Below are 221,663 nucleotides of genomic sequence, written 5' to 3' on the forward strand. Positions count from 1 at the left end.
GCCCGCCGCCCCGCGCGATACAGGGCGCTCATGAGCAGCCCGTGCAGCCGCTCCCGCACCGGATACCGGCGCACCAGCTCGGTCAGTTCGCCGATGATCGCCGCGTTCAGCCCGCAGGCAAGCTCGGCCTGGTAGAGCGTCTCCAGCGCGACCGACCGGAGTTCGACGAGCCGCTGTGCCCAGTCGGCGAGGAGAGGGACGTCCACGTCGCGGAACGGATCGGCGTGCCACAGGCTCAGCGCTTCGCGCAGCAACTCGACCGCCCGCTGCGGCTCCTCGTCCGCGATCGTTCGTGCCTCCTCGAACAGCGACGCGAACCGGTCCGAGTCCAGCTCCCCAGGCAGTACCCTCAGCCGGTAGCCTGCCGCGCCGAACGACAGCCGGTCCGGCTCCGCGAGCACACCCCGCAACCGGTGAACGTGCAGCTGCAACCGCTGTTCGGAGCGCGGGTCCGGCTTGTCTCCCCACAACGCACCGGTCAGGGTGTCCACCGGCACCGGCCGGTTGGCCCGCACGAGCAGCACGCCGAGCAGGATGCTCTGCAACCGTCCCGACAACGCGTGCGCTCGCCCGGCCCCTCGAACCCGCACCGGCCCCAGCACCTGGAACTCCACCGCGTCCGCCCCTCTGTCAGCCAACGGGAACCAGTCTGTCGCACCCGCCCGAGGGCGGTTTGTCCACCTTGGCCCGCCCGGGCGCCCTGGCCGACGGGGTTCCGATCCGGCGAGGCACCATCTAGGCCATGACGCGGGACACGGGCGAGCGCTTGCTGTACGAGACGATCTTCCAACGGCGGGACACCAGGGCCGAGTTCACCGGAGCCCCGATTCCGGACGACATGCTGCATCGCGTGTTGAGCGCGGCTCACGCGGCACCGAGTGTCGGCCTGTCACAACCTTGGGACTTCATCGTCGTGTCCGATATGGACGTTCGAGAGAAGTTCCGGGAACACGTGCGAACCGAACGGGAGGTGTTCGCGGGCCGGCTGGACGCCGAGCGTGCCCATACCTTCGCGCGGATCAAGATCGAGGGCATCGTGGAATCTTCCATCGGCATCGCGGTCGGCTATGACCCGTCGCGCGGGGCGCCCGCGGTGCTGGGCAGGCACGCCATCGCCGACGCCGGCCTGTACTCGGTGTGCCTGGCCATCCAAAACCTCTGGCTGGCCGCGACCGCCGAAGGACTCGGACTCGGCTGGGTCAGCTTCTACCGGGAAGAGTTCCTGCGCGAACTCGTCGGCCTGCCGGAGAACATCCGCCCGGTGGCGTGGTTGTGCGTCGGCCCGGTGCGCGATCTGCCGTCGATTCCCGATCTGGAGCGGCACGGCTGGCGGGAACGTCTCCCGCTCAGCGCCGTGCTCCACTACGAGCGGTACTCGAACGCCGAGCTTGCCTGATCAGGTGGTCCCCTTGCCATGGTCACGAGACCGGGCTCAGGGGTTGATCCGGCCGTACGCCGGCTTCGGCCGCAGGTTCGAGTCGAACAGGCAGGCCGCGCCCTGTCCGGGGAACGTGTCCGGCACCCACGAGTGGCGATCGGTGAAGCCCCAGGTCGTGAACTCCACGCAGCGCGCGACGGCGTGGCAACCGTCCCAGAGCTGCTTGAAGTAGCTCGCCTGGGTGTTCAGCTTGGTGGTGTCAGCGGGCATCGGGATGCGGACGTCGGCCTCGGTGATGGCGACGTCGACGCCCAGCGCGGCGAAGCGGGCGAGGTTCGCCTGATAACCGCCGGGAAAGCCGTACTGCGTCGCGAGATGCGCCTGGAAACCGACGCCGTCGATCGGCACGCCTTGCTGCTTCAGCGTCCGGACCAGGTTGTACAGGGCATCGCTCTTCGCGTTGAGGCCTTCGGTGTTGTAGTCGTTGATGTACAGCTTGGCCGACGGATCCGCCGCCCGTGCCCACCGGAACGCGTCCGCGACGTAGCCGTCGCCCAGTTTCTGCTGGAACACCGAGGAACGGCGGGTGCCGTCGTCGTTGAACATCTCGTTCACGACGTCCCAAGCCCGGATCTTTCCCCGGTAGCGGCCCATTTCGATGGCTATGTGCCGTTGCGTCACCGACCGCAGTTCGCCGGCGCCGAGGTTGTTCACCCAGCCGGGCAGCTGGCTGTGCCAGACGAGCGTGTGCCCGCGCACGGATTTGCCGTTCCGCTGGGCGTAGTCGACGATCGCGTCCGCGCCCGACCAGTTGTACTGACCGCGGTTCGCTTCGACCACACCCCATTTCATCTCGTTCTCCGGGGTGACGTTGTCGAATTCGCGGGTGAGCACGGAACGGTAATCCGCTTCGTTCGCCAGGTGGTTCGCCGCGACGGCGCTGCCAACGTAGCGATTCGTGATGTCCTTCAACGGGCCGGCCGCCGACGCCGGAGGCGCCTGCAGAAGTGCCACTCCCGCCAGTACGGCCACCGTTGCCGAGAACGCTTTCATTGTCATCACTCCTGTTCCGGTCGATCGCGAAACTTTCCGAGCGAACTTGAAATCAGCCCTTCACCGATCCGGTCAGCCCGCCGACGATGCGCCGTTCGGCGAGCACGAAGAACGCGAGTGCGGGGATCATCGACAGCGCGGTGAACGCGAGCACACGCGCGGTGTCCTGGGAGTACTGGGATTGGAACGTCGCGACGCCGAGCGGCAGCGTGAAGTTCGCGGAGTCGTTGAACACCAGCAAAGGCAGCAGGTAGAAGTTCCAGCTGGTCACGAACGCGAGCACGGCGACGGTGGTCAGCGCGGGTGCCGACAGCGGCAGCAGGATCCGCCAGAAGAAGCCGAGCCTGCTCGCGCCGTCGAGTACGGCGGCGTCCTCGATCTCACCGGGGATCGCCCGCATGAACGGCCGCAGGATCACGATGGTGACGGGGAGCGAGAACGCCGCTTCCGGGATCGCCACGCCCCAGAAGCTCTCCAGCATCCCCAGCCGACGCAACCACAGGTACAGCGGCAAGGTCGCCACGCCGAGCGGGAACAGCAGGCCGAGCGTGAACAGGGTGTAGAAACCCTCGCGGCCCTTGAAGGTGTAGCGGGACAAGGCATACGCGGCCATCGATCCCAGTGCCACGGTCAGCGCCGTGGCGATCACCGCGATCAGCGCGCTGTTTCCCAGGAACGTCCAGAACGACGATGAGCCGAGGATCGCCGCGTAGTTGTCCCACACCCACGGGCCGGGCAGGCCGGCGGGCGAGGCGTTGATCTGCGCGGTGGTGCGGAATCCGCCCAGCACCACGAACAGCAGCGGCACCACGGTGATCCCGAGGACGGCGATCGCGGCGACGTAGCCGATCGGCGTCCCGGCGCGGCGCATCAGTCCACCATCCTGGTCAGCGCGCCGTCCGTGTCACGGCGCAACGCGAACCGCTGGTACAGCAACGCGAACACGAAGCAGATCACGAAGAGGATCACCGCGACCGCGCTGCCGAAGCCGAATTCGTAGCGTTTGAACCCATGGTCGACCAGGTACGTCGCCATCGTCGCCGACGCGTCGGCGGGACCGCCGAGGGTCATGATCCACACGAGGTCGAACAGCTGCAGTGAGCCGATCACCGACAGGAACACCCAGATCCGGATGGTCGGACCCAGCAGCGGCAGCACCACGTGCCGGGTGGTCTGCCAGGCCGACGCGCCGTCGAGCGCGGCCGCTTCCCGCAGTTCGGCCGGCACGCCCTGGAGCCCGGCGAGCAGCAGGATGATGCCGAAGCCGATGTACTTCCAGGTGATCACCGCGAACAGGGTGTAGAGCACGATCCCCGGGTCGGCGAGCCAGTGCTGGACCAGCCCGCCGAGGCCGATCCCGCGAATCATCTGGTCCACGAAACCGTTCGGCTGCAACATCAGCAGCCAGATCACCGCGGTGATCGCCTCCGACAGCACGTAGGGCGCGAACACCAGCGCCCGCAGCACCGCGCGGCCGCGTAGCTTCCGGTTGAGCAGCAACGCGAGCCCGATCGACAGCGGCAGCTGGATCACGAGGGACAGTCCCGCGATGATCAGGTTGTGCCCGATGGCGCCCTGGAACACCGAGCCGGACAGGGCGTCGGCGTAGTTGCCGAGACCGACGAAATCGTCCAGCGGGCCGAAACCGTTCCACTCGTAGAGGCTGTAGAACGCCGCGATCCCGATCGGGACCAGCACGAACCCGGTGAACAGCACCAGCGCCGGCCCGAGCAGGAACGTCAGTTCCAGCTTCTTGCGCGCTCCCGGCGCCCGCATCCGGGCAGCGGGTGCGGACGGCCGCGCCGCCGCCCGCACCCGCGTGGCCGTCGCCGTCACTTGTCGCCCGCCGCGGCCTTGTTCACCGCGTCGACGATGCCTTCCGGGGTGCCTTGCCCGGCGAAGAAGTTCGCCACGGCGTCGTTGAGCGCTGCCCCCACCGCGGTCGGGAACGCCTTGTCGAAGTACATCTGCAGGTACGGCGCCTTCTGCCCGTAGTCGAAGACGGTCTTCAGCGACTCGGTCTTGAGGGACTTCGCCGCCGACGCGGTCATCGGCAGCCCGGCGCCCTTCGCCGCGAGCTGGTTCTGCACCGGCTCGCTGCCGAGGTACCGCAGGAAGTCCGCGCACGCCTTGGCCGCACGGGTGGTACAGGAGAAGCCGTCGCCGCCGCCGAGCACCGCGGCGGGATCACCTTGCCCACCGGGGACCGCCGGGAACGGGAACCAGCCGACCTTCGAGTCGAGGTCCTTGTCCTCGGTGAGCGACGACATCGTGCCGGGCTCCCAGTCGCCCTGGAGTTCCATCGCCGCCTTGCCATTGGCCAGCAGCCCGGCCGAACTGCCCGCGCCCTGCTGCGCCGGTGTGCCGGTGAATCCGGGCTGGAACGGCTGGGTCGCCAGGAATGCCTGCAGGTCGCGGCCGGCCTTGGTCCAGCAGGGATCCTCGAGTTTCGCCGCTTTGACCGACTGCTTCAGCGTTTCCGCCGAGCAGGCCCGCAGCGCGAAGTAGTTCCAGTAGAACGCGTCCGGCCAGCGATCCTTGCCCCCGACCGCGATCGGCGTGAGACCCGCCTGCTTCAGCTTGGCGACGGCGGTGTCGAGTTCGTCCAAAGTGGACGGCGGCGCGGTGACACCCGCCTGCGCGAAAAGGTCCTTGCGGTACCAGAAACCGACGAAGTGCTGCTCCCACGGGATCCCGTACTGCTTGCCGTCGACCTGCCAGCTCTCGGCGAGTTTGCCCACCGAGGAGAGCCATTCCCCGGCCGGGCCGGTCAGGTCCGCGACCTTGCCCGAGGTGGCCTGCGAGGCCAGTTCGCCGCCGCCCCACGACTGGTAGACGTCCGGCGGTTCGTTCGACTGCAGGGCGAGCGGGACCTTGGTGGTGAACTCCTCGTTCTGCAGCGGCTGCCCCTTGATCGTCACCTCGGGATGCGCCTTCTGGTAGTCGGCGACGACCTGGGCCCAGATCGATTTGATCGGGTCGGTGGTGCCGTTGTGCCACCAGGTGAGGGTGACCGGACCGCTGGGCTCGGCCGCGGTCTCGGTGCCCCCTGAGCAGCCGGCGAGCGCGAGCGGGACGGCCGCCGCCAGCGCGGCGGCGGCGGGGATTCGGCGGTTCGAAAGCATGGTGAGTCCACTCCTGACGACTTCGGCCGAGTAGGACGGGGCGTGACTGCGCCCGGACTGGCGATGAGTTTGCGCGCCTGAAATTCCGATGTCAATCGTTGTCGATAACGTTTTACATGGCTAGTCTGACCGTATGCAGCCCAGTTCGAGGGTCACGATCCGTGACGTCGCGGCCCGTGCCGGCGTCTCCGTGGCCACGGTGTCCAAAGTGATCAACGACCGCTACGGCGTCGCCGCCGCGACCCTCGCGAAGGTCCGTGCGGTGATCGACGAACTCGGCTACGAGGCGAGCCTCGTCGCCCAGAGCCTGCGCAACCACAAGACGAACGTGATCGGGATCCTGGTCGCCGACCTCGAACCGTTCTCCACCGAACTGCTCAAGGGTGCGGCGGACGCCATCCGAGGCACCGGCTACGAACTCGTCGTCTACTCGGCAGGCGGCCGGACCGGAGATCCATCGGGCTGGGAAAAGCGTTATCTCTCACGGCTTTCCGGCACGCTGGTCGACGGCGCGGTACTGGTCACCCCGGTGGCTTCGCTGGAGGCCGTCCCCGGAACGCCGGTGGTCGCGGTCGACCCGCACACCGGCCCCTCGACGGTGCCCACCATCGATTCCGACAACCTGCGCGGTGGCCGGCTGGCGACCGAGCATCTGCTGGAGCTCGGCCACCGCCGGATCGGCTTCCTCTCCGGACGGCCGGATCTCGAATCGGCCGAGCTGCGCAAAACCGGGTACCTGCGGGCGCTCACCGCCGCCGGTGTCCCGATCGACGAGGACCTGATCCGGCTCGGCGCCTACGATCCGGAGATCTCCGCCCGGTCCGCCCGCGAACTGCTGACCAGCGCGGACCGGCCGACGGCGGTGTTCGCCGCCAACGACATCTCGGCGATCGCGACCGTCGGGGCCGCCGCGGAACTCGGCTTGTCCGTACCGGACGACCTGTCGGTGGTCGGTTTCGACAACGTCCCCGAGTCCGCGCTCTGCACCCCGCCACTGACCACAGTGGACCAGCCCATCCGCGAGATGGGCCACCGCGCCATCACCCTCCTGATCTCGCTGATCAGCGGGGAACCCGAGAAGGAAACCCACATCACCCTGTCCACGGGTCTCGTGGTGCGCCGCTCGACGCGTGCCCTCGGAACCACGACGAAGGGCGGACGGCCTTGACCACGCAGCCCAGCGCTTCACCCCGGCCCTGGCAGGACACCACCGCGGATCCCGCCGACCGCGTCCGCGCCCTGATGGACCGGATGACCTTGCGGGAGAAGCTCGCCCAGCTGTACGGCGTCTGGGTCGGCATCGACTCCGGCGGCGAGATGGCTCCGCATCAGCACGACTTCGCCGACGCGGAGCTGGACTGGGACGAACTGGTGCGGCACGGCATCGGGCAGCTGACCAGGGTGTACGGCACGCGGCCCGTCGATCCGGTGATCGGCGCGCGCAGCCTGGCGCGCTCCCAGCGGGAGATCGTCGGGAGCAGCCGGTTCGGCATCCCGGCGCTGGTCCACGAGGAGACGCTCACCGGTCTCGCCGCCTGGCAGGCCACGGTCTACCCGTCCCCGCTGTGCTGGGGAGCGAGTTTCGACCCGGATCTCGTGTACCGCATGGGGGCACGGATCGGCGGCACGATGCGGCGGTTGGGTGTCCACCAAGGACTCGCGCCGGTCCTCGACGTCGCACGTGACCTGCGCTGGGGCCGGGTCGAGGAGACCATCGGCGAGGATCCGCAGCTGGTCGGGACGATCGGCGCCGCCTACGTGGCCGGGCTCGAATCCGCCGGGGTGATCGCGACACTGAAACATTTCGCCGGCTACTCGGCTTCACGCGCCGGCCGCAACCTCGCGCCGGTGTCGATCGGCCCCCGGGAACTGGCCGACGTCCTGCTGCCGCCGTTCGAGATGGCGTTGCGCGCGGGCGCCCGATCGGTGATGAACGCCTACATCGACAACGACGGCGTCCCCGCCGCCGCGGATCCGGCATTGCTCACCGGCCTGCTGCGTGACACCTATGGCTTCGACGGAACCGTGGTCGCGGACTACTTCTCCGTGTCGTTCCTGTACAAACTGCACGGCGTCGCGGCCGATCGCGGTGAGGCCGCCGCGCAGGCGCTGACCGCCGGGATCGACGTGGAACTGCCCACTGTGGACTGTTACGGTGATCCGCTGCTCGACGCGGTGGAACAGGGCGCGGTCGATGCCGCCGTCGTCGACCGCGCCCTCGAACGGGTGCTACGGCAGAAATGCGAACTCGGCCTCCTCGACGAGGGCTGGGTGCCGGAGGTCCCGGACGAGATCGACCTCGATGATCCGGAATCCCGTGCGCTGGCAAGGGAAATCGTCGAACGCTCGATCGTGCTGCTGCGCAACGACGGTGTCCTTCCACTCTCCCCCGGCCACCGGATCGCCGTGGTCGGACCGCGGGCGCACGATCCCGGCGCGATGCTCGGCTGCTACTCGTTCCCGATGCACATCGGCGTGCATCATCCGGAAGTACCGTTCGGGGTGGCGGTTCCGACCGTGCTCGACGCGCTCCGCGAGGACCACGACGTCACCTACGCTCTCGGTTGCCCCGTGGTCGGCGGCGAGGACTCGGACATCGCCGAAGCCGTCGCCGCGGCCAAGGAAGCGGAGATCTGCGTCGCCGTCCTCGGCGACCGCGCCGGTCTGTTCGGCGGCGGGACCTCGGGTGAGGGGTGCGACACCTCGGACCTCGAACTGCCGGGACGACAGGAAGAACTCCTCGAAGCCTTGCTCTCGACCGGGACGCCGATGGTCCTGGTGCTCCTTTGTGGACGGCCGTACGAACTGTCGCGGCAGGCGGGCCGTCTCGCCGCGATCGTGTGCGGTTTCTACCCCGGGGAAGAGGGCGCGGCCGCGCTCGCCGGTGTCCTCAGTGGACGGGTCAACCCTTCCGGCAGGCTCCCCGTCGGCTTCCCCGGCGAGGAAGCGTCCCAGCCGTCGACGTATCTCACGGCCCCGCTCGGGCTGCGCAGCGAGGTCAGCACGGTCGACCCGACACCGCTGTTCCCGTTCGGGCACGGGCTTTCCTACGGCGCCGTCCGCTGGGACGACGTCACCGCGCCGGATCCCACGTGGCCGACGGACGGCCGCTGCCGGGTGCGGGTGACACTGAGCAACGACGGCGACCGCACCACGACGGAGGTCGTCCAGATCTACCTGCACGACCCGGTCGCGGAGGTCGCCCGTCCGGTCCAGCAGCTGATCGCGGCGAAGCGGGTCGACCTGGCCCCCGGCGCGACCGAGGTGGTCGAGATCGGCCTGCACGCCGACCTGACGTCCTATACCGGACGGGCGGGCAAGCGGATCGTCGAACCCGGCGACGTCGAACTGCGGATCGGGACGTCGAGTGCCCGGATCGTCGCGGCCGTCCCCCGCACGCTGACCGGTCCTCGCCGCGAGGTCGGCTTCGACCGGGTCATGGCAGCGGATTTCTCCTGAGCCGGGCGGTGGGGTTGGTGGTGTGAAGGCTCCCTTCGCTGCGTCTGATGAGGCGAAGGACGCTTTCGGCCCACTGAGGTCGTGATCGGGACGTTTGAGGCGCGACTGTGTGGACTTCACGGTCACCAGACACCTGGCCGGAGGGGTTGCGAAAGCCACTGGTGAGCGGGTCTGCCGCGGCTCGGGCTGTAGTGAAGGCCTCCTTCCCTGCTCTCAAGGTAGGGAAGGAGGCCTTCACGGACCTGCGATCCCGCCCCACCCGCCGCCGGTGGCCTGGGAGTACATGAAGGACCCCTTCCTGTACCTAGGCGCAAGGAAGGGGTCCTTCATGTACTGGGGCGGCCCGAAGCACTCACGACCATCCAGCGACCACGTCGCGACACCCACCGGCCTCACGAGCCGAGCCGCACCGGAGAGCTCAGCCGAACAGCTGTACGTGCAGCGAGAACGCGGTCGCGATCTCCGCCTGCGCCCAGAACCGATGGTAGGTGAACGTCGGTGCGGCCCCACCATCCAAATAGGACTGCACCTTCGGCCACTGCGGATCGTCCCGGTAGAACGACCGGATGGACAGGAAGTCCGCGCCCGCGGCGAGCGGGTCGCCGTTGGGCATCGTCCCGGTCCAGCCTGGCGGCAGGTACACACCTTCACCAGTGGCCGGGTCGTACTCGTCGTCGAACCGGTTGTAGTCCGTCCGCGTTTCCGGGACCGCGATGCCGATCGAGTCGGTGTGCGCGAGCATCGCGTCGAGGAGTCCCTCGCCGACCGTCCGCGCTTCCGCGTTTCCGGACCTGGCGGCGTAGTTCAGCAGGATCTTCGAGTACGACGCCGCGACGCCGACGTCCTGGCTGTGGTTCAGCACCCGGACCCGCAGGTTCGCGTTGGTCCCCGGCGTCGCCGGGTTCCACGTATCGGGTTTGCCGGTCCATTCCAGGTCGGACGGGATCCGGAACTCCCCGCCGGAGCCGACCGTCGTGTTCGCGATCGCCCACGGTACCCACTTGTCGAGAATGCGTTTCGCCCGTGCGTCGCCGGTCAGCTGGTACAGCGCGGCGACCCGCTCCAGGCCCCACGCCTGGAACCCGAACCACCTGTTGGACGGCGGGTCGTGCCAGACGGGCTGCTGGTCGTAGTACATCCCGTAGAACGTCGATGAGCCCGCGGGCGGCGCGGCGTACTGGCCGTCCCAGCTGTTCGTCGCGCCACCCGCGATGCCACCGTCGGCGGACTGCAACCATTGCAGGAACTCCAGTTGCCGGTCCAGGCTTTCCGCCCAGTCCGCCGCGCCGGTCGCCGAGACCGGCTTCAGCGCCGGGTCGTTGGCGAGCGCGTGTGCGGCGAGCGGGTTCTGGTAGCCCTGGTGGGCCGCGCCGTCACCGATGCGCCACGCCCAGCCGGCGGACGTGTCGGTCGCGCCACCCCACGCGTAGTACCACGACATGAGGTAGTGCGAGCTGTTCTTGCCGCTGCCCGCCGGGCAAGTGCTCGGGCCGACACAGTCGCCGATCTTCTTGAAGTACTTGTCGAACATGGCGTACCGCAGATAGTCGCCCATCTTCGACGCCTTCTTCACCACACCGGCCACCGCGGCCCCCTTGCCCTGCGCGGTCGCCCACTGGTTGGCGAGGTGCGCCACCTGCACGGCCCGCGCGTCGGCGTCGGGCGCGTTGGTGTACTTCCACTGCTTGGCATAGGTGGCGTCCTTGGTGAACAGATCGAGGAACCCGTTCGGCCCGCCGTGCGCGAACGTGTCGCAGGAAGGCTGCGGGATGGTCTCCCACACCGACTCGCTGGACCCGCGCTGGTAGGTGTTGATGTACGCGGGCGCGGTGGTGCCGTCACCACAGCGGCCGAAGCCGTAGGTGTTGTCGACGTCCAGCAGCCAATGCATGCCGTAGACGTCCGGCGTGCCGTAGGCGGCGCGCAGTTCACCCGCGATCGGGTCGGACCCGACCGGGACGTTGCCGTCCAGCACCGCCGGGTACCGGTCCATCCTCGGATGCTCCGGCGCGTACGTCGCCGGGTCGGCGGCGTTGTACTTGTCGTTGGTGGGCTGGTCGGCGTGCGCCGGGATGATGAACTTCTCCATCGACGCCCACGCCTGGTTGAACGGCGTCCAGTCACCTTCGAGCTGTCCGTACGCGGCTTCGAGCCACAGGTAGTAACTGAACGCCTCGGACGTGGTCTGGTGCCCGTGGTCCGGAGCCTCGACCAGCAGCGTCTCCACCGAGTGGTACGGCACGAGCAGCCCGTCGAAATTCCGGAAGTAGCCGCTGTCCGCGTCCTTGATCTTGTGATACTGCTCGAGGAAGGCGGCCCGGTAGTCCGACGCGGACGCGTCGATCTCCGCCACGTCGAGCGTGGCCGCGGTGAGGCCGGATCCGGTGATCGAGAACGCTGCGGTGGCGAGTGCGCCGCCGTTCGCGGCCGAGGCGATCGTCACCGGTTTGGCCGTGTTCCAGCTGTTCTGGTCGAAAGTGAGGGTCGCGGGCGTGGCCGTGAGATCGGCGCTGCCCGTCGTGCGTGCCACGTTCAGCGTGACCGGTCCGGTCGGCGGAGTCGCGAGTTTCACGTCCACGGTGGCCGAGGTCCCCTGCCGGACGCGAACGGTCGACGGGGTGGCGATGACCGACGGCGCCGCCAGCACCCGCACCGCGACCGGCGCGGAAACCGTTGCCGCACCGAGGTTGTCGATCGCCCGCGCGGTGACCGAATACTCCCCCGCCGTCGCGCCGGTCCAGGTGTACTCGAACGGGGCGCTGGTGTCGGCGCCGAGCCGGGTGGTCCCGGCGTAGAACTCCACCGACGACACCGAACCGTCGCTGTCACTGGCGGACGCGGCCAGTTCGATCGGCGTCGGCACGGCGAACGTCGCGTTGTTGACCGGCTTCGTGAGCCGCACCGCCGGGCCGCTGTTCGGACCGGCGCAAGTGATGCCGTTGACCTTGAAGTCGACCGGCGACCGGTTCGCGGCCCCGCTCTTTCCCGCGTTGAAGCCGAATTGCACGGTAGCGCCGGGGTTGATCGCACGCTGCCAGTCCGCGCCGCGGACGCTCACCGCGCCACCGGACTGCGTGTGCGTGCCGTTCCACAGCTGGGTGATCCGCTGTCCGTCGGCGAAGGTCCAGGTCAGATTCCAGTCGGGGATGACGTCGGCGCCTTCGTTGCGGATCGCCACAGTCGCACCGAAACCGTTGTCCCATTCACTGCTGATTTTGTACGTTGTCGTACAGGACACCTCGGCCGCCGCGGCCGTGGGTACGGCACCGGCGGTGACCGCTGCCGCGAGCGCCACGGTGGTGGCCAGCGCCGTACTGGGACGCGCTCTCATCGAGCGCCCCGGTGGTCGTGATCTCACAGGTCCTCCTCGGTTGTGATCCGGCGATTTTCGGAGTAGAGCTGAAAAGCATGAGGCGACTCGCCACCACTTTGCTGATCTCCGCCGGAATACTCGCGGGTTGTTCCGCGCCGGCGCCGAAGGCCACCGCGGGTGCCGAGGCACTCGGCACGCGATTGACCACAATGGACGATCTTGTCGATTGGATCCGTGAGAACGCAGGCGATTGCGCCGACGTTTCCCGCCGGGATCCCGCGGAGCTGCGCACGTTCGTCGGGCCGGACATCGCCGCCCGCTTTCAGCCGCATGTGGCCGAATGGGCCACCTGCCGGGTTTCCCCGGAATTCCCGGTCGTCGGACTCTTCCTGTTCGCCGGCGACGAGCAGCGGCGTTTCCAGGAATCCTGGCAGTCGGCGATGACGGCGGGCCGGATCGCCGACGGACCGGCCTTCGCCTTCGGTAACGGGTTCGCGATCTCCGCGGGATTTCTCGGTGTCGGCGAGCTGGGACTGTATTACTTCAGATGCGGCTCCCTTGATCCTCGAGTGCATCAGGTTCCCGCGGACGTCGCGGGCTGCGTGTTCGCCAACCCGGAGCACGGGCACCACTGAGCCGGACGCTACGGGCTGGAGCAGGTGAGTTCCGGCGCGGCCGCACTCCCCGTCGCGGTGGCGGTCAGGCCGAACGAACGGGTGGTACCCGCCGCTATCGACCCGTTCCACTCCGCGTTTCGCACGGTGGCGCGAGTGCCGGCACCGTCCATGGCGAGTGTGCCGTTCCAGACGCTCGTGATCGTCTCCCCCGCCGGGACGGTCCAGCCGACCCGCCAGCCGGACAGTGTCGCCGCGCCCGGGTTGGTGACGGTCACTTCCGCTTGGTAGCCGCCGTTCCAGGTGCCGGTCTTCGCCAACGTGGCCGTGCACGCGCCGTTCGGCGGCTCGCCGGGATCGGGCGGATCGTCGACCACGCCGACCCCGGTGACCTCGCCGTTGCCGCCGTCGAACACGACGTCAGAGCAACCGTAGAACGTCTCGGCGCTGTCGGATCGCTTCCACACCGAGTAAATGACGTGCTTGCCCGACTTGGCCGACGGGAAGTTCCCGGTCCACTTGTACTGGCCGTCGACGCTGCCGACGTTGCCGCTCACCTGCGGATGGTCGGCCGTGAGGAAGGGCTGGTCCTCGAGGTCGTCCCAACGCAGTTCGCGGCCGGGGTCGTATCCGTCCTTGGTCACGTACAGGTAGAACCAGCCGGGGTGGGCGGCCCACGCGTTGTAGGAGAAGCCGAACGACGCGCCCGCCGTCAGATGCGTCATCGGCCAGTTCCCGGTGCGGTCGTAGCCCGCGAAACTCGGATTCCCGCCCGAGCAGAGCTTCCCGTCCGGGATGAATCCCCTGGTCCGGCCCGCGCCGTCCGAACGAAGCACGGAGAACCAGTTGTAGAGCGAGTTCTCCCCGCTTTGCCCCACGGCCGCCTTACAGGCCGAGTTCTTCGGCACGATGTTGCCCTGCGGGGTCAATCCGTCCTGCCAGCAGAAGAAAGTCCTGCTGCCCGGTTTCATCATCGCGCCGTGTGCCGACGCCGGTGGTGCGTTCAGGGTCGCGGTCACGAAGCACGCCGCCATCGTCGTGACGGCGGCCAGGATCGCGGTCATGGCCTTTCCGTATCGCATAGCGCCTTCTTTCCGACCTTGCTGGGAGCGCTCCCAGCGTTGGCACCTTAGCGCGACTCGAATAGCGAAGACACAGGCCGAACGAGTGAGAATGGTTTGGTACCAGTGATTTCAGAGCGCACTCTTCCCCGCGACACGAGATCGGGCTAGATTATGGGAGCGCTCCCAACAGTCGGCCTTCGAAAGGATCACGACGTGGTGATCGACATTTGGCGTGTACTGCTGTCCGCCGGACTCGTCGCGGGTTTCGCGGTCGTTCCGCAAGCGTCGTCCTCGGCCGCGGAGGGGGCCGCCGAGTACGAACGGATCGTGAACGGCGACTTCTCGGCGGGCGGTGTCGAACCTTGGTGGGCGGGCGCGAACACCCGCGCCTCGGTGACCGGCGGGGAGTACTGCGTCGATGTCACCGGCGGCACGGCCAACGGGTACGACGCCTTGTCCGGTCAGAACGGCGTGCCGTACGAGGCGGGTCAGTCCTACACGATGAAGTTCGACGCGCGGGCGGTCGTCGAACAGCGGATCTCCGCGGTCGCGGGTGAGGCCGTCGACCCGTACCGGCAGCTCGCGCGCACCGACGTGACCGTCACCCCCGCCAAGCAGACCTTCACCCTGACCTTCCAGTCCACAGTGGACTTCCCGGCGGCCGGCAACGGTCAGTTCGCGTTCTGGTTCGGCGGACAGTCTTTCGACAACACCATCTGCGTCGACAACGTGTCCCTCGTCGGCGGCGTGCTGCCGCCACCGGGAGTGGAACCGGCGGGGCCGCTGCGGGTGAACCAGGTCGGTTACGTACCCGGCCTGCCCAAACAGGCGAGCCTCGCGACCGGGTCCGCCACCCCGCTGACGTGGACGCTGCGGGATGGCGCGGGCACCTCCGTCGCCACCGGCCAGACCACTCCGAAGGGCCACGACGCCGCATCGAACGAGAACGTCCACGTCATCGACTTCTCGTCCTACGACCGGCCGGGCGGCGGCTACACGCTGAGCGTCGGCGCCGACGTGAGCCACCCGTTCGACATCTCCGCGAACGCCATGACCGGGCTGCGGTCCGACTCGCTCGCGTTCTTCTACCACCAGCGCAGCGGCACCCCGATCGAAGCCCGGTACGTGGGCGCCGAGTACGCGCGGCCCGCCGGACACGTGAACGTGGCACCGAACCGAGGGGACGACGACGTACCCTGCCGGGCCGGTCTGGAGTGCGGGTACACCCTCGACGTGCGCGGCGGCTGGTACGACGCCGGCGACCACGGCAAGTACGTGGTGAACGGCGGCATCGCCGCGTGGCAGCTGCAGAACGCCTACGAGCGTGCCGCGCTGCTCGGTGACAAGACGGCGCTCGGCGACGGCACGCTGGCCATTCCCGAGCGGTCGAACGGCGTGCCGGACGTGCTCGACGAGGCGCGGTGGGAACTCGAATTCCTGATGAGCATGCAGGTTCCCGACGGGCGGCCGCTGGCGGGGATGGCCCACCACAAGATCCACGACGAGCAATGGACCGGCCTGCCCACCCTGCCGCACGAGGACGCCCAGCCGCGCAGGCTGTCCGCGCCGAGCACGGCGGCGACCCTGAACCTCGCTGCGGCGGCGGCACAGGCCTCGCGGCTGTGGGCGCCCTACGACGCCGCCTTCGCGGCCCGCGCGCTTTCAGCCGCGGAGAAGGCGTACGCGGCGGCGAAGGCGCATCCCGGCATGATCGCCGACCCGGCCGACGGCACCGGCGGCGGCTCGTACAGCGATCCCACGGTGACCGACGAGTTCTACTGGGCCGCGGCCGAGTTGTACGTGACCACCGGCCGCTACCGCACGGACGTGACGAATTCACCGCTGTTCGGCGGAAAGAGCTTCAACGCGCGCGGATTCGACTGGGGAGCCACCGGCGCGCTCGGTGACGTGTCCTTGGTACTGACACCGCGCGAGGTGCCCACGGCGGCGATCCGGTCCGCGATCGTCACGACCGCGGACGCCCACCTCGCGACCATGGCGTCCGCCGGGCATCCGGCGCCGTACCGGACCGGCGACGGCGGCTACGAGTGGGGATCGAACGGCCTGGTCGCCAACAACGGCATGGTGCTGGGCCTCGCCCACGACCTCACCCACGCGGCGAAGTACCGGGACGGCGCCTTCGCCACGATGGATTACCTGCTGGGCCGCAATCCGGTCGGCTTCTCGTATGTCTCCGGCTGGGGCGATCGGCCGGTGCGCAACGTGCACCACCGGCACTGGGCGAACCAGCTCGCCCCGTCGCTGCCGACAGCGCCGCCCGGTGTCCTGTCCGGCGGGCCCAACAGCGCGTTGCAGGATCCGGTCGCGCAGCGGCTGCTGCCCGGTTGCGCGCCGCAACGGTGCTGGGTCGACCACATCGAGGCGTACTCGCTCAACGAGGTCACGGTCAACTGGAACTCGGCGTTCGCTTGGCTGTCGAACTGGGTTGCCGAGCATTCCGCCCCGCCGCCGGCCGCGGCGAGCTGCCAGGTGACGTACACGGCCTCGACCTGGCAGACGGGCCTGACCGGGGCGCTCACCGTGAAGAACACCGGCACGACCGCGTGGGACGGCTGGGCCCTGACGTTCGCGTTCGGCGACGAGGAGCGGATCTCGCAGGGATGGAACGCCGCGTGGAGCCAGACCGGCGCGGCCGTCCGGGCGGGCAACGCTTCGTGGAACGCCCGGATCGCCCCGGACGCGTCGGTGTCGATCGGCTTCAACGCGGACAGCACGGGCACGCACCGGTCGCCGGCGGAGTTCGCGGTCGACGGCGACCGGTGCGCGCCCTAGTGGCCCGGGTGAACGTCAGGGCCGGGGTGTCTGGCCGGGACGGAGCGTGTCCCCGCAGGACCGCAGATGCGCGACCGAGTTGGCCGCGACGACCTTCTGGGTCTCGGTGGTGACGTAGCGCTGTGCCGCGGCGAGAACCGCGGGATCGCGCACGAGATCCTTGCGCACCCACACCCCGACGTCACCGAACGCGGACGGGTCACGAGGGCTGCGGTAGAGCACTTCGTACTCCTGCCCGAACCGTTCGTCCTGGGCGAAGCCGAGCGTGGTGTCCCAGGTGCCGACGAACGAGATCAGCTCCGGCCTGAGCTCGTCGAAGACGTAGCGGCGCTCTCCGGCGAAGTCGGCGGTGCTGAGGTAGTCGGCGATGACGCGGTCGGCGAGACCGGCGAGGTCGACCACCTGGAGCCTGCTGACCAGCGCCATCCCGCCGAGGTCGATCACGCCGATCTTCGCCGAGCCGGGCAGCTTGAGGAGATCCGCCACGCCGTTGGTCACCCTGGCGTCGCGCTCGACCACGCTGCAGAACGGCGTCTTCGGGACGGCCTGGTAGCTCTTGCCCTGGGTGTGGAACCCGCTGATCGACGACGCCGTCGCGACGACGAGCGTGACCGTCAGCAGGATCCGGCCTCGGATACGCGCGTTCCGCAGGGTCTCGACGATCACGACCGCGCCGCCGAGCGCCCCCAGCGCCCAGATCGGGGTCGCGAACCGAAGCTGCCCCATCCAGTCGGCCTGGAGGACGCAGAAGGCGATCACCGACAACGCGAACGGGACCAGGAGCGCGACGACGCCCGCGCGGAGTTTGGACGGCTTCTGCATCACCAGCGCGAGGCAGACGATCGCGACCGCGACCAGCAGCCAGCCCGCGTACTGGAGGACCGTCCCCGCCTTGGCGACGTCCGTGATGGCCGGGAGCGGCTGCGCCTTGGCGATCGCCGTGTTGGGCAGCAGGCGCCCGTACTCGATCCAGCGGAACAGCAGGTAACCGCCGAAGGGGACGACGAACCCGGCGGCGGACAGCAGCACCGCCCGGATGGCGGGAGGCACGCCGCCACGGCGGGTGAACAGCGCGACCACGATCGGGAACGCGGCCGCGTAGATGACCCCGTCCGGACGGCTCAGCCCGGCGAGGGCGGCGAGCGCGCCTGCCGACATGGCGATCTTCGCGGTCAGGAGCGTGCCGGAGTCGACGCCGCACAGGATGACCACGGCGAGAGCGGTGACCATGAGGGCGTAGACCGAGTTCTCCAGACCGGAGAAGCACCAGATGACGAACGAGGGATTGACCGCGAGAGCCGTCCCGGCGATCAGGGTGACCAAGGCAGGCCGGGGCGTCAGGCGCTTCGCTCCGACGTACACCAGTGCCAGGATGGCCATGCAGCAGAGCAGCGCCAGTCCCTTGGGGAACAGGACGTAATCGGGGATGCCGAAGATCGTGCCGTGGTCGAACAGGCCGAGCAGCTTGCCGAGGGCCAGCAGCGCCATCCACACCGGGTTCGAGAAACCCTCGACGGGCTCCACTCCAGGCTGGAGCACCGGCCCGAAGCCGTCGGCGAGGTTCCGGGAGTAGGCGAACGTGATGGCCGCGTCGTCGATCATCCAGTTGCCGTAGAAGCTCGCGTGGACGGCGATCAGCACCGTGCCGACGATGACCGAGAAGGAGGCTCCCAGGATCCCCCGGCGCGTGGGCGCCCGGCCATCGCCTCTCGGTCTGTCCTCGTCGCGGCCCGGATCCGCCACCGACGGCGGATCGGTCAGATGAACGCTACACACGTGTTACTCCCCATGCTTTGTCCGACAATCCGGCAACGGAGCCACGGACCGCAGCGTCCAGCTCATCCAGCACGGATTGCCCGAGAAACCCCAGTGTTCTCAACAGATGATCCGCCGACACAGCGTCGAGCCGATGATCATCACCCAGAATCAGGATTCTACAGCACGGGAAAACGATCTCTCGCCCCAGCACCGTGAACATCAATTCACACGTGTGTATTCGGTGTTACTCAAGGGCCTGGTGGAAAATCACCGTCCAGCGACCGTGTCACCTCGGTCGATCCCTGGTAGAAACGGTGCCGAACCAAGATCGTCAAGCCTTGGACTCCGAGAAGGGAACGCCATGCCCGAGCCCCGCCGAGCTCACGTCTCCGACCACGGCACGATCGTCGAATGCGTACAGGAATGGTGGGGCGATTCGCGCACTCCCGCTCAGGCTCGCGAACTTTCGCTTTTACTTCCCAAACTGTTCCTGCAATTCTTCTCCAGCACGAGCCTGATCCTGGAGGACGAGGCGGGAATCAGGGCATTCCTCGTCGGCTTCCACGCACCGGACAACGCCACCGAGGCGTACATCCATTTCGTGGGAGTGGATCCGAACCTTCGTGGCCAGGGAACGGCCCGCCGCCTGTATACCACTTTCTTCGAGCGCGCCGCCGAGGCGGGCCGCACGGAAGTCCGCGCGGTCACCTCGCCGGGCAACACCGGATCCATCGCCTTTCACCGGGCCATGGGGTTCACGCTCGAAACCGGCGACCGAGTGGCCGACGGCCTCCCCCTGCACAGCGACTACGACGGCCCCGGCCAGGACCGGGTGTGCTTCCACCGGAAGCTCACCCGCTGACCACCGATCAGGTCCCCTCGACGACGTGGACCGAGTTGACGCCGATGTTGCAGCTGACGTGGTGGTCGATCCGGTACCACTCATTCTGCGGCGGGTAGTGCCAAATCGTGTCGTACGTTCCGCCGAACGTACAGTCCACCCGCAGCTTCCACTTCGCCGGAATGGGCGCCCAGCAGACTCCCCACGCCCGGTAGCTCGAGTTGTAGCCGGTGTCGCAGGTCATCCCGTACACCGGCGTGACGAAGCCGGCCTGGGCGGGCGCGGCGGCCGCGACCATGACGCCGCCCGCCACCGCCGTCGCGGCGACCACGCCCCCGATCCTCCGAATGCTCTTTCGCATGTTTCTTCCCTCCGTGCGGCAAATATGGCCGAATGAGACAAGAAAGGACGATATTGTCCTCGGCGCACATTTGACGAGTTCGAAGGGATCGTCTAAGGGACCACGGAAACTGCCTTTTGGGGCGAGAGGAACTATCCGTAGATGGAGGCGGCCCATTCCGGGTGGTCGATGAACGGGTTGCGATTGTGCTGGAACCGGTCGTAGATGACCTGGTTGCGACGCTGCTCGGCGGCGTCGGGCGGGTCCTGGGTGTTCCAGCTCAGCAGGACCGAGAGGCGGCCGATGTTGGGTTTGGAGCCGTTGCCGACGGCGTCGTTGGGTTCGAGATCGGCGAACCCGTCGGTGCCGTCGTAGCGGACGGCCATGTACAGGATCATGCGGGCCACGTCGCCCTTGACCGCGTCCCGCGGCTCGAACGAGTCGTCGTCGGTCGAACTCCCGGGCGCCTCGCCGACCGGCGAGCCACCGGCGTCGAAGTCCTTGTTCCCGCGGGTGCTGTTGACCGACACGTCCTCCGCGCGCAGATGGTGCAAATCGGTACCGGGTCCGACGGCCGTGCCGAAGTCGCCGTGCGACTTGGCCCAGACATGCTCGCGGTTCCAGTCGTCGACCTCGCCGCCGTTGGCGGCCTTCGCCTGCGAGCGGCCGCTGTAGAGCAGCACGACGTTCGCCGGGTCGGCCGGGTCCTCGTCGGTGGCCCTGATCCCGTCCCACACCTGTTCGTAGGTCAGTTTGGTGTTGGTGCTGATGATCCCGTGCAGTGCCGCCTTGAGCTCCGGCCCGGTCTTGCCCAGCGCGTCCTGGTAGTAGTCGTCCGCGGCGGTGGACGGCCCCGCCATGGTCGGCGCCGCGAACGCGATCCCCGCCGCGGCGCCGAGTGCGAGAACGAGAGAGATACGACGGGTTGGCTGCATGGACAAGGTCCTCTCCCCAGAGGCGCCGACCCGGATCGTCGTCTGCTCGGCCACAACCCCGGCAACGCACTAGTCGTCTAGTTGGAAAAATACTGTCATGGGTGTCAATAGCCACCACTCCGCCGGTCGACATCCGCGGTCGTCCGCGCGACAATCGTCGTCCTGATCCGGACTCACTGGAGGGCCGCGTGACTGGGCTGGACGAGCAGATCCGCGGCTGGATCGCGGCACCGAAGTTCTGGCACCTGGCCACGGTGAACGGGGACGGCTCACCCCAGGTGTCCGCCATGTGGATCGACCTCGAAGGCGACCACATCGTGTTCAACACCGCCGTCGGCAGGGTCAAGGAAGAGAACCTGCGCCGCGATCCCCGCGTGTCGCTGTCCTGCCTGGACACGGACAACCCCTACGACCGCGTCGTGATCCACGGCCGGGCCGTCGAGTTCGTCGAAGGCGACGAGGCGGATCACTGCATGGACCGGCTGGCGAAGAAGTACGTCGGAACCGACCGCTTCGAATGGCGGATCCCGGGCGAACGGCGGGTCAAGGTGCTCGTCGAGCCGACCCGCGCTCGCCACGTCGTCGGCGTCGAGCCCTTTCGGCCGGGAAGGCTCGAACCAGGCACACAGGCGTGACGTCTCGCTTCGATACCCGAGCGGTGCAACCGGCGGAGCGGCCCGCTACGTCCTCGGCGCATGAGATGGATCGCAGCGTGTCTGCTGCTGCTGGCGGGATGTGGCATCGGCAAGGGTACGGCGGAGCTGGAGGCATTCGCGGGACTCAAGGGCTCGAGCACCCGGTTGACGGGCCTGCGGCCAGTGGAACTCGGAACGGCCCCTGCCGAGGAGTTCCAGCGAACCCTGGAACGCGCCAAGCTGACGAACCTGGACGAAGTTCGTGGGGCTTTGTCGTTCGTCCCGCCTGCCGACCGGCGCGGTTTCGCCTTCGTCTTGCCGGGCTGCGCCGAGGACGGCGCAGAACTGACCGTCGAGCGCGACACGCTCACCGCGGAACTCACCGGCGGGGAGAACGTCAACTGTGCCCAGGCGAACTATTTCCTCGCCGTCTTTTCCGTCGAACGCGACTCGGTGTCGCCGACACCGACGTTGTCGACGACACCGCGCTAGGCCGTGTCCTGCAAGTCATGTTCGCGGCCCCCCGGTGACTGTGTGGATTTCGGGTCATCCAACGCACCAAAATCCACACGGTCAGCGACGGCCCTCACTCGACACCAAAGGTCCCCCGCTCCCTTTCCACAGATCAGCACGTCAAGCGATACTTACCGGACACCGCGCTAGGCCGCGAGCGTTCAGCCGCGCTGCGGCTCGGCGATGGGCTCCGGCAGCGTGAGGGCGGTATGGGCCGGTCGCCCGGTTCCCGGCACCGAGGCGGTCAGGCCACGCAGCCGGCTGTCGCGTCGCGCGAGGGCTTCGGCGGTGACCGGGAAGAGCGCCGCGTCGCCCACGCCGACCTGTGCTTGGTTCACCTCGACGAATCCCCGCGTGTCGTCTTCGTAGGCGGCGAACGCGGCGGTGTGGTCACGGTGGACGGCCAGTGCCCTGGCGAGCATGTAGGCACCTACGAGGGCGAGGCTGGAACCCTGCCCGGTCAGGAACGACGGCGCGTAGGCGGCATCGCCGACCAAGGCGATCCGGCCGCTGGACCAGCGCGGCAGGTGGATTTGGCTGACGGTGTCGAAGAACAGGTCGTCCGCGTCGCGCATCGCGGTGACCATGGCCGGGATTTCCCAGCCGTCGCCGTCGAAGGTCGCGGCGACGAGGTCCAGTTGCGCTTGGGGATCGCGGAGCACCTCATACGGTGGCTCGGGGCGAGCGGCGACCAGGAAACCGTGGATCCGCTCGCTGCCCTTGACCGCATAGAGCGCCGCCCCGCGGCCGGGCACGTTCCAGAGCACACCTTCTCGCGACAGGCCGAACTCATTGGGCATCGTGAATCCGGCGAAGCAATATCCCAGGTAACGGTGATAGGGGTGTTCGGGCCCGAAGACGAGTTCCCTGGTTCGCGAGTGCAGTCCGTCGGCACCCACGACCAGATCGAACGCGCGCCGTGTTCCACCGCGGAAGGTGACTTCGACACCGTTCTCGTGTTGTTCGAGCGCGTCGATGGAATCGTCGAACACGTACTCCACGTCGTCGCGGGTGGCTCCGTACAGAATCTCCGCCAGATCACCACGCCGCACCTCGACATCGCTCCCCTCGACTCCGCCGACCACCGTCTGCGGATGCACCGACGCCACCTCTCCGCCGGTGGAATCAAGGAAGGTCAGCAAACGCGTCTCGATATGCGCTTCATGGAGCCGCGGTAGGATCCCCATCCGGCCGGCCACCTCCAGCGCGGTGCCACGGACGTCGATCGGATATCCGCCTCCTCGCAGTCCGCCTGCCTTCTCCACCACCGTCACCGAGAACCCGTACCGCCGCAACCAGAATGCGACGGCCGGTCCGGCGATGCTCGCGCCGGAGACGAGGACCGTTCCTTTTGCCGTGTTCATTTCCGTTCTCCGATTCCGTCAAAGAGGCGCCGGTGAGGGCGTTTTATGGTTATGTGGCGACTTTCGCACCAGCAAGACGACGAGTACCGCGGCGATCGCGAAGGCGACGGAAGCGATCGTGATGTAGGTGAAGACACCCGTTCCCGAATTCACGGTTTCGCCGCCGACGGACACGGTGGTCGACTTGAGCACCGCCGCGCCCACGAAATCCAGCACCACCGATCCGATCGCGATGACGACCATGACCAGGCTGGAGACGATGCCCTGCCGTTCGGCGGGCGCCAGGCCGCCCGCCAGGTTGAAGCCGGAGGTTCCGAGCACGCCGACCGTGAAACCCAGCAGGAAAGCGAAGAACACCGCGACCGGGAACTGGGAGACGCCGAGGAACATCCCGATGGTTCCCACGGTCCCGAGTGCGATCCCACCCGCCAGGGTCATCGCCGGCCCGACGCGAGTGGCGAGTGCCCCGGCCGCCGGACCGCCGATCATGACGCCGATACCGGGCGCCGCGAGCAGCAGTGCCAGCGTTCCCTGGCCCGCCAGTCCGTATCCGAGCCCCTGTCCCGCCGAGACATCGCTGACCAGCGGGATGAGCTGGAGCATGCTCTGGTACGAACCGGTGCTGAGGACGAGCACGAGCAGGGTGAGTGCCAAAGGCGCGCCGAGGTTCCGGATGTCGATCAGCGAATCGGGCTTCCGGCTCGAGACCAGGAACCACCTGGCCAAGGCCGCGACGCCGCCGATCAGGAGGACCATCGGGCCGACGGCGAACCAGCCGAACTCCGAGCCGAGGCTGACATAGCCGAGCACCCCGGCCAGGCCGCCGCCGAGGAGCAGTGCACCTCCGACGTCGATCCGGCCCGGTGTCCTGAGCACGGATTCGGGAATGACGCGGCGCACGCAGATCGCCATCGCGATGGCGACGACGGCCGATACGACGAACAAGATCTGGAAGCCGAACTCCGCGGCCAGTTTCTCGGTGAGGAAGCGGGAACCGATGTTGAGCACAGCGGATCCGGAGGTCACGATGCCCACCACGACCATCGCGATCCGGGGCGCGCAGATCTCCCTGACGATCGCGACGGAGAGGAACAGGGCGGCCACGGCCGACCCTTGCAGCAGGCGTCCGGGCACGAAGACCCAGATATTCGGGGCCACCGCGCAGATGAGCGCGCCGGCGCAACTGAGCAGCAAGGTCAGTACGAGCACCTTGCGTTTGCCGTGCACGTCGGCGCTCTTGCCGAGCAGCGGCGCCCACATCACGCCTGCCAGCATCGCGCTGGCGTTGAGCCACGCCGCCTGATCGGTGCCGAAGTGGTCGAGCATTTCCGGAAGGACGAGCAGCGGCGCCGTGATGGCCGTGTCGACCATGAAGTTGACCAGGACCAGGACGGCCACGAGGCCGATGAGCCGCCTGTTCCATCTCGTATGCGGTCCTGCGCCGGGATTGCCGATCCTGCTCTCCTGCATAGAGGACTCCTTGTGCGGGATGGAGGAAAGGCGGCGTATCCGCCTCAAAAACTACACTACACGGTGCAGTTTTCTACGGCTGAGAATACGATGAGAACATGGCGACCCCGAGAGCGACCGCGCGGACACCGGGCAGGCGACTGCAGGCCGAGGCCAAGCAGGCGGCCATCCTCGACGCGGCCGAGGTGTTGTTCGTGTCGGACGGATACGAACTCACCAGCGTCGACGCGATCTCGGCGCGGGCCGGGGTGTCCAAACGCACCGTCTACGACCACTTCGGCGACAAGCAGACCCTCTTCCGCAGCGTCCTCGGCCGCGCCAACGACGCCGTGGTCGCGACCGTGCGCAAGGCGATCGACGAAGAACTCACCGACGACAGGGACATCCGCGCCGCCCTGCTCGGCTTCGCGCGGCGGGTGACGACGGGAATGTTCCCCACCTCGGACTACGCGACGTTCCGGCGGCTGAGTTCGCAGGCCCCCGTGGCGCCGCGGTTGCCGGAAGCGGCGCGCGACCAGCCCGAACGGATGATGGAGGAACGGTTCGCGAAGTTCGCGGCCGACGGCAGGCTCCGGCTGACCGACCCGCGGCGCGCCATGCAGCACTTCGTCGCACTGACGATGCGCCTGGCCCTCGACGTGATCAACGACGACCTGGCAGGCAAGGTCGGCAAGTCGGAGATCCTCGCGGTCCTCGACGACGGGGTGGACGTGTTCCTGCGCGCCTACAGCTGATCCACAATGGACGGACACCGGGGCGGCGGGGCACGCTCCCGCCGCGACGGCGTCGCGAAAGCCACTTTCGCGACGCCTGGCGTCCCGAAAGTGGCTTTCGCGACATGCCTGGGTGATCCGGACCGGGGTCCGCGACGGGCTCCGGACAGGACGGGACGAGCGATCGACCACCCCCACGGGGCTCAGCGGTACCGCCAGTCGCTGAAGAGTGATTCAAGCCGCCTTGTCCCCCATGAGAGCTACGCGCAGATGCCCTCCGCATGGTGACGATTCACGGCCGCGAGATCCGTAGCGTTGCCGTGAATCGTCCCCCTGTACCAGGAGTTCATCATGTCCCGTAAGGCATCCGCTCTGATCGCGCTGTGCTGCGCCGTGGCCGGTGTTGCGCTTTCGGCTTGCGACGAAGCCACGGAATCGGAGTCGTTCGCGGAAGACCGGACCGCGTTCACCGGAACCCAGAAGATCAAGGTCGGCGAGCGTTCGGTGAACGTGTCGTGTGCGGGTGAGCCGGTCGAGGGGCGGCCGGTCGTCGTCCTGCTGCACGGCGGGGGCGACGACGTCGGGAAGCTGGCGGGGCTCCAGAACACGTTGGCCGCGCAAGGTCAGGTCTGCTCCTACGACCGGCTCGGCGCGGGCGCCAGCGACCAGCCTGACGGGCCGCAGAGTTTCGAGAGCACCGGGAAGATCCTGGCCGGGGTGATCGACCGGGTCGCCGGCGGTAAGCCGGTCGTGCTGGCCGGGCATTCACTCGGCGGGTTGATCGCCGGCAGGTACGCCCCCGATCATCAGGACCGGGTCAAGGGCCTGGTGCTGATGGACGCCACGTCCCCGACCCAGACCGCCGATCTGCGACAGCACATCCCGCAGTCGGCCACCGGTATGGCGGCCGAACTGCGGGACCAGACGTTGGCGGTGATCGCGGGGCAGGGTCCGGAGAAGCTGGTGGTCCCCGACGGCGAGGTCCGCCCGGCCGGGACCATCCCGGTCGAGGTGATCCAGCACGGCAAGCCGTATCTCACGGCCGTCCCCGAATACGGCGCCGCCCTGGAGCAGGCGTGGTCCGAGGGCCAGCGCAAATGGCTCGCGCTGTCCAGCCGCGGCAATCTGAGCACCGCGGCGAACAGTGAGCACTACATTTACGTCGACCAGCCGGATCTCGCCGTCCGCGCGATTCAGCGCGTCACCGACGAAGCCGCGAAGTCCTCTTAGGACAGTTCAGGTGACAAGGCCGTGGCGGAAGGCGTAGATGACCGCCTGGACCCGGTCGCGGAGACCGAGTTTGGCGAGCATGCGCGACACGAACGTCTTGACGGTCTCCTGGCTGATCATGAGGGTCGCGGCGATCTCACTGTTGGAGAGGCCGTCCGCGATGAGGCGGAGCACCTCCAGTTCCCGGGGAGTCAGCGGGCTGTCGCCCGGATTTTCGTCCTCCGCGGGCCGGATCCGGGCGGCGTAGCGGCCCACCAGCTGACGTGTCACCTCGGGATCCAGCAGGGCCGCGCCGGCGGCCACGGTGCGGATCCCGTGCAGCAGCCGGTCGGGCGGGGTGTCCTTGAGCAGGAACCCGCTCGCACCGGCGCGCAGTGCGCGGTAGACGTACTCGTCGAGATTGAACGTGGTCACCACCAGCACCTTCCCGGGTTCGGCCACGCCGGCGCCCGCCAGCAGACGAGTGGCTTCGATACCGTCGAGCACCGGCATGCGCACGTCCATCACCACGACGTCCGGACGCAGGCGGGCGGCGAGTTCGACGGCGGCCCGTCCGTCCCCGCATTCGCCCGCCACCTCGAGATCGGGTTGCGCGTCGATGATCGTCACCAGTCCGGTGCGGACCAGCATCTGGTCGTCGCAGACCAGGACCCGGGTCGGCACGGTCACGACGGAGTCCTCGCCGGGATGCGGGCACGGACGGAGAACCCGCCGTCTCTTCTGCGGCCCGCGCTGAAATCGCCGTCCAGGCCGTCGATCCGTTCGCGCAGCCCGGCGAGTCCTCGTCCGCCGCCGTCCGGCGACCCCGCGTGCGCACCGGACTCGTCCGTGTCGACGGCCACGGTGATCTCCCCGTCACCGTGGTGCACCCGCACCGAGGTACGGCTGCCGCGGGCGTGTTTCAGCGCGTTGGTCAACGCCTCCTGGACGACGCGGTAGGCGACGGGACCGGCGTCTCCGGCCGGCGCCGCGGGCTCGCCCTTCTCCGTGTACTCCACCGGTTGTCCCGCCAAGCGTGTGCGTTCCACCAGCGTCGGGATCGCTTCGGCCCCGTGGCCGGGGTCGATCACGTCGAGCAGGTGACGCAGATCGGCGATGGCCAGCCGTCCGGTGTCGGCGACGGCGGTCAGGCTCTGCTCTAGCCGCGCGTCGGTGAGGTACCGGGCCGCTTCCGCCTGCACGACCATCGCCGTGACGTGATGGGTCACGACGTCGTGGAGTTCGGCGGCGATACGCGCTCGTTCGGCCGCCCGCGTCTCCTCGGCGACGCGGCGGCGTCGTTCCGCCTCCGCGCCCCGGTCGGCCCGCAGCCAGGTCCCGAACCCCCACGCCAGCACCAGCGCGAGATAGAAGGTCACATAGCCGGTCAGTGACTCCGTGCCACCGAGCAGCGTGAACGCGACCGCCGCCCCGACGTATGCCGCGGAGAACACGATCGCCGCCACGCGACGGTGATGTTCCAGCCGAAGCCCCACGGTCAGCAGGGCGATCGGCAGCGCGGTGCCCGCGAACGAGTGAGAGCCCCCGAACTGATCGATGGCGAACCCGAGCGACACCAGGGCGAAACAGGTGACGGGCCACCGGCGGCACACGATGAGCGGAACGCACTGGAGGGCCACCCCCACGACGGCCAGGACGTCGTAAGGACGGTTCGGCATCCCGCCGAACTGCGTGCCGTGGCTGTGCAGCGCGGGGAGCAGCGAGCCGACGAAGAGCGCCAAAGCGACCGGGAGATACCAGATCGGGCCACACCGCCGCCGCCACAGCTCCGAGACCCGCCGAAGGTTGCCCACGAGGCAGAGCTTATTCAGAACGGGTGAATCGTCCACATGCCGCACCCGCGGCTGACCGGCTGGTCACGCACAGGGGCGTAGAGAGGTCTCTCCCGGCAGGTAGCGATTCCGCTCGTCGTCGGTCAGGACGCGACCGGCCAGCCGGCAGGCACGGTCCAGCCACGCTCCCCTGCTCAACGGCCATTCGACGACCGTCGATCCATTGGCGGCCACGAGGCTCGCGCCGTCGGCCGAGGGCGCGAGCGACCAGACGTAGCCGGCCCCGGACTCGAGTGGACGCCCGATCTGGAGACCGGTGGCGACGTCCCACAGGCGGAGCGTTCCGTCCTGGCTTCCGGAGGCCAACGTCGCGCCGTCCGGCGAATAGGCCAGTGCCAGGACCATGTCGGTATGCCCTCGAAGGGTGCTTTTCATCGTGCCGTCGGCCAAGGTCCAGATGGTGATGGTCCGGTCGTCGCTGCCGCTGGCGAGGGATCGCCCATCGGGACCGAACGCGAGGCTCGTGACCGGCAGGGCATGCCCGGTGAACGTCCGGATGTCCCGGAACTCACCGCTCTTCGTGGCGAAGGAGACCTGCGGCGGGGCGGACACGCCGTCGCCGGAAGCGACGGCGACCGAGTCGCCGTCCGCGCTCAGCGCGATCGCCGTCACGGCACCCTTGGCCGCGGTGAAGGAAATACCGGGCGAATCGGGAAAGAGCACTTGACCGTCGCTGAAGCCGGCGGCCGGACTCCCCCTGCCGTCGGCGGCGAGACCGGTGACCGCGGTACCCGGCCGCGCCGCCAGTACCCTGGCCGCCCGGGTGGCCGGGTCGAGTTCGAACAGGGTTCCGCGGTCGGTTCCCACCGTGATCGCTCCTGTCGCCTTCCAAGCGAGACCGGCGACCGAGCCTTCGAAAGCGTGAGCGTCCACTGTGGACCCATTCCGGGTCACCCGGACCATACCGTCCGCGCCTCCCGACGCGATGGCGCCGTCGGAATTCCTGGCGACGGCCTGGATCGGACCCGTCGCCTGGGCGATCGGGATCCCCGCGGGCGATCGCCTGCCAGTGATGTCCCACGAGATCACCCGGCCGTCGCGGTCCGTTCCGACCAGGAAGTCACCTCCGCTGCCGAGCGCGACGACAGCCGCGTTGAGGCCCGCGTGAACCGGCTCGACGGCCAGCGGTTCCGGGGTGAGGCGCCACGAGGTGATCCTGCCGGTATCCGCGCCGACGAACACCGTTTCGCCGTCGCTGGAAGAGGCGACCGCGGTCCCGCCCGGTGCGTCCGTCCACAAGGGAGGGTGCTCGGCGTGGAGGTCCCAAACACCGATCCGGTTCTCGTCCGCCGTCACCACCCGCGTGCCACCGACGACGTCCAGGCGCATCGTCGTGCCGGTCGACACGGTTCCCGGTTCGGCGAGGCCGGGCAGTTCGGCACCGTCGGCGAGCCGCCAGCGCTTGAGCTCCCCCGCGGTCGTGAGGGCGACGACCTGGTCGGCCTTGTCGGCGACGGCCAGCGCCACCACGTCGGAACTCTGTGCCAGCGGCGGCAGCGGGGTCGTCCGGCCGGTCAGGCTCCAGCGTTCGACGGCACCGAATCGGGTGGCCGCGAACAGGTGGTCGCGGGCAAGGGCGACGCCGACCACGGCGGAGGTCGCCATGACCGGGTCGCGGACCGGCGCCGCGACCCCTGCCCGGTGAACGGTCACCAGACCGGTGGCGTCCGCGGCCGCGACGACGTCGTCGTTCGCCGTGACGGCGCTGATGTTGGCGCGATGGCCGGTGAAACAAGGGCCGATCCGGTGGCCGTCCGCCGGTGAAAGGGCGCAGACGGAGCCGTCGCCGGCGCCGACGATCGCGGCTCCGTCGCGGGTGAACCTGGCCGCCACGGTCGTGGCGCGCCGTCCGGCCGGGAGGAGATAAGCGAGCGGGCCGCCGCGCGCGGAGACCACGTCCATGACGGCCGCGCGGGTGACGGGGTTGTCGTCGGTCTCCGCCCCCGCGACGGCCAGCAGTGCCCCGAGGTCTCGTTCCTGCCCGCTCACCGAACGCGACCTGGCGGCGAGCGACACGGCGTCCGCGACGGTCTTTTCGCGGCTGATGCGGCGTTGCTGGTGCACGACGACGAGTGTGATGGTCACCGCGACGGCCAGCGCCGCGGCCAGGAGGCCGAGCAGCCGCGACCGCCATCGTTGCCGATGCTCGACGCGGCCGCTCAGCGCCAGGAAGCGCCGCTCGACATCGTTCACCGTCAAGCCGCCGGATCGGCGTGCGACCTCGATGGCGGTGAGCCGCGCACCCCGCAGCAGATAGCCGGGATCGGCGCCGTGCCGCTCCCAGGCCGCCGCGCCACTGCCGAGGTCGTCCTGCGCGCGCTTCGTCTCGCGGTCCTCCGTCAGCCAGTTCCGTAGCCGGGTCCACGCGCGGAGCACCGCTTCGTGGGTGATGTCGACGACCGGGACGCCGGTCGCCGCGTCCGAATCGATCGTGAGGATCCGGGCGGCGGCGAGCCGATCGGTGACCGCGCGGACGGCGGACTCGTCGTCGGCGTCGGTCACCAGTTCCTCGAGCCGGGCTCGGCGACGCACCGCGACGGCGTTCTCGCCGAGATGGGACAGCCGCAGCATCATCCGCCGGGCCGTCGCCCGTTGCCGGTCGTCCAACGACTCCCACACACGTTCGGCGGCGTGGTCGATCGCGCCGTCGAGAGCTCCCGCCTTCGCGTATTCGGCGAGTGTCAGCCAGCCGTTGCGCCGCCGTCGCCACGTTTGCGCCAACGCGTACGACAGCAACGGCAACGCGTTTTCGGCGGCGTCGGTATCGGCCAGCATCCGGTCGATCAACGCGGGCTCCACGCGCAGCCCGACCTGGTCCGCCGGTTTCTCGATCACGTCGCGGATAGCCCGCGGTCCCATCGGCAGCACCCGGTGCTGAGCCGCCGAGACCGCCGCCGCCAGCACGGGTTCCTGGTCGAGATGCGGATAGAAGTCCGACCGCACCGCGACGAGGACCCTGGTCTCGGCGGACGAGCGCGGGCCGGCGATCGCGGCGAGGAACGCGGCACGTGAGCCGGGATCCACCGCCGGATCGAACACCTCCTCCAGTTGGTCGATCACCCAGATCGTCGGCCCGCCGGCGTCGAATTCGGCGAAGCGGGCCGGATTCTCCCGAAGAGCCGCCGAGATCTCCTGGGCGCGAGTACCCGCGAGCTTCGCCAGAACGGCCCCGAGCTGCTCGATCGGCTGCGTACCGGGCCGGATCGGCACCGCGGTCCACCTGGCCGATCCGGCGACCGCGCCGCCGGCGAGGGCGGGAAGCACCCCTGCCGACAGCAGCGAGGACTTACCGCTGCCGGACGAGCCGACCACGGCCACCAGCGGCGCCCGGCGGAGCAACGCGAGTACGGCGTCGACATCGTTTTCCCTGCCGTGGAAATACCCGGCCAGCCGGGCACCGAAAGCGTCCAGCCCGGGATAAGGACAGAGATCCGCGGCCCGTCCCGGCCGGGTGACCTGGTCGCCGAACGGGGCGCCGTCGTCGGCGAGGACGTTGACCGGACCGTGCACGGTGAGGTCCCGGCCCGCGACGAGGCCGCCGGTCAGCTCCAGATCGCCGTGCTGGACGACCGGACCGGCGTTTTCGACCGACAGCGTCCTCGCCGCGTCGGTCTCATCCTCCTGGTTCATCTCCTGACGACGTAGTGGCGGTCGTCGTAACTGCCGTCGGCGATCTGGTTCGAGTCCACCTTCACTCGGAGATCACAAGAACCACCTTGCGCGCCTGGGTCCGTCAGAGCGACCCGCACGTCGAAGGTGATCGCCGCACCGCCGGTCCCGCCGATGTTTCTCGGCACCTGGACGAGGGCGCACGCGCCGTTCGCGTCCGCGTAGATCACCAACTTCGGGAGGGGATGCATGGCCGTCACCCGCGCCTGAAGTGTCACGACGGGATTGGACGGCGAGTAGACGAGCGTGTCCGCCGAACCCAGCCAGCCGATCTTGACCGCCAGCTTGTTCACCTTCCAGGTGACGACGACGGGCTGAGCCGGCGCGAAGGCGGCGTTCCCGGCCTGTGTGGCGGTGACCTCACAGGTCAACGGCACCACGTAGGCGCGGACGGTGCCGTTGGTGAGGGCGGACGTCCAGCAACCGCCACCGCGGCCGCCGTTCTGGAGCTGGTAGGTGACGGGAAGGCCCGAAGTGGCGCAGGCGCGCATGGTCACTTCGGCGTCCGGCCACTGGTGGGTGCCGAGGGCGGGGAAGACGATCCGCTGGTGGGCCCGCCCGTCCTGCGCACGACCGGTGGGAGGCGTCCCGCACGGGTTCGCCGGGGCGCCGGGTGCCGCCGACGTCTTGGCAGGGCCCGCCCCGGCTCCTGGCTGGGGCCGGTTCTGTGACGGCGCCGCCGTCCCACCGGACTTTCCCGTCGCGGACGACGCTGAGGCGCCGGGTGCCGTGCTCGCCCCTGACGACGGCTCGGCCGACGGGAGACCGGTGGAAGTTTCCGGGACCGGTGGCGAATCGGGGCCCTTGTCGGCTTGGTCGCGGCCGCACGACGTCAGCGCCGCGACCAGGAGGAGTCCGGCCGCGAAACTCCCGGCCTTGCTCGTGATCGTCATGTCATTTCCCCGAAGCGGGCCCGCCGGTGGACGGACCGGAGATGGTGATGTCGCGCCCCGCGACCTGACGGGTGCCTTTGATGGACACATTTCCGCCGATGGCCAGCGCTCCGGCGTCGCGCACCTGAATGGTGGGATAACCGGTCGCTTTCAGCCGCTCGACCAGTTCCGAAAGCGCGGCCGCGAAGTCGCCGTCGGCAGCCATGATCTCATCGAGATGATCTTCGACGGCGGCCTGGCGACGCTGATTTTCCGGCTGCTCCGCAAGGCGTTCCAACGCTCCTGACGCCTGCGGGTCGGACGAGAACCTGCCGCGCACCTTTTCCCACAAAGACCGAAGTCCTTGCGTGACCCCTTCGTCGACCACCGCTCCGGCGACACCGGCCAAATGCCGCCCATAGCTGATCAAAAACGACGTGATCGCCGCTGCGGACACCGCGTCCATGACACCCTCCCGAAACCATCGACGCGTATCACATACGCCATTCAGCCTACTCATATCAAGAAGAACGGAACCGACAGGCGAATACGTCTTCGAAAGGACATCCGGATGACAAACACGCCGGCGAACGTGGTGATTCTTTTTCCAACTCCGCCGCATTAGCCCCCGGGTGGCGCCCGTTCGCCTGGCGCGTCTTTAGCGACTTGTGCGCATTTCTGTCATCGACGTAACAACTTTGGGTCTCGGCACGCCATACCGGACAGCTGCCGCGTTCTGTTCGGTCCCTGCGCAGGAGGAGTTCCGTGTGTTGAGTTCTCGCCGTTCCTTGTTCCACCGAAGATCACGACGTGCGCTGGCGGTGGGCGTGGTCGGCCCGCTGATCGGCGCGCTCGCCGTCGGGCTCGTCACCGTGGCGCCCGCCGAAGCCGCCGTGCCCGCCGGTTTCACCGACACGGTGGCGATCGGCGGGCTCAGTTCGCCCACCGCCACCGCGTTCGCGCCGGACGGCCGGGTGTTCGTCGCGGAGAAGAGCGGCCTGGTCAAGGTCTTCGATTCGCTCACCGATACGACGGCGACGATTTTCGCCGATCTCCGTCCGCAGACACAGGATTTCTGGGACCGCGGTCTGCTCGGACTGGCCGTCGACCCCGCTTTTCCCGCGAGGCCGTACGTCTACGTCTCCTACACCTTCGACGCGGAGCCCGGCGGTACCGCGCCGCGGTGGGGTGACACCTGCCCGACCCCGCCGGGCGCGACCGACAAGGGTTGCGTCGTCACCGGCCGCGTCTCCCAGCTGACCATGGGCTCGGCAGGCACGGCCGTCAGCGAGAAGCCGCTGGTCACGGGCTGGTGCCAGCAGTTCCCCAGCCACTCCGTCGGCGCTCTCGCCTTCGGGCCGGACGGCGCCCTGTACGCGGGCGGCGGTGACGGCGCCAGCTTCACCTTCGCCGACTACGGCCAGGTCGGAAACCCTTGCGCCGACCCGCCCTCGCCCGCCGGGACGAACCTGACGCCGCCGGCTGCCGAGGGTGGCGCACTCCGTTCGCAGTCGCCGCGACGCCCCGCCGGGCAGCCGGTCCTGCTCAACGGCACGTTGCTGCGCATCGATCCCGACACCGGCGAAGGCGTGCCCGGCAACCCGTTCGCGAACAGCGCCGACGCCAACGCCCGGCGGGTGATCGCCTACGGTGCGCGGAACCAGTTCCGGTTCGGGTTCCGGCCGGGCACCCGTGAGCTCTGGGCGGGTGACGTCGGCTGGGACGCCTGGGAGGAGATCAACCGCGTCGCCGACGTCGGCGACGGTGTGGCGGAGAACTTCGGCTGGCCCTGTTTCGAGGGCGGCGCCAGGCAGGCCGGCTACGACGGCGCGAACCTCGACCGGTGCGAGTCCCTCTACACCTCCGGTGGGCACGCCACGCCGTACTACGCCTACAACCACCGTGCCAAGGTGGTGGCGAGCGATCCGTGTCCCACCGGCGGCTCCTCGATCAGCGGGATCGCCTTCGAGTCCGGGAGCAACTACCCCGCCGAGTACTCCGGCGCGTTGTTCTTCTCCGACTCCTCCCGCGGCTGCATCTGGGCCATGCAGGCCGTGAACGGCCAGCCGGACGCGAGCCGTCTCGTGCCGTTCGTGACCGGTGTCAACACGCCGGTGCAGGTACTCACCGGACCGGGCGGCGACCTGTTCTACGTCGCGCTGGGCAGCGGCGAACTCCGTCGCGTGAGCCATCCCGGCGGCACCAACCGGCCGCCTTCCGCGGTGGCCACGGCGACCCCGGCGAGCGGACCCGCGCCACTGACCGTCCAGTTCGACGGCACGGCTTCCACCGACCCGGACGCCGGGGACACGCTGTCCTACGCCTGGGACCTGGACGCCGACGGCGCGTACGACGACTCGTCGGCCGCCAACCCCACCTGGACCTACACCGCGTCCGCCGCCGTCGACGCAGGACTACGGGTGACGGACTCCCACGGCGCCGGCGCGACCACGACCGTGCGCGTCACCGTCGGGAACCCGCAGGGCCTCGATCCGGTGCCGGTCATCGACAGCCCGGCAGGCACGCTGAACTGGTCCGTCGGCCAGACCGTGGCGTTCTCCGGCCGCGCCGTCGACGCCCAGGACGGCCAGCTCCCGGCGTCGGCGCTGTCCTGGCGGCTCGCGATCCGGCACTGCGCGACCAACGGCACCTGCCATACGCACAACGTCCAGGACTTCCCCGGCGCCGCGTCCGGCTCGTTCGTCGCACCGGACCACGACTACCCGTCGTATCTGCAACTGACCCTCACGGCGACCGACTCGGGCGGCCGCACCGGCACCAAGACCATCGACCTGCAGCCGAAGACGGTGTCGCTCAGCTTCACCTCCAATCCCAGCCAAGCGACGCTCACCGTCGGCGGCACGCAGCAGCGGACGCCGTTCTCCCGGACGGTGATCGCCGGATCCACCAACTCGATCAGCGCGGACAGCCCGCAGAAGCTGCCACCGCTCAACCTGAAGTACGCCTACACCGGCTGGGCACACGGCGGTGCGCGGACGCAGAACATCATCGCGCCGGGCACGTCCACGACGTACCAGGCGAACTACCGGCTCTGCTGGCTGTTGCAGCCCTGCTGACCCGTCGCCTTCCGTGTCCCGGTCGCTTTTCGCGGCCGGGGCACGGTCGCCCGGCGGATCACTCGTCGAGGACGAGCAGCACGTGCTCACCGTCCTTTTCGGACAACAGCCGGAAACCGCATTTCTCCAGCACCCGGACCGACCCGACGTTGGTCTCCACCGGATCGGCGTACAACGGCCGGACCGGCATCTCGCCGAGGAACAACGCAAGCCCTCGCGATCCGACACCTCCTCCCCAGAAATCCCTTCCGTACCAATAACCCACCCAATGCCTGCCGTCCTGTGGCCAGGCCACCACGTTTCCCGCGACCCTGCCGCCGACCAGAACGGTGCGCACCGTCACCGCCGGATCGCCGAGCACCCTGGTCTCCCAATGCTTCATGAACCGCTCACGGTCACGCGGCGGGAACGCGGCACGAGCGGCGGCCACCGGGTCTTGCTCCTGTTCGAAGAACACTTCGAGATCGGCCTGCTCGACGGCCCTGAGGCGCACCTCGTTCGTCATGGCGCGGAGTATGGCAGCGACCACCGACAGGTTTGCCCGGCGAGGATCACCGACACCTGCCGAAAGCATGATTTTCCCTGTCACGGAACAGAAGACGGAAAGCCGTAAGGTCTCCGAAAGGATCGGAACCCGCTCCGCGAAGGCTCCGTCGGATCGCCACTTCAGATCCGCACGGAAGGTGAATCCGATGAGCTATCCAGGTCCGCCCGACCAGCAGAACACCCAGCCTTCGACCGTCAAGCCCGGTGTGGCCATCGGGATCCTGGTCGCGGTGATCGCGCTGGCCGCCTTCTGCGTCACCGGCTTCGCCGCCCCCGGCTTCCTGCTCCGCAAGAGCGCCGGGATCTCGTTGCCCGTCCCGTCCTCCAGCCCGGCGACGACCTCCAGCCCGACGAGCAGCCCGAGCAGGACCACGGCCAGCCGCACGACGCGACCGAGGGTCACCGTGACCGTACGCCCGGCTCCGACGCCGCCGGAAAAGGGTGTTCAGGTGGTCACGGACTTTCTCGCGAAGATCGCCGGGAGCGACAGGGCGGGAGCGATCGCCTTGGCCTGCGAAGCGCAGAAGCGGTTCATGGACGACAAGATCGACTCACTTCTCCCGCTGGGTTCCCGCGTCGGGATCACCAGGTCAGGCGGAACCGCCAAGTTCGTCCTCGCCGACGTCGCCGGTGACGTCAAAGGACGGTCCTCCCGGGGCACCGTGATCGCCGATCGCACGGAGGACGGCGGCTTCTGCATCACGACGTTCAGCATTCGGGAGGCGCGATGAACCCGGCCTCAGTCGAGGCAGAACTCGTTGCCCTCGATGTCCTGCATCACAATGCAGGACTCGTTCTCCTCGTCGGCCAGCATGACCCGCTCGCAGACCGCGCCGAGCGCCTCCAGGCGGGCGCGCTCGGCCTGGAGGACGGCGAGGCGCTCTTCACCGACGAGTCCGATGCCGGCCCGCACGCAGAGATGCACCCGGTTCTTGACGACCTTGCCCTCGGGAACGCGCTGGAAGTACAGCCGCGGGCCCACTCCGTTGGGGTCACTGCAGGCGAAGCCGGCATCCTGCTCCTCGGGCGCCAGCGTGCGGTTGTAGTCGTCCCAGGTGGCGAACCCGTCCGGCGCCGACGGCACGGCGTATCCCAGTACCTCGCACCAGAAGCGGGCGAGGCGCTCGGGTTTCGCGCAGTCGAAAGTGACCTGGACCTGTTTCACCGACACCATCAGACCACCCTAATCGCTGTCGAACGGATCAAGCCCGCGGCCTTCAGATCGGCCCAGACCTGTGCGGGTACCTCCGCGGCGAAGGACTCCACGTTGCGTTGTACCTCGTCGGCGGACCGCATCCCCACCGCGATACCGGCGACGGCCGGATGCTGGAGCGGGAAGGCCATGGCCGCCTGCGGAAGCGTCACGCCGTGCGCCTCGCACACGTCGGCGATCTTGTTCGCCCGCTCCAGGATTTCCGGCGTGGCGACCTCGTAGTCGAAGTGAGCTCCCGCGACGGGCCTCGGCATGGCGAGCAACCCGGAGTTGAAGACCGAAGCCGCGATCACCGAGACACCGCGTTCCTCGCACGCGGGCAGGAACGTGTCGAGCGCGCTGTGCTCGAGCAGTGTGTGGCGGCCGGACTGCATGACCACGTCGACATCGGTCTCCTTGACCAAAGTGGTCAGCATGGCCGTGTCGTACATGCCGGCGCCGATCGCGCCGACGATCCCTTCCGACCGCAGTTCCGCCAGGGCCGGATAGCCGTCGCGCAGCGCGTCGTCGAAGAACTCCTCGGCGTCGTGCAGGTACAGCACGTCGATCCGGTCCAGGCCCATCCGCTCCAGGGAATCCTCGACACTGCGCCGGATCCCGTCGCGGGTGAAGTCGCGTACCCGGTCGTGCGTCGCGGGCACGTGGAAGCCTGCCGGATCACTTTCCCCGTCCGGATCACGCGGGACCAGCAGGCGGCCGACCTTCGTCGACAGAACGAAGGAAGCACGCGGCCGCGAGCGCAGGAACTCGCCGATCCGGCGCTCGGAATGCCCGATCCCGTAATGCGGTGACGTGTCGTAGTAACGGATCCCGGCGTCCCAGGCCGCGGCCAGCGCGCCCGCCGCGGTGTCGTCGTCCAACGGCGCGAACAGTCCGCCGAGCGGGCCGCCGCCGAACCCCAGCCGCGTCACCTCGACATCGGTGCGCCCGAGTCGTCCCGTGTCCATTCCGGCTCCCCCTTGATCGGCTCGGCGACCACGGTGCCACACCCGAGCGAGCCGGTCTCGCGATTTATTGAGGAGTAAGTCAAACGTGCCAGTGTCGCCCCTGCGTACGCGTTCTCCTGGTAATGAGGGCCTCCTTGCCTACTCTGACGGTAGCGAAGGAGGCTTTCGCTACCGTCCGATGTGGTCCCTGGTGACAGTGGGACGGCTGTGACCTCGGTGGCCGGTCGGTAAGGCGTAACTCGCGTGCTTGGGGACGTAACTCGCGTGCCTGGATGCCGCACTCGCGAGTGCGGAGTCCGAACACGCGAGTTACGTCTTTGAACACGCGAGTTACGTCTGTAAACACGCGAGATCCGGGTCTGAGCACGCGAGTGCGGTGTCGCGTCACCCAGCCACACCGTCTCGCCCGAGACACGGCACGTTTGCCTTACCCCTCAATATTCGCCGTCGACCGGCCAGTCCGCACACGTCACGACCTCGAACCCGCGGCTCGGGAAGACCGCGTCCACGAAGAAGTCGTGTATCGCCGGGTCGCCGTCGGCACAACCGTCGCGCAGCACGGTCACGTGGTAGCCGCGGTCCGCCGCGTCGTAGGCCGTCGCGGCCACCATCGCGCTGGTCGCGACTCCGGCGATCACGACGGTGTCGACGCCGCGGGCGCGGAGCACCAGATCGAGATCCGTGCCGGCGAACGCGCTGGCACGGCGTTTCAGCACGACCACGTCCTCGTCGGCCACCGGCAGGGCGATCTCGGTCCCGGCCGAGCCTTCGTGGAAGGTGTCCCCCGCCTCGTGGAACGTCTTGAACAACGGGTTCCCCGCCGGCAGATCGGCGCCGTTGCCCCGGAGCGCGAAGTGCACGAACACGACGAGCGCGCCGGCCGCGCGCGCCCGCGGCAGCAGGGCCTCGACCGATGGCAGGACTTGCTTGGCGAACGGATAATTGCCCGTGATGCCTCGCTGGAGGTCACCGATGATCAGCGCGGTGGTCATACCGCGAAGCTATCAACAGCAACCCGAACGTCCGTATGCAACCGGGCGCGCGGCTGGTTATTGAGGGTAGGGCAAAGGTGGCGGCTTCGGGCGAGACGACCTGGGTGCCGCGGCACCGCACTCGCGTGCTCAGACGCCGAACACCCGAGTGCGGTATCCAGACACGCGAGTCACGTGTATGAGCACGCGAGTTACGCCTTCGCTATGCCCGCCATCGTGGCCCCAGGAGCGAAGGTTCCCGTACCAGAGTGCAATGCCCGCCCGATCACGCCGCGGCCGTCCGGGACGCCCGGCGGCGACTTCGCTTCGGGCTGCTACAAGGGCCAGTGCGCGCCGGGCGAATACGTCGCCGGTGTCGCGTACACCGGCCGGGTCGGCTCGAGTCGCACTCCCGACGCGCTGCTTTGCCGCGTCTGAGGGCTTCAGGCGACGAAGACGCAGAACGGATGCCCCGCCGGATCCACGTATACGCGCAGCGGTTCTTCCGGGTCTTCGCTGCGGTCGTACCGGAGCCGTCCGCCGAGTTCGAGGACGCGGGCGTGCTGCTCCTCGAGTTCCTCGACCGAGTCCACGGTCAGATCCAGGTGCAGTTGCTGGGGCACCGGTTCGGCGTCCGGCCAGCTCGCTTCCGGCAGCCGATCGACCTGCTGGAAGGCGAGTTGCGCCCCGCCGTCCGGATTTCTCAGCACCAGCCAGTCCTTGTCGCCGTTGCCGGGCGCGGGCGGTTCGTCCCCGGGGCGGTAGTCCCATGCCAGCAGCCGCCGGTAGAACTCCGCCAGCGCGCGGGCGTCGGTGCAATCCAGCACCACCTGACGAAATTTCGGGCCCTTCTTCCGCTCAACCAAGCCGTTCTCCTCCGTCGTTCGCGGTCGCGCGCCGGTCGAGAACCGCGAGAACCTGTGCACACCAGCGGATGTTCTCCTGTTCGAACGCCATCCCGCGGGCCAGGGTCAGATAGGGGCCGACACGGGGCGCGGTGGCGAGGAACTCCGCCTCCGTGGCTCCGCCGAGAAGGCGTTCCCGGAGGCGTTCGAACCGTTTGAGTTTCGTTTCGGCGACGGCCATCCTGTCCGCGACGGCGCGCCGGACCGCCTTGCCGTCACCCGCCTCGACCCCCTGGATCTGCACCAGCAGTTCGTCGCGGATCGCGGTCGGTTTCGGCGCCCGCGTGGTGAAGCCGGCGAGTTCGGCCGCGCCGGCGTCGGTCAGGGAGAAGAGCCGCTTGTTCGGACGCCGTTGCTGCTCGACCACCCGCGCCGTCACCAGGCCCTGCGCTTCCATCTTGTCCAGCTCCCGGTAGAGCTGCTGCGGCGTCGCGGTCCAGAAGTTGGCGACCGACGCGTTGAAACTCTTCGCCAGGTCGTAGCCCGAGAACTCGCCGTCCAGGAGCGTCGCGAGGATCGCGTTCCGCAGCGCCATGGCGTAATGATAGCCCCGGGCGGATTAGTCGCAAAGTTGATTAGACACTTTGATGGACACCGGTGTGGTGATCACCTACGCTCGGCGACGTCTACTCAACAAGTTGACTATGAGGAGATCGTCATGTCCACGTTCCGCCAGGCAGTCGAAGCGAAGGACGCCGCCGCGATCGAGGCGTTGCTCGCCGACGACGTGGTCTTCACCAGCCCGGTGGCGTTCAAGCCCTACCAGGGGAAGGCGATCACCGCGGCGATCCTGCGCGGTGTCCTGCGGGTGTTCGAGGACTTCCGCTATGTCCGCGAAATCCACGACGGCGCGCACCACGTGTACGAGTTCGAAGCGACGGTCGACGGGCTGGAGATCAACGGCTGCGACCTCCTGACCTTCGACGCCGACGGCAAGATCGCCGACTTCAAGGTGATGGTCCGGCCGTTGCGGGCGGCGGAGGCACTCGCGGCGCGGATGGGCGCCCAGTTCGAGACCATCAAGGCGGACGCGCTCGGCTGAGCTTTCCGCCGCCCGCGACGGATCACCGGACCGCGCAGCGCCAGTGCACCGGACCAGCGCCGGCGTCGGCATCCCCGAAGACGGTCCCGTCGTCGCTGACGAGGTCCGCCCTCGCCGAGGCCGACCCGGCCGGAAGCGGCAGCTCAGCCGCCAGGCGAGTGCCCTGCCAGACCACGGGCGGCCCGTCCCAGGCACGGGCGCGCCCGGCGATCAGGCCGTGCCGGTTGATGCTCTCCGCCGAGCCGCCGCCTTCGAGCAGCTCCGGGATGTTCCCGGTCCAGACCACGCCTTTCGGCCCCTTCGCGTCGAGGATCGTCCCGACCGCGCGGCCCGCGCTGATGCCCCGCGACAACACCGGGACCTCGGGCGACGGAGGCAACGCGATCAGCTTGCCGGAACGCCACAGATAGGCCGAATAGCCGTCGCCGAGCATGATGGTGCCGTCCTGGTCGATGTCGACGGCGGAGGCGTAGGGCAGTTCGGGCGGCGAGATGATCACGGGTCGGGCGGCGTAGCTGAGCCACGCGATCACCACGGCGCCGGTGCCACCGGACGGGGTCGCCGTGGCCACGATCTCCCCGAGATCGTTGATCGCCACAGCCCGGGGATCGACGAAGCCGGCCGGTATCGCGAGTGGTTCGTAGTTACCGTCGCGGTACAAGAAGATCTGCCGGTCGCGGTCGTCGAACGAGACGGCGTTCACCAGTACGGCGCCCGACCGGTTCTGGGAGACGGGCGCGACCGAGTCGAATCCCTTGGGCGGCGCGACGGTCCGGGGATCGTCGCCGTGCCACAGGACTAGCCGGTACGCGCCGACCGAGCCGACGATCTGGGTGCCGGAGTAGTTGCCCGCGCCATCGGTCGCCACGACTTCGACCCGTTCGCGTTCGGCGTCCGCCGGCACCACCACCGGCGTCACTTGATACGAGCACGCCGCGGCGCCTGGCGCCGGGCTCGCCGCGGCCGAAACGGAAACGGAAACGGAAAGCGCGACGGCGGCGACGCCTGCCGTCGCGCATCGTTTGACCAAGCCGATGTCCATGCGGATCCCCTCAGTGCCGGAACAGGTTTCGGCCGGATCACGCGCGCCGGGCCGCGGCCGTTGCCCGCGTCACCCGATCGGCAGAGTCGTCAGCGGCTCACGTCGCCCGACTGCCGCCGCACGATCTCGGCGATCCAGACCGGCGCGAACGGCGACGTGCAGTTCGGCGGGGTCGGATAGTCCTTGAGCACCTCCAGGCGCTCCCCGATGCCGATCGCCCGGGCACGGTGCTCCGCGTGGTCGATCCCGATCTGCGCCAGGCAGTGGTTCATCGCCCACTGCAGGCGATCCGGCGCGGTCTTCAGCTCCGCCTCGATGACGTCGAGCAGCCGCGTGAAGTCGAGGCCCTCGGGTTTCTTCGCCACACGTTCGGTGGTCAGCGCCCACCCTGCGCTCGCGACCACGGGATCCGGATCGGCGGACCAGGCCAGGCGCAGCTCCTCGGCGTGCGGATTCTTCTTGACCACGTAGTTCACGAGCCAGTCGTGCACCTTCGGGGTGCGTGCTTCGCGCACCATGCGATCCAGATCGTCACGCGCGAACGTCTTCGGACGGCAGATCAGCAACGCGAGCAGTTTCGCCGCGGTGTCGTCCGTTTCCCACAGCTCCAGGGCGAGCTCCTGCTGGGTCTTCAGCCGCTTCGCGAGCGCGCGCAGCTTGCCGAGGTTGACCCCGTGGTCGTCGCCGTGCTTCTCGTTCACCTGACGTGCGCGCGGGTCATCGAGCGCGGCCAGTTCGGCCAGCACCTCGGCCTTCGTCGTCCCGGTCACCTCGGCCTCCCGCCCACGTTTGCGACATTCAGCCTACGAGGCGTTCCGTGTGGAGGAGCCGTTCGGCCCCTCCACACGGGTGATTTCGACCGCTACCCGCGCCGAACGAGCTCGTCGGCCTGCTCACGCAGGAGTGCGGCGACCCGCGGCCAGCCGACGTTGATCCGCCGGGCCGAGCCGCGATGACGCTGCGCGAGATCCCGCGGGTCTCCGCCCTGGAAGGTCAGGCCGCCGGCGAAGCCTTCCCGGAGATACCCGCCGTCGACGACGTCCAAGACGTCACGGACCGCTTCCGGCGGCCACATGCCGTCCGGAAGGGGGGAACCGCTCGCCAGCACGGTGCCGATCGCCCGGTCGCCGAACTCGGCCCGGCCACGCTCGGCGAACTCCGCCCGGGCGCGCGAAACCCAGGCTTTGAGCGCGGCACCGTCGGTACCACCCGGCATGGTGCGTGTCTCGAAGACCGTCAGCCACATGTTGACCAGTTCGACGCTCGGCACGTCGTCGTCCGCGGGATGGATCAGGGTGCAGAGTTCGGCGAACGCGCCCGGGTTCTCGGAGAGAATCCGCTGGAGGCTCCACGGTTGCCGATGGTGCTTGAGCGCCGGGTGGAACCGCAGCTCCAACCGCGCGACCGCGACGTCCGAACCTCCGGCCTCGACCAGCTGGTCCAGCAGCGGCGCCACGTTCGCGACGGCCCTGCGATCGGGTGGTTCGATGCCATCGGCGGACGCCTGGAGCAGCACCTCTTCCATCAGGGAGGCGGGCAAAGGAAGCGGCTCTGTCGCGCGCACGCCCAAGGCGAGCGCCTTGACCGCGGCCCACGGCCGGCGCCGCGCGAGTCGCGTGACGAACGACGACTCCTCCCCTTCCGGAAGCGGCCACGGATCCACGTGAGCCCAGTAGCTCTCGAGAACCGCGTCGTCGGCGGAATCGAAAAGCGCCGCCGCGTGGTCCACGGGGATGGCCAGGAGGTAGTCGACCAGTCTGTCCTGTTCCTTGAGCTGCGTCGCGATCTCCTGCCGCCATTCCTCGCCCTGCGACCGCGCCCTCTCGCCCGCCCAGCCTGCCGCCCAGTCCTCGCGACCCAGTTCGGCGAGCGCGTCTTCCTGGAGGTCGTCCACCGCCACCTGGGCCGCGACCTCTCCGACCAGTCTGGGCTGCGTGCTCTCGGCGGCGAGAGCACTCAGTCCCGCGACACCGTGCTCGCGCAGGACGCCACTCACAGCGTCGCGGCGAAGACGATCGATCTCGGCGTCACGCGCCTCCGGATCGAGAGAGTCGCCGCCCTCCAGGTACGGATCCCGCCCGAACAACAGGCCGTGACGCCCCGGATTGACCGCGGGTTCGATCATTTCGGCGCAGGATTCCAGCCATTGCAGCAATTCTTCCGGAAGCGTCCAGTCCGCGCCGTCGTAGTGACGATGCTCGGCGGTCAACGCGGTGAGCAGGCCCCACAGGCGAAGCCGTTCGTCCGCCGAGAGCCGTTCGGCGTCCAGCCTCGTGAGGGCTTCGACGACGCGGTCCCACTGCGCGGCGGTCAGCTCGGGCAGCCTCTCGAAGAACTCGCACCACCGATGAGGCCGTTCCCCCAGTGCGGCCAACGCCGAAGAGACCAACTCGTCTTCGAACTCCGGCCCGTCGGAGACGGCCACCGGCGGCGCCGGGACTGTCCATTCGAGACGGATCCGGGGACGCCGCGGACTCGCGAGAAGGTGTCCTCGCGGCCCGCGCAGGAGTGCGAGAGCCAACCGCCAGCCTGCTTCCGGGGAGCGCCGTCCGATCGCCTTGACCAGGTCCGTCCGCTGCCCGGCGGGCAGGTCCAGATACGGGTACCACGGCTGCACGAGGGTGATCAGCGATTCGAGCGGCTGGTCACCCGCCTCCCTCCCCGGCCGCGTCAGTTCGGCCAGCAGCGAGACCACCATCGGCAACGCGTCGTCGGACCAGCTGACCGTTTCCAATGCCGCCGTGAGACCGTCGATAGCACCGCTCAGTGGCGAAGGATCACTGGTGAGCGCGTGATCGACAGCACTGAGGAACTCGTGAGGTGCGGCTTCGGCGAGCAGAGGCAGTACATCGGCGAGTGACCGCCAAAGTACTCCGGCCGCGTCGTCGTTGGCTCGTCCGAGCAGTTCACGAACGAACCGCGTCGCGTGGTCGGCGCACGTACCGCCACCGGGCAACGTCGTCTCTCCCTCGGCCGCCAGCAGCGCCGCGCTCCTTGCCAGCCCGTGCCTCAGTTCCGCCGACCACTTCCGCCCGGGCTCTCTTTCGCCGAGCACCTTGACGGCTTCCTCGTGCCAGCGTCGCAGATCCTGCGCGCTCAGCCGGCCATGCAGGAGCGCCCAGGCATCGTGGGGATCGGCCAACCGCATCCCGTCGCCCGACCGGGCCAGCAGTGGGTCGTCGCCGACCTCGGCTCTGGCGAAAAAGCGTCCGAGCTCGTCGGTCTCCCGCCCGGTGATCACCGCGATCTCGTCCAGATCGTGCCGCGATCCCGCCGACCACCGGCCGACCAGCAGGAGCGGCGCGGCGAGATCGCGTTCCAGCGGGTTCACCCACTTCGGGAGAGCACCGGCGACACTCAGCCTGCGGCGCAGACTGCCGAGACCGCGCCGGGCGAGATCCGCGTACGTGTGCGCGTCGGCGGGCGGGACACCTGCCGCCGCGAACGCCTCGGCCGCCTCGTCGCGGGGAATCCCGGGGAGCGTCAGGACTTCGGCACCACTCCGGTCCGGCGTGCGCCGCACCACGACGACATGGCCACCACCGGTGTCGCCCTCCCCCACGTCGAAGCCGTCCATCACGGCGACGAAAGGACCGTCCAGGTCACGGCAATGACGCCGGCCTTCCTCGGTGGACACTCGCACCGCCCGAAGTCCTGGCCGGTGGGCCGCCAGCGCGGTCGCGACGAACGCCGCGGCCTCGGTACGACTGCCGGCGTACACGGGCAGGACGGACGGCGCGGCGTCCAGCCACGCGCACAGCCGGTCGACTTCCCTGGCCCGGCCGAGCACCGGGAGCTCCACGGGCAGCACGGGACTCGTCTCGTGCCGCCAGGAATCGAGCCACTCCGGCAGGTCTTCGAGGCCTTTGACGACGCCGATGCCCAATTCCGGGGCGACGCGGATCAGTTCGGTGATCAGGCAGGCGATGTCCTGTTCCGCCGTACGCCCGCCGAGCCGCCGGTATCGCAGGCTGGAGAGCCCGGCGATCTCGTCCGGCATGACGGCGTCCTCGGAGTCTTCGTCGTCTTCGATGAGGACGGGGACGACTTTCTTACCGAGTCGCAGCGCTTCGGCGAGTTCCTCCCGGCCCCCTTGGTCGAGCGCCTCGGTGCCGATCGGCACCACCAGGACCGACGCCGAACCGCCGGACCGGAGAACCCGGTCCTTTCCGAACACGTGAGCCAGACTCCGTTCGAGATCCCGGATCCGGTCCTGACCGTCACCGGACCGGACGGTGATGAAGATTCCTGCCATGGTGCGAAATCCCTTCCAGCGAGCACAGTTGATGGGGCGAACGAGCTACGGCTTCACTCGGCTTCGGCGCGGGCGCGGGCGAGCACCTCCTCGACGCTGAGCGGGCTGGCCGGATGGTGGGTGAGGCACAGCGGAGTGGTCACCCGCTGGAAGCCGAACGCCTCCCCCGCCACGTAGAACTGGGCGCGTTCCAGTCGCGAGATGTCGTCGACGGGGCTGCCCTTGGCCCTGGCGAGTTCGTTGGCCGCGGCGATCTGGGCCGGGCTGTTGAGCCTGCCGAAGAACTGCGTCATCGCGTTGCCGACGACCTGGTTGTGCAGGCCCTTCGGTGCCTGTGTGGCGAACAGCAGTCCCAGACCGTACTTCCGGGCCTGCGAGGCGAGCACGATGGTGCTGCGGGTGCTCGCCGTGAGGGTCCCCGACGCGGCGAGCAGCTGTGCCTCGTCCATGACGAAGAGCGCGCCGAGTGGCCGGTCACCCGCCGGATTCCGCTTGGCCCAGGCGAAGAGCTCCATCTGGAGCTGGTTGACGAAGTTCTGCCGCTGTTTCTCCGAAGGCAGCCCGACGAAACTGATGACCGAGACCCTTGCCCGCTTGCCTTCCCCGGGAGTGAGCAAGAGCCCCGGGTCGACAGGCTGGCCGCCGCCCGCCAAAAGCGGATCGTTGACCATGGAGGCTTTCAGCAGTTCGGCCAGTTCGGCCGCCAGTTTCCGCCCGTCGTTCAGGGTGCTCACCCCGTCGGGCAGGTCTTCGAGCACCTCGATGAGTTCAGGCAGGCTCCGGGACCCGGTACGGGCGTGGTACACGACGGCCTGCCGCAGCACCGCGAGGCCGACAGTGGTCTTCGCCGTGCTTCCGGTCAGTTTCACCTGCGGAGCGAGCGTGGCCACCGCGACCTCGACGGCCGCGTTGAACTCGTCCTCGTCGTCGAGAACCCCGGCGAAATCGGGCAACGGCTGGAACGCGAGCGGCCGGCCGCCGGCCCTCCCCGGGGTCCACACGATGACATCGGTCTCGGCCAGGTACCGCTTGGCGAGCTCGGCGTCGTCCGCTCCCCATGCCTCGGGCGGCTCCGGCCAGGCGTCACCGAGCCGGGCGAGGTCGTTGTTCGGATCCAGCACGATCGCCGAAACGCCCTGCAGCGCGCACTCCTCCACGATCCGTCGCAGCAGTACCGTCTTCCCGGAACCCGAACCGGCGAAGATCGCCGCGTGCTTACGCAAGGCAGCCAGTTCGATCCTGACCGGCTTCCCAGTGCCGGTCACGGTGCCGAGGGTGATCTCCCCTTCGGCGGCCGGTGCCTGCGCCTCAACAGATCCGGGCGAAGATCGCTGAAGGGGCTCTGGCAGGACTTCCGCCAGGAGTTCCGACCGGCCGGCGGGGCGCCGGTCGACGAGCCACTCGTGGAGTTCCCGGCTTCCCTCGGCGAACATCTTGTCGAGTGCCCAGAACGTGCGGATGTCCGCATCGGACAGTTCGCGTGCCCTGCCACCGTCCTTTTCGAACGCTTTGAGTTCCGCTTGGGTCTTGATCCCTCCCGACCACGCCAGATTGCGGATCACGACCAGATGCCGGTTCTCGGCCCCCTTCCGCACTCCGGCGGCCGAGCGTGCCTTGCGGAACCGGTGCAGCACGGCGATGGGATGCGAGGCCGCGATGGCCCGGAACGCCCAATGCTCTTCCAGGTCTGACGTCTCGTCCACCGTGCGGGTGAGCCAGGCGTGCAGCTCGTTCCGGTCGCTCTTGGCCCCGTAGACCCATTCGAGGTTGTCGTCGCCGACCTCGGTGATCCATCCCCGGAGCGCCGCGGACAGCAGCCTCGGCATCACCTTGTCCTCGACCTTGGGGTCGAGGAGGGCTGACGGGTCGGCCTCCGAGCGATGTTCCTCGAACCGTTTGTCCAGCTCCACGAACCGGTCGGCGGCCATCGCGGGCCGCGGCGGGCCTGCCGGCCGCGCGCCACGTTCGTCGAACGTGGTCAGCTCGGTGATCCGTCCCGCCCGCACACAGGAATCGACGTGCGCGACGATCCGTTTCAGCACATCCCGCGGGGACAACTCCTCCCAGACACCGTCGAACGCGACGGGCGACACCGGCCAAGTGGCGTGGGGCGGCACGAACTTCATCGCCTCGTACGCGACTCCGAGACGCTTCTCGACCAGAGCCCTGCCGACCTCCGCGCTGGTGACCCGGCCGAGGAACTCGGCCTCCCGGAAGCGGTCCGGAACCGTGTCCGTGGCCTTCCTCTTGAGCAGCTCCCAAGTGCCGGGCAGGCAGGCGAGCACCGTCATGGTCCGTCTGGTCACTTCCCGCAGCCCCATGAGCCCGTCCGCGATCTGCGCGACGAGCTGGTCCTCTTCGGCGCTGTCGCGCACCTGCTCGGCGGTCACCGCGGAGCGGGCCACCAGGGTGTCGAGCTGGTCGACGGCGATCACGATCGGGCCGGTGAGCGCGAGCAGCCTCGTGATGTTCTTGACCTGGGCCGCCGCGGACTTGGGAGCCGACCGGATCCCCCATTTGCGGCGGTCCCCGGATTTCGACTCCGGGAACACCCCGAGGTAGTCGTCCCCGACGTAGTTCTTGCTCGGATCCTCACTCGCGTAGAGCACCAGCGCTCGCGCCGTGTCGGCACATTCCCTCGCGACGTCTCGATCGAAGGCGCGCAGGCCGTCGACGAACGAGTCGACATCGCCTCTCGACAGGCCACCTCCGTCCAAGATCTTCTTGGTGACGTTCGCGTCGATGCTCGCGCGAAGGCAAACGCGCCGAAGGAAGCTGGTCAGCTGGGGAACACCGGAACCGTCCAGTCGCGAAAGACCCCGGCGTAACGCTTCCGCCGTGTTCTCCCAGAACGCGTCGCCGGCGGTGAGATCGTTGAGGAAGAAGTAGCCACGAGCCTCGTGCACCTGCTTTCGGACGAGCCCGAGCAGATGTGTCTTGCCGACACCCTTCTTTCCCTGGAGGACGAGCCCGATCGGACTCGGGCCGTCACTGGAGACCGCCTCCCTGATCCCGGCCCCCACCTGCGCCAGGACACCCGTGTGGAGACCGTCGACGTGGTAGGGCGAATCGCGCCACACGTGATCGGGTGTGTCGGCCCAGTCGAAGCGCAGGGCCGAGAGCGCCGCTTGAGGATCCATCACGGCTCCTCGATCGAGAGCAGATGGTTGTCCTCACCGCCGATACGGACGGCCGCGGCGTGAGCGGCGGCGGTGAGCGCCTTGCGATTCGACTCCGGGACCAGGCGGACCTGCCCTGACCGGCTGAGTTCCTTCAAGACCGCATCGACGTCCACAGTGGACGCTTCGCCGAGCATCGGCCGCAGGTCCACCAGCCCGACCCAGTCGCGCGGAGCTTGGGACAGTTTGCGGTAGGCGATCCGGATCCGGGTCTCGATCTCCTCCGCCGTCAGCTGGACCTCGGGCATGAAGAGGTCCGCCAGGCGGAGCCTTTCCCGCCGGAGGTGTCTGCCGAGGCCGCCGAGCAGAACATACAGGGCGCTGCCAAGACTGGTCCGGGGCGACGGCACCCCCTCCGTGCTCAGCTCCTCCTCGCACCAGGCCCAGCCGTACTCGGTCAGCTCGTGCACGAACGGACGGCCGCGGAGCACCTTGCTACGGTCACTGCTGACCAGATCGAGATCGTTGAGCTGGCGGCGTTCCTTCCCGTCGAGGGTGAAACCCACCATCTCGTCCAGCTCCGGATTCGACATCTCGCGCGCGATCACCATCAGCACGAGCATCGCCGCGATCTGCTTCTGTCCCAATCGATCCGTCATCCGTGATCCTTCCCATACCCGATTCCTACTGATCGAGAAATCCGCTGAATCCGTGTCGTGTGACCCTCGCCTCGGCGGCCCGCATGGCCCACTCGATCGCCATGCGGGTGTCCGGTGGCGCAAGCAGGCGACCGCCGGGCTCCGCGTCGGTCGCTCGTGGCCGCGTCACCGACATGAGCTCCTCGGCGAGATCCTGAACGCGATCCCGTTCGCCCGCTCCGATCGCGATCTGCAGCTCGGTGACGATCTCTTCCACCGGTCCCCACATCAGCGGGCGCAGTCGCGCGCGAGCGGCTTGCCGGAGCACGCCGGCGACGTCGAGCTCACCCGGCTCGACGAGCGCTGTCGTTCCCGTGAGCTGATCGACCAGATTCCGGGCGATCTCCACCGGCCCACGGGACGGGCCGAACTGGAGATGCCTCAGATTGCCCACATAGCCCGGCAGCGTGTTCGGCTCGGTGTCCTCGGTGAGCACCGGGACGACCCGGCGATCCTGACCGAGGGTCCGGTGCAGGAACAGCTCGACCTCGGCCGACTGCCACCGGCTCACTTCCCCGTCGACGATCAGGCACAGATGCTTGGCGTCGTCCCCGGTCTTGTCGAGCAGTGACCGTTCCCCCGAGAACGACAACACCGGGCGCACACCGAGCTCCGCCAGGTACTTCATGAGGTCGTCGGCGAGCCGCATCGTCGATCTGGTCGTGCTGACCCGGACGTCGTGGCCGAACGTTCGTTTCTCCGCACGGATCGCGGCGACATAGGCGTCCCGGTTCTCCGCGAGCAGGTCCGTCCGGTCGAAGTCGTGTGCCACGACCGCCGCGACCGTTTCCAGCGCGAAACTGATCTGCTCGGCGGTCGGGCTGAGTTCCGTCATCACGGGGAGCTGCTCGCCGAAGGTCCAGAAGGAGACGTACGGCAAGGTCAGATGACGCGACATCAGGTCCGGCGAGACATCGCGGTCGAGCCAGCTGCGGAACAGGTCCTTGGTCTCTTCGAGACAGATACGCCGCCACTCCTCCGAGCGGGCGTATTCGTCGCGGGCGTCGAATCTCGAGAGCACCGGGAGGACGGTCAGCTGCGGCCGGTCGTAGGGCATGCGGTCGCGAGCGGCGTTGGCACGTTCGGCGATCTCGACCGCGCCCTTCATGCTCTGCACGTTCGCCGTGAACAGGACGACGAGCCGGTCCGGAAGATGGGCGGTGCAGATGCCCCCGATATCGGAGATCCCCGTCCGGCTGTCGATGAGCACGTAGTCGTAGTCGGCCGTCCATCGTTCCCGGCATTCTTCGAGGTAGTCGCCGAAACCCTGCTCGTAGAGGGCTTCCCAGTCGAGGTCCTGCACCCGTCCGACGTAGGCGGCGTCCGCCCGGCCCGCCGTGATGACGTCGAGCTTCACCTTGCCTTTCAGCCGGGTCGTATGCGCGCCAGGGCGAAGCCTGCCATCGCGGAAGTCGTCGATCAGGTCCACGACGCCGCCCGACGGAGGCGCGCTCATCATCGGCCGGAAATAGGTGTCCAAACCGGGCGCTTCGAGGTCCCAGTCCAAACACAACACCCGGTATCCCCAGCGCGCCAGCAGAACGGCGATATTGGCCAAGGTGAAGCTCCGCCCGACGCCGCCCTTGTAGGAGTAGAAGGTGACCACGGTTCCCGGCATGGGTCAGAACCTCGGCAGCTTCGACGGTCTTGGCGGTTCGGGCGGGGGCGTCTCGATCGGCCACTCGGGACACCACGGCGGCGCCTGCGCGATGATCTCCACCAGTTCCTCCACCATCCGCTCGACCTCACGGTCGAAGTCGAGGTACTCAAGGGTGTTCTGATACTGCGGATGCGGCTTGTTCCAGTTCCGGAAACTGCGCATACGGCGTTCGTGGGCGTAGCCGGGATAGTATTCCGAGTCACTGAAGATCACCGGGTAGATCAACCGGCCCGCCTTCGCGACGATTTCCTCTCGTTTCGCCATGGTGTGCCATTCGGCTAGGCACCATTCGTCGAGAAAGTACTTCGGCGAGCAGACCGGGATCAGGATCCGGGTGCGTTGCAGCGCGTCCCGGATCTCCTGTGGCCACTTTCCTCCGACGGGAACGCTGTCCTCCAGGAATATTTTGACGTCATAGTCGACATTGTCGTCGAAAAGTCTCCGCAGACGAGGAAGGAAATGATTCCGCACCCAGTCCGGGGCGTCGCCTCCACTGCGGCGATAACTGATGAACACGTCGTACTCGTACACGAGCGCCATCGCCCCTTCGCACCCCGATCCGCCGGACAGCCCTGATCGTAGGGGCCCATGCAGGTTTTTAAAAAGGTCCAAAAACAAGACAAAAAGTGGACACCGCAGCGCAGCCGGGTACGGAAAGACAGAAAGATGACAAGCGGGTGACAACGAGTGCCTTCGACCGTGCGATCGTCAAGAATGCGACGCACCCGCAGAATGGTCCACCTTCACCTGACAGGAGTTTCGATGGCCGACAACGAGCCGCCGCACGTGTTCGTCACTTACGCACATGATTCACCGGAGCACAAAGATCGGGTTCGCCTCTTCGCGGATTTCCTGCACAGCCGGATCGGCCTCGAAGTGCACCTTGATCAATGGGACGACAACGAACGTCGCGACTGGTCATTGTGGGCGTTGAAGCACCTCGACACGGCGAATTTCGTAGTGGTCATCGCCTCCCCGGAGTACAAACGCCGCGCTGAGGGAACGGCCGCCCCCGACGAAGGACGGGGATCCCAGTTCGAGGCGGCACGGATCCGCGATCGGCTGACCAGGGATCTCGGCCGCGAGATCAAACGGGTACTCCCGGTCGTGTTCCCCCAGCAGTCCGTCGAGGACATCCCGAACTTCCTCAACCCGTTCTCCACCACGAGGTACCCGGTCGACGCGTTCACCGAGGAGGGCGTGGAGGATCTGCTGGCCGCGATCACCGGCAGAGCCCGGCACCAGCGGCCCGAGCGCGGCCGGTGGTCCGGCGGCGCGGTGAGCGCGACCGGACCGCACCGGACGTCGCTGGCGACCGGCCTGGAATGGCGGGCGTGCAGCGACGGCGTCCGGACGGAAGGCGCGCGGATCAACGACGTCCACTACGCGGACAGCATCGTCCTACGAGCGGCGGAGCGGCTCGCCTTCGTCGAAGTGGACCTCGGAATGGCTTACCGAAGGCTGACCGCGGTCGCCGGCGTCCTCGACGACGCCGTGGAACCCTTCCAGGTCGGGCACTTTCGCGTGCTCCTCGACGGAAGACCGTCACCCGAGGTCAAGGTCGCGCTGGGGAAACCGGCCACGATCGACATCGGCGTCGCCGGGGTGCTGACGCTTCGGCTGGAATTCCACCGCCCTGGCACGACTGGGACCAGGTGGTTCCCGGAACTGGCCTGGGGCGATCCCGTCCTGGATTAGCACGCGTACGGCTCAGAAGTCGTCCTCCTCCCGCACCAGTTCACGAAGCTTCACCAAGCCGCGGTGCTGCTTGACCCGCACGTTCCCCGGTGTCAACCCGAGCGCGGCCGCGGTCTCGGTGGCGGTCAAGCCGACGACGATCCGCAGGGTGAGCACCTCCCGCTGCACTCTGGGGAGCTTGGCGACGAGCCTGCCCAACCGCACGCCGAGGTCGACGCCGAGTGCGTGGCTTTCCGGCTCGTTGCGGACCGGTCCGGCCTCCGGCAGCTCGGGCACGGGGTCGGATCGGTCACGGGAAACCATGCGGAAGGCGTCGGCGACCTTGTTGGCCGCGATCGCCCGCACGAGGTAGAGGAACGAGCCACCTCGATCCTCATAGGCGGGCAACATCTTGAAGACCGCGAGGCATACCTCCTGCGCGACGTCGTCGGCCGACAGGTAGGAAAGGTCGCGGCCGCCCATCCTCGCGCGGCAGTAACGCACCAGCATCGGCTTCACGACGGCCAGCAAGGCGTGCACCGCGTCCGGATCGCCGCTCTTCGCCGCCACGACGAGCGGGGCGAGCGCCTCTTTGGTCAGCCTGCCCGCCGGGCGTGGCAAATCCGCCAAGGTGCGGTATCCCTGGACTTCGCCGCCGATAAGGCGAGTGTCGATGGTCGCCATCGGATCAATCCATCACTTTCGCGGTGGAATCGAGCCGGCGGACCTGTGCGACGAAGGAATTCATCCGCCATCGGAGGCTGTACGCCTTCGTCGTATCACCGAGCGTGCTCGCGACCGTTCTCCTGAAGACCTGCCGCAGCTGCTGCCCGCTCAGCGTCGTTTCCACGCGCCGCGGCCGGAATCCATGTCTCTTGAAGGCGGTATAGCCCAGGTACAGAACGACGATCAGGGCGCCAGCCGTGCCGTTTCCCGCAGCCGTGGTGCCAGTGGCGGTTCCCATGCTCTCTCCCGGGCGTTCGCGGTCCGAATACCTGATGATCGGAGAAAGCGGCGGCGACGTTGCGGCTCGCGGTTTCTTGTCCTTGTTCTGACCGTTGCGAACAGCCGCAAATCAAGGACATTTTCCGCAAGGGCGCGATCACCGGTGGCGAAACCCCGTGGATATGTCGTGAAGGGTCCCTTTGAGACGATGAAGGTCTCAAAGGGACCCTTCACGACATATTGGGTCGAAAGTCAAATGTGTCGTGTCCGTGGGTTGGGGCCGGCGGTGAGGTGAAGGCGCCCTTCGCCGCGTCCGATGCGGTGAAGGACGCCTTCGCTCCTGGGCCTGCGGTGCGAGCCCGGCGTCCGATCACGCGAGTTACGTCTCCAAGCACGCGAGATACGTGTCTGATCACGCGAGTACGGTGCCGCGTCACCCAGGGGCTATCTCACCTGACCACGCCACCTTTGACTTACCCCTCAATAAGAGCTTCACCGAAGCCGATCCTGGGTGGCGGCGGACGGCTAGGGGCCGCCCACCAGATCGTAGGTCAGGTAACAGTCATCGGACGCCTCGACGACCACCCTCGTCACTGTCTCCCCCGGCGAGACGGCACCAGCCGTGAAAAGGGAGTGTGAAGAGCCGAACAGGGTGAAGACGTCATCGACCTTTATCAACCCTGAGCCACCTGTGCCTTCACTCAGACCCAGTCCAGTCCGAGGCGTGCAGTACGGCCTTGCTCGCTGTTCGGGGGTTTTCTCGTCTTCGCACCATTGCGCGCCGGCGCACGTCGTGGGGTCGCGGTAGTCCCTGCCGTTGTACTGGACCTGGTGCGGGAGGCCCTTCTCTTCCGGCAGGGCGTAGCCGAAGTGGTTCGCCACCTTGGAGGTGAACGCGGCTCCACAGAGCGCGCCGAGAACGGCCAGCGCCGCCATGGACAGCATCACTACACGCCAAGGGCCCCGGCGTCGGCGTGTCGTGGACTGGTCCTCGACGTCTTCATCGTCGTAGCGCGGCGTGGGCGCAGGTTCCCGGCCCGGCATGCTAGCCGTCCTTACCGCTCACGAGAGGTTCCCCAAGCGGTACTGGCGCCCTCCATCGCACTCCATAGGCGAAACCCGGTGTCAGGCGCCGGAACTGGACATGGACCTCACCCGAAGCGTCCGGCGTCAAGGAGAATCCTCGCGCCGCCTCATCACTCGCGTCGTCCTGGAAGACCCGCTCCAGCTGCACCACTTCCGCCGGGATCGGCAGGGGAAACCGGACGTGCAGGTCGAACAGGTCGACCGGATGACGGGGGACGCAGACGAAATGCGGGTGCCTGAATTCCGCTCTGAACCGCAACGCGATCTCGTGCCTGCTCTGCCGCTGAAGCGGTTCGGGAAGGTGTAACGCCAAGCCGACGCGATCAGTGGACTCCATCGCCCTGCCGATCAGCCGTCCACCGTGGAACACGTCCACCCGGAGATCGTCGGCGCCGATGGCTTCACCCCGATAGACCGAGTCGGTGAGGGTCAGGGCGAGGTCCAGCTCGGTGATGTCGTCGGCGTCCGCGACGATCCGGCGGAATTCGAAAACCTCCGGAACCGGCTGGTCGAGCGCCAGCGTCACTCGCAGCTCCTCCGTGTGCCACCTCCTGCTGGGCTGGGCCGCTTCCGCTTCGAAGGATTCGTTCGTGGACGCCACGGCGACCTCGGCGAGCCGATCGATTCCTTCGTCGATACGCCGGCGGGCGGTCCGGTCGTCACGCTGCAGATGCCCGGCCAGCCAGCGCACCCGTTCCTGATAGACGGGGTGCACCGCCTCCGGGTGCAGTCCGAGCGCGGCCAGCACAGCAGTGCACAGATCCTCGGGCAACGAACGCGACCACTCGGACAGGCATTCGCCCAGCATTCTCCGGATCGCCGCGTTTCCGGCACCCCCGGCCGTACCGCAGACCGCGCGCAGCGCGGGACCCGCCCGCTCGGCGAGGTGAGGTGCCGCGATTCCCCTACCCCGTCGAAGCAGCTTCAATTCGCCGGCGAGATCAACAGCGCTGACGGTCACCAGTCCTCCCCTAGTGGTTCGAGCACGGTGGTCAATAGTCGTCAGCCCGGCGGCCCGTGTCCAGCCGGTCGCGGCCGTGTATCGACGATCGTTATTCGGGTTTCCCTTTCCCGCCCAGATGGGAAACAGGAAACTCCTTGTCGCTGTCAGACCCGCGACGCATTCTTGGTGAGTCGCCGAAATTCGCGGCGAATAACACCCCAACCAGCGGTTTCCGTGCTGTCGAGTGCTGCCCTGACGCGCACATCCAAGGAGTCGGAATGAAGGTCATGTGCTCGCTTTCACTGCTCTTACGGCTGGCTTTCTGGCTGTGGGTGATCGCGCTCGTCGTCGGGGTGCTGCTCGGCGGCGCACAGGGAACCGCGCCCGCGAACCCGGTCCAGCCGGCGGTCGCCACATACGGAAAGGAGGTGGACTGACCATGCAGACCCACACCATCGGCCTGATCCTGGCCCTGCTCGGCTTCGTGTTCGGCTGAGGACGATCGGCGACCATGGAACGCACACGCGGCCGCCGGCCGGGTCCACGGATCCGGCCGGCGGCCGGAGACAGCTGCCGAAACATCTTCCACACGGCCATACTGATCCTCCGACGAGGGTGGGGGCCGATGAACGAGAGAGCCACGTTCGGAGCCGAGCTGAGACGTCGCCGCAAGGCGGCCGGCCTTTCACTCACCGAACTCGCCGTTCGCACCCACTACAGCAAGGGCTACCTCAGCAAGGTCGAGACCGGGCTTTCCGCGCCGAACCCCGCACTCGCCGCATTGTGCGAAACCGAACTCGGTGCGGAGGGAGCGCTGAAACCGCTGTTGCCCGGTGAACCCGTGCGGCGCAGGACACGGCCGGACGTCCGGCCGTCCGGCTTACCGCCGGCGACGACCTCCTTCACCGGGCGGACCGCCGAACTGCGGGCGATCCGCACGGCGCTCGAAGCCGACGGAGGCGTCTGCGTCGTGTCCGGCATGGGCGGCGTGGGCAAGACGGAACTCGCGGTGCGGTGCGCGCACCGGCTGGAGTCCGGATTCGCCGACGGCTGCCTGTTCGTCGATCTGCGCGACGAATCCGGCGAATCCGCCGCGGTGCACGACAGGCTGCTGCGCGTCCTCGGCGTGCCGGCGGACCGCATCCCGGCCGACCCCGCCGATCGGACGGCGTTGTATCGGTCCCGGCTTCGGGGCCGCAGTGTGCTCCTTGTACTCGACAACGCGGTCAACGCGGCTCAAGTGCGCCCGCTGCTCCCGGCCGAGCCGAAGTGCCGGGTGCTGATCACGAGCAGGTCCCGGCTGAGCGCGCTCGACGATGCCGCGCACATCTCCTTGGACATGCTCCCGCTCGATGCGGCGGTCGGCCTCTTCACCACGGTCACCGGTGTTCCCGCCAGCGCAGCCGTCATCCGGGTGGTCCAACGATGTGCCCGGCTCCCCCTCGCGGTCCGGATCGCCGCGGCGAGGCTTCGCGCTCACCCGTCTTGGGACGTCGCGGAACTGGATCGGCGGCTGGCCGACGAAACAGCTCGTCTCGGCGAGCTCGACGACGGCGAACGCTCGCTCGCCGTCGCGTTCCGGCTGTCCGTCAAGCAGCTGAGCGCCGCCGAAGCGAGGCTCTTCGGGCTGCTCACCGTCCACCCCGGGACCGACGTCGACATCCATACCGCGAGTGCGCTGAGCGCACTTTCGTTCCGGGAGACCGATCGGCTGCTGGACCGTTTGCACGAAGCCCATCTGCTCACCCAACCGGACTCCGACCGCTACGGATTCCATGACCTGCTGCGCGCGTTCGCGACCGAATTCGTACTGACCGACGCGGAGGACGAAATGACAGCATTCGGCAGGCTGGCCGCCTTCGCGGTGCGAACCGCGGCTCAGGCCGACAAGGAACTCACCCCGCACCGCTTCGTCCCGGAGATCGTCTTCGACCCTGGACTCCCGGAACCGGTACGGCTGGACGACGGCGAGATGGCGATGTCCTGGTTCCGCGCCGAATGGCCCGGGCTGGTCGCCCTGTGCAGGACGGCGCATGAACGCGGTGAGTACGACCGGTGCTGGCAGCTCGCCTTCTTCCTGCGTGACTACTTCTTCGTGGCCAAACTCTGGGATCCTTGGCTGGAAACCCATCGGTGGGCGCGCGCGGCCGCCGAGGCCGCCGGCGACAGATGGGCGCTCGCCACCACCACGGCCAATCTCGGGGTCGCGCACGTCGATCGCGGCGATCTGGACGAAGCATCGGCATGCTACGGCGAAGCGCTCGCGCTGTTCCGCCGGATCGGTGACGGTCACGGGGAAACCACGACACTCGCGCACAGCGGCTGGGCCGAGCACTATCGGGGCAACCATGACGACGCGTTGCGAGATCTCCGGCAGGCGCACGCGGCCTACGTCCGTGACGGCAATCGCCGCAACGCCGCGATCACCGACCGCGGGATCGCCTTGGTACTGACGGCGCTCGGGCAGCCGGTCGAAGCCGCCACGCTCGCCGCCGAAACGTTGGCCGTCTTTGACGAGCTGGGGCTGGACCTCGACGCCGCGATGGCCCTCAACTGCCTGGGCTGGGCTTGGTTCCACACGGAGCGTCACGACCTGGCCGCCTCGGCGTATCGCGCGGCCGCGGACCGCGCCGAAGCCTGCGGAAGCCGTTACGAAACCGCGCGCGCCTACGTCGGCCTCGGGAACGTCGCGGCCGCTGAAGGCTCCACCGAGCTGGCGGCCGACCTGTGGAATCGAGCCGACGAGGTCCATCCCGATCTCGACGAGGTCATGGTCGGTGAAAGCCGTGCGCGCGGAGGCGCGACGGCCTGAGCCGGGATACCGGCGACGAGTCCGGGCGCCGCTCATCCGGCGGGTCGACCCGCAGGGCTGCTACGGTTGACCTGTCGCGGTTCAGACACCAGCCGCCGGGTCCTTTCTTCCGGGTCCGGCATGCCCTCCGGGCAGGAGCCGGGTCCCCATACCGGCAAGGAGTCCACTTGACCGACTACCGCGCTCCCGCTTCCGATCCGCCCCGGTCAACACGGAGATTCGTGTCCTCTCTCGACATCTCGGTCACCGCGTCCGGCACCGATACCGTCATCACCGTGTCGGGTGAAATCGATCTTGCCGTCTCCGCCGATCTGCGACGGGCGATGGAAGAGGAGCTCCTGTTCACGCCGGCGGCGCTGATCGCGGACCTGTCCACGGTGAGCTTCTGTGATTCGTCCGGTTTCACCGCTCTCGTCCAGGTCCGCGCGAAGGCCGAAGAAGCGGGCGTCCCGTTCGTCATCGTCACCCGGGAGCGGGCTTTGCTGCGCCCGATGTCGTTGCTCGGTCTCGACGCCGTCTTCACCGTGCACCCGACCCTCGATTCGGCGCGGGACGCGCTCACTCGCTGACCAGCTGTCATGATGAGCGGTTGTGACGGGTGACAAGGATCCAGGGTTCCGCATCGGCGGACGTCCACTGGCGGAACGGCTGACCGAGGTCCTGCCGTCGCTCGCGAAGACGGTCCTCGCCGAGATCGTCGCCCGCATCCCGGAGTACGGGCTGTTGCCCGCCGAGGAACTCAGTGGCGACATCACCCACGTGATCGAGCAGAACCTGCGTTCGTTCATCGACACTCTGCGCACCGGGTCCACGCCGACGCGGGAGGAGCTCGACTTCCTCCGCGAATCGGCGGCCCGGCGCGCGGAGGAGGGCATCCCGATCGACATCGTGCTCACCGCGTACCACATCGGCATCCAGGTGTTCTGGGAGTCGTTGACCCCGGACGCGCGGCCGGAGGAGGTCGCCGACGTCCTCGCGGTCAACGCGCTCACCCTGCGGTACCTGGAAGTGGTCACTCCCGCGGTCGGCGCGGGGTATCTCGACGAGCGCCAGACGATGTTCGACGACGAGCGTTCGGCGCGGCACGCGGTGCTCTCCGCGCTGCTCGACGGCGAACCGGCGGAAGTCGCGGCGGGACAAGCAGGTCTGCGCCTGCCGCCGTGCTACATCGTGCTCGCGGCGTCGGTCGGGGCGCATCCGGACGAGGCCACCACCGGGGTCGACCCGCAGATCGCCGGCCGCCGGAAACTCCGGCGGCTCCGGGTCGAGCTGGAGCGCCAGGTCCGGGGCACGGTGCTGACCTCGCTCACTCCCGATGGCGGCATCGCCTTGATACCGCACGAAACTCTGGCCGAAGAACTGTCCACACGCGACTGGACACGGCTGGAGCGGGTCCTCGCCGACGTCGCCCGCACGGCGGGCGCGGAAGTCATCGCCGGCACCGCCGCGGCCGAGCCGTCCGGGGTGCCCGCGGCGGCGAGGCTCGCGCAGGACGTACTCGCGGTCGCCACCGGATCCGGGCGTCCGCCCGGCCTGTACCGGCTCGACGACGTCCTGCTCGAGTACCAGCTTTCGCGCCCCGGTCCGGCGCTCGACCGGCTCGCCACCCGGCTGGCACCGCTGGACGGCAACGAGGAACTCGTCCATACGTTGGAGACCTTCCTTCGCCGCGGAGGACGCCGTCAGACCGCCGCCGCCCTGCACGTCCATCCGAACACCGTCGACTACCGGCTGCGCCGGATCGCCGATCTCACCGGGCTGGACCCCACCAGGCTGGAACACGTCGCCCTGCTGCAGGCGGCCCTTGCGGCCCGCGCCGCCACGGGCCACTTGTGACGCGTCACGAAAGGTGCCTACAAGACTCGGAGACCGTCACAAAGGTCGAGCAGCCGCCGGGCGGACCGGCATTCACCGGGGAAGACGAAGAGCTGCGTGCCCGTGTCCTCGGCGAGCAACTGCGCACGTTCGAGCACCCGGACGCCCGGCACGCCGAAGAACTCGAGTTCGGACAGGTTGAGGATCAATCTGGTGCCGCTGCCGTGGAGCCGCTGGTCCAGCATCTCCCACAGCCTCGGCGCGGTAGCTAGGTCGACCTCGCCGTTCGCTTTGACGACCGCGGTTTCCCTGGTCGGCCTGCTCACATGCAGGCGGAGGCGTCCCCGCGGTTCGTCGAGTGCCCGCAGCTCGGAGGACGCCGAGAAGGCGCGCTTCTCGTCAAGCGCGCGGGGCGTCGACAGAGAAGTCATGTGTGGAAGTACCCCGGCACCCGGTGCGATGAAACGATCCGGGGCTTGAAGACCGCCGAAAGCGGGTATCCCCGCCCACGTCGGAGGTGATGTCCCATGTCCGCTGCACAGACGGGTACAGGACCGGTGGTGACCGGTTTCGACGGATCGCCGGAGGCACGCCGCGCCGTCCGCTGGGCGGTCGCCGAGGCGAAGACGCGCGGCCTCGGCCTCGTTCTCGCCTACTGCACGCACGACCGTCTTCCCCCGCCCGGCTCGGATCCGGTCGCGACGCCGCTGAACGAAGCCGTTCCGCACGCCGCCGACGAAGCCGACGTCGAGCCCGCTCGACGGCAGCTCGCTTCGATGGCGGAAGCCCTGAAGCGCTCCGAGCCCGATCTCGACGTCCGCACGGTCGTCGGCGGCGGCACTCCGGAGCAGGTCCTGACCTCGGTCGCCGACGAAACGGACGCGGCGATGATCGTGCTCGGCGAATCCCACACCGGACTGTTCGCCAGGGCCGTCCTCGGCTCGACGGAATCCGAGGTGACCAAGACCGCCGGACGTCCTGTCGTGGTCGTGCGCGGGGACGAGCCGCCTCCTGGCGGGCCGGTGATCCTCGGGACCGACGGCTCGGAGCACAGCGCGCCGGCGGCGGGCTTCGCGTTCGACTTCGCCTCGCGTCACGGGCTCACCGTGCACGCGGTCCACGTCGCGCGCATGCCGCTTTGGGGCCCCGCGAGCGAGCCTCTGCTCGGCGGGCCGGTACTGGATCCGGCGCCCGGTATCCCGCAGGAGGTGGCCGACCAGCTCGTCGCCCGGCAGCTCGAGCCGTGGCGCGAGCGTTATCCGGAGGTTTCCGTGGAGCTGGTGCACGGGGTGGGACCCGCCGCGCAGGCGTTGACCGTGCAGTCCAGTGAGTCCGCGCTGCTGGTGCTCGGCCGGAGCGATCACGGCGATCTCCGGCGGCTGCTGCTGGGTTCGATCAGCGACGACGCGCTGCACCACGCCCATTGCCCGGTGGCGGTGGTCCGCGCTCAGCCGGTGGACTGAGCGCGGCGCGTCACGAGGAAGCGAGTTCTCCGAGCGTCCGCCGCGAAGCGCGTAGTTCCGCGGCCATCAGCAGACCACCGGTGCGAGCCTGGGCGAGCGCGTAACCGACGTCGGCGACCTTGTCCCAGGACTCCCCCGCCGAGTCGGCCGTGCCGAGCTGACCGGACAGGAGGCTCTGTTCGAGTTGTGCCTGCAAGCCGGGCAGGACGTTGGCGAGGTCGTCGGCGAGCTGCTGCAACGCGCCGATGGTGCGGCAGAGGTCAGAAGGCGTGGCCTGTTCCTCGGTCCGCAGCCGGCTGTACAGATGACGCACGACTGTGCCGGCCTGTGCGGCCAGCAGATACGGCGGCTCCACCGACTTCGGGTTCATTGCCCTGAAATACCCCGCCGACGACCTGCGAAAACAAGTTTGTGCCGAGAGGGCCGGGGGTATCAGCGGTTGTGAACGACAACGTGCTCACCTTCGGGGTCGAGGAAGAGTTCTTCGTGGTGGGCCGGGACGGCCACCTTTCCCCGTCCGGGGACGCCGTCGTGGACGACGCGGCGGAGGATCAGGGCGAACTCCAGCAGGAGCTCACCCGCTCCCAGGCCGAATCGGCCACCGACATCTGCAAGACACACGCTGAAGCCGAGCGGCAGCTGACGGCGATGCGCACGGAACTGGCCGAAGGCGCCGCCCGGCGGGGCTGCCGTCTGCTGCCAAGCGGCAGCGCACCACTGGCGGAAACGGAGTTGCCCGCCATCACCCCGAATCCGCGCTACGAACGGATGTCCGAACATTTCGGGGCGACCGCGCGGACGTCGCACACCTGCGGCTGTCACGTCCACATCGCCATCCCCGACCGGGAAACCGGGATCCGGGTGATCAACCGCGTCCGGCCCTTCCTGCCCGTATTGCTGACCGTGACCGCCAATTCCGCGATCTGCGACGGCTACGACACCGGATACGCCAGCTGGCGTTACCAGCAGTGGAACCGCTGGCCTTCGGCCGGTTCACCGCCGCTGTTCACCTCACTGGACCACTACGAAAGCATCGTCGACGCCTGGCTCCGCGCGGGCGCCATCCTCGATCGCGCGATGGTCTATTGGGACGTAAGGCTTTCCGAGAAGCAGCCGACGGTGGAGTTCCGGTTCGCCGACGTCGCGGTCACTCCCGGCGAAGCGGTGCTGCTCGGGGTGCTGATCCGCGGGCTGGTCGGCACGGTCCTCGGCACGGAGGAGCGCCCCGCGGATTTGTCCAACGAAGTCTTGCGGGCCCAGATCTGGCGTGCGTCGCGGGAAGGGCTTTCGGGTCGCTGCCCGCATTTCCGGACCGGCGACCTCGCCCCGGCGAGCGAGGTGCTCGACGACGTCGTCACCTTCGCCGCCGGTGCGCTCGAGGAGACGGGGGACCTCGACTTCGTCCGCGACGGCCTCGCCAGGCTGGTCGCCGAAGGCAGCGGGGCCGACCGGCAACGGGCGCGGTTCGAGAAGCGTCAACGCGCGGAAGACGTCGTGGACCTGTTGGCCGTCCGGCCGGGTTGAGGGGTCGGGCAAGGCGGGCAGGTCGCGAAAGTGGCTTTCGCAACGTCTGAGGTCGCGAAAGTGGCTTTCGCGACCTGCCGCCCAACGGCCACGAGGGACCGCGCACCGTGACCCGACACCTTTGCCCACCCCTCGACAACGGGTGGGCCCGGCGTCATTCGCGTGATTGAAGGCGGAACTCGCGTGATTGAAGGCGGAACTCGCGTGATTGGACGGCGAACTCGCGCGATCAGGCGGGCGGTCAGGTTCGGCCGAGTTCTGACGGCCGGCGCAGCGGGCCCCAGTCGGCGTCGTCCTGCGCGCGCTCGCGCAACAGGCCGCGAGCCTCGTCGAGGACGGCGGTGGAGATCCGCCCGACGGGTTCGGGGTCGGTCAGCAGTGGCTCGTTGTCCGGTCCCGAAGCGACCACGCGGCCCGCCAGCACCCAGGGTTTGGTCTCGCGGCGCCGCTCGTGCCTGAGGTGGCAATAGTCGTAAAGGCGCCTGGCCGGCCAGAGTTCGAGCGGCTGATCCCGCCAGCATGGTTCGGGATCGAGGGGGTTCACCGAGAGTCCCGGCAGTTCCGTGCCGGTGAGTTCGTCCCGGCTCGTGCCGGGACGGTGTTCGGGAGACGGCGTCCAGCGCACGTACCGGCCTTTCCGGCGCCGGACCAACGCGGCGAGCTCCCCCAGTGACTCCAGCTGCTGCATCGAACGCTCTTGCGCGAGGGGATGGACGCGGTGACCGGCGCGCCGGCGTCCCTGCTCCGCCGGGGCTGCCCACGCCGGTCCACCTCACGGCCGGTGGACGTACAACCTCGCTGCACCGGCCGTTGCGTTTCGGTTACCCGCTCACGAGGGAGCTACACCGATTTCACCAGCGATCGATCCACGAGATGCGCGATCTCCTCCAGCGCGAGCCTCGCTTCCGGGATCGAGGCCAGCATCCACGCGTGGATCATGCCCTCGTACTCGTGGTAGCCCAGCGGCACCCCTTGTTCGGTGCACAGGGTGTGCAGCCGCCGGGCGTCGGAGAGGAGGACGTCCTTGGTCCCGATGTAGACGGTCAAGGCCCCGAGCCCGGAAAGGTCGCCGGACAACGGGCTGAGCCGGGGATCGGTGCGCGGCAGCTGTCCACTGTAGAGCCTGGCGGCCTCGTTCAGCCCGGTGAGCGCGAGGTACGGGTCACGCTCGTCCAGCGCCGGTTGCGCCGGATGGCTCAGCGTCAGGTCCAGCCACGGCGACAGGAGGACGGTCTCCTTGGGCACCGGCCTGCCTTCGTCCCGCAACGCCTTGGTGAGCGCCAGCGCGATCCCGCCACCGGCGGAATCGCCCATCACGATCTGGTCCTCCGGGGCGACATCCGCGGCGAACTCCTCGTAGGCGCGGCGGACGAACTCGGTGGTCTCCGGGCACTGGTGCGCCGGGGCCAGCGGGTAGATCGGCACGGTGACCGAGCAGCCGGTGCGGTCGATCAGCCGTCCGAAGAAGCGCCAGTGGTCGTGCTGGATCTGGTGCACGTAGGCGCCGCCGTGGAAGTACAGCACGTGGTTGCGGTCGCCCCCACCGCCGGCCGGGCGGATGGTGTAACAGGGTCGTCCGTCCACTTCGGACCGGGTGACGTCGAACCGGCGCCTGATCGCGCGGATCGGCCCCCGGTCGCCCTTCGCCTGGCTGCTTTCGATGCTCCGGCGGAAGCGGTCGAGCTCGGCGTAGGTGCGCTTCCGGTTGGTGAGGCGCAGCCACGCGAGCAGCGACTTCGCGGGGAGACTCTTCTTAGACCTGATCACGGGGAACCGTCCGATGCCAGTTGCGGGAGAACGTCCTTCGCTCCCCTTCGTATGCGTCGAGCTGTGCGTCGATCACGAATTCGGTGGGAGTGCAGGACACCCGGGTTCGGGTCTCGGACCGGGCTTCCCAGTCGCCGCGGGCGAACGTCATCGACCACGACGTCTCCGCCACCGGGGAGCAGAAGTCGTCGGCCACCCACGAGTATCGCTCGAACACGTTCCTGGTGACGTCGAGACAGATGTCCTCGAACCGGACCTTGCCCTCGTTCTTCACGATGTCGAGCGCGGACCGGTAGTCGATCAGGTCACGGGAGACGGTCCAGCGCTGTTCGCCGGGTTCGACCTGGGTCGCGGGCAGCGGTTCCGCGCCTTCGGGTTCGCCGAACGGCCGTGCCGGGACCTCGTCCGCCTCCGCTATGGGCCGCACCGGAAGCGTGAGCGTGCTCTGTCCGGTGTGGACGGTCACCATCGCCGGTTCCGGCGGTGGCCACGCCAGCGGCCAGTACGACGACGAGATCGACAACCGGATCCGGTGCCCGGCGGGGAAGGCCTGCGCGACGGCGTTGAGCTCGACGCGCACCCGGTACCGCTTGCCCGGTTCCAGTGGCTCCGGGTCTTCGTGCCCGTCGCGGTGGGTCAGGTTCAGCAGCCCGTAGGTCACCCGCGTGGCCCTGCCGTCCGGCGAGACGTCGGACAGCCGGACGGCGACCTGCGCGACCGGCTTGTCCGCAGAGACCTCCAGATCCACCGTCGGCGAACCGAGGATCTCGCAGGGTTCGGCGAGCTCGTCGGTTTCGAAGACGAGCGAGCCACCGTCCTCCTCCCGCTGGTCGTACGGCAGATCGGGCGGAGCGCTGTAGGAGGCCCACTTACCGGCGAACTGACCGACCGAAAGCGGCGACTCCACCGACAGGTTCTCCGCCGGGACGTCCTCACCCGGACGGGCGATCCGGTGCCGGGTGAGCCGATGCTTGGACGGGTGCACATGCGGCGAAGGCCAGGACGGCTCCCCCACCCAGCGGCCGGGGCGGTCCTCGTACGAGGTCGACGGTGGCACGCTGTCCTGCATCCAGGTCTGGAGCATCGGCCCGTCCATGACGCCGTTCTCGGCGTCCTTCAGCCAGTGGTCCCACCAGCGGACCAGCTCCTGCAGGTAGCCGATGGCGGGCCCGGGGCGGCCGAGGTGCGGGTACTTGTGCGACCACGGCCCGATCAGGCCGCGCCTCGGCACGTCGAGATTGGCCAGCAGCCGGGAGACCGCGTTCGAGTACCCGTCCGCCCAGCCGCTGGAGGCGAGGACGGGCACCTGGACGTCGCTGTAGTTCTCGCAGACCGACGCGTGCCGCCAATAGTCGTCCCGGCGCTGGTGGCTCAGCCATTCGCCTGCCCAGAGGCCGCAGTTTTCCAGCCGTTCGTGCCACAGCTCCCGCCACCGCTCACCCGCCAGCGCGGGATCGGGCGGCAACGTCGCGTAGGCGAACATCGTGGAGGCCTCGGCGACGTTGTCCGAAAGCAGGCAGCCGCCCATGTAGTGCATGTCGTCGGAGTACCGGTCGTCGGTGAACGACGAGATCGCGATCGCGGTCAGGCTCGGCGGTTTGCGTGCCGCCACCTGGAGGGCGGCGAACCCGCCCCAGGAGATGCCCATCATCCCCGTGCGCCCCGAGCACCAGGGCTGCGCGGCGATCCATTCCAGGACGTCCTCGGCGTCGAGTTGCTCCCGTTCGAGGTACTCGTCGGCGAGCACGCCCTCCGACTCCCCCGAACCGCGGATGTCGACGCGGACACAGGCGTAGCCGTGTCCCGCGAGGTACGGGTGGTGCACGGAGTCCCGCACCGAGGTCAGGTCGCGGTGCCGGTACGGGATGTACTCCAGGATCGCCGGGACCGGTTCGCCGTCCGAAGCGACCGGCCACCAGATCCTCGCCGACAGCCGGACGCCGTCGGAAACCGGGATCCAGACGTGGTCCTCCTCGGTGATCTCGTACGGCAGCGAGGCCACCGTCCGCATGGGCTATCCCTCCTCGAAGTCGAACCGCAGCGCTTCGGTGCACCGGCGGTACTTGCTCTCCATCTCCCGTTCGGTCTGCGCCGCGACGAAGATATGCGCGAGTTCGTAGCTGTAACTGTCCTGTTCCGGCAGTTCCGAGAGCCGGATTCCCTTCTCGGCCACCGGTTCGATCTTCACCCCGGGGATCTCCGCCTCCAGGTCCGCGATCTCGCCGCGGGTGGGCACCCTGGTGACCAGCGCGTCACGGAAGCGGCGGTAGTACCACTTACCCGCGATCCGGTAGTCACCTCGGTTCCGGCGCTGTCCCGGATCCTGGCCGAGGCCGAGCTGGACCATGATCTGGTGGTTCGCCACCCCGTCCACGTACTCGAACAGTTCCGCGTGGGACTGCGAATGCCGCGGGTTGATCTCCAGCAGACAGGCCTGTCCGGATTCGGGGTGACAGAAGAACTCGATGCTGAAAGTGGCGTTGTCGAAGCCGATCTGCTCCATCACGCGGACGGAGATCTCCTTCATCCGCTCGACGGCGTCCTCGGGCAGCTGCGACGGGTACTGGTGCCGCAGGAAAGAAGGGGTGTCGGGGTAGTTGATCGAGTCGAGGACACCGTAGACGGTGACCTGTCCTTTGTAGACATACCCTTCCGTCGCCGCCTGCACGCCGCTGAGTTCTCCCTCGGCGAGGCATGCCGCCCCGCCGACGTCGGCCACCGCGACGGGGAGGTCGATCGTGCCGAGGATGCGGTCGAAGGGCTTGCCGACCCTGTCGACACCCGCCCGGATCTCCGCGACGGCCTTGTCGAACTCGTCGTCGTCGGCGACGTGGAAGGCCAGCTCCGAGGAGAACGACTTCACCGGTTTGAGCCACATGGGGTAGTCGACACCCTCGGGCGGCCGGGGATCGTCCTCGTCCAAGTCGACGACGCCGAAGGCAGGCACCTCGTCGATCACCTTCGCCTGTTCGAGACGGCTCCAGTACTTGTGCTCGCACTTCAGCACGGCCTCGAGCGAAACACCGGGAAGGCCGTACTTCTCGCACAGCATGGCCACCATCGTCGAAGACGGGAAGTCCCAGTAGCTGACGATCGCGTCGATCGACCCGTCGAAGGCGTCCAGCTGCGACTGCGCCTTTTCCAGGAGCTCCACGATCGGGATCTCACCGTGCTGAAGCTCTTCCGGCGTCAGCAGGGCATGAAAGCGGTACCGGCCGGCGCCGGGGATTCGTCTCAGCACCTCGTCGTTGCTGTCGTCGAGACCGATGACAAAAATGTTCTTTTCCTCGGGGGGACTGGAGGGTGTGGTCATAGGCCAGTGCTACCCGCTCCGACGATCCGGAAAACCCTGGTTTGCCCCCGTGGCCGCGCGGGAATCCGGGCGCCATGACGGAGTTGCCCGGAACGCGTTCACTGTGGCTCGACACCGCTCCCGCTCCCGACCGCACCGGGACGCCGCTGCCCGCCGAGGTCGACGTCGCCGTGCTCGGCGGCGGGATCGCCGGCCTCACCACGGCCTACCGGCTGGCGAGGGCCGGGCGCTCGGTGCTGGTGCTGGAGGCCGGCCGCCTCGCGGCGGGGGTCTCCGGCCACACCACGGCGAAGGTCAGCGCCCAGCACGGGCTGAAGTACGCGACGCTGGCGAAGACCAAAGGCACCGAAGCCGCCGCGACGTATGCCTACACGCAGGCGGCCGCGCTGGACTGGATCGCCGCGGCCACCGCCGAACTCGGCATCGACTGCGGGTTCACCCGCGCCGACAGTTTCGTCTACACGACCCATCCCGGAACGGTCGAAAGCCTCGAACGCGAGGCGGAAGCCGCGGCCGAGGCCGGGCTTCCCGCTTCCTACGTCACCGAGGTCGACCTCGACGTGCCCGCCCTCGGCGCGGTGAAGTTCGCGTCGCAGGCGCACTTCCACCCGCGCCACTGGCTGCTCGCCCTGGCAGGCGAGATCGAACGCGCGGGCGGGACGATCATCGAAGGCGTTCGCGCGGAAGGTGTCGACGAGCTCGGCGGTGTGAAGGTGCGCACCAGTTCCGGCGAGGTGCGGGCGGGCGAGGTCGTGGTGGCGACCCACTACCCCGTGTTCGACCGCGGCCTGTTCTTCGCCAGGCTCGACCCGGTCCGCGACCTGGTGGTCGCCGGGCCGGTCGAAGGCAACCGCCCGCCGGAGGGGATGTACCTGGACGCCGACACCCACCACTCGGTGCGGAGCTACCTCAAAGACGGTGTCCCGTACGCGATCGTGGGCGGCGAGCATTACCGCGTCGGCGACTCCGTCGACGTCGAGAGCCGCTACGAACGGCTGGCGAGCTGGGCGAGCGAACACGCGGGCGTACGCCGGGTCACCCATCGGTGGTCGGCCCATGATCTGTCCACTGTGGACTCCGTTCCGTACGTCGGGCGCTACCATCCGGCGAGCCGTCACCTGTGGGTCGCCACCGGCTTCGGCCAGTGGGGGATGACGGGCGGCACCGCGGCCGGGCTGCTGCTCGCGGACCTGCTGACCGGACGCGACAACCCGTCGGCGAGTCTGTACGACCCCAACCGGTTCGACCTCCGCTCCGCGATCTCGACGGTGGAGAACAACGCCACGGTGGCGAAGTTCCTGGTGGGCGACCACCTCAGCGCGTTGCGCAAACCCGCATCCTTGGACGAACTCGTGCCCGGAGAGGCCAAGGTGACCCGTGACGGCGGAGAACTCGTCGCGGCCTACCGCGACCCTGGCGGTGAACTGCACGCCGTCGGCGCCCACTGCACCCATCTGGGCTGCCTCGTCGCGTTCAACAACGCGGAGAAGACCTGGGACTGCCCTTGCCACGGTTCGCGCTTCGACCTGGACGGGTCGGTGATCCAGGGGCCGGCCGTGCGCGCGCTACCGAAGAAGCGGGAGCGGTGATGACCGGAATCGGTGTCGAAGAGGAGTTCCTGCTGGTCGACCCCAGGACCGGGGTGAGCTGTCCCCGGGCCGAGGCCGTACTCGAACGGCACCGCGTCTGCTGCCCGCTGCCGGACGGCGCGGCGGTCCACCGGGAACTGCGGCCGACGCAGATCGAGGCCGCCACCGGCGTCTGCGAAACCGCCGACGAGCTGTACGAACACCTGACCGCGGGACGCCGCACCCTCGCCGAAGCGGCGGCGGGCGAGGACTGCGCCATCATCGCCTCCGGCACTCCCCTGTGTCCCTCACCCGACCGCGACTACGGCACCGGCGACCGTTTCGGCAAGGTCGACGCGCTGTACGCCGGTGTGGTCAAGGCGTACGAGGCTTGCGGTTGCCACGTGCACATCGGCGTACCGGACCGCGAGACCGCGGTCGCCGTCGTGAACCACCTGGGTGAATGGCTGCCCACGCTGCTGGCGTTGTCGGGCAACTCGCCGTTCGAAGGCGGCCGCGACACCGGATACGAGAGCTGGCGGATGGTGGAGCAGAGCCGTTTCCCCGGCTCCGGCATCGCCCCGTACTTCGCGGATGCCGCCGGCTACGAGGAGCAGGTCGGGAAGCTGGTGGACTGCGGGGTGCTGGTGGACGAGAACCAGACCTTCTGGCTCGCGCGGCCGTCCACGCGCTGGCCGACCGTCGAGGTCCGCGTCGCCGACACCGCGTCGACCGTGGACGAAGCCGTCCTGCAGGGGCTGCTGACCCGCGCGCTGGTGCGCACCGCGCTCACCGAACTGGAGCACGGGACGGAGGCCACCCCGCTGGACCCGCAGATCGCCGCCGCCGCCGTGTGGTCGGCCGCGCGTCACGGCCTCTCCGGGCCTGCCGTCGACCCGGTGGCCGGAAAGCCGGTGCCGGTGGGCGACCGGGTCGCCGCGCTGCTCACGCATACCGAGCAGGCACTGGAGGACACCGGCGACCGGGACCTCGTGCACACCCTCCTCGGCCGTCTGGAACGGGAAGGCACCGGGGCCGAACGGCAGCGCCGGGCCGCCGCCGACGGCGAGGTCGCGGTGTTGCGGATGCTGACCGAAGAGACGGTTCCGCACGGCTAGATCGGGTACTCCCCGGGCATGACGACGATCGACCGTGAGGTGGCCGCGAGGCTGCCCGAGATCCGCGGCCCGCTCTCGGCCGCCGTGGTGGACACCCTGGCAGGTGGACGCCGTGACGACTTCGACCTCGAAGCGGCGACCGACGCCGATCCGTTCGGCGAGGATCTGCAACTGGCGCTGAATGTCTGCTACGAGCTGCACTACCAGGGCTTCGACGGCGTCGACCCCGAATGGGAATGGGACTCCCGCCTGCTCGGCTTCCGGTCGGTTCTGGAGCACGCGTTCCTCGGCGGGCTCCGCGCCGCCGTACCCGGCGGGGACGACGTCGGCGCGCTGCTCGACGACTTGCTGATCGAACCAGTCGACGGTGAAGGTGTTTCACACTTCCTGCGTGACGAGGGCGAATGGTGGCATGTGGAGGAGTACTTCGCCCATCGGTCGATCTACCACCTCAAAGAGGCCGACCCCCACGCCTGGGTGATCCCGCGGCTGCGGGGCAGGGCCAAGGCGGCACTGGTCGCCGTGGAGTTCGACGAGTTCGGGGGCGGGCGGGCCGACCAGGCGCATTCCCGCCTGTTCGCCGATCTGCTGACCGCGGCGGGCCTGTCCGAGGGCTATCTCGCCTACCTCGACCACGTCCCGGCCTGCACCCTCGCGACGGTGAACATGATGTCGCTGTTCGGCTTACACCGGAGCCTGCGTGGCGCGCTCGTCGGGCATTTCGCCGCCGCCGAGATCACCACCGCGCCCGCCGCCCGGCGCATGGACCATGCGCTGGAACGCCTCGGCGCGCCCGGGGAGTGCCGGTACTTCTACACCGAGCACATCGAAGCCGACGCGGTGCACGAACAAGTGCTGCGGCACGACGTCGTCGGGGATCTGCTCGACCGGGAGCCGGAGCTGGCGGCGGACATCGCGTTGGGCATCCAGGCGACCGACCTGCTGGAGAACCGGCTGACCGAGCACCTGCTGGGCGCTTGGTCAGCCGGCGAAACGTCACTCCTCAGGCCGCTGCACCCCTTGCCGTGAGCGGCGGCGGTGGCTGGTGTCGCAGAACGGGTAACGCTTGCTGCGGCGGCAGGCGCAGAGCGCGACCAGGAAGCGGTCCGAGGTCACCGTCTCGCCGTCGTCCATGACGATCTCGACCGGCCCCTCCACCAGGAGGGGCCCGCCGGGGTCGAGCCGGACCTTGGTCCTACGGCCGGTCGGCACGGATCACCACCAGTTCTTCGTGCCGCTGCTCGGCCACGATCAGGCCCGCCGCTTCGAGGAAGGCCGCCCGCGCCCGCATCACGGGTCCGAACGGGATCGATCGGGTGGCGACCACCGCGGGTGTCAATCCCGCCGCCCGTAACTGATCCAGCGACTTGTCCGGTCCCGCGACCGCGGAGTGGACCATCATCAGATACCCACCGGGCGCCACCAGGGACGACGCTTGGGCACAGACCTGGTCGAGCACGATCCGGCCGTCCGGTCCGGCGTCCCACGCGCGCGCGGCCCCGACCGCCGGGACCGGAGAGGGCACATACGGCGGGTTCGCCAGCACGACGTCGAAGGGGCCACCGCGGGCCGCTTCGGCAAGGCCACCGCGAAGGGGCCGGACCGGAAGGCGGCGCAGCCGCGAGTTGACCCAGACCGCGGCCAGCGCCCGCCGGGAGATGTCCACGGCGGTCACGGCCCCCGCGCCGTGCGCCGCGGCCGTCAGCGCGAGCGCCCCGGTGCCGGTGCAGAGGTCGAGAACTCTTGCCCCGGCGGGCATTCCGGACGCGCTCAACGCGTGCGCCAGTAGCCAGGTGTCGTCTTGCGGGCGGTAGACGCCCGGTGGCCGCAGCAGCCACGGCCGCGTCCGGACAAGTGGAATCGCTGCACTGGAGATCGCGGTCATGTCCCCTCCGGTTCACCGTCGTTGCCCAGGGCTACCCCGGTCGTGTGGCGCCAAACGTCCACAAAGGTCTGGCGCGCCAGGGTTGAAACGGCGCGAAAGGGGTAGCCGCAAGGAAAGCGACCGAAGGAGAAGCGCCATGGACGCCGAGCACAAGTCCGGAAGTGAAGACAAAGAGGACGAGAAAGACCGCGAAGAGGTCCGAGGAGAACAGGGCACGTCGTCGGGTGACCCCCACGACGACACCGACCCGCAATCGGGTTGAGCACGCGGCGGAATCGCCTCCGGCTCCCACTGGCCGGAGGCGTTTTCACGACGTCTTCCCGGGGTATCCGACGGACTTGGCGGCGAAACGGAGGCGTTCCCGATGACCGGAAGCAAAGTAAGGCCGCAGGGAGCGTTTAGTCCGCTACGGGCAACTTTGCGGATATGACGAAAGCGGCCTCGCTCCGGATCCTTCTGTGGCACGTCCACGGTTCCTGGACCGAATCGTTCGTACGCGGTGGCCATCGCTGCTACCTCCCGCTGCTCGCCGAAGGCGGGCCGTGGGGACGGGGGCTCAGCGGACGTGAGTGGCTCTCCGCCGAAGAGGTACCGGCCGACGAACTGGAGGATCTCGACATCGACGTCGTCATCCTTCAGCGGCCGGAAGAAGTCCACCTGGCCGCGCGATGGCTGCGCCGCCGCCCCGGCAAGGAAGTACCAGCCGTCCATGTCGAACACAACACGCCCCGGGAGCACGCGGCCACCACCCGGCACCCGCTGGCCGACCGTGCCGACATCCAGCTGGTCCACGTGACCCATTTCAACGACCTGATGTGGGACTCCGGCCTCGCCCCCACGGTGGTCATCCCCCACGGGATCCCCGATCCGGGTGAGCGCTACACCGGGGAGCTGCCGCACGGCGTGGCCCTGATCAACGAACCGGCGCGGCGAGGGCGGATCACCGGGAGCGATCTCCTGGCCACCTTCGCGGACATCGCGCCGGTCGACCTGTACGGGATCGGCAGCGAAGACCTCGACGGCCGTCATCCCGCGCTGCGTCCCGGCGGCGACCTGCGCAGCCGGGAACTGCACGCCGAAGCCGCCCGGCGCCGCGTCTACCTGCACACCGCACGGTGGACGTCGCTGGGCCTGTCGCTACTCGAGGCGATGCACCTCGGCATGCCGGTCGTCGCACTGGCGACGACCGAAGCGGTACTCGCGGTCCCCTCCGATGCCGGCGCCGTCTCGACGGACGTCGACGCGCTCGCGAAGGCCTATCGCGAGCTGATCCATGAACCCGATTTCGCCGTGCTGGCGGGAAAATCCACACGCAAGTACGCCTTGAGCCACTACGGGCTCGATGCGTTCCTCGAGCGCTGGGACACCCTGCTGGCAGAGGTGATCGCTTGACTTCGCCGACCGCGGCGGGAAGGACTCCGATGAGGATCGCGATGGTTTCCGAGCACGCCAGCCCTGTCGCCGCCCTCGGCGGAGCCGACGCGGGCGGGCAGAACGTTCACGTGGCCGAGCTTTCCGCCGCGTTGAGCAGGCAGGGACACGACGTCACCGTCTACACGCGCCGTGAGAACAGGCGCGTCCCGGCGACGGTCGAAACGCCTGACGGCTACCGCGTCGTCCACGTCACGGCCGGGCCGGCGAGGAAACTGCCGAAGGACGAACTGCTGCCGCATATGGGAGAGTTCGGCCGCGTGCTGCGGTCCCGCTGGACCAAGGCCCGGCCGGACGTCGTCCACGCGCATTTCTGGATGTCCGGCCTGGCCTCGGTTCTCGCGGCGAAGGATCTCGGCATCCCGGTCACCCAGACCTTTCACGCGCTGGGCGTGGTGAAACGGCGCTATCAGGGCAAAAAAGACACGAGCCCGGCCGAGCGGACGCGGCTCGAACGGATGATCGCCAAACAGGCCGACCGGGTGATCGCGACCTGCTCGGACGAGGTCTTCGAACTCGTGCGCATGGGCCTGCCGCGTTCACGCGCCTCCGTCGTCCCTTGTGGAGTGGACCTGACCAAGTTCACCCCAGATGGTGAACGGGCTCCCCGCACGGCGGCACGCCGGATCGTCAGTGTCGGCAGGCTGGTGCCGCGCAAGGGTTTCGACCTCGCCATCGCCGCGCTCGCCTCGCTACCGGACACGGAACTGGTCATCGCGGGCGGTCCGGATTCGGGTCCGCTCACCGAGGTTCCGGAGGTGCGGCGGCTGCTCGCGATCGCCGACCGGCTGGGCGTCACCGACCGCGTGCGCCTGCCGGGACTGGTGTCACGCGAACAGATGCCCGCGCTGCTGCGCTCCGCCGACGCGGTGGTCTGCACGCCTTGGTACGAACCGTTCGGCATCGTGCCGCTGGAGGCGATGGCCTGCGGAGTCCCGGTCGTGGCGACCGCGGTCGGCGGGCTGACCGAAACCGTCGTCGACGGCGTCACGGGAATGCTGGTCCCGCCGCGCAATCCGAAGGAACTGGCGGGAGCGCTGCGGCGGCTCCTCAGCGATATTTCGGCGTGCGAGTCGTTCGGGATCGCCGGGGCCGACAGGGTGCGGGCGCGATACTCGTGGGACAGGGTGGCGGCGGACACCTTGCGCGCCTATGGCCGCGTTCTGGGCGACGAGGACACCGAAGTGGCGGCGGCCGCCTCCCCTTCCTGACCTCCCGCGGGTGCGTCCACGCGTGATCGGAGACCGAACTCGCGTGATTGGAGACGTAACTCGCGTGATTAGAGGCGTAACTCGTGAGTTACGCCTTCAGACACGTGAGTTACGCCTTCAGACACGCGTGTGACGTCTAGGGCCGGGGATCACCCGACGTAGCGCCGCGCGACCGAGTTCCGCTGTGACTCCTCCAGCAGCACCAGCCCGCGTTCGACACCCGCCGGGACCACCGCCCGTTCCCGTAGCACCCACGGGATCCCCCGCACCGCTTCGGCCACCGCCGCGAACGTCGCCCGGTCGAAGGGTGCCGAGCGCAGTACCGCGATCATCCGGCGCAGGACGCTGCCGAGCGGGCGTCGCAGCCACAACGTCCGCCGTGCCGTCGGAAGAGCCGTTGTCCACCACCACGATCGGCGGTGGCGGCCGCAGCGCGGTCAGCTCCCGCAAGGTGCGTTCCAGTTCCGGTGCCCGATCGCGAGTCGCGATCACCACCGTCGTCTTGGCCGTGTTCATCGCACCGGCCGGGATTTGAGCGTCTTCACCATGTCGCGCAAGAGCCCGTCGTCCACCGGCAGCGCGCGGAGCGCGGCCACCGCCCGGCCCTGCACCGAAGAACACCAGCGCCACCAGGAGTCGAGAACCGCCCGATCACCCGCCTCTTCGGCACGGACGAGGGCGGGCCAGCCGAGCGCGTCGGCCTGGGCGGTGACCTTGCCCCCGCCCTCCACCGGGTCGATCGCCAGTGCGGGCACCCCCGCCTGAAGACTCAGCACCAGCCCGTGCAGCCGCGTCGTGACCACGACGTCCAGATGCGACAGGATCGACATGAACTGATCCGGTGTCTCACAACGCTCCCAGTCCGAATACGCCAGCCGGGTGTCGAGGGGCACCCTGGCGCAGTCGACCCCGGCGATCCACTTCTGCACCGAGCCGTGCACCGCCGAATGGTGACCCGAGTCGCCGTACTCCGGTTGCGGTGGCGCCAGGATCACCCCGGTCACCAGCACTTCGCCGGTCCGCACGCCGAGGGAGAGATCCGGCGTGCCGATCCCGTCGTGATCCCGCGCGAACACCTGGTCGAAGCCCGTGACCGTGTCGTCCTCCGGATCGATCACCGAGACCCCGACCGCGATCCGGTGGCAATGCGCGAACCTGCGATGCACCTCCTGTACCTGCCATCCGTGCACGGGCCCGCAGACGAACACCACGTGGCTGTACCGCGCCGGATCCACCTCTTCGTAGTTCACGTCGTCCGGCCGGTAGACCGGACTCCAGGCCAAATCATGTGGCAACCCCATGGTGGACAGCGCCTCATCGACCCTTCGCATACTGAGGACGTCCCCTGCGGTCGCCTCGCCGTGGCGGAAGCTCGCCCAGCCGATCACCAATGCACGCATATCAGAGGCGTACCCGGCATCTCCCGGTTCACACGGTTTTTCCGGCACCCGCACCGGGTAGCCCGTCGCCATGGACAGAGCGCTGGTGACCGGGGGTGCGGGTTTCGTCGCTCGCATCTGTGCGAACGATTGCTGGAGGAAGGCACGGAGGTCGTCGCGGCCGACAACTTCGCCACCGCCGTCACGGCCAACGTGGCGCATCTCCTCGACCGGCCGGGCTTCCGGCTCCTTTCCCGTGACGTCACCGCGCCGATGACCGCGCCTGACCCGTTCGACGTCGTCTACGGGGCTCGGTACCGATCCGAACAGGAGGACACGATGACCCAGCCGTTGAAGGCCCTCGCACTGGTGTGCTCGCTCAAACCGTCGCCCGCGCCGTCGAGCAGCGCGCTGATCGCCCAGCAGCTCCTCGACGAGCTGGCCGAACGCGGCGCCACCGGTGAACTCGTGCGCGTGGTCGACCACGACGTCAAACCGGGGGTGGACGCCGACATGGGCGACGGCGACGCCTGGCCGGAGATCCGCCGCAAGATCGCCGCGGCCGACATCCTGCTGATCTCGACACCGACCTGGGTCGGCCACATGTCCAGTGTGGCCCAGCGCGTACTGGAACGGCTCGACGCCGAACTGTCCGAAACGGACGACGAGGGCAGGCCCGCGATGTTCGGCAAGGTCGGGGTCACCGCCGTCGTCGGCAACGAGGACGGCGCGCACAAGATCACCGCGGACCTGTTCCAGGCCCTCAACGACATCGGCTTCACCGTGCCAGCCCAAGGCGGGACCTACTGGAACGGCGAGGCGATGCAGGGCGGCGACTACAACGACCTCGACGAAACGCCGGAAGCGGTCGAATCGACCAACGCGACCCTGGCGCGCAACGCCGTCCACCTGGCGAACCTGCTGCGGGAGAACCGCTACCCCGCCTCCTGACTCCAGGTGTGGACCAGGTCACACCGGGGTACCCCGGTTCCGTGATCGTCAAAACGCTGGCGTTCGGTCTCTGCCTGTTGCTCGGCGGTTGTACCGGAGCGAGCGGGCAAGAGCCGGTGAAAGAGACGGCCGGGCGGTTCCTCGGCGCACTCGCGTCGGGTGATCATCGCTCGGCATGCGCCTTGCTGGCACCACGGGCGCGGGAATCCTGGGCGCCGGACAGCTGCGAACGCGGCCTGTCGGGCGCGAACGTCCCGGACGGAACCCCTGAGACGGTCTCGATCTGGAGCGAAGAAGCCCAGGTGAAGACCGCCCGCGACACCCTCTTCCTGCACGAGTCCTCCACGGGCTGGCTGATCACGGGAGCGGGCTGCCGCCACCGCAACGAACAGGTCTACGACTGCGCGGTGGGCGGGCCATGAGAGCGCGTCCGGTGTTCACCGTCTATCTCGTCTTCGTCGTGGCCGTCCTCGGCTATTGCGTCCTACTGGGTCTGCTGCACCGGTGAAAGGGGCGGATGATGCGGCGGTTTCTGCGTGACAACGCCCTTTCGCTGAGTTTCGGGCTGCTGTTCCTGCTGAGCCTCGCCGGACAGGCGCTGGCAGGCCTCGCCGACTACAACGACAGGCGACTCAGCCACGCCGCCGAACCGATCGGCCTGCTCGACTACGTGACGTCCGCGGACTTCGCCGTCGACGTCGCCGAAAACTGGCAATCGGAATACCTCCAGTTCTTCCTGTACGTGTTCGCGACCGTGTGGCTGCTGCAACGAGGTTCACCCGAATCGAAACCGCGGGGCCGGGCCGGGCTGGAAACGGACGAGGAACAACAGGTCGGACGGCACGCGACGGCCGACTCGCCGAAATGGGCACGGGCGGGCGGCTGGCGGACGGGGATCTTTTCGATGTCACTCGGCCTGGTGATGCTGGGGCTGTTCCTGCTGTCGTGGCTGGCGCAGTCCGTGGCCGGGATGAGCGCCTACAACGCCGAGCAGCTCACCGAATTCGGCGATCCGGAGTCGTGGTCCGGCTACCTGGTGTCGTCCGACTTCTGGAACCGCACCCTGCAGAACTGGCAGTCGGAATTCCTCGCCATCGGCTCGATGGCGGTGTTCAGCGTGTACCTGCGGCAGCGCGGATCCCCGGAATCGAAACCCGTCGGCGCGCCCCATCACGTCACCGACGAATCCGGGTGATTGAACCGCGGACGGCGGGTATCCGTGAGGCGTCGGACTGACGACCACGGACAGGAGTGTCCATGACCACCACCCCGAAACACGACCTCGTCTCGGTGATCACGGAGGATCACCGGGCCTTCGAGCGGATCTTCAAGGAACTCGAGTCCGGTAAGGGCGGTGATCAGCACCGCAAGGACCTCGCGGACCACGTGATCGCCGAACTCGTCCGGCATTCGATCGCGGAAGAACAGCACATGTACCCCGCCGCGCGGAAACGCCTCCCCGACGGCGACGAGGTCGTCGACCACGAACTCGAGGAGCACGCCGAAGCCGAGCGCGTGATGAACGACCTCATCGGCCTGGAACCGACGGACAAGCGCTTCGACGAACTGGTCGGCAAGCTGATCGAAGACGTCCGGCACCACATCGAAGAGGAAGAAAGCGACCTGCTGCCGAAACTGCAGGCCGCCTGCTCGCCGGAAGACCTACGGGAACTGGGCGAGAAAGTGTTGCGGGCCAAGGCGATCGCCCCTACTCGGCCACACCCCGCCGCACCCGACCGCCCGCCGGCGAACCGGATACTGGCGCCGGGAACGGCTTTCATCGACAAGATCCGGGACGCGCTGGAGGACCGCGCCACCTGAGTTCCCGGAATCCGTGAGGGCCTCCTTCCCTACTCTCAAGGTAGGGAAGGAGGCCCTCACGGAACGTTTCCGTTGTCCAAGCAGTTGCGAAAGTGGCTTTCGCAACCTCCGGCGGCACCCGCCGCTCCAGCCAGAGACCCAGCGACCTCAGAGCCCCGCAGGAACATCCCGCACGGAAGACTCGGGCAGTTCCCCGGTGAGCGCGAAGTCCACCCGTCGCGCCACGGACACGACCTGGTCGGCGAACCGCTCGTAGAACCGCGCCAGCAGCGCCACCGAGATCGCGGGCGCGACACCGTCGGCCCAGTCCGGCGCGGTCACCAGCGTCATCAGCTCCTCGTACAGCGCGTCGACGCGCTGATCGGACCGGGCCAGCGAAGGGAACACCTCCGCCGTCGGTCCTTCGATCGCCACACCGAGATCTTCCGCCATCGAAACGACCAGCCCGGCCATCTCGCCGAAGCGCCCGGCGAGTGCGTCGGGGACGCCGAATTCGGGTGCTCGCGCGGCCTGTTCGGCGATGTGCTGGGCGAGGTCGCCCATCCGCTCCAGCCGGTCGGCGCAGTACACCGCCGCGAGCACGGTCCGCAGGTCCCGCGCGACGGGCGCTTGCAGGGCGAGCAGTTTCTGCGCGGCCTCTTCGCATTCGGTCCGTGCCGCGTTCAGCTTCGCCTCGACCGTCGTCAGCTCGGCGGCGGCCTCGGTGTCCCGGTGGAGGAAGACCCGGTTGGCCAACCGCAGTTCCTCGCACGCCATGCCGCACATACCCGACAGGCGGTCGCCGAGGCCGCTCAGCTGCCCGTGGAATCGCTCCCTCATGCGGGCACCTTCGCGGGTTCGAGGACGTACGTCGCATACGCCGCGCGGATCACCGGCTGGGCGACGTTGCGCACCGGGACCCCGCCCGGGCTGACACCCTGCTCGCTGCCGTAGTGCGCGTGCCCGTGCACCGCGAGCGCCACCTGGGCGTCGTCGATCGGCTCGCACAGCAGATACGACCCCAGGAACGGGTGGATCTCCGGCGGTTCGCCGTGCAGTGTGCCCGGGATCGGTGAGTAGTGCGTCAGCGCGACGATCATGTCGGGTTGCTCGTGTTCGAGCCCTTCCAGCGCGGTGCGCAGCCGCTTGGCGGCCGCCATGGTGTGCTCGATGAAGTCCTTCATCTCGCGTTCGCCGAACCGGCTCCCGCATTTGCCCGCGAACCCGCCGCCGAAACCCTTCACCCCGGCGACCCCGAGCTTCCCGCCTTCCAGTTCCACCGTGGTGGCCGAGCCTTCGAGGACGGTGATCCCGCTTTCCTCCAGCAGTCCGCTGATCGCCTCTGCCTCGTCCGAGTGGTAGTCGTGGTTGCCGAGCACCGACACCACGGGGACGTCGAGTCCGGCGAACTCGTCGGCCACCACCCTGGCCTCCTCGATGCTGCCGTGGCGGGTGAGGTCACCCGCGAGCAGCAGCACGTCGGCGTGTTCGGCGATGTTGTCCAGTGCCGGCCGCAGCAGGCCTCGGTTGTCCTCCCCGAGGTGGACGTCCCCGACCGCGGCGACCCGGATCACCGGATCTCCTCGGCGTGCGCCGGTTCGCGGACGTCGGCCAGCCGGACGTCGTTGTGCACCAGTTCGGCCGCGATGTGTTCGCAGACGACCGCCTCGATGTCGGCCTTGCGGTTGGCGCACGGGACCTCGCCGCTGAGCCGGACCTGGTCGCCGCGCACGGTGACGTGCACGCCGAGTTCGGCGGTTCTCGGATCTTCGGCCAGTGCCTTGGTCAGCCTGGCGACCAGGTACTGGGGTGCTTCCGCGGGCATCGGGAGCTCCTTTCCGTCGATGATGGACAGTGCCGCGAGCAGGGTCAGGAACGACCACGCGTACGGGGATTCGGCGGTCTCTTCCGCCACCCGGTGCCAGTCGACCTGTTCACGGAGGTCGCGGGCGATCCGCAGCAGCGGCCCGAAATCGCATCGGTGCGGGCCGAGGACGAGGACCTTGTCGACGAGCAGATCGGTCCCGTTGAGCACGGGGGCGGCGGTCGGCCCGACCCGCATCAGCGAAGCGCGGTCGAGCATCTCGTCGGTGACCGGGCGATGGTTGGGCCGGAAGATCAGGTCGACGAGGCAGTCGCCGTCGTAGACCTTGGTGAGCCAGTCCTCGGGCGGACACACCCGTCGCAGCCCCGCGGCTTCCAGGGCTTTCGCCGCTTCGGGGATGTCTTCGTGCTTGAGGAAGAGGTCGACGTCGTGATCCGACGGCGGTCCGCCCCGCGCGTACACGGCGAGTCCGCCCGCGACGGCGAACCGCACCGATGTACTGTCCAAAGTGGACACCACCTTGGTCAGTGTGTGCAGCAGTTCCTTCTCGTTCACGGCCGCTCCCCCACTCCGGTGGCCAGTTCGTGGCCCCTGCCGACGTCGGCTTTCAGCGGTTCGGTCGGGAACCCTTCGCCTTCCCGCAGCCCCTTGAGGAACGCTTCGATCGCGTCCTCCGAGGAGTATCGCGGCGTCCAGCCCAGTTCTTCCCTGGCACGCGTGCAGTCCATCACCGGAAGGTGCAGGACGGCGTCGAAAAGTCCTGGCGTGGCCGGGATCAGATGCAGCGACCAGGCCGCGGCGAGCGCGCGCCGGACGAAGACCGCCGGGACCTTCACCGGCTTGGCGCCGAAGATCCGCGCGAGCGCGCGGGTGTCCAGCACCGGGTCGGCGGCGATGTTGAAGGCGCCCTTGACGTCCTGGAGCGCGCAGCGACGGTACGCGTCGGCCACGTCGTCGGTGTGCGCGGTCTGGATCCGCAGCTGCGGGATGTCCGGCAGCACCGGGATCAGCGACGGCCGCACGAGCTTGCCCGGTACGAGCGGTCCGCCGAAAAGACGGCGCTGTTCGGGTGCGGCGGCCTTCTGGAAGAGGAACCCCGGGCGCACCCGCACCACCCGAAGCCGCGGATGACTTCGGTCGAACGCCTCGAGAACCCTTTCCACGTAAGCCTTTTCACGGGTGTATGCCGCACCCGGCGATCCGTGGGTCGGCCAGTCCTCGGTCACCGGGTGGTCGTCGTCCCTCGGCGAGTACGCCCCGATCGACGACGCGTACACCAGCGCCGGCACCCGCATCGCCTGGACGGTTTCGAAGACCCGGATCGACCCCAGCACGTTGGAGCGCCAGGTGATCTCGGGCCGGTGCGTGGGCTGGAAGAGCCAGGCCAGGTGGATCACCACGTCGGCTCCATCGAACACGGCGCGGAGGTCGTCACGCGCGACGTCTGCGGTGACGAACTCGGTCTTCGGACTCTCCCAGCGACTCGGGCGCCTCGCCACGCCGACGATCGAGCCGACCTCGGGGTCCGCGCCAAGGGCGCGTACCACCGCCGTCCCCACGTTGCCGGTGGCGCCGGTGACCACGATCCGCTTACCGCTGCTGGTCATGGGTACGGTTACCCACGGTCGCCCGGGCTTAATCGGCGCGAAGACACCGGACGAGACGGCGGGCGGGCAACGCCATCGCCCCCAGCCCGATCGAGGTGGTGACCTCGTCCGTCGAGGTGAGGAGCAGCTCGTCGATCTCGTCGAGCAGTTCGCGGCAGCGATCGAGCTTGACCGTGTCCCCCGAACGGACCGCTTCGGCGAGTGCTTCGAGCAGGTCGCCGACGACCCCGCGCGCGTGCTCGCCGGGATGCCGGAACGGCTGCTCGCTCCCGGCGGCCTCGCTCACCGCGTCGATCAGCTGGGTGAGCGGCTGCCACAGGGAGATGAGGTTCGACAGGGACTCCTCCCCCGTGTCCCGCCGCCTGCGGAGGTTCAGGTACCGGCCTTCCCTGGTCCAGCCGATCGCGTCCTCCGCCTCCGCGACCAGGCTGCGGACGTCGGCCACTCGGTCGTGCAGCACTTCGGTCGCCTCGGCCGACTGGCCGTCGCGGACCAGTGCCGCGGTTTCGTCGAGGACGTCGGCGATCGCCGAAGCCAGCCGGGAGGTCGCCGCACGGAGGCTCTCGCCGTGCAGCGGGGGCAGGATCACCGCGTTCAGCACCGCGCCGATCGCCGCGCCCAGCGCGGTTTCCAGCAGCCTGTCGGCGAGCAGGATGGGTTCGGTCGCGTTGCCGTAGGAGATCAGCAGCATGCCGGTGATCCCGACCCAGACCCCCGAATCGCCGAAGCCACGCCACGTGCCGATCAGCAACCCGATGAAGATGACCAGTCCGAGCGCCACCGTCACCGAGGGAATGAGTTGACCGGCGCCCGCCGCGAGCAGCACCCCCACACTGACCGCGCCGACCTGCTGCGCCCAGCCACGCAACGAGCGGTAGACGGTGGCCTGCACCAGGAACACCGCCGCATACGGCGCGAGAAAGGGCTGAGGCAGCTGAAGCACCGCCGTCGCGATGATCCACGCGATCATCGCGGCCGCGGCGGCTTTCGTGGTCTGGATGAGACTCCGGCGTTCCTCCCCCGGAACCCGGAACGCCCTGGCGGCCCAGGCGAACGGTGCCGCCCATCGGCTTCTGAGGTCCATCACGGCCCCGGTGGCGCCAGGTGGACGACCTTGGTCTGGGTCATCTCGTCGAGCAGCTCCGGCCCGTAGCCGTAGCCACTGCCGCTGGCTCCTCGTGGCTGGGCGGCCCCGCCGGGTGCGCCGCCGAACACGTTGTTGATCTTCACGGTGCCGACCGGGAGTTCGCGCCAGGCCCGCTGCGCGTGCGCCATCGAGGGGGTGAGCACGGTGGCCGCGAGACCGTAGTCGCCGGCGGCGGCCTGTTCGAGTGCCTGCTCGAAGTCCGCGGCCACGGTCACCGGTGCGACCGGGCCGAAGGTCTCCTCGGTGAGGACCCGCATCCCCGGGGTGCATCCCGCGAGGACGGTCGCCGGGTAGAAGGCGCCGGGACCGTCCGGCAGCACACCGCCCATCAGCGGATCGGCGCCCTGCGCGATCGCCTCCGTGACCTGCGCGTGCACGCCCTCGCGGTGACGCCGGTCGACGAGCGGGGCCAGGTCGCGACTGCCCGCTTCGGCGACCAGGGCGGTGAGGAAGGCGTCGGCGACGTCCTGGTGTACATGGATCCGTTCGACCGAGACGCAGATCTGCCCGGAGTTGGCGAAGGCCCCGGTCGCGGCCTGCTCGGCCGCCCAGACCGGATCCACACCGGCGTCGACGACGAGCGGGTCGTTGCCGCCGTTCTCCAGCAGCACCTTGGCTCCCGTCCGCGCCGCGCTCGCGGCGATCGAGCGGCCCGCGGCGGTGCCGCCGACGTGCGCGATGAGGTCGACGTCCGCGTGGGCCGCCAGTTCCGCGCCGACGCTCCCGTCACCCTGTACGGTCTGCAGCACGCCTTCGGGGAACGCCTCCGACAGCACGCTCCCCAGCCAGGCGCCGGTGTGCGGACAGCGTTCGCTCGGCTTGTGCACCACCGTGTTCCCGGTGACCAACGCGGCGCCCAGCAGCCCGCAGGCCACGGCGACGGGGTCGTTCCACGGCGTCAGCGCGACGACCACGCCCCGGGGTTCCGGCACCATCAGATCGGTGGCCGACGGATCGCCCAGCAGTGACCGTCCACGGTGCACCGGACCCAGTTCCGCGTACTGCTCCAGGGTCCCGGCTCCGGCCAGGACACCTTCTTCGGCCTCGTCGCGGGGCTTCCCGGTCTCGCTTTCGATGAGGACGGCGAGTTCACCCGCCCGTCCCCGCAGCGACCTCGCCGCGTCCTTCAGCGCGACGCCGCGTTCGGCGGCAGGCATCGCGGCCCAGTCGGGGGCTTGCCGGTTCGCCGCGGCGATCGCCGTCGTCACACCATCGGGTGTCGTCGCTTTGACGCTGCCGACGAGACTGTCGTCGGCCGGATCGCGGATCTCCAGTACGGCAGGCCGGTCCACCGTCGTCATTCGCACCTCCTCGAAGTTCCCGCCCGCCGGTTACCCGCTGTTGCCCCCTCGCACACGTGGCCGTTTCGCCGAAACCGCGCCGGGGTAGCCGCGAGGGAATCCACCACCACGAAGGGGCGAGATCTGTGGCACAGCATCGAGAGGACGCGAAGGACGAACAACTGGGCGGCAGCCGCGTCGATCCGGAAGGGTCCGCGCTGACGACGCAGCAGGGGGTCCGGGTCGATCACACGAACGATTCACTGACGGCGGGCGCCCGCGGCCCGACGCTGCTCGAGGACTTCCACGCCCGCGAGAAGATCACGCATTTCGACCACGAGCGCATCCCCGAACGGGTCGTGCACGCCCGCGGCGCGGGCGCCTACGGCTTCTTCGAGGCCTACGACGACGCGCTGTCCGACCACACGGTCGCCGAGTTCCTCACCAGCGGCGAGAAGATCCCCGTGTTCGTGCGGTTCTCCACCGTCGCGGGTTCACGCGGTTCGGCCGACACTGTGCGCGACGTCCGCGGCTTCGCGACCAAGTTCTACACCCGGCAGGGCAATTACGACCTCGTCGGCAACAACATGCCGGTGTTCTTCATCCAGGACGGCATCAAGTTCCCCGACTTCGTGCACGCGGTGAAACCCGAACCGCACAACGAGATCCCGCAGGCGCAGTCGGCACACGACACGTTCTGGGACTTCGTTTCGCTGCAACCGGAGAGCCTGCACATGGTGCTCTGGCTGATGTCCGATCGCGCGCTGCCACGCAGCTACCGGATGATGCAGGGCTTCGGCGTGCACACCTTCCGGCTCGTCAACGCCGACGGCAAGGGCACCTTCGTGAAGTTCCACTGGAAGCCCGTCCTCGGCACGCATTCCCTGGTGTGGGACGAATGCCAGAAGATCGCGGGCAAAGACCCCGACTTCAACCGGCGTGACCTGTGGGACGCGATCGAGGCCGGGCAGTACCCGGAATGGGAACTGGGCGTCCAGCTGGTGGACGAGGACTCCGAGCACGACTTCGACTTCGACCTACTGGACGCCACGAAGCTCATCCCCGAGGAACAGGTGCCCGTGCGGCCGGTCGGGCGGATGGTCCTGGACCGCAACCCCGACGACTTCTTCGCCGAGACCGAGCAGATCGCCTTCCACACCGCGAACATCGTCCCCGGCATCGACTTCACCAACGACCCGTTGTTGCAGGCACGGAACTTCTCGTACCTCGACACGCAGCTGATCCGGCTCGGCGGCCCGAACTTCTCCCAGCTCCCGGTGAACCGGCCGATCGCGAACGTGCACACGAACCAGCGCGACGGGCACGGCCAGCAGAACGTCCACAAGGGACGGACGGGCTACTTCCCCAACTCGCTCGGCGGCGGCTGCCCGGCGATCGCCGATTCCGGCGTCTTCCGCCACTACACCGAAGCCGTTTCGGGCCACAAGATCCGGGAGCGCAGCGAGAGCTTCAAGGACTTCTACAGTCAGGCGACGTTGTTCTGGAACAGCATGTCCCCGGTCGAACGCGAGCACATCGTCGCCGCGTTCCGGTTCGAACTCGGCAAGGTCGAGGACCGGGAGGTCCGGGCGCGCACGGTCGCCGAACTCAACAACGTCGACCACGACCTGGCTGCCCAGGTGGCCGAGGGGATCGGGGTGAGCGTGCCGGCCGCCCCGCAGCACGACCGTTCCTCTCCCGCGCTTTCCCAGCTCAACCAGCCCCCGGTCGCCCCGACCGGCCGGAAGGTCGCCGTGCTCGCCGCCGACGGTGTGGACACGATCGGCGTCCGCCGCGTGGTCGAGGCGCTGACCGAGCAGGGCGCGATCGTCGAGGTCCTCGCGCCGACCGAGGCCGAACTGCGGCCGGGTGGCGAAGGGGATCCCCTGCGGCCCGACAAGCAGCTCAACACCATGGCTTCGGTGCTTTACGACGCCGTCGTCGTCCCGTGTGGCCCGGGCGCGATCAACCTCCTCGAACGCGACGGGTACGCGGTGCATTTCGTCGCCGAGGCCTACAAGCACGCCAAGCCCGTGGCCGCCTTCGGCTCCGGTTTGGACCTGCTGCGCCGGGCCGGGGTGACCTCGAAGCTGGCCGACGACACCGAAACCCTCGTCGACCAAGGCGTGGTGACCACCACCGCGGCCGAGGCCACCCTGCCCGACGGCTTCCTCGCCTCGTTCCTCGCGCAACTCGGCGAACATCGCTCGTGGCAGCGGAAGACCGACGCGATCCCGGCGTGACCGGCGTTTGCGGCCGTGGCACTCGGGTACCGGAAGAGGGTGAGCGACCTCGACCACACGATCGTGGTTCCGACGACCGGCCCGGTGGTGACGAACTGCGGCTTCCCCCGTGCGGTACAGAGGTCGAAGTCGTCCGCTCCGGCGGACGCGGTCCCGCCGCGGCCCGCAACGCCGGCTGGCGGCGCGCCGAGACCGAGTGGATCGCCTTCCTCGACGACGACGTCGTGATCGGCTCGGACTGGCCGCGGAAGCTCGCCGACGACCTCCTCTCCCTCGGTCCGGAGACGGCGGCGTCGCAGGCGCGGCTCGTCGTCCCGCTGCCGCCGGGCCGTGCTCGCCGAGGTCGGCGGATTCGACGAACGCTTTCCCCGTGCCTACCGGGAAGACTCGGATCTGGGCCTGCAGGTCGCCAAGGCGGGCCATGCTCGCCGGGGCGGACGTCGTGGTGGCAGCCAACACCGGCCCTGCCCACCTCGCGGCCGCCGTCGGGACTCCGGTTGGTCTCCCTGTTCGCCCTTGTCGTGCCGTCGTCGCGCTGGGCGCCGTACGGAGTGCTCGGCGACCAGCACGCGGCCAGGCAGGGACAGCCGGGCACGGGTATGCCCCGTGCCCGGCTGTCCCTGCCTGGCCCGTATCGCGCCCGAAGCCGTCGTCGACGCGGTCGCGAGCCTCAGCCGGGTGTCGTCTCGCCGCCCAGCGCGGCGATGACCTCGCCGCTGTAGTACGACGACAACCGGTTGGACGCCAGGAAGACGTACGACGGCGCGAGATCGTCGGGGTGAGCGGCGCGCTCGAACGGGACCTGGAGGCCGAACTTCTCCACCTTCTCCGGCGGGAACGTCGACGGGATCAGCGGTGTCCACACCGGACCGGGCGCGACACAGTTGATCCGGACCCCGCGATCGGCCAGTGCCTGCGCCATCGCGTACGTCCAGGCGTGCACGGCACCCTTGGCCGCGGAATAGTCGATCAGGGACTTGTTGCCCCGCAAGCCGTTCACCGAGCCGGTGTTGATGATCACCGAGCCCTCACCCAGATGGGGCAAGGCGGCGTTGGTGACCCGGAAGAAACTGTGGATGTTCACGTCGAAAGTGTGGGTCCACTGCTCGTCGGTGAGCTCTTCGGGGGAATCAACCGGCCACTGTGTGGCGACATTGTTGACCAGGATGTCCAAGCCACCGAGCTCGTTCACCGTCCGGTCGACGATCTCGCGGCACTGCGCCGCCTCGGCCAGGTCACCCGGAAGAAGGAGGCACTCGCGCCCTTCGGCTCGTACGCGCTCTTCGGTGTACTTCGCGTCCTCGTGCTCGTTCAGGTAGGCGATCGCCACGTCGGCGCCCTCTTTCGCGAAGGCGATGGCGACCGCGCGGCCGATCCCGGAGTCGCCGCCGGTGATGAGCGCACGCTTACCGCTCAGCAGACCGCGGCCCTCGTAGTCCTCCATGGAGTCGCGAGGCGGCGGGTCCATCTTCGACGTCACGCCCGGCGGTTCCTGCTGCTGCGGTGGCCGTAACTTGTCTGGCATCGGACTCCTCCCGTCGGGTGCTTTCGCCGACGGTTACCCGGATGGCCGCTTCCTCGAACATGCCCGGTCCCGCGCCGCGGCGACTCGCGGCGGACCTGGCCGCGCGCGTGTCGTCCGTCCAGTCACGCGTGTCGTCCGTCGGATCACACGTGTCGTCCGTTCGGTACAGGTGGTCCGGAAGCCTCAGTGCACCCGCCGCCCCGGAGATGATCGGCACGAGCTCGGAGAGCACGTCAGCCCCCTTCGCGACGTCGCGCACGTAGCTGCCGGGTGCGTTGAGCCGGAACAGCGGGCGGCGCAGGAGCATGCCCGCCGCACGTGCCATCAGCTCACCGGTGATCCGGTCGTAGCGCGGGTAGTTGTCCTTTTCCGACTCCAGCGCGAACAGCAGCTTGCCGTCCTCGATCGCTACGATCCCGCCATCGTGACCCCCTCCTTCATCGACAGAATCAGCCTTGTGTCACCGGATTTCGCTCGCCATCATTCGTCGACTCATTCACACCGCGCGGCCCGTTGACCGGAAGCGCCGCACGGGGAGAACAATCAACCTTCGGACGAGCCACCCGGCAGCGTGCGCACAGCCTCGTGGCGCAGCGATTCGAACGCGTTCTTCCTTGCCCTGCGGCCCACCATCGGGACGGCGGCGGCGAACGGGCTCGGTTCGCGTTGCCGCTCGGCGGCGAACGCGCTGACCAACCGGGAGACCGCGTACCGGCCGGCGACGTTGGAACGCTGGAGAAGTCCGGCGTCCACTACGGATTCGAGGAGTTCGTCGGCGGTCTCGATCATGATGCCCATCGCCGCCGCGATGCCGATCGACGTCGTCCAGCCCGCCCCGCTCTGCCCGAAGTGATGGATGGCCTCCCGCTCGGCGGCCGAAAGCCGTTCATACGCCGAGGTGAACCGGTCCCGGACATTGACGTCGCCCACGGCGAGACTGTCCATGAGCCGCTCGCGATCGGCGAGCCGGCCCGCCGTGTACGCGATCGCCCATTCCCGACGTGCGGCGATCTTGCGGCCGACGATGTTGATCGCCAACGGCAGATCCCCGCACAACTCGGCGATCGTGTCGGTGGCGCCGTGTTCCGACCGCACCCGGCCCTGGCCGGCGATCCTGCCGATCAATGCCAGTGATTCCTTGCGGGAGAACGTGTCCAGCTCGATCCGGTTCGTGTCCTCCAGCCCGAGCAGCCGGGCGCGGCTGGTCACCACGACCTGGCTGTGCGGGGCCCGGCCCAGCAGCGGCCGCACCTGTCCTTCGTCGCTGACGCCCGCGAGGAGCACGAACAACCTGCGTTCCGCGAGCAGGGATCGGTACAGCCCGATCCGCTGCATCGGGTCGTCGGGTACGAGATGCGCCGGCACGCCGAGCGCACGCAGGAAACCCCGCACGATCCCGTTGGCCGACCGGCCACCGGTTCCGCCGTCCCCCAGATCGGCGTAGAGCTGCCCGTCCGGGAAGTCCGCCGCCACCTCTTCGGCCAGCCGTAAGGCGAAAGCCGTCTTCCCCACGCCGATCGGTCCGCTGACGAGCAACGGCACCTTGACCGGCCCGGTCGCCCCGATCATCCCGGCGGCGTCGGCCAGATCCCTTTCCCTGCCGACGAAAGTCCTCGATCCCATGGGCAGCTGAGCCGGATGGGCGAGGCGGATGACGCCGGATGACACCGCGTGCGCGGCATCCGGCGGAACTTCCGCCTGCGGTGGCGCCGGCGCACGGTCGTCCCGAACCTCGGCGCCGCTCCCGGTCTGCCCGGCGATGCTCCGCCAACGCCGTTCCCACGCCGCACGATCCCCACCGCACGCGGAGACGAACGCCAAGGTCACGGCGAGAGTGGGCAGTCGGTGGCCGCTGGCCGCGCTGGACAGCACGGAAGGTGCGAACAGTGCCGTCCTCGCGAGTTCCCGGTAGCTCGGGTTTCCCGCTCGGTTCCTCAAAACGCGCAGATCGTGAGCGAATGCGGCGATCGGACCGGTTGTACCGTCCAACGGTCGCTCGGGTCTGCCCATGCCATCTCCTCCCCTGGATGGGGTAACGCAATCGCGCTGCGTGACCGCCACCCCCGTGGCCTTCCTGTCCACAACCCTAAAGGACCAATCAACCATGCAGCAGATACAAATAGGTGACTCAATGTACAAAGTCCAATAGTTGGACGCGGAAATTCACCCCCTTGGTGGCACCGGATAGGGTTCGCCCATGTCTGACGCCCTGCCGCCACTCGCCGAACTCCGGCGGGCCGCCGAAGTGTTCAACGGCTTCGCGAATGCCGACACCTCTTGGCTTCGACTCAGGAAGGCTGTGTCCGATCAAAACGGGCTCTCCGCGATCGACCTGTCACAGCCCGCACATCGCACAATTCTTCTTCGCTGGTTGAACTCGTGGGGATGCCGGATCCGATACCCTCGGGACGGCGAACCCGCCCCCTTCGACGAGGGGGTCCAGGCTTGGTGGGAGACCTGGGGCGCCACTCTCCCGTCCGTCGCCCTCTCCGACCTGACCGACGCGGGGATCGACACCGCCGCGAAAGCGTACGCGGACCTCTCGGGCGTCGTCGTCTCAGCCGGCCGGGCCCGGCGCACCCTCGGTCCGACCGCGGCAGCCAAGGCACTGTATGCGTTGCGGCCCAACACGATCATGCCGTGGGACGCCGCCATCGCGGCCGCCCTCCACGGCGCCCGCGACGGCGCCGCGTTCGGCAGGCACCTCCGGCTCGGCCGCGACTGGGCCGCCGCGGTGATCACGGAGGCGGGAGACGACGGGGAGGACATCCCCGCCCTGGTGGGCAGGCCCGTGTCACTGGCGAAGGTCCTCGACGAATACCTCTACGTCGCCTTCACCATGGGCGCCAAGGGTGACTGGGGAACAGACAGCGGAGAATGGTGGAAAAATGGTAACCGGGGATGAGGTCAGAAAGATCGCTTCGGAGCTGCCCCGCGCCTATGAGGCACTAGTCCGGGACCGGGCGAAGTTCCGCGTGGGGCGAATCGTCTTCCTTTCGCTCTCACCCGACGAAACCGTGATGGGATTCGGCTATCCCAAAGAAGAGCGGGAAGCGCTCGTGGCAGGCGAGCCGGACAAGTTCATGATGCCGATTCCCTCCGATATGCGCTATCAGTGGGTTCGCGTCCGGCTGTCCGCGATCGATTACGAGGAGTTACGAGAGCTGATCGTCGACTCATGGCGAATGTGCGTACCCAAGAAGGTCTGGGCGGAATACCTGGAAAAGAACCCGCGGTGAAATCCGCCTTTCGGCGTGCGCCGTTCAGCCCCCTCGACTGCCCTTTTCGGTCGCGTGAATCACCATTCGGCCGATAGAAATGGGGTTCGAGTCGTCATGTCGCGTTCGTGGCGGGCCCGGCGGTGGACTGAAGGCTCCCTTCGCCGCGTCTGATGCGGTGAAGGACGCTTTCGGCCCCCTCGCCGACTCCTGTACCGAACGCCTTCCGCCGCCGGTAAGTCCGTCGCGACGAGTGTCACCCAGGCGAGCAGAGCAAAGTCCCCCGCCCGGCGAGCAAGTACATGAAGTGCTCCCTCCCCGAGGGCGTGATCGGGCCGGAGAGGCGGGACTGAGTGGATTTTGGGTCATCCAACGCACCAGAATCCACACAGTCGCCAGGCCCGAGTCGGCCGACTCCTCCGCACCCCGAACCCGAACGCGCGTGAAAACCTTACTCGGCGACCTCTTCGATGGCGGAGGTTCCGCGAGAGCCGGGAGTTCCGTACCGCTCCCAGACCTCGTTCGGCCGGATCCGCCCGTCCGGCAGGATCTCCGGCGTGTTCGTGCTGTGCCCCGCGATCACCTGACCGCTGGCCAGGACCATCGTGTACGCCATGTCGATGGTCCCGTCCTCGCCGCACTTCCCGGTGTGCGGCCCGAGCCGCACCCCGCCGCCGGTCAGTTCGGCCAACACCAGGTCGTCCTTCTGCCGGTACAGGGTGACCGGCGCGTCCGGGTCGGTGCTGACCGTCGTAGTTGATCATCCGTTCTGCTCCGTTCGAGTCGGGAACCACCGCCGAACTCATTCCCTCTCCCCACCAGCCCGTCGCTTCGTCGCGGGCTACTACATCCCGGGGACAGGTTGACCGTCGTGAGTGGCGATTCGGGTTAGAACCCGAATCGCCACTCACGACCAACCCGACCCACACTTTCCGGCGCCCTGGTCGCTAGAAGTACGTGACGGGTCCGGCGTGTGTTCCGAGTCCCGCGATCAGCCGAAGTCAGTCCCGCTCCTCTCTGGAGTGCATGAAGCCCCCACACGGACGGCGCCCCTCGGCCCGGGCTTCCCGGTGTCTCGAAGCGGACACCGGAGACCGGTAAACGCCTCCGAGCAAGGCTCTGACCAGCGCCGTCGCGACCGATCAGGAATCGAGAAGCACCGGACGCCTGCTCGGAAATAGCGTTACCGGCATGAACTTCATCGACGCCATCACCCTCGAAGTGGCCGACACCGAGGCCGCCGAACGCTTCTACGCCACCGCCTTCGGGCTCGGCTCCGAGCTGCGCCTGCGGGCTTCGGAGGAGCCGTCCACCGGCTTCCGCGGCTACACCCTTTCCCTCACGGTGTCCCAACCCGCCAACGCCGACGCGCTCATCACCGCCGCCGTCGCCGCCGGGGCGACCGTGCTCAAGCCCGCCGTGAAATCGATGTGGGGTTACGGCGGTGTCGTCCAGGCCCCGGACGGCGCGATCTGGAAGATCGCCACCTCGGCGAAGAAGAACACCGGGCCTGCCGCTCGCGAGTTCGACGACATCGTGCTGCTGCTGGGTGTCGCCGACGTGGCCGCGAGCAAGAAGTTCTACGTCGAGCACGGCCTCACCGTGGGGAAGAGCTTCGGCCGCGTGTACGTCGAGTTCGAAGCCGGTTCGAGCCCCGTGAAGCTGGCCCTGTACCGGCACAAGGCACTGGCCAAGGACGCGGGCGTGTCGCCCGAAGGCACCGGCTCGCACCGCCTCGCGATCTGCGGTGCCGCCCCGTTCACCGATCCGGACGGGTTCACCTGGGAGACCTCCGCGCTCGCCAGCCAGTCCTGATGTGCCACTACCGGATGCCCCCGCTCGCCGCCTACCAAGGAGAAACCACCATGACCACCGCGTACGAAGGATTCACGGCCGAAGAGAAGGCCGCGATGAAGGAACACGCCCAGGACATGAAGAAGGCCGCGCGTCGCGGTTCGGCCGCGGACAAAGCGGCTGCGGCGGAGCAGGACGTGCTGGCGAAGATCGCCGAGATGCCCGATGAGGACCGGGTGCTCGCCGAACTGGTCCACACCGTCGTGAAGGCGAACGCCCCGACGCTCGCGCCGAAGCTCTGGTACGGCCAGCCCGCCTACGCACTGGACGGCAAGATCGTCTGCTTCTTCCAGGCAGCGGCCAAGTTCAAGACGCGCTACGCGACGCTCGGCTTCAACGAGGCCGCGCGACTGGACGACGGCGAGATGTGGGCGACGGCCTTCGCGCTGACCGGCGCCACCCCCGCGGTGAAGAAGCGCATCGCGGCCCTGGTGAAGCAAGCCGTCGGCTGAGCCACCGCATGCGATACCCGATAGGTAGCCCACGGGAGATCGTTGCGAAAGCCACTTTCGCAACGTCCTTCCCGCCAAGCCACCCATACCGCGAGTGGCAGCTCGTTTTACCGCGTGATTGGCCACTCGCGAGACGGCGGCGGGCACCTACGCTCGGGTGATCACTGGGAGGACCACATGATCACCATCGCTCCACTGAAGCCCGAAGACCGCGAAGCCTGGGAAAACCTGTTCCGCGCGTACATCGCCTTCTACGAACGTGTTGCGCCCCAAGAGGTCTACGACCGCGCCTGGCGCGAATTCCGAACGGGGGAGCGGATGCAGGCATTCGGTGCCCGCGTGGGTGGCGAGCTCGTCGGGATCACGCACTTCCTGGTGCATCCCAGCACTTCCGCGCTCACCGACGTCTGTTACCTGCAAGACCTGTTCATCGCGCCGGAAGCCCGGGGCAAGGGTGTCGCACGGGCGCTGATCGAGGCCGTCGCGGACTGGGCGAGCGACCGCGATTGCGACAGGGTTTACTGGCACACCAAGGAATCCAACGTCACCGCGCGTCGCCTGTACGACCAGGTCGCGGTCAACCGCGGGTTCATCCAGTACCAGCTCCCGCTCTGAAAGCAGTGAAGGCCACCTTCGCGAAGGTGGCCTTCACGACCCGGATCAGAGCTTCGACGCCTCCGCCGCGAAAGCCTCGATCTTCCCGAAGTCCTTCGCCGCCAAGGCGTCCTTCGGAGTCAGCCACGAACCGCCGATGCAGCCCACATTGGACAGTGCGAGGTAGTCCGGCGCGGTCTTCACGGTGATCCCGCCGGTGGGGCAGAACCGCAGCCCGGGCAGCGGCCCGCCGATCGACTTCAGGTACGCCACGCCGCCGCTGGCCTCGGCGGGGAAGAACTTCAGCGCGGTCAGCCCGCGTTCGGCCAGCCGCATCGCCTCCGAAACCGTGCTCGCGCCCGGCAGGAAGGGGAGCCCGGTGTCGAACGCCGCGTCGAGGACCGAGTCGGTGCAGCCCGGGGTCACCAGGAACTTCGCGCCGGCGGCGGCCGCCTGCTTGGCGTGTTCGGGGGCGGTGACCGTCCCGGCGCCGATGACGATCTCCGGAACCTCCGCGGCGATCCGCTCGATGGAGGCGAGTGCCGCCGGGGTGCGCAGGGTCAGCTCGATCACGCCGATCCCGCCCGCGAGCAGGGCCCGCGCGGTGGGCACGGCGTCGGCGGCGTCGTCGAGCACGACGACGGGCATCACGGGGGACAGGCCGAGCAGGTCGGCGCCGGTGGTCACTGGGTTACCTCCACAGGGGTCAACGTGTGCGCCGGAGCGCCGAAGTGTTCCGGCGTGAGCGGTCCGAACACGCTCGCGCCTTGATCGGCGGGGCCGACCGCGCGGCGCAGCGCCGCGAACAGCTCCCGGCCGGTGCCGGTCCAGGATGCCTCCGAAGGCGGGGAGTCCACCAGTTCACGGCGGGCGAGTTCTTCGTCACCCACGAAGACGTCGAGTGTCCCGGCCTTGGCGTCGAGACGGATGACGTCGCCGTCGGCGATCCGCGCGATCGGGCCGCCCGCGGCGGCTTCCGGGGTCACCTGGATCGCCGCCGGGATCTTCCCGGACGCGCCCGACATCCGGCCGTCGGTGAGCAACGCCACCTGGTGCCCGCGGTCCATCAGCACCCCCAGCGCCGGGGTGAGGCCGTGCAGTTCCGGCATCCCGTTGGCCTGCGGGCCCTGCTGCCGGATGACCACGACGACGTCGCGGTTCAGCTCGCCGGCCTCGAAAGCGTCCTTGAAGGACTTCTGGTCGGTGAACACCCGCGCCGGGGCCTGGACGATCCGGTGCTCCGGCGCCACCGCCGACACCTTGATCACCGCGCGGCCGAGGTTGCCCGCGACCATGCGAAGCCCGCCGTCGGAAGCGAACGGCCGCCATACGGGACGCAGGACGTCCTCGTCGAGGCTGCGCGTCGGGACGTCACGCCAGACCAGTTCGCCCTCGGAGAGGATCGGCTCCTGCCGGTAGCGGTGCAGACCCGGCCCGGCGACGGTCCGGACGTCCTCGTGCAGCAGGCCGGCGTCGAGCAGCGTGCCGACCAGGAACTGGATGCCCCCGGCGGCGTGGAAGTGGTTGATGTCGGCGCTGCCGTTCGGGTACACGCGCGCCAGGAGCGGGATCACCGCCGACAGGTCGGAGAAGTCGTCCCAGGTCAGCTGGATGCCCGCGGCCGCGGCGATCGCGACGAGATGCATCGTGTGGTTGGTCGAACCGCCCGTGGCGAGCAGCGCGATGACGCCGTTGACGACGGCCTTCTCGTCGATCACGCCGGAGATCGGCGTGTACTCCTCGCCCCGCGAAAGCTTCACCACGCGCCGTCCGGCCTCTTCGGTGAGCGCCTTCCGCAACGGCGAATTCGGCTGCACGAAGCTGGCGCCCGGCAGGTGCAGGCCCATCACCTCGACGACCATCTGGTTCGAGTTGGCCGTGCCGTAGAAGGTGCACGTTCCCGCCGAGTGGTACGAAGCCGCTTCGGCGTCCAGAAGGTCTTCGCGGGTGGCCTTGCCCTCGGCGTAGAGCTGGCGCACGCGCGCCTTCTCCTTGTTCGGCAGGCCGGAGTTCATCGGCCCGGCGGGCACCAGGATCGCCGGGAGGTGCCCGAAGGACAGCGCCCCGATCAGCAGGCCCGGCACGATCTTGTCGCAGACGCCGAGCAGCAGCGCCGCGTCGAACATGTCGTGGGAGAGCGCGATCGCGGTCGACATCGCGATCACCTCGCGGCTGAACAGCGACAGCTCCATCCCGGGACGGCCCTGGGTGACGCCGTCGCACATCGCGGGCACGCCACCGGCGAACTGCGCCACCCCGCCCGCCTGACGGACCGAGCCCTTCAACATCGCCGGGTACTCCTGCATCGGCTGGTGCGCCGAAAGCATGTCGTTGTAGGAGGAGACGATCGCGACGCCCGGCGCCCGCACGGCGCGCAGTGCCGCTTTGTCGACACCTTCCATCGCGGCGAAGCCGTGGGCGAGGTTGCTGCAGTCGAGGCCGCGCCGCATCGGCCCTTCTTCGTGGGAGGCGGCGACGCGCTCGAGATACGCGGCGCGGGTTTCGGCGCTGCGGGCGGCGATGCGTCCGGTGACTTCGGCGATGATGGGGTGGACGTTCGGGGCGGTGCTCATTGTCCGGCTCCGGATCACTGGTCGTGGTGGTCCGCGGGACGGCAACGCTGACGTCGCTGGGTCGTGACAGTGGCCACAGTACCTCGGGGGAAAGCTCGAATCAAAATCGATACAGAAGATCGACTCGCGTGACCTCCATCACGTCACTAGGTTCCACTGTGCTACTTGTCACATTGCACAACGCGCGGCAGAGTCGAGACGGCGAGGATCGCTTGCCTTCGAAGGCTCAAGCGGCCAACCGAACCGACCATCGGGAGGTACCGATGTCCACCACAGAGATCGCCGAGCTTCGGCGAGCCATCGGTCAGTTGAGGCAGTGCGTCGGCGCGCTGCGATCCCGATACGGCGACGCCTCGGCGGTACGACGCCTGGCGAACGACGTCGAGCGGCTCGACATCGACGCGACCGATCTCGACACGACCCCGAACGCGGTGCCCGCGCAGGCGAAGGCCGCCGATCGTGTCCAGGTTCCCGACACGCCTTACGACCCGGCGCTGTGGCAAGGCGCCGATGACGAAGGCGTCGGCGGCTACAAGCGCGACCAGCGGTGAGCGCCCCCGCCGGCAATGAGGCCGGACGGGGTACGGGGGTCCGCGCACCGTCGCGGGCCCGGATCACCGAGAAAACGCTGCGCACCGACCGGTGGTGGCTTTCCCCGCTGCTGACCGTTCTCGGCCTCTCCGCCTTCATCATCTACGCGACGATCAGGTCGTTCGTGCGCACCGCGTACTGGGTGCCCGAGTACCACTACCTGACGCCGTTCTACTCGCCCTGCGTCTCGGAATCCTGCGTCGAAGGCTCCCGGCATTTCGGGGCCTGGTTCGGTGAACTGCCGGGCTTCATCCCGCTCGGCTTCCTCGTCCTGCCGTTCCTGCTGGGCTTCCGGCTGACCTGCTACTACTACCGCAAGGCGTACTACCGCGCGGTCTGGTTCTCACCGCCCGCGTGCGCGGTCGCCGAACCACACGCGAAGTACACCGGTGAGACCCGCTTGCCGTTGATCCTGCAGAACGTCCACCGCTACTTCTTCTACGTGGCCGTGGTCGTCTCGCTGGTCAACACCTACGACGCGATCACCGCGTTCCACGGCAAGACCGGCGGGTTCGGTTTCGGGCTCGGCAACATCGTGCTGCTCGGCAACGTGATCCTGTTGTGGGCCTACACGTTGTCCTGTCACTCGTGTCGTCACGTGACCGGCGGCAGGCTCAAGCACTTCTCGAAACATCCGGTCCGCTACTGGATCTGGACGCAGATCACGAAGCTCAACACCCGGCACATGGCGCTGGCGTGGACGACGCTCGGCACGCTCGTGCTGACCGATCTCTACGTGATGCTCGTGGCCAGCGGGGCGATTTCGGATCTGCGGTTCATCAACTAGCGGCGCGGGAATCTCCCGTCCCCGGCGACAAGCTTTGAGGTGGCTCTTTCTATGACCGAGGTCGAACGGCTCAACTACGACGTGGTGGTGATCGGGGCAGGCGGCGCCGGTCTCCGCGCGGTCATCGAAGCCCGTGAACGCGGCTTCAGCGTCGCGGTGGTGTGCAAATCGCTGTTCGGCAAGGCGCATACGGTGATGGCCGAAGGCGGCTGCGCGGCGTCGATGGGCAACGCGAACTCGAACGACAACTGGCAGGTGCACTTCCGCGACACCATGCGTGGCGGGAAGTTCCTCAACAACTGGCGGATGGCCGAGCTCCACGCGAAGGAGGCGCCGGACCGGGTCTGGGAACTGGAGACCTACGGCGCGCTGTTCGACCGCACCGCCGACGGCCGGATCAGTCAGCGCAACTTCGGCGGGCACACGTACCCGCGGCTGGCGCACGTCGGCGACCGGACCGGACTCGAACTGATCCGCACGATGCAGCAGAAAATCGTTTCGCTGCAACAAGAGGACTTCAAGGAGACCGGCGACTACGAGGCGAGGATCAAGGTCTTCGCCGAGTGCACGATCACCGAACTGCTGACCGACGACGGCCGGATCTCGGGTGCCTTCGGGTACTGGCGCGAGAGCGGCCGGTTCATCCTGTTCGAGTCGCCGGCGGTGGTGCTGGCCACCGGCGGTATCGGGAAGTCGTTCAAGGTCACCTCGAACTCGTGGGAGTACACCGGCGACGGGCACGCGCTGGCGCTGCGGGCCGGGGCGACGCTCATCAACATGGAGTTCGTCCAGTTCCACCCGACGGGCATGGTCTGGCCGCCGAGTGTGAAGGGGATCCTGGTCACCGAAGGCGTCCGTGGTGACGGCGGGGTTCTCAAGAACACCGAGGACAAGCGGTTCATGTTCTCCTACGTCCCCGACGTGTTCAAGGGGCAGTACGCGGACAGCGAGGAAGAAGCCGACCGCTGGTACACCGACCAGGAGAAGAACCGCCGCACCCCGGACCTGCTGCCACGGGACGAGGTCGCGCGCGCGATCAACACCGAGGTCAAGGAGGGCCGGGGGTCGCCGCACGGCGGGGTCTTCCTCGACATCGCCAGCAGGCTGCCCGCGGAGGAGATCCGCAAACGGCTGCCGTCGATGTACCACCAGTTCAAGGAACTCGCCGACGTCGACATCACGAAGGAGCCGATGGAAGTCGGCCCCACCTGTCACTACGTGATGGGCGGGATCGAGGTCGACCCGGACACCGCGTCGTCGAGCGTGCCGGGGCTGTTCGCCGCGGGCGAGTGCTCGGGCGGGATGCACGGCTCGAACCGGCTCGGCGGCAACTCGCTTTCGGATCTGCTCGTCTTCGGCCGCCGCGCTGGACTCGGTGCCGCGTCCTACGTGTCGGAACTGAAGGAACGCCCCAAGGTCGATCAGTCCGATGTGGACGCCGCCGCGGCGATGGCGCTCGCGCCGTTCGACCCGCCGGGTGACGGCGTCGAGGAGAACCCGTACAGCCTGCACACCGAACTGCAGCAGTCGATGAACGACCTCGTCGGCATCATCCGGAAATCGGAGGAGATCGAGCGGGCGCTGGAGAAGCTCGGGGAACTGCGCGAGCGGATCAAGCGCGTCACCGTCGAAGGCCACCGGCAGTTCAACCCCGGCTGGCATCTCGCCGTCGACCTGCGCAACATGCTGATGGTCAGCGAATGCGTGGCGCGGGCGGCGTTGCTGCGGACCGAGAGCCGGGGCGGGCACACCCGCGACGACCACCCGGGCATGGACGCCCAGTGGCGCAACAAACTCCTGGTCTGCTCGGCCACGCCGGGCGACAACCCGGTGGTGCCGGAAGTCGGCATCGAAGTCAAGGAACAGACCCCGCTGCGGCAGGATCTGCTGGAACTGTTCGAACTCTCCGAACTGGGGAAGTACTACACCGACGAAGAACTGGCCTCGCACCCCGGGAGCCCGGCATGAGCTACAAGGCGAGTTTCCGGGTGTGGCGCGGCGACGCCGACTCCGGTGAGCTGAAGGACTACAGCGTCGAAGTCAACGAGGGCGAGGTCGTCCTCGACATCATCCACCGGTTGCAGGCCACCCAGGCCTCGGATCTGGCGGTGCGGTGGAACTGCAAGGCAGGCAAATGCGGTTCGTGCTCGGCGGAGATCAACGGCAAGCCGCGGCTGCTGTGCATGACCCGGATGTCGACCTTCACCGAGGACGAGGTCATCACCGTGACGCCGATGCGGACGTTCCCGGTGATCCGCGACCTGGTGACCGACGTGTCGTTCAACTACACCAAGGCCCGCGAGATCCCCTCGTTCACTCCGCCGCCGGAGCTGAAGCCGGGGGAGTACCGGATGCAGCAGGTGGACGTCGAGCGCTCGCAGGAGTTCCGCAAGTGCATCGAGTGCTTCCTGTGCCAGAACACCTGCCACGTGGTGCGTGACCACGAGGAGAACAAGGAGTCCTTCGCCGGGCCTCGCTACCTGATGCGGATCGCCGAACTCGAGATGCATCCCCTCGACGTCGCCGACCGGCGGGACTCGGCGCAGGAGGAGCACGGGCTCGGGTACTGCAACATCACCAAGTGCTGCTCGGACGTGTGCCCGGAAGGCATCCACATCACCGACAACGCGCTGATCCCGATGAAGGAACGCGTCGCGGACCGGAAGTACGACCCCATCGTATGGCTGGGGAACAAGCTGTTCCGGCGGGACAAGTAGGCACTCTCTCGTGAGTGGTAAGGACGGTGCTAACCGTCCTTACCACTTTTATTCGTTTGCCCCACTCACCCACCTGTCGCACACTTGTCGCACGCCGACCGAGGAGGACGCATGACGCGACTTTGTTACGCCATGGCCCTTGGTATGGAAGAGAAACACGGCTCCCCGCCGTCGTACTAGCACGACGTCGCACTGCGGAGCCGCCCTTCGGGAAACCGAACCGGGCGGCTTTTTCTTTCGGTGAACCCTGATTTCTGGAACGAAGCAGTCCGGTGCGCGTGCGTGCCGGACTGTGTTCCAGGCCAAGGCGCGTTGGTCCAGCGGAAGGGATACCGGGTTTTCACCCCGGTGACGTGGGTTCGACTCCCACACGCGCTACGCCCCGGCACGGCGGGGAAACCTGTTCCGTCGTACCGGTGCGGCGGTGTGGGGTCCGTGTGCCCCATACCGCCAGACGCGCACGGTCCGGCGACCTGCCGGGATTCATAGCCCCGGCCAGCCTGGCTCGACACCAGGGTGCGCGACTCAGGACACCTTGCGGGCGCTGTGCACGTCGCCGCTCTCGTGGCGATGCAGCACGATGTCCTGGAAGCCGTTGTCGCGCAAGCCTTCTTCCAAGGTGAGCCCGTTGGTGGCGACGGCCACGAGCAGGCCGCCCATCGCCAGGCTGGCGGCGAGGCGGCCGAGATGATCGGGCGAGTCCAGGAAGGCCAGGACGATGTCGAAGGTCCCCATCACCGGCAACCGGGAGAGCTGGTGGACCTCGTAGGAGATCCCGACGGGGTCGCGTTCCTCTTCGCGCTGGGCGGCCGCGATCAGCGTCTGATCCGCCTCGACGCCGACCACGCGGCGTGCGCCCTTTTCACGGAACAGGCGCGGATAGCGGCCATCGCCGCACCCGACGACCAGGACCGACCTGCCCGCCAGGTCCGGCATTGCATCGAGCAGTGTCGCGGCCTGGTCCGCCATACGGCCGACGCTAGCCGACGCGGCACCGTCCTGACAGGACCAAGAGGCCTATCGCGATCCGTGACCGATGCTCTCCGTCCGACCTTGTCAACGGACGGTCACGGTCTGCGGTGGCAGCAGGCGGCTGATGACCTGACGGAGGTGGCCGAAGGCTAAGCGGCACCTCGTCGACGAGCCAGGGTGGCAGCTTCTCTGCTCGCTTGCGGCCCATTTGCGGTAACTGGAGCGGAGACGGTCATCAATTTCGAATAAATGGCACAGTCAGGTGCGATGAGTGCTCAATCCGTTGTCATTGCAATGATCGGCACATTGGAGGTCTCTGTTCAGGGCCACCTGATTGGGTGCTTTATTGTTAGACTGTTGCGCCATAAGCTGATCTTCTTGGTTGGGGGTGGAAAGTCGGCATTGAATTCATCGAAGCTTTTGGCGTCTTTCTTTCTGTGGAATCTCAAGATTTGTTGATCTGCGTATTCCTTGGAGTGTCGAGGGGATGATTGGCATGCTTCATGTCTTAAAGAGGGTCGTTGTTGCGATGGTCGCGACTGTGGCTGCGCTGGTGATCTCAAGTGGATCGGTGCTTGCCGGCGAGGCTGGTTCTGTGGCTCACATGGCTACGCCTAGGCTAGGTTACCTGATGCCTGGTACTGTCAACGGTGGATTGTTCTCGACTATCGGCACCTGCCTAAATGTCGGCAGGGAGAATGTAGCGAGCGGCAATTATGTCGAATACATTTGTCATTTCGAGCCATTTCAGGGCAGGGATATGCGACACCTTAACTTGCGACCGAGGTGAATCCGTCACCTGGAAATTGAGATTCTGGCCTCGTTAAGGCTTGACAGCTTTTGATCTCTTGTAGTGGTCAGTGTTTGTTTGCTGGCGATTTTCGCTGAGGTGGCAGACGGTAAGGTGAATTCCCGTTCCTCAAAGCGAGGGCCCCACTCAATGGCCATTGAGTGGGGCCCTCGCTTTGAAACGCCAGCCAGGGGCAGGTCAGCCTGGAGTATCAGGCCGAGGCCGCGGCTCCGAGTCCGGTCTCCTCGACCTTCTTTTCGTCCAGGTCGATGTGCTTCTTGCTGCGTCGGTTGCGCTTCTCCAGGTACGTCGCCAGCGCCGTCAGCAGCAGGCACAGGCAGATGTAGATACCAGTCGCGACCAGCGTCGACGGCACGATCGGCCGGCCGAACTCGCCCTGCGTGCCGATGTAACGCGCGTAGTACAGCAGTTCCTGGAATGTGATGATGAAGCCCAGCGCGGTGTCCTTCAGGAGCACCACCAGCTGACTGATGATGGTTGGCAGCATCGCCCGGATCGCCTGCGGCAACAGGACGGTGAACATCACCTGAGTCTTGCGCATGCCCAGGGCGTACGCCGCCTCCGCCTGTCCCTTCGGCAGGGCTTGGATGCCCGCACGGAAGACCTCCGCGAGCACCGAGCCGTTGTACAGGGTGAGACCGAAGACCACGCCGAGGAACGGCGTCATAGGGACGCCCACGGCCGGAAGGCCGAAGTAGAACAGGAACATCAGGATCAGCGCGGGGATGGCGCGGAAGAACTCCACGATCGCGCCGGAGATGCGCCGGATCCAAGCGTGGTCTGAGAGCCGTCCGGCCGCGAAGACCGCACCGAAGATCAGCGCGAGCACCGCTGCCGTCGCGAACGCGCGGAGCGTTTCCAGCACCGCGTTCAGCAGGTCGATTTGGACCTGCTGGTACTGCAGCCATTCCCACTTGCGCGCGTCGAACTGGCCGGTGTCGTAGAACCGGTAGACAACGAAGGCGATGAACGCGGCGATGGCGACGACGCCGACGCCCGCGTAGATCCGGTGGCGCATCCGGGCCTTGGGGCCGGGGACGTCGAACAGGACACTGCTCATCGGGCCACGCTCCAGCGCTTCTCCAGGCTCCGCTGGATGAGAGAAAGTACGGCGACGAGGATGATGAAGCCCAGGGCGACCCACAGCAGGCCGATCAACTGGTTGTCACCCCGCTCCGAGAGGTAGGACCGGATCGCGCCTGCCTCGGCGACCGAGAAGCCCGCGGCGATCGTGGTGTTCTTCAGCAACGCGATCAGGGTGCTGATCATCGGCGGCGCCACGGAGCGCAGCGCCTGAGGCAGGACGATCTGGCCGAGGATCTGGCCGAACGTCAGCCCGAGCGCGCGTCCGGCTTCGGCCTGGCCGACCGGGACCGTGTTGATGCCCGACCGGACGACCTCGCAGATGAACGCCGAGGTGTACACGATCAGCGCGACGACCGCGGCGGTGAAGAAGCTGAGCTTGACGATGTCCAGCAACGGGTACGCGAACACGAAGAACGCGAACACCAGGGTCAGCGGGGTGTTGCGGATGAGGGTCACGTAGGTCGTTCCCGCGGCGCGGAACGCCAGGACCGGGCTCACGCGCAGCATCGCCAGGATCGTGCCGAGGACCAGGCTGCCGACCGCCGACCAGAGGAACAGTTCGATCGTGGTGAGGAAGAACGGACCGTAGAGATCCAGATTGTCGAGCAGGACGTTCATGAAGCCTTTCCCCGCTGCCGTCGACTGGAGGTGGGTGTGGAGCGGCCGGTGAACCCGTCACAGGTCCACCGGCCGCTGGGTTACGTCAGTACTTCTGCAGGGTGGGCTTCTGCGCCGCCGAACCCGACTTGCCGAGGGTGGCGTCGTAGATCTTCTGCCAGGTGCCGTCGTCGAGCGCCTTCTGCAGAGTGTCGTTGATCTTGTCGCGAAGGACCTTGTCGTCCTTGTTCAGGCCGATGCCGTATGGCTCCTTCGAGAAGGTCTTGCCGACGACCTTGAAGCTCTCGGAGTCCTCCGAAGCGAAGCCCTTCAGGATCGCGTCGTCGGTGGTGACCGCATCGACCTCCTTGGTGCTGAGCTTCTCGACACACTGCGAGTACTTCTGGAACTCGACGATGTTGCCGGGCTCGGTCAAGCCCTGGTCACGGACGCGCTGGATCGGGGTCGAACCGGTGACCGAACAGACCTTCTTGCCCTTCAAGGTCTCCGGGCCGGTGATCGTCGACTCGTCCTTGCGTACCAGCAGGTCCTGGCCGGCCTCGAAGTACGGACCAGCGAAGGAGATCTGGGCCTTGCGCTTGTCGGTGATGGTGTAGGTGCCGACGTAGTAGCTGACGTCACCGTTCACGATGGCCTGCTCACGGGCGCCGGAGTCGACCGTTTTGAAGGTGATCTTGTCCTCGCCGAAACCGAGGCTCGCGGCGACGAGCTTCGCGATCTCGATGTCGAAACCGGTGAACTTGCCGCTCGTCGGGTCCTTCTTGCCGAGACCGGGCTGGTCGTCCTTGACGCCCAGGGTCAGCTTGCCGTCGGCCTTGATCTTGGCGAAGACCGGGGAGCCCGCGAGGTCGACGTTCGACGCCACCGTGTACTGGGGCAGCTGAGCGCCGGCGTTCGCGCCGTCGGAGCTGCCGCCCGGCGAGCTGGGCGTGCCCTCCTTGCCACAAGCGGTCAGTGCGAGACTGCCGACGAGCAGTCCCACCGCAAGGGTGCGGATCCTCATGTGAACCTCTCCTGTTTCTTCCGTCGATGCGGCACGAGCCCGCGCCGCGGAAACGCTTAGTGGGTAAGGATCTTGCCGAGGAAGTCCTTCGCCCGGTCGGTCTTGGGCTTGGTGAAGAACTCGTCCGGGGTGGAGTCTTCGACGATCTCGCCGTCGGACATGAAGACCACCCTGTTCGCGGCACGCCGCGCGAAGCCCATCTCGTGGGTGACGACGAGCATCGTCATCCCGTCCTTCGCGAGCGTGGTCATCACGTCGAGGACCTCCTGGACCATCTCCGGGTCCAGTGCCGAGGTCGGCTCGTCGAACAGCATCACCTTGGGGCGCATGGCCAGCGCGCGGGCGATCGCCACCCGCTGCTGCTGCCCACCGGAAAGCTGCGCCGGGTACTTGTCGGCCTGGTTCGCGATGCCGACGCGTTCGAGCAGTTCCATCGCGGTCTTGCGGGCCTCGGCCGAATTGACCTTGCGGACCTTCATCGGCGCGAGCATGACGTTCTCGACGATCGTCTTGTGCGCGAACAGGTTGAACGACTGGAACACCATGCCGACGTCGGCGCGCAGCGCGGCCAGCGCCTTTCCTTCGGCGGGCAGCGGAACGCCGTCCACCGCGATCTCGCCGGAGTTGATGGGTTCCAGCCGGTTGATCGCCCGGCACAGTGTCGACTTGCCAGACCCGGACGGCCCGAGCACGACCACGACCTGCCCACGCGGCACCTCGAGGTTGATCTCCTTGAGCACGTGCAGGTCGCCGAAGTACTTGTTCACGGCGGCCGCCTTGATCATCGGCGCCGCCACCTCCGCGGTCATCTGGCCTCCAGGAGCGTTCGTTTGCAGGGGACTGCGGGGTCAGGCACCACGCGATGGCGGAAACCTACTCCCGTCGGACCGCTTGTAAAGGCGGCTTGACCAATACTTAGGGTTTCAAGTCCGTATCGTTCCCAAGCCACCGGACGGCCTCGGTCCACCACCGTCCGGCCCTGATCAGCCTAGACAAGGCGGGCGTGCCTCGTAACCGGGGTCACAACAGATCTGTGACGCATCGTGACCATTACCGCCCGCGTCGGTGTGCTCACTGGGCCGGACGGCGCAGTGACACGGGCAGCGCGGAACGTGACTCACCCCATAGAGTCGTTCTTCAGTCGTCGCGGTGGCGGTGACGGCGTGAAAGGGAAAACACGGGTGCGGGTACTGCTGGTGGAGGACGACGACCGGGTCGCGGGTGCCTTGACGCCCGCGCTGACCCGGCGCGGCCTGACGATCAAACGCCTGGCCTCCGGCGCCGGGGTGCTCGATCTGGTGCACGAGGTCGACGTCGTGCTGCTCGACCTCGGGCTTCCCGACGTCGACGGGATCGTCCTGTGCCGCCGGATCCGCGCGGTCAGTGACGTGGCGGTGATCGTGGTTTCGGCGCGGGGTGAGGTCGACGACCGGATCCAGGGCCTGCGGTCCGGCGCCGACGACTATCTGGTGAAGCCCTACGACGTCGACGAACTGGTCGCCCGCGTCGAGGCCGTGCGCCGTCGCCGTGGTGAACGCCCGGCCGCGGCCGAACCGCCCGGCGTCATCCGGGCGGGTGATGTCTCGGTGGATATCGGGCGCCATGAGGTGCAGGTCGACGGGCAGCCGGTTTCCTTGTCCCGCAAGGAGTTCCAGGTACTCGCGCTGGTCGTCTCCGCCCGTGGCGCGGTGTGCTCGCGCGAGCACGTGCTGACCGAGGTCTGGGGGCATCGCGGCCCGGCGGAGAGCCGCTCGCTCGACGTCCACGTCGCCACGCTGCGGACCAAACTGGGCAGGCCCGCGCTGATCGAGACCGTGCGCGGCGTCGGGTACCGCCTCGGCGGCGCCTACGGCCCGGCCGAAGAGGGCTGAGCCGGTGCGCGTCCGGCTCCAGGCGATCGTGCTGACGCTGGTCGCGGCGCTCGTGTTCGGCCTCGGCATCCCGCTCGCGCTCAGCGTGGCGGCCAGTGTGCAGCTCGACCTCTTCCTCGACCGGCTCACCGACACGTCCCGGTTCGCGTCGCTGGCCCAGCGTCCGCTGGTGGAGAACCGGCCGGACCTGATCGAGGACGAACTCCGCCGCTACACCGAGGTCTACGAGGTGCCGGTGGTGATCGCCGATCAGGACGGCGAGTCCGTGGCCAGCGCGCTCGGCGCCCCCGGCCAGGCCGCCCGGATCGACCTCAAGGATCCCGTGATCGCCTCGCATCTGCAGCAGGCGCTGGCGGGGCGGCGTTCCGAGCCAGGGGCGCTGCTGATGCCGTGGAACACCGCACCGCTGGTGCTGGCCGAGCCGATCCTGATCGACGGCGAGGTGCGGGGCGCGGTGATCACCCTGTCCTCGACCGAAAAGGCGCGGACCGAACTGGTGTGGTGGTGGCTGCTCATCGCGGCGGGCGCGGTGCTGGCGTTCGGGCTCGCGCTGCTGGTCGCGGTACCGGTGGTGCGCTGGATCCTGCGCCCGGTCCGGCGGCTCGACGACGCCACCGGCGCGCTGGTCGCCGCTGTGGTCAGTGGCCGCGAGGTCGAGCGGGTGGGGGAGTCGGGAGGGCCGCCGGAGCTGCGCCAGCTCGAACGGTCCTTCGACCGGATGGCCGCCAGCGTCGACGAGGCACTCACGGCGCAGCGCGCGTTCGTCGCCGACGCCTCCCATCAGCTGCGGAACCCGTTGACGGCGTTGAAGATCCGGCTCGGCAACCTCGACGGGCACGTCGACGACGACCTGGCCGCGGCAGACCTCGAAGCCGCCGTCGTGGACGCGCGGCGGCTCAACCAGATCCTCGACGAACTCCTTTCGCTGGCCCGCGCCGAGGCCTCGGGCGGCGAACTGGTGCCGGTCGGCCTCGACGAGGTCGTGGGGGCCCGGGTCGCCGACTGGGCCGTGGTCGGCGCGACGCGGGACGTGTCGCTGGCCGCCTCCGGGCTGGGCGGCGGCTTGCGGGTGCTCACGCCCGCGCGGGGGCTCGAAGTGGTGCTGGACGCGCTGCTGGACAACGCGCTCAAGTTCACCGAGCCCGGCACGGAGGTCCGCGTCACCGTCACCGTCACGGACGGGAAGGTCGACATCGCCGTCCGCGACCACGGGCCCGGCCTGCGCGACGACGAACTGGAACGCGCGGCGGACCGGTTCTGGCGCAGCACCGCGCATCAGAACGTGCCCGGCTCCGGCCTCGGCCTGGCGATCGTCACCGAGATCATGGCCCGCTCGGACGGCTCGCTGCGGCTGGGCTCACCCGAGGGCGGCGGCCTCGAAGTGACCGTGACCCTGCCGGTCGCTAATCCTTGAGTGCTCTGAAATAGCGAAGCGCGCCCGGGTGCAGCGGCAGGGGAGAGGTCTCGATGGCGGGATGGACGTCGATCGACAGCGCCGCCCCGGCCGCTTTGACCAGCTGATCCCGCGCGTCGAACAGCCCGCGCACCAGCGCCTCGGCGACGTCGTCGGACATCGAAGCGGGCACCACGAGGAAGTTCGGCAGCACCAGCGTGGTCACCGGCTCCGACAGGTTGTAGGCCGTCACCGGGATGGTCGCCGTGCGGTACACGGGACTGGTGGCCCGGAGGGCGTCCGCGAGGTCGGTGATGTCGAGCAGGCGCAGGCCGACCGTCCGCACCCGCTCCGTGATCGACGGTGTCGGCACCCCGCCGGACCAGATGACGGCGTCGATCTGACCGGTCTCCAGCGCGGGCAGCGCCTCGTTGATGCCGAGGTTGCGCTGGTCGATCGCGCCGGTCAGGCCCGAGGCCTTCAGCAACTGCTTCGACAGGAACTCGACACCGGAGTCCGGCGAACCGATCGCGACCTTGCGCCCGCGCAGCTGGGCGAACGACTTGACCGACGAGTCGGCGCGGACGATGACGTGCAGGTAGTCGTCGTGCACGCGGGCCAGCGCGGCCAGCCCGGCCGTGTTCTCGGTGGCGACGTCGGCGGCCACGAACGCGACGTCGGCCTTCCCCGCGCGGATCCGGCCGATGTTGTCCGGGGACCCCTCGGTCTCCAGGATTTCGGGCCGCGCGGTGTCCAGCTGCGCGGCCCACGCGTCGGCCAGCGCCTCGGCCAGCTTGTCGTACACGCCGCCGTTGAGACCCGCGGCGATCCGCACCCGCGTCCCGGACAGATCCGGCCCGCACCCGGCGACCAGGGCGCAGACCACGGCGATCAGCGCCGCCAGCACCCCTGGTCTCCTCATGAGGGTCGATCGTGCCATGGAACCCCGCCCGCGTACCCTCGAAGGCGAGATGAGCGCGCGTACTTACCAGATCCGCACCTTCGGCTGCCAGATGAACGTGCATGACTCCGAACGTCTTGCCGGGCAGCTCGAGGACGCCGGCTACGTTCCGGGTGACGGCGAGGCCACACCCGACCTGATCGTGTTCAACACCTGCGCCGTGCGGGAGAACGCGGACAACAAGCTGTACGGCACCCTGGGGCATATCCGGCCGCAGAAGACCGCGAAGCCGGGCATGCAGATCGCCGTCGGCGGCTGCCTCGCGCAGAAGGACCGCGGCGAGATCGTCAAACGCGCGCCCTGGGTCGACGTCGTGTTCGGCACGCACAACATCGGCGCGCTGCCGACGCTGCTGGAACGCGCGCGGCACAACGCCGAGGCCGAGGTCGAGATCCTCGAAGCGCTCGAAACCTTCCCCTCGACGCTCCCGGCTCGCCGCGAGTCCGCGTACGCGGGCTGGGTGTCGATCTCGGTGGGCTGCAACAACACCTGCACTTTCTGCATCGTCCCGGCGTTGCGGGGCAAGGAACGCGACCGCCGTCCCGGCGAGATCCTGGCCGAGGTCGAGGCGCTCGTCGCCGAAGGCGTGCTCGAAGTGACCCTGCTCGGCCAGAACGTGAACTCCTACGGCGTCGAATTCGGCGACCGGCTCGCGTTCGGGAAGCTGCTGCGCGCCTGCGGTTCGGTGGAAGGCCTGGAGCGCGTCCGCTTCACGTCGCCGCATCCCGCCGCATTCACCGAGGACGTCATCGACGCGATGGCCGAGACGCCGAACGTATGCCACCAGCTGCACATGCCGCTCCAGTCCGGTTCGGACAAGGTGCTGCGCGAAATGAAGCGGTCCTACCGCTCGGCGCGTTACCTCAAGATCCTCGACCGCGTGCGCGAGTCGATGCCCGACGCCGCGATCACCACCGACATCATCGTCGGTTTCCCCGGCGAGACCGAGGAAGACTTCCAGGCCACGCTCGACGTCGTCGCGCAGGCCCGGTTCTCCAGCGCGTTCACCTTCCAGTACTCGATCCGGCCGGGCACGCCCGCCGCCGAGATGGACGGGCAGCTGCCGAAGGAGGTCGTGCAGGAGCGCTACGAACGGCTCGTGAAGCTGCAGAACGACATCTCCTGGGAAGAGAACAAGAAGATCGTCGGCCGCCGCGTCGAGTTGCTGGTCGCCTCCGGCGAGGGCCGCAAGGACTCCGAAACGCACCGGATGAGCGGCCGTGCCCGTGACGGCAGGCTCGTCCACTTCGCGCCGACGGGACCGCTGGTGGACCGCTCCGTGCGTCCCGGTGACGTCGTCGAGACCGTGGTGACCTACGGCGCTCCGCACCACCTCGTCGCCGACGGCGATCTGCTGTCGCACCGCCGCACCAAAGCGGGCGACAACTCCGAGGCCGGAATCCGGCCGAAGACCAACGGCGTGACGCTGGGCCTGCCGGGCTTCGGCGCCCCGGCCGTCACGCCGGAACCGGTGAGCGGGTGTGCGCTATGACCGAACCGAAGATCGACGAACTCGCGGCCGAAATCGACGAGGTCGGTGAGCGGGCCGCCAAGACGATCGAGCTGGGCAGGCGCGGATTCTCCATCGCCGTGCTCGCGTTCGTGCTGCTGGTCGCCCAGCTGCTGCCCTGGGTCGGCGAGCACGCCGGCTGGGAGGTGCTGCTCGGCAAGGGCGGCGGGATCCCGCAGCTGTTCGCCGCGACCTCCACCGGGATCGGCGTGTTCGCCTCCGCCGTCACGCTGGTGACCCGGCGCTGGTGGCTGGCCTGGGTCTGCGCCGCGGGCGGCTGGTTCGCCTCTGTCGACGGGATGCTCGCGATCTGGTCCCAGCAGTCCTCGCACGCGACCGGCGCGGCCGGTGGCGGCCCGGGCTTCGGGATGATCCTCGCCTGGTTCGCCACCGTCGCGCTGGCCGTCTACTGGATGCGTGCCGCCTTCTCGCGCAGCTAGCCGACGCGCAAGGTGAGGTTGCTGGACGTGTACGCGCTCGCGTAAAGCGTCGTTTCCGGGTGGTAGGCCCGCAGCGTGATCACCGCGCTGAAGGAGAAACTCAGCTTCAGGGAGAACGTCGAGTTGGGACGGCAGGTCGTGTCGGCGATGTTCACCCAGACACTTCCTTGAAGCTGCTGGACGATGATCGCCTCGAGGCTGTCGGTCCCGTCGGTACGGGCCCCGTCCTCGGCCCGCAGGCTCCCCTTGAGGGTCACCTTTTCGTTGACCTTGACCTGTTTCTTGCTCAGCGAGGCGTTGAGCTTGACCTTCTTCTTGCCTGCTTCGGAGGAGGCGGGGACCGGTGCGGGAGCGCCGATCGCCGATGCGGCCGGGGCGAGCCCGGCCACCAGAGCACAACTGATCGCCAAGGCGGCGAACGCCCGGCGTACTGGGGTAATCAGTGTCTGGTTCATGATCGAAGTCGACCACGGCTGGGCGCGGAGAGCGCCCGAATACGCACTAACGAGCGATATGTCCCTCCACGGTGGCATGAAGGGACCCCCGCGAATGCCATGAAAGGTCCTTTCCTTGCAAAATTTGCAAGGAAAGGACCTTTCATGGCACGAGGGGGCCCCGAAGACCTACCGGTCCGCGATGGCCGCTTCAGCTGCTTCGAGCCACTCACGCCACTGCGCGGCCTGCTCGTCCGCCTTCTTCGCACGACGCTCGTCGCCGGCCGCACGCGCCTTCGCCGCCTGCGACTCGAACTGCTCGACCCGCTCGCGGAACTGCGCCGCCCTGGCCTGCGCCTCGGGGTCGGTCCGCCGCCACTTGTTGTCCTCGGCCGACTTGATCGCGTCCTGCACGGCCTTCAGCCGGCCGTCCAGCTCGCGGATGCGCTCGCGCGGGACCTTGCCGATCTCGTCCCACTGGTCCTGGATGCGCCGCATGTGCTGCTTCGCCGCTTCGAGGTTCGCCGCGGGGTCGATCTTCTCGGCCTCGACGAGCAGCTGTTCCTTCTGCTGCGCGTTGGTCGCGAACTCGGCGTCCCGCTCGGAGAACACCGAGGACCGCCGTGCGAAGAACTTGTCCTGCGCCGCGCGGAAACGCTGCCAGAGCGCCTCGTCGCTGTCCTTGGGCGCGCGGCCGGCGGCCTTCCACTCGGTCATCAGGTCCTTGTAGCGACCCGCCGTGTCGCCCCAGTCCGAGGATTCCGAGAGCGCCTCGGCCTCGGCGATCAGCTCTTCCTTGCGGTTCTTGGCACCCGCGCGCTGCTTGTCGAGCTCGGCGAAGTGCGAGCCACGGCGGCGGTTGAACGCCTCACGGGCCTTGGAGAACCGCTTCCACAGCTCGTCGTCGGTCTTGCGGTCGACGCCCTTGACGGTCTTCCACTCGTCCAGGATGGCGCGCAGCCGGTCGCCGGCGGCCTTCCACTGGGTCGACTCCGCGGCGAGTTTCTCGGCTTCGTCGGCGAGGGCCTGCTTGCGCAGGACGGCGGCCGCGCGGGCCTCTTCACGCTCCTGCTTGGCCGCGGCAAGCGCCTTCTCGGCGTGCGCGATGACCTGCTCGATGCGGCCGCCCAGCGCGGCGAGGTCGCCGACGACGGCGGCTTCGGCGAGACCGTCGCGCAGCTGCGTGGCCGTGGCCAGGGCGTGCTTCGGATCGCCAGCGCCGGACTCCAGTCGCGTCTCCAGCAGCTCGACCTCGGTGCGCAGGTCGTCGAAGCGGCGCGCGTAGTGGAGCAGACCCTCGTCCGGGCTCCCGGCCTGCCAGACCCCGACCGCACGTTCGCCGTCGGGCGTGTTGACGTACACCGTTCCTTCGTCGTCGACCCTGCCCCAAGCGGACGGGCTGGGCTCGGCGGGCGGCACGGGGGGTGCGGGGTGCCCGCCACCGAGCGCGTGCGGTACCGGGTGCGGTGCCGGGGTACCGGTGGACGTGTTCTCCTGGGCCATCGCAGGCTCCTTATCGCCTGTACGCCCGCTGGCGCGGGCGCCCCGTCTACCGACGGGGCCGGGTAATGCGTTGCCGTCTTGCTTCGGGGGCATCAACCCCTTGCGGCATTCAAGCAGCTCAGCGTCCACCGTGGAACCGGATGAACCACCAGAGGGCAGTGATCCTACTTCCGGTGGACCCTCCGTGTCGGTCGGTTGCCGGTCCCCGAAGGCGGGGAAGGTAACGTCGGCGGCCGTGATCCGCCGTGTCGCCGTGCTCCCGCAGCCCCCACTGCTCATTCCCGAACTGGCTGCCGGAGCGGCGGACGAATGCGCCGAGCTGCGCGAAGCCTGTCTTGAGGCCGCGAGGCTGCTGACCAGCGCTTCGCCGGACTGGGTCGTCATCGGTGCGGCCTCAGGCGCGCCCGAAGTGCCGGAACACGCGAGTGGCACCTTCCGCGGATTCGGCCTCGACGTCGGAGTGTCACTCAGCCGGGTGACAGGGCCCGAAACCGAGCTGCCGTTGCCCGCGCTCGTGGCCGGCTGGCTACGCGAGCAGGGCGGCGCTTCGTCCGTCCGGGTCCACCTCGTCGATCCCGCCGCCCCTTCCGGCCAGTGCGAACAGCTGGGCCGCGAGCTGGAGGAGCACGCCGCGGTGCTCGTCCTCGGCGACGGTTCGAGCAGGCACGGCCCGCGTTCCCCCGGCGGCGAGGACGAACGGGCGGAAGGCTTCGACGCAGGCATCCGCGACGCGCTGGCCAAGGCCGACACGGGCGCGCTGGCCGCAGTCGACCCGGACTTCGCCGCCGAACTCGGGGCGGGCGGCCGCGCGCCGTGGCAGGTCCTCGCCGGTCTCGCCGCGGACGACGGTTGGACCGCCGAGGTCCTCTATTCGGCCGCGCCGTTCGGCGTCGCCTACCACGTCGCGGTCTGGGAGCACGCGTGATCCGGCCGGTCGCGGTCGTCGGGCCAACGGCGACCGGGAAGACCGCGCTGGCGGTCGAACTCGCCCTCACCCTCGGGGGTGAGGTGGTCAACGCGGACGCGCTGCAGCTGTATCGCGGGATGGACATCGGGACGGCCAAGGCGACCCCCGAGGAGCGGCGAGGTGTGCCGCACCATCTGCTGGACGTCCTCGACGTCACCGAGACGGCGTCCGTCGCGGCGTACCAGCGCGACGCGCGCGCCCGCGTCGAAGAACTGCTCGACGCCGGACGCGTGCCGATCCTCACCGGCGGGTCCGGTCTCTACGTCCAAGCCGTGCTCGACGACCTCAAGTTCCCGGGCACCGATCCGGACGTGCGTGCCCGGCTGACCGCCGAAGCCGACGAAATCGGCGTCGCCGCGATGCACGCCCGGCTCACCGGACTCGACCCCGTCGCCGCCACGGCCATCCTGCCGACCAACACCCGCCGGATCGTGCGCGCGCTGGAGGTCATCGAGATCACCGGCGAACCGTTCTCGGCGAACCTGCCGAAACCCGGGCCCGCCCGCTACGACACGGTCCTGATCGGCATCGACCGCGAACCCGCCGAACTCGACGCCCGTGTCGACCGCCGCGTGGAGATCATGTTCGAAACCGGGCTCGTCGACGAAGTCCGGACGTTGCTGGGCCAGGGACTTCGTGACGGGCTCACCGCTTCGAGGGCGTTGGGCTACCAGCAGGTGATCGCCGCGATCGACGGCGACGGCGACTTCCAAGCCGCTTCCGAGGCCACCGCGCAGGCCACCCGGAGGTTCGTGCGGAGGCAACGTTCCTGGTTCCGGCGGGACAAGCGCATCCAGTGGTTCGACGGCGGTTCGGAGCGGCTGGCCGAGCGCGTCCTCGAGGTGACGGCCCAGTAGCCTTGGGGCCATGGGCGGCATCGAATTCCTTAAGGGACACGGCACACAGAACGATTTCGTGCTGCTTCCCGACCCCGACGGCCGCCTCGAGCTGACCGAAGCGCGAGTGGCGGCGCTGTGCGACCGTCAGCGCGGTCTCGGGGCCGACGGTGTGCTCCGGATCGTGCGTTCGCCCGCACTGGATGTCGAGTCCGGCGGCGAATGGTTCATGGACTACCGCAACGCCGACGGTTCCATCGCGGAGATGTGCGGCAACGGCGTCCGGGTCTTCGTGCGCCACCTGGTCGACTCCGGGCTGGTGACCGAGCGCGACTTCGTCATCGGGACCCGCGCCGGCGACAAGCCGGTCCAGATGCACGCGGACGGTTCGGTGACCGTGCAGATGGGTCCGGCGACCATCACCGGCACCTCGGTCACCGTGGTCGCCGGGCAGCCGTTCTCCGGTGTCGCGGTGAACGTCGGCAACCCGCATCTGGTGTCGGTCGTCGAGGACGACGTCGACGTGCTCGACCTGCGCGACCAGCCCGACTTCGACTCCGACGTGTTCCCGGAAGGCGTGAACCTCGAGTTCATCAACCTGCTGGGCGAAGACGCACTGAAGATGCGCGTCCACGAACGCGGTGTCGGCGAGACGCGATCCTGCGGCACCGGCACGGTCGCCGCGGTCGCCGCCGCCCTGCACCTCGCGGGCACCGACACCGGTGAGGCGACCGTCGACATCCCCGGCGGCCGCGTGGTGGTCGAGGTGCGCCGCGGCGGTTCCACGCTCACCGGACCGGCGGAAATCGTCGCCCGCGGTGAACTCGACGAAGCCTGGTGGGCCGGGCTCGTCTAGCCGACCGCGATCGGTTCGCGCGGCAGATCACGAAGTTTCCGGATCGGCGAGAAGACCACCCACAACACCGCGGCCGCCTGGCCGACCGCGGCGAACCACAGCGTTCCCCGGATCCCGATCGTCTCACCCAGGACACCGCCGACCAGTCCGCCCAGCGGCAGCATGCCCCACACCACGAAGCGCACACTGGCGTTCATGCGGCCGAGCAGCCGGTCCGGGCAGACGGCCTGCCGGTAGGACACCTGCGCGACGTTGTAGACGATGATCCCGAACCCCGCGATCGCCAGTGCCGCGGGGAACAGCACGATCCGCCAGCCCGGGGCGGCGAGCGGGAGCAGCAACTGGAACGGCCAGGTCAGCAGGGGGACGAACCAGATCGAGCGGGCTTGCCCGATCCGCCGGGTGATGCGTCCGGCCAGGATCGCCCCGAGGATCCCGCCCACGCCGCCGGTCGCCAGTACGAGACCGATGGCCGCCGGCGACAGGCCCAGTTCCCGGTTCAGGAACAGGATCTGCACGGTGGTGAAGGCGCCGTTGGCCAGGTTGGCCGTCGCGGTGCAGGCGACGATCGAGCGCAGGGCGGCGTCGGTGAACACGAACCGCAGTCCTTCGACGATCTGCGGGAGCAGTTTCGCGTCTTCATGCTGCTCGGGAACCTCTTCGACGGTGCGGATCCGCAGCAGGCACAGCGCGGAGGTCAGGAAACCCACCCCGGTCATCAGCACGGCGTTGGCCGCGCCCGCGAGCTGGACCAGCCCACCGCCGATGCCGGGTCCGGTCAGGAACGCCACCGACTGGCTGGCTTGGAGTTTCGCGTTGCCTTCGAGCAGGTGTTCCCGGCCGACCAGCGACGGCAGATACGACTGGTAGGCGACGTCGAAGAACACCGTCGCGACGCCGACGAGCGTGGCGACCACGATCAGCTGGGTCAGCGACAGGACGTCTGCCCACCAGGCGAGCGGAATGGTGAGCAGCAGCGCGGCGCGGACGAAATCGGCCCGCAGCATCAGCGCCCGCCGCCGCATGCGGTCCACCCATACGCCGGCGGGCAGCCCGATGATCAGGAACGCGATCGTCTCGGCCGCGGTCAGCAGCCCCATCTGGAACGGTGTCGCGGCCAGCACGGTGGCCGCGAGCAGGGGAATCACGGTGTGACCGGCGAAGGCGCCCACCTGGCTGGCCGTATCGCCCGCCCAGAGCCGCCGGAAGTCCGCGTGGAAGAAGAGGGAGTCTCTGCGCACGACGCCACCTTGGCCCGAGTGATTGGAAAGTGTCAATCACTTTCGGCTCTAGGCTGTCGCCGTGCCCACTCCACGACGCGCCGCCAGCGAGGCCGAGATCGCCGCCATGGCCTCCGGAATAAGGCTGCGCATCATCCGGTTGACCTATTCAGAGGCGCTGACCAACAAGGAACTCGCCGAACGGCTCGATCGCGACCCCGCGACGACGCTGCACCACGTGCGCAAACTCGTCGACACCGGGTTCCTCGAAGCGCTCCCGCCGAGACGCGGCACGCGCGGCGCGAAAGAAATTCCCTATCGCTCGACCGGGTTGTCCTGGCATCTTGATTCCCGCGACAGGGGGATCGATCAGGCGATCTTCGAGGCCTACCTGGCCGAGATCGCCGACGTGGGATTCGACGAGGTGCAGCAGACGCGCATGGTCGTCCAGGTACCGGACGAGCAGATCACGGAGTTCGAAGCACGGCTCATGGAGCTCGTCGACGACTTCATCTCCCGGCCGGTCGACCCGGAAGCGAAACGCACGGCCATCTACCTGTCGAAGTATCCCAGCAAGTAATGAATTCGGTCCCGCCGTCGAAACGTGGGACCATGGAGGCACGATGACGGAACTGACACACAACGATCTTAACGACCTGGACCCATCGACCGGCGAATTGGAGCTCGAGGACCGCGCCTCGCTCCGCCGGGTAGCGGGCCTGTCCACCGAACTCGCGGATGTCACCGAGGTCGAATACCGGCAGTTGCGCCTGGAGCGCGTCGTTCTGGTCGGTGTGTGGACCGAGGGCAGCGCCCTCCAGTCCGAGGCCTCGCTCGCCGAACTCGCCCGGCTCGCCGAAACGGCGGGCTCCGAGGTGCTGGAAGGCCTGGTGCAGCGGCGGATCCGCCCGGATCCCGCCACCTACATCGGCTCGGGCAAGGTCAAGGAACTGCGTGAGATCGTGGCGGCCACCGGCGCCGACACGGTGATCTGCGACGGCGAGCTTTCGCCGGGCCAGCTGCGCCAGCTGGAGGAGAAGGTCAAGGTGAAGGTCATCGACCGCACCGCCCTGATCCTCGACATCTTCGCGCAGCACGCCCGCTCCAAGGAGGGCAAGGCACAGGTCGAGCTGGCCCAGCTGCAGTACCTGATCCCGCGGCTTCGCGGGTGGGGTGCGGCGCTGTCCCGGCAGGCCGGTGGCCGGGCGGGCGGCGCCAACGGTGGCGTCGGTCTGCGCGGTCCCGGTGAGACGAAGCTCGAAACCGACCGTCGGCGGATCAGCAAGCGGGTGTCGAAGCTGCGCCGCGAGATCGCCGCGATGGACACCATCCGCGAGACCAAACGCGGTCGCCGGGTGGCCAACGAGGTGCCGAGCGTGGCGATCGTCGGCTACACCAACGCCGGCAAGTCGAGCCTGCTCAACGCGCTGACCGGCGCCGGAGTGCTGGTCGAGGACGCGCTGTTCGCCACGCTGGATCCGACGACGCGGCGGGCGCAGACCCCCGACGGCCGCACCTACACGCTGACCGACACCGTCGGTTTCGTCCGGCACCTGCCGCACCAGCTGGTGGACGCGTTCCGGTCGACGCTGGAGGAGGCGGCCAGTGCCGACCTGCTCGTCCACGTCGTCGACGGTGCCGACCCGACGCCGGAAGAGCAGGTCAACGCGGTGCGTGAAGTGCTCGCCGAGATCACGAAGCGCCGCTCCGAGCCGCTCCCGCCGGAGCTGCTGGTGATCAACAAGGCCGACGCCGCCGACGAGGTGTCGCTGGCCCGGTTGCGGCACCAGATGGCCGGATCGGTGCAGGTGTCGGCGCGGACCGGCACCGGGATCACGGAGCTGGCCGAGGTGATCGCGGAGCGGCTGCCGAGGCCGGAGATCCTGGTCGAGGTACTGATCCCGTACTCGCGAGGCGAACTCGTCTCCCGCGCCCACGCCGACGGCGAGGTGCTGGAGGAAGAGCACGTCGAGACCGGTACGCGCCTGGTCGTCCGCGGCAGGCCCGAACTGGCCGCGGCGCTGAGCGACTTCCAGACGAACGGCTCGGCTCTGTAAGCGAAGCAAGTACGTGAAGGCCCCTTTCACTGCGTCAGACGCAGTGAAAGGGGCCTTCACGTCGTTCGATGTAGTGGAGGCCCTCATGCGTGAATCCGCGCAGGTGCCGACGCGTGTTGAGGTGCGAAAGGTGCTCGAAGACCTTGCGACCGGTGCGGTCACGCGTGCGGAAGCCTCCGATTGGGCCCGTCCGTGGATAGTCGAAGTCGCCCACCGAATCGATGACGGCTTGGTCTGGGACGCACTGGACTGGTTGTTCGGCGCCGATTTGATGATCTCGCCTGCTGACTATCTGCACGGTCCGGTCGATTTCCGGAGTTGGCTGGTCGAGTTCGACGCTCGCCGCTGAAAGTGGCCTTCGCGACATTCCGCCCCATCTCGGCGTTCCGACCGAACTGCGCGCCGTCCCGGACGTCTCCGTAGTGTGGGGCTTCAGGGGTTCCACGGTACGGAGGTGGATGTGCGGGGGATTGTCGCGACCGCGGTCGTGCTGGCGGCGTTCATCGGCGGGACGGCACCCGCCGTGGCGCAGGAGGTCCCGGCTCCGCAGCCGGTGTGCAAGAACAGCGATTCCCGGCTCAGCGAGCTTTCCGGCCTCGTTTCCGATGGCGAGCACCTCTACGCCCTCAACGACGGCGGCACCAAGACTCAGGTCTTCGTCCTCGGCCGCGATTGCAAGGTCCAGAAGGTCATCTCGGCCGCGACGGACCCGTACGACCCCGAGGATCTCGCCCGCACCGCCGACGGCACCTTCTGGCTTTCCGACACCGGTGACAACCGCAAGCGGCGGGACACGGTCGCGCTGATCTCGCTGACCCCGCAAGGCAAGGCGACGTTGCACCGGCTCACCTATCCCGACGGGCAGCACGACGTCGAAGCGCTGATCATGGACCGTTCGGGCACGCCGTACCTGATCACCAAGGACCTCTTCGGCAGCTCCAAGGTGTACCGGCCGACAGGGCCGCTCGCCAGTCCCGGTCCGACTCCGCTGGAGAACGTGGGCTCGCTGCAGATCAAGGAGACCTCGACGCAGGGCGGGCCGGCCGGATCGATCGGTTCGATGACGGTGACCGGCGCGGCGTCGATGGCCGACGGCTCGGTGGTCGCGTTGCGCACCTACACCGACGCTTATCTCTACGCCGTCACCGACGGAGACCTGAAGAGCGCGCTGCAGCGCGAGCCCGTGCGGGTGCCGCTGCCGAACGAGAAACAGGGCGAGGCGCTCGCCTTCGATCCGGACGGGACCCTGTTGTCCGGCGGGGAGGGCGTCGGAGAGCAGATCCGTGCGGTGAAGGGCGCGGCGGCACTCGCCGTGGACGCGGCCAAATCCGAGGGCAGCACGTCGGGTGGGACGGCCGCGGCCGGTGGCACGGGCCAGGGAACCGACTTCCCCTACGTGCAGGTCGGTATCGCCGCGATCGTCGTGATCGGCGGCTTCCTGCTGGTCGGCAGGCTCCGCAAACGGCGAGCCTGACCGAAGCTTGCCGAGTCTGACCCGGGTCTCCGCGACCCGGGATCCCGACTTGCTCCGGCTCCGGGCTACAGCCTGCGAAGAACGGCGACGACCTTGCCGAGGATCGTGGCGTCGTCACCCGGGATGGGTTCGTACGCCTCGTTGTGCGGCATCAGCCAGATGTGGCCGTCCTTGCGCTTGAACGTCTTGACCGTCGCCTCGCCGTCGATCATCGCGGCCACGATCTCGCCGGGGTCGGCGGTGGGCTGCTGGCGGACGACGACCCAGTCGCCGTCGGTGATGGCGGCGTTGATCATCGAGTCACCGGTGACGCTGAGCAGGAAGAGCTCACCCTCACCGACGATCTCCCGCGGCAGCGGGAAGACGTCTTCGATCGCCTGCTCCGCCAGCACCGGCCCACCGGCGGCGATCCGGCCGACGAGCGGCACGTACGCGGCCTTCGCGGCCGACTGCGGCTGCTCGACGTCGATGCCCATCGGGTTGTCGTCCGTCGCGGCGAGCACGCCCACCGCACGCGGACGGTTCGGGTCGCGTCGCAGATAACCCTTGCGCTGCAGGGCCTGCAACTGGTGCGACACCGAAGAGGTGGAGGTCAACCCGACCGCCTCGCCGATCTCACGCACACTCGGCGGGTAGCCGAACCGGCTCACCCACAGCTTGATCACGTCGAGCACCTGCTGTTGCCGCACGGTCAGGGTCTCGTCCACCTCGTAGACCTCGGGCAAGGCGCGCACCTTACCCGAGCCCCTAGGCGCGTTCCCCGCCTTGCTCTCCTTAGCCACCGTATCGCTCCTTCATCTCCTGCGTCGCCTCCCAGTACGTCCGGTCGCCCGGACCGACTTCGCGTGTCTTCGCCGGTGGCGGACGATCTTCCCGCCCACGGCACCGACGGCGTCCGCGCAGCAGACGCCCTGGTCAACGACGTTAGCCCGCCGGGACGACGATTTCAAACATCTGTTCGATGGACACGCCGTGTCGCTCGATTTTGTCGGGGGTAGGTGGTACACATTCGCACGGGCGTTCGATAGAACGCCTGTTCGACCTTGATCGCCGGGCCGCGGCCCGGCGCCGAGCGCAGCAGGACTTGCGAGGAGGTTCCTATGTCGATTCTGGCCGATCGAGGACTGGCGCGGCCCAGTTCCCCCGGGCCCGTTCCGGCAGGGTTGACCAGGCCCGTTCGGGTGGTTCGGGGCAGGCGCGCCGAACCTTTGCGTCCGCCGACCAGGTCACGGGTCGTGGCGGGCCGTCGTCCCGGTGTCGCCACCGCCTCCCCGACGTGCCCGGCGCCGAGGCGGCTTCCGCTCAGGTGGCCGTCGCTCGTCGCGATGGCCTTGCTCGTCGCCGGCGTCATCACCGGTTTGGGTCTGTTCTTGGCCGGTGTCCCGGGGGTCGCGGTACCCGAACGGACCACCACGGTGTCCGTTTCGACGGGGGAGACGCTGACGGATCTCGCGACGCGATTCGCGCCAGGCAGTGACACCGGCGCGGTCGTGGCCAAGATCAAGGAGCTCAACTCCCTGGAAAACGCCGTTCTCGTGCCCGGACTGCCGCTCACGGTCCCGGTCGCGGCCGAGGTCGCGGAGGGTGGGAGGTGATCCGGAGGGCCGCTCTCACCCGCTGTGGGTGAGCTCCCCGTTCGTGTCCGATCGACCTGGCCGTTGCGCTTGCGTGCGTCCGACCTGCGATCTAGTCTCCACCGCTATATGTAGTAGTTACATGGCTGTAGTTGGTCCATAGCTTGGGGTAGACTCGGTACCAGTTGTCCACAGCTGGCCGGTGTTCACCCACCGGATGTCCACAGATCGATCCACATGTCGATCTTTCCCGTCGTTGCGTGGCGACGGGGGCGGATGTCCACTCGGGACCGGCCGGCGCGGAGGGGAAGGTGATCGGCGGATGAGGTGCCCGTTCTGCCGGCATGCGGACTCTCGGGTCGTCGACTCCCGAGAGGTGGATGAGGGTCAAGCGATCCGGCGGAGGCGCTCGTGCGCCGCTTGCGGCCGTCGCTTCACCACCTCGGAGACGATGGTGCTCGCCGTCGTCAAACGATCCGGGGTCACCGAGCAGTTCAGCCGGGACAAGGTGGTCCGGGGGGTGCGCCGCGCCTGCCAGGGCAGGCCGGTCGACGACGACGCGCTGCAGCAGCTGGCGCAGCGGGTCGAGGAGTCGATCCGGTCGGCGGGGCTGGCGGAGATCCCGAGTCACGAGGTCGGCCTGGCGATCCTGGGCCCCCTGCGCGAACTCGACGGCGTCGCCTATCTCCGGTTCGCCAGTGTCTACCGCTCCTTCTCCTCGGTCGAGGACTTCGAGAAGGAGATCTCGGACCTCCGTGAGGCCATGGCTGCCACACCGGACGAGAGCGATCAAGACGCGAAAGACGGCTGAAGCCGCCTCCCGCGTGGGAGTGAGGGAAAAACCCATGACCGAGACCGTGGGAACAGGCAACCCGGCCACAGCGCGGACGAGTGGGAAGAAGAAGCAGGCGGGCGGGCTCACCGTGCGCCGGGTCTTCACCACCGAGGGCGTCCACCCGTACGACCAGGTCACCTGGGAGAACCGGGACGTCGTGATGACGAACTGGCGCGACGGCACGGTCAACTTCGAGCAACGCGGTGTCGAGTTCCCCGGCTTCTGGTCGGTCAACGCGACGAACATCGTCACCAGCAAGTACTTCCGTGGCGCCGTCGGCTCGGCCCAGCGCGAGCAGAGCCTCAAGCAGCTGATCGACCGCGTCGTCCACTCCTACGTCAACGCAGGCCGCGAACACGGCTACTTCGCGACCCCCGCCGACGCCGAGGTCTTCGAGCACGAGCTGACTTGGATGCTGCTGCACCAGGTGTTCAGCTTCAACTCGCCGGTGTGGTTCAACGTCGGCACGACGTCGAAGCAGCAGGTCTCGGCGTGTTTCATCCTTTCGGTCGACGACACCATGGAGTCGATCCTCAACTGGTACCGCGAAGAGGGCCTGATCTTCAAGGGCGGCTCCGGTGCCGGGCTGAACCTCTCCCGCATCCGCTCTTCGCGTGAGCTGCTGTCCTCCGGTGGCACCGCGTCCGGTCCGGTCTCCTTCATGCGCGGCGCCGACGCCTCCGCGGGCACCATCAAATCCGGTGGCGCCACCCGTCGCGCGGCGAAGATGGTCGTCCTCGACGTCGACCACCCGGACGTCGAGGAGTTCGTGCAGACCAAGGCCCGCGAAGAGGAGAAGATCAAGGTCCTCCGCGACGCCGGGTTCGACATGGACCTCTCCGGTTCGGACATCACCTCCGTGCAGTACCAGAACGCGAACAACTCGGTCCGTGTCTCCGACGAGTTCATGCAGGCCGTCGAGACCCAGGGCGACTTCGGCCTGCGGTCCAGGACGAGCGGTGAGGTCATCGACCGCGTCGACGCCAAGAAACTGTTCCGCACCATCGCGCAGGCCGCTTGGGACTGCGCCGATCCGGGGCTGCAGTACGACGACACGATCAACGACTGGCACACCTGCCCCGAATCGGGCCGGATCACCGCGTCCAACCCGTGTTCGGAGTACATGCACCTGGACAACTCCAGCTGCAACCTGGCCTCGCTGAACCTGCTCAAGTTCGCCACCGAGGACGGCGGTTTCGACGCGCCGCTGTTCGCGAAGGCCGTCGAGCTGGTCATCACCGCCATGGACATCTCGATCTGCTTCGCCGACTTCCCGACCGAGGCGATCGGCGACACCACCCGTAAGTTCCGTCAGCTGGGCATCGGCTACGCGAACCTCGGTGCGCTGCTGATGGCGCTCGGGCACGCGTACGACTCCGACGGCGGCCGCGCGCTCGCCGCCGCGATCACCTCGCTGATGACCGGCGTTTCGTACCGCCGTTCCGCCGAACTCGCCGCGGTCGTCGGGCCGTACGAGGGCTACGCGCGCAACGCCGAGGCGCACCAGCGGGTCATGCGCAAGCACGCCGCCGCCAACGAACTGGTGCGGACCTACCACGCGAACGACGCCGCGGTCCGCGCGCTCGCGACCCAGGAATGGAAGCGCGGCATCGAACTGGGCGAGGCAGGCGGCTGGCGCAACGCGCAGGCCTCGGTGCTCGCCCCCACCGGCACCATCGGCTTCATGATGGACTGCGACACGACCGGCATCGAGCCGGACTTCTCGCTGGTCAAGTTCAAGAAGCTGGTCGGCGGCGGTTCGATGCAGATCGTCAACCAGACCGTCCCGCGCGCCCTCTCCGCGCTCGGCTACCAGGGCGAACAGATCGAAGCGATCGTCGAGTACATCGCCCAGCACGGCCACGTCGTCGACGCCCCTGGCCTGCGCCAGGAGCACTACGAGGTGTTCGACTGCGCGGTGGGGGAGCGGTCCATCGCGCCGATGGGGCACGTCCGGATGATGGCCGCGGTGCAACCGTTCCTGTCCGGCGCGATCTCCAAGACGGTCAACATGCCGGAGTCGGCGACCGTCGAAGAGGTCGAGGAGATCTACTTCCAGGGCTGGAAGTACGGCCTCAAGGCGCTCGCGATCTACCGCGACAACTGCAAGGTCGGCCAGCCGCTGTCGACCGGCAAGAAGGAGAAGGCCGCCCCCGAGGCCGAAAAGGTCGTCGAGTACCGGCCGGTCCGCAAACGCCTGCCGAAGAAGCGCCCGAGCCAGACGGTGTCGTTCACCGTCGGTGGCGCCGAGGGCTACCTGCACGCCGGTTCGTACCCGGACGACGGGCTCGGCGAGATCTTCGTGAAGCTCGGTAAGCAGGGTTCGACCCTCTCGGGCGTGATGGACGCGTTCTCGATGTCGATCTCGGTCGGCCTGCAACACGGGATCCCGCTGGAGTTCTACGTTTCGAAGTTCTCCAACCTGCGCTTCGAGCCCGCAGGCATGACCGACGACCCGGACATCCGGATCGCCACCAGCGTCATGGACTACCTGTTCCGCAGGCTGGCGCTGGACTACCTGCCGTACGAGAAGCGTTCGCAGCTCGGCATCTTCACCGCCGACGAGCGTTCGGCACAGGTCGAGGCGAGCTACGGCGCCGCTCCCGCCGCGGAATCGGAGAACGTCGACCTCGACGCGCTCCGGTCCACTGTGGACTCGTCGGCCGGCGCTCCCGCCAAGGTGGCGCATTCGACGGCGGAACTGGTGGAACTGAACCTCGGCACTGCTTCCGACGCGCCGCTCTGCATGACCTGCGGCACCAAGATGCGGCCAGCCGGTTCCTGCTACGCCTGTGAAGGCTGCGGAGCGACCTCCGGCTGTAGCTGATCCTGATGCCTGCTTCGGTGGACGACCGACGTCGTTCGCCGGAGCAGGCGCCGGTGAACCCGGTTGTGCGGTGGCCCGTCCGCTGCTGAACTGGTCTCGTGTTCGATGTCCGCTGGGAACGGCCGCTGCATCAAGCCGGTTCGCCGTCCGCGATGGCGGCCACCGCACGCCACCTGGTCGTGCACGAGCGGAGTACGCGATTGGCAGGCCTGGAGCCTGCCGACGGCTCGGTGCGTTGGGATGTTCCGGTCGGGACATGGCCACGTGCGGTCGTGATCGACGAACCGTATTGCTTGGTGGTTCCGCAGAACAGCAGCAGGCTGGTCTGCCTGGACGTCGAAACCGGCGAAGACGTCTGGCAGGCGGAGCCGGGCTCGTTCGCCGGTCATGTCGTGGTAGACGAAGAACTCGTGCTGGTGGGCGGCTGGCGCGGCTATACGCCACTGTCCGCAATGGACCTCCGCACCGGCGCTTTGCGTTGGCGGGCGGGAGAGTGCGGAAGCACGGTCCGGCCGTCAGCGACCGAGGCCGGTTTCCTTCTCGGAAAGCCGGGTGGCGACTCCGTACGTTTGATCGATCGAGGTGACGGCCGGGAACTGGCCACATGGTCCTTGCCGGAGCCCCTGGTCGGACCCGACACCGGCCCGGCCTTTCGTGCGGACGACGACGGGGGAGTCCTCGTGCGGTGCGGCGACCGCTTGGTCGTACGTATCGCCTTGTCCGAGACGAAAGCCGAGACAGTGGTCCGTGCCGAGCGCGCTCTCGCGCCCAGGGCGGTCGACCTGTGTGGTGGCTTGCTCTGGCTGGCCGAGCGGCGTGGTGGCTACACAGTGGTCGACGCGTCGGACGGCGCCGAGCAGTGGAGGATCCGGCACGATCGGCGGTTCGTTCCCTCGGTCGCTTCCGTGGACGGAGGGTTCGTGATCGCCGACGAGGGCGGGTTGTTGTTCCGGATCGACTTGGCCGGAACGGTGAGCGAGCGCGTCCGGATAACCCAGCGGATCCGAGACCTTCGCGAGCAAGCGCCTTCGAGATTCGTTCTGCTCACGAAGGGGTCCTTACTCGCTGTCGACGCCAGGAGGCTCTGATGGCCGCAGACACGATCGCCGGTTCCCGCTGCGGTTCGAATGGGCACTCGACGATCTGCGCGCGCCTCTCCTCGATTCACAGCGACGGATGATCGTGATGGTGCCCACCGGCGGTTTCCGCGAGCATCAGCTTCGCGTGCTGCCGCGATGGCGCACCGGGTCAGTGATCCCGAGCGCGCGCAACGCAACCGGGTCGCGCGAGACCGTCTTGTCGCCGAAGACGCCGTCCGCGCGGCGGACAGCCTCGGCGTCCGCGTGCTGGAAATCGACGGCTCGATAGCCGCAGAGGCGGTCGCGGACGTCGTCGCCGAGCACTTCGCCCCCTACCTGGTCTGAGCGAGATCGAGGACGAAGGTCGCCACCGCCAGCGCGAGGAATCCGCCAGGGAAAGCGATGTTGTAGAGAACGCGGGCCCGCACGTGGGTGATGACGGCGCCGACGTAGAACAGCACGAGCCCGGCAGCCGCCGCGGTCCCGACATACGGCACCCCGAGCAGGCCGAGCAGCAGCCCGGCCGCGCCCGCGGCCTTCAGCGAGGCCAGTGGCGGGATCCAGGCCTGAGGCACGTTGACCTCGGCAGAGTTCTTCAGGACGAAGGGGACACGGGCTAAGTCGGCGGCGGCGATCCCGGCGTTGATCACGATCGTCACGATGGCGAGGGTGAGATATGCGGTGGACATGCCCACTGGACGAGCCCCACGCCCGGAACGTGACAGCGGTCAGGCTCGCCAGCGTTCCAGCACGGCTTCGATGGCGGAGTGGATGCGGTCGCGGGCGGCCTGCCGTTCCACACCTGCCATGAGGAGGTCGTCGTACTCGGTGTCCAGATGCCGGATCGAGGCGACGACGGCGAGGAACACCGCTCGTTCGGCCAGTTCCCGACCGGCGGCGGATCGGCCCACCCGGCCGCTGCCGCGCTGGCCGGCGTGTTCGGCGATGGCGCGTGCTCGTTCCGGCGGGCAGCCGGGGAACATCTCCGTGATCGCGGTGTGGAATCGGACGGTGAACTCGACGTCTTCCTCGGCGCGCCGCTCACGATCCCGGCCGCGGCGTCGTTCCCGGACGTCCTCGTCCGCGAGGCACTGTTCTTCAGCGGCGCGCAACGCCGCGTCCTCGACCAGGAGCCCTTGCCGCTCGCTGCGTTTCCTCGACCGGTTGAAGCGGACGACGACGGCGGAAAGCCGGCTCGCCTTCTTGGCCCGGCGGGTCAGCGCGGTGTCGCCCGAGGGCAGGAAGACCAGGTGGCCGAGGTCGGCGCAGTCGAGGCAGTGCGGCTTTTCGTTCTCCATGAACAGCAGGTCGCCGGTGCCGCCGCAGTCGGCGCACGTCCAGTCCTTCAGCGCCACGGAGACGACGAGATCCGGCGCCTTCTGCCGGCGGGCGAGGACTTGCGCACGCTTCGCTTCGGACAGTCCCGGCATGAGCCACTGCGTCCGGAACAGCGGTTCGAGGCCGGCCAGTTCGCCCGAAGTCACCCGGAGGGCCGCCCGGTCGCGGGTCGCGCCGACATGCTCGATCTCGGAGCTTTCGAGGGCTTTTTCCTTCGCCCATCCTTGGAGTGCGCCGAGGGCGAAGTTCAGTTTCTCCGCGCTCACCGGCAAGGCCGTGGACAGATCGGGGATCCGGCCCTGCTGCCAGCTTGTGAGCACGTTCTCCGGCAGCCAGCCGATGCCGCTCAGGATGTCGAGCGCGGTCACCGATTTCCGTTTGGACAGCACCTTCTCCGCCGTCTCCACGACGCGCTGTTCCAGTTTCGCCTCACCTTGCATCGCCGGGAATCCTAGCGATCAGGCGGTCTCGGTCCGCGCGCGGTAGGCCCGGATCTTGGCGCGGTTGCCGCAGCGTTCCATCGAGCACCAGCGGCGGTTGCCCGAGCGCGAGGTGTCGAAGAACAGCAGGTGGCAGTCGTCCGCGGAACATTCGCGGACCCGGCCGGACCGTTCGCCCGCGACGAGTCCGATGGCGTCGCGGGCGACGGCGCCGAGGAGTTGCTTCCCGGTGACGGGTGGCGCCCAGGCGAGCCGCCGGGTCTTCGGGTCGACGAGGGGCCTCGGGGTCGCCTCGGTCGCGCTGTTCAGCAAGGCGAGGTCTTCGTCCGACGGCGCTTCGCCGCGGGCGAGTGCGGGCGCGACGCGGTAGAGCGTGTCCCGGAGTTCCTTGAGCGCGGCGAGTTCGGCGGGTTTGATCCGGACGTCGGTCAGAGGAGCGGTCAGCGCCAGCCGCGAATCGGTGAACCACTCGGCCAGATCGGACGGAGTGTGCGCGATCTCGTAGCGGTCGTACAGGCCGGGACCGCCGGTCAGCATGAGTTCGAGGCTGAGGCTGCCCGGATCGAACCGATAGCGCTCACCCTGGGCGCTGACGAGCAGTCTTGTTCCCGGAGTCATGTAACCACTATAGTCGGTTTCGGAAACCAGGTAAGCCGGTTACGGTGGAGGCGTGATGATCGGGAAGACGAAGGACGCGGGCTGGGAGATCGGCGTGTCCAAGACGATGCCGTATCCGCTGGCGCAGGTTTGGGAGTACCTCTCGGGTCCGGGTCTCGCGGCCTGGCTGGGCGACGTGCGGCTGGAGCCGGAGAAGGGCGCGCCGTACGAGACGGCGGAGGGCACTGTCGGTGAGGTTCGCGGCTACCGTGAGCAGGAGAAGATCCGCCTCACCTGGCGGCCGAAGGACTGGGACCACGAGAGCACGGTCCAGGTGGGGCTCCGTCCGGCCGGGCCGGACAAGACGGTCGTGGTCTTCCATCAGGAGCGGCTCGCCGGGCCCGAAGAGCGCGCCGCGCAGCGTGAACACTGGCAGGCCGTGATGAAGCTCGTCGCCGATGGCCTCGCCGGCTGATCAGGCCAGTGCCCGCCGTGCCTGCTCGGCCAGCGTGTCGGTGATCCGTTTCGCGCTCAGGCCGAGTTCGCTCGTTTGATAAAGGAACACGTCTGCGGCCAGCGGCGCCAGCAGGATGTCGGCGAGCGCGTCCGGATCCTTCACGTTCGCCTCCTCGGCGAGGAGGCGGACGTGGGTGCGCCACAGCCGGTACGGCCCGCTGGTGAACCGCGAATGCCCGACCTCGGTGCCGAGGACGAGATGCGCGTGCCTGGTGAGCAGTCCGATCATCGCCGCGTAGAAGGCGGCCAGCCGCTCGGCGGGCGGCGCGCCGGGGCCCAGCGGGGGAGGGCCGGTGAGCAGTCGCTCCTGGAGTTCTCGCTCGTGTTCGTCCAATAGTGCGACGGCGATCGCCGAGCGGTCCGGGTAGCGGCGGTACAGCGTCGCCCGGCCGACCCCGGCCGCTTTGGCGATGTCCTCCATGGTGACGTCCGCGGCCGGACGTGCGGCGAAGAGTTCTTCGGCGGCCTTCAGGATCTTCGCGCGGTTGCGGGCGGCGTCCGAGCGTTCCCGTCCCGAGTCGCCCGCGAGCAGGTCTTCCGTCGGCATGTCCGCAGCCTAGGGAATATCCGGACGCGGCGTCCACTTGTACCCGGCGAAGCAAGTGGACGCCGTGTCCACTTCCTGGTCCGGGAGGCCCCGATGAGCCACCTTCTCCACCTCGACTCCAGTGCCCGCAGCGCGTCGTTCTCCCGCGAGCTGAGTGCTCGTTTCGCCGAGATCTGGCGTGCCGCGAACCCGGGCGCCGGCTACACCTATCGCGACGTGGCCGCCGATCCGGTGCCGCCGATCGGCCAGGCTTGGACCGAGATCTGCGACGCGCTCCTCCAGAACGGGATCACCGATCCGGCCGGCTACGCCTCGGTGGTGAAGACGCCGGAGCAGCGCGAGGCCTGGGCGATCATCGAGCCGCTGCTGGCCGAACTGCTCGCCGCCGACGTCGTGCTGATCGGGACGCCGATGTACAACTTCTCGATCCCCGCGACGCTCAAACTGTGGATCGACCAGGTGACGTTCCCGAAGATGTCCTTGGTGGGCAAGGCTTTCGTGGTCGCGGGAGCGCGCGGCGGCACGTACCTGCCCGGCACTCCGCGGGAACCGGTCGACCATCACGAGCGCTACCTGCGTGACTTCTTCGCCGGTCACTACGACGTCCACGACGTCACGTTCCTGCATTCCGAACTCACGAACGCTCTCGTCGACCCGCGGCTGAGCCCGCGTGATCCCGACCGGATCGCGTCGCGGGAACAGGCGCTCCTCGGCGCCGAAGAGCTGGCCGCGGCCGGAAGGGAAGCTTGATGGGCTGGGGAATCCTGCTCCTGGCGGGAGTCGTCGAGGTCGCCTGGTCGCAGAGCATCAAGCCGACGGAGAACTTCACCCGGTTCTGGCCGACCGTGCTGTGCTTCGTGCTCGGCGTCGCCGCGGTCTACCTGCTGTCGAAGGCGATGGACTCGCTCCCGGTGGGGACCGCGTACGCCGTGTTCACCGGCATCGGCGCGGTGGGCGCGATCGTGTTCGGCATCGTGATCCACAAGGACCCGCTCAGCTTCGGGCGGTTCGCGGCGATGGCGCTGATCGTCGGAGGGGTGGTGCTGGCGAAGGTGGCGGAGTGAGCCGAGTGTCAGGAAAGGGTCGGTTAGGACGAAAAACGTCTTGAACGACCCTTTCCTGACACGTCAGGCCAGCTTCTCCCACAGGAATTCGAGCATCAGCGCCCATTTGAACGCCAGTTGCTCGTTGTCGGCCGCCGCGCCGTGCCCGCCCTCGATGTTCTCGTGGTACCGCACGTCGTGTCCCTGCTCCCGCATCCGCGCGACCATCTTGCGCGCGTGGGCGGGATGCACCCGGTCGTCCCGGGTGGACGTGACGAACAGGACCGGCGGGTACTCGCCATCACCGCGCACGTTCTGGTACGGCGAGTACTTCCCGATGAAGTCCCATTCGCACCGGTCGTCGGGGTCGCCGTACTCGGCCATCCACGACGCGCCCGCGAGGAGCTTGTGATACCGCTTCATGTCCAGCAGCGGCACCTGGCTCACGATCGCGCCGAACAGGTGCGGATAGCGCGTCAGCATGACGCCCATCAGCAGCCCGCCGTTGCTGCCGCCCTGGATGCCGAGGCGGGCTGGCTCGCTGATGCCGCGTTCGACGAGGTCGGCGGCGACGGCTGAAAAGTCCTCGTAGACCTTGTACCGCTTGGCTTTGGTCACCGAGGTGTGCCAGTCCGGCCCGTACTCGCCGCCGCCGCGGATGTTCGCGACGACGTAGGTGCCGCCGCGCGAGAGCCAGCCGCGGCCGATGACCCCGCTGTAGCCTGGGGTCAGCGAAACCTCGAAGCCGCCGTAGCCGGTCAGCAGCGTCGGGCCCCCTTCGGCGCCGGAGGGGCGTACGACGAAGTACGGGATCTTCGTGCCGTCTTCGGAGGTCGCGAAGTACTGCGAGACCGTCATGCCCTCGCTGTCGAAGAACGAGGGGGCGCGCTTGAGGACCTCGACCTCGCCGCCGACGTGCCCGTAGCTCAGTGTCGACGGCTGGGTGTAGCCGCTGGAGTCGAGCAGGTATTCGTCGCTGACGTCGGGGTCCGTGCCGGTGATCTGCGCGGTGCCCAGGTCCGGGGCGCCGGCGAGCGGCTGCGAGCTCCAGCCGTCGGACGGTGTGAGCACGCGCAGTTCCGTCCGGACGTCGGACAGCGTCGAGAGCAACAGGTGGTTGTGCGTCCAGGCCCAGTACTCCAGCGACGTGTGCGCGTCCGGGGTGAAAAGGGTCGTGAAGGTGCGCTCACCCGCCATGAACGCGTCGAACCCGGAGGCGAGCAGGGAGCCGGAGGGGTACGTCGTGCCTTCGACGGTCCAGTCCGAGCGAAGCCGGATCAGCAGCCACTCGCGGTGCGAAGACGTCTGCGCGTCTTCGGGGACCTCGATGCGTTCGAGCCCGCCGGACGTCCGGAGATACCTTTCCGTGCGGTAGAAGTCGATCGAGCGGTAGACGAAGTCGCGTTCCCAGCCCTCGGTCGGGTCGTGGTGCGCGGACACCGAGACGTCGTCGGGCTTGCCCTCGAAGACCACCGTCGCCTCTTCGAACGGGGTGCCGCGCCGCCATTCCTTCGCCAGCCTCGGATAGCCCGAACTGGTCAGCGTCCCGGTCCCGAAGTCGGTGCCGATGTAGACGCGGTCGCGGTCGATCCAGCCGATCCGGGTCTTGGCCTCGGGCACGAAGAACCCGTCTTCGACGAAGCGTCGCTCTGTGAGGTCGAACTCGCGGACCACGGTCGCGTCGGCGCCGCCTCGCGACAGTTCGACCAGCGCGCGCTGGTAACCCGGCCGGAGGACGGCCGCGCCCTGCCACACCCAGTTCTCGCCGTCGGCCTCGGCCAGCGCGTCGACGTCGAGCAGGAGCTCCCACTCCGGCGTGTCGAGCCGGTACTGCTCCAGGGTGGTGCGGCGCCACAGGCCGCGGGGGTTGGCCGAGTCCTGCCAGAAGTTGTACAGGTATTCGCCGCGGCGCCGGATGTAGGGAATCCGGTCGTCGGCGTCGAGGACCTCGCGGACCTCGTCACGGATCCCGGCGAATCGCTCGCCGCCCGCCAGTTCCTCCAGAGCTTCGGCGTTGCGGGCTCGCACCCAGTCCAGCGCTTCTTCGCCGGTCACGTCTTCCAGCCACAGGTACGGGTCCTCGTCACTCATGCTGACAGTCTCGCCGTGGCCCCGGCCCCGGCGCCACCAGGTGCGGTGTTTTCGCCTGCCCTGCCGGTACTCCGTATGCTGTTGGCTCGCACGTTTGGGGGACACCATGACCGGCACCGACGAGGTACCCAGACCGTTCGTGCCCTCGCCGGGTCGTCCCGAAAGCCCCCGCAACACGGGGACCGCCGTGGTCGGTCTGCTCATCGTCGCCGCCTTGACCACCACCGGGATGGCGATGGCGGGCGGGCCGAGGCAGATCGACGGCCAGGCCCTCCCGGTGTCCGGTCAGTACACCTCGGAAGGCGACAAGGCCCCGGCCGGAAACACGAAACCCGCGCCCAAGGAGGTGCGGGAACTGGAGACGAATCCGCTGCTGGCCGACGGGGTCGCGCTCGGCGCGGTCACCTGCCGCCTACCCGGGATCAGTCGCGAGCCCGCGAAGCTGGAGACCTACTACAAGACGTTCGTGACGTGCCTGGCCGAAGCCTGGAAACCCGCCTTGGACCAGGCGAACGAGCCCGCGCTGACGGTGACCGTGCAGGTGACGCTGCCCGAGACCAGCGCCTGCGGGAAGGCACCGGGCGAGAACGAGGCCGTCGCCTACTACTGCGGCGGCGACACCACGATCTACGCGCCGACCGAGTGGATGCTGGGCGACGCGGGGCTCGAACGGTCCCGTCACCTCGCGACGATGGCCCACGAGTACGGGCACCACGTCCAGCGGTCCAGCGGGATCCTCTCGGCGGCCGCGGAGAAGATGTCGTCGCCGGAGGAGAACTCGCCCGCGGACAAGGAACTGGTCCGCCGCATCGAACTGCAGGCGAACTGCTTCGGCGCGCTCGCCCTCGCGGCGGCCGCCGGACGCGGTTCGATCAGCAGGTCGCTGGCCAGCGCGGCCCTCGACGACTACGGCCGCGCCGACGACAGCGAGACCCACGGCAGCCGTCGTAACCAGCTGAAATGGGCGAAGGCAGGCTTCTCCGGGAAAGCGACGTCGGCGTGCAACACCTGGGCGGCCCCGGCCTCGGACGTCAAATGACCGACGACGTGATGGCCGAGATCAACACCGGCCTCCAGCTGCACATCTCCGGTGATCGCGTCGGCGCGCGCGAGAAGTTCGCGGCGCTGTGGGAACGGATCGGCGAGGATGGCGACCCGCTGCACCGGTGCGCGCTCGCGCACTACATGGCCGACGTCTGCGACGACCCGGCCGACGAACTCGCCTGGGATCTCCGCGCGCTAGCGGCGGCCGATTCGCTCACCGACGAACGCGCCAAGGAGTACCACGCGACGCTGGCCGTGCGCGGCTTTTACCCGTCGCTGCACCTGAACCTCGCCGAGGATTACCGCAAACTCGGTGATCACGAGTCCGCGAAGGCCCAGTGGGAGCTCGGGCGGGGCACCCTCGGCGCACTCGGCGACGACCCGTACGGCGCCGGCATCGTCCAGGCCTACGACGCGCTCGCGACCAGATTGGGCATCGAACCGGACTCTGCGGACTTTCGCGCAGGGCGGTGAAGCCATAACCTGGAGTGACTCAGGTCACCCGGGAGGAGCGCGTATGCGGATTTCCGATCTGTTGCGGAACAAGGGGGCGGCCGTCGCGACCGTCTCGCCGGAGACGAACGTCACCGAACTGCTCGAGAGACTCGCGGAGCACAACGTCGGCGCCCTGGTGGTCGTCGACGCCGAGGGCGGGATCGTCGGCATCGTCTCCGAACGGGACGTGGTGCGGCGGCTCAACGAGCGCGGACCCCAGCTGCTCGACGGATCGGTCGCCGCGATCATGACGAAGATGGTCGCCAGCTGCACCCCCGAGGACTCGGTCGACCAGCTGTCCGTCCTGATGACCGAACGCCGCATCCGGCACGTCCCGGTCGTGGTGGACGGCAGGCTGGCGGGGATCGTGAGCATCGGCGACGTCGTGAAGACCCGGATGGAACAGCTGGAGAAGAGCCAGGAACAGCTGGAGGCGTACATCTCGCAGGGCTGACCTGGTCCGGCACGTGCCATGAAAGGTCCTTTCCTTGCAAATTTTGCAAGGAAAGGACCTTTCATGGCGTTCCGGGACGGCTACTCGCGCCACCCCGACAGCTCGACACCCTTCGCGACGTCCACCCGGTACCCGAGCGTCACGACGCCCTTCGCGCCCGGAGCGAGCGTCAGCCGCCAGGTGAACTCGCCCAGCTCGGTCCGCTCCACCGGATCCGGCACGGTGCGCACGTCGCGGACGGTGATCGCGTCGTCCCGGGAGACCGGTGCCTGGTCCAGCACGGTCACGACGGCCTCGCGCGGGCTGTGGTTGACGATCGTCGTGGTGTAGGCGGCCTCCCGTTTCCGGGCGCCGGACAGCGTCGCCTTGCTCGCCGAGCGGTGCGCGAGTTCCCGGTCGACCCGGATCCGGTCGTCCACGCCGAGGGCGAGTTCGAGTTCCTCTCCGGGCGCCCAGACGTCCAGCCGTGTGGTGCCGACGAACTCCGTCTCGTGGAACACCGACGCCTTCCCCGGCCGCAGCGTGTGCTCCGAGGTGTTGACCACGGTCGCCCGCAGGTACGCCTCGCCTGACACCGCCGGAGCGGTGACATGGCCCAGTTTCGCCGTCAGCTCCAGCTGCGCGAGCGTCGTGCGGTGACCCTGCGCTCCCGACGGCACCGCCACCGGACGTCCCGGCCGGTAGGTGACCGCGGTGGTGCCCTGGTCGACGGACGCGGTCCGCATCGCCATCGGCGGCGCGGCGGGGGCGGCCATGCCCACCGACTCGGGGATCCCGCCGCCCGCGGGGGAGGCGCTGCCGTACGCGGCGCGCGCCATCAACGGCTGGACCGGCCGGACGCGGTCGAGGAACCACGGTTCGAGTTCCGGTACCTCCACCGTGTTCGCCGGCCGCGCGGTGGACAGGGCCAGCTCGCATTCCGGCCAGTCCTCGCCGGTGTGCTGGGTGATCCGCCCGTACCAGGTCACCGAGACGTCTTCACCGCGGACACGGACGTCGTAACCGGGCTCCCAGCCCGCGTTCGCGACCACATAGGACAGTTCGAGGCCGATCTCCGCACCGTCCTCCTGGCTCTCCACTTCGACCGTCACCGTCGCACTGTCCACTTCGGACGTGCCTTGTTTCGCCTCGATCTCCCGGTCCAGCGCCTTGAGGTCGTCACGCAGCCGGGCGAGGCGGATGCCGAGTTCACGGCGCTTCCCCAGCGCCTCGGCCAGTTGCGAGCCGAGCGCCTCGGTGACTTCGGCGACCCGGGGCGGCTCCGCCGTACCCGCCGCGAGCGCCTTCGCGAAACTGCCGCCACTCCGCTTCGCCACCCCGGTCAGCAGATCGACCTTCGTGGTCTCCGCGGCGACAGCGTCCGCGACCTCGTCCACCACCGCCTGATCGGCCCGCCGTCGCTCGGTCAGCGCGCGCAGGGAAACGTCCGCGGGGGCGGGATGGCGCTCGACGGCGACGTCGACTCCGGCGATGACCGCCGGGCCGGCCCCGGTGACGCGGACCGAATCGGTGTCCAGGTTCCACGGCAGGCCCGCGAAAGCGAAGCGCGTTTCCCCGTCTAGGCCCGCCGAAGCCCGCCTCGTGATCCGGGCGTGGTGCGGGTAGACGGTGACGGCGACGATCGGTGCTTCCAGGGTGCTCGGCATGCCCCCGACGTTAGTCTCTTGACACCCGTTCGGGTGGCCGGAAACCTCAGCTGCGTCTTGCCCGCCCGCCCTTGGGGGTCACGTGAGAGTCGCCAGACTCGCCGCCTTGTTCACCGCCGTCCTGGTCCTTCCGGCGACCGCGCTGCCTGCCCAAGCCGACGCGCCACCGGCGCCGGTCTTCTCCGGCGGCCAGGCGCAACCGGTGTTCGACCCGGCCGACGTCATCCGGGAGAACGTCTGGGTCACCGCGCCGGTCGACAGCGACGGCGACGGCAAGGACGACCTCGTGCACGCGGAGGTGGTGCGGCCCCGCGCGACACAGCAAGGCATGAAGGTCCCGGTCGTGTACCAGGCCAGCCCGTACTACGCGGGCGGCAACGACGTCGCGAACCACAACGTCGATGTCGAGCTGTACGTGCCCGGCGCGAAGCGGCCCGCCGCGGGCCCGCGGATCGCGACCAAGACCGTCGGCCCGAATCCGGCGCCGATCGGCTGGCGGTACCAGGACTACTTCACCGCCCGCGGTTTCGCCGTGGTGTACGGGGAGTCGCTCGGCAGCGGCCAGTCCACCGGCTGCCCGAGCACCGGCGACGTCAACGAGACCATCGGCGCGAAGTCCATTGTGGACTGGTTGAACGGCCGCGCGACGGCCCGTGACGCGGCAGGCAAGGCCGCTATCGCGGACTGGAGCACCGGCAAGACCGGCATGATGGGCGTCTCCTACAACGGGACGCTGCCCAACGCCGTGGCCAGCACGGGCGTCGAGGGGCTGGAGACGATCGTCCCGATCGCGGCGATCTCCAGCTGGTACGACTACTACCGCAACGACGGCGCCGTCGTCGCGGCAGGCGGTTTCCAGGGCGAGGACGCGGACGTGCTCGCGGATTACGTCTACACCCGCCAGGATCGCGCCGTCTGCCGCCCGCTGATCGACAGCATCGCGGTCGACCAGGACCGGGTGACCGGTGACTACAGCCGCTTCTGGGACGTGCGCAACTACCGCAACGACGTGAACAAGGTGCGCGCTTCGGTGCTCGTGGTGCACGGCTTCGGCGACTGGAACGTCAAGACCGACCAGGGCACCCGCTGGTACGAAATGCTCAAGCGGCACGGGGTCGAGCACAAGATCTGGCTGCACCAGGCCGGGCACGCCGACCCGTACAGCCTCCGCCGCGACGTCTGGCTCGCCACCCTGAACAAGTGGATGTCGCACTACCTCTACGACGTGGACAACGGCATCGAGCGCGAGCCGAAGGCCACCATCCAGCGTGAGGACAAGTCGTGGGTGGACGAGCCGGAGTGGCCGCTGCCCGGCACCCAGGACGTGAAGCTCTACCCGTGGCCCGGTGGTTCCTCGAAGGGCAAGCTCGACACGCGCAACCCCGTTCCGGGCAAGGCCGCGGTCGAGACGCTGGCGGACGACGCGAGCAAGACCATCGAACAGCTCGCCGCCGCGACGTCGTCGGGCAACCGGCTGCTCTACGCGACCACTGCGGCGAAGCAGGCCGTGCGTCTCTCCGGAACGGTGAAGACCGACCTGTCGCTGTCCTTCGACAAGCCGGCCGCGAACGTGACCGCGGTGCTCCTCGACCGTGCTCCGGACGGGACGGCGAAGGTGATCACCCGCGGCTGGACCGACCCGCAGAACCGGCGCGACCCCGCCCGCACCGAGCCGATCACCCCCGGTGAGAGCTACAAGGTCGAGGTCGAGCTGGTCGCGAAGGACTACCTGCTCGCGGCCGGGCACAAGATCGAGTTCCTGGTCGCCTCCAGCGACCACGACTACACGCTCCGGCCCAAGCCCGGCGCCGGTGTCTCGGTCGAGCTGAACCGGACCTCGCTGGTGCTGCCGGTGGCGGGCGGCAAGCCCGCGCTGCGAGCCGCTTTCGGCTGAGCGAGCCCACGTCCGTGAAGGCCTCCTTCCTTACCCTGAGGGTAGGGAAGGAGGCCTTCACTACGTCATCGATGTGCCGTGGTGACGCCGAGGCTGAGGGCGTGGTGCCGGCGGGAGGGGATCCGGCGTTTCCGGGTGGAAAACACCCACCCGACCTCGGGCTTGTACGGAAAATGTATTTCTCCCGGCTTTGCTTCGGCCTGTCCGGCTTCCCCACCTGATGGAGGTCTCCATGTCCAGGTTGCGCCGTTTCGCAGTGCTCGCCGCGGCCGCCGTTCTGCCCGCGCTCGGCCTGACCCTCGCCGGTACGACGCAGGCGTCGGCCGCACCGAACTTCCAGGTCCCCTTCAAATGCGGTGTCACGGTCACGGCGGCGACGTTCAGCGGGCACAGCCCGGCGAACTCGGTCGACTTCCAGAAGTCGGGGATCACCGGGATGCCGGTGCTGGCGTCGGCGGGCGGCACCATCACCCGGGTCGCCAACGAAGGCAGCACGAGCTACGGGCGCTGGGTCGAGATCGACCACGGCGGCGGCTGGCGGACCCGGTACGCCCACCTGTCGACCCAGTCCGTCTCGGTCGGCCAGGCCGTCAGCGTCGGCAAGCAGATCGGCACGGCCGGGGCGACCGGCGGGGTGACCGGTCCGCACCTGCACTTCGAACAGCGGCTCAACGGGGTGGCGCAGAAGGCGGTGCTGCACGGGGTCGCGGTGCCGTACTACGGCCACACCAACTTCACCAGCAAGAACTCGTGCGGCGGCAACCCGTACGACGCCACCGAGGTGTGCGGCAGCGGATTCTCGGTCGTCGATTCGCAGGGGCTCGCGAACAGCGCGGGAACGGCGTACCTGCTCTACAACGCCTCGACCAAGGCCAACTGCGTCACCACGCTGAAGGCCGTTTCTCTCGGCACCGCGTCGCCGGTGTCGGCGTTCCTCGAAGTCCAGGGTTCCGCTCGTGTGACCGACTCCGGCAGCTTCACCTACTACGCCGGACCGGTGAAGAAGACGGCCGCCTCGACCTGCGTCAAGTGGGGCGGCTCGGTCGGGTCGAACGCCTACGAGAGCCCGTTCGAACACTGCGGCTGACCCCGCGGGGCCGGGCACTGTAGACCACCCTGCCGACAGGATCGGCGTCCCCGCGACCCTTCCCGCGGCGGTTGTCCACAACGGCCCCGGCTGTCCACAGATGTGTCCCGCCCCCACCCAGCGGCCCCATCCCCGCCGCAGGGTGGGGGCATGACCACATCCACCCCGACCGGCAGGACCACGGTCGATCTCACGGATCCGGCGGACCTGCTCGCCGCGATCCCGTACCTCCTCGGCTTCCATCCCGAGGACTCCGTCGTCGTCTTCGGCCTGCGCGGCCCGGGACGCAAGCAACAGGGCCTCGTCATGCGCGTGGACCTGCCACCGCCGGGCCTGGAACACGACCAGGCGCGTGACCTGGCGATCAGGCTCGCCGTGACCCACCACACCGGTGCCACCGTGGCGGTGGTCGGCGGTGGCGCCGTGAACAAGGCGGGGCGGCCACCGCGACGCCGGTTCATCCGGCGCCTGGAAGCTTCGCTGGCCGAATACGACATCTCGCTGAAGCATTCGGTGTGGGCGCCGCGTATCGCCGCCGACGTGCGCTGGGGCTGCTACCGGGACCGAACCTGTGGCGGTCGCCTGCCGGATCCGCGCGACTCGGTGGCCGCCGCGGTCGTCACCGGTGCCGGGCAGATCACGCACGCGAGCCGGGAAGAGGTCGAGCGCCTCTTCGACCCCGTCGCGCCGGAGACGCTCGCCAGACGTACCGATCTCCTCACGAGAATGGCCGATCCGCCATGGCGAGGCGGAGATCTCGTCGGGGCGGGAGTCGGCGAGGTGAACGCCGCGCTCGCCCGCGCCGACGACGGCGATCTGACGGTCACCGACGAGCAGGCCGTCCGGCTGGCCTGGGCCCTTTCCCTGGTCGAGGTCCGGGGCGCCTGCATGCTCACCGCCGCCCCCGCGGAGTCACCCCTCGCCCGCACGGCGGAGGAGCTCTGGCTCGCGCTGGCCCGGGAACTCCCGGCGCCGGAAGCCGCCGAGGCGCTGGCGCTGAAAGCACACGCCGCCTACGTCCGAGGCGACCTGGCGACCGCCGGGATCGCTCTGGTCAGGGCCGGCGAAACCGACCCCGACCACGGGCTGACGAAGTTGCTGACCACGGCACTGCACACGATGGTGCAGCCGTCCGAACTGGCCAGGGCGGTCCTGCGGCAGCGGGCCGAAGGAACTCCCGAGATCCGCCTCAGGCGGTCTGGCGGGACCGGGTGAACGCCCACGCGTCGGCCACGATGCCGTCGAGGTCGGTGCGCTCGGGCTTCCAGCCGAGTTCGTCGTTCGCCCGCTCGCTGGAGGCCACCAGCACCGACGGGTCGCCCGCCCGGCGCGGCGCGACCGCGGCGGGGATCTCGTGACCGGTGGTGCGGCGGCATGCCTCGATCACCTCGAGCACGGAGAAACCGGTGCCGCTGCCGAGGTTGTAGACGCGGTGCTCGCCGTCGGCCGCGTGGCGCAGCGCCAGCAGGTGCGCGTCGGCGAGGTCGACCACGTGGATGTAGTCGCGGATGGCGGTGCCGTCGGCGGTCGGGTAGTCGTCACCGAAGATCTGGATCCGTTCGCGGTCCCCGGTGGCGACCTGGAGCACGAGGGGGATCAGATGGGTTTCGGTGGCGTGCCGCTCGCCGAAGGAGCCGTAGGCGCCGGCGACGTTGAAGTAGCGCAGGCTGACGGCGGCGATGCCGTGGGCGCGCGAGAACGACGTGATCGCGTGGTCGATGGCCAGCTTCGTCGCGCCGTAGGTGTTGGTCGGCCGCGTCGGCGCCGTCTCCGGGATGGGGGAGGACTCCGGTTCGCCGTAGGTGGCCGCGGTGGAGGAGAACACCAGCCGCTTCGTGCCGTGGTCGCGCATCGCTTCCAGCAGGCGAAGCGAGGTCAGGACGTTGCCTTCCCAGTACTTCGCCGGATCCGTCATCGACTCGCCGACCAGGGACTTGGCGGCGAAGTGGAGGACACCGTCGAAGCCGTCGCCGAGAAGGCGCTGAGCGACCTCGGCGGCGTCGCCCTCGACGAAGGTGGCGTCCGGGTGCACCGCGTCGGCGTGCCCGGTGGAGAGGTCGTCGACCACGGTGACGTCGTGCCCGGCCTCGATGAGGCGGGCCGCGCAGACGCTGCCCACATAACCGGCTCCGCCCGTCACCATCAGCTTCAGGGTCTTGGTCGGTTCGTCGGTCACGTTCGCGCCTTTCTGCTGCGGATGCGGTCGCGGCCCAGTGTCCTCGCCCCCAGGCACAAGGCTCGCCCGGGGGTACAGGTGCGCTCCACGGAATCCGGCCTCGGGCTAGAGCTCGTCGCGGCCGGCGCCGCGCGACGGCACCGCGGTGAACAGCCTGGGGTGGCGCAGATCCGCCGCTTCGTACGCGGCCTTCACCGCCCGGCCCACCGAGTCCACATCGGACTCGCGGACCAGCGCGATCGCCGAGCCGCCGAAGCCGCCGCCGGTCATCCGCGCGCCGAGCGCCCCGGCTTCCCGGGCCGAATCGACGGCGAGGTCGAGTTCCCGGGTGGAGATCCGGTAGTCGTCGCGCATGCTGACGTGCGAGGCGTCCAGCTGGGGGCCGATCTCGGTGATCCGGCCCGCCCGCAGGAGTTCCACGGTGTCGAGGACGCGCTGGTTCTCCGTCACCACGTGGCGCACCAGCGGCACGAGTTCGGACGGCAGCTTGTCGAGCGCGGCGTCCAGGCCGTCGACGTCGATGTCCCTGAGCGCCTTCACCTCGAGCAGCTCCGCGGCGCGCTCGCAGCCCCGCCGGCGTTCGCCGTAGCCGCCCTCGGCGTGCGAGTGCTTCGTGCGGGTGTCCATGATCAGGATCCGGACGCCGGATTCCTCCAGCGGGAACGGCACCTGCTCCATCTCACCGGAGCGGACATCGAGGAACAGCACGTTCGATTCCGTGCAGCACAGGGAAGCGGTCTGGTCGAGCAGACCGGTCGGCGCACCGACGAAGTCGTTCTCCGAACGCTGCACCCAGCGGGCCACCTCGTGCAGGCTCGGCGAACCCGCGCCTGCCCCGGCAGTGATGCCCGCCAGCCCCAGGAGGGCCAGCGCGACCGCGCATTCGAGCGCGTGGGAGGAGGACAGACCCGCCCCCGAGGGCACATTCCCCGCGATCGCCACGTCCGCGCCACCGCCGAGGCCCTGGTCACGCAGCACCCACGCGACCCCCGCCGGGTACGCGGCCCACCCCTCGACCGAACCGGGCCGCAGATCGGCGATCGTGAGCGGGCCGGATTCCTGAACCCTGCCGTCCGAGCCGAGCGTGGCCACGGTCAGCACGCCGTCCTCGCGCGGGGCCGCCGCGGCGGCGAGCCGGTGCGGGAGGGCGAAGGGCAGCACGAAACCGTCGTTGTAGTCGGTGTGCTCACCGATCAGGTTCACCCGGCCGGGTGCGGACCAGACGCCCGCCGGAGCCCGGCCGTGGAGGACCTGGAAGGTCTCCGCGGCGTCGGACGCGGCGCTCACCTGGCCTGCGCCAGCACGGCGTGCAACGCCGACACGGGAACCTGCGCGGTGTTGTCCCCGCCGGTGACCTCTATGGTCCCGCCGGGTGCCGCCTTGCCGACCTTGACCCGGCTGCCGGGCACGATGCCGACGGATTTGAGCTCCGTCATCAGCGCCTCGTCCAGCTGCACGTGCTCGGCGATACGGCGGATCTCGACCTCGCCGCCACCCATGCGGGCGAACTCGTCGAGCCGCACCAGGTCGGCCTCGGCGGGCGGGGCGGGATCACCGTCGCCGAGCTTGTCCAGCCCCGGGATCGGGTTGCCGTAGGGCGACGTGGTGGGGTGGTCGAGCAGCTTGACCAGCTTGCGCTCAACGGCCTCGCTCATCACGTGTTCCCAGCGGCAGGCCTCGTTGTGGACGTGCTCCCACTCCAGGCCGATGACATCGACCAGGAGGCGCTCGGCCAGGCGATGCTTGCGCATGACCGCGATGGCGAGCTCGCGACCGTGTTCGGTCAGCTGCAGGTGCCTGTCGTCCGCGACCACGACCAGTCCGTCGCGCTCCATCCTGGCGACGGTCTGGCTCACGGTCGGGCCGCTCTGCTGCAGCCGCTCCGCGATCCGGGCCCGCAGCGGGACGACACCTTCTTCTTCGAGCTCGTAGATCGTACGCAAGTACATCTCTGTGGTGTCGATGAGATCGTTCACGCTGTCCCCTTCGTCCGCGTTGCTCATCGTAGTCGCTGGCACCGACAGCGACGCAGGCGTGGGGAGAACAAGTGCCGAGGCGGGAAAAGTCCCCCAAGCTGGGCGTGGAGCAGTGAGGCACGGAAAGATGGCCGTATGCGCCCCATGATCACCACCGGCGAACTCGCCGCGCAGCTCTCCGGGCCGGAACCGGCACGCTCCGTGATCCTCGACGTCCGCTGGCGGCTCGCCGGCCCGCCCGGTGCGGATTCCTACCGTGAGGCGCATCTCCCGGGCGCGGTGTACGTCGACCTCGACACGGCGCTCGCCGGAGAGCCGGGTGACGGCGGCCGCCATCCGCTGCCGGACCCGGCGACACTGCAACGGCACCTGCGGGCGGCCGGGGTCCGCGCCGGGCATCCGGTCGTGGTCTACGACGACTCCGACGGTTCGGTCGCGGCCAGGGCGTGGTGGCTGCTGCGCTGGGCCGGGCACACCGATGTCGCCGTGCTCGACGGCGGGTTCGCCGCCTGGGCCGAGGAAGGGCGCCCGCTCACCGGCGAGGTCCCCTCGCCCGAGGAGGGCGACATCGTCGTGAAGCCCGGCGGCATGCCGGTGCTCGACGCCGACGAGGCCGCCGCCCTCGCCAGGGACGGGCTGCTCTTCGACGCGCGGGCGAGGCCGAGGTACGCGGGGGAGACCGAGCCGATCGACCCGCGCGCCGGGCACATCCCCGGCGCGGTCAACGCGCCCTTCTCCGGGCATCTCGCGGAGGACGGCCGCTGGCGTGACGCCTCGGAACTGGCCGAGCGGTTCGAAGGTCTCGGCGTGGCCCCGGAGACCCCGGTCGGTGTCTACTGTGGATCGGGGGTCACCGCCTCGTCCGTCGTGCTCGCGCTCGAAGTCGCCGGTCACCCGGAGCCCGCGGCGCTGTACGCGGGTTCGTGGTCGAACTGGTCCCGCGATCCGGAGCGCCCGGTGGCCACCGGCGATCTGCCCGGTTGACCCGCGGGCGGGTCCGGAACGGCGCACGTTCCGACGCAGGGCACTAGAGTTCGGACCATGCGAGCACCGGCCGTCGTATGGGACTCCTCGCTGCTGGGTTACGACCTCGGCGGCGAGCATCCGTTCAACCCGGTCCGGCTCGAACTGACCATCCGGCTCGCCACCGAACTCGGCGTGCTCGACGGGGTCGAACTGCTCGTCCCCGGCCCGGCGGGCGAAGACGAGCTGCGCCGGGTGCACCTCGGCGAGTACATCGAGGCCGTCCGGCAGGCGCCGATGACCGGTGCCGATTTCGCGCACGGGCTCGGCACCGAGGACAACCCGGTGTTCACCGGAATGCACGAGGCTTCCGCGCTCGTCGTCGGCTCGACGCTGCTGGCGGCGCGCAAGATCGCCGAGGGCGAGGCCACCAGGGCGGTGAACATCGCCGGCGGCCTGCATCACGCGATGCCGGGCAAGGCGTCGGGTTTCTGCGTCTACAACGACTGTTCGGTGGCGATCTCGTGGTTGCTGGACCACGGCTTCGATCGCATCGCCTACGTCGACACCGATGTCCACCACGGCGACGGCGTGCAGGAGGCGTTCTACGACGACCCCCGGGTGCTGACCGTTTCCCTGCACCAGCACCCGTTCACGTTGTGGCCGGGCACGGGCTACTCGGCGGAGATCGGCAAGGGCGGGGCCGAGGGCACCGCGGTCAACCTGCCGCTGCCGCCGGGCACCCGTGACGGCGGCTGGCTGCGGGCGTTCGAGGCGGTGGTGCCGTCGCTGCTGGAACAGTTCCGGCCGCAGCTCCTCGTCACCCAATGCGGCGTCGACTCCCACGAGGAAGACCCGCTGGCGGACCTCTCGCTCTCGGTGGACGGCCATCGCGCCATCTACCGGCGGCTGCGTGAACTGTCCGAAGCGCACGCGGGCGGCCGCTGGCTCGCCGTGGGCGGCGGTGGCTACCAGCTGATCCGGGTGGTGCCGCGGTCCTGGACCCATCTGCTCGCCACCGTGCTCGACCGCGACGTCGATCCGGCGACGGCCCTGCCGCCGAACTGGGTCGCGTCGATCTCCAGGGCGGCGCCGAAAGCCGAGATCCCGCCCGGCATGTCCGACGACCGCGACACCGCGTACGTCCCGTGGGGGGACGGGGCGGACGAGCCGGTCGACATCGCCATCCGCGACACCCGCCGGGCGATCTTCCCGCTGCACGGCCTCGATCCGGACGATCCGAGGGACTGACATGGCCAGTGAGGACACCAAACGCGACCCCTACGACTTCCCTCGGGAGTGGGAGGCCGACGTCCTGCTCTCCGACGGCGGCACGGTGCACCTGCGCCCGGTGATCCCCAGTGACGCCGACGGGCTCGTCGCCTTCCACGGGCGGTTGTCCGAACGCACCCGGTACTTCCGGTACTTCGGCGCCTATCCGCGGATCCCGCAGCGGGACCTCGAACGGTTCTCCGTCGTCGACCACCACGACAGGGTCGCCTTCGTCGCGCTGCTGGGCGACGACATCGTCGCGGTCGGCCGCTACGAACGGCTCGAACACGGGCCGTCGGCCGAGGTCGCGTTCGTCGTCGACGACGCCCATCAGGGTCGCGGGCTCGGGTCGATCCTGCTGGAGCATCTGGCCGCCGCCGCCTCGGAATGCGGGCTTCGCCGCTTCGTCGCCGAAGTGCTCGCCGAGAACGCGGCGATGGTCCGCGTGTTCCGCGACGCGGGCTACCAGGTCAGCCGCGAGATCGAAGAAGGCGTGCTGCACCTGGAGTTCGACATCGACCCGACAGAGGAGTCGCTCGCGGTCGCCCGCTCCCGTGAGCAGGCCGCGGAAGCGCGCAGCGTGCACAACCTGCTGCATCCGAAGTCGGTCGCGGTGATCGGCGCGTCCACCGATCCGACGAAGATCGGCTACGTCGCCCTCACGAACCTGCTCAGCGCCGACTTCGCCGGCACGGTCTACCCGGTCAACCCGGAGCACAAGTCCGTCCGCGGCGTGCGTGCCTATCCGTCCGTCGTGGACATTCCCGAGGACGTCGACCTCGCGCTGGTCGCCGTGCCCGCCGAGGCCGTCGAGTCCGTTTTGGACGGTGCGCTGGCCAAGGGGGTCAAGACCCTCCTGATCGTCTCGGGCGGGTTCGCCGAGGCCGGTCCGCACGGGCTGCACGCCGAACTGAGGCTGGTCGGGGAGGCCAGGGCGCACGGTATGCGGGTCGTCGGCCCGAACGCGCTGGGCGTGCTCAACACCGACGTCTCGGTCCGGCTCAACGCCACGCTCGCGCCCCGCCTGCCCGCGCGCGGCCGCACCGGGTTCTTCTGCCAGTCCGGCGCGCTGGGCACCGCGATCCTCGCCGACGCCGAAGCGCGCGGCCTCGGGCTTTCGACGTTCGTCTCGGCGGGGAACCGGGCCGACGTCTCCGGCAACGACCTGCTCCAGTACTGGGAGACCGATCCGGCGACCGACCTCGTCCTGCTGTACCTGGAATCGTTCGGCAACCCGCGCAAGTTCGCCCGGCTCGCGCGGCGGCTGGCGCGGACGAAACCGGTGGTGGCGGTGAAATCCGGCAGGCACGCCGTCCGCCCGCAGCTCGCCGCGACTTCGGCGGAGGTCGACGAGTCCAGCGTCCAGGCCCTGTTCGAACAGGCTGGCGTCGTCCGCGTCGACACGCTCGCGCAACTCTTCGACACCGCGCTGGTCTTCGCGCATCAGCCGTTGCCCGCCGGGCCGAGGGTCGCCATCGTGGGCAACTCCAGCGCCATCGGGCTGCTCGCCGCAGACACCGCGCGGGCGCACGGCCTCCGGCTGACCGCCGATCCGGTCGACGTCGGGCCGCAGGCGAGCCCGGAGGAATTCGCCGCCGCCGTGCGCGAGGCACTCAACTCCCCGGAGGTCGACGCGCTCGTCGTGGTCTTCGTGCCGCCGCTCGCGATCCCGGGCACGGCCTACGCCCGCGCGCTGCGGGAGGCCGTCGTCGAGATGGACAAGGACAAGCCGATCGTGTCGACCTTCCTCGCCGTCGAGGGGGTGCCCGACGAGCTGGCCGTGTTGTCCGAGGACGGCGTGCCGACGCGCGGTTCGGTCCCGTCGTACCCGAGTCCCGAACGGGCGGTGAACGCGCTCGCGCGGGTCGTGCGCTACGCCGCCTGGCGGCAGCGGCCGCAGGGCAATCTGGTGCGCCCCGCGGGCCTGCACGCCGAGCAGGCGCAGGTGATCGTCTCCGAGCTGCTGGCGGGCGAGGAAGGCAAGACGACGCTGCTGTCCGACGACGACGTGGTCCGGTTCCTGGGCTGCTACGGCATCGACGTCGTCCCGTTCCGGGTCGCCTCGTCCGCGGACGAGGCGGTGAAGGCGGCCGAGGAGCTGGGCTTCCCGGTCACCCTCAAGGCCGTCGACGAACGGCTGCGCGGCAGGCCGGACCTCGCGGGCGTGCGGCTCGATCTGTCCTCTGTGGACGGAGTGCGCCGGGCGTACGCCGATCTGCGCGAGATCTCCCATGACGACGAGGTCTACGTCCAGCGCATGGCGCCCAAGGGCATTTCGTGCGTGGTCGGACTGCAGGACGATCCGTCCTTCGGCACGCTCGTGTCGTTCGGTCTCTCCGGGCTGGTGAGCACACTGCTGGGGGACAGGGCTTACCGCGCGGTCCCGCTCACCGACGTCGACGCCGCCACGTTGCTGCGCGAGCCGCGGACGTCGCCGCTGCTCACCGGGTACCGCGGCGACGAACCGGCGGATCTGGCCGCGCTCCAGGACATCGTGCTGCGTGTCGCGGCGCTCGCGGAGGACAACCCCGAGGTCCGTTCGATGACGCTCGACCCGATCCTGGCCTCACCCGACGGCGCTTTCGTCGCCAACGCCCGCATCGTGCTGGGCCCGCCGCCTTCCCGTCCCGACACCGGGCCGCGAAGGCTGCGGCCGATCAACGCCCCTACTTGAGCCCGGGCAGCACGACGCTGAGCGCCGGTTTCCAGACCGCGACCCCGCCCGTCAGGAATCCCACTCCTGGGGCGAGCGGGCGCCGAGGTCCGCGTCGTGACGGGTGAACGCCGCGATGTCTCCCCTGATGGTGTTGTGGAACGCGACGATCCGCCCGTCGTGGACGAGTTTCGTCTGCACCGCCTGTGCTTCTCCCGCCAGCGGACCGGTGGGGATGGACAGCGTGGTCGCGGTGTGCACGAGGTCGAATCCGCCGCCGAGCGGACGGCTCGACACCTGCCGGATCCGCAGCGTGCTGCCCCGGTAGATGGTGTCGAAGATGTTCTGGCTCTCGCGCGCGATCGTCGCGCGGCCGCGCTGGATCCGGCCGACGACGTCGACGAAGTCCGCGTCCTCGGCGAAGTTCGCGGCCCACGCCTCGCCGTCGCCCGCGTTCCAGGCGCGTTCCAGCGCGGTGATGATCTCCTCGGTGGTCATCGCTACCCTCTCTTGTAACAGTGATCCATAAGTTAGAACAACGTTCCAACTTTCGAGGAGCATACATGCCCGCGGACCTTCCCGGCATCGTCCGGTTGCGCGACCGTCGTGAGGCACTGACACTGCGCACGATCCTGACGGCGGCCCGCGGGCTGTTCGCCGAACGCGGGTACGCGCGGACGCCGATCCGCCTCATCGCCCAGGAAGCCGGGGTGTCCCCGCAGACCATCTACGCCCACTTCGGCTCGAAGGCCGGTGTTCTCGGCGGCCTCGTCGACCTCCTCGACGACGAGGCCGGGATTCCCGACCTCGTCGCCGAGGCGCAGCGGACCGAGGATCCGGTCGCGTTGCTCGGTCTGCTGGCCACGGTCGCGCGGCAGGTCCGGGAGCGCTGTGGCGACATCGTCACGATGCTGGGCTCCGGCGCGGCCGTCGACCCGGACATCGCCGCGACACAGGCGGAGGGCGCCCGGCGCAACCGGCTCGGTGTCGAGCTGGTCATCGACCGGGTCCGGAACGGCGGCCGCGCGGTGGTGCCCAGGGCCGCGGATATCGCCGTGGCCCTGATGAGCGCAGACGTCCACGCCAGCCTCGTCACCGAGGCCGGGTGGAGTCACGACGACTACGAAGCCTGGCTCAAGGACACCTTGGTCACGTCGCTGCTTCGGTGACGCAGAGTCTTGCCGAAGAACGCCGAGAGCTGAGCGCGCTGCGTGGCGACGCTCCGCGCCGGGTCGATGGTGCCGACGAACGCGGCCGGAGCGTTGCCCAGCTGCGGTAGCAGCGTCTGGTAATCGGTGAAGCTGAAGTGTTCACCGTCCGGCAGCCGCGTCTCGCGGGTCCAGCCACGCTGGTTGCGGAGGAACTCCTGCCAGGACGCGTCCGACGCGGCGCTGTGATCACCCGCGCTCATCAGCAGGAACGGCCGGTCCAGCCCCTCGTCGGCGACGCGGCCGAAGATCCGCTGAGATTGCGAGTGGGCCATGCTGCCGTCCAGATTCGCCCCGGCGACGACGCGCCGATCGGTCACCATCGTCTCGCCAGCGGTGAACCCGCCGGCGGAGTGGCCGAACATGCCGGCCTGGTTCAGGCCGAGCGAGTCGAGGACGAAACGCGTGTCGCGGACGCGAGTGTCGATCACGCGCTTCGACACCTCGATGCTCGACGGCGGCAAGGCCTTCTTCGCGACGCGCCCATCGGGGAACTCGACCGCTTCGGCTTCGTGGGTGTGGTCGATGGCCACGACGACGTAGCCCTCGCTCGCGAGTTGTTCCAGGTGCGTGGTGCCGTGCGACCGCGACAGGGTGCCCCCGGGCGAATACAGCACGACAGGCCGCTTGCCGCCGATCGCGGGCGCGCCGGCCCTGGCGTGGGTGGGGAAGCGGTAGTCGAGCTGATCCGTCGTCATACCCAGCTTGACGGCGTCGCCCTCGGCCACCACCTTCGCGACACCCGGCGCCATGTACGGCGCTTTCGGCTTTCCGCTCGGCAAAGCCGGGTACCGCACGGTGACCATCAATTCCCGCGTCAGACCGGGAACCCACGGGTCTTGGCGGGAGTGATCGATCAGGTGGAGGTCGGTGCTGCCGACGGCATAAGGACCTGTCGGTGCGGGAAGGCTCAAGCGGACGGGTGCCGCCGACGCGGACGGCGCGAGGAGGACGGCGGGCAGGGCGAGAATGGACGCCAGTACGCCGATCCGGCGCGTGGTTCGGTTCATGGCACCGAACGTAGGCAGCGCGCCGGTGCCGGGACATCGGGAAGATCACCGGTGCCGACCCTGGGATCCCTGCGGGTCACGACCCTGCCCCCTCCCGCAATTAGTCACCTACTTGCGGTAGTTCGCGCAGCCGGCTGGCGCAAGTAGGTGACTAATTGCGGGAGGTCAGGGGGTAGCGCAGCTCTTGGGCGTCGCGTGTGCCCTCGGCGGCCAGTTCTCGTTTGAGTACCTTGTGCGTAGCCGTCCGCGGGAGTTCGCCGAGCGTCCGCACGTACCGGGGCCACTGCTTCGGTCCGAGGTCGCCTTGTGCGGCAACGAAAGCGGCGAACTCGGCCGCGTCGATCGGTGTCCGGCAGACCAAGGCGGCCATCACCTGGTCGCCCACCCTCGGATCCGGCACCCCGTACACGGCGACCTCGCGGACCGACGGATGGCGGAGGAGCGCGCGTTCGATCGGCGCGGTACCGAGGTTTTCGCCGTCGACGCGGAGCCAGTCGCCGAGCCGTCCCGCGAAGTAGCAGTAACCGTCCGCGTCGAGGTACGCCAGGTCTCCGGTGTGGTACATCCCGTCGCGCATCCGCTCGGCCTCGGCGGCCGGATCGCCGTAGTAGCCGGCGAAGAAGCCGGCGCCGCCGGTGTTGACGAGTTCGCCGACCGCCTCGGCGGCGTTGACCAGTTTCCCGCCCGCGTCGAATTCCGCCGGGGGACAGGGTTTCCCGGTCTCCGGATCGAGGACGGCGACACCGTCGAGCAGGCGGCCGAGTGAGCCTGCCGGGGTGGTGGCGTCCCGGCCGAAGTTCACGCCGCCCTCGGTCGAGCCGAACGCGTCGACGACGTGGCAGCCGAAGCGCTTGCCGAAAGCGGCGAGGTCGGCTTCCGCACCTTCGTTGCCGTAGACCAGTTTCAGCGGGTTTTCGGCGTCGTCGTCCCGCTCTGGGGTGGTGAGCACATAAGACAGTGGCTTGCCGACGTAGTTGGCGTACGTCGCACCGAACTTCCGCACGTCCGGCAGGAAGCCCGAGGCCGAGAACCGCCGCCGCAACGCGATCCCCGCGCCCGCGGCGAGGCCGACCGACCAACCGGCCATGATGGCGTTGGAGTGGAACATCGGCATCGACACGTACACGGTGTCCTCTGTGGACAGACCGAAGCGGGTCGCCAGCATCTCGCCGGGGTAGGCGATCTTCCCGTGCGTGCACCGGACGGCCTTCGGGTCGCCGCTGGTGCCGGAGGTGAAGATCAGCATGAGCAGGTCTTCGGGCTTCGCGGCCACGGGGACGACGGCCTCCCGCGCCGGCTCGAACTCGCTCAGCGGCAGCACCGGGACGCCGGCCTCGGACAGGAGTGGGAGGTACTTTTCTTCGGCGAACACCAGCTCGCAGTCGGCCAGCGCGATGTCGCGGGCCAGCGCCGCGCCCCGGCGCGTCGGGTTCAGGCCGACCAGCACGTGCCCCGAAAGCGCCGCGCCGCCGAGCAGGAACGAGAACTCGGGGACGTTGTCCGCCAGCAGCCCGAAATGTCCGCCGGGCCGCAGGAGCCCGGCGAGCGCGGCCGCGTGTCCGGCGCAGGCCCGGACGTGTTCGGCCCAGGTCCAGTGCCGGTCTTCGAACAGCAGGCCGGTCGAGCGGTCCTCCGCCCGCGCGAGCAGGAGTTCCGTGACCGTGGGGGTCATGCCGGGTCCGCGGCCAGCAGGTCGCCGAGTCCGCGCAGTTGCGTGGTCGCGCCGCCCAGCGTGAACTCGAGCCGCTTCGCCGCGACGAAGTAGCGATGCAGCGTGTGGTCGACGTCGATGCCGACCCCGCCGTGGATGTGCACGGCGGTGTGCGCGACCCGATGCCCGGCTTCGGCCGCCCAGAACTTCGCCGTCGCGACCTCTTCGGCCGCCGGAAGGCCTTCACTGAGCCGCCAGGCGGCCTGCCACAACGTCAGCCGGACGGCTTCGACGTCGACGTAGGCGTCGGCGAGCCGCTGCCGCACCGCCTGGAAACTCCCGATGAGATGGCCGAACTGCTTGCGCTCCCGCGCGTACGCCGCGGTCAGCTCCAGTGCCCGTTCGACGACGCCGAGCTGCTGGGCGCAGACGCCGATGGTGGCCCGCAGCCGCAGCCATTCGCCGATGTCGCCCAGTGAGGTCGCGGCTTCCGCGCCGGACAGTTCGACGAGTGCCGCGTCGGCGTGGTCGACGGTCCGCTGCGGGGAGACGGTCACCGCGTCCCGGTCGAGCAGGAACACCTGCCGCCCGCCGTCGATGGCGGCTTCGACGAGGAACCCGTGCGCGAAGGCACCCGAAGGCACCGCCGTCTGGGCGCCGGTCAGGCGCCAGCCGTCGCCGTCGGCCTCGGCGGTGAAACCGCAGGGCACGCCGTAGTCCGGCAGCGCCACCGCGAGGACGTGGTCGCCGCGCAGGACCGGGACGACCCAGCGCTCCACGAGCCGCCCGTCTCCGAATTCGGCCACCGCCGCGACGCCCAGGACGACCGACGTCAGATACGGCACGGGTGCGACCGCGCGGCCGATCTCGGCCAGTACGGAACACTGCTCCAGCAAGCCGAACCCGCCACCGCCGACCGACTGCCCCACGGCGGCGTCGAGCACCCCCGCCTGGGCCAGTGAAGTCCACAGTGGAGCGTCGAAGCCGCCGGAACCGTGCGGTCCCAGCACGTCGGGGGTGACCTTGTCCGTCAGGATCCGGTTCGTGAGCGACGCGAGATCCTTCTGCGCTTCGGTGAGCGTGAAGTCCATGGGTGCCTCCTAGCGCGTGACGGGCAGGCCGAGGGCGGTCGCGGCGATCATGTCCCGCTGGATCTCGTTGGCGCCGCCGCCGAAGGTGAGGATCAGCGAAGACCGGTGCAGCCGCTCGATCCGGCCGCGCAGCAGGGCGCCGGGGGAGCCGTCGCGGACGACGGCGCCCGCGCCGAGGATCTCCATCATCAGCCGGTAGGCCTCGGTCGCGAACTCCGTGCCGAACACCTTGGTCGCCGACGCCTCCGCCGGGCCGAGGTCGCCGGTCGCGGCCGCCCAGGCGATCCGCCAGTTCCGCAGTTTCAGGTACTCGGCGTGGGTGTGGATCCGCGCCAGATGCAGCCGCACCCACGGCTGGTCGATGACGCGGGAGCCGTCGGGCAGTTTCGTGGTCTGCGCCCAGGTCCGCACCTCGCGCAGCGACGTCTGGATCGGCGCGGCCGAGGTCAGCGCGACCCGTTCGTGGTTGAGCTGGTTCGTGATGAGCGGCCAGCCCTCGTTCTCCCCGGCGACCCGGGATGTCACCGGCACGCGCACGTCGTCGTAGTAGGTCGCGCTCGTGCCCGGCCCGGCGACCGTGTGCACCTTCGTCCACGAGAAGCCCGGCGCCGACGTCGGCACGATCAGCATGCTCAGGCCCTTGTGCCGGTGGGCCTCGGGGTCGGTGCGGGCGGCCAGCCAGATGTAGTCGGCGTACTCGATCAGGCTCGTCCACATCTTCTGGCCGTTGATGACGTAGTCGTCGCCGTCGCGGATCGCGCGGGTGCGCAGCGCCGCCAGATCGGTCCCGGCGCCCGGTTCGGAGTAGCCGATCGCGAAGTGCAACTCGCCGGCGGCGATCTTCGGCAGGTAGAACGCCTTCTGTTCTTCGGTGCCGTAACGCATGATGGTCGGCCCGACGGTGTTCACCGTGAGGAACGGGACGGGCACCCCGGCGGCGGCCGCCTCGTCGGTGAAGACGAGCTGGTCCAGCATCGGCCGGTCCTGCCCGCCGTACTCGCGGGGCCAGCCGATCGCGAGCCAGCCCGAACTGCCGAGGTCCCGGACGATTTCCTTGTACACCAAGGCGTCGCCGTACTCGCCGCCGTCACCGGCCAGGGCTTCACGGCGTTCGGGGGTCATCAGCCCGGCGAAGTACTCCCGTAGTTCCCCGGCCAGTGCGCGCTGCTCCGGCGTGTAGTCGATCCGCATCCGTCACCTCTGCCGTCGGTGCTCGTTACTGGTGCCATGGCCGCTCGCGGCGGTAGGGTAGAACCTGTTCTAGTTGTACCAGGTGTGACGGCGAGGAGGGAATATGGAGATCGACGTCGATCGCTCGCTCTGTGAGGCGAACGCGATCTGTGTCGGCTTCGCGCCGGAGGTCTTCGATCTCGACGACGACGAGGAGCTGGTCCTCGCGTCGGCCGAAGTTCCGCAGAATCAGGTAGAACGTGTTACTCAAGCTGTGGCGAGCTGTCCGAAAAACGCCCTGCTCATGCGTGGTTAGCGCCGTTTATTTGACGCTTGCGTGCAGCGAGAACAGATTCTAGTCTGTGCGAAGAGGCAAGGAGGCCCGGAGTGAGTTTGGACGGCAAGACGGCCATCGTGACCGGGGCCGGCGCGGGACTCGGCCGGGCCGAGGCGCTGGCGCTGGCCGCCGCGGGGGCGTCGGTGGTGGTCAACGACGTGTCGGCCGCTGCGCAGACGGTGGCCGACGAGATCGAGGCCGAAGGCGGCAAGGCCGTCGCGGTCACCGGCGACGTCTCGGAGTCCTCGACCGCGGACGCACTGCTCACCGCCGCCGTCGACCACTTCGGCGGTCTGCACGTCCTGGTCAACAACGCGGGCGTGCTGCGCGACCGGATGCTGTTCTCGATGTCCGACGAGGAATGGGACACGGTGCTCCGTGTCCACCTTCGCGGGCATTTCCTGCTTTCCCGCAACGCCGGGGCGTACTGGCGCGACAAGTCCAAAGTAGACGGAGCGCCGGTGTACGGCCGGGTGGTCAACACCGCGTCGGAGTCGTTCCTGCTCGGTGCGCCCGGCCAGCCGAACTACGGCGCCGCGAAAGCGGGCATCGCCGCGCTCACCGTCTCGACCGCCCGCGGCCTTTCCCGTTACGGCGTCCGTGCCAACGCGATCTGCCCGCGCGCCCGCACCGCGATGACCGAAGCCGTCTTCGGAGCCGACGCGCCGGAGGGGATCGACCCGCTTTCGGTCGACCACGTCGCGCCGTTCGTGTCCTTCCTCTGCTCACCGGAAGCCGACCGGATCAACGGCCAGGTCTTCCTCGTCTACGGCGGGATGGTCGCGCTGATGCGGCCGCCGTCGGTGGAACAGCGGTTCGACACCGTCAACGGCACCTGGACCACCGAAGAACTCGCGGCCAACGTGGGCGGCTACTTCGCCGACCGCGACCAGGAACGGATGTTCGCCGCGTCCGAGATCATGTCGCTGCCGTGAACCAGAGGAGATGACGATGGGCAGGCTCGACGGCAAGGTGGCCCTGATCACCGGCGGTGCCCGTGGGCAGGGCGAAGCGGCCGCGCGGCTGTTCGTGGCCGAGGGCGCGCGTGTGGTGATCGCCGACATCAACGACCTCGACGGCAAGAAACTCGCCGCAGATCTCGGCGAGTCCGCCGTCTACCAGCATCTCGACGTCGGCGACGAGGCCGAATGGGACGCCGCGATCGAGCGCACCCGCTCGGAGTTCGGCCCGCCGACCGTACTGGTCAACAACGCGGGCATCCTGCACTTCTCGGAACTGGGCAAGACCACGCTCGCCGACTACGAACGCGTCATCCGGGTCAACCAGATCGGGGCGTTTCTCGGCATGCGTTCGGTCGTTGAACCGATGACCGGGGCCGGGGGCGGCTCCATCGTCAACGTGTCCTCAGTGGAAGGCCTCGCCGGGATGCCGTTCCTCGTCGCCTACACCGCGAGCAAGTTCGCGATCCGCGGGATGACCAAGGTCGCGGCGCTCGAACTCGGCGCGAAGAACATCCGGGTCAATTCGGTCCACCCCGGCGCGATCGACACCCCGATGGTCGCCGCCGCCGCGGGCGGGCAGAAAGTCGACATGTCGTGGGTGGGCAAGAAAGTCGCGCTCGGCCGCGTCGGGCAGCCGGAGGACATCGCGAAACTCGTGTTGTTCCTGGCCAGTGACGAAAGTTCGTACAGCACGGGTTCGGAGTTCGTCGCCGACGGCGGAGCCACGGCGACGCACGCACTCAAGTTCTAGCGTGGAGGTGCCGAGAGCAAAGTGAACACCGCTAACGCAATGGGGCGTTGACAGGTGGAGTAAGACTCGGGGCAGGCTACTGGGAGGTTCTGTGAACGCATCGGTGTCCGTCCCGGGTACGGGTGCGCTCATCCAGGTCGGCAGGCTCGCGACCTTGTCGTGGGAAGTCCTGCGCGCGATCTTCAAACGCCCGTTCCAGTTCCGCGAGTGGATCCAGCAGTGCTGGTTCTTCGCCAGCGTCACCATCCTGCCGACGGCGCTGGTGGCGATCCCGTTCGGTGCCGTCATCGCCTTGCAGCTGGGCTCGCTGACACAGCAGATCGGCGCGCAGTCGTTCACCGGCGCGGCGAGCGCGCTCGCGATCGTGCAGCAGGCGAGCCCGCTGATCACCGCGCTGCTCGTGGCGGGCGCGGGCGGCAGCGCGGTCTGCGCGGACATCGGCGCCCGCAAGATCCGCGAAGAGATCGACGCCATGGAGGTTCTCGGGGTCAACCCGATCCAGCGCCTGATCGTCCCCCGCGTCCTCGCGGCCATCGTGGTTTCGGTACTGCTGAACGGTTTGGTCAGCGTCGTCGGAGTGCTCGGCGGCTATTTCTTCAACGTCGTCATGCAGGGCGGCACCCCTGGCGCGTACCTCGCCAGCTTCAACGCGCTCGCCCAGGTGCCGGACCTGTGGATCAGCGAGATCAAGGCGCTGCTCTACGGTTTCGTCGCCGGTGTGGTCGCGGCGTTCCGCGGGCTGAACCCGGCGGGCGGGCCGAAGGGCGTCGGCGACGCGGTGAACCAGGCCGTGGTCATCACGTTCCTGCTGCTGTTCCTGATCAACGTCGTGCTGACTGCGATCTACCTGCGGATCGTGCCGCCGAAGGCGATGTGACATGGCAGGCGAACCCGCTGTTTCGGACCGGACGCTCGAGATCATCGCGCGTCCCGGCGCGATGCTGGAAGGCTTCGGCGGCCAGCTGTCGTTCTACTTCCGCGCGCTGGCATGGACCCCGCGCACGATCCGGCGCTACGGCCGCGAGATCTTCCGCCTGCTGACCGAAGTCAGCTTCGGCACCGGCGCGCTCGCGGTGATCGGCGGGACGCTCGGCGTGATGATCGGGATGACGCTGTTCACCGGTCTCATCGTCGGCATGCAGGGCTACTCGGCGCTGAACCAGCTCGGCACCGCCGCGCTGACCGGATTCATCTCGGCCTACTTCAACACCCGCGAGGTCGCGCCGCTCTCGGCCGGGCTCGCGCTCTCGGCCACCGTCGGCTGCGGGTTCACCGCGCAACTGGGCGCCATGAAGATCTCCGAGGAGATCGACGCGCTCGAAGTGATGGGCGTGCCGAGCCTGCCGTACCTGGTGACGACGCGGGTGATCGCCGGCGTCACCGCGGTCATCCCGCTCTACGCCGTCGGCCTGCTTTCGTCCTATCTCGCCTCGCGGCAGATCACCATCTGGCTCTACGGCCAGTCCGCGGGCACCTACGACCACTACTTCACGCTGTTCCTGCCGCCCGAGGACGTGCTCTGGTCGTTCCTCAAGGTGATCATCTTCAGCGTGCTCGTCATCCTGTCCCATTGCTACTACGGCTACACCGCCAGCGGTGGGCCCGCCGGGGTCGGCGTCGCGGTCGGGCGCGCGGTGCGGACGTCGATCGTGCTGATCTCGGTACTCGACTTCTTCCTCAGCCTCGCGATCTGGGGCGCCACGACGACGGTGAGGATTTCCGGGTGAACAGGAGGATTCTGCTGCAGCGGCTCCGGCACCAGGTGCTGGGCCTGATCTTCCTCGTGGTGGTCGTCCTGTTCTTCGTCACCACCATCGCCTTCTACCAGAAGGCCTTCACGACGGTGACCCTGGTGAACCTGGAGACCGACCGCATCGGCAACCAGATGCGCGAGGGCGCGGACGTCAAGGTGCGCGGGATGGTCGTCGGCGAGGTACGGACGATCCGGGCGCACGGTGACCGCGCGACGATGGAACTGGCGCTGCAACCGGACAAGACTTCGGTCATCCCGTCGAACGTGTCCGCGCGCCTGCTGCCGAAGACACTGTTCGGTGAGCGGTATGTCGCTTTGCAGGTGCCCGAGAAACCCGAGCGGCACATCGCCGAGGGCGACGTCATCCCGCAGGACCGCAGCAGCAGCGCGATCGAGCTGGAAACCGTGCTGGGCAACGTGATGCCGTTGCTGCAGGCCGTGCAGCCGGAGAAGATGGCCAGCACGCTCAACGCCGTCGCGTCCGCTTTGGACGGTCAGGGCAAACAGCTCGGCACAACGCTGGCCGGGCTTTCGGACTATCTCGGCAAGGTGAACCCGTCGCTGCCCGATCTCAAGGCCGACATCACCGGACTGGCCGACGCGGCCGCGATCTACGACAAGGCCGCGCCGGATCTGCTGGCCGCGCTGTCGGATCTGACCACCACGAGCAAGACCCTGGTCGAGAGCCAGCGCGGTCTCGCCGACGTCTACTCGACGGTGACCGCCGCTTCGATCGACCTGACGAGCTTCCTGAAAGTGAACCAGGACAACCTGATCCGGCTCACCACGAACCTGCAGCCCACTTTGGACGTCCTCGCGAAGTACGCGCCGGAGTACCCGTGCCTGCTCAAACAGCTGGCCGAATCGGTGCCGCGTGCGGAACTCGCGTTCGGCAAGGGCACCGCGCATCCCGAGGTCAGCCGGGTGACCATCGAGTTCACGCCGAGCCGGGGCAAGTACCTGCCCGGTGTCGATGAGCCGAAGTACAACGACAAACGTGGCCCGCGCTGCTATCCGCAGGTGCCGCCGCCGGGACGCTGGCCGCAGTACCCGCCGGACGGCGCCATCGACGACGGATCCTCGAAACCCGCGCCGCCGCGCGACCCCGACGGCACCCTGCCCGCCGGCGGGAGCGCGGGCGGCTCGGTGGTGAACACGCCGGACGAACAGCGGCTGATCGACCTGCTCGTGTCGCCCGCCATGGGCACGACGCCGGACCAGGTGCCGAACTGGGGCAGTCTGCTGGTGGGGCCGCTGTACCGCGGGGCGGAGGTGGAACTGCGATGAATACTCGGCCGAACTCAGCGGGCGCCGGTGGTGACTCGGGCGTCAGCCAGGTTCCCAATGTCGCATTTGAGACGCTCAGTGTCCCCAATGCGGCATTGGGGACACCGGGCCGCGCCAGGCTGAAGGGGCCCTTCACCGCATCGGATGCCGTGAAGGCCTCCTTCCCTACCTTGAGCGTAGGGAAGGAGGCCTTCACGGACCGCCGCTTCGGACGCGGGCGCCGTTCGGCCTCGCCGACCACCTGGAGCCGGGCTGGGCTTCGGCCATGTCGCGAAAGCCACTTTCGGGACGTCAGGTGTCCCGAAAGTGGCTTTCGCGACACGCGTGCGGCCCCCTGTGGTCCGCCGACAGCCCACCTGCCCGCCCGGCCGACGTTGCGAAAGCCACTTTCGCAACCTCGGCCCGGGACGGCCGGGGGCGACCGGTGGGTAGTGGGGCTCGTGAGTGGTAAGGACGGTTCTAACCGGCCTAGCCACTCACGAGGCTGGAGGGCGGCCCGATGAGGTCCTTCGTCCCGGATCTGGTCAAGATCCTCATCTTCGCGGTGGTGACCGTGCTGCTCACCGCGATCCTCGGCGCCACCATCGCGAACACCAACTTCGGCGAGACCTCCGGCTACACGGCCAAGTTCACCGACGCGTCCGGGCTCAAGGAGGGCGACGACGTCCGCATCGTCGGCGTCAAGGTCGGGCAGGTCGCCAGGATCGAGGTCGAGGAGGGCGACCGCAGCTTCGCCCAGGTCCACTTCGACGTCCAGACCTCGCATCGGCTGCCGGCGTCGGTGACCGCGACCATCAAGTACCGCAACCTGGTCGGCCAGCGGTATCTCTCGCTCGGCACGGACATCGGGGACGAGAAGTCGTTGCCGCGCGGCGGGGTCATCCCGCCCGAGCGCACCAAACCGGCGCTGAACCTGACCGTGCTGTTCAACGGGTTCAAACCGCTCTTTCGCGCGCTGAACCCCGAGGACGTCAACAAACTGTCCTACGAGATCATCCAGGTCTTCCAGGGCGAGGGCGGCACGATCACCAGTCTGCTCGCGCACACCGCGTCGGTCACGTCGGCCATCGCGGGCAAGGACAAGATCATCGGTGACGTCATCGCGAACCTCAACACGGTGCTCGGCACGGTCGAGAAGCGGTCGCCGGAGCTGGGCGAGCTGATCGACCAGACCCAGCGGCTGGTCACCGGGCTCGCCGAACAGCGGCAGCCGATCGGCGAGGCGGTCAAGGCGCTGGGCGACCTCACCGTCGCCACCTCTGGCCTGCTCGCCGACGCGCGGCCGGCGCTCAAGGAAGACGTCGCGCAGCTCGGCGCGCTGTCGCAGAACCTCGGCGACTCGGAACAGCTGCTCGACCATCTTTTGCAGGTGCTTCCGGGCAACCTGCAGAAGTTCACCAGGACGCTGAGTTACGGCAGCTGGTTCAACTACTACCTGTGCGGGATCTCCGGCAGCATCGGCATCAAGTCGCTCAACATCGAACTGCCGATCACGCCGCTGCCCGGCACGCAGCGACCGGAGAGGTGCGGGCCGTGAAGCCGCTCAAGGAACGCAACCAGGCCCTGGTCGGCGGCGTGACGCTCATCCTGATCGTGCTGATCACGGCGACGACGTACTTCTCCGACCGGATCCCGTTGTTCGGCGGCGGGACGACGTACTCCGCGTACTTCGGCGAGTCGGCGGGGCTGTCGCCGGACAACGAGGTCCAGGTCGCCGGGGTCAAGGTCGGCCAGGTCAGCTCCGTGGAGCTGGCGGGCAAGAAGGTGCTGGTGAAGTTCCGGGTCTCCGGCGTCAGGGTCGGCGACGCGACCGCCGCGTCGATCGAGATCAAGACGCTGCTGGGGGAGAAGTTCCTCGCGCTGACCCCGAAGGGCAAGGCGAACCAGGACCCGAACGCCACCATCGGGCTCGACCGCACGCGGACGCCGTTCGAACTGCAGGACGCGTTCCAGGAGCTGTCGGGCACCGTCGGCGAGATCGACACGGCGCAGCTGGCGTCGAGTTTCACCGTCCTATCCGACGCGCTCAAGGACAGCCCGCAGTATCTCAAGGACGCGCTGAGCGGCCTGTCTTCCTTGTCCAAGACGGTGTCCTCACGCGACGGTGACCTGAAGACGTTGCTGGCCAACACGAGCAAGGTGTCCAAGACGCTGTCCGACCGCAACGCCCAGCTGAAACGGATCCTCGACGACGGCAACCTCCTGCTCGCCGAACTGCAGAACCGGAAGGACGCGATCAGTACCTTGCTCAAGGGGACGCAACAGGTCTCCGCGCAGCTGTCCGGTCTCGTCGCCGACAACCGGCAACAGCTGAAGCCGACGCTGGAGAAACTCGGCAAGGTCACCGACATCCTGCAGCGCAACCAGGACAACCTCAGTCGCAGCCTCGCGCTGATGGCGCCGTTCGCCCGCGTCGGCGCCAACGCGACCGGCAACGGGCGCTGGTTCGAGGGGTACCTGTGCGGGCTGCTGCCGCCGACGATCATCGCGGGCGCGTTCCAGGTCAACCCGGAGGGCTGCACGCCGCCGATCGCGGCGCCGAACCAGGGGGTGGGCGGACGATGAGCGCTCAGCACCGCACGCTTTACAACTGGGTCGCGTTCGCCTGCGTCCTCGTGCTGCTCCTGACCGCGGGACTGTGGCTGGTGTTCAAAGAACCCGGCGGGACGCGGATCAGCGCCTACTTCGGGAAGACGGTCGGGCTCTACGCGGGTTCGTCGGTCCGGGTGCTCGGGGTGAAGGTCGGGGAGATCACCGGCGTCACGCCGCAGGGTGAGGCCGTCCGGGTCGACATGCGGATCGACGGCGACACCCCGATCCCGGCCGACGCGGGCGCCGTCGTCGTCGCGCCGAGCCTGGTCAGCGACCGGTACGTCCAGCTGACCCCGGCGTACGAAAGCGGCCCCGAAATGGCGTCGGACACGGTGATCGCCAAGGAGAAGACGGCGACGCCCGCCGAACTCGACGACCTCTACACCAGTCTCGACAAGCTCTCGACCAGCCTGGGGCCCAACGGCGCCAACAAGAACGGCGCGCTGTCCGACGTGCTCGACACGGCGGCCGCGAACCTCGACGGCAACGGGAAGAACCTCAACACCACGGTGACGCGGCTGTCCGAACTGGCCAAGACCCTGGACAGCTCCAAAGGCGACCTGTTCGCCACGGTGCAGAACCTGAACTCCTTCACCGGTGCGCTCGCCGAAAGCGACAAGCAGCTCAACGAGTTCTACCGCCGCGCCGCGGACGTCAGCGGCTTCCTTGCCGCGGATTCCGCCGACGTGGGCGCCGCGCTGAACTCACTGGCGACGGCGATGGGCGACGTCGAGAAGTTCGTCGCGGAGAACAAGGACCTCCTCTCGTCCAATGTGGACAAGCTGGCAGGTCTGACGAAGGTGCTCGTGGACCAGCGGGCCTCGCTCGCCGAGGTGATCGACATCGCGCCGACCGGGGCGACCAACTTCATCAACTCCTACGACGCGGCGTCCGGCACGATCGCGGTGCGGGACAACCTGAACGAGCTGACGCATCCGCCGATCCTGACCGTGTGCCGCCTGATCAGCGCGAGTACGCCGAAGCCGATCCCGGACGCGCTGGGCAACATCTGCAAACAGCTCGCGCCCGTCCTCGACGGCACGCTGAAACTTCCGTCGGTGCCGCAGGTACTGGCCTCACTGCAGAGCGGTGAGCTGCCACCGTTGCCGCTGCCGCTCGTCGACGTCATGACCAAGGGGCTCCCGAAATGAGGCGGCAACGGCAGCGGATCGCGGGAGTGATGGCGGGCGTCCTGGTGCTGGCCGGATGCAGCGACGGCGGCTTTTCCGGGCTGTACAACACTCCCTTGCCGGGTGGCGCGGATCTCGGCGACCATCCGTACCGGCTCTCCGCGCAGTTCTCCGACGTCCTCGACCTCGTGCCGCAGGCGAGTGTGAAGGTCAACGACGTCCCGGTTGGCCGGGTCGAGAAGATCGACCTCGCCCCGGACACGCGATCGGCGTGGGTGAGCATGGTCGTCAACGGCGACATCGCGCTGCCGGCGAACGCTCGTGCCGAGCTGCGGCAGTCGAGTCTGCTGGGGGAGAAGTTCGTCGACCTGCACGCCCCCGACAAACCCGAAGGAGCGCTCGCCGAGGGCGCGAAGATCCCGCTGGACCGCACGAACCGCAACCCCGAGGTCGAAGAGGTCCTCGGTGCGCTTTCCCTGCTGCTCAACGGCGGCGGGGTCGAGCAGATCCAGAAGATCAGCCACGAACTCAACGAGGCGCTCACCGGCAACGAGGCCGAGGTGCGCTCGCTGCTGTCCCAAGTGGACAAGCTGGCCACCGAACTCGACGGGCACAAGGGCGAGATCCTGCGTGCCATCGACGGCCTCGACAAACTGTCCAAAACCCTCGTCGGCCAGACGCAGAACCTCACGAACGCGCTCGACAATCTTTCGCCGGGGCTCAAGGTCGTGACCGAGCAACGGGATCAGCTCGTCGGCATGCTGCAGTCGCTGAACACGCTGTCCGGGGTGGCGACCGAAACGATCAAGGCGAGCAAGGACACGCTGGTGGCGAACCTCCGCGCGTTGCAGCCGACACTGAAGAAACTGACCGAGGCGGGCCAGGACCTGCCGACGGCGCTGCGGATCCTGCTCACCTACCCGTTCCCGGACTACGCGGGCAACGTGATCAAGGGCGACTACGCGAACGTCGAAGCGAAGATCGACCTGAACCTGGACACGTTCCTGGAGAACATGAACAACTCGTCGCAGCCGATCATCCAGCTGCCCGGAACCCAGGGCACCGGCACGCCCGGCACGATCCCGTTCAACAACGGCGCCGCGCCGCCGGTACTGCCGCTGCCCGCCGGCGATCTCCCGCAGACTCCCCAGACGCCCCAAGGGGACGTGCTCGGTGGCGTGCTCGGCGGGATCCTCGGACCGCTGCTGGGAGGTGGCCGGTGATCACGCGCAAGACCAAGATCAAGATGGCGGTGTTCATCGTCATCGCGGTGGTCTCGGTCGTCTACGCGGGCGGCAAGTACGCCGGGCTGGACCGGCTCTTCGGCACCCGCGGCTACCTCGTCACCGCCCAGCTCGCAGACTCCGGCGGGATCTTCGTCAACGCCGAGGTCTCCTATCGCGGGGTCGCGGTCGGCAAGGTCGCGTCGATGACGCTCACCGAGCACGGAATCGACGTCGGTCTCGACATCGATGAGGGAGCGCCGAAGATCCCCGCGGACACCAAGGCCGCGGTGGCGAACCGGTCGGCCGTGGGGGAGCAGTACGTCGATCTGCTGCCCATGCACGAAAACGGGCCCTACCTGGCCGAGGGATCGGTCATCAAACGGGACAAGACGTCGATCCCGCTCGCGCCGGACACCGTGCTGTCCAATTTGGACAAACTGGTGTCGAGCGTGAAGCCGGAATCGTTGAAGACCGTCGTCGACGAGACCTACGAGGCGTTCGCCAACGCCGGTCCGGATCTGCGGCAGCTGCTGAACAGCACCGGTTCCCTCACCGCGACGGCGACGCAGTACCTGCCCGACACCCAGGGCCTGCTCGCCAACTCGCGGACGGTGCTGGACACCCAGCGGCGGCAGGCGGACAACATCACCCAGTTCTCCAGCGGGCTCAAGACGATCGCGGCGCAGCTGAAGACGTCCGACCCGGATCTGCGGCGGGTGATCGACGAAGCACCCAAGCTGAGCCGCCAGATCAGCGACGTGCTCGCGGTTTCCGGGACCGACCTCGGGGTGCTGTTCGCGAACACGCTCACCACCGCCCAGATCACCTCCGCCCGCACCGACGCGATCGAGGAACTCCTCGTCGCGTACCCGATCATCTCGGCCTTCTCGCGCTCGACGTCGCCGGACGGCACCGGTCACCTCGGCGTCGTGTTCAACTTCTTCGACCCGGCCTCGTGCACCAAGGGCTACGAGGGCACGAAACAACGCCCCGCCAACGACACCACCGAGGCGCCGGTGAACACGCAGGCCTACTGCGCCGAGCCGCCGGGAAGTCCGACGGGTGTGCGAGGCTCGCAGAACGCCCCGTACGCCGGGAAGCCGCCCGCGGTCCCCGAGCGTCCGAAGCAGACTCCGCAGGCGGCGGAATCCGCTCAGTTGCCGGGCGTGCTGAGCCTGCTCACCGGATCCGCGCCGGGCGGACTGGGCGCGTTGCTGGGCGGCAAGTAATGCTCACCCGTGCCCTTACCGTTGTCGCCGCGCTGGCAGTCCTCGCGGCCGCCTGGTTCGGCTGGTCGTGGTGGAGCGCCGCCAGGGACGACGGCCTTGCCCGCGGCCGGGAACGCGAAGCCGTGCTGGCCGCCGCGTCCGGCCAGCTCGAGGTGCTCAACACGATCGACTACCGCAGCGGCGCCCAGGACGTCGACCGCTGGCTCGGCGTCACCACCGGACGCCTCGGCAAGGATCTCACCGGAGACCGGAAGGTCCAGATCGACCGCGCGACCACGAGCAAGACCGTCGCCACCGCCAAGCTCAAACAGGCCGCGGTCACCGAACTCGACGCCGTCGCCGGGACCGCACGGCTGATGGCCGTGCTGGACGTGCGGGTCAGCACCGGCGGCGGATCGGCCGCGCCCAAGGTGAGCAGGCTGACCGTGGACTACCAGCGCGTCGAGGACGGCTGGAAGGTCAGCGCGGTACAGGCGGCGGGCTCGTGACCGGGCGCATCCCGCGGATCCTGATCGCGCTCATCGTGCTGGCCACCGGCTGCGCGGTGTGGTTCGGCCTCCAGGCGTCCTCGCTGGGCTCGGACGGCAACGCGGCGCTGGTGGACCAGGCCGCCACGGCCGAGGTCGCGGACCAGGTCGGCGCCGGGGTCAAGGCGGTCTTCTCCTACGACTACAGCAACCTCGCGCGGACCGAACGGGCCGCGGCCGACGTGCTCATCGGCGAGGCGACCGGGCAGTACCGGGATCAGTTCGCTTCGGCGCGGAAACGGGCCGAAGAGCAGAAGCTCGTGCGCACCACGACGGTCCGATCGCTCGGTGTCCGGTCCCTGCGCGGAGACCAGGCCGAAGTGCTGTTGTTCCTCGACCAGCAGACGCTCACTCCCGGTGGAGCCGCTCCGCAATCGTCGGTTTCCCAGCTTTCGGTCACCGCTGTCCGGATCGACGGCCGGTGGAAGATCTCACAGCTGACCCCGCTGTGACGGCCGCAATTCGTCACCTGGTTGCGGGGTCAGGAGAGGCGTTTCATGTTCGCGCCGGTGATCGCGCCGCCGGAAACGGTGTAGGAACCGGAAAAAGTACGCAGTGAACCATCGGTCTGGCGCGCCGAAAGATGGACGTGCACGGTGTTCCCGCTCTCGCCCGTCACGGTGAGTGCCGCCCAGGAAGTCGTCGCGAATCCCTTGACGTAGGAGGCATAAGCGCCGCCTTTCGCCAACCGCTGCCCGCCGAGATTCCACGCGGTGGGGAAATCACGCCGGTTGAGCGCGTCGTAGTACGCGATCACCGTTCGCGCCACGGGAACCACCGGTGCGGGATAGACCGTCTGTGTCGCAGGCGGTGCGACATAAACCGTCTGAGGTGGGGCCGCGATCGCGGGTGGCTGGATCACGATCGTGTTCGGCGGGGCGGCCACCGCGACGGCCGGAGCCGGCGTTCCCTGCCGGGGTACCGCGCACGCGGCCAACGCGCCCGCCGCCATCAGCGTCACCGCCGCCCGATTCATCGTTCCCATTTCTCTCCCTTTTCCTCGTGCCACCGAGAATGCGGGAAACAACGGCCGCGTCACCAGAGGATTTGTCCTCGTTACGAATGGTGAAAAACGCGCCGGAACCGTTATCGGATCTTGGGCGCGCGGGCCCGGAAGCCACCCTCGTCTCACGCCGGATCACCGCCGGGTTTAGCGTTAGGCATGACCACTGCACCTGTCGATGTCGAGAGCGCCCGCCGCGACTACGCGGCCCTCGTCGACCGTGGCCTCTCCCTGGACATCACCCGCGGCAAGCCGTCCCCTCGCCAGCTGGACCTCGCCGACGGGTTGCTCGCCCTGCCCGGAGACGTGCGCAAGGCCGAGGACGGCACGGACGTCCGCAACTACGGCGGCCTCAAGGGCCTGCCCGAGCTCCGCCGCATCTTCGCCGGACCGCTGCAGGTCCCGGCCGAGCAGCTGCTGGCCGCGGGCAACTCCAGCCTGGAGCTCATGCACGACTCGATCGTGCAGGCCTTCCTCAGTAAGCTCCCCGGCGCCGAGCGCCGCTGGGCCGACGAGCCGAGCGTCAAGTTCCTGTGCCCCGTGCCGGGCTACGACCGCCACTTCGCGCTGGCCGAGCGCTTCGGGATCGAGCTGATCCAGGTGCCGCTCACCGAGACCGGCCCGGACATGGCGGTCGTCGAGCGCCTCGTCGCCGAGGACGCCGCGGTCAAGGGCATCTGGTGCGTGCCGAAGTACAGCAACCCGACCGGCGTCACCTACAGCGACGACACCGTGCGCCGCCTGGCGACGATGACCACGGCCGCCCCGGACTTCCGGATCTTCTGGGACAACGCCTACGCCGTGCACCACCTCACCGAGGACGAGGCGCGGCTGGCGGACCTGCTCGCGCTGGCCACCGAGGCGGGCAACGCCGACCGCGTGTTCGTCTTCGGCTCCACCTCGAAGGTCACCTACGCGGGTGGCGGTGTCGGCTTCTTCGGCGCCTCCGAGGCCAACCTGGCCTGGTGGACCGGCCTCATCGGCAAGCGGACCATCGGCCCGGACAAGGTCAACCAGCTGCGGCACGCGCAGTTCCTGCGCGACGAGGACGGCGTCCGCGAGCACATGCGCAAGCACGCCGAGCTCATCGGGCCGAAGTTCGCGGCCGTCGACGAGATCCTCACCAAGGAACTGGGCGAATCGGGCCTCGCGTCCTGGACCAAGCCGACCGGCGGGTACTTCATCTCGCTGACCGTGCCGTCGGGGACCGCCAAGGAGGTCGTGCGGCTGGCCAAGGAGGCGGGTATCGCCCTGACCCCGGCCGGCGCGACCCACCCGTACGGCGACGACCCCGAGGACGCCGTCATCCGCATCGCGCCGACGTACCCCGAGCTGGCCGAAGTCGAAGAGGCCATCCGCGGGCTCGCCGTCTGCGTCCGCCTTGCCGCGGCGACGAAGAAATAGGTTCGAGATCTTTTCCAATCCGGGTCACGAGTGGTTCCGAACGTCTGAGTGGGTGGGTGTGTACCGCAAAGACGAGAGGAACCACTCGTGTTCGGAAAGCCCTTCGTTCGTACCCTGATCTCACGCAGTGCCGAGAACCGCACTGACCGCCGCCGGTTCTTGAAGGCGGCCGGCGCGGCGGGGCTCGGGGTCGTCGGCGCGACCTACCTCGGGGTGCAGGCCACTTCGTCCGCTTCGGCGACGGGTGAGGCCGCTGCCGTCGGTGACGCTGCGGAGGCCCCCAGTGACGCGGCCGTGCTCAACTTCGCGCTCAACCTGGAGTACCTCGAAGCCGAGTTCTACTCCTTCGCCGTCCACGGCCGGGGGCTGCCGGACGACATCACCGGTGGCGTCGGCACCCAGGGTGGGGTGGTCGGCGGCAAGAAGGTGATGTTCCACGACAAGACGCTGCACCAGTTCGCGAAGGAGATCGCGGGCGACGAGGTCGCGCACGTCAAGTTCCTGCGCGGCGCGCTGGGCGAGGCCGCGGTGTCGCGGCCCGAGATCGACCTCAAGGACAGCTTCACCGCCGCGGCCAAGGCGGCCGGGCTGATCAGCGAATACCAGCAGTTCGACCCGTTCGCCAACGAGAAGAACTTCCTGCTCGCGGCGTACCTGTTCGAAGACGTCGGCGTCACGGCCTACAAGGGTGCCGCGCCGCTGATCACCAACAAGACGTTCCTGGACGCGGCCGCCGGGATCCTGGCCGCCGAGGCCTACCACGCCGCCACCATCCGGACATCCCTGTTCGACCGGGACCTCGGCGACGCGGCGGCCAAGATCTCCAACGCCCGCGACGCGCTCGACGGCCCCGGCGACGACGACCAGGGCATCCTGTTGGGCAACCAGGCCAACATCGTCCCCACCGACAACAACGGCATCTGCTTCGGCCGCGGCGCCGACAGGGTGCTGAACATCGTCTACCTGAACCCCGGTCCGGTGAAGGAGGGCGGGTTCTTCCCCAAGGGGGTCAACGGCGACATCGTCGCCAGCGGCGGCGCGTGATCCCCGCTGTCGTGTCGCCGTTTCCCGGTACCGTCGGGTGACGGCGACACGACGGAGGGGGTTCGCGGTGAAGGCTGTGATCATCGGCGGCGGCATCTCGGGCACGGTGACCGCGATGGCGTTGCGGCGGGCCGGGATCGAAGCGAGCGTTCACGAGGCGTACCCGTCCGGCGGTGAGGACGCGGGCGCGTTCCTGACGATCATGCACAACGGCATGGACGCCCTGCGCGCCATCGGCGCCGAGGCTCCGGTGGTCGACAACTCCTTCGCCGCCGTCGGGCTGGAACTCGTGACGCCGGACGGGAAGACCGTCGAGCGCCGGTCGTTCGACGTAGAGGGCTCAACCGGGCTCGCCGGGCCGCGCACCTTGACCCGCGCGTCTCTTTACCGTGCGCTGCAAGAAGAAGCGATCTCGCGCGGGATCACCGTCGAACGCGGGAAGCGGCTCGTTTCCGCCTCGCCGGGAGTCGCACGCTTCGAGGACGGGTCCGTCGCCGAGGGGGACATCCTGATCGGCGCCGACGGGCTGCGGTCGGTCGTCCGGACCATCATCGACCCGGCATGCCCGCCTCCGCGCTCGACGGGCCTCGACGTCGTCTACGGCTACACGACCGACAAGAGCATCCCGCAGGCGCCGTCCCTCTATCGGATGGTTCAAAGCCTGCACGCCTTCTTCGGCTACACGAGCACACCCGACGGCTCGACGTACTGGTTCGCGCGGCTTCCCACGGCCGAAGGCGTCCGCGTGGGTCTTTCGGCGGCTGAGTGGCGCTCGGCGGCTTTCGCGGCTTTCGACGGGGAACCGTTGCCTGCCGCGGAAATCATCCAGTCGACGGGGGAGGACGTCTTCGGCGGCCACTCCTACGACGTCCCCTCGACGCCGGTGTGGTTCAACGCGTCGATGGTGCTCGTCGGCGACGCCGCGCACGCGGCCTCGCCCGCCGCGGGGCAGGGAGCGTCGATGGCGCTGGAGGACAGTGTCGTGCTGGCGCAGTGCCTACGCGATCTTCCTGACGCGCCAACGGCTTTCATGGCCTACGAGCGGCTGCGGCGGCCCAGGGTGGAGAAACTGGTGGCCGACAGCGCTGCGGTGCCTTCGGGGACGACGTCCGACCAGGACCGGAACTGGCTGTACCAGCACCACATCGAGTGGGACGCGAAGATCACCCGCAATTAGTCACCTACTTGCGGCGTTTCCCCAAGCGCGTGAAGGCCCCTTCCCTCGGCTCAGCCGGGGGAAGGGGCCTTCACGCGCGAAGAGCTACTTCTTGTACAGCGCTTCGATGTCGGTCGCGTAGTTCTTGTTCACGATGTTGCGCTTCAGCTTCAGGCTCGGCGTGATTTCGCCGCCGGCCTCGGTGAAGTCCTTCGAGAGGATCGTGAACTTCTTGATCGCCTCGGCCTGCGACACCGCGCTGTTGGCCTGATCGACGGCCTGCTGGACCTCGGCGCGCAGTTCGGCGTCGTCGGCCAGGTCGGACACGGAGGCGTCGGAAGGCTTGCCGTGCTGCGATTTCCACGACGGGAAGTACTCCTCGTCGATGGTGATCAGCGCGCCGATGAACGGCCGCTGGTCGCCGACGACCATCGCCTGGCTGATCAGCGGGCTGGACTTGATGGTGTCCTCGAGCCCGGACGGGGCGACGTTCTTGCCGCCCGCGGTGACGATGATCTCCTTCTTGCGCCCGGTGATCTTGAGGAATCCGTCGCGGTCCAGTTCGCCGAGGTCGCCGGTGTGGAACCAGCCGTCTTCGAGCGCTTCGGCGGTCGCTTGGGCGTTGTTGAAGTAGCCGCCGAAGACGACGTCGCCCTTCAGCAGGATTTCGCCGTCTTCGGCGATCCGTACCGAAGTGCCGGCGACCGGGCGTCCCACGGTGCCGACGCGGAAGCCGTCCTGGGTGCCGACGCAGGCCGCGGCGGACGTCTCGGTCAGGCCGTAGCCCTCGAACACCGGGACGCCGATCCCGCGGAAGAAGTGCGCCAGCCGCACGCCGAGCGGGGCACCGCCGGACACCGCGGCGACACACCGGCCGCCGAGGGCCGCGCGCAGCTTGCTGAAGACGAGCTTGTCGAACAGCGCGTGCTTGATCTTGAGGCCCAGCCCGGCGCCGCCGGTGTCCTGAGCCTGGCTGTACGCGACGGCGGTGGCTTCGGCGGCGTCGAAGATCTTGCCCTTGCCGTCACCGTGCGCCTTCTGCTTCGCGCCGTTGTAGACCTTCTCGAACACCCGCGGCACCGCGACGACGAACGTCGGCCGGAAGGTGCCGAGGTCGGCGACGAGGTTCTTGACGTCCGAGGTGTGCCCCAGGGTCACTCGCGCGCTGAGCGCGGTCACCGCGATGGCGCGGGCGAGGACATGCGCGAGCGGCAGGAACACCAGCAGCGAGTTGCCCTGCTCCATCAGCTGCGGGAACGCGGCGATGTCGGCGCGGATCTCGGCGAGGAGGTTCCGGTGGGTCAGCTCGACGCCCTTGGGGCGGCCGGTCGTGCCCGAGGTGTACACGATCGTGGCCAGGTCACCTGCCTTCACCGTACGGCGGCGCTCGTGCAGGTCGTCGTCGCTCAGCTCGGAGCCCTGTTCGGTGAGCTGGTCGACGGCGCCTGCCTCGATCTGCCAGGTGTGCTCGAGCGTGTCGAGGCGTCCCTTGACGGATTCGAGCGTCGCGAGGTGTTCGTCGGTCTCGACGAACACACCCTTCGCCGCCGAGTCCGAGAGGATCCAGTGCACCTGCTCTGCCGAGGAGGTGTCGTAGATCGGGACGGTGACCGCGCCGGCGGCCCAGATCGCGAAATCGATCAGGGTCCATTCGTACCGGGTCTTGGACATGAGCCCGATCCGGTCGCCCGGAGCGATGCCCGCCTGTGCCATTCCCTTGGCCACGGCCAGAACCTGGGCGGCGAAGTCTTTGGCGGTGATGTCCAACCAGGTACCGTCGACCTGGCGGCGGAAACTCACGACATCGGAGAACCGCTCCGCGTTCGCCCAGACGACGTCGGCGAGATTCTCGTCGTCGGTCACCGGATTGGCGGCGGGGGCGCTGTATTCGCGCACGAGGAACCTCCGTGTTCGCGTGCAAGTGGTGTGACCGGTGTTACCCGCCAGTCAACTTAGCGTGCCGTGCACCTTAAGACCATGCTGACGAATCGGCCATACCCAGGGCATGACATTCTGCCGCTGTGAACCAGGCGCCGCCAGCTCTCGACATCGTTGACGAGACCTTCCTCGTGGTCCCGCCGTCCACCGTGGCCGCCGCTTTCGCCGATCCGCGATCTTGGTCACGTTACTGGCCGGACCTCGTTCTGGAGGTCTACACCGACCGTGGCGACCAAGGATTGCGCTGGACCGTGCGCGGTGCCTTGATCGGTACCATGGAGGTCTGGCTCGAGCCGGTGCTCGACGGCACTTTGCTGCACTACTTCCTGCGCGCCACGCCCGCCGGTCCGGACGGGGAGCCTCTTGTGCTCCAGGCCCGTGACCTGCGGCGGGAGTTCGATCGCAGGGCCCGTGCGGCCAAGGCGATCGCGCTCGGGCTCAAAGAGGTCCTCGAGGACGGGCGCGAGCCCGGGGTCGGTCCCCGGGCCGAGTAGGGGAGAGCATGCGGGTTCACGTGGTGTCGGACGTGCACGGCAACGCCGACGCGCTCAAACGCGCGGGCGACGGCGCCGACGCGCTGATCGTGCTGGGCGATCTGCTGGACTTCGTCGACTACCGCGAGCACGACAAGGGCATCATGGGCGCGCTGTTCGGCGCCGAGAAGGTCGGCGAGTTCGCGAGGCTCCGGCGTGAGGGCACTCGTGATGAGACCGTTGCCTTCTCGCGATCGTTGTGGGCCACTTTGGCCGATCCCGCCGCCGCCGTCGGCGAGGCGATCCATGACCAGTACGCCGTCCTGTTCGGCGCTTTGACCGCGCCGACGTTCGCGACCCCCGGCAACGTCGACGACCCGTCGCTGTGGCCGGAGTTCGCCGGCGACGGCATCACCGTCCTCGACGGGGAGGTCGCCGAGTTCGGCGGCCTGCGCTTCGGGTTCGTCGGCGGCGCGCTCCTCCCGCCGAACGTGGTCCCGCGCCGCAACGGCTTCTGGCGGCCGTACCTGCGCACCCGCGAGGAGTACGACGTCGCGGTCGGCGCGCTGGAGAACGTCGACGTCCTGTGCACCCACATCCCGCCCGCCATCCCGGAACTGACCTACGACGTGATCGCGCGGCGGTCCGAGATCGGGTCGGCGGCGCTGGTCGGTCTCATCCGCGAGCAGCGGCCGCGCTGGTCGGTGTTCGGGCACGTCCACCAGCCGCTGACCCCGCGGACGAGGCTCGGCAGGACCGAATGCCGTAACGTCGGTCACTTCAAAGAGACGGCACAGCCGTACGTGCTGCGCTGGTGACCCTCGGCTGCGGCTACAGTTTGGACCATGGCCGAGCAGTCCACGCAGTCCATCGAGGTCGACGCCGAGCCCGCGCGGGTGATGGCCGTCATCGCCGACTTCCCCGCGTACCCGGAATGGGCCAAGGCCGTCCGGGAGACCGAGGTACTCGGCGAGGACGACAACGGCCGCGCCAAGCAGGTGAAACTCACCCTCGACGCCGGGCCGATCAAGGACGTCTACACCCTCGAGTACGACTGGGACGCCGACGGCAACGGGGTCAGCTGGCACCTGGTCAAGGGGCAGATGCAGAAGGCCCAGAACGGCCGCTACGCGCTCGAAGCGCTGGGCACCGGCCGCACCAAGGTCACGTATACGCTGTCCGTCGAGCTGGCTCTGCCGATGATCGGGCTGCTGCGCCGCAAGGCCGAGAAGATGGTCATGGACACCGCGCTCAAGGAGCTCAAGAAGCGCGCTGAAGCGTCCTAAGTCGAAGGGTAGGCATGCGGATCCTGCTGTTCACCGGCAAGGGGGGTGTCGGCAAGACCACGCTCGCCGCGGCCACGGCGGCGGCACTGGCCGGGCGGGGCAGGAAGACGCTCGTGGTCTCGACCGACCCGGCCCATTCCCTCGGTGACGCCTTCGGCCGCGCGCTCGGTGGCGAACCGTCCGAAGTGGACACGCTTTTACACGCCGCCCAGATCGACACCCGCGGCCTCGTCGACAGCACCTGGCGCGAACTCCGGCAGGAGTTGCAGACCGCGCTCGCGGGGGCGGGCCTCGACTCGCTCGACGCCGAAGAACTCACCGTGGTGCCCGGCGTGGACGAACTCCTCGCGCTCACCGAGGTCCAGCGCCTCGCCGAACACGGTCCATGGGAGACGGTCGTCGTCGACTGTGGACCGACCGCGGAAACGCTGCGCCTGCTGGCTTTGCCCGAAGCCGTCTCCGGCTATCTGTCGAGGATGTTCAAACCGGGCGCGCGGCGGACGGCGGCCGCGGTGCGGCGGCTCGGCGCGCATCTGGACTCGCTGCGCACCCTGCTCACCGACCCGGCCACCACCACCGTACGGCTCGTGCTGACGCCGGAGCGCGTGGTCGTCGCGGAAGCCCGACGCACCCTCAGTTCCCTTGCCCTGCGCGGGATCCTGGTCGACGGCCTGATCGTCAACCGGCTGATGCCCGCGCCCGGGTTCTGGCGCGGCGCCGCCGCCTCGTGGATGCGGACCAGGCGCACCCAGCAGAACGCCGTCCTCGCCGAGCTCGCCGACGCCGGTTTCGGACCCGGACAGGTGAAACCCGTCGAGCACCGCGCCGTCGAGCCGGTGGGGCTCGAGGCGTTGCGGGAAATCGCGTACGAGCTTTACCAGGGCCTGGATCCGCTGGCGGGCAACGAAAAAGGTGTCACCCCGCTGCTGCAGGTGTCCGAATCGGACGGTGGCTACCAGCTGCGGATCGCGGTGCCGCTGCACCGTGACTCCGAAGTGGACCTGGCCAGAGTGGACGATGATCTCGCCGTCACCGTGGACGGTTTCCGGCGGCTGATCGCGCTGCCGGAGATGTTGCGCCCGTGCCGGATCACCGGTGCGGAATCCGACGCGCACGGCCTGGTCGTGAGCCTGGCCGGGAACCGGGGACCCGGGTGAGCGAGTACAGCGAACGCACGGAGGCCGACGGCCTCAAACTGGCCGAAGAGATCCGGCTGCTGATCGAACTCGTCGTCGAGCACGCGGCGCCGTGGCTGGAGGGCCTGATCTCCGCCGGGCACGGCTGCTCGGAACACGACACCGACGGCGGCTGGTGCCCGCTCTGCGCGGTCGTCGGCGTCTTCCGCGGGGAACGGCCCGAGTTCGTGGCACGGCTGATGGAGCAGGCCGCGCAGCTCGTCGCGCTGCTGCGGGCGGTGCTCGCCGATCGCTGGGAGCCGGAGGGCGGGGTGCACATGCCGGGGTTCCAGCCTGCGCGGAAGGAGCCCGCGGCCGAAGATGTGCCAGTGGGAGCTTCGCGGGTCCAGCACATCACGGTGACCAGGCGCGACGCTTGGCAGCCGGACCGGGAGAACTGAGTTGCTGACGGTAGGGGTGGACGTCGGGGGCACGAGTGTGCGCGCCGGCGTGGTGGATGAGCACGGCTCGCTGATGGACACCGCCAGGGTCGGCACGCCCAGCGGGGAGGACGCGCTCGAAGACGCCATCGCCGGCGTGATCGAAGACCTCCGCAACCGGCACGACGTCTCCGGTGTCGGGCTCGCGGTCGCCGGCTTCGTCGCCAAGGACCGGCGGACGGTGATGTTCGCGCCGCATCTGTCCTGGCGTGCCGCGCCGGTCGCCGAACGGATCGAGAAACGCGTCGGCCTGCCGGTGACCCTGGAACACGACGTGAACGCCGCGGCGATCGGCGAGTACCGGTTCGGGGCCGCCCGCGGCGCCCAGGTGGCCGCGCTGATCGCGCTCGGCACCGGGATCGGCGCGGGTCTGCTGCTCGACGGCAAGATCTACCGGGGCGCGTACGGCGTCGCCCCCGAACTCGGGCATCTCACGGTCGTTCCCGGCGGGCGGCCCTGCCCGTGCGGCAAGTACGGCTGCTGGGAGCGGTACTGCAGCGGGACCGCGCTGGCCGCGACCGCGGTGGAACTGCTCGCCCGGCACCCCGGCCGGTCGACCGTGCTGGCGCGGGAGACCAGGGGAGACCCCGGTTCGGTCACCGGCCGCCGGGTCGCCGGTGCCGCCCGCGACGGCGACCCGATCGCCCAGCGCGCGATGACCGAACTGGGCAAGTGGCTCGCCGAAGGGCTGGCGCTGGTCGCGGATGTCTTCGACCCGGAGATCATCGTGATCGGAGGCGGGGTGTCCGAATCGGCGCCGCTGTTCCTCGACGAGGCACGGGAGCAGTACGCGGGCAAGATCACCGGTGCCGGGCACCGGCCGCTGGCCCGGATCCGCACCGCGCATCACGGGGACGACAGCACGATCGTCGGCGCGGCGGCGCTCGCCGTCGACGCGGCGAAGGCTCCCGGCGCCGAAGTCGGTGTGACAGGCTGAAGTCGTGACCCGGCAAGACGGCAACGGCTTCGTGAAATGCGACTTCGGGCATCTCCACTGGGGTTTGAACGGCGCCGCCGGGCTGCTGCTGTCCGATCCCGCGCGCGGTGTCCTGCTGCAACGCCGGGCTTGGTGGGTGCATCACGGGCGTACGTGGGCACTGCCAGGGGGCGCCGTCGAGGCGGGGGAGAGCCCGCGCGAGGCCGCCACCCGCGAGGCACACGAAGAGGCCGACATCCCGCCGTCGGGCGTCCGCGCGCTGGCCGCCTCGCACGTCGACCACGGGAACTGGCGCTACACCACGATCCTGGCCGCGCCGATCGGCACGCTTTCGGCCAGGGTGAAGAACGCGGAGAGCGCGGAACTGCGGTGGGTGCGGGCGGGCGAGGTCGCGGACTTCCGGCTGCACCGCGATTTCGCGGTGGCGTGGCCGGGATTGAAGGAACACTTGGATCGCGAACTGGTACTGGTGGTCGACGGCGCGAACGTCGTCGGGTCGCGGCCGGACGGCTGGTGGCGCGACCGGCGTGGCGCCGCGGAACGGTTGCGGGACAAGCTCGCGACCCTGGCCGGAACCGGGCTCGCCGATCCGGCGCTCCCGGGTGGCGGCGAATGGTCGTGGTGGCCGAGGGTCGTGCTGGTCGTCGAGGGGAAGGCGCGGGGAGTCGCGGCCGTGCCCGGCGTCGAGGTCGTCGACGCCGAGTCCGACGGGGACTCCCAGATCGTGGCGGTCGCGCGGAAGGCCAGGGAGGCCGGCCCGGACGACCACGTCGTCGTGGTGACCGCCGATCGCGAGCTGCGTTCCCGCGTCGAGGCCCTGGGTGCTTCGACCTTCGGCCCGAGCACCCTCCTGGGGCATCTCGATCGCCATTAGGTGCCGAATTGCGGGGTCTAGGGGCGCGCGATCTTTCCGTCCCGCATTTCGGCGATGAGCGAAGCGACGACGGCGCGAAGGCTGCCGTTGTAGTGCTTCGCCACCGCGCGCTGACGCAGGTAGCTGGGCCCATAGGCCAGGATCGTCTCCACCGACCGCAGTTCGTCGACACAGTCCAGGCGCCGGGCGACCGGTTCCAGCCGCTCCAGCAGGTCGTAGGTGTCGTCGGTGACGAGCCGTTCGTTGCCCGCCGCGTCGAGGATGACGATCGCGTCGACGCCGTAACGCGCCGCGCGCCACTTGTTCTCCTGGACGTGCCAAGGCGGCAGCGTCGGCAGGATCTCGCCGTCCTCTAGCCGCGAATTGAAATCGTCGACGAGGCATTGCGTCAGCGCCGCGATCGCGCCGACCTCCTCCAGCGTCGGCAATCCGTCGCACACGCGCATCTCGATCGTCCCGAAATGCGGGGCGGGCCGGACGTCCCAGCGGATCTCGGAGAAGTGGTCGATCACGCCCGTGGTGAACATGTCGTCGACGTAGCTCTCCAGCTCGGTCCACTTCCGGAACTGGAACGGCAACCCGGCCGTCGGCAGCTGCTGGAACATCAGCGCGCGGTTCGACGCGTAGCCGGTGTCCTCAGCGCCCCAGTACGGCGAAGACGCCGAAAGCGCCTGCAGGTGCGGCGCGTAGTTGAGCAGCGCGTCCAGGATCGGCAGGGCCTTGTCGCGATGGTCGACGCCGACGTGCACGTGGACGCCGTAGATCAGCATCTGCCGCCCCCACCACTGGGTCCGGTCGATGAGCTTGGCGTAGCGCTCCTTGTCGGTGACCTTCTGCTGGTACCACGTCGAGAACGGATGCGACCCGGCCGAGAACAGCTCGACGCCCAGCGGGTCGAGGACCGAATGCACGACGTCCAGCGACTCGTTCAGATCGGCCTTGACCTCGGCGATCGTGTCGCAGATCCCGCTGATCACCTCGATGGTGTTGAGCAGCAGCTCCTGCTTGATCTTCGGGTGTTCCTCCTCGCCGTCGGGCCGGACGGCGTCGAGCACCTGCTCCGCGACCGACGAGAGCTCACCGGTCCGCCGGTCGACGAGGGCGAGCTCCCATTCCGCGCCGACCGTCGACCGGCGCGAGGGAGTGAAGTCGATCTTCATGATCGGAATTGTCCGGCAGTTCAGACCTGGGCGCCGTTGTGCGGATCCGCGCCGGGCGGCGGCCCCTGGCGAACCCGCAGCAGGAGCAGGGCGATCGCGGTCGCGAGGGCGAGGATGCCGAGCGGGGTGCCGAGCCGCGTGCCCATGCCGATCAGATTGGGCGCGATCAGGAGCAGCAGGCCGAGCACGAAGAACAGCAGGACGATGAAGGCGCCCTTGCGCGGACGCGGCAGGGGAGGCGGCTCGGGCGGCACGAAGTGGCCCTCGTCCTCACCCGGCCCGGCGGGATCGTCCTCGAAGAGGGTCTTGTCCCAGCTGGTGCCGCCGCCTCGCCAGCCCGCTTCGGATTCGGCGTCCGGCTGCTCGGGCCGGGGTGCCTTCTCGGCGGGCTTTTCCCTCGTCTTCCCCGCCGGCTTCTCCAGGTCGTCTTCCGGGAACAGCCCGACGCCCTCCGCACGGAGGTCGGCCACGATCTCGGCGAACGTCGCGTCGACGTCCTCCGGCCCGTCCTTGCCTCTGCTCATCCGGCGTCCACCTGTCCCGCCCGGCGCACGGACCGGGCGAAGTCCACCGTACGCGTGAAGATCAGGCCCGCGTCGTGGTCTTGCGTGGCGACGTGGAAGCTGTTCTCCAGCACCACCTCGGTCACGTCGTCGCTGCCGATCCCGTCGAGGATCACCTGGGAGTTGACCGGCTCCACGATGTGGTCGACGGCCGAATGGAGCAGGAGCACGGGCTGGGTCACCTTGCGCAGATCCGTGCGGGTGAGCTTCCACAGCTTCGCCAGGCTCGCCGCGGCGCGCACAGGCGTTCGCGAGTAGGCCAGCTCCGTTTCGCCCGGCTTCGCGATGTCGTTGGCCACGCCCGGCACCGACGGCAGGATCCGCGACAGGACGGGCAGCAGTTTGGCGTCCCACCGCAGGGTCAGCACCGACGGGTTCACCAGCACGATGCCGGCGATCCGGTCGCCGAACTCCTCGGCCAGTCGCAGCGTCAGCGTCCCGCCCATCGACATCCCGGCGACGAACACCGTGTCGCAGGTCGAGAAGAGCGCCAGCAGCTCTTCGCGGACCGCGCCGTACCAGTCTTCCCAGCCTGTCCGGTTCATGTCCTGCCACCGGGTCCCGTGCCCGGGGAGCAGCGGGCAACGCACCGTGTAACCGGCCTCGGCCAGATGGTCGCCCCAGGGCCGCATACTCGCGGGGGTGCCGGTGAACCCGTGGCACAGCAGGAACCCTGCTTCGGACGAACCGGTGTGAGCGAACGGTTCCGCGCCGGCGAGGACGGCCATGCGATCGCCTTCCGTGAGAGCTGGGTAGGTCTACTATGTTCGCACGACCGGAGCGGCTTGTGGGCCCCCGGCCACTGCCGGAATCGGGCCGGATCGGGTGTGAGATCCGTCGCTGGCCGCGGGTAACCGGGTGGACTTCGTTGTGCCGGGAGTGCGCGATTCGTAGTCTTGACCATCGGGCGCAGGGGTTGAGCTGCTAGGAGGAGTTTTCGCAGTGCTGTACTGGCTCATGAAACACGTGTTTATCGGGCCACTGCTCAAGGCGCTGTGGCCCACCAAAGTCGTCGGCGCGGAGAACATCCCCGACGACGGTGGTGCGATCCTCGCGGGCAACCACCTCGCGGTGGCCGACTCCTTCTTCATGCCGCTGCGCGTCAAGCGCAAGGTGACCTTCCCGGCCAAATCGGAGTATTTCACCGAAAAAGGCGTCAAGGGCCTGCTGAAAAAGTGGTTCTTCACCGGCGTCGGCCAGTTTCCGATCGACCGTTCCGGCGGCAACGCCGCGCAGGCCGCGCTCGACACCGCGACCCGGCTGGTCCGCGAGGGCCACCTCCTCGGCATCTACCCCGAAGGCACCCGCTCCCCGGACGGCCGCCTGTACAAGGGCAAGACCGGCGTCGCTCGGATCGCCCTGGAGTCCGGTGGCGTCGTGGTCCCGGTGGCCATGATCGGCACCGACAAGGTGAACCCGATCGGCTCGAAGATGTGGTGGCCGCGCCGCCTCGAGATCCGCTTCGGCAAGCCGCTCGACTTCTCGCGCTACGAAGGCCTCGCCGGTGACAGGTTCATCGAGCGGTCCATCACCGACGAGATCATGTACGCCCTCATGGAGCTCTCCGGCCAGGAGTACGTCGACATCTACGCCGCCAAGGCGAAGGAACTGCTCGCCGCCGAGGAGGCGGGAATCCGCCCGAAGGTGCCCGCGCAGCCGTCCGCTCACGACGTCGCCCGCATCCCGGACACCAAGGTCGGCTGAGGCCCCACTAGGGTTCTCCGGTGCGCTTTTTCTACGACACCGAATTCATTGAGGACGGCGTGACCATCGATCTGGTGTCGATCGGTGTCGTGGACGAAAGAGGCCGCGAGTTCTACGCGGTCTCGACCGATTTCGATCCCGGCAAGGCGGGCCCCTGGGTCCGCGACCACGTGCTCCCGAAACTCCCGTCGCCCGCCGACCCGGCGTGGCGCAGCCGCGAGAAGATCCGCACGGACCTGCTCGAGTTCTTCGGCAAGCCGCCAGGCGGGATCGAACTGTGGGCCTGGTTCGCCGCCTACGACCACGTCGCGCTGGCGCAACTGTGGGGCCCGATGCCCGCGCTGCCGCGCCAGCTGCCGCGCTTCACGCGTGACCTGCGGCAACGCTGGGAGGACGCGGGCAAGCCGAAGCTGCCCGCCGCCCCGGACGACCAGCACGACGCGCTGGCCGACGCGCGGCACAACTACCAGCGGTGGCAGATCATCGAGTCTTACTGGCACCGGTAGGTCCCTGCCTGAAGTACGTGAAGGACCCCTTCCTGTACCTAGGCGCAAGGATGGGGGCCTTCATGTACTTGGGCGGCCTTCACGCGCGGCGCCTCCTGCTGGTGGTTCGGCCGTGAAGGCCTCCTTCACTACCCTCAAGGTAGGAAAGGAGGCCCTCACTACGGATCGGGCCTGACGCGAGGGGCGCCATCCCCGGGTGCCATGCGACGAAAGCTCCCTTCGCGGCATACCACCCCGGCCTTCCACCCCCGTGCCGTGCAAGGAAAGGTCCTTTCCTTGCAAAATTTGCAAGTAAAGGACCTTTCCTTGCAGCCGCCGGGACCCGTCAGCGGCGCGAGTCCACCGCCTCCGCGAGCGTGTCCAGCAGTTCCGCGGTCGTCTCCCAGCCGAGGCAGGCGTCCGTGATCGACTGTCCGTAGGTCAGCGACGAAGCCGAGCCCAGCGTCAGGTCCTGCCGCCCCGCCACCAGGAAGCTTTCCAGCATCAGCCCCGCGATGCCCCGCTCACCGGCGCCGATCCGCCCGGCGAGTTCGCGGACGACCGAAGCCTGGCGCACGTGGTCCTTCGCGCTGTTGCCGTGGCTCGCGTCGATGATCACGCGCTCCGGCAGCCCGGACTTCGCGAGTCGCGCCAGCGTGTCCGCCACTGTCGCGGCGTCGTAGTTCGGACCGGCGGAGCTGCCGCGCAGGATCACGTGACAGTCCTCGTTGCCCGCGGTGGTGATCAGCGCGGCGAGCCCGTCGGGGTTGATCCCGGCGAAGACGTGGCTCGCGCCGGCCGCGCGGGTGGCGTCGACGGCGACCTGGACGTCGCCCTCGGTCGAGTTCTTGATCCCGACCGGCATCGACAGCGCGCTGCACAGCTGCCGGTGCACCTGGCTGGCCGCGGTCCGCGCACCGATGGACCCCCAGGTCACGGTGTCGGAGATGAACTGCGGGGTGATCGGGTCGAGGAATTCGCAGCCGACCGGCAGCCCGAGCGCCGAGATGTCGAGCAGCAGTTTGCGCGCCATCCGGAGACCGTGGTTGACCTCGTAGGTGCCGTCGAGGCCGGGGTCGTTGATCAAGCCCTTCCAGCCGAGCGTGGTCCGCGGCTTCTCGAAGTAGACGCGCATGACGATGTGCAGGTCGCGGCGGTGTTCTTCGGCCTTGGCGGCGAGGCGGCGGGCGTAGTCGAGCGCGGCGTCCGTGTCGTGCACCGAGCAGGGCCCGACGACGACGAGGAGCCGGTCGTCCCGGCCGTCGAGGATGTCGACGGCCGAGGCCCGCCCGGCTAGGACGGTATCGGCGATTTCCGCCGTCATCGGATGTTCGTGCCGCAGCATCGCGGGCGACAGCAGCGGGTCGATGGCCGCCGTGCGGTGCCCGTCAAGGGCGATCAGGGTGTCAGCGGAGGGAGACATCGCGGGTCTGGTTCCTTTCGAAAGGGATACCGACCCGCGGGAACTCGCCGAGCCGGTGTGATTCCGGCTCGGGGTGGATGTCAGCGCAGGTTCACGCCGCCGTGCCCACCCGGGGCCGGCTTCGTAAACCAGAAATAGCGCTGCACGGCGCCAAGCTAGCACATCGCGGACGTGGACCGATTCCCGAGGTGGTCCGCCCTGCACCGATCCAGAGAACTCCCGCTACGCTGGCGGTGGGACATGTGACTGTCATCTCTACGGAACACAAGACGGAGGCTTCTCATGCGTGTCGGTGTGCTGACCGGCGGTGGCGACTGCCCGGGGCTCAACGCGGTGATCCGCGCTGTGGTGCGCAAGGGCATCGAGGTGCACGGCTGGGACATCGTCGGGTTCCGCAACGGCTGGAACGGTCCCCTCACCGGGGACAGCCGCCCGCTCGGCCTGAACGACGTCGAGGACATCCTGACCCGCGGCGGCACGATCCTGCGTTCGTCGCGGACCAACCCGTACAAGGTCGAGGGCGGGGTCGACAAGATCAAGGCCGTGCTCGCCGAGCAGCAGGTCGACGCGCTGATCGCGATCGGCGGCGAAGACACCCTCGGCGTCGCGAAGCGGCTCACGGACGACGGTATCGGCGTCGTCGGGGTGCCCAAGACGATCGACAACGACCTCGGCGCCACCGACTACACGTTCGGCTTCGACACGGCCGTCTCGATCGCCACCGAGGCCATCGACCGGCTGCACACCACGGCCGAGTCGCACCACCGCGCCCTCGTCGTCGAGGTCATGGGCAGGCACGCGGGCTGGATCGCGCTGCACTCCGGTCTCGCCGGGGGCGCGAGCGTGATCCTGGTGCCGGAGCGGCACTTCAACGTCGACCAGGTCGTCTCGTGGGTCGAGCGCCGCTTCGAGAAGGAGTACGCGCCGATCATCGTGGTCGCCGAGGGCGCGCTGCCCGAGGGCGGCGAGGAGAAGCTGCTGACCGGTGAGAAGGACGCCTTCGGGCACGTCCGGCTCGGCGGCATCGGCACCTGGCTGGCCGACGAGATCGCCGCCCGCACCGGCAAGGAGTCCCGTGCGGTCGTGCTCGGGCACGTCCAGCGCGGCGGCACCCCGACGGCGTACGACCGCGTGCTCGCCACCCGGTTCGGGCTCAACGCCGTCGACGCCGTCGCCGACGGTGATTTCGGCGTGATGACGGCGCTGCGCGGCACCGACATCGTCCGCGTCAAGCTCTCCGAGGCGACCGCCGAGCTGAAGACCGTCCCGGTCGAGCGGTACGAAGAGGCCGAGGTCTTCTTCGGCTGAGCCGTGTTTCAGGAGAAGGCCCCTTACTTTGTGCTGAGCTCGGGTAAGGGGCCTTCGCTTTCCTTGCGGCGCCTCCATCTCGGCGAGTTGAATCGGCCGCCTGGGGGATCTGGGTGGAAGGGCGGCGGTTCTCATGGCGGGTGCGGGATCCAGCAGGCGCGAGTTCCTGAGATGGCTGGCCGCCGGCGGGACCGGGGTGGCGCTCGCCGGGCTGCTGCCCGGCACGGCCGCCGCGGACACGGTCGAGATCGTCGTCATCGACCGGGTCACGCTGATCGACGGCACGGGTTCGGCGCCGCGGCGTGACGTCTCGGTCGTGCTCGTCGGCGACCGGATCGCCTGGGTCGGCGCCTCCGGCCAGGTTCCGGACACCGGTGCCGCGCGGGTGATCGACGGCCGCGGCAAGTACCTCATCCCGGGGCTCTGGGACATGCACACCCACGGCGCGGACCTCGAAGAGATCGTCCCGCCGCTGCATCTCGCCCACGGCGTCACGGGCGCCCGCGAGATGTGGGGGTACGCGGAGAACCGCGCGACCAGGGACAAGATCGAACGCGGCGAGCTGCTCGGCCCGCGGTTCGTCCTGGCGAGCGGGATCGTCGACGGACCGGTCACGCTCCTTGGCCCGCCGGTGCTCCAGGTGACGACGGCGGCCGAGGCGCGGGCCACCGTCCGCGCGGAGAAGGCCGCGGGCGCCGAGTTCGTGAAGACCTACTCCTACCTCGGGCCCGACGCCGTGCGAGCGATCGCGGAAGAGGCCCGCCACCAGGGCCTGAGGTTCTCCGGGCATTGGCCGTACAAGCTGTCGCACCGCGAGGCGAGCGACCTCGGCCAGCACAGCTTCGAGCATTTCTTCGGCGTGTCCGTCCACTGTTCGTCCCGGCGCGACGAGATCCTCGCCAGGCTGAAAGCGACGCCGTACGACCCCGCGGCTCCGCGCGCCTTCTTCAACCTGGCGCGGCAACTGGAGTTCGATTCGGTCACCACGTACGACCCCGGAGTGGCGCGGGCCTACTTCGGCGGGCTGCGGTGCAACGGCACCTGGCACTCGCCGACGCTGACGATCAACCGGGTCGTCACGCAGCCCGCCGAAACCCACCAGCACGACCCCCGGTTGAAATACGTCCCCGCGGACCTGCGCGAGAGCTGGGCCAAGGGCATCGAACTGTTCGCACCGAAGACGCCGTCGGAGATCGCCCTTCAGGAGCGGTATTACCAGGAGACTCTGCGGCTGGTCGGCGTCGCGCACGAAGCGGGCGTCGGGCTCATCGGCGGCACCGACTGCCTCAACCCGTACACCTTCCCCGGCAGCGGACTCCACGAGGAGCTCGCCTTCCTGGTCGAGGCCGGGCTCTCGCCGGTGCGGGCGCTGAAGACCGTCACCGGCGACGCCGCGAAATTCCTCGGCAGGGAAAGGACTTCGGGCACCGTCGCGGCGGGGAAGGAGGCGGATCTCGTGCTGCTGGACGCGAACCCGGCCGCCGACATCCGCAACGTCGCGAAGATCGACACCGTGATCACCCGCGGCCGCGTGCTCGACAGGGCGGAGCGAGGGCGGATGCTAGCCGCTGTCGAGGCCGCCGCGAACCGGCCCGAGACGAGTCCCCGGATCCGGTCCCTCGCCCGGCGGGGCTGTTGCTGCTGAGGTGTCAGCCGATCTTCTCGGCCAGCTCGATGATGATCCCGTCGGGGCCGCGAAGGTAGCAGAGCCGGAAGGTGTCCTCGTAGTTCACGACTTCGCCCACGAGTGTGCCTCCGTGGGGCCGCACACGGTCGAGGACGCCTTCGATGTCGTCGACCTGGAAGGCGAGGTGGCGCAGGCCGAGCGTGTTGGCCGGAGCGTGCGAGTCGCCGGGGTGGGACTCGGGCGTGAGGTACTGGATGAGTTCGAGCCGCCCGTCGCCGCCGGGGACGCGCACCATCGCGATCTCCGATTTGGCCTGCCCGACCGCGGTGATGCGGTCCGCCAGGTCGCTCTCCATCGTCATCCTGCCTTCCAGTTCGAGGCCGAACTCGACGAAGAACGCGACGGCGGCCGTGAGGTCGCTGACGATGACGCCGACGTGGTCCAGCTGCCGGATGCCCATGGTGATCTCCTCGCTGTGGTGTGTGCTGCCCCAGTGACGACGCCGCCCGGCGGTTCTCGACATCGGAGGAGTCAGATGAGCGCGAAGGTGTCCAAAAGCGAGACGGCGCGTGCGATGTCCTCGGTGAGCGGCCGGTCCTCGACGCTCGGGTCGAGCACGGCGGCGGCGGTCTCGTAGGCGTCCCGCGCGGGCAGGGAGACGAGTTCGGCCTTCCGCATCCGCAGCGCCCGGACGGCCGCGACCAGCTCGCACGCCAGGACCTGTTGATAGGCCGTCCCGGCCGCGGTCGCCGCGCGCGCGGCCTGGGTGGAGAAGCTCGCGTGGTCTTCGATCCCGCGCGAGACGACGGCGGTGCCCAGCGTCGCCGGGAGCGCGGCCTGCCGCAGTTCGGTGAGCGCGTCGTGGGCGACGTACTCCAGGATCATCACGCCCGAACTGCCCGACGGCCCGGCCGCGAGGAACGGCCGCAGCCCGGTGAACTCCGGTTCCACCAGGTCGCCGAGGCGGGCCACCGACAGCTCCGCGACCTGGTGGACGGTCGCCCGCACCTGGTCGAGCGCGGTCGAGACGTACGCGGTGTGGAAATGCGCGTGGTGGTAGGCGTCCTGGTGCACCGTCGAGATCATCGGGTTCTCGGTGCTGGCGTTGATCTCCACCGCGAGCACGTCGCGCAGGTAGTGGATCGCGTCCAGCGCAGGCCCCTGAACCTGCGGGAAAGCGCGGAGCCCGAACGGGTCCTGGATGCGCCTGCCGGGTTTGGGCGTGCCCTCCATCCCGAGCAGTCGCCGCATCTCCGCCGCGCACGCGACCTGCCCGGCGTGCGGACGCGCTTCGTGCACGGGAGTCGCGTACGCCTCCGGGTTCCCGTCGAGCGCGATGTAGGTCAGTGCCGCGACCACGTGACTCGCCCGCGTCAACGTGTCGAGCCGCATCGCCGCGAGGGTCGCTTCGGCAAGGGTGGCGGCGTTGCTGCTCATGAACGCGAGCGCGTCACCGGCCTGCACGGGTACCGGCGGCACACCGCCGGTCAGCCACGGCCGTTCGCCGGTGAGGGCGAGCGCGGTCTCCGCGAGCGGGGCGAGGTCGCCGGTGCCGATCGCGCCGAGCCGGTGCACCAGCGGCAGCGACCCGGTCCGCGCCGCGGCGGCCAGCGCCCCGATCAGCTCCGGGCTGAGCCCGGACCGTCCGGCCAGCAGCTGGTTGAGCCGGATCAGCATCATCCCCCTGGTCTGGGCCGGGGACATGACGTCGCCGCTGCCGCCGGCGTGACTGCGCAGCAGCCGCAGCCCGTGATCCGGCGACTCGCCCTCGCCGACCGGGTCCTCCTTGTTGGCGCCGACGCCGGTGGTGCGGCCGTAGACGATCCGCCGCGTGCTCAGCTCCTCGGCGAGTTTCCACGCGCTTTCGGCGCCGCGCAGCGCGGCGATGGAAACGTCAATGCCCAGCGGCCCCTCGGTGCCCGCGGCGGTCACGACGTCCGCGCAGCGCAGGGTCCGGCCGTCGACCCGGATCACGGCGGCCTCCTTTCCCGACCGCCCCACTATGACCGCACTCAGTCCGAGGGCGGCTGCCAGGGCGGGCGGTTGCCCCAATCCCACTTCGGCATCGGCTCGGGAACGGTGACCTCGCGGCCGGGCTGCGAGAACATCACCGCGAGCCTGCTGCCCCATTCGACGTAGGCGGCGAACGCGGAGCGGAACTCGGGGTCGGCGGGCAGCCCTGCCTCGTCGGCCGCGTCGAAGAGCAGGTTCACCCAGCGGCGGCGCTGCTCTTCGGTGATCGCGCGACCGAGATGCCGTCCGACCATGTGCCGGTGACCGCCGTGGTCGTGACTGTAGGTCTCGGGGCCGCCGAACACCTCGGCGAGCCAGACCGCCACGTGCTCGGGATGGCCGGGGTCCATGTGGCGGAAGACGGGCTCCAGCAACGGGTCCTTCAGCACGTGGCCGTAGAAGACGGCCGTGAGCCGCCGCAGGGCGTCCAGCCCGCCCGCCCATTCGTACAACGTCGGCGTCTCGGTCACGTCGGGTCCTCCCAGCGGCGATGATCTCCCGGTCGGGCAAGGCAACCATCCTCCGACCGCTCCGGACAACCGTTTACTTTCGGTGCGTACCAACGGGAGCGGCGATGAAGCGGAGCGGTTACCTATTCACTGACTGTCTTCGTCGAGGTGCCGCTCGAGCGCGTCGATCCGGCCTTCCCAGAACCGGCGGTACGGCGCGAGCCAGGCGTCGACCTCCGCGAGCGGCTCCGGGCGGAGCCGGTAGCAGCGGCGCTGGGCGGCGACGCGGACGGTGACCAGACCCGCCTCGCGTAGGACACGCAGGTGCTTCGATACGGCCGGTTGGCTCAATTCGAGGACCTCGACCAGCTCGTTGACCGACCGTTCGCCGTCGCGCAAGAGGTCCAGGATGGTCCTCCGCCGCGGCTCGGCGAGGATCTCGAAAGTCTGCATCATCCGGGAAATGTGCCCCGTGCGGCATATTTCCGTCAAGGAATGTTCGAAAATGTCCATCCGAAAGTCGCGATCTGAACCATTGACGGAGTGGTCTAGTCCACTTAACTTGTGCGTGTCCCGCCGCAGTCCTCTCGTCACCGCAGGTGACCGTGAAGGGAGAACGATGTCCCGTTCGATCAGGCTCACCGCGATCGTGGGTGCCGCGGCCGTCGCGCTCGGCGCGCTGGCCGTCGTCGCCCCGGCGCAGCAGGCGACCGCCGCTCCCGACGCACCGGACGCCTCGGTCGGCAAGGTACTCGGGTACTTCGCCGAATGGGGCGTCTACCAGCGGAACTACCATGTGAAGAACATCGACACCTCCGGTTCGGCGAGCAAGCTGACGCATATCAACTACTCGTTCGGCAACGTGACGAACGGTGGCTGCGCGATCGGCGACGCGGAAGCGGCGACCAGCAAGTTCTACGACGCCGCCGGCAGTGTCGACGGGGTCGCCGACAGCTGGGACAACGGCGCGCTGCGCGGGAACTTCAACCAGCTGAAGAAGCTCAAGGCCAAGCATCCGAACCTCAAGGTGCTGTGGTCCTTCGGCGGCTGGACCTGGTCCGGTGGCTTCGGCGAGGCGGCGAAGAACCCCGCCAAGTTCGCGGAGTCCTGCTACAACCTCGTCAACGACCCGCGCTGGGCCGGCGTCTTCGACGGCATCGACATCGACTGGGAGTACCCGAACGCCTGCGGTCTCTCCTGTGACACCAGCGGCGCGGCGGCCATCAAGAACCTCGCGCAGGCCCTGCGGGAGAAGTTCGGCTCGAAGCTCGTCACCGCCGCGATCACCGCGGACGGCACCGACGGCGGCAAGATCGACGCCGCCGATTACGGCGGCGCTTCGCAGTACTTCGACTGGTACAACGTCATGACCTACGACTACTTCGGCGCCTGGGCCGCGCAGGGCCCGACCGCGCCGCATTCGCCGCTGAACGACTACGCGGGCATCCCGACCGCCGGCTTCCACTCCGACGCGGCGATCCAGAAGCTGAAGAGCAAGGGCGTTCCGGCGGGCAAACTGCTGCTGGGTATCGGTTTCTACGGCCGCGGCTGGACCGGTGTCACCCAGGACGCCCCCGGTGGCTCCGCGACCGGCGCGGCGCAGGGCACCTACGAGGCGGGCATCGAGGACTACAAGATCCTGAAGACCACGTGCCCGGCCACCGGCACCGTCGCGGGTACGGCGTACGCGAAGTGCGGAAACAACTGGTGGAGCTACGACACCCCGGCGACCATCGGCGGCAAGGTCGCCTACGCCAAGAACCAGGGTCTCGGCGGTGCCTTCTTCTGGGAGCTGTCCGGTGACACGACCGACGGCGAGCTGATCACCGCTCTGGCCGAGTAAGCCTCTCTTGCGCTTCTGTCGGGGGTGGGGATTAACGTCACCGCATGGGTTTCGAGGGTTTCGGCGAGTACGCCATCGACTTCTACGACGGTCTCGAGGCGGACAACTCCAAGTCCTATTGGGACGCGAACCTCGCCACCTACAAGGCCGACGTCCGCGCGCCGATGGCGGCGCTGCTCGCCGAGCTGGTGCCGGAGTTCGGTGACGGCTTCGGCGAGGGAAAGGTGTTCCGCCCGTATCGCGACGTCCGGTTCGCCAAGGACAAGACGCCGTACAAGACCCATTGCGGCGCGGTGATCGAGCAGGGCCGCGGCGGCGGCGCGTACTACGTCGAGGTCGGCCCGGCCGGGCTGCGTGTCGGTGGCGGCTGCTTCCATTTCGAGTCCGATCAGCTCGCCCGCTTCCGCAGGGCCGTCGACACCGAACTGCGCGGCGCCGAACTGGCCAAGATCCTCGCGAAGCTGGAGAAGGCGGGCTGGGAGGTCAAGGGGGACAGGCTCAAGTCGAAGCCGCGCGGGTTCGCCGAGGATCATCCCCGCATCGACCTGCTGAGGTATCGCTCGGTGTACGCCGTCCGCGGCTGGGAACCGGACGACGTCCTGCACGAACGGGGCACGCTCGACCGGGTGCGAAAGGCATGGCGGCAGGTCCGCGCGTTCAACGAGTGGGCCCGTGACCGGGTCGGGCCGAGCGAGAAGCCGCGACGATAACCGTCGAACCCCGATCGGCGGTTGTCCGTCCCAGGTGAACTGACACTTTTCTTGAACTTTCGGTATCGGTACAGACGTATCCGCGATGAGGGACTACGCTGTACGAACGTGAGCCGACGCGCGAAGATCGTTTGTACCCTGGGCCCCGCGACCGCTACGCCGGAGAAGATGCGGCAACTCGTCGACGCCGGGATGGACGTCGCGAGGATGAACTTCAGTCACGGGACGCACAGCGACCACAAGCAGGTCTACGACCTCATCCGCACCGCCGCCGCCGAATCCGGCCGCGCCGTGGGCATCCTCGCCGACCTTCAGGGGCCGAAGATCCGTCTCGGCACCTTCGCCGGCGGTCCGGTGGAGTGGCACAACGGAGACATCGTGCGCATCACCGTCGAGGACGTCGCGGGTACGCACGACCGCGTCTCGACCACCTACAAAGGACTCGCCGACGACGCGAAGCCCGGCGACCGTCTCCTCGTGGACGACGGCAAGGTCGGTCTCGTCGTCAAGCAGGTCGAAGGCCCGGACGTCGTCTGCGAGGTCACCGAAGGCGGACCCGTCAGCAACAACAAGGGCGTTTCCCTGCCGGGGATGGACGTTTCCGTGCCCGCGCTGTCCGAAAAGGACATCGAAGACCTCGAGTTCGCGCTCGAACTCGGTGTGGACTTCATCGCGCTGTCGTTCGTCCGCTCGCCCGCCGACATCGACCTGGTCCACCAGGTGATGGACCGCGTCGGCAAGGGGCGCCTCCCGGTGGTCGCGAAGATCGAGAAGCCCGAAGCGGTCTACAACCTCGAAGCCATCGTGCTGGCCTTCGACGCGGTGATGATCGCCCGTGGCGACCTCGGCGTGGAACTCCCGCTGGAGCAGGTCCCGCTGGTGCAGAAGCGCACCATCCAGATCGCCCGCGAGAACGCGAAGCCGGTCATCGTCGCGACGCAGATGCTCGAGTCGATGATCAACAGCTCCCGCCCGACCCGCGCCGAGGCCTCGGACGTCGCCAACGCGGTGCTCGACGGCGCGGACGCCCTCATGCTGTCGGGTGAGACCAGCGTCGGCCGCTACGCCATCGAGGTCGTCCAGACCATGGGCCGGATCATCGAGGCCGTCGAGACCGACTCGCCGGTCGTGCCGCCGCTCTCGCACGTCCCGCGCACCAAGCGTGGCGTCATCTCCTACGCGGCCCGTGACATCGGCGAGCGGCTGAACGCCAAGGCGCTGGTCGCCTTCACCCAGTCCGGTGACACCGTCCGCCGGCTCGCGCGGCTGCACACGCGGCTGCCGCTGCTGGCGTTCACGCCGGAGGAAAGCGTCCGCAGCCAGCTCGCGATGACCTGGGGCACCACGACGCGGATCGTGCCGAAGGTGGGCTCCACCGACCAGATGATCCAGCAGGTCGACCACGCGATGCTCGAAATGGGCAAGTACGCCAAGGGCGACCTGGTGGTCATCGTGGCCGGTTCCCCGCCCGGGACCGTCGGCTCGACCAACCTCATCCGGGTGCACCGCCTCGGCGAGGACGACCACGCCTGACCCTGGTCACCTCGCCCGGCCCTTCGGCTGTGCAATGAAGGGGCCTTTCATTGCAAATTTTGCTATGAAAGGCCCCTTCATCTCATCCGCACCTGTCCCGAAGGTGGCCTTCGCGACAAACGTCCCGCCTCATCCGGGACCAGGACACCCTTACGGCCTAAAGTTCAGGACATGACTGAGATGGCCAGGGAAGCCGCGGCCGGTTTCGACAACGCCGGCGGAGTGGGCGGACAGCCCGTGCTCGACCGGCTGGTCGCGTTGCTGGACTTGGAGAAGATCGAGGAGAACATCTTCCGCGGGGTCTCGCCCGCCCACTCGCCGGTGCGGGTGTTCGGCGGGCAGGTCGCCGGGCAGGCGCTGGTCGCCGCGGGCCGCACGGTCCCCGAGGAGCGGAAGGTCCACTCGCTGCACGCGTACTTCATCCGCGGCGGCGACCCGAGTGTCCCGATCGTCTACGAGGTCGACCGGATCCGCGACGGCCGTTCGTTCACCACCCGCCGCGTCGTGGGCATCCAGCACGGCAAGGCGATCTTCTCCCTGTCCGCCTCGTTCCAGAAGGACGAGGGCGGCATCGAGCACTCCGAGGGCATGCCGGACGTCCCGGACCCCGAGTCGCTCCCGACGTTGCAGGAGCGCGCCGAGGGCTATTTCATGGGCCATCTCGACCGGCCGCGCCCGATCGACCTGCGGTACGTCAACGATCCGCCGTGGGTGACCAGGAAATCGGGCGAGCGGCCCGCCAGGAACCAGGTCTGGATGCGGGCCGACGGCAAGCTCCCGGATCAGCAGTTGCTGCACGTCTGCGTCCTGACCTACGCCTCCGACATGACGCTCCTGGATTCGGTCCTCGCGCGCCACGGCGTCTACTGGGACCTCGACAAGGTGATCGGCGCGAGCCTCGACCACGCCCTCTGGTTCCACCGCCCGTTCCGGGCCGACGAGTGGTTCCTCTACGACAGCGCGTCGCCGACGGCGTCGGGTGCCCGTGGTCTGGCGACCGGCCGGTTCTTCGCCGCGGACGGAACGCATATCGCGACCGTCGTGCAGGAAGGTCTTCTCCGGGTGGTGTGAACGGTGACGTTCCGCATCGGAGAGGCGTCTTGTCCACCCTTTAGAGGGAATGGTGAAACGCATTAACATCTGGAGCCAGAGCATTACGGAATGGTGGACATAAAGGGAGAGCCGGAACCGATCGGGGGACGGCTCCGGCCCTGCTCCGGGGGTGAATCCGGCCTTGACGGGTTTCCTTCCGGAAACCCATCGGTGCAGCTCGCGGCCCCGCGCCAGTGCCGCGAACGGGTCCGCTGCCGCCGGTGAAGACGGGCGTACCGCGTTGCACAATGCTCAACCTACAACGGCAATCTGCAAATTGCAGGATGAAAACCCGGCCGGGCCGGAAAATGCTGGTGTGACCATCTCACCGAATGTGTCTCGGGCTGGTTAGATGTGCTTCGTGCGGCGTTACTGAACACTGTTCTCCTCGCCGTGTCGCGATCGGTGTTGCTCGGACAGCCTGTGGAGGTGCCGTGATGACGAGGGGTCAGGGGCCCACCGTGCGCCGCCGACGGCTGGCGAGCGAGCTGAGGCGGTTGCGCGAGGCGGCGGATCTCACCATCGACGAAGTGAGCGAGAAGCTCGAATGCTCGGCGTCGAAGGTCAGCCGGATCGAGACCGGGCACGTCGGCGTCACCCCGCGCGACGCACGCGACATGCTCGAGCTGTACGGCATCGCGGGCGACGAGCAGGAAGCGCTCGTCCAGCTGGCCAGGGAAGCCCGCAAACGCGGCTGGTGGCATGCGTATAACGAGGTGTTCACCGGCACTTTCGTCGGCCTGGAGGCGGACGCGAGTTCACTGCGGGCGTTCCAGGCGTTGCTGGTGCCGGGACTGTTGCAGACCGAGCGCTACGCCAAGGCCGTGATCAGGGCGATGCGGCCCGACGCCGAAGACGCCGAGATCAGGCGCAGGGTGGCGGCGAGGATGGCGCGGCAGGAGCTGCTGACCGATCCTTCGCCGCCGGAGTACTGGGCCGTCATGGACGAAGCGGTCCTGCATCGCACGGTCGACGGCCCCGAGGTGATGGCGGAGCAGTTGTACCGGATGGTCACGATGGCGGCGCAGCCGAACGTGACCGTCCAGATCGTGCCGTTCGGCGCGGGTGCCCATCCCGGGATGGAGGGTCCGTTCCTCATCATGGGCTTCCCCGAACTGGCCGACACCGACGTGGTCTACGTCGACAGCACCTCCAGCGGGCTCTACCTGGAGGAACCCCCGGACGTCCGGCGATACGCGTTGATGTTCGACCATCTGCGTGCCGCCGCGTTGAAGCCGGACGACTCGGTCGAGGTGATCGCCGAGGCCGCCGGAAGGTTCGCCGAACGGGCGGCCCTTCCGGAGAAACCGCAGTGACGGGACTCGGAGCGCTCGACGTCCCCGGAAACGAGTAAGGAGTGGGGAGCATGACGCCCAACGATGATCTTTCCCAGGCCCGGTGGTTCAAGAGCAGCCACAGTGGCGGCGGCAACGACTGCGTCGAGGTCGCCTTCACCGGTTCCGGTGCCGCCCTGAGGGACTCGAAGGACCCCGAGGGAGGTGCCTTCCGCCTCTCGCCGCAGGCTTGGCGGGGGCTGCTCGGCGCCGTGCGCCCGAGTGGCCCGGGTCACGCCCAGAACCACTGAAACTCGACCCCTTACGCCGCCCGAGCAGGGGATGGGCCGGCGTAAGGGGTCGAATCACGTCCGGGTGTAGGTGATCACCCGATGCCGCAGGGCACCCCTCAGGACGAATCTCATCACTACCAACAAGGCAGTGAGTTCCTAAGGGGAAACAGTGATGAACACGAACGACGCTCTACTCACCGGAGTACTGGCCGAGGTCGAGTACCGGCGCGAAGAGCTCCAGCGAGCGGGCCGCAGCGTGTGGGTCGACCGGGCCCGCCGGGCAGGCAAGCGGATCCGCGCGCACCGCGCCGAAGTACGGGTGCCCGCCCAGCAGCGGCGCGAGGCGCGACAGGCGCCCGCCCGCAGCGGCGAGATCACCCGGTAGAGGTCGAGTGCGATGAAGCTCTCGGCTAAAACACAGGCGAAGTTGTCGGCCCGGTAGGCAAGAATGCACCTCGTGCCCCGTCTTGGCTCCGGAATCCCGATCGTCGCCCGCACTCAGGAGATGCGGCAGCTCCGCGCCGCCTTCGCCCGTGCAGAACGGGCCGAGGCCGGCGCGGTGCTGCTCTCCGGTGACGCCGGCGTCGGCAAGACCCGTCTGCTGACCGCGCTCGGCGAGTTCGCCGCGGGCGCGGGCGCCCTGGTGCTCACCGGGCGCTGTATCGACGTCCATGAGGGCGGTCTTCCTTATCTTCCGTTCGCCGAGGCGCTCGCGCCGTTGGCGACGACGTCCGATCCCGCGGTCACCGCCGCGGTCCGGGCCCGGCCGGCGCTGGGCAGGCTGCTCCCGCAGATGCAGCAGGCGGAGGACTACCCCGCCATCGAAGACGGTCAGCTCACCGCGAGCGAACGGGTGTCGACGCAACGGCTCCGGCCCGAACAGGACCTCGGCCAGCTCCAGCTGTTCGACGCGGTACTGGGGGTGCTGACCGTCATCGCGCAGCGCCGGCCCGTGGTGATCCTGCTGGAGGATCTGCACTGGGCCGACGGCTCCACCCGGAACCTGCTGTCCTTCCTGCTGACGAGGCTGCGCACCCAGCGGCTGCTGGTGGTGGCGAGCTACCGCGAGGAGGACGTCCACCGGCGGCATCCGCTCCGGGCGGTGCTGTCCGAGGTGGTGCGCCTTGGCGCGGTCGAACGCGTCGAGGTCAAACCGTTCGGCGCCGAGGACGCGCGCGCGTTCGTCGAGGCGCTGGCCGACGAGCCGATCGGCCAGGACCTGATCGCCGACATCGTCACCCGGTCCGAAGGCAATCCGTTCTTCGTCGAGGAGCTGCTCGCGTCCGCGAAGGACTGCCGCGAGCTCCCCGCCGGGCTGGCCGAAGTGCTGCTCGCCAGGGTGGAGCAGCTTTCCCAGATCACCCGCCGTGTGCTGCGTGTGGTCTCGGTCGCCAAGGACGCGGTGGCGCACGCCGCGCTCGCCGAGATCGCCGGTCTGGACGAGCTCGAACTCGATGAGGCACTGCGCGAAGCGGTGCAGCATCACGTGCTGGTGATCGAGAACGGCTTCTACACCTTCCGCCACGCGCTGCTGCAGGAAGCGGTGTACGGCGATCTGCTGCCGGGGGAGCGGGTGCGCATGCACGCGGCGTACGCGGCCCGCATCCGCGACCGGGCACAGGGCCGCGGCCAGGACGCGCGGCTCGCGCACCACAGCATGGAGAGCAAGGACTTCGTCACCGCGCTGGCCGCGTTGCTGCGCGCGATGGACGAGGCGGAGAAGCTGGGCGCGCCCGGTTCCGCGCTGCGCCACGTCGAACAGGCACTGTCCATTTGGGACGCGGTGCCCGCGGCGGACCGGCCGTCGGACGTCGACGAGCTCCGGTTGCTGCACGAGGCTTCGTACTTCGCGAGCACGTCGGGCGAGCCGGAGCGGGCGGTCGCCTATTCGCGATCCGCCACCGAGGCTCTCGGCCAGGACACCGGCAACGAGCGCGCCGCCAAGGTCTGGCGGCGGCACGCGGAGGCACTGCTTTCGGTCGACGGCACGATCGACGAGGTCGTCGAGGCGATCGACAAGGCCTGGGAGCTGGTCGAACACACCGAGGCGAGTTCCGCGCGGGCCTGGGTGCTCGCCACCCGGGCGGGGATCCTGCGGCTGATCGACAGGCACGACGAGGCACTGCAGTGCGCGCTGGCCGCGGTCGCCGACGCCAGGGCCGTCGGCGCGGGCGGGGCGGAGGCGGCCGCGCTGGTCTCGCTCGGGACGCTGGCCGATTCGGCGGGTGACGTCGAGGAGGCGCGGGAGCGGTTGCGCCAGGCCGAGCGGAAGGCCAGGGATTCCGGCGCGCTCAACGGCGAACTGCGCGCGTTGCACTTCCTCGGGCTGAGCTACGACGACAGGGCCGAGATCCACTCCGCGCTGAAGTACTACGCCAAGGGCATCAAGCGGGCTAAGGAGACCGGGCTGACCTGGAGTTCCTTCGGGATCGAGCTGCGGACGAAGCACCTCACGCTGCGGTACGTCAGCGGCGACTGGCCGGAGGACGACGACGCCGGCCGCGCGGGCCGCGGCGTTTCGAGTGTCGTCGCCGGGCGGTTCCTGAGCATCTGGGCGCAGTTCGTCGTCGCCAGGGGCCGGTTCGCGGACGCGGACAAGATCCTGCCCAGCCTGCGCCAGCACTGGAGCACGGATATCTCGATCGCGCTCGCGGCGGGTGACGCCGCCATCCAGCTCGCGTCCTGGCGCGGGGACCACGCGGGCGCGGTGCGGCAGGCGCAGGAGCTGATCAGCTGGCTCGAAGAGGTCGAGCCCGCGATCCTCGGCGGGATCCGGATCAGCGTGCACGGCGTCGCGGCCGCCGTCGCGCAGGCCGCCGAAGCCAAGGTGCGCGGCGATGTCGCGACGGTCGAGGCGGCGGTGAAAGCGGGTGAGGAGATGCTCGCCCACGGCCGCCACTGCGCCGAACACGGCATCCCGCGTTCGGTGTCGCTGGGCCCGGAGGCGCTGGCGTGGCTCGCCCGGCTGGAGGCGCTCGGCAGCTGCCTGCGCGGCGCGGGAGACCCGGAGCTGTGGGCGAAGGCGGTCGAGGCGTTCGGGTACGGCGCGGTGTACGAGCAGGCGATATGTCGCCTGCAGCACGCGAAGTCCTTGCTGGCGTCCGACGGTGACACCGCGCTCGCGACGTCAGAGCTGCTGGCCGTGCACGCGGTGGCCGACCGGCTGGGCGCCTGCCCGCTGCGCGAAGCCGTCCGCGAGCTCAGCCACCGGGCACGTGTCGAGCTTCCCGGCGCGGCCGCGGCCCCGCGACGTGACGTCGTCGACCCGCTCACCGATCGCGAACGTGACGTGCTGGAACGCGTCGCGCTCGGCCGGACCAACCGGCAGGTCGGCGAAGAGCTGTACATCAGCGAGAAGACGGTGAGCGTCCACCTTTCGCGTGTGATGGCGAAACTCGGCGCGAGCCGCCGGGCCGAGGCGGTCGCGATCGCCTACGACCGGGGCCTGCTCGCCGCGCCGACCTCCTCCTGACCCCGCAATTCGGCACCTGGTTGCGGTCCTTGCACACGCAACGATCGCAACCAGGTGCCGAATTGCGGAGGGGGTCAGCGGCGCGGGAGGCGGCGAAGCACCTTGAGGCCGGCGCTCAGGCCACGCGCCCAAAGCTTCGGCGGGATTCCGCGGCCGGGGCGCAGCGGCATCCCGCGCTGCGCCGCGATCGCCTGGGCCTCGGTGTACTTGAGCAGTCCTTCGGCACCGTTGCGCCGCCCGACGCCGGACTCCTTCATCCCGCCCATCGGCAGCCCCACGGTCCCGAAGGTCGCCGCGAAGCCTTCGTTGACGTTGACGGTCCCGGCCTTCAGCCGCGCCGCGACCTCCCAGCCCGCGCGGCCGTTACGCGACCACACGCTCGCGTTCAGCCCGAACTTGGTGTCGTTGGCGCGCTCGATCGCGTCGGTGACGTCGGTGTAGCCGTAGATCGACACGACCGGCCCGAAGGTCTCTTCGGCGAACAGTTTGACGTCCTCGGTGACGTCGGTGAGCACGGTCGGCTCGTAGAACAGCGGGCCGAGGTCGGGCCGGGCTTTGCCGCCGGCGAGCACCTTCGCGCCCTTGGACCGGGCGTCCTCGACGTGCGCCGACACCGTCTCCAGCTGGGCTTCGGAGGTCAAAGATCCCATCTGCGCCTGGTAGTTCAGTGCGCCTCCGAGCCGGAGCGCGGCGGTCTTCGCGACGAAGGCCCGCGTGAACTCCTCGCGGATCGACTCGTGGACGTAGATCCGCTCGACCGAAACACACAGCTGCCCCGCGGAGGAGAAGCACGCGGTCACCGCGCCGGTCGCTGTCTTGGCGATGTCCGCGTCGGGCAGCACGATCATCGGGTTCTTGCCGCCGAGTTCGAGCGAGTAACTCGTCAGCCGCTCCGCCACCTTCGCGGCGAGGCCCTTACCCGTGGGCGTGGATCCGGTGAAGCACAGGTAATCCGACTCTTCGACGAGCGCGTCGCCGATCCGCGAGCCGCGGCCGAGCACGATCTGCCAGACGCCGGCGGGCAGCCCGGCCTCCTCGGCGATCTCCTGCAGCCACAGCGCAGAGAGCGCGGTCTGGTTGTCCGGCTTCTGCACGACGGCGTTCCCCGCCGCGAGCGCGGGCAGGACGTCCATCGCGGTCAGCGCGAGGGGATAGTTCCACGGCGAGATGATCCCGACGACCCCCTTGGGGTGCCGGATCTCGCCGACCTTCGTCAGCACCGGGATCAGCCCGGCGGCGCGACGCGGCGAAAGGAACTTCGCGCTGTGCTTGCCGTAGTAGGCGGCTACGAGCGCGGTGGCACTGACCTCGTCGAAGGCGTCCATCCGGGCTTTGCCCGCCTCGATCTGCACGAGGTCGAGCGCTTCTTCCTGCCGCTTCAAGACCAGGTCGTGCAGGCGGATCAGGATGCGCTGGCGGTCTTCGACCGGCCGTTCGGCCCACGCGCGCTGCGCTTCCCGCGCCTGGCCGTACACGGCGCGGACGTCGGCGTCGGTGGCCTGGGGGAGGGTCGCGATCGGCTGCCCGGTGAACGGCGCCCGCATCTGGACCGGCGCCGAATCCTCGCCGCCGACGACCCGCCGCACGAGCCGTTCCGCCCTGGCCATGGCCGGGGCGCCGGGGACGCCGCCGATGGTGGACGGTCCTTCGGTGTGCTGGCCCGCACTCGCCGGTGTCGTGCTCGTCATGCCGTCTCCGTTCCATGCGGCGTGGAGCCGGAAGGCGCCACGCAGAGCCCAGGGTGTTACCGACGAGTACAGCATACTGCCGGTATGGAGACTGTCCACCGCTGATATGAATCAGATTCACATATTGTCGGGTCGCGGCGGATTGTCCGGCGACGGGCGCAAAATGTCCTGCTGCTGCAACGCGGAGCCCGCGGGTGGTGTCGGGGGTGACGGCGGCTCGTAGGCCTGCGGATATTGCTGCTGAGGGACGCTGGGAGCGTAAGGGCTGTAGGTGGCCGGGTAAGGGGCCTGAGGGGGCGGCGCCGGTTCACGCCGGTTGGCCACGACCGCCAGTCCGATCGTGAGCAACGCCACGAGTCCGCCCGCGAGCAGGATCCAGAATCCGCTCCCGGTGCCGTAGCGCGAGACGAAGCGGCCGGTGTCCTGTCCGAAGCTCAGGCTCGCCGAGATGTCCATGCCGAGCATCCAGACGCCGATCGCGGTCCCCGCCCCACCGGCGACCAGCAGTGTCCTCGACGTCGTCGCGGCGGGTGACCCCGAACTCCGCCGGTACGAGGCGAAACCGACCGCGGCCCCGGCGAACAGCGTCAGCGCGGCGGCGGACAGCGGGATGCCGTAGCGGGCGACGTGCGTCTTGTCGTAGAACTCCTTCTCCTCCGCCGACGGCTCGATGTCGAAGCTCCGTGTCCAGCCGGTCTCGGCGAATTTCGACACCGTCTTGCCTTCGGAGACCTGTTCGTACGTCGACTGCGGGAGAAAAGTCGCGAGGAGTACCAGCAGGCCGGCGAAAACTCCCATCATCGCGGCGAAGAGCCGGGGGAGCCGCACGTCGGACGGCGGTCGCGCGGGCTGCCCTGCGCCGAACGGGCCAGTCGGTTGGTATGGCTGCTGCTGCGGCGCGCTCATGGTCGGCTCCTCCGCCGGTTTTGTTGTCCAGCAAGGAATTCCACCATGAATCGGCCGACGAGATAAGTGTCACCTGTGCTCTGGTCAGCGGCTCCCGCGCGTGCTACGCGGAGGTGTCCTCGTACAACATCACCGCGACCCGTTTCCATTCGTCGAGCAACTGCCGCCGCCGCTTCGGATCGCCACCGAGTTCGGCGTCCAGCGCCAGCCCGCGGGTGAGGTTCACGGTCAGCCAGAACAGGATCTCCGCACGCTCCTTCGGCAGGTCCCCGGCGACCGCGGTGATGTGCTCCAGCGTCGAGCGGCCCAGCGCCCTGTCGACCGGGCGGATCGCCTCGCGGAGTTCGGGGTCGGTGCGCGCCGCGACCCACAGTTCCGTGGCTGCCGTGGACAGCGTGCCCGAGTAGCCCTCCCACAGCAGGTCGATCGCCGCCGCGACGCCCGAGGCGCCACCGGGAAGCGCCGAGATCGACGTCGCGAGCCGTCCGCGCAACTTCTCCGTCAGATGTTCGACGGCGGCCGCCATGAGTTCGGCCTTCGCGGAGAAGTGATGCTGCACTGCGCCCTTCGAGACGCCCGCGCGGGCACAGATCTCCTGGACCGAGGTGCGCGCGTAACCGAGGTCGACCAGGCAGTCGATGGTCGCGTCGAGCAGGGCGGTGCGCGTCTGCTCCCGCCGCTCGGCCTGGGTGCGGTGGGTCCTGCCGAGCACACTCACCGGATCGGCCCCCCTTTACGTGCAGCTCGGTACGGATGTACATTCCGCTTGGAACTTACATCCTAAGCGTCATGTTTTCCAGGTCCGATCAGGAGGCGTTGGCCGTGCCCTTGCAGATCCAGAAGAGTTCGTGGAGCACGACGGAGCTCGAAGACCTCCGGGACCTCGCCCGGACCTTCTGCCAGAAGGAACTCGTGCCGAACCAGGAGCGCTGGGCGGCCGAGAAGAAGGTCGACCGCGAGCTGTGGACGAAGGCGGGCGAGGTCGGCCTGCTGGCCCTGTCCATCCCGGAGGAGTACGGCGGTGGCGGCGGCACGTTCGCCCACGAGGCGGTGCTCTACGAAGAGCAGGCCCGATCCGGCGACAGCGCATGGGGCGTCACTGTCCACAATGGAATCGTCGCGCACTACATCCTGGAGTACGCCGGCGAAGAGCAGAAGAAGGCGTGGCTGCCGAAGTTCGCCTCCGGCGAGATGGTCGGTGCGGTCGCGATGACCGAACCCGGCACGGGTTCGGATCTGCAGAACATCAAGACCCGCGCGGTCCGCGACGGCGACCACTACGTGATCAACGGCGCGAAGACGTTCATCACCAACGGTTTCCACGCCGACCTCGTCGTCGTGGCGGTGAAGACCGACCCGGACGCGGGCGCGCAGGGCGTCTCGCTGATCGCCGTCGAGACCGACACCCCCGGCTTCAGCCGCGGCCGCGTCCTCGACAAGATCGGCCTCAAGGGCCAGGACACCGCGGAGCTGAACTTCGACGACGTCCGGGTGCCCGCCGCCAACCTCCTCGGTGGCCAGGAAGGCCTCGGCTTCATCCAGCTGATGCAGCAGCTGCCGCAGGAACGGCTGATCATCGCCGTCACCGCGGTGGCCGGGATGGAGGCCGCGATCGACCAGACCATCGCCTACACCAAGGACCGCCAGGCCTTCGGCCGCCCGGTCTACAACTTCCAGAACACGAAGTTCAAGCTCGCCGAGGCCGCGACCGAGGCCGCCGTGTCCCGCGCGTTCCTCGACCAGTGCATCGAACGGCATCTGCGCAAGGAACTCGACGTGCAGGGCGCCGCGATGGCGAAGCTGTGGACCACCGAACGGGTCAACAAGGTCGTCGACGACTGCCTGCAGCTCTTCGGCGGCTACGGCTACATGACCGAGTACCCGATCGCGCGCGCGTGGGCGGACATCCGGATCTCCCGTATCTTCGGCGGCACCAGCGAGATCATGAAGGAAATCATCTCCCGCACGCTGTGAAACCCGTTGCCGTACCAGGAAAGGACGTGGCGATGAAGGCTGGGCCACTGAGCGGGCTCAAGGTCGTCGAACTGGCCGGGCTCGCCCCGGCGCCGTTCGCCTGCACGATCCTCGCCGATCTCGGCGCGGAGGTCGTCCGGATCGACCGGGCGACACCGGGCAACGACGTCATCGGGTTCCCGAACGATCCGCTCGCGCGGGGCAGGCGCTCGATCGGCATCAACACCAAGACCCCCGAGGGGGTCGAACTGGTGCTGAAACTCGCCGACGACGCCGACGTGCTCATCGAGGGCTTCCGCCCCGGCGTCGCCGAGCGGATGGGCATCGGACCGGAACAGGTCCACGCCCGCAATCCGCGGCTGGTCTACGGCCGGATGACCGGCTACGGCCAGGACGGCCCGCTGGCGACCGTCGCCGGGCACGACATCAACTACATCGGCATCTCCGGCGCGCTCGAACCCATCGGGCACGCCGGACAGCGGCCGGTGGTGCCGCTCAACCTCGTCGGTGACTTCGGCGGCGGTGGCCTCCTGCTCGCCATGGGCGTGCTGGCGGCGCTGTTCGAACGCCAGTCGTCCGGCAAGGGGCAGGTCGTCGACGCGTCCATGGTGGACGGTGCGGCGCTGCTGACCACCAGCCTGCACGGACTGCTGGATTCCGGGCTGTGGCCGGGCGGGCGTGGCGAGAACATGCTCGACGGCGGCGCGCCGTTCTACGACACCTACGAGACCGCCGACGGCAAGTACGTCGCCATCGGCGCGATCGAGATGCGGTTCTGGGGCGATCTGGTGAAGGTGCTCGGCCTCGATCCCGAGGAGACGCCGGTCCACGTCGACAAGAACGAGTGGCCGAAGCTGCGCAAGATCGTCGCCGAGGCCGTCGCGAAGCACACTCGCGACGAACTCGTCGCGAAGGCCGAAGGCACCGACGCGTGTCTGACGGCGGTGCTCTCCCCGAGGGAGGCGCCGTCGCATCCGCACAACGTCGCGCGCAAGACGTTCGTCGACGTCGGCGGCATGATGCAGCCCGCGCCGGCGCCGAGGTTCGACCGCACGCCTGCCGAGACGCCGGAACCGCCGCGGCCCAAGGGCGGCGACACCGCCGAGGTCCTCGCCGAACTCGGCGTGGACGCCGACGGGATCGAACGGCTCAAGGCCGCCGGGACGATCGCGTGAGCTGAAGGGGACTTTCCCCGCATGAGACGCAGCGAAAGCGTCCTTCACCGCGTGTCATGCGGTGAAGGACGCTTTCAGCCCAGGTCCGATCGCAGCATCGAGTAGAGGATGTGATCGCGCCAAGCCCCGTCCCTGAACGAGTAGCCGCGGAGCACGCCTTCGCGGGTGAAGCCCGCCTTCGTCAGTGAGCGCTGCTCGGCGACGTTGCCCGCCTCCGTCGACGCCTCGACGCGGTTCATCTGCGTATGCGCGAAGAGGTAGCGGACCAGCGACCGCTGGGCCTCGGTGCCGTAACCGTGACCGCGGGCCTCGGGAATGAGCACGAGCCCGGCGTTCCAGCAGTACGACGTTGCCCCGGACCTGGTCTTGTGCCACGAGACGAAACCGAGCCGCTGCCCGTCGAGGTCGATCATCAGCATCCCGTTGTCCGCCGCGAGCATGCCGGTCTCCGCCCAGCGGCGGCGCAGGAAATGCGGATCGTGCCAGCCGTGCCACTCGAACGCGCCCGCGGCTTCCGGATCGTTCGTCAGCGTTTCGAGCATCGGCAGGTCGTCTTCGTACACCGGTCTGAGCGCGACTCCGGTTTCTGTCATCCTCAGAGGCTAGGCAAGGAAGCGAAGCTTCTCCGTTGAGGGCGGTGGTGGGGGCATGGATGGACTTAGGACGGATCGCCCTCGAAACTGCCGTGACGCCCCGCGCCGTCGCTGAACCGGCTCGCGCCTTTGACGGCTTCTTCGGCGAGCCCGCCGCCGATCAGCGCGTTCGAGAACTCGGCCCGCATCGCCTCGTCTTCGGTGAGCCCGTACTGGCCGTACGCGGACTTACGGTCCGCGCGCAGGCACGCCTGGGGGAACGCGGCCAGTTCGCGTGCCAGGGCTTGCGCGGCCGCCAGTGCCTCGCCGTCGGGGACGACCCGGTTCGCAAGCCCGATCGCGAGCGCCTCGCCGGCGTCGACCGGCCTGCCGGTGAGGATCAGGTCCATCGCCCGCGAATGCCCGATCAGCCGGGGGAGGCGCACCGTGCCGCCGTCGATCAGCGGGACACCCCAGCGGCGGCAGAACACGCCGAAGACGGCCGTGCTGTCGGCGACCCGCAGGTCGCACCACAGTGCCAGTTCGAGGCCGCCCGCGACGGCGTGCCCGCGGACCGCGGCGATCACCGGCTTCGACAGCGTCATCCGCGACGGCCCCATCGGCCCGTCACCCGCCGGGCTGAGCGAGTTGGTGCGGCCGGTGCCGACGGCCTTCAGATCGGCTCCGGCGCAGAAGGCGTCACCCGAACCGGTGAGGACGGCGACCGCGGCCTCGTCGTCGGCGTCGAAGGCGCGGAACGCGTCCGCCAGCGCGGCCGCGGTCGGTCCGTCCACCGCGTTGCGGGCCCCCGGCCGGTTCAGCGTGATCGTCGTCACGGGTCCGTCTCGGTGTACGAGAACGTTTTCGCTCATCGATCGCTCCCTCAGGCGGATCCGGGTGGGCAACAGGGCCCCGATCTCCTTAAAGTGGTGACAAAGTCCGCAGTGCGCGCGGAGTCATCGTCTGGACACTACGGTGTGATGGGATGGAGCCATGTCGCCCGGCTTGAAGAAATTCGTTGTGATCGCCGTTGTCGCGCTCGTGCTCTTCTTTCTGATCAGCAGGCCGACCCAATCCGCCGACGCCGTCCACACCGCGCTCGGCTGGCTGCGGTCCGGTGCCGAAGCCATCGTCACGTTCGTCCGGAGCCTCTTCTCCTGACCCACCGCGGTGATCACCGGTGTCCTTGCTGACGCCGGTGATCACCGTGCGCGGCCACCAGCTGTTATCACGCAGAGTCACCCGCCTGCGGTTTCGGTCGAGCGACTCGACCATCCGGGTGGATTGCCCCCGAAAACCCGCTGGTCGACGAATTCGTGCCCTGGAAGCTCTGGCGGAAAAGACCTCCGCGCCCCTACGGTGCTCACATTGCGTGATCGGTTGGTCCTCCAGGCGCCGGAGCCGGCCTCCTGAGTGAGGAGTTTCCGCAGGTGCAAGCCCCAGGGCAGCGGAACTTTCAGCCGGGCAAGTAAGTCAGGACTTGTCAGTCGGGGAATCATGAGGAGGCAGGGATGACCGGAGATCCCGGAGTCGATGCGTTGATCCGGCAGTGGGCCGCGGAACGCGAGCAGACCCCCGAGGAGCAGGAGGCCGACCGCATCGCGTCGGCGTGGCTGGCGGACGTGCGGCAGGCTCCCGGAATTCCCGGCCAGCGTCAGCAGTCCGGTCAGGCGCGCTGGGCGCCGGTCGAGGCCGCCGACCCCGGCTACCTCGACGCGATGCGCAGCCGGCTCCCGGAGGTCCCGCAGGACCTGCTCGTCGCGGCCGCCGGCTGGTGGCAGATGGTCGGCGGCGTCGCCGAGGCCGAAGCCTGGTGGGACGCCGGCATCAGCCCGCTCGACCAGCGCGCTCTCGACTACCGCGCGGCCGGGCTCGCCCCGTCCGACCTGAGTCGTCGTCTCGGCCCCATGACCGTCTTGCAGCACCTTCGCCGCGGCAGCGCCCCGGCCTGGTGCGTGGCGCGGCTGGCGAGGCAGCAGAAGTCCGCCTGATGAGAACTTCTCGCACACGCGGGTGAACCGGCGTGGCAGGGGCGATCTCGACCAGCGCGTAACGCTAACCTGCGCGGGCTCGTTGTTCGAGCATCGGTCGTGATCGCCGCCCACGCTGGAGGACCCGCTTCGTGCGCACCACCCCGGAAAACGACGAGCTCGTCGCCGACCCGGCCACGCCCGCTCCGCCACGCCGCGGGGTGGGCGCCGCCGTACTCGGCAGGCTGGTGATCGTGCTGGCCGTGCTCGGCCTCGCCGGGGGCGGGATCTGGCTGGTGACCAAGGCTTCCGCCCCGGTCGCGAGCCCGACGACGATGGAGATCCCCGCGCTGCAGGTCAAGGCGGCCGACGTCAAACCCGGCTCGATCGCCCCGGTCAACGCCACCCTCGCGGGTGGCGCCACCCAGCAGACCGCGCCGCAGCAGGCGCAGCCGAAGCCGGGCAAGGACCCGCTGACCGGCTGGACCGAGCGGGCGGCACAGGCCACCGGCATCCCGGCCAGGGCGCTGTTCGCCTACGGCAACGCCGAACTGGCGATGCGCCAGATGCAGCCCGGCTGCAAGATCTCGTGGGCGACCCTGGCGGGCATCGGCCGGATCGAGTCGAACCACGGCCAGTACGGCGGTGCGGTCCTCGGCCAGGACGGACGGCCCTCGAAGCCGATCATCGGCGTCCCGCTCGACGGGTCACCCGGCGTGAAGGCGATCGGCGACACCGACCGAGGCCAGTTCGACGGCGACGCGACCGTCGACCGCGCGGTCGGCCCGATGCAGTTCATCCCCAGCACCTGGCGCCGCTACGCCGCCGACGGCAACCGCGACGGCGTCGGCGACCCGCAGCAGATCGACGACGCGACACTGGCGGCGGCGCGCTACCTGTGCGTGAACAACCGCGACATGTCGGCCGCCTCGGGCTGGTGGCAGGGGATCCTGTCGTACAACAACTCGACCGAGTACGCGCAGAAGGTCTTCGGGCTGGCGGACGACTACGCGAAGGCCGTCGCGGCCGCCAAGTGATTTCGGGCGAACAGATGCCATGAACGGTCCGTTCCTTGCAAAATCTGCAAGGAACGGACCGTTCATGGCACGCCACGGCCCCTCTCGGAGCAGCCGGGACCAAGGTCCCGAGCGCCCAGGTCGGCGAAGTTTCCCACCGCGACCAGTGCTAGCGTCGATGCGTGTCCGCATCGTCAGCCACCCTGCGCCGTCTCGGCATCGCCGGCGTCTGCCTGGTGAGCCTGGCGCTGTGCTGCGGGCTCGCCTGGTGGCAGTGGGAGCGGTTCTCCTCGGCGAGCGGGACGTTCCAGAACCTCGGCTATGTGTTGCAGTGGCCGCTGTTCGGGCTGTTCCCCGCGTTCATGTTCTGGCGGATCCGCAAGCTCCGCCGTCAAGCCGCCGAGGCCGACGCCCAGGAAACGGTGGCCGAGCCCGCCGTCCCCGAGGTGCCCGCGCCCCGGCAGCGGCGCGCCCCGGCGCCGCCGCCCCCCGAGGACGACGAGCTCGCCGCGTACAACAGGTACCTTCGCGAACTCAACGCCCGCGACAAGTAGTTCCCCAGAGAGGTTCGAGACCCTATGACCACCCGAACTGACGACGCCGCCCCGGCCCGCCCGGTTTCGCTGGGCGGACCGCTGATCCGCTTCCGCGTCGCGGCGTACGCCACCGGTGTGGCCCTGCTCGGGCTGGTCGTCGAGATGCTGCTGCAGTACGTCTTCCGCGTGGAGCTGCCCCAGTTCGTGAAGATGATCCCCATGGTTCACGGCGGGCTTTACCTGGTCTACCTGCTGCTCGCGGTCGACCTCGCGATCAAGGCCCGCTGGTCGATGAAGGGCACCCTCCTCGTGCTGATCGCCGGCTGCATCCCGTTCTTCTCCTTCGTGATGGAGCGCAAGGTCACGCACAAGGTCCAGGCGGGCGTGAAGCTCTAAGCCCGGCGCCGGAAGGTCAGCGCCACCAGGAAGGACACCGCCGTCACCACGGCGGCGGCGGTGAACGCCGCGGTCATCCCGTCGACGGTGGTCTCCGCCGGAGTGCCGGACGGCGTCCGCGTCACCGCGCCGAACACGGTGATCAGGATCGCCAGCCCCAAGGTCGCCCCGACCTGCTGCAACGTCTGCAGGGCGCCGCCCGCGGCCCCCGCGTCGTCGGTGGGGACCGTCGCCATGATGATCACGCTGAGCGGGGAGAACGCCAGCCCCGCGCCGACGCCCATCAGCAGCATCGGGCCGAGCAGATGGGAAAAGTAGCCGCTGTCCGTGGTGAGCGTGGTCAGCCACACGACCCCGCCGGTCATCAGCGCGGTCCCGGTCAGCGCGAGTGGTTTCGGCCCGAACCGGGGAAGCAGCTTCGGGATCAGCCTGCTGAGCCCGAACATGCAGACCGCCATCGGCAGGAACGCGAAGCCGGTCTCCAGCGCGGCGAAGCCCGCGATGTCCTGCAGGAACTGGGTCAGAAAAAAGAACATGGACATCATGGCCATCGGCCCGAGGAAGAAGTTGACGTAGGCCGCCGCGCGGTCGCGTTCGGCGAACAGGCGCAACGGGATCAGCGGCTCGCTCACTCTGGTCTCGATGGTGACGAACGCGGCCAGCAGCGCCAGCCCCGTGGCGAGAGCGCCGAGGGTGATCGGGTCACCCCAACCGTGCGAAGCGGCGTGGGTGAAGGCGAACACCAGCGAGCCGACGCCGAAGGTGCCGGTGAACGCGCCGGGAAGATCCAGCCGGGCGCGTCGCCGGGGAGGGTCGGCGACGTAGCGCGAGGCGAGCAGGACGATCGCGAGCCCGAACGGGACGTTGATGTACAGCGCCGCGCGCCACGAGATCCATTCGGTCAGCAGCCCGCCGAGCAGCAGGCCGATCGCGAAACCGCTGCTGGACATCGCCGAGAACAACGCCAGCGCGCGCACCCGCGCCTTGGCTTCGGTGAAGGTGCTGGTGATCAGCGCGAGAGTGCTCGGCCCGGCGAGCGCGGCACCGACGCCCTGCGCGATCCGGGCGGCGATCAGCAGTTCCGCCGAGCCGGCGAGGCCGCCGAGCAGGGAGGCGGCGGTGAAAACGGCCGCGCCGACCACGAACATCCGGCGGCGCCCGAACACGTCACCCGCCCGGCCGCCGAGCAACAGCAAGCCGCCGAACACCAGGCTGTACGCCGTCATCACCCAGGAGAGGCCAGTGTCGGTGAAGCCGAGTTCGGACTGGATGCGGGGGAGCGCGACGTTCATCACCGTCGCGTCGAGGATGAGCATGAGCTGGCAGGTCAGGATGATGGGGAGGACCAGCCGGTGTGGAGGTGGTGGGGCCCCGGCCGTCTCCGGCCTAGGCCCGGCACGCAGGGTTCGTTCGGTCAAGGAATACTCCAAAGACGTAACGAGATGAAGCGGAGAGACTCTCCACTTGAGGTCGTGAGCGATGATATGGAGACAGTCTCCGCTTACGCAAGTGGATTCGGAGAACCTCTCCGTTTTCGTCGCCCGAGGAGGTGCAGATGGTCACGGCCGATCCGGCCCGCCCCATGCGCGCGGACGCGCGGCGCAACTACGAGCGCATCGTGGCCGTGGCGAAGGAGGCGTTCACCGCCGACGGTGTGGACGTGCCCGCCGACGACATCGCCAAACGCGCCGGTGTCGGCGCGGGCACGCTGTACCGGCACTTCCCGACGCGCGACAAACTGATCGAGGCCGTCTACCGCGACGAGATCGACGGATTGGCGCAGCAGGCCTACGACCTGCTCGACGAGTTGCCACCCGGCAAGGCGCTCGAGACGTGGCTGGCCACGCACGTCATCTACGTGGTCGAGAAGCACGGGCTCGCGATGACACTGAAGGCGTCCGTCGACGCGGGCTCCGAAGTCTTCGGCTGGTGTCAGTCGCGGTTGCGGGCCGCGGCCGACACGATCGTGAAGGCGGCGCAGGACGAGGGCGTGCTCCGGGCCGACGTCACCGGCGTCGACATCCTGCGGCTCGGCCACGGCCTGGGTTCGGCGGCGAGCAAGGCTTCGGAGGAGGACACGAAGCGGCTTCTCGCGATCGTGCTGGACGGCCTCCGGACGCCATGAACGTCTGGACGGCGGCGCACGGTCGCGCACTTTGCCTGATTTCGCGAGAGGTCGTGAGTCGCGCTTCGGGTTATTGAGGGGTAAGGCAAGGTGGCGTTCGTGCGCAGGTCTGCGGCCCTGCGGGATGTGCGGACGCCGACTGTGTGGATTTGGTGCGTTGGATGACCAGAAATCCACACAGTCCCGCGTGACGGGTCCGGTCACGACGGCCACAAGCAACCCCCGACGATCAGAGCACTTCCGAACGCCATGAAAGGTCCTTTCCTTGCAAAATTTGCAAGGAAAGGACCTTTCATGGCGCGCGTCAGGAGCCGATCCCGGTGAGGGACCGCACCTCCATCTCCGCGTGCTTGACCGGATCGGCCTTCGAGCGGCCGACGAAGGTGCCCACGAACCCGCACAGGAACGAGAACGGGATCGACACCAGGCCCGGGTTCTTCAGCGGGAACCAGTGGAAGTCGACGCTGGAGATGATCGAGTCCGCGGCCCCGGACATCACCGGCGAGAAGAACACGAGCACCAGGCTCGCGATCAGCCCGCCGTAGATGCCCCACAGCGTGCCGGTGGTGTTGAAGCGTTTCCAGAACAGCGAGTACAGCAGCGTCGAGAGGTTCGCCGACGCCGCGACGGCGAACGCCAGCGCCACCAGGAACGCGATGTTCTGCCCGTTCGCCAGGATGCCGCCGACGATCGCGAACGCTCCGACGGCGACCGCGGTCAGCCGGGCGACCCGGACCTCCGCGGCCGGTTCGGCCTTGCCGTTCTTGAAGATGTTGGCGTAGACGTCGTGGGCGAAGGAGGCGGACGCGGTGATCGTCAGCCCGGCGACGACGGCGAGGATGGTCGCGAAGGCCACCGCCGAGACGACGCCGAGCAGGACGGTTCCGCCGATGTTCAGCGCGAGCAGCGGCGCCGCCGAGTTCTCCCCGCCGGGCGCGTTCTTGATCGCCTCCGGGCCGACCAGCGCGGCCGCGCCGAAGCCGATGACCAGCGTGCAGAGATAGAAGAGGGTCATGCAGGCGGTCGCCCAGACCACCGAGCGCCGCGCCTCGCGCGAGTTCGGCACGGTGTAGAAGCGCATCAGCACGTGCGGGAGCGCGGCGGCGCCGAGGACCAGCGCCAGCGCCAGCGAGACGAAGTCGAGCTTCGTGACCTCGCTCTTGCCGTACGAGCCGCCGGGCTGCAGCAACTCGTCACCGAGCGGGCTGTTGTCGGCGGCGGCCGCGAGCAGGTTCGAGAAGCTGAAACCGAACTTGCCGAACAGGAACACGGTGATCAGCGCGCCGGTCAGCAGCAGGATGGTCGCCTTGATGATCTGCACCCATGTGGTGCCCTTCATCCCGCCGACCAGCACGTACAGCACCATGACGACACCGACGACGCCGATCACCAGCGCCTGGCCGATGCCGCCGTGGATGTCCAGCAGCAGCGCCACCAGCCCGCCGGCGCCCGCCATCTGCGCGAGCATGTAGAAGAAGGAGATCACCAGCGTCGACGTCGCGGCCGCGGCGCGGACCGGGCGCTGCTTCATGCGGAAGCTGAGCACGTCGCCCATGGTGAAGCGGCCGGTGTTGCGCAGCAGTTCCGCGATCAGCAGCAGATCGACCATCCACGCGACGAGGAACCCGATCGAGTACAGGAAGCCGTCGTAGCCGTGGATCGCGATCGCCCCGGCGATGCCGAGGAACGACGCCGCCGAGAGGAAGTCACCCGAAAGCGCGATGCCGTTCTGCCGTCCGGTGAAGGCGCTGCCGGCGGCGTAGTAGTCCGAAGTGGACGAGTTGCGCGTGCTGACGCGGTACACCACGTACAGGGTGATCGCGACGAACAGCGCGAACACCGCGATGTTCAGCACCGGGTCGTTGTCGGGGATGCTCATCGCTCACCCGCCCCGACGGAGGCCCGCAGCGCCTCGACCTTGGGGTCGAGGCGCTTGTTCGCGAACTTCAGGTAGGCGATGGTGATCAGGATCGTGCTGGCGAACTGCCCGAGCCCGAGCAGGATGCCGACGTTGACCTCGCCCCACACCTTCCGGCTCATGAAGTCGTGCGCGTAGGCCGCCAGCAGCACGAACGTCATGTACCAGGTGAAGAACAGCAGGCTCATCGGGAACACGAACCGGCGGAAGGTCTTGCGCAGCGCGACGAACTCCTTGCCGTGCTGGATCCGGTCGAAGTCGGGGCCGGTGGCGCGCGGCGGCGGGGGAGCGGGCCGGCGCTCGCGGACGAACAACGCGGGCATCTGCCCGGTGTCCTCCAGGGCGTTGCTCGCCGCGTAAGGACGCGCGACGTCGGGCATGGGTTCCTCCGGGGCTTGCATCCGTGGCGCGGTACGGGAGCGCACATACTAACTACGGCTTCACGCGCGCTGAATAGGTGACCCCGGTTCCGCGAAGGCAAGCGCCCGGTATTCGGTTTTACCTCGTATTAGTGTTTCCGGAAATCGTTTCGGCCGGAATGAACCGGCTTTATCACTCGTAATAGTGAGCAGAGTCGTCACGCCAAGTCGTCGCCCGAACGGCCCACTGCGGCAAACGATGGACGGTGACCACGCTCTGTCCCTCGTTTTGGTGACAGATCGTAGTTTCGCTACCGGCCGGCGACGGGTTCCGATACCGTGCCCGCCATCCCGGACCGGGGAAGATCCCCGCTTCACCGGGCGTCTCGAAAGAAATCACCATGTCGGGCGACAGCGAACCGGCTGGGGTGGCAAGGCCACAACATCGGGCACATATTTGGGCTTGACCCACCCGATGGGGGCACGGAAAGTAGTTCGACCGGGCGATGCGGCTACCGTACGTAGGCTGAACGGGTGATAAGGGCACCCTGTGTATCCGCGCAAGCCGTAACCGGAATTCCCTCGTTTGTGACGCGCAGGCGGATTTCGGGACCCGTAGATCGTTCGTGCACACACTTTTCGCTGGTCAGCCCCCGTATGCTGAACGGAATTGACGGCACCCGGATTGGTGTACGATTCTTTGGCCCGGCTGACCCGCTGTGATCGATTGGCAAAGAAAAGTTGATCTCGACGACCATGCATTTCGCAGGTTGCGACCTGCACGTGCAGGTGCAAGACCTTCCGAAGCGGACCGGTGTACCCAGGGACACTCGGGACACCCGGATCGCCGGACAGGGTCCCTCACGTCGCGATCGATCACGGGGTCAGTCCGGGGTCGAGTTCCCCGCGAGCGGACGTCTCGCGGGAACGGACGCCTCAGACCGTGCCAGGACGCCGGACAGGGAGTCACCTACGTGACCGTTGCAGGAGAAGGCCAAGTGCCTGTCGGGGAGCTGCTGGGACGCACTCCCCGGCCATCTCGGTGGGCCACCGGCTGGCGCACGCTCGTGCGCTGGCGGGACTGGAGCCTGCCGGTGAAGCTGTCGGCCGTGACGCTGGTGCCGATCCTCATCGCGCTCGCACTGGGCATCGCGACCATCGCCGGCCAGGTCGGCCGGTCCGACGGCTACCAGCGGCTGGACCGGCTCGTCGCGTTGAGCGGGCACATCCGCACCCTCACCGACGGGCTCGGCCGCGAACGCACCCAGTCCGCCGCCGGGCTGACCGCGGGCACCGTCGGCGGGACACTGGAACTCGGCTCCGCCCGCGCCGACGTCGACACCGCCATTCCTCTCTACGGCGCCGCCGCCACCCGGGCAGTGGAGAACGAGCCGTCGCTCCGTCAGGCGCGGGAGGCGGCCGCCGCCCAGCTCGACAGGCTGCCCGACATCCGGCAGCGGGCCTCCTCCGGACAGCTCGACCCCGTCCAGGCGATCGGTGAGTACACCGAGGTCACCACCGCGCTGCTGGCCCTCGACACCGCGCTGGCGGCTGGTGCGGGCCAGGATGTCCTCGGCGGCACTCCCACCGCACTGCACGACCTCGCCATGATGAAGGAACAACTGTCGCTGAGCCAGGCGCTGGTCTCCTTCGGCATCGCCCGGTCGAGTCTCGCGCCGAGCGAACTCGACCGGTTGCGCACCGCCGAACTGAGGCTGGCCGACCGGTTCACCGACTTCCGCGCCGCCGCTTCGGAGCAGCAGCGCCAGGAGTTCAGCGCCGTCGTCACCGACGAAGCGATGGAAAACCGTGACAGGCTCGCGAAAACCGCGCTCGGTGAACAGGGAACCCCGTCCGCGCAGGCGTTCCGCTCGTTGTCCGCGCAGGGCTGGACCGACGCCTCGACCGCGGTGATCACCAAGGTCGGCGAGGTCGCGAACAAGTTCGGCGGTGAGACCAGCTCGGTCTCGGCCGAACTGGTCGACGACGCCAGCAGCGGAGCGGGCCTGCTCGCGGTCCTGCTGTTCGGCGCGATGGTGCTCGCCGTCGCCGTCGTCTTCCTCATCACCCGCCAGCTGCTGCGCTCGCTGAAGGTGTTGCGCGCCAGCGCTCTCGACGTCGCCGAGAAGCAGCTGCCCGACGCGGTCCGCAACATCCAGGAAGGCCGTTCGCAGGGCACCGACGTGCGGCCGGTCCCGGTCGGCAGCGACGACGAGATCGGCGAGGTCGCCAGGGCCTTCGACAAGGTGCACCACCAGGCGCTGCGCCTGGCCACCGAGCAGGCCTCGATGCGCACCGGCTACAGCAACGTGTTCGTCAACCTCTCCCGCCGCAGCCAGAGTCTCGTGCAGCGCCAGCTGCAGCTGATCGAGCGGCTGGAGCGCGACGAAGAGGACGCCGACCAGCTGGCCACGCTCTTCCAGCTCGACCACCTCGCCACCCGCATGCGCCGCAACAACGAGAACCTGATGGTCCTCTCCGGCGCCGAGCCGGGCAGGCGGTCCGGCCAGCCGGTCTCCGCCACCGACGTGGTGCGCGCGGCCGTGTCCGAGATCGAGCAGTACCAGCGGGTCACCGTGCAGAACCCGCCGCCGGTGCGGCTGGTCGGCTACGCGGCCAACGATCTGATGCGCCTGATCGCCGAACTGCTGGACAACGCCACGGCGTTCTCCGCCCCGGAAACCCAGGTGACCGTCGCGACCAGGCTCGTCGAGGACGGCTCGTTCGGCATCGACATCCTCGACAAGGGCATCGGGATGAACGAGGCCGAGGTCGCCGAGGCCAACGCCCGGCTCACCGAGGCCCCCAACGTCGACCTCACCACCTCACGCCGGATGGGCCTGTTCGTGGTCGGGCGGCTGGCCAACAGGCACCGCATCGGTGTCTCGCTGCACGGCGGCAAGGACATCGTCGGCGTGCGCGCCACCGTCTCGGTCCCGGCGGATCTCGTGATGGTCCCGCCCGGCGGGGACCCCGGTCCCGCCACCGGCCCGATCACCCAGCGCCTCGCGCCGCTGCCGCCGCAGCAGCCGGGCGGCCTGCCCCGCCGCCAACGCGCCACGAACGGCTCGCGGCCGGGAACGCCGAACGTGCCGTCGCAGGGCGGCGAGCGCTGGCCGTCGGCGAACGACCTGGCGGGCCACACCAAACCCGGTGTGAACGGGCACAGCCACACCCAGGACCCGCGGCCGCCGTCGGATCTGGAGATCTCGGGAACGGCGCTGTTCAGCCCGATCCCCAGGGACGAGACGGCACCGCCGCCCGCCCGCCCGCCGGCGCCGGAGCCCCGTCGTCCCGAGCCGGAACCCGCCGCGGAGCCCGAGCCCGTCGCGAAAGAGGCGGAGAAGCCCGCCTCGATGGAAGGCGAGCTGCCCAGCGGAAAGGAACTGTTCGAGGCCAAGAACAGCACCACGCTGAGCGAATGGTGGAACCAGGCGACGACGCCGCCCGCCGCCGTGCCCGCGCCCACCGCTTCGGAGACGACGCCGATCTTCGACGAGATGCTCTCGGCGTGGTTCCGTTCGCCCGCTCCGGAAAAGCCCGCGGCCAAACCCGCGGCGAAGAAGGAGAAGCCGGGGGCGAAGGAACCCGAAGAGAAGAAGACGGCCGAGTCCGCTCCCACCGCCGAGCAGGAATCCCGCACCTGGGACTTCGCCAGCGACAAGGCCTTCCGCACGGTGCAGGAGGTCTCGCAGAACGCTCCGTCGACCTTCACCCAGGCCGGATTGCCCCGCCGCCGCAAGGGCGAGCAGCTCCTGCCGGGCAGCGCGGCGTCGTCGGTCCCGGCCGCAGAACCCACCGCCAAGTCGGATCTGCCGGTCCGCGACCCGGCGAACGTGCGCGGCAGGCTGAGCAGCTTCCAGCAGGGCGTCAAGCGGGGGCGCAAGGAGGCGGCGGACAAGGCCACTCCCGCCGAGGCCCTCGCCACCCAGCCGGACGCGACCCCTGAGCCGGCAGCGGCACCCGAGCCGCCGAAGGCCTCCGAGCCCGCGAAGACAGCGGAGACGGCGAAGGCACCGGAGACGGCCGCGCGTCCGGCGTCCCCGCCCGCCGCGTTGCCGAGCCGGAAACCGCAGGCAGCCGAACCGGAACCGGAACCGGTCGCCGCCACCGAGCAGACGGACGCCTGGAACTTCGGCTCCGACGAAGGCTGGAAAGCAGCCCAAGCGGTGTCCCAGTCTGTCCCCTCGAAGATGACTTCGGCAGGATTACCCAGGCGCCGCCGCGGGGAGCAACTGCTTCCGGGCAGCGCGGGACCGCCCGCCGGGGCGGCCACCCCCCGACCACAGCGAGACGCGCACGACGTGCGCGGTCGCCTG

At 68.8% G+C, this 221,663-nt stretch carries 210 protein-coding genes, 1 tRNA gene and 4 pseudogenes (2 of these 215 cut by a window edge); 117 read left to right on the plus strand and 98 right to left on the minus strand.

The genetic code is table 11. The features are described from left to right. Positions 1-638 carry the 5' end (the start) of a BTAD domain-containing putative transcriptional regulator gene (locus ACLJO0_RS12110; RefSeq protein ID WP_410578384.1) on the minus strand. It extends 2,359 nt beyond the left edge of the window, so 638 of the gene's 2,997 nt are visible here — the first part of the coding sequence; it begins with the start codon at positions 636-638; its stop codon lies off the left edge, out of view. A gap of 104 nt (positions 639-742) precedes the next feature. On the opposite strand from ACLJO0_RS12110, the gene bluB reads away from it, so the two are divergent. Next, complete coding sequence (gene bluB, locus ACLJO0_RS12115; protein ID WP_410578386.1) at positions 743-1,396, plus strand: 5,6-dimethylbenzimidazole synthase; 654 nt, start codon at positions 743-745, stop codon at positions 1,394-1,396. A gap of 36 nt (positions 1,397-1,432) precedes the next feature. Here the strand turns inward: bluB and ACLJO0_RS12120 are convergent, their stop codons facing one another. From ACLJO0_RS12120 to ACLJO0_RS12135, 4 genes are read right to left on the minus strand one after another with little or no spacing between them, the layout of a single operon-like run. Beyond that, on the minus strand, positions 1,433-2,431 hold the full coding sequence (locus ACLJO0_RS12120) for an endo-1,4-beta-xylanase (RefSeq protein WP_410578388.1): 999 nt from the start codon (positions 2,429-2,431) through the stop codon (positions 1,433-1,435). 52 nt (positions 2,432-2,483) lie between these two features. Further along, complete coding sequence (locus ACLJO0_RS12125) at positions 2,484-3,302, minus strand: carbohydrate ABC transporter permease (RefSeq protein WP_410578390.1); 819 nt, start codon at positions 3,300-3,302, stop codon at positions 2,484-2,486. Continuing rightward, entirely contained in the window at positions 3,302-4,267 is a 966-nt protein-coding gene (locus ACLJO0_RS12130) for a carbohydrate ABC transporter permease (protein ID WP_410578392.1), read from the minus strand. The genes ACLJO0_RS12125 and ACLJO0_RS12130 overlap by 1 nt, the downstream gene beginning before the upstream one ends. Continuing rightward, entirely contained in the window at positions 4,264-5,556 is a 1,293-nt protein-coding gene (locus ACLJO0_RS12135; protein WP_410578394.1) for an ABC transporter substrate-binding protein, read from the minus strand. The genes ACLJO0_RS12130 and ACLJO0_RS12135 overlap by 4 nt, the downstream gene beginning before the upstream one ends. A gap of 133 nt (positions 5,557-5,689) precedes the next feature. Here ACLJO0_RS12135 and ACLJO0_RS12140 point away from each other — a divergent pair, with 133 nt between their 5' ends. Next, positions 5,690-6,724, plus strand: coding sequence for a LacI family DNA-binding transcriptional regulator (locus ACLJO0_RS12140; protein WP_410578396.1), 1,035 nt, complete (start codon positions 5,690-5,692; stop codon positions 6,722-6,724). After that, positions 6,721-9,015 (plus strand): beta-glucosidase family protein, encoded by a 2,295-nt coding sequence (locus ACLJO0_RS12145; RefSeq protein ID WP_410578398.1) that lies wholly within the window; start codon positions 6,721-6,723, stop codon positions 9,013-9,015. Before ACLJO0_RS12140 ends, ACLJO0_RS12145 begins: the two co-directional genes overlap by 4 nt. 418 nt (positions 9,016-9,433) lie before the next feature. Here ACLJO0_RS12145 and ACLJO0_RS12150 read toward each other — a convergent pair whose 3' ends face one another. After that, a complete protein-coding gene (locus ACLJO0_RS12150; RefSeq protein ID WP_410578400.1) occupies positions 9,434-12,346 on the minus strand; it encodes a glycoside hydrolase family 48 protein in 2,913 nt (970 codons plus the stop codon). Positions 12,347-12,423: 77 nt separating this feature from the next. On the opposite strand from ACLJO0_RS12150, the gene ACLJO0_RS12155 reads away from it, so the two are divergent. Continuing rightward, the gene (locus tag ACLJO0_RS12155; protein WP_410578402.1) at positions 12,424-12,963 is read left to right on the plus strand and encodes a hypothetical protein; all 540 of its coding nucleotides are present in this window, start codon (positions 12,424-12,426) and stop codon (positions 12,961-12,963) included. 8 nt (positions 12,964-12,971) lie between these two features. On the opposite strand, the gene ACLJO0_RS12160 is transcribed toward ACLJO0_RS12155, so the two are convergent. After that, complete coding sequence (locus tag ACLJO0_RS12160; RefSeq protein WP_410578404.1) at positions 12,972-14,006, minus strand: lytic polysaccharide monooxygenase; 1,035 nt, start codon at positions 14,004-14,006, stop codon at positions 12,972-12,974. A gap of 213 nt (positions 14,007-14,219) precedes the next feature. On the opposite strand from ACLJO0_RS12160, the gene ACLJO0_RS12165 reads away from it, so the two are divergent. Further along, complete coding sequence (locus ACLJO0_RS12165; protein WP_410578406.1) at positions 14,220-16,799, plus strand: glycoside hydrolase family 9 protein; 2,580 nt, start codon at positions 14,220-14,222, stop codon at positions 16,797-16,799. Between the two features lie 15 nt (positions 16,800-16,814). Here the strand turns inward: ACLJO0_RS12165 and ACLJO0_RS12170 are convergent, their stop codons facing one another. Further along, positions 16,815-18,575, minus strand: coding sequence for a hypothetical protein (locus tag ACLJO0_RS12170; RefSeq protein ID WP_410578408.1), 1,761 nt, complete (start codon positions 18,573-18,575; stop codon positions 16,815-16,817). Positions 18,576-18,708: 133 nt separating this feature from the next. Here ACLJO0_RS12170 and ACLJO0_RS12175 point away from each other — a divergent pair, with 133 nt between their 5' ends. Then, positions 18,709-19,419: a GNAT family N-acetyltransferase gene (locus tag ACLJO0_RS12175; RefSeq protein WP_410578410.1), complete on the plus strand. Its 711-nt coding sequence runs from the start codon at positions 18,709-18,711 to the stop codon at positions 19,417-19,419. Between the two features lie 7 nt (positions 19,420-19,426). Here ACLJO0_RS12175 and ACLJO0_RS12180 read toward each other — a convergent pair whose 3' ends face one another. Together ACLJO0_RS12180 and ACLJO0_RS12185 are read right to left on the minus strand one after the other, a co-directional pair. Then, the gene (locus ACLJO0_RS12180; RefSeq protein ID WP_410578412.1) at positions 19,427-19,759 is read right to left on the minus strand and encodes a hypothetical protein; all 333 of its coding nucleotides are present in this window, start codon (positions 19,757-19,759) and stop codon (positions 19,427-19,429) included. Positions 19,760-19,890: 131 nt separating this feature from the next. After that, positions 19,891-20,673, minus strand: coding sequence for an endonuclease I family protein (locus ACLJO0_RS12185; RefSeq protein ID WP_410579291.1), 783 nt, complete (start codon positions 20,671-20,673; stop codon positions 19,891-19,893). Positions 20,674-20,861: 188 nt separating this feature from the next. Here ACLJO0_RS12185 and ACLJO0_RS12190 point away from each other — a divergent pair, with 188 nt between their 5' ends. Both ACLJO0_RS12190 and ACLJO0_RS12195 read left to right on the plus strand, forming a co-directional pair. After that, on the plus strand, positions 20,862-21,308 hold the full coding sequence (locus ACLJO0_RS12190; RefSeq protein ID WP_410578414.1) for a PPOX class F420-dependent oxidoreductase: 447 nt from the start codon (positions 20,862-20,864) through the stop codon (positions 21,306-21,308). A 60-nt stretch (positions 21,309-21,368) separates the two neighbouring features. Further along, on the plus strand, positions 21,369-21,800 hold the full coding sequence (locus tag ACLJO0_RS12195; RefSeq protein ID WP_410578416.1) for a hypothetical protein: 432 nt from the start codon (positions 21,369-21,371) through the stop codon (positions 21,798-21,800). A 182-nt stretch (positions 21,801-21,982) separates the two neighbouring features. Here ACLJO0_RS12195 and ACLJO0_RS12200 read toward each other — a convergent pair whose 3' ends face one another. Both ACLJO0_RS12200 and ACLJO0_RS12205 read right to left on the minus strand, forming a co-directional pair. Beyond that, positions 21,983-23,185: an FAD-dependent monooxygenase gene (locus ACLJO0_RS12200; protein ID WP_410578418.1), complete on the minus strand. Its 1,203-nt coding sequence runs from the start codon at positions 23,183-23,185 to the stop codon at positions 21,983-21,985. Between the two features lie 18 nt (positions 23,186-23,203). Then, positions 23,204-24,655 (minus strand): MFS transporter, encoded by a 1,452-nt coding sequence (locus tag ACLJO0_RS12205; protein ID WP_410578420.1) that lies wholly within the window; start codon positions 24,653-24,655, stop codon positions 23,204-23,206. 98 nt (positions 24,656-24,753) lie between these two features. On the opposite strand from ACLJO0_RS12205, the gene ACLJO0_RS12210 reads away from it, so the two are divergent. Both ACLJO0_RS12210 and ACLJO0_RS12215 read left to right on the plus strand, forming a co-directional pair. Continuing rightward, complete coding sequence (locus ACLJO0_RS12210) at positions 24,754-25,389, plus strand: TetR/AcrR family transcriptional regulator (RefSeq protein ID WP_410578422.1); 636 nt, start codon at positions 24,754-24,756, stop codon at positions 25,387-25,389. Between the two features lie 330 nt (positions 25,390-25,719). Further along, the gene (locus ACLJO0_RS12215; RefSeq protein WP_410578424.1) at positions 25,720-26,598 is read left to right on the plus strand and encodes an alpha/beta fold hydrolase; all 879 of its coding nucleotides are present in this window, start codon (positions 25,720-25,722) and stop codon (positions 26,596-26,598) included. Between the two features lie 6 nt (positions 26,599-26,604). Here the strand turns inward: ACLJO0_RS12215 and ACLJO0_RS12220 are convergent, their stop codons facing one another. The 5 genes from ACLJO0_RS12220 to ACLJO0_RS12240 form a co-directional block, all read right to left on the minus strand. Beyond that, entirely contained in the window at positions 26,605-27,267 is a 663-nt protein-coding gene (locus ACLJO0_RS12220; protein ID WP_410578426.1) for a response regulator, read from the minus strand. After that, a complete protein-coding gene (locus ACLJO0_RS12225; RefSeq protein ID WP_410578428.1) occupies positions 27,264-28,391 on the minus strand; it encodes a sensor histidine kinase in 1,128 nt (375 codons plus the stop codon). Before ACLJO0_RS12225 ends, ACLJO0_RS12220 begins: the two co-directional genes overlap by 4 nt. A 63-nt stretch (positions 28,392-28,454) precedes the next feature. Continuing rightward, positions 28,455-32,060: a hypothetical protein gene (locus ACLJO0_RS12230; protein ID WP_410578430.1), complete on the minus strand. Its 3,606-nt coding sequence runs from the start codon at positions 32,058-32,060 to the stop codon at positions 28,455-28,457. Continuing rightward, positions 32,057-32,992 carry a hypothetical protein gene (locus ACLJO0_RS12235; RefSeq protein ID WP_410578432.1) on the minus strand — a complete coding sequence of 312 codons (936 nt, stop codon included), beginning with the start codon at positions 32,990-32,992 and terminating at the stop codon, positions 32,057-32,059. Before ACLJO0_RS12235 ends, ACLJO0_RS12230 begins: the two co-directional genes overlap by 4 nt. Position 32,993: 1 nt before the next feature. Then, on the minus strand, positions 32,994-33,437 hold the full coding sequence (locus ACLJO0_RS12240) for a hypothetical protein (protein ID WP_410578434.1): 444 nt from the start codon (positions 33,435-33,437) through the stop codon (positions 32,994-32,996). A 301-nt stretch (positions 33,438-33,738) separates the two neighbouring features. Here ACLJO0_RS12240 and ACLJO0_RS12245 point away from each other — a divergent pair, with 301 nt between their 5' ends. Continuing rightward, a complete protein-coding gene (locus tag ACLJO0_RS12245; RefSeq protein ID WP_410578436.1) occupies positions 33,739-36,048 on the plus strand; it encodes a PQQ-dependent sugar dehydrogenase in 2,310 nt (769 codons plus the stop codon). A gap of 58 nt (positions 36,049-36,106) precedes the next feature. Here ACLJO0_RS12245 and ACLJO0_RS12250 read toward each other — a convergent pair whose 3' ends face one another. Further along, entirely contained in the window at positions 36,107-36,553 is a 447-nt protein-coding gene (locus tag ACLJO0_RS12250) for a GNAT family N-acetyltransferase (protein ID WP_410578438.1), read from the minus strand. Between the two features lie 187 nt (positions 36,554-36,740). On the opposite strand from ACLJO0_RS12250, the gene ACLJO0_RS12255 reads away from it, so the two are divergent. Further along, positions 36,741-37,325: a hypothetical protein gene (locus ACLJO0_RS12255; RefSeq protein WP_410578440.1), complete on the plus strand. Its 585-nt coding sequence runs from the start codon at positions 36,741-36,743 to the stop codon at positions 37,323-37,325. An 8-nt stretch (positions 37,326-37,333) separates the two neighbouring features. Here ACLJO0_RS12255 and ACLJO0_RS12260 read toward each other — a convergent pair whose 3' ends face one another. The 3 genes from ACLJO0_RS12260 to ACLJO0_RS12270 all read right to left on the minus strand — a co-directional run bounded on the left by ACLJO0_RS12260 (position 37,334) and on the right by ACLJO0_RS12270 (position 39,746). Beyond that, positions 37,334-37,768, minus strand: coding sequence for a VOC family protein (locus ACLJO0_RS12260; protein WP_410578442.1), 435 nt, complete (start codon positions 37,766-37,768; stop codon positions 37,334-37,336). Continuing rightward, positions 37,768-38,754 carry an aldo/keto reductase gene (locus tag ACLJO0_RS12265; protein ID WP_410578444.1) on the minus strand — a complete coding sequence of 329 codons (987 nt, stop codon included), beginning with the start codon at positions 38,752-38,754 and terminating at the stop codon, positions 37,768-37,770. Before ACLJO0_RS12265 ends, ACLJO0_RS12260 begins: the two co-directional genes overlap by 1 nt. Positions 38,755-39,188: 434 nt before the next feature. Next, complete coding sequence (locus ACLJO0_RS12270; RefSeq protein ID WP_410578446.1) at positions 39,189-39,746, minus strand: cysteine hydrolase family protein; 558 nt, start codon at positions 39,744-39,746, stop codon at positions 39,189-39,191. Between the two features lie 204 nt (positions 39,747-39,950). Here ACLJO0_RS12270 and ACLJO0_RS12275 point away from each other — a divergent pair, with 204 nt between their 5' ends. Beyond that, positions 39,951-40,163: a hypothetical protein gene (locus ACLJO0_RS12275; RefSeq protein WP_410578448.1), complete on the plus strand. Its 213-nt coding sequence runs from the start codon at positions 39,951-39,953 to the stop codon at positions 40,161-40,163. 5 nt (positions 40,164-40,168) lie between these two features. On the opposite strand, the gene ACLJO0_RS12280 is transcribed toward ACLJO0_RS12275, so the two are convergent. Together ACLJO0_RS12280 and ACLJO0_RS12285 are read right to left on the minus strand one after the other, a co-directional pair. Next, positions 40,169-40,591 (minus strand): VOC family protein, encoded by a 423-nt coding sequence (locus tag ACLJO0_RS12280; RefSeq protein WP_410578450.1) that lies wholly within the window; start codon positions 40,589-40,591, stop codon positions 40,169-40,171. Beyond that, on the minus strand, positions 40,584-41,165 hold the full coding sequence (locus ACLJO0_RS12285; protein WP_410578452.1) for a PadR family transcriptional regulator: 582 nt from the start codon (positions 41,163-41,165) through the stop codon (positions 40,584-40,586). The genes ACLJO0_RS12280 and ACLJO0_RS12285 overlap by 8 nt, the downstream gene beginning before the upstream one ends. Positions 41,166-41,288: 123 nt before the next feature. Here ACLJO0_RS12285 and ACLJO0_RS12290 point away from each other — a divergent pair, with 123 nt between their 5' ends. After that, complete coding sequence (locus ACLJO0_RS12290) at positions 41,289-41,672, plus strand: nuclear transport factor 2 family protein (RefSeq protein WP_410578454.1); 384 nt, start codon at positions 41,289-41,291, stop codon at positions 41,670-41,672. 22 nt (positions 41,673-41,694) lie between these two features. Here ACLJO0_RS12290 and ACLJO0_RS12295 read toward each other — a convergent pair whose 3' ends face one another. From ACLJO0_RS12295 to ACLJO0_RS12325, 7 genes are all read right to left on the minus strand, one after another. Further along, positions 41,695-42,714, minus strand: coding sequence for a hypothetical protein (locus ACLJO0_RS12295; RefSeq protein ID WP_410578456.1), 1,020 nt, complete (start codon positions 42,712-42,714; stop codon positions 41,695-41,697). An 89-nt stretch (positions 42,715-42,803) separates the two neighbouring features. Beyond that, positions 42,804-43,484, minus strand: a complete 681-nt coding sequence (locus ACLJO0_RS12300; protein WP_410578458.1) for a DNA alkylation repair protein — start codon at positions 43,482-43,484, stop codon at positions 42,804-42,806. Between the two features lie 92 nt (positions 43,485-43,576). Then, complete coding sequence (locus tag ACLJO0_RS12305; protein WP_410578460.1) at positions 43,577-46,969, minus strand: hypothetical protein; 3,393 nt, start codon at positions 46,967-46,969, stop codon at positions 43,577-43,579. Between the two features lie 53 nt (positions 46,970-47,022). After that, complete coding sequence (locus tag ACLJO0_RS12310) at positions 47,023-50,109, minus strand: ATP-binding protein (RefSeq protein WP_410578462.1); 3,087 nt, start codon at positions 50,107-50,109, stop codon at positions 47,023-47,025. After that, the gene (locus ACLJO0_RS12315; RefSeq protein ID WP_410578464.1) at positions 50,109-50,747 is read right to left on the minus strand and encodes a hypothetical protein; all 639 of its coding nucleotides are present in this window, start codon (positions 50,745-50,747) and stop codon (positions 50,109-50,111) included. The genes ACLJO0_RS12310 and ACLJO0_RS12315 overlap by 1 nt, the downstream gene beginning before the upstream one ends. A 25-nt stretch (positions 50,748-50,772) precedes the next feature. Continuing rightward, positions 50,773-52,404: a KGGVGR-motif variant AAA ATPase gene (locus ACLJO0_RS12320; protein ID WP_410578466.1), complete on the minus strand. Its 1,632-nt coding sequence runs from the start codon at positions 52,402-52,404 to the stop codon at positions 50,773-50,775. Positions 52,405-52,407: 3 nt separating this feature from the next. Further along, positions 52,408-52,986 (minus strand): toll/interleukin-1 receptor domain-containing protein, encoded by a 579-nt coding sequence (locus tag ACLJO0_RS12325; protein ID WP_410578468.1) that lies wholly within the window; start codon positions 52,984-52,986, stop codon positions 52,408-52,410. A 222-nt stretch (positions 52,987-53,208) separates the two neighbouring features. On the opposite strand from ACLJO0_RS12325, the gene ACLJO0_RS12330 reads away from it, so the two are divergent. Further along, entirely contained in the window at positions 53,209-54,144 is a 936-nt protein-coding gene (locus ACLJO0_RS12330) for an SEFIR domain-containing protein (RefSeq protein WP_410578470.1), read from the plus strand. A 12-nt stretch (positions 54,145-54,156) separates the two neighbouring features. Here ACLJO0_RS12330 and shbA read toward each other — a convergent pair whose 3' ends face one another. The 4 genes from shbA to ACLJO0_RS12350 form a co-directional block, all read right to left on the minus strand. Then, positions 54,157-54,807, minus strand: a complete 651-nt coding sequence (gene shbA, locus ACLJO0_RS12335; protein ID WP_410578472.1) for an RNA polymerase sigma factor ShbA — start codon at positions 54,805-54,807, stop codon at positions 54,157-54,159. Positions 54,808-54,811: 4 nt separating this feature from the next. Continuing rightward, on the minus strand, positions 54,812-55,087 hold the full coding sequence (locus tag ACLJO0_RS12340; RefSeq protein WP_410578474.1) for a hypothetical protein: 276 nt from the start codon (positions 55,085-55,087) through the stop codon (positions 54,812-54,814). A gap of 506 nt (positions 55,088-55,593) precedes the next feature. Further along, complete coding sequence (locus tag ACLJO0_RS12345) at positions 55,594-56,004, minus strand: hypothetical protein (RefSeq protein WP_410578476.1); 411 nt, start codon at positions 56,002-56,004, stop codon at positions 55,594-55,596. 109 nt (positions 56,005-56,113) lie between these two features. Next, positions 56,114-57,115, minus strand: a complete 1,002-nt coding sequence (locus ACLJO0_RS12350) for a hypothetical protein (protein ID WP_410578478.1) — start codon at positions 57,113-57,115, stop codon at positions 56,114-56,116. 260 nt (positions 57,116-57,375) lie between these two features. On the opposite strand from ACLJO0_RS12350, the gene ACLJO0_RS12355 reads away from it, so the two are divergent. The 4 genes from ACLJO0_RS12355 (at position 57,376) to ACLJO0_RS12370 (ending at position 61,745) form a co-directional block, all read left to right on the plus strand. Then, positions 57,376-57,534: a hypothetical protein gene (locus ACLJO0_RS12355; RefSeq protein ID WP_410578480.1), complete on the plus strand. Its 159-nt coding sequence runs from the start codon at positions 57,376-57,378 to the stop codon at positions 57,532-57,534. Between the two features lie 188 nt (positions 57,535-57,722). After that, positions 57,723-59,909 carry an ATP-binding protein gene (locus ACLJO0_RS12360; protein ID WP_410578482.1) on the plus strand — a complete coding sequence of 729 codons (2,187 nt, stop codon included), beginning with the start codon at positions 57,723-57,725 and terminating at the stop codon, positions 59,907-59,909. A gap of 221 nt (positions 59,910-60,130) precedes the next feature. Next, complete coding sequence (locus tag ACLJO0_RS12365) at positions 60,131-60,478, plus strand: STAS domain-containing protein (RefSeq protein ID WP_410578484.1); 348 nt, start codon at positions 60,131-60,133, stop codon at positions 60,476-60,478. Between the two features lie 22 nt (positions 60,479-60,500). Beyond that, positions 60,501-61,745 (plus strand): PucR family transcriptional regulator, encoded by a 1,245-nt coding sequence (locus ACLJO0_RS12370; RefSeq protein WP_410578486.1) that lies wholly within the window; start codon positions 60,501-60,503, stop codon positions 61,743-61,745. A gap of 17 nt (positions 61,746-61,762) precedes the next feature. On the opposite strand, the gene ACLJO0_RS12375 is transcribed toward ACLJO0_RS12370, so the two are convergent. Next, complete coding sequence (locus tag ACLJO0_RS12375; protein WP_410578488.1) at positions 61,763-62,155, minus strand: STAS domain-containing protein; 393 nt, start codon at positions 62,153-62,155, stop codon at positions 61,763-61,765. A 96-nt stretch (positions 62,156-62,251) separates the two neighbouring features. On the opposite strand from ACLJO0_RS12375, the gene ACLJO0_RS12380 reads away from it, so the two are divergent. Then, positions 62,252-63,187 (plus strand): universal stress protein, encoded by a 936-nt coding sequence (locus ACLJO0_RS12380; RefSeq protein ID WP_410578490.1) that lies wholly within the window; start codon positions 62,252-62,254, stop codon positions 63,185-63,187. 10 nt (positions 63,188-63,197) lie between these two features. On the opposite strand, the gene ACLJO0_RS12385 is transcribed toward ACLJO0_RS12380, so the two are convergent. Next, positions 63,198-63,557, minus strand: a complete 360-nt coding sequence (locus ACLJO0_RS12385) for a hypothetical protein (protein ID WP_410578492.1) — start codon at positions 63,555-63,557, stop codon at positions 63,198-63,200. 71 nt (positions 63,558-63,628) lie between these two features. Here ACLJO0_RS12385 and ACLJO0_RS12390 point away from each other — a divergent pair, with 71 nt between their 5' ends. Then, on the plus strand, positions 63,629-64,711 hold the full coding sequence (locus tag ACLJO0_RS12390) for a glutamate--cysteine ligase (RefSeq protein ID WP_410578494.1): 1,083 nt from the start codon (positions 63,629-63,631) through the stop codon (positions 64,709-64,711). Between the two features lie 241 nt (positions 64,712-64,952). On the opposite strand, the gene ACLJO0_RS12395 is transcribed toward ACLJO0_RS12390, so the two are convergent. From ACLJO0_RS12395 to ACLJO0_RS12410, 4 genes are all read right to left on the minus strand, one after another. Next, positions 64,953-65,399 carry a DUF6098 family protein gene (locus ACLJO0_RS12395; protein WP_410578496.1) on the minus strand — a complete coding sequence of 149 codons (447 nt, stop codon included), beginning with the start codon at positions 65,397-65,399 and terminating at the stop codon, positions 64,953-64,955. Positions 65,400-65,551: 152 nt separating this feature from the next. Continuing rightward, the gene (locus ACLJO0_RS12400; protein WP_410578498.1) at positions 65,552-66,478 is read right to left on the minus strand and encodes an alpha/beta hydrolase; all 927 of its coding nucleotides are present in this window, start codon (positions 66,476-66,478) and stop codon (positions 65,552-65,554) included. After that, positions 66,465-68,489, minus strand: coding sequence for a CocE/NonD family hydrolase (locus tag ACLJO0_RS12405; protein WP_410578499.1), 2,025 nt, complete (start codon positions 68,487-68,489; stop codon positions 66,465-66,467). The genes ACLJO0_RS12400 and ACLJO0_RS12405 overlap by 14 nt, the downstream gene beginning before the upstream one ends. 3 nt (positions 68,490-68,492) lie before the next feature. After that, on the minus strand, positions 68,493-69,791 hold the full coding sequence (locus tag ACLJO0_RS12410; protein ID WP_410578501.1) for an acetyl-CoA carboxylase biotin carboxylase subunit family protein: 1,299 nt from the start codon (positions 69,789-69,791) through the stop codon (positions 68,493-68,495). Positions 69,792-69,865: 74 nt separating this feature from the next. On the opposite strand from ACLJO0_RS12410, the gene ACLJO0_RS12415 reads away from it, so the two are divergent. From ACLJO0_RS12415 to ACLJO0_RS12425, 3 genes are read left to right on the plus strand one after another with little or no spacing between them, the layout of a single operon-like run. Continuing rightward, the gene (locus ACLJO0_RS12415; protein ID WP_410578503.1) at positions 69,866-71,380 is read left to right on the plus strand and encodes an FAD-dependent oxidoreductase; all 1,515 of its coding nucleotides are present in this window, start codon (positions 69,866-69,868) and stop codon (positions 71,378-71,380) included. Further along, a complete protein-coding gene (locus ACLJO0_RS12420; RefSeq protein ID WP_410578505.1) occupies positions 71,380-72,477 on the plus strand; it encodes a glutamate--cysteine ligase in 1,098 nt (365 codons plus the stop codon). Before ACLJO0_RS12415 ends, ACLJO0_RS12420 begins: the two co-directional genes overlap by 1 nt. Positions 72,478-72,495: 18 nt before the next feature. Beyond that, positions 72,496-73,506 carry an iron-containing redox enzyme family protein gene (locus tag ACLJO0_RS12425; protein ID WP_410578507.1) on the plus strand — a complete coding sequence of 337 codons (1,011 nt, stop codon included), beginning with the start codon at positions 72,496-72,498 and terminating at the stop codon, positions 73,504-73,506. Here ACLJO0_RS12425 and ACLJO0_RS12430 read toward each other — a convergent pair. Both ACLJO0_RS12430 and ACLJO0_RS12435 read right to left on the minus strand, forming a co-directional pair. Further along, positions 73,474-73,689 (minus strand): CDGSH iron-sulfur domain-containing protein, encoded by a 216-nt coding sequence (locus ACLJO0_RS12430; protein ID WP_125794712.1) that lies wholly within the window; start codon positions 73,687-73,689, stop codon positions 73,474-73,476. The two genes, ACLJO0_RS12425 and ACLJO0_RS12430, sit on opposite strands and share 33 nt — an antisense overlap. Further along, positions 73,673-74,362 (minus strand): methyltransferase, encoded by a 690-nt coding sequence (locus ACLJO0_RS12435; RefSeq protein WP_410578509.1) that lies wholly within the window; start codon positions 74,360-74,362, stop codon positions 73,673-73,675. Before ACLJO0_RS12435 ends, ACLJO0_RS12430 begins: the two co-directional genes overlap by 17 nt. A gap of 136 nt (positions 74,363-74,498) precedes the next feature. Here ACLJO0_RS12435 and ACLJO0_RS12440 point away from each other — a divergent pair, with 136 nt between their 5' ends. The 3 genes from ACLJO0_RS12440 to ACLJO0_RS12450 all read left to right on the plus strand — a co-directional run bounded on the left by ACLJO0_RS12440 (position 74,499) and on the right by ACLJO0_RS12450 (position 77,004). Next, a complete protein-coding gene (locus ACLJO0_RS12440) occupies positions 74,499-74,624 on the plus strand; it encodes a hypothetical protein (RefSeq protein WP_410578511.1) in 126 nt (41 codons plus the stop codon). 164 nt (positions 74,625-74,788) lie between these two features. Next, the gene (locus ACLJO0_RS12445; protein ID WP_410578513.1) at positions 74,789-75,754 is read left to right on the plus strand and encodes a glycosyltransferase; all 966 of its coding nucleotides are present in this window, start codon (positions 74,789-74,791) and stop codon (positions 75,752-75,754) included. Between the two features lie 29 nt (positions 75,755-75,783). Beyond that, complete coding sequence (locus ACLJO0_RS12450; protein WP_410578515.1) at positions 75,784-77,004, plus strand: glycosyltransferase; 1,221 nt, start codon at positions 75,784-75,786, stop codon at positions 77,002-77,004. Between the two features lie 149 nt (positions 77,005-77,153). On the opposite strand, the pseudogene ACLJO0_RS12455 reads toward ACLJO0_RS12450, so the two are convergent. The 3 genes and pseudogenes from ACLJO0_RS12455 to ACLJO0_RS12465 form a co-directional block, all read right to left on the minus strand. Continuing rightward, positions 77,154-77,378, minus strand: a pseudogene (locus ACLJO0_RS12455) (glycosyltransferase family 2 protein); the annotation flags it as partial. A 46-nt stretch (positions 77,379-77,424) separates the two neighbouring features. Then, positions 77,425-77,520 (minus strand): annotated as a pseudogene (locus ACLJO0_RS12460) (glycosyltransferase family 2 protein); the annotation flags it as partial. Next, positions 77,517-78,404: a polysaccharide pyruvyl transferase family protein gene (locus ACLJO0_RS12465; RefSeq protein WP_410578517.1), complete on the minus strand. Its 888-nt coding sequence runs from the start codon at positions 78,402-78,404 to the stop codon at positions 77,517-77,519. The pseudogene ACLJO0_RS12460 and the gene ACLJO0_RS12465, both read right to left, overlap by 4 nt. Before the next feature lie 318 nt (positions 78,405-78,722). Here ACLJO0_RS12465 and ACLJO0_RS12470 point away from each other — a divergent pair, with 318 nt between their 5' ends. From ACLJO0_RS12470 to ACLJO0_RS12485, 4 genes are all read left to right on the plus strand, one after another. After that, complete coding sequence (locus ACLJO0_RS12470) at positions 78,723-79,334, plus strand: flavodoxin family protein (protein ID WP_410579292.1); 612 nt, start codon at positions 78,723-78,725, stop codon at positions 79,332-79,334. A gap of 41 nt (positions 79,335-79,375) precedes the next feature. Beyond that, a complete protein-coding gene (locus tag ACLJO0_RS12475) occupies positions 79,376-79,756 on the plus strand; it encodes a hypothetical protein (RefSeq protein WP_410578519.1) in 381 nt (126 codons plus the stop codon). Positions 79,757-79,854: 98 nt separating this feature from the next. Continuing rightward, positions 79,855-80,529, plus strand: coding sequence for a DUF6766 family protein (locus ACLJO0_RS12480; protein ID WP_410578521.1), 675 nt, complete (start codon positions 79,855-79,857; stop codon positions 80,527-80,529). A gap of 62 nt (positions 80,530-80,591) precedes the next feature. Next, the gene (locus ACLJO0_RS12485) at positions 80,592-81,155 is read left to right on the plus strand and encodes a hemerythrin domain-containing protein (RefSeq protein ID WP_410578523.1); all 564 of its coding nucleotides are present in this window, start codon (positions 80,592-80,594) and stop codon (positions 81,153-81,155) included. A 147-nt stretch (positions 81,156-81,302) separates the two neighbouring features. Here the strand turns inward: ACLJO0_RS12485 and ACLJO0_RS12490 are convergent, their stop codons facing one another. From ACLJO0_RS12490 to ACLJO0_RS12515, 6 genes are read right to left on the minus strand one after another with little or no spacing between them, the layout of a single operon-like run. After that, positions 81,303-81,974, minus strand: a complete 672-nt coding sequence (locus ACLJO0_RS12490; protein ID WP_410578525.1) for a phosphate signaling complex PhoU family protein — start codon at positions 81,972-81,974, stop codon at positions 81,303-81,305. Continuing rightward, positions 81,971-82,708 (minus strand): metallophosphoesterase family protein, encoded by a 738-nt coding sequence (locus tag ACLJO0_RS12495; RefSeq protein WP_410578527.1) that lies wholly within the window; start codon positions 82,706-82,708, stop codon positions 81,971-81,973. The genes ACLJO0_RS12490 and ACLJO0_RS12495 overlap by 4 nt, the downstream gene beginning before the upstream one ends. Further along, the gene (locus ACLJO0_RS12500) at positions 82,705-83,514 is read right to left on the minus strand and encodes a nucleotidyltransferase domain-containing protein (protein WP_410578529.1); all 810 of its coding nucleotides are present in this window, start codon (positions 83,512-83,514) and stop codon (positions 82,705-82,707) included. The genes ACLJO0_RS12495 and ACLJO0_RS12500 overlap by 4 nt, the downstream gene beginning before the upstream one ends. Next, a complete protein-coding gene (locus ACLJO0_RS12505; RefSeq protein ID WP_410578531.1) occupies positions 83,511-84,566 on the minus strand; it encodes an NAD-dependent epimerase/dehydratase family protein in 1,056 nt (351 codons plus the stop codon). The genes ACLJO0_RS12500 and ACLJO0_RS12505 overlap by 4 nt, the downstream gene beginning before the upstream one ends. Before the next feature lie 28 nt (positions 84,567-84,594). Then, complete coding sequence (locus ACLJO0_RS12510) at positions 84,595-85,650, minus strand: FUSC family protein (RefSeq protein ID WP_410578533.1); 1,056 nt, start codon at positions 85,648-85,650, stop codon at positions 84,595-84,597. Next, complete coding sequence (locus ACLJO0_RS12515) at positions 85,650-87,014, minus strand: aldehyde dehydrogenase family protein (protein WP_410578535.1); 1,365 nt, start codon at positions 87,012-87,014, stop codon at positions 85,650-85,652. The genes ACLJO0_RS12510 and ACLJO0_RS12515 overlap by 1 nt, the downstream gene beginning before the upstream one ends. Before the next feature lie 125 nt (positions 87,015-87,139). Here ACLJO0_RS12515 and ACLJO0_RS12520 point away from each other — a divergent pair, with 125 nt between their 5' ends. From ACLJO0_RS12520 to ACLJO0_RS12530, 3 genes and pseudogenes are all read left to right on the plus strand, one after another. Next, on the plus strand, positions 87,140-89,236 hold the full coding sequence (locus ACLJO0_RS12520; protein WP_410578537.1) for a catalase: 2,097 nt from the start codon (positions 87,140-87,142) through the stop codon (positions 89,234-89,236). A gap of 68 nt (positions 89,237-89,304) precedes the next feature. Continuing rightward, positions 89,305-89,680: pseudogene (locus tag ACLJO0_RS12525) on the plus strand (glycosyltransferase family 2 protein); the annotation flags it as partial. After that, positions 89,655-89,944, plus strand: a pseudogene (locus ACLJO0_RS12530) (glycosyltransferase family 9 protein); the annotation flags it as partial. The pseudogenes ACLJO0_RS12525 and ACLJO0_RS12530, both read left to right, overlap by 26 nt. Here the strand turns inward: ACLJO0_RS12530 and ACLJO0_RS12535 are convergent. Beyond that, on the minus strand, positions 89,907-90,761 hold the full coding sequence (locus ACLJO0_RS12535) for an SDR family oxidoreductase (RefSeq protein WP_410578539.1): 855 nt from the start codon (positions 90,759-90,761) through the stop codon (positions 89,907-89,909). The pseudogene ACLJO0_RS12530 and the gene ACLJO0_RS12535 overlap by 38 nt on opposite strands. 543 nt (positions 90,762-91,304) lie before the next feature. Beyond that, positions 91,305-92,771 carry an NB-ARC domain-containing protein gene (locus ACLJO0_RS12540; protein WP_410578541.1) on the minus strand — a complete coding sequence of 489 codons (1,467 nt, stop codon included), beginning with the start codon at positions 92,769-92,771 and terminating at the stop codon, positions 91,305-91,307. A 187-nt stretch (positions 92,772-92,958) separates the two neighbouring features. Here ACLJO0_RS12540 and ACLJO0_RS12545 point away from each other — a divergent pair, with 187 nt between their 5' ends. Together ACLJO0_RS12545 and ACLJO0_RS12550 are read left to right on the plus strand one after the other, a co-directional pair. Next, positions 92,959-93,666 carry a hypothetical protein gene (locus ACLJO0_RS12545; protein WP_410578543.1) on the plus strand — a complete coding sequence of 236 codons (708 nt, stop codon included), beginning with the start codon at positions 92,959-92,961 and terminating at the stop codon, positions 93,664-93,666. Continuing rightward, on the plus strand, positions 93,650-94,000 hold the full coding sequence (locus ACLJO0_RS12550) for an MmcQ/YjbR family DNA-binding protein (RefSeq protein WP_410578545.1): 351 nt from the start codon (positions 93,650-93,652) through the stop codon (positions 93,998-94,000). The genes ACLJO0_RS12545 and ACLJO0_RS12550 overlap by 17 nt, the downstream gene beginning before the upstream one ends. 430 nt (positions 94,001-94,430) lie before the next feature. Here the strand turns inward: ACLJO0_RS12550 and ACLJO0_RS12555 are convergent, their stop codons facing one another. Continuing rightward, positions 94,431-94,673, minus strand: coding sequence for a hypothetical protein (locus ACLJO0_RS12555; protein WP_410578547.1), 243 nt, complete (start codon positions 94,671-94,673; stop codon positions 94,431-94,433). Positions 94,674-95,170: 497 nt separating this feature from the next. Between ACLJO0_RS12555 and ACLJO0_RS12560 the strand changes: the two genes are divergently transcribed. From ACLJO0_RS12560 to ACLJO0_RS12570, 3 genes are all read left to right on the plus strand, one after another. Continuing rightward, positions 95,171-95,794: a glyoxalase gene (locus ACLJO0_RS12560; protein WP_410578549.1), complete on the plus strand. Its 624-nt coding sequence runs from the start codon at positions 95,171-95,173 to the stop codon at positions 95,792-95,794. 50 nt (positions 95,795-95,844) lie between these two features. Then, positions 95,845-96,285, plus strand: coding sequence for an iron chaperone (locus ACLJO0_RS12565; protein WP_410578551.1), 441 nt, complete (start codon positions 95,845-95,847; stop codon positions 96,283-96,285). A 177-nt stretch (positions 96,286-96,462) separates the two neighbouring features. After that, positions 96,463-96,900 (plus strand): GNAT family N-acetyltransferase, encoded by a 438-nt coding sequence (locus ACLJO0_RS12570; protein ID WP_410578553.1) that lies wholly within the window; start codon positions 96,463-96,465, stop codon positions 96,898-96,900. Between the two features lie 45 nt (positions 96,901-96,945). Here the strand turns inward: ACLJO0_RS12570 and eda are convergent, their stop codons facing one another. Together eda and edd are read right to left on the minus strand one after the other, a co-directional pair. After that, complete coding sequence (gene eda / locus ACLJO0_RS12575; RefSeq protein ID WP_125785355.1) at positions 96,946-97,566, minus strand: bifunctional 4-hydroxy-2-oxoglutarate aldolase/2-dehydro-3-deoxy-phosphogluconate aldolase; 621 nt, start codon at positions 97,564-97,566, stop codon at positions 96,946-96,948. Next, complete coding sequence (edd, locus tag ACLJO0_RS12580) at positions 97,563-99,452, minus strand: phosphogluconate dehydratase (RefSeq protein ID WP_410578556.1); 1,890 nt, start codon at positions 99,450-99,452, stop codon at positions 97,563-97,565. Before edd ends, eda begins: the two co-directional genes overlap by 4 nt. A 263-nt stretch (positions 99,453-99,715) precedes the next feature. Here edd and ACLJO0_RS12585 point away from each other — a divergent pair, with 263 nt between their 5' ends. From ACLJO0_RS12585 to ACLJO0_RS12605, 5 genes are all read left to right on the plus strand, one after another. After that, positions 99,716-100,003 carry a hypothetical protein gene (locus ACLJO0_RS12585; RefSeq protein WP_016332714.1) on the plus strand — a complete coding sequence of 96 codons (288 nt, stop codon included), beginning with the start codon at positions 99,716-99,718 and terminating at the stop codon, positions 100,001-100,003. Then, entirely contained in the window at positions 100,000-100,830 is an 831-nt protein-coding gene (locus tag ACLJO0_RS12590) for a hypothetical protein (RefSeq protein ID WP_125785357.1), read from the plus strand. The genes ACLJO0_RS12585 and ACLJO0_RS12590 overlap by 4 nt, the downstream gene beginning before the upstream one ends. 51 nt (positions 100,831-100,881) lie before the next feature. After that, positions 100,882-102,798: a fumarate reductase/succinate dehydrogenase flavoprotein subunit gene (locus ACLJO0_RS12595; protein ID WP_410578559.1), complete on the plus strand. Its 1,917-nt coding sequence runs from the start codon at positions 100,882-100,884 to the stop codon at positions 102,796-102,798. Continuing rightward, positions 102,795-103,547 (plus strand): succinate dehydrogenase/fumarate reductase iron-sulfur subunit, encoded by a 753-nt coding sequence (locus tag ACLJO0_RS12600; RefSeq protein ID WP_125793448.1) that lies wholly within the window; start codon positions 102,795-102,797, stop codon positions 103,545-103,547. The genes ACLJO0_RS12595 and ACLJO0_RS12600 overlap by 4 nt, the downstream gene beginning before the upstream one ends. 306 nt (positions 103,548-103,853) lie before the next feature. Further along, a tRNA-Glu gene (locus ACLJO0_RS12605) sits at positions 103,854-103,925 on the plus strand. A 147-nt stretch (positions 103,926-104,072) separates the two neighbouring features. Here ACLJO0_RS12605 and ACLJO0_RS12610 read toward each other — a convergent pair. From ACLJO0_RS12610 to ACLJO0_RS12630, 5 genes are all read right to left on the minus strand, one after another. Further along, positions 104,073-104,516 (minus strand): class I SAM-dependent methyltransferase, encoded by a 444-nt coding sequence (locus ACLJO0_RS12610; RefSeq protein ID WP_410578561.1) that lies wholly within the window; start codon positions 104,514-104,516, stop codon positions 104,073-104,075. A 1,004-nt stretch (positions 104,517-105,520) separates the two neighbouring features. After that, positions 105,521-106,390 carry an amino acid ABC transporter permease gene (locus ACLJO0_RS12615; protein ID WP_410578563.1) on the minus strand — a complete coding sequence of 290 codons (870 nt, stop codon included), beginning with the start codon at positions 106,388-106,390 and terminating at the stop codon, positions 105,521-105,523. Beyond that, positions 106,387-107,034: an amino acid ABC transporter permease gene (locus ACLJO0_RS12620; protein WP_410578565.1), complete on the minus strand. Its 648-nt coding sequence runs from the start codon at positions 107,032-107,034 to the stop codon at positions 106,387-106,389. Before ACLJO0_RS12620 ends, ACLJO0_RS12615 begins: the two co-directional genes overlap by 4 nt. Positions 107,035-107,119: 85 nt before the next feature. Further along, positions 107,120-108,037 carry a glutamate ABC transporter substrate-binding protein gene (locus ACLJO0_RS12625; RefSeq protein WP_410578567.1) on the minus strand — a complete coding sequence of 306 codons (918 nt, stop codon included), beginning with the start codon at positions 108,035-108,037 and terminating at the stop codon, positions 107,120-107,122. Between the two features lie 56 nt (positions 108,038-108,093). Continuing rightward, complete coding sequence (locus ACLJO0_RS12630) at positions 108,094-108,822, minus strand: amino acid ABC transporter ATP-binding protein (protein WP_199746565.1); 729 nt, start codon at positions 108,820-108,822, stop codon at positions 108,094-108,096. Between the two features lie 396 nt (positions 108,823-109,218). Here ACLJO0_RS12630 and ACLJO0_RS12635 point away from each other — a divergent pair, with 396 nt between their 5' ends. Beyond that, entirely contained in the window at positions 109,219-109,908 is a 690-nt protein-coding gene (locus tag ACLJO0_RS12635) for a response regulator transcription factor (protein ID WP_199748980.1), read from the plus strand. A gap of 4 nt (positions 109,909-109,912) precedes the next feature. Next, complete coding sequence (locus ACLJO0_RS12640) at positions 109,913-111,322, plus strand: sensor histidine kinase (RefSeq protein WP_396561987.1); 1,410 nt, start codon at positions 109,913-109,915, stop codon at positions 111,320-111,322. Here ACLJO0_RS12640 and ACLJO0_RS12645 read toward each other — a convergent pair. After that, positions 111,312-112,223 carry a TAXI family TRAP transporter solute-binding subunit gene (locus tag ACLJO0_RS12645; RefSeq protein WP_410578570.1) on the minus strand — a complete coding sequence of 304 codons (912 nt, stop codon included), beginning with the start codon at positions 112,221-112,223 and terminating at the stop codon, positions 111,312-111,314. The genes ACLJO0_RS12640 and ACLJO0_RS12645 overlap by 11 nt on opposite strands. A gap of 16 nt (positions 112,224-112,239) precedes the next feature. Here ACLJO0_RS12645 and miaB point away from each other — a divergent pair, with 16 nt between their 5' ends. Beyond that, positions 112,240-113,754, plus strand: coding sequence for a tRNA (N6-isopentenyl adenosine(37)-C2)-methylthiotransferase MiaB (miaB, locus tag ACLJO0_RS12650; protein ID WP_410579293.1), 1,515 nt, complete (start codon positions 112,240-112,242; stop codon positions 113,752-113,754). After that, positions 113,751-114,212, plus strand: a complete 462-nt coding sequence (locus tag ACLJO0_RS12655) for a hypothetical protein (RefSeq protein ID WP_125785367.1) — start codon at positions 113,751-113,753, stop codon at positions 114,210-114,212. Before miaB ends, ACLJO0_RS12655 begins: the two co-directional genes overlap by 4 nt. Here ACLJO0_RS12655 and ACLJO0_RS12660 read toward each other — a convergent pair. Then, positions 114,209-114,667, minus strand: a complete 459-nt coding sequence (locus tag ACLJO0_RS12660) for a hypothetical protein (protein WP_410578572.1) — start codon at positions 114,665-114,667, stop codon at positions 114,209-114,211. The two genes, ACLJO0_RS12655 and ACLJO0_RS12660, sit on opposite strands and share 4 nt — an antisense overlap. Before the next feature lie 168 nt (positions 114,668-114,835). Then, positions 114,836-116,149 (minus strand): DUF349 domain-containing protein, encoded by a 1,314-nt coding sequence (locus ACLJO0_RS12665; protein WP_410578574.1) that lies wholly within the window; start codon positions 116,147-116,149, stop codon positions 114,836-114,838. A 235-nt stretch (positions 116,150-116,384) separates the two neighbouring features. On the opposite strand from ACLJO0_RS12665, the gene ACLJO0_RS12670 reads away from it, so the two are divergent. Genes ACLJO0_RS12670 through dapF form a run of 3 tightly spaced genes read left to right on the plus strand, consistent with a single transcriptional unit; the run spans position 116,385 to position 118,808 of the window. Then, on the plus strand, positions 116,385-117,074 hold the full coding sequence (locus ACLJO0_RS12670; protein ID WP_410578576.1) for a class III extradiol dioxygenase subunit B-like domain-containing protein: 690 nt from the start codon (positions 116,385-116,387) through the stop codon (positions 117,072-117,074). Next, positions 117,071-117,973 carry a tRNA (adenosine(37)-N6)-dimethylallyltransferase MiaA gene (gene miaA / locus ACLJO0_RS12675; RefSeq protein ID WP_410578578.1) on the plus strand — a complete coding sequence of 301 codons (903 nt, stop codon included), beginning with the start codon at positions 117,071-117,073 and terminating at the stop codon, positions 117,971-117,973. The genes ACLJO0_RS12670 and miaA overlap by 4 nt, the downstream gene beginning before the upstream one ends. Before the next feature lie 10 nt (positions 117,974-117,983). Continuing rightward, the gene (gene dapF, locus ACLJO0_RS12680; protein WP_410578580.1) at positions 117,984-118,808 is read left to right on the plus strand and encodes a diaminopimelate epimerase; all 825 of its coding nucleotides are present in this window, start codon (positions 117,984-117,986) and stop codon (positions 118,806-118,808) included. Here the strand turns inward: dapF and ACLJO0_RS12685 are convergent. Continuing rightward, positions 118,805-120,049 (minus strand): MFS transporter, encoded by a 1,245-nt coding sequence (locus ACLJO0_RS12685; RefSeq protein ID WP_410578582.1) that lies wholly within the window; start codon positions 120,047-120,049, stop codon positions 118,805-118,807. The two genes, dapF and ACLJO0_RS12685, sit on opposite strands and share 4 nt — an antisense overlap. A 61-nt stretch (positions 120,050-120,110) precedes the next feature. Between ACLJO0_RS12685 and ACLJO0_RS12690 the strand changes: the two genes are divergently transcribed. The 4 genes from ACLJO0_RS12690 to ACLJO0_RS12705 all read left to right on the plus strand — a co-directional run bounded on the left by ACLJO0_RS12690 (position 120,111) and on the right by ACLJO0_RS12705 (position 123,559). Then, the gene (locus tag ACLJO0_RS12690) at positions 120,111-120,608 is read left to right on the plus strand and encodes an ArsR/SmtB family transcription factor (RefSeq protein WP_410578584.1); all 498 of its coding nucleotides are present in this window, start codon (positions 120,111-120,113) and stop codon (positions 120,606-120,608) included. Positions 120,609-120,651: 43 nt separating this feature from the next. Further along, positions 120,652-122,085: a GTPase HflX gene (hflX, locus tag ACLJO0_RS12695; RefSeq protein ID WP_410578586.1), complete on the plus strand. Its 1,434-nt coding sequence runs from the start codon at positions 120,652-120,654 to the stop codon at positions 122,083-122,085. Positions 122,086-122,170: 85 nt separating this feature from the next. After that, a complete protein-coding gene (locus tag ACLJO0_RS12700) occupies positions 122,171-122,434 on the plus strand; it encodes a hypothetical protein (RefSeq protein ID WP_410578588.1) in 264 nt (87 codons plus the stop codon). Between the two features lie 111 nt (positions 122,435-122,545). Then, positions 122,546-123,559: a hypothetical protein gene (locus ACLJO0_RS12705; protein WP_410578590.1), complete on the plus strand. Its 1,014-nt coding sequence runs from the start codon at positions 122,546-122,548 to the stop codon at positions 123,557-123,559. A gap of 65 nt (positions 123,560-123,624) precedes the next feature. On the opposite strand, the gene lexA is transcribed toward ACLJO0_RS12705, so the two are convergent. Further along, a complete protein-coding gene (gene lexA / locus ACLJO0_RS12710; RefSeq protein ID WP_125785377.1) occupies positions 123,625-124,341 on the minus strand; it encodes a transcriptional repressor LexA in 717 nt (238 codons plus the stop codon). Between the two features lie 453 nt (positions 124,342-124,794). Between lexA and ACLJO0_RS12715 the strand changes: the two genes are divergently transcribed. The 5 genes from ACLJO0_RS12715 (at position 124,795) to ACLJO0_RS12735 (ending at position 130,219) form a co-directional block, all read left to right on the plus strand. Further along, positions 124,795-125,154 carry a LysM peptidoglycan-binding domain-containing protein gene (locus ACLJO0_RS12715; RefSeq protein WP_410578592.1) on the plus strand — a complete coding sequence of 120 codons (360 nt, stop codon included), beginning with the start codon at positions 124,795-124,797 and terminating at the stop codon, positions 125,152-125,154. 301 nt (positions 125,155-125,455) lie between these two features. Further along, on the plus strand, positions 125,456-125,944 hold the full coding sequence (gene nrdR, locus ACLJO0_RS12720; RefSeq protein ID WP_034311932.1) for a transcriptional regulator NrdR: 489 nt from the start codon (positions 125,456-125,458) through the stop codon (positions 125,942-125,944). 34 nt (positions 125,945-125,978) lie between these two features. Further along, positions 125,979-128,795: a vitamin B12-dependent ribonucleotide reductase gene (locus tag ACLJO0_RS12725; RefSeq protein WP_410578595.1), complete on the plus strand. Its 2,817-nt coding sequence runs from the start codon at positions 125,979-125,981 to the stop codon at positions 128,793-128,795. A 98-nt stretch (positions 128,796-128,893) separates the two neighbouring features. After that, positions 128,894-129,883 carry a PQQ-binding-like beta-propeller repeat protein gene (locus tag ACLJO0_RS12730; protein WP_410578597.1) on the plus strand — a complete coding sequence of 330 codons (990 nt, stop codon included), beginning with the start codon at positions 128,894-128,896 and terminating at the stop codon, positions 129,881-129,883. A gap of 147 nt (positions 129,884-130,030) precedes the next feature. Beyond that, positions 130,031-130,219: a hypothetical protein gene (locus ACLJO0_RS12735; protein ID WP_410578599.1), complete on the plus strand. Its 189-nt coding sequence runs from the start codon at positions 130,031-130,033 to the stop codon at positions 130,217-130,219. On the opposite strand, the gene ACLJO0_RS12740 is transcribed toward ACLJO0_RS12735, so the two are convergent. The 3 genes from ACLJO0_RS12740 to ACLJO0_RS12750 are packed head-to-tail and all read right to left on the minus strand — an operon-like array spanning position 130,207 to position 132,270. Then, the gene (locus ACLJO0_RS12740; RefSeq protein ID WP_410578601.1) at positions 130,207-130,563 is read right to left on the minus strand and encodes a DoxX family protein; all 357 of its coding nucleotides are present in this window, start codon (positions 130,561-130,563) and stop codon (positions 130,207-130,209) included. The two genes, ACLJO0_RS12735 and ACLJO0_RS12740, sit on opposite strands and share 13 nt — an antisense overlap. 39 nt (positions 130,564-130,602) lie before the next feature. Then, a complete protein-coding gene (locus ACLJO0_RS12745; RefSeq protein ID WP_410578603.1) occupies positions 130,603-131,652 on the minus strand; it encodes a DUF2293 domain-containing protein in 1,050 nt (349 codons plus the stop codon). Positions 131,653-131,670: 18 nt separating this feature from the next. Beyond that, entirely contained in the window at positions 131,671-132,270 is a 600-nt protein-coding gene (locus ACLJO0_RS12750; RefSeq protein WP_410578605.1) for a CGNR zinc finger domain-containing protein, read from the minus strand. A 55-nt stretch (positions 132,271-132,325) separates the two neighbouring features. On the opposite strand from ACLJO0_RS12750, the gene ACLJO0_RS12755 reads away from it, so the two are divergent. Next, positions 132,326-132,724 (plus strand): SRPBCC family protein, encoded by a 399-nt coding sequence (locus ACLJO0_RS12755; protein ID WP_410579294.1) that lies wholly within the window; start codon positions 132,326-132,328, stop codon positions 132,722-132,724. Here the strand turns inward: ACLJO0_RS12755 and ACLJO0_RS12760 are convergent, their stop codons facing one another. Then, positions 132,725-133,312, minus strand: coding sequence for a TetR/AcrR family transcriptional regulator (locus ACLJO0_RS12760; RefSeq protein WP_410578607.1), 588 nt, complete (start codon positions 133,310-133,312; stop codon positions 132,725-132,727). It lies immediately after the preceding gene. Between the two features lie 93 nt (positions 133,313-133,405). Between ACLJO0_RS12760 and ACLJO0_RS12765 the strand changes: the two genes are divergently transcribed. Together ACLJO0_RS12765 and ACLJO0_RS12770 are read left to right on the plus strand one after the other, a co-directional pair. After that, entirely contained in the window at positions 133,406-134,062 is a 657-nt protein-coding gene (locus tag ACLJO0_RS12765; RefSeq protein ID WP_410578609.1) for an FMN-dependent NADH-azoreductase, read from the plus strand. Then, positions 134,062-134,376: a DMT family transporter gene (locus ACLJO0_RS12770; RefSeq protein WP_125785387.1), complete on the plus strand. Its 315-nt coding sequence runs from the start codon at positions 134,062-134,064 to the stop codon at positions 134,374-134,376. The genes ACLJO0_RS12765 and ACLJO0_RS12770 overlap by 1 nt, the downstream gene beginning before the upstream one ends. Before the next feature lie 63 nt (positions 134,377-134,439). Here ACLJO0_RS12770 and ACLJO0_RS12775 read toward each other — a convergent pair whose 3' ends face one another. Then, positions 134,440-136,446 carry a prolyl oligopeptidase family serine peptidase gene (locus tag ACLJO0_RS12775; RefSeq protein WP_410578612.1) on the minus strand — a complete coding sequence of 669 codons (2,007 nt, stop codon included), beginning with the start codon at positions 136,444-136,446 and terminating at the stop codon, positions 134,440-134,442. A 106-nt stretch (positions 136,447-136,552) separates the two neighbouring features. On the opposite strand from ACLJO0_RS12775, the gene ACLJO0_RS12780 reads away from it, so the two are divergent. The 3 genes from ACLJO0_RS12780 to ACLJO0_RS12790 are packed head-to-tail and all read left to right on the plus strand — an operon-like array spanning position 136,553 to position 138,439. Continuing rightward, positions 136,553-137,485 carry a neutral zinc metallopeptidase gene (locus ACLJO0_RS12780; protein ID WP_410578614.1) on the plus strand — a complete coding sequence of 311 codons (933 nt, stop codon included), beginning with the start codon at positions 136,553-136,555 and terminating at the stop codon, positions 137,483-137,485. After that, positions 137,482-137,964 (plus strand): hypothetical protein, encoded by a 483-nt coding sequence (locus tag ACLJO0_RS12785; RefSeq protein ID WP_410578616.1) that lies wholly within the window; start codon positions 137,482-137,484, stop codon positions 137,962-137,964. The genes ACLJO0_RS12780 and ACLJO0_RS12785 overlap by 4 nt, the downstream gene beginning before the upstream one ends. Before the next feature lie 43 nt (positions 137,965-138,007). Continuing rightward, the gene (locus ACLJO0_RS12790; protein ID WP_125785391.1) at positions 138,008-138,439 is read left to right on the plus strand and encodes a CBS domain-containing protein; all 432 of its coding nucleotides are present in this window, start codon (positions 138,008-138,010) and stop codon (positions 138,437-138,439) included. Between the two features lie 80 nt (positions 138,440-138,519). Here the strand turns inward: ACLJO0_RS12790 and ACLJO0_RS12795 are convergent, their stop codons facing one another. After that, positions 138,520-140,085, minus strand: coding sequence for a DUF4139 domain-containing protein (locus ACLJO0_RS12795; protein WP_410578618.1), 1,566 nt, complete (start codon positions 140,083-140,085; stop codon positions 138,520-138,522). Between the two features lie 82 nt (positions 140,086-140,167). Between ACLJO0_RS12795 and ACLJO0_RS12800 the strand changes: the two genes are divergently transcribed. From ACLJO0_RS12800 to ACLJO0_RS12810, 3 genes are all read left to right on the plus strand, one after another. After that, positions 140,168-141,979, plus strand: a complete 1,812-nt coding sequence (locus ACLJO0_RS12800; RefSeq protein ID WP_410578620.1) for a Xaa-Pro dipeptidyl-peptidase — start codon at positions 140,168-140,170, stop codon at positions 141,977-141,979. A gap of 232 nt (positions 141,980-142,211) precedes the next feature. Continuing rightward, positions 142,212-143,066 carry a M23 family metallopeptidase gene (locus tag ACLJO0_RS12805; RefSeq protein WP_125785394.1) on the plus strand — a complete coding sequence of 285 codons (855 nt, stop codon included), beginning with the start codon at positions 142,212-142,214 and terminating at the stop codon, positions 143,064-143,066. 150 nt (positions 143,067-143,216) lie between these two features. Beyond that, complete coding sequence (locus tag ACLJO0_RS12810) at positions 143,217-144,281, plus strand: DUF4192 domain-containing protein (protein ID WP_410578622.1); 1,065 nt, start codon at positions 143,217-143,219, stop codon at positions 144,279-144,281. Here ACLJO0_RS12810 and galE read toward each other — a convergent pair. The 3 genes from galE to ACLJO0_RS12825 all read right to left on the minus strand — a co-directional run bounded on the left by galE (position 144,256) and on the right by ACLJO0_RS12825 (position 147,245). Next, entirely contained in the window at positions 144,256-145,209 is a 954-nt protein-coding gene (gene galE, locus ACLJO0_RS12815) for a UDP-glucose 4-epimerase GalE (protein WP_125785518.1), read from the minus strand. The two genes, ACLJO0_RS12810 and galE, sit on opposite strands and share 26 nt — an antisense overlap. Before the next feature lie 138 nt (positions 145,210-145,347). After that, on the minus strand, positions 145,348-146,529 hold the full coding sequence (gene galK / locus ACLJO0_RS12820; protein WP_410578624.1) for a galactokinase: 1,182 nt from the start codon (positions 146,527-146,529) through the stop codon (positions 145,348-145,350). After that, entirely contained in the window at positions 146,526-147,245 is a 720-nt protein-coding gene (locus ACLJO0_RS12825) for a metal-dependent transcriptional regulator (RefSeq protein ID WP_125785397.1), read from the minus strand. Before ACLJO0_RS12825 ends, galK begins: the two co-directional genes overlap by 4 nt. A gap of 108 nt (positions 147,246-147,353) precedes the next feature. Between ACLJO0_RS12825 and ACLJO0_RS12830 the strand changes: the two genes are divergently transcribed. From ACLJO0_RS12830 to ACLJO0_RS12840, 3 genes are read left to right on the plus strand one after another with little or no spacing between them, the layout of a single operon-like run. Continuing rightward, positions 147,354-148,202, plus strand: coding sequence for a sulfurtransferase (locus ACLJO0_RS12830; RefSeq protein ID WP_410578626.1), 849 nt, complete (start codon positions 147,354-147,356; stop codon positions 148,200-148,202). 57 nt (positions 148,203-148,259) lie between these two features. After that, complete coding sequence (locus tag ACLJO0_RS12835) at positions 148,260-149,432, plus strand: acetoin utilization protein AcuC (RefSeq protein ID WP_125793491.1); 1,173 nt, start codon at positions 148,260-148,262, stop codon at positions 149,430-149,432. A 1-nt stretch (position 149,433) separates the two neighbouring features. Beyond that, positions 149,434-152,127 carry a GNAT family N-acetyltransferase gene (locus tag ACLJO0_RS12840; RefSeq protein WP_410578628.1) on the plus strand — a complete coding sequence of 898 codons (2,694 nt, stop codon included), beginning with the start codon at positions 149,434-149,436 and terminating at the stop codon, positions 152,125-152,127. A 51-nt stretch (positions 152,128-152,178) separates the two neighbouring features. Here the strand turns inward: ACLJO0_RS12840 and ACLJO0_RS12845 are convergent, their stop codons facing one another. Next, positions 152,179-152,604: an SgcJ/EcaC family oxidoreductase gene (locus tag ACLJO0_RS12845; protein WP_410578630.1), complete on the minus strand. Its 426-nt coding sequence runs from the start codon at positions 152,602-152,604 to the stop codon at positions 152,179-152,181. Positions 152,605-152,669: 65 nt separating this feature from the next. Between ACLJO0_RS12845 and ACLJO0_RS12850 the strand changes: the two genes are divergently transcribed. Then, entirely contained in the window at positions 152,670-153,275 is a 606-nt protein-coding gene (locus ACLJO0_RS12850) for a TetR/AcrR family transcriptional regulator (protein ID WP_410578632.1), read from the plus strand. On the opposite strand, the gene ACLJO0_RS12855 is transcribed toward ACLJO0_RS12850, so the two are convergent. From ACLJO0_RS12855 to ACLJO0_RS12870, 4 genes are all read right to left on the minus strand, one after another. Next, the gene (locus tag ACLJO0_RS12855; protein WP_410578634.1) at positions 153,227-154,324 is read right to left on the minus strand and encodes an alpha/beta hydrolase family protein; all 1,098 of its coding nucleotides are present in this window, start codon (positions 154,322-154,324) and stop codon (positions 153,227-153,229) included. The genes ACLJO0_RS12850 and ACLJO0_RS12855 overlap by 49 nt on opposite strands. Before the next feature lie 151 nt (positions 154,325-154,475). After that, positions 154,476-155,996 carry a long-chain-fatty-acid--CoA ligase gene (locus ACLJO0_RS12860; protein ID WP_410578636.1) on the minus strand — a complete coding sequence of 507 codons (1,521 nt, stop codon included), beginning with the start codon at positions 155,994-155,996 and terminating at the stop codon, positions 154,476-154,478. Next, the gene (locus ACLJO0_RS12865; protein ID WP_410578638.1) at positions 155,993-157,066 is read right to left on the minus strand and encodes an acyl-CoA dehydrogenase family protein; all 1,074 of its coding nucleotides are present in this window, start codon (positions 157,064-157,066) and stop codon (positions 155,993-155,995) included. The genes ACLJO0_RS12860 and ACLJO0_RS12865 overlap by 4 nt, the downstream gene beginning before the upstream one ends. A gap of 9 nt (positions 157,067-157,075) precedes the next feature. Then, positions 157,076-158,257: an acyl-CoA dehydrogenase family protein gene (locus tag ACLJO0_RS12870; protein ID WP_410578640.1), complete on the minus strand. Its 1,182-nt coding sequence runs from the start codon at positions 158,255-158,257 to the stop codon at positions 157,076-157,078. A 103-nt stretch (positions 158,258-158,360) separates the two neighbouring features. Between ACLJO0_RS12870 and ACLJO0_RS12875 the strand changes: the two genes are divergently transcribed. The 13 genes from ACLJO0_RS12875 to ACLJO0_RS12935 all read left to right on the plus strand — a co-directional run bounded on the left by ACLJO0_RS12875 (position 158,361) and on the right by ACLJO0_RS12935 (position 170,482). After that, the gene (locus ACLJO0_RS12875; protein WP_219153345.1) at positions 158,361-158,552 is read left to right on the plus strand and encodes a ferredoxin; all 192 of its coding nucleotides are present in this window, start codon (positions 158,361-158,363) and stop codon (positions 158,550-158,552) included. A gap of 71 nt (positions 158,553-158,623) precedes the next feature. Continuing rightward, positions 158,624-159,508: a 3-oxoacyl-ACP reductase gene (locus ACLJO0_RS12880; RefSeq protein WP_410578643.1), complete on the plus strand. Its 885-nt coding sequence runs from the start codon at positions 158,624-158,626 to the stop codon at positions 159,506-159,508. A 16-nt stretch (positions 159,509-159,524) separates the two neighbouring features. Then, on the plus strand, positions 159,525-160,286 hold the full coding sequence (locus ACLJO0_RS12885; protein WP_125793500.1) for a glucose 1-dehydrogenase: 762 nt from the start codon (positions 159,525-159,527) through the stop codon (positions 160,284-160,286). 91 nt (positions 160,287-160,377) lie between these two features. Continuing rightward, the gene (locus ACLJO0_RS12890) at positions 160,378-161,163 is read left to right on the plus strand and encodes an MlaE family ABC transporter permease (RefSeq protein ID WP_091597335.1); all 786 of its coding nucleotides are present in this window, start codon (positions 160,378-160,380) and stop codon (positions 161,161-161,163) included. 1 nt (position 161,164) lies between these two features. Next, the gene (locus ACLJO0_RS12895) at positions 161,165-162,013 is read left to right on the plus strand and encodes an MlaE family ABC transporter permease (protein WP_125785417.1); all 849 of its coding nucleotides are present in this window, start codon (positions 161,165-161,167) and stop codon (positions 162,011-162,013) included. Next, positions 162,010-163,326 (plus strand): MCE family protein, encoded by a 1,317-nt coding sequence (locus ACLJO0_RS12900; protein WP_410578646.1) that lies wholly within the window; start codon positions 162,010-162,012, stop codon positions 163,324-163,326. Before ACLJO0_RS12895 ends, ACLJO0_RS12900 begins: the two co-directional genes overlap by 4 nt. A 499-nt stretch (positions 163,327-163,825) precedes the next feature. Continuing rightward, positions 163,826-164,863, plus strand: coding sequence for an MCE family protein (locus tag ACLJO0_RS12905; RefSeq protein ID WP_410578648.1), 1,038 nt, complete (start codon positions 163,826-163,828; stop codon positions 164,861-164,863). Continuing rightward, complete coding sequence (locus tag ACLJO0_RS12910; RefSeq protein WP_410578650.1) at positions 164,860-165,891, plus strand: MCE family protein; 1,032 nt, start codon at positions 164,860-164,862, stop codon at positions 165,889-165,891. The genes ACLJO0_RS12905 and ACLJO0_RS12910 overlap by 4 nt, the downstream gene beginning before the upstream one ends. Then, complete coding sequence (locus ACLJO0_RS12915) at positions 165,888-167,069, plus strand: MCE family protein (RefSeq protein ID WP_410578652.1); 1,182 nt, start codon at positions 165,888-165,890, stop codon at positions 167,067-167,069. Before ACLJO0_RS12910 ends, ACLJO0_RS12915 begins: the two co-directional genes overlap by 4 nt. After that, positions 167,066-168,271, plus strand: coding sequence for an MCE family protein (locus ACLJO0_RS12920; protein ID WP_410578653.1), 1,206 nt, complete (start codon positions 167,066-167,068; stop codon positions 168,269-168,271). The genes ACLJO0_RS12915 and ACLJO0_RS12920 overlap by 4 nt, the downstream gene beginning before the upstream one ends. Beyond that, positions 168,268-169,503, plus strand: a complete 1,236-nt coding sequence (locus ACLJO0_RS12925) for an MCE family protein (RefSeq protein WP_410578655.1) — start codon at positions 168,268-168,270, stop codon at positions 169,501-169,503. Before ACLJO0_RS12920 ends, ACLJO0_RS12925 begins: the two co-directional genes overlap by 4 nt. Beyond that, positions 169,503-169,991, plus strand: a complete 489-nt coding sequence (locus ACLJO0_RS12930) for a hypothetical protein (protein WP_410578657.1) — start codon at positions 169,503-169,505, stop codon at positions 169,989-169,991. The genes ACLJO0_RS12925 and ACLJO0_RS12930 overlap by 1 nt, the downstream gene beginning before the upstream one ends. Next, on the plus strand, positions 169,988-170,482 hold the full coding sequence (locus ACLJO0_RS12935; RefSeq protein ID WP_410578659.1) for a hypothetical protein: 495 nt from the start codon (positions 169,988-169,990) through the stop codon (positions 170,480-170,482). The genes ACLJO0_RS12930 and ACLJO0_RS12935 overlap by 4 nt, the downstream gene beginning before the upstream one ends. A 29-nt stretch (positions 170,483-170,511) precedes the next feature. Here ACLJO0_RS12935 and ACLJO0_RS12940 read toward each other — a convergent pair whose 3' ends face one another. Then, complete coding sequence (locus ACLJO0_RS12940) at positions 170,512-171,015, minus strand: hypothetical protein (protein ID WP_410578661.1); 504 nt, start codon at positions 171,013-171,015, stop codon at positions 170,512-170,514. Positions 171,016-171,192: 177 nt separating this feature from the next. Between ACLJO0_RS12940 and ACLJO0_RS12945 the strand changes: the two genes are divergently transcribed. From ACLJO0_RS12945 to ACLJO0_RS12955, 3 genes are all read left to right on the plus strand, one after another. Then, positions 171,193-172,437 carry an aminotransferase class I/II-fold pyridoxal phosphate-dependent enzyme gene (locus ACLJO0_RS12945; RefSeq protein WP_360097831.1) on the plus strand — a complete coding sequence of 415 codons (1,245 nt, stop codon included), beginning with the start codon at positions 171,193-171,195 and terminating at the stop codon, positions 172,435-172,437. An 87-nt stretch (positions 172,438-172,524) separates the two neighbouring features. Further along, complete coding sequence (locus tag ACLJO0_RS12950; protein ID WP_410578663.1) at positions 172,525-173,481, plus strand: ferritin-like domain-containing protein; 957 nt, start codon at positions 172,525-172,527, stop codon at positions 173,479-173,481. A gap of 67 nt (positions 173,482-173,548) precedes the next feature. Further along, positions 173,549-174,658 carry an FAD-dependent oxidoreductase gene (locus ACLJO0_RS12955; protein WP_410578665.1) on the plus strand — a complete coding sequence of 370 codons (1,110 nt, stop codon included), beginning with the start codon at positions 173,549-173,551 and terminating at the stop codon, positions 174,656-174,658. A gap of 84 nt (positions 174,659-174,742) precedes the next feature. On the opposite strand, the gene ACLJO0_RS12960 is transcribed toward ACLJO0_RS12955, so the two are convergent. Then, on the minus strand, positions 174,743-176,533 hold the full coding sequence (locus ACLJO0_RS12960; protein ID WP_410578667.1) for an AMP-dependent synthetase/ligase: 1,791 nt from the start codon (positions 176,531-176,533) through the stop codon (positions 174,743-174,745). A 125-nt stretch (positions 176,534-176,658) separates the two neighbouring features. Here ACLJO0_RS12960 and ACLJO0_RS12965 point away from each other — a divergent pair, with 125 nt between their 5' ends. From ACLJO0_RS12965 to ACLJO0_RS12995, 7 genes are read left to right on the plus strand one after another with little or no spacing between them, the layout of a single operon-like run. Next, positions 176,659-177,069 carry a polyketide cyclase / dehydrase and lipid transport gene (locus ACLJO0_RS12965; protein WP_125675564.1) on the plus strand — a complete coding sequence of 137 codons (411 nt, stop codon included), beginning with the start codon at positions 176,659-176,661 and terminating at the stop codon, positions 177,067-177,069. Between the two features lie 8 nt (positions 177,070-177,077). Beyond that, positions 177,078-177,866, plus strand: a complete 789-nt coding sequence (locus ACLJO0_RS12970) for a metallophosphoesterase family protein (protein WP_410578670.1) — start codon at positions 177,078-177,080, stop codon at positions 177,864-177,866. Positions 177,867-177,893: 27 nt separating this feature from the next. Next, positions 177,894-178,334 carry an SRPBCC family protein gene (locus ACLJO0_RS12975; protein WP_410578672.1) on the plus strand — a complete coding sequence of 147 codons (441 nt, stop codon included), beginning with the start codon at positions 177,894-177,896 and terminating at the stop codon, positions 178,332-178,334. Between the two features lie 14 nt (positions 178,335-178,348). Then, positions 178,349-179,491, plus strand: coding sequence for an ArsA family ATPase (locus tag ACLJO0_RS12980; protein WP_410578674.1), 1,143 nt, complete (start codon positions 178,349-178,351; stop codon positions 179,489-179,491). Then, positions 179,488-179,910: a hypothetical protein gene (locus ACLJO0_RS12985; RefSeq protein WP_410578676.1), complete on the plus strand. Its 423-nt coding sequence runs from the start codon at positions 179,488-179,490 to the stop codon at positions 179,908-179,910. The genes ACLJO0_RS12980 and ACLJO0_RS12985 overlap by 4 nt, the downstream gene beginning before the upstream one ends. A 16-nt stretch (positions 179,911-179,926) precedes the next feature. After that, positions 179,927-180,886: an ROK family protein gene (locus tag ACLJO0_RS12990; protein ID WP_125785520.1), complete on the plus strand. Its 960-nt coding sequence runs from the start codon at positions 179,927-179,929 to the stop codon at positions 180,884-180,886. A gap of 4 nt (positions 180,887-180,890) precedes the next feature. Further along, a complete protein-coding gene (locus tag ACLJO0_RS12995; RefSeq protein ID WP_410578678.1) occupies positions 180,891-181,760 on the plus strand; it encodes an NUDIX domain-containing protein in 870 nt (289 codons plus the stop codon). A 17-nt stretch (positions 181,761-181,777) separates the two neighbouring features. Here the strand turns inward: ACLJO0_RS12995 and ACLJO0_RS13000 are convergent, their stop codons facing one another. The 3 genes from ACLJO0_RS13000 to ACLJO0_RS13010 are packed head-to-tail and all read right to left on the minus strand — an operon-like array spanning position 181,778 to position 184,211. Continuing rightward, positions 181,778-182,920, minus strand: coding sequence for a glutamate--cysteine ligase (locus tag ACLJO0_RS13000; protein ID WP_410578680.1), 1,143 nt, complete (start codon positions 182,918-182,920; stop codon positions 181,778-181,780). Positions 182,921-182,940: 20 nt separating this feature from the next. Further along, the gene (locus ACLJO0_RS13005) at positions 182,941-183,444 is read right to left on the minus strand and encodes a hypothetical protein (RefSeq protein WP_410578682.1); all 504 of its coding nucleotides are present in this window, start codon (positions 183,442-183,444) and stop codon (positions 182,941-182,943) included. Next, entirely contained in the window at positions 183,441-184,211 is a 771-nt protein-coding gene (locus ACLJO0_RS13010; RefSeq protein ID WP_410578684.1) for an alpha/beta hydrolase, read from the minus strand. Before ACLJO0_RS13010 ends, ACLJO0_RS13005 begins: the two co-directional genes overlap by 4 nt. 214 nt (positions 184,212-184,425) lie before the next feature. Here ACLJO0_RS13010 and ACLJO0_RS13015 point away from each other — a divergent pair, with 214 nt between their 5' ends. Both ACLJO0_RS13015 and ACLJO0_RS13020 read left to right on the plus strand, forming a co-directional pair. Continuing rightward, positions 184,426-185,187, plus strand: a complete 762-nt coding sequence (locus tag ACLJO0_RS13015; protein WP_410578686.1) for a lysophospholipid acyltransferase family protein — start codon at positions 184,426-184,428, stop codon at positions 185,185-185,187. Between the two features lie 20 nt (positions 185,188-185,207). Then, positions 185,208-185,693: a polyadenylate-specific 3'-exoribonuclease AS gene (locus tag ACLJO0_RS13020; RefSeq protein ID WP_034322519.1), complete on the plus strand. Its 486-nt coding sequence runs from the start codon at positions 185,208-185,210 to the stop codon at positions 185,691-185,693. A 325-nt stretch (positions 185,694-186,018) separates the two neighbouring features. Here ACLJO0_RS13020 and ACLJO0_RS13025 read toward each other — a convergent pair whose 3' ends face one another. Then, positions 186,019-187,095: a 3-deoxy-7-phosphoheptulonate synthase gene (locus tag ACLJO0_RS13025; RefSeq protein ID WP_410578688.1), complete on the minus strand. Its 1,077-nt coding sequence runs from the start codon at positions 187,093-187,095 to the stop codon at positions 186,019-186,021. A 282-nt stretch (positions 187,096-187,377) separates the two neighbouring features. Between ACLJO0_RS13025 and ACLJO0_RS13030 the strand changes: the two genes are divergently transcribed. Both ACLJO0_RS13030 and ACLJO0_RS13035 read left to right on the plus strand, forming a co-directional pair. Further along, the gene (locus ACLJO0_RS13030; protein WP_396557217.1) at positions 187,378-188,403 is read left to right on the plus strand and encodes a 6-phosphofructokinase; all 1,026 of its coding nucleotides are present in this window, start codon (positions 187,378-187,380) and stop codon (positions 188,401-188,403) included. A gap of 133 nt (positions 188,404-188,536) precedes the next feature. Next, on the plus strand, positions 188,537-190,048 hold the full coding sequence (locus ACLJO0_RS13035) for an amidohydrolase family protein (protein ID WP_410578690.1): 1,512 nt from the start codon (positions 188,537-188,539) through the stop codon (positions 190,046-190,048). Between the two features lie 4 nt (positions 190,049-190,052). On the opposite strand, the gene ACLJO0_RS13040 is transcribed toward ACLJO0_RS13035, so the two are convergent. The 4 genes from ACLJO0_RS13040 to ACLJO0_RS13055 all read right to left on the minus strand — a co-directional run bounded on the left by ACLJO0_RS13040 (position 190,053) and on the right by ACLJO0_RS13055 (position 192,948). After that, entirely contained in the window at positions 190,053-190,490 is a 438-nt protein-coding gene (locus tag ACLJO0_RS13040) for a VOC family protein (RefSeq protein ID WP_410579295.1), read from the minus strand. A 71-nt stretch (positions 190,491-190,561) separates the two neighbouring features. Beyond that, complete coding sequence (locus ACLJO0_RS13045; protein ID WP_410578692.1) at positions 190,562-192,004, minus strand: aromatic amino acid ammonia-lyase; 1,443 nt, start codon at positions 192,002-192,004, stop codon at positions 190,562-190,564. 38 nt (positions 192,005-192,042) lie between these two features. Then, positions 192,043-192,513 carry a group II truncated hemoglobin gene (locus ACLJO0_RS13050; RefSeq protein ID WP_410578694.1) on the minus strand — a complete coding sequence of 157 codons (471 nt, stop codon included), beginning with the start codon at positions 192,511-192,513 and terminating at the stop codon, positions 192,043-192,045. 126 nt (positions 192,514-192,639) lie between these two features. After that, positions 192,640-192,948 carry an ArsR/SmtB family transcription factor gene (locus ACLJO0_RS13055; protein ID WP_037304077.1) on the minus strand — a complete coding sequence of 103 codons (309 nt, stop codon included), beginning with the start codon at positions 192,946-192,948 and terminating at the stop codon, positions 192,640-192,642. A gap of 163 nt (positions 192,949-193,111) precedes the next feature. Here ACLJO0_RS13055 and ACLJO0_RS13060 point away from each other — a divergent pair, with 163 nt between their 5' ends. From ACLJO0_RS13060 to ACLJO0_RS13095, 8 genes are all read left to right on the plus strand, one after another. Continuing rightward, positions 193,112-194,335 (plus strand): glycoside hydrolase family 18 protein, encoded by a 1,224-nt coding sequence (locus ACLJO0_RS13060; RefSeq protein WP_410578697.1) that lies wholly within the window; start codon positions 193,112-193,114, stop codon positions 194,333-194,335. 44 nt (positions 194,336-194,379) lie between these two features. Next, the gene (locus ACLJO0_RS13065) at positions 194,380-195,045 is read left to right on the plus strand and encodes a DUF2461 domain-containing protein (protein ID WP_410578699.1); all 666 of its coding nucleotides are present in this window, start codon (positions 194,380-194,382) and stop codon (positions 195,043-195,045) included. A 108-nt stretch (positions 195,046-195,153) separates the two neighbouring features. After that, the gene (pyk, locus tag ACLJO0_RS13070; protein WP_034322494.1) at positions 195,154-196,578 is read left to right on the plus strand and encodes a pyruvate kinase; all 1,425 of its coding nucleotides are present in this window, start codon (positions 195,154-195,156) and stop codon (positions 196,576-196,578) included. A 171-nt stretch (positions 196,579-196,749) separates the two neighbouring features. Next, on the plus strand, positions 196,750-197,649 hold the full coding sequence (locus tag ACLJO0_RS13075) for an acyl-CoA thioesterase (RefSeq protein WP_410578701.1): 900 nt from the start codon (positions 196,750-196,752) through the stop codon (positions 197,647-197,649). Positions 197,650-198,107: 458 nt separating this feature from the next. Further along, positions 198,108-198,986: a helix-turn-helix domain-containing protein gene (locus ACLJO0_RS13080; protein ID WP_276369057.1), complete on the plus strand. Its 879-nt coding sequence runs from the start codon at positions 198,108-198,110 to the stop codon at positions 198,984-198,986. Positions 198,987-199,036: 50 nt separating this feature from the next. Continuing rightward, on the plus strand, positions 199,037-199,255 hold the full coding sequence (locus ACLJO0_RS13085; protein WP_125785452.1) for a DUF397 domain-containing protein: 219 nt from the start codon (positions 199,037-199,039) through the stop codon (positions 199,253-199,255). A 154-nt stretch (positions 199,256-199,409) separates the two neighbouring features. Then, a complete protein-coding gene (locus ACLJO0_RS13090) occupies positions 199,410-199,622 on the plus strand; it encodes a hypothetical protein (protein ID WP_125785453.1) in 213 nt (70 codons plus the stop codon). 63 nt (positions 199,623-199,685) lie between these two features. Then, a complete protein-coding gene (locus ACLJO0_RS13095) occupies positions 199,686-202,709 on the plus strand; it encodes a helix-turn-helix transcriptional regulator (RefSeq protein ID WP_410578704.1) in 3,024 nt (1,007 codons plus the stop codon). Positions 202,710-202,783: 74 nt separating this feature from the next. On the opposite strand, the gene ACLJO0_RS13100 is transcribed toward ACLJO0_RS13095, so the two are convergent. The 3 genes from ACLJO0_RS13100 to ACLJO0_RS13110 form a co-directional block, all read right to left on the minus strand. Further along, positions 202,784-204,397 carry a succinic semialdehyde dehydrogenase gene (locus ACLJO0_RS13100; RefSeq protein ID WP_410578706.1) on the minus strand — a complete coding sequence of 538 codons (1,614 nt, stop codon included), beginning with the start codon at positions 204,395-204,397 and terminating at the stop codon, positions 202,784-202,786. 117 nt (positions 204,398-204,514) lie between these two features. Next, positions 204,515-205,303, minus strand: coding sequence for a hypothetical protein (locus ACLJO0_RS13105; RefSeq protein ID WP_125793534.1), 789 nt, complete (start codon positions 205,301-205,303; stop codon positions 204,515-204,517). 103 nt (positions 205,304-205,406) lie between these two features. Further along, entirely contained in the window at positions 205,407-206,021 is a 615-nt protein-coding gene (locus ACLJO0_RS13110) for a TetR/AcrR family transcriptional regulator (RefSeq protein ID WP_396557238.1), read from the minus strand. 104 nt (positions 206,022-206,125) lie between these two features. On the opposite strand from ACLJO0_RS13110, the gene ACLJO0_RS13115 reads away from it, so the two are divergent. Then, entirely contained in the window at positions 206,126-207,277 is a 1,152-nt protein-coding gene (locus ACLJO0_RS13115; protein ID WP_125785522.1) for an acyl-CoA dehydrogenase family protein, read from the plus strand. A 32-nt stretch (positions 207,278-207,309) separates the two neighbouring features. Continuing rightward, entirely contained in the window at positions 207,310-208,452 is a 1,143-nt protein-coding gene (locus ACLJO0_RS13120) for a CaiB/BaiF CoA transferase family protein (RefSeq protein ID WP_410578709.1), read from the plus strand. A gap of 74 nt (positions 208,453-208,526) precedes the next feature. On the opposite strand, the gene ACLJO0_RS13125 is transcribed toward ACLJO0_RS13120, so the two are convergent. Together ACLJO0_RS13125 and ACLJO0_RS13130 are read right to left on the minus strand one after the other, a co-directional pair. Beyond that, a complete protein-coding gene (locus tag ACLJO0_RS13125; protein ID WP_410578711.1) occupies positions 208,527-209,045 on the minus strand; it encodes a GNAT family N-acetyltransferase in 519 nt (172 codons plus the stop codon). Positions 209,046-209,110: 65 nt separating this feature from the next. Further along, positions 209,111-209,896 (minus strand): crotonase/enoyl-CoA hydratase family protein, encoded by a 786-nt coding sequence (locus ACLJO0_RS13130; RefSeq protein ID WP_410578713.1) that lies wholly within the window; start codon positions 209,894-209,896, stop codon positions 209,111-209,113. A gap of 133 nt (positions 209,897-210,029) precedes the next feature. On the opposite strand from ACLJO0_RS13130, the gene ACLJO0_RS13135 reads away from it, so the two are divergent. The 5 genes from ACLJO0_RS13135 (at position 210,030) to ACLJO0_RS13155 (ending at position 212,942) form a co-directional block, all read left to right on the plus strand. Then, positions 210,030-210,185 (plus strand): hypothetical protein, encoded by a 156-nt coding sequence (locus ACLJO0_RS13135; RefSeq protein ID WP_162182762.1) that lies wholly within the window; start codon positions 210,030-210,032, stop codon positions 210,183-210,185. 350 nt (positions 210,186-210,535) lie between these two features. Continuing rightward, positions 210,536-211,015, plus strand: a complete 480-nt coding sequence (locus ACLJO0_RS13140) for a helix-turn-helix transcriptional regulator (RefSeq protein ID WP_125793538.1) — start codon at positions 210,536-210,538, stop codon at positions 211,013-211,015. Positions 211,016-211,146: 131 nt separating this feature from the next. Further along, positions 211,147-212,031 (plus strand): lytic transglycosylase domain-containing protein, encoded by an 885-nt coding sequence (locus ACLJO0_RS13145; protein WP_410578715.1) that lies wholly within the window; start codon positions 211,147-211,149, stop codon positions 212,029-212,031. A 161-nt stretch (positions 212,032-212,192) separates the two neighbouring features. After that, positions 212,193-212,564, plus strand: a complete 372-nt coding sequence (locus tag ACLJO0_RS13150; RefSeq protein ID WP_125785462.1) for a hypothetical protein — start codon at positions 212,193-212,195, stop codon at positions 212,562-212,564. A 24-nt stretch (positions 212,565-212,588) separates the two neighbouring features. Continuing rightward, positions 212,589-212,942: a DUF3817 domain-containing protein gene (locus ACLJO0_RS13155; protein ID WP_125675490.1), complete on the plus strand. Its 354-nt coding sequence runs from the start codon at positions 212,589-212,591 to the stop codon at positions 212,940-212,942. Here ACLJO0_RS13155 and ACLJO0_RS13160 read toward each other — a convergent pair. After that, entirely contained in the window at positions 212,939-214,360 is a 1,422-nt protein-coding gene (locus tag ACLJO0_RS13160) for an MFS transporter (RefSeq protein ID WP_410578718.1), read from the minus strand. The genes ACLJO0_RS13155 and ACLJO0_RS13160 overlap by 4 nt on opposite strands. 137 nt (positions 214,361-214,497) lie before the next feature. On the opposite strand from ACLJO0_RS13160, the gene ACLJO0_RS13165 reads away from it, so the two are divergent. Continuing rightward, positions 214,498-215,067 (plus strand): TetR/AcrR family transcriptional regulator, encoded by a 570-nt coding sequence (locus tag ACLJO0_RS13165; RefSeq protein WP_410578720.1) that lies wholly within the window; start codon positions 214,498-214,500, stop codon positions 215,065-215,067. A 304-nt stretch (positions 215,068-215,371) separates the two neighbouring features. Here ACLJO0_RS13165 and ACLJO0_RS13170 read toward each other — a convergent pair whose 3' ends face one another. Both ACLJO0_RS13170 and ACLJO0_RS13175 read right to left on the minus strand, forming a co-directional pair. After that, on the minus strand, positions 215,372-216,946 hold the full coding sequence (locus ACLJO0_RS13170) for a cation acetate symporter (protein WP_410578722.1): 1,575 nt from the start codon (positions 216,944-216,946) through the stop codon (positions 215,372-215,374). Further along, positions 216,943-217,365: a DUF485 domain-containing protein gene (locus tag ACLJO0_RS13175; RefSeq protein WP_125793542.1), complete on the minus strand. Its 423-nt coding sequence runs from the start codon at positions 217,363-217,365 to the stop codon at positions 216,943-216,945. The genes ACLJO0_RS13170 and ACLJO0_RS13175 overlap by 4 nt, the downstream gene beginning before the upstream one ends. A 977-nt stretch (positions 217,366-218,342) precedes the next feature. Here ACLJO0_RS13175 and ACLJO0_RS13180 point away from each other — a divergent pair. Then, positions 218,343-221,663 carry the 5' portion of a nitrate- and nitrite sensing domain-containing protein gene (locus ACLJO0_RS13180; RefSeq protein ID WP_410578724.1) on the plus strand. It continues 87 nt past the right edge of the window, so the window shows 3,321 of its 3,408 coding nt (coding positions 1-3,321); it begins with the start codon at positions 218,343-218,345; the stop codon falls past the right edge of the window.

The sequence above is a fragment of the Amycolatopsis sp. lyj-108 genome (assembly GCF_046549005.1).
Classification (GTDB): domain Bacteria; phylum Actinomycetota; class Actinomycetes; order Mycobacteriales; family Pseudonocardiaceae; genus Amycolatopsis.

What these genes read in the sequence shown, in the direction of transcription:
- ACLJO0_RS12265 (WP_410578444.1), bottom strand. Translation starts at nt 38,754, where the DNA reads ATGGACACGGGACGACTCGGGCGCACCGATGTCGAGGTGACGCGGCTG.
- ACLJO0_RS12600 (WP_125793448.1), top strand. Translation starts at nt 102,795, where the DNA reads ATGAGCTACAAGGCGAGTTTCCGGGTGTGGCGCGGCGACGCCGACTCC.
- nrdR (WP_034311932.1), top strand. Translation starts at nt 125,456, where the DNA reads ATGAGGTGCCCGTTCTGCCGGCATGCGGACTCTCGGGTCGTCGACTCC.
- ACLJO0_RS12340 (WP_410578474.1), bottom strand. Translation starts at nt 55,087, where the DNA reads ATGGGAACCGCCACTGGCACCACGGCTGCGGGAAACGGCACGGCTGGC.
- ACLJO0_RS12790 (WP_125785391.1), top strand. Translation starts at nt 138,008, where the DNA reads ATGCGGATTTCCGATCTGTTGCGGAACAAGGGGGCGGCCGTCGCGACC.
- ACLJO0_RS13105 (WP_125793534.1), bottom strand. Translation starts at nt 205,303, where the DNA reads ATGAGCGCGCCGCAGCAGCAGCCATACCAACCGACTGGCCCGTTCGGC.
- ACLJO0_RS12785 (WP_410578616.1), top strand. Translation starts at nt 137,482, where the DNA reads ATGACCGACGACGTGATGGCCGAGATCAACACCGGCCTCCAGCTGCAC.
- ACLJO0_RS12770 (WP_125785387.1), top strand. Translation starts at nt 134,062, where the DNA reads ATGGGCTGGGGAATCCTGCTCCTGGCGGGAGTCGTCGAGGTCGCCTGG.
- ACLJO0_RS12360 (WP_410578482.1), top strand. Translation starts at nt 57,723, where the DNA reads ATGAACGAGAGAGCCACGTTCGGAGCCGAGCTGAGACGTCGCCGCAAG.
- ACLJO0_RS13140 (WP_125793538.1), top strand. Translation starts at nt 210,536, where the DNA reads ATGACCGGAGATCCCGGAGTCGATGCGTTGATCCGGCAGTGGGCCGCG.
- ACLJO0_RS12135 (WP_410578394.1), bottom strand. Translation starts at nt 5,556, where the DNA reads ATGCTTTCGAACCGCCGAATCCCCGCCGCCGCCGCGCTGGCGGCGGCC.
- ACLJO0_RS12290 (WP_410578454.1), top strand. Translation starts at nt 41,289, where the DNA reads ATGTCCACGTTCCGCCAGGCAGTCGAAGCGAAGGACGCCGCCGCGATC.
- ACLJO0_RS12235 (WP_410578432.1), bottom strand. Translation starts at nt 32,992, where the DNA reads ATGACGATCACGAGCAAGGCCGGGAGTTTCGCGGCCGGACTCCTCCTG.
- ACLJO0_RS12740 (WP_410578601.1), bottom strand. Translation starts at nt 130,563, where the DNA reads ATGTCCACCGCATATCTCACCCTCGCCATCGTGACGATCGTGATCAAC.
- ACLJO0_RS12385 (WP_410578492.1), bottom strand. Translation starts at nt 63,557, where the DNA reads ATGAACCCGAAGTCGGTGGAGCCGCCGTATCTGCTGGCCGCACAGGCC.
- ACLJO0_RS12345 (WP_410578476.1), bottom strand. Translation starts at nt 56,004, where the DNA reads ATGGCGGCGCTGGCCGTTCTCGGCGCGCTCTGTGGAGCCGCGTTCACC.
- ACLJO0_RS12435 (WP_410578509.1), bottom strand. Translation starts at nt 74,362, where the DNA reads ATGACCGCGATCTCCAGTGCAGCGATTCCACTTGTCCGGACGCGGCCG.
- ACLJO0_RS12200 (WP_410578418.1), bottom strand. Translation starts at nt 23,185, where the DNA reads ATGAACACGGCAAAAGGAACGGTCCTCGTCTCCGGCGCGAGCATCGCC.
- ACLJO0_RS12125 (WP_410578390.1), bottom strand. Translation starts at nt 3,302, where the DNA reads ATGCGCCGCGCCGGGACGCCGATCGGCTACGTCGCCGCGATCGCCGTC.
- ACLJO0_RS13125 (WP_410578711.1), bottom strand. Translation starts at nt 209,045, where the DNA reads ATGACAGAAACCGGAGTCGCGCTCAGACCGGTGTACGAAGACGACCTG.
- ACLJO0_RS13060 (WP_410578697.1), top strand. Translation starts at nt 193,112, where the DNA reads ATGTCCCGTTCGATCAGGCTCACCGCGATCGTGGGTGCCGCGGCCGTC.
- ACLJO0_RS13010 (WP_410578684.1), bottom strand. Translation starts at nt 184,211, where the DNA reads ATGGCCGTCCTCGCCGGCGCGGAACCGTTCGCTCACACCGGTTCGTCC.
- ACLJO0_RS12860 (WP_410578636.1), bottom strand. Translation starts at nt 155,996, where the DNA reads ATGACCCCCACGGTCACGGAACTCCTGCTCGCGCGGGCGGAGGACCGC.
- ACLJO0_RS12755 (WP_410579294.1), top strand. Translation starts at nt 132,326, where the DNA reads ATGATCGGGAAGACGAAGGACGCGGGCTGGGAGATCGGCGTGTCCAAG.
- ACLJO0_RS12915 (WP_410578652.1), top strand. Translation starts at nt 165,888, where the DNA reads ATGAGCGCTCAGCACCGCACGCTTTACAACTGGGTCGCGTTCGCCTGC.
- ACLJO0_RS12945 (WP_360097831.1), top strand. Translation starts at nt 171,193, where the DNA reads ATGACCACTGCACCTGTCGATGTCGAGAGCGCCCGCCGCGACTACGCG.
- ACLJO0_RS12270 (WP_410578446.1), bottom strand. Translation starts at nt 39,746, where the DNA reads ATGACCACCGCGCTGATCATCGGTGACCTCCAGCGAGGCATCACGGGC.
- ACLJO0_RS12750 (WP_410578605.1), bottom strand. Translation starts at nt 132,270, where the DNA reads ATGACTCCGGGAACAAGACTGCTCGTCAGCGCCCAGGGTGAGCGCTAT.
- ACLJO0_RS12405 (WP_410578499.1), bottom strand. Translation starts at nt 68,489, where the DNA reads ATGCGGACGGTGGCCTCGCTGCCGTACGAGATCACCGAGGAGGACCAC.
- ACLJO0_RS12320 (WP_410578466.1), bottom strand. Translation starts at nt 52,404, where the DNA reads ATGCCGGGAACCGTGGTCACCTTCTACTCCTACAAGGGCGGCGTCGGG.
- ACLJO0_RS12745 (WP_410578603.1), bottom strand. Translation starts at nt 131,652, where the DNA reads ATGCAAGGTGAGGCGAAACTGGAACAGCGCGTCGTGGAGACGGCGGAG.
- ACLJO0_RS13165 (WP_410578720.1), top strand. Translation starts at nt 214,498, where the DNA reads ATGGTCACGGCCGATCCGGCCCGCCCCATGCGCGCGGACGCGCGGCGC.
- ACLJO0_RS12480 (WP_410578521.1), top strand. Translation starts at nt 79,855, where the DNA reads ATGCGGCGGTTTCTGCGTGACAACGCCCTTTCGCTGAGTTTCGGGCTG.
- ACLJO0_RS12560 (WP_410578549.1), top strand. Translation starts at nt 95,171, where the DNA reads ATGAACTTCATCGACGCCATCACCCTCGAAGTGGCCGACACCGAGGCC.
- ACLJO0_RS12540 (WP_410578541.1), bottom strand. Translation starts at nt 92,771, where the DNA reads ATGGGCAGACCCGAGCGACCGTTGGACGGTACAACCGGTCCGATCGCC.
- ACLJO0_RS12535 (WP_410578539.1), bottom strand. Translation starts at nt 90,761, where the DNA reads ATGCCAGACAAGTTACGGCCACCGCAGCAGCAGGAACCGCCGGGCGTG.
- ACLJO0_RS13100 (WP_410578706.1), bottom strand. Translation starts at nt 204,397, where the DNA reads ATGACGAGCACGACACCGGCGAGTGCGGGCCAGCACACCGAAGGACCG.
- ACLJO0_RS12895 (WP_125785417.1), top strand. Translation starts at nt 161,165, where the DNA reads ATGGCAGGCGAACCCGCTGTTTCGGACCGGACGCTCGAGATCATCGCG.
- ACLJO0_RS13120 (WP_410578709.1), top strand. Translation starts at nt 207,310, where the DNA reads ATGAAGGCTGGGCCACTGAGCGGGCTCAAGGTCGTCGAACTGGCCGGG.
- ACLJO0_RS12205 (WP_410578420.1), bottom strand. Translation starts at nt 24,655, where the DNA reads ATGCAGGAGAGCAGGATCGGCAATCCCGGCGCAGGACCGCATACGAGA.
- ACLJO0_RS12855 (WP_410578634.1), bottom strand. Translation starts at nt 154,324, where the DNA reads ATGAACCGAACCACGCGCCGGATCGGCGTACTGGCGTCCATTCTCGCC.
- shbA (WP_410578472.1), bottom strand. Translation starts at nt 54,807, where the DNA reads ATGGCGACCATCGACACTCGCCTTATCGGCGGCGAAGTCCAGGGATAC.
- ACLJO0_RS12240 (WP_410578434.1), bottom strand. Translation starts at nt 33,437, where the DNA reads ATGGACGCGGTGTCCGCAGCGGCGATCACGTCGTTTTTGATCAGCTAT.
- ACLJO0_RS12230 (WP_410578430.1), bottom strand. Translation starts at nt 32,060, where the DNA reads ATGAACCAGGAGGATGAGACCGACGCGGCGAGGACGCTGTCGGTCGAA.
- ACLJO0_RS13035 (WP_410578690.1), top strand. Translation starts at nt 188,537, where the DNA reads ATGGCGGGTGCGGGATCCAGCAGGCGCGAGTTCCTGAGATGGCTGGCC.
- ACLJO0_RS12760 (WP_410578607.1), bottom strand. Translation starts at nt 133,312, where the DNA reads ATGCCGACGGAAGACCTGCTCGCGGGCGACTCGGGACGGGAACGCTCG.
- ACLJO0_RS12490 (WP_410578525.1), bottom strand. Translation starts at nt 81,974, where the DNA reads ATGAGGGAGCGATTCCACGGGCAGCTGAGCGGCCTCGGCGACCGCCTG.
- ACLJO0_RS12465 (WP_410578517.1), bottom strand. Translation starts at nt 78,404, where the DNA reads ATGCGTGCATTGGTGATCGGCTGGGCGAGCTTCCGCCACGGCGAGGCG.
- ACLJO0_RS12445 (WP_410578513.1), top strand. Translation starts at nt 74,789, where the DNA reads ATGACGAAAGCGGCCTCGCTCCGGATCCTTCTGTGGCACGTCCACGGT.
- ACLJO0_RS12795 (WP_410578618.1), bottom strand. Translation starts at nt 140,085, where the DNA reads ATGCCGAGCACCCTGGAAGCACCGATCGTCGCCGTCACCGTCTACCCG.
- ACLJO0_RS12260 (WP_410578442.1), bottom strand. Translation starts at nt 37,768, where the DNA reads ATGGTGTCGGTGAAACAGGTCCAGGTCACTTTCGACTGCGCGAAACCC.
- ACLJO0_RS12545 (WP_410578543.1), top strand. Translation starts at nt 92,959, where the DNA reads ATGTCTGACGCCCTGCCGCCACTCGCCGAACTCCGGCGGGCCGCCGAA.
- ACLJO0_RS12850 (WP_410578632.1), top strand. Translation starts at nt 152,670, where the DNA reads ATGCCCGCGGACCTTCCCGGCATCGTCCGGTTGCGCGACCGTCGTGAG.
- ACLJO0_RS12510 (WP_410578533.1), bottom strand. Translation starts at nt 85,650, where the DNA reads ATGGACCTCAGAAGCCGATGGGCGGCACCGTTCGCCTGGGCCGCCAGG.
- ACLJO0_RS12515 (WP_410578535.1), bottom strand. Translation starts at nt 87,014, where the DNA reads ATGACGACGGTGGACCGGCCTGCCGTACTGGAGATCCGCGATCCGGCC.
- ACLJO0_RS12930 (WP_410578657.1), top strand. Translation starts at nt 169,503, where the DNA reads ATGCTCACCCGTGCCCTTACCGTTGTCGCCGCGCTGGCAGTCCTCGCG.
- ACLJO0_RS12215 (WP_410578424.1), top strand. Translation starts at nt 25,720, where the DNA reads ATGTCCCGTAAGGCATCCGCTCTGATCGCGCTGTGCTGCGCCGTGGCC.
- ACLJO0_RS12920 (WP_410578653.1), top strand. Translation starts at nt 167,066, where the DNA reads ATGAGGCGGCAACGGCAGCGGATCGCGGGAGTGATGGCGGGCGTCCTG.
- ACLJO0_RS12655 (WP_125785367.1), top strand. Translation starts at nt 113,751, where the DNA reads ATGACCGAACCGAAGATCGACGAACTCGCGGCCGAAATCGACGAGGTC.
- ACLJO0_RS12420 (WP_410578505.1), top strand. Translation starts at nt 71,380, where the DNA reads ATGACCGGAATCGGTGTCGAAGAGGAGTTCCTGCTGGTCGACCCCAGG.
- ACLJO0_RS12425 (WP_410578507.1), top strand. Translation starts at nt 72,496, where the DNA reads ATGACGACGATCGACCGTGAGGTGGCCGCGAGGCTGCCCGAGATCCGC.
- ACLJO0_RS12380 (WP_410578490.1), top strand. Translation starts at nt 62,252, where the DNA reads ATGTCCGCTGCACAGACGGGTACAGGACCGGTGGTGACCGGTTTCGAC.
- ACLJO0_RS12980 (WP_410578674.1), top strand. Translation starts at nt 178,349, where the DNA reads ATGCGGATCCTGCTGTTCACCGGCAAGGGGGGTGTCGGCAAGACCACG.
- ACLJO0_RS12470 (WP_410579292.1), top strand. Translation starts at nt 78,723, where the DNA reads ATGACCCAGCCGTTGAAGGCCCTCGCACTGGTGTGCTCGCTCAAACCG.
- ACLJO0_RS12775 (WP_410578612.1), bottom strand. Translation starts at nt 136,446, where the DNA reads ATGAGTGACGAGGACCCGTACCTGTGGCTGGAAGACGTGACCGGCGAA.
- ACLJO0_RS12295 (WP_410578456.1), bottom strand. Translation starts at nt 42,714, where the DNA reads ATGGACATCGGCTTGGTCAAACGATGCGCGACGGCAGGCGTCGCCGCC.
- ACLJO0_RS12585 (WP_016332714.1), top strand. Translation starts at nt 99,716, where the DNA reads ATGTCCACCACAGAGATCGCCGAGCTTCGGCGAGCCATCGGTCAGTTG.
- ACLJO0_RS12570 (WP_410578553.1), top strand. Translation starts at nt 96,463, where the DNA reads ATGATCACCATCGCTCCACTGAAGCCCGAAGACCGCGAAGCCTGGGAA.
- ACLJO0_RS12660 (WP_410578572.1), bottom strand. Translation starts at nt 114,667, where the DNA reads ATGAACCAGACACTGATTACCCCAGTACGCCGGGCGTTCGCCGCCTTG.
- ACLJO0_RS12310 (WP_410578462.1), bottom strand. Translation starts at nt 50,109, where the DNA reads ATGGATCCTCAAGCGGCGCTCTCGGCCCTGCGCTTCGACTGGGCCGAC.
- miaB (WP_410579293.1), top strand. Translation starts at nt 112,240, where the DNA reads ATGGAACCCCGCCCGCGTACCCTCGAAGGCGAGATGAGCGCGCGTACT.
- ACLJO0_RS12410 (WP_410578501.1), bottom strand. Translation starts at nt 69,791, where the DNA reads ATGACCACACCCTCCAGTCCCCCCGAGGAAAAGAACATTTTTGTCATC.
- bluB (WP_410578386.1), top strand. Translation starts at nt 743, where the DNA reads ATGACGCGGGACACGGGCGAGCGCTTGCTGTACGAGACGATCTTCCAA.
- ACLJO0_RS12565 (WP_410578551.1), top strand. Translation starts at nt 95,845, where the DNA reads ATGACCACCGCGTACGAAGGATTCACGGCCGAAGAGAAGGCCGCGATG.
- ACLJO0_RS12275 (WP_410578448.1), top strand. Translation starts at nt 39,951, where the DNA reads ATGCCCGCCATCGTGGCCCCAGGAGCGAAGGTTCCCGTACCAGAGTGC.
- ACLJO0_RS12140 (WP_410578396.1), top strand. Translation starts at nt 5,690, where the DNA reads ATGCAGCCCAGTTCGAGGGTCACGATCCGTGACGTCGCGGCCCGTGCC.
- ACLJO0_RS12550 (WP_410578545.1), top strand. Translation starts at nt 93,650, where the DNA reads ATGGTAACCGGGGATGAGGTCAGAAAGATCGCTTCGGAGCTGCCCCGC.
- ACLJO0_RS12505 (WP_410578531.1), bottom strand. Translation starts at nt 84,566, where the DNA reads ATGACCAGCAGCGGTAAGCGGATCGTGGTCACCGGCGCCACCGGCAAC.
- ACLJO0_RS12825 (WP_125785397.1), bottom strand. Translation starts at nt 147,245, where the DNA reads ATGAGCAACGCGGACGAAGGGGACAGCGTGAACGATCTCATCGACACC.
- ACLJO0_RS12120 (WP_410578388.1), bottom strand. Translation starts at nt 2,431, where the DNA reads ATGAAAGCGTTCTCGGCAACGGTGGCCGTACTGGCGGGAGTGGCACTT.
- ACLJO0_RS12700 (WP_410578588.1), top strand. Translation starts at nt 122,171, where the DNA reads ATGCGTGAATCCGCGCAGGTGCCGACGCGTGTTGAGGTGCGAAAGGTG.
- ACLJO0_RS12885 (WP_125793500.1), top strand. Translation starts at nt 159,525, where the DNA reads ATGGGCAGGCTCGACGGCAAGGTGGCCCTGATCACCGGCGGTGCCCGT.
- ACLJO0_RS12395 (WP_410578496.1), bottom strand. Translation starts at nt 65,399, where the DNA reads ATGCAGCAGCTGGAGTCACTGGGGGAGCTCGCCGCGTTGGTCCGGCGC.
- ACLJO0_RS13170 (WP_410578722.1), bottom strand. Translation starts at nt 216,946, where the DNA reads ATGAGCATCCCCGACAACGACCCGGTGCTGAACATCGCGGTGTTCGCG.
- ACLJO0_RS12330 (WP_410578470.1), top strand. Translation starts at nt 53,209, where the DNA reads ATGGCCGACAACGAGCCGCCGCACGTGTTCGTCACTTACGCACATGAT.
- ACLJO0_RS12765 (WP_410578609.1), top strand. Translation starts at nt 133,406, where the DNA reads ATGAGCCACCTTCTCCACCTCGACTCCAGTGCCCGCAGCGCGTCGTTC.
- ACLJO0_RS12905 (WP_410578648.1), top strand. Translation starts at nt 163,826, where the DNA reads ATGAGGTCCTTCGTCCCGGATCTGGTCAAGATCCTCATCTTCGCGGTG.
- ACLJO0_RS12620 (WP_410578565.1), bottom strand. Translation starts at nt 107,034, where the DNA reads ATGAACGTCCTGCTCGACAATCTGGATCTCTACGGTCCGTTCTTCCTC.
- ACLJO0_RS13085 (WP_125785452.1), top strand. Translation starts at nt 199,037, where the DNA reads ATGACGCCCAACGATGATCTTTCCCAGGCCCGGTGGTTCAAGAGCAGC.
- ACLJO0_RS12180 (WP_410578412.1), bottom strand. Translation starts at nt 19,759, where the DNA reads ATGCGAAAGAGCATTCGGAGGATCGGGGGCGTGGTCGCCGCGACGGCG.
- edd (WP_410578556.1), bottom strand. Translation starts at nt 99,452, where the DNA reads ATGAGCACCGCCCCGAACGTCCACCCCATCATCGCCGAAGTCACCGGA.
- ACLJO0_RS12155 (WP_410578402.1), top strand. Translation starts at nt 12,424, where the DNA reads ATGAGGCGACTCGCCACCACTTTGCTGATCTCCGCCGGAATACTCGCG.
- ACLJO0_RS12175 (WP_410578410.1), top strand. Translation starts at nt 18,709, where the DNA reads ATGATCATCACCCAGAATCAGGATTCTACAGCACGGGAAAACGATCTC.
- ACLJO0_RS13055 (WP_037304077.1), bottom strand. Translation starts at nt 192,948, where the DNA reads ATGATGCAGACTTTCGAGATCCTCGCCGAGCCGCGGCGGAGGACCATC.
- ACLJO0_RS12210 (WP_410578422.1), top strand. Translation starts at nt 24,754, where the DNA reads ATGGCGACCCCGAGAGCGACCGCGCGGACACCGGGCAGGCGACTGCAG.
- ACLJO0_RS12780 (WP_410578614.1), top strand. Translation starts at nt 136,553, where the DNA reads ATGACCGGCACCGACGAGGTACCCAGACCGTTCGTGCCCTCGCCGGGT.
- ACLJO0_RS12970 (WP_410578670.1), top strand. Translation starts at nt 177,078, where the DNA reads ATGCGGGTTCACGTGGTGTCGGACGTGCACGGCAACGCCGACGCGCTC.
- ACLJO0_RS13130 (WP_410578713.1), bottom strand. Translation starts at nt 209,896, where the DNA reads ATGAGCGAAAACGTTCTCGTACACCGAGACGGACCCGTGACGACGATC.
- ACLJO0_RS12450 (WP_410578515.1), top strand. Translation starts at nt 75,784, where the DNA reads ATGAGGATCGCGATGGTTTCCGAGCACGCCAGCCCTGTCGCCGCCCTC.
- ACLJO0_RS12305 (WP_410578460.1), bottom strand. Translation starts at nt 46,969, where the DNA reads ATGGCAGGAATCTTCATCACCGTCCGGTCCGGTGACGGTCAGGACCGG.
- dapF (WP_410578580.1), top strand. Translation starts at nt 117,984, where the DNA reads ATGGGCGGCATCGAATTCCTTAAGGGACACGGCACACAGAACGATTTC.
- ACLJO0_RS12315 (WP_410578464.1), bottom strand. Translation starts at nt 50,747, where the DNA reads ATGACGGATCGATTGGGACAGAAGCAGATCGCGGCGATGCTCGTGCTG.
- ACLJO0_RS12485 (WP_410578523.1), top strand. Translation starts at nt 80,592, where the DNA reads ATGACCACCACCCCGAAACACGACCTCGTCTCGGTGATCACGGAGGAT.
- ACLJO0_RS12355 (WP_410578480.1), top strand. Translation starts at nt 57,376, where the DNA reads ATGAAGGTCATGTGCTCGCTTTCACTGCTCTTACGGCTGGCTTTCTGG.
- ACLJO0_RS12375 (WP_410578488.1), bottom strand. Translation starts at nt 62,155, where the DNA reads ATGACTTCTCTGTCGACGCCCCGCGCGCTTGACGAGAAGCGCGCCTTC.
- ACLJO0_RS12805 (WP_125785394.1), top strand. Translation starts at nt 142,212, where the DNA reads ATGTCCAGGTTGCGCCGTTTCGCAGTGCTCGCCGCGGCCGCCGTTCTG.
- ACLJO0_RS12875 (WP_219153345.1), top strand. Translation starts at nt 158,361, where the DNA reads ATGGAGATCGACGTCGATCGCTCGCTCTGTGAGGCGAACGCGATCTGT.
- ACLJO0_RS12415 (WP_410578503.1), top strand. Translation starts at nt 69,866, where the DNA reads ATGACGGAGTTGCCCGGAACGCGTTCACTGTGGCTCGACACCGCTCCC.
- ACLJO0_RS12195 (WP_410578416.1), top strand. Translation starts at nt 21,369, where the DNA reads ATGAGATGGATCGCAGCGTGTCTGCTGCTGCTGGCGGGATGTGGCATC.
- ACLJO0_RS13075 (WP_410578701.1), top strand. Translation starts at nt 196,750, where the DNA reads ATGACTGAGATGGCCAGGGAAGCCGCGGCCGGTTTCGACAACGCCGGC.
- ACLJO0_RS12160 (WP_410578404.1), bottom strand. Translation starts at nt 14,006, where the DNA reads ATGACCGCGATCCTGGCCGCCGTCACGACGATGGCGGCGTGCTTCGTG.
- ACLJO0_RS12975 (WP_410578672.1), top strand. Translation starts at nt 177,894, where the DNA reads ATGGCCGAGCAGTCCACGCAGTCCATCGAGGTCGACGCCGAGCCCGCG.
- ACLJO0_RS13030 (WP_396557217.1), top strand. Translation starts at nt 187,378, where the DNA reads ATGCGTGTCGGTGTGCTGACCGGCGGTGGCGACTGCCCGGGGCTCAAC.
- ACLJO0_RS13025 (WP_410578688.1), bottom strand. Translation starts at nt 187,095, where the DNA reads ATGTCTCCCTCCGCTGACACCCTGATCGCCCTTGACGGGCACCGCACG.
- ACLJO0_RS13175 (WP_125793542.1), bottom strand. Translation starts at nt 217,365, where the DNA reads ATGCCCGACGTCGCGCGTCCTTACGCGGCGAGCAACGCCCTGGAGGAC.
- ACLJO0_RS12665 (WP_410578574.1), bottom strand. Translation starts at nt 116,149, where the DNA reads ATGGCCCAGGAGAACACGTCCACCGGTACCCCGGCACCGCACCCGGTA.
- ACLJO0_RS12870 (WP_410578640.1), bottom strand. Translation starts at nt 158,257, where the DNA reads ATGCGGATCGACTACACGCCGGAGCAGCGCGCACTGGCCGGGGAACTA.
- ACLJO0_RS12595 (WP_410578559.1), top strand. Translation starts at nt 100,882, where the DNA reads ATGACCGAGGTCGAACGGCTCAACTACGACGTGGTGGTGATCGGGGCA.
- ACLJO0_RS12610 (WP_410578561.1), bottom strand. Translation starts at nt 104,516, where the DNA reads ATGGCGGACCAGGCCGCGACACTGCTCGATGCAATGCCGGACCTGGCG.
- ACLJO0_RS12725 (WP_410578595.1), top strand. Translation starts at nt 125,979, where the DNA reads ATGACCGAGACCGTGGGAACAGGCAACCCGGCCACAGCGCGGACGAGT.
- ACLJO0_RS13155 (WP_125675490.1), top strand. Translation starts at nt 212,589, where the DNA reads ATGACCACCCGAACTGACGACGCCGCCCCGGCCCGCCCGGTTTCGCTG.
- ACLJO0_RS13080 (WP_276369057.1), top strand. Translation starts at nt 198,108, where the DNA reads ATGACGAGGGGTCAGGGGCCCACCGTGCGCCGCCGACGGCTGGCGAGC.
- ACLJO0_RS12865 (WP_410578638.1), bottom strand. Translation starts at nt 157,066, where the DNA reads ATGGACTTCACGCTCACCGAAGCGCAGAAGGATCTCGCGTCGCTCACG.
- ACLJO0_RS12645 (WP_410578570.1), bottom strand. Translation starts at nt 112,223, where the DNA reads ATGAGGAGACCAGGGGTGCTGGCGGCGCTGATCGCCGTGGTCTGCGCC.
- ACLJO0_RS12630 (WP_199746565.1), bottom strand. Translation starts at nt 108,822, where the DNA reads ATGATCAAGGCGGCCGCCGTGAACAAGTACTTCGGCGACCTGCACGTG.
- ACLJO0_RS13040 (WP_410579295.1), bottom strand. Translation starts at nt 190,490, where the DNA reads ATGGGCATCCGGCAGCTGGACCACGTCGGCGTCATCGTCAGCGACCTC.
- ACLJO0_RS12150 (WP_410578400.1), bottom strand. Translation starts at nt 12,346, where the DNA reads ATGAGAGCGCGTCCCAGTACGGCGCTGGCCACCACCGTGGCGCTCGCG.
- ACLJO0_RS12250 (WP_410578438.1), bottom strand. Translation starts at nt 36,553, where the DNA reads ATGACGAACGAGGTGCGCCTCAGGGCCGTCGAGCAGGCCGATCTCGAA.
- hflX (WP_410578586.1), top strand. Translation starts at nt 120,652, where the DNA reads ATGACGGAACTGACACACAACGATCTTAACGACCTGGACCCATCGACC.
- ACLJO0_RS12440 (WP_410578511.1), top strand. Translation starts at nt 74,499, where the DNA reads ATGGACGCCGAGCACAAGTCCGGAAGTGAAGACAAAGAGGACGAGAAA.
- ACLJO0_RS13095 (WP_410578704.1), top strand. Translation starts at nt 199,686, where the DNA reads ATGCACCTCGTGCCCCGTCTTGGCTCCGGAATCCCGATCGTCGCCCGC.
- ACLJO0_RS12255 (WP_410578440.1), top strand. Translation starts at nt 36,741, where the DNA reads ATGAGCTATCCAGGTCCGCCCGACCAGCAGAACACCCAGCCTTCGACC.
- ACLJO0_RS12325 (WP_410578468.1), bottom strand. Translation starts at nt 52,986, where the DNA reads ATGGCGCTCGTGTACGAGTACGACGTGTTCATCAGTTATCGCCGCAGT.
- ACLJO0_RS12835 (WP_125793491.1), top strand. Translation starts at nt 148,260, where the DNA reads ATGCGAGCACCGGCCGTCGTATGGGACTCCTCGCTGCTGGGTTACGAC.
- ACLJO0_RS12625 (WP_410578567.1), bottom strand. Translation starts at nt 108,037, where the DNA reads ATGAGGATCCGCACCCTTGCGGTGGGACTGCTCGTCGGCAGTCTCGCA.
- ACLJO0_RS12940 (WP_410578661.1), bottom strand. Translation starts at nt 171,015, where the DNA reads ATGGGAACGATGAATCGGGCGGCGGTGACGCTGATGGCGGCGGGCGCG.
- galE (WP_125785518.1), bottom strand. Translation starts at nt 145,209, where the DNA reads ATGGTGACGGGCGGAGCCGGTTATGTGGGCAGCGTCTGCGCGGCCCGC.
- ACLJO0_RS12285 (WP_410578452.1), bottom strand. Translation starts at nt 41,165, where the DNA reads ATGGCGCTGCGGAACGCGATCCTCGCGACGCTCCTGGACGGCGAGTTC.
- ACLJO0_RS12735 (WP_410578599.1), top strand. Translation starts at nt 130,031, where the DNA reads ATGGCGCACCGGGTCAGTGATCCCGAGCGCGCGCAACGCAACCGGGTC.
- ACLJO0_RS12615 (WP_410578563.1), bottom strand. Translation starts at nt 106,390, where the DNA reads ATGAGCAGTGTCCTGTTCGACGTCCCCGGCCCCAAGGCCCGGATGCGC.
- ACLJO0_RS12810 (WP_410578622.1), top strand. Translation starts at nt 143,217, where the DNA reads ATGACCACATCCACCCCGACCGGCAGGACCACGGTCGATCTCACGGAT.
- ACLJO0_RS12840 (WP_410578628.1), top strand. Translation starts at nt 149,434, where the DNA reads ATGGCCAGTGAGGACACCAAACGCGACCCCTACGACTTCCCTCGGGAG.
- ACLJO0_RS12845 (WP_410578630.1), bottom strand. Translation starts at nt 152,604, where the DNA reads ATGACCACCGAGGAGATCATCACCGCGCTGGAACGCGCCTGGAACGCG.
- ACLJO0_RS13090 (WP_125785453.1), top strand. Translation starts at nt 199,410, where the DNA reads ATGAACACGAACGACGCTCTACTCACCGGAGTACTGGCCGAGGTCGAG.
- ACLJO0_RS13005 (WP_410578682.1), bottom strand. Translation starts at nt 183,444, where the DNA reads ATGAGCAGAGGCAAGGACGGGCCGGAGGACGTCGACGCGACGTTCGCC.
- ACLJO0_RS12830 (WP_410578626.1), top strand. Translation starts at nt 147,354, where the DNA reads ATGCGCCCCATGATCACCACCGGCGAACTCGCCGCGCAGCTCTCCGGG.
- ACLJO0_RS13000 (WP_410578680.1), bottom strand. Translation starts at nt 182,920, where the DNA reads ATGAAGATCGACTTCACTCCCTCGCGCCGGTCGACGGTCGGCGCGGAA.
- ACLJO0_RS12185 (WP_410579291.1), bottom strand. Translation starts at nt 20,673, where the DNA reads ATGCAGCCAACCCGTCGTATCTCTCTCGTTCTCGCACTCGGCGCCGCG.
- ACLJO0_RS13065 (WP_410578699.1), top strand. Translation starts at nt 194,380, where the DNA reads ATGGGTTTCGAGGGTTTCGGCGAGTACGCCATCGACTTCTACGACGGT.